The organism is Bacillus sp. FSL K6-1560 (assembly GCF_038592935.1).
GTDB lineage: Bacteria > Bacillota > Bacilli > Bacillales > Bacillaceae > Bacillus > Bacillus subtilis.
Genome location: NZ_CP151946.1, coordinates 1,253,140 through 1,482,712, shown reverse-complemented (window position 1 = coordinate 1,482,712; position 229,573 = coordinate 1,253,140). Strand labels below are relative to the sequence as shown.

251 protein-coding genes, 1 tRNA gene, 1 other RNA gene, 4 pseudogenes, 1 riboswitch and 4 other annotated features (2 of these 262 running past the window's edge) are annotated in these 229,573 nt (G+C 44.0%); of the genes and pseudogenes, 45 read left to right on the top strand and 212 right to left on the bottom strand.

Annotated features, from left to right (window positions below; genetic code table 11):
- A protein-coding gene (gene levR / locus NYE22_RS07925; protein WP_072175810.1) for a transcriptional regulator LevR crosses the window boundary here: on the bottom strand, positions 1-915 show its 5' end (the start). 1,893 nt of this gene lie to the left of the window's left edge; the window shows 915 of its 2,808 coding nt (coding positions 1-915); its start codon is at positions 913-915; the stop codon falls past the left edge of the window.
- A gap of 555 nt (positions 916-1,470) precedes the next feature.
- On the opposite strand from levR, the gene NYE22_RS07920 reads away from it, so the two are divergent.
- Positions 1,471-1,611: a hypothetical protein gene (locus NYE22_RS07920; RefSeq protein ID WP_124048064.1), complete on the top strand. Its 141-nt coding sequence runs from the start codon at positions 1,471-1,473 to the stop codon at positions 1,609-1,611.
- 38 nt (positions 1,612-1,649) lie between these two features.
- On the top strand, positions 1,650-3,038 hold the full coding sequence (locus NYE22_RS07915; protein WP_153256945.1) for an amino acid permease: 1,389 nt from the start codon (positions 1,650-1,652) through the stop codon (positions 3,036-3,038).
- Positions 3,039-3,131: 93 nt separating this feature from the next.
- Here NYE22_RS07915 and NYE22_RS07910 read toward each other — a convergent pair whose 3' ends face one another.
- A complete protein-coding gene (locus NYE22_RS07910) occupies positions 3,132-3,764 on the bottom strand; it encodes a LysE family transporter (RefSeq protein WP_003229828.1) in 633 nt (210 codons plus the stop codon).
- Between the two features lie 154 nt (positions 3,765-3,918).
- Between NYE22_RS07910 and NYE22_RS07905 the strand changes: the two genes are divergently transcribed.
- The 5 genes from NYE22_RS07905 (at position 3,919) to NYE22_RS07885 (ending at position 8,736) form a co-directional block, all read left to right on the top strand.
- Entirely contained in the window at positions 3,919-4,746 is an 828-nt protein-coding gene (locus tag NYE22_RS07905) for a TrmB family transcriptional regulator (protein ID WP_004398526.1), read from the top strand.
- A gap of 193 nt (positions 4,747-4,939) precedes the next feature.
- The gene (gene sigV, locus NYE22_RS07900) at positions 4,940-5,440 is read left to right on the top strand and encodes an RNA polymerase sigma factor SigV (RefSeq protein WP_014480395.1); all 501 of its coding nucleotides are present in this window, start codon (positions 4,940-4,942) and stop codon (positions 5,438-5,440) included.
- Positions 5,440-6,297 (top strand): anti-sigma-V factor RsiV, encoded by an 858-nt coding sequence (gene rsiV, locus NYE22_RS07895; protein ID WP_014480396.1) that lies wholly within the window; start codon positions 5,440-5,442, stop codon positions 6,295-6,297. The genes sigV and rsiV overlap by 1 nt, the downstream gene beginning before the upstream one ends.
- A gap of 110 nt (positions 6,298-6,407) precedes the next feature.
- Positions 6,408-8,312, top strand: coding sequence for a peptidoglycan O-acetyltransferase OatA (oatA, locus tag NYE22_RS07890; protein ID WP_342412435.1), 1,905 nt, complete (start codon positions 6,408-6,410; stop codon positions 8,310-8,312).
- A gap of 133 nt (positions 8,313-8,445) precedes the next feature.
- Positions 8,446-8,736 (top strand): YrhK family protein, encoded by a 291-nt coding sequence (locus tag NYE22_RS07885; protein ID WP_087614863.1) that lies wholly within the window; start codon positions 8,446-8,448, stop codon positions 8,734-8,736.
- A gap of 243 nt (positions 8,737-8,979) precedes the next feature.
- On the opposite strand, the gene cypB is transcribed toward NYE22_RS07885, so the two are convergent.
- The 7 genes from cypB to NYE22_RS07850 all read right to left on the bottom strand — a co-directional run bounded on the left by cypB (position 8,980) and on the right by NYE22_RS07850 (position 15,983).
- The gene (gene cypB, locus NYE22_RS07880; protein ID WP_342412434.1) at positions 8,980-12,144 is read right to left on the bottom strand and encodes a bifunctional cytochrome P450/NADPH--P450 reductase CypB; all 3,165 of its coding nucleotides are present in this window, start codon (positions 12,142-12,144) and stop codon (positions 8,980-8,982) included.
- A gap of 15 nt (positions 12,145-12,159) precedes the next feature.
- Entirely contained in the window at positions 12,160-12,744 is a 585-nt protein-coding gene (gene fatR / locus NYE22_RS07875) for a transcriptional regulator FatR (protein ID WP_046160638.1), read from the bottom strand.
- 222 nt (positions 12,745-12,966) lie between these two features.
- Entirely contained in the window at positions 12,967-13,509 is a 543-nt protein-coding gene (locus NYE22_RS07870) for a methyltransferase domain-containing protein (protein WP_046160639.1), read from the bottom strand.
- A gap of 188 nt (positions 13,510-13,697) precedes the next feature.
- On the bottom strand, positions 13,698-13,856 hold the full coding sequence (locus tag NYE22_RS07865) for a hypothetical protein (RefSeq protein ID WP_003229817.1): 159 nt from the start codon (positions 13,854-13,856) through the stop codon (positions 13,698-13,700).
- Between the two features lie 156 nt (positions 13,857-14,012).
- A complete protein-coding gene (locus NYE22_RS07860) occupies positions 14,013-14,162 on the bottom strand; it encodes a YrzI family small protein (protein WP_004399102.1) in 150 nt (49 codons plus the stop codon).
- 389 nt (positions 14,163-14,551) lie between these two features.
- A complete protein-coding gene (locus tag NYE22_RS07855; RefSeq protein ID WP_046160640.1) occupies positions 14,552-15,352 on the bottom strand; it encodes a formate/nitrite transporter family protein in 801 nt (266 codons plus the stop codon).
- A 262-nt stretch (positions 15,353-15,614) separates the two neighbouring features.
- Complete coding sequence (locus NYE22_RS07850; RefSeq protein ID WP_003229814.1) at positions 15,615-15,983, bottom strand: DUF2294 domain-containing protein; 369 nt, start codon at positions 15,981-15,983, stop codon at positions 15,615-15,617.
- 315 nt (positions 15,984-16,298) lie between these two features.
- Here NYE22_RS07850 and fdhF point away from each other — a divergent pair, with 315 nt between their 5' ends.
- A complete protein-coding gene (gene fdhF / locus NYE22_RS07845; protein ID WP_010886582.1) occupies positions 16,299-19,241 on the top strand; it encodes a formate dehydrogenase subunit alpha in 2,943 nt (980 codons plus the stop codon).
- Positions 19,242-19,259: 18 nt separating this feature from the next.
- Complete coding sequence (locus NYE22_RS07840) at positions 19,260-19,742, top strand: DUF1641 domain-containing protein (protein ID WP_003229812.1); 483 nt, start codon at positions 19,260-19,262, stop codon at positions 19,740-19,742.
- A 36-nt stretch (positions 19,743-19,778) separates the two neighbouring features.
- Here the strand turns inward: NYE22_RS07840 and NYE22_RS07835 are convergent, their stop codons facing one another.
- The 5 genes from NYE22_RS07835 to NYE22_RS07815 form a co-directional block, all read right to left on the bottom strand.
- Positions 19,779-20,009 (bottom strand): YrhC family protein, encoded by a 231-nt coding sequence (locus NYE22_RS07835; protein WP_003237358.1) that lies wholly within the window; start codon positions 20,007-20,009, stop codon positions 19,779-19,781.
- A gap of 82 nt (positions 20,010-20,091) precedes the next feature.
- The gene (locus NYE22_RS07830; protein WP_161986223.1) at positions 20,092-21,231 is read right to left on the bottom strand and encodes a bifunctional cystathionine gamma-lyase/homocysteine desulfhydrase; all 1,140 of its coding nucleotides are present in this window, start codon (positions 21,229-21,231) and stop codon (positions 20,092-20,094) included.
- Position 21,232: 1 nt separating this feature from the next.
- Positions 21,233-22,156: an O-acetylserine dependent cystathionine beta-synthase gene (locus NYE22_RS07825; protein WP_161986224.1), complete on the bottom strand. Its 924-nt coding sequence runs from the start codon at positions 22,154-22,156 to the stop codon at positions 21,233-21,235.
- A gap of 64 nt (positions 22,157-22,220) precedes the next feature.
- Positions 22,221-22,916: a 5'-methylthioadenosine/S-adenosylhomocysteine nucleosidase gene (gene mtnN, locus NYE22_RS07820; RefSeq protein ID WP_014477493.1), complete on the bottom strand. Its 696-nt coding sequence runs from the start codon at positions 22,914-22,916 to the stop codon at positions 22,221-22,223.
- A 20-nt stretch (positions 22,917-22,936) separates the two neighbouring features.
- Positions 22,937-23,578 (bottom strand): class I SAM-dependent methyltransferase, encoded by a 642-nt coding sequence (locus NYE22_RS07815; RefSeq protein ID WP_015714425.1) that lies wholly within the window; start codon positions 23,576-23,578, stop codon positions 22,937-22,939.
- A gap of 192 nt (positions 23,579-23,770) precedes the next feature.
- On the opposite strand from NYE22_RS07815, the gene NYE22_RS07810 reads away from it, so the two are divergent.
- Positions 23,771-23,974, top strand: a complete 204-nt coding sequence (locus NYE22_RS07810) for a YrzA family protein (RefSeq protein ID WP_014477495.1) — start codon at positions 23,771-23,773, stop codon at positions 23,972-23,974.
- Positions 23,975-24,010: 36 nt separating this feature from the next.
- Here the strand turns inward: NYE22_RS07810 and NYE22_RS07805 are convergent, their stop codons facing one another.
- The 13 genes from NYE22_RS07805 to NYE22_RS07745 all read right to left on the bottom strand — a co-directional run bounded on the left by NYE22_RS07805 (position 24,011) and on the right by NYE22_RS07745 (position 37,293).
- Positions 24,011-24,712, bottom strand: a complete 702-nt coding sequence (locus NYE22_RS07805; RefSeq protein ID WP_003246156.1) for a YrrS family protein — start codon at positions 24,710-24,712, stop codon at positions 24,011-24,013.
- Between the two features lie 64 nt (positions 24,713-24,776).
- On the bottom strand, positions 24,777-26,531 hold the full coding sequence (locus NYE22_RS07800) for a penicillin-binding protein 2 (RefSeq protein WP_161986226.1): 1,755 nt from the start codon (positions 26,529-26,531) through the stop codon (positions 24,777-24,779).
- 53 nt (positions 26,532-26,584) lie between these two features.
- Positions 26,585-27,058, bottom strand: coding sequence for a transcription elongation factor GreA (gene greA / locus NYE22_RS07795; protein ID WP_004399078.1), 474 nt, complete (start codon positions 27,056-27,058; stop codon positions 26,585-26,587).
- A gap of 250 nt (positions 27,059-27,308) precedes the next feature.
- Positions 27,309-27,944 (bottom strand): uridine kinase, encoded by a 636-nt coding sequence (gene udk, locus NYE22_RS07790; protein ID WP_003225916.1) that lies wholly within the window; start codon positions 27,942-27,944, stop codon positions 27,309-27,311.
- A gap of 6 nt (positions 27,945-27,950) precedes the next feature.
- A complete protein-coding gene (locus NYE22_RS07785; RefSeq protein WP_003229802.1) occupies positions 27,951-29,219 on the bottom strand; it encodes a U32 family peptidase in 1,269 nt (422 codons plus the stop codon).
- An 18-nt stretch (positions 29,220-29,237) separates the two neighbouring features.
- Positions 29,238-30,167 carry a peptidase U32 family protein gene (locus NYE22_RS07780; RefSeq protein ID WP_046160679.1) on the bottom strand — a complete coding sequence of 310 codons (930 nt, stop codon included), beginning with the start codon at positions 30,165-30,167 and terminating at the stop codon, positions 29,238-29,240.
- Positions 30,168-30,172: 5 nt separating this feature from the next.
- Positions 30,173-30,826, bottom strand: coding sequence for an O-methyltransferase (locus NYE22_RS07775; RefSeq protein ID WP_014480416.1), 654 nt, complete (start codon positions 30,824-30,826; stop codon positions 30,173-30,175).
- A 151-nt stretch (positions 30,827-30,977) separates the two neighbouring features.
- On the bottom strand, positions 30,978-32,060 hold the full coding sequence (gene mltG, locus NYE22_RS07770; protein ID WP_021480211.1) for an endolytic transglycosylase MltG: 1,083 nt from the start codon (positions 32,058-32,060) through the stop codon (positions 30,978-30,980).
- A gap of 130 nt (positions 32,061-32,190) precedes the next feature.
- Entirely contained in the window at positions 32,191-32,472 is a 282-nt protein-coding gene (locus tag NYE22_RS07765) for a DUF1292 domain-containing protein (RefSeq protein ID WP_003246199.1), read from the bottom strand.
- A 17-nt stretch (positions 32,473-32,489) separates the two neighbouring features.
- Entirely contained in the window at positions 32,490-32,906 is a 417-nt protein-coding gene (ruvX, locus tag NYE22_RS07760) for a Holliday junction resolvase RuvX (RefSeq protein ID WP_003229795.1), read from the bottom strand.
- 7 nt (positions 32,907-32,913) lie between these two features.
- Positions 32,914-33,180 (bottom strand): IreB family regulatory phosphoprotein, encoded by a 267-nt coding sequence (locus NYE22_RS07755; protein ID WP_003225903.1) that lies wholly within the window; start codon positions 33,178-33,180, stop codon positions 32,914-32,916.
- Between the two features lie 84 nt (positions 33,181-33,264).
- Complete coding sequence (gene alaS, locus NYE22_RS07750; protein ID WP_046160680.1) at positions 33,265-35,901, bottom strand: alanine--tRNA ligase; 2,637 nt, start codon at positions 35,899-35,901, stop codon at positions 33,265-33,267.
- A 330-nt stretch (positions 35,902-36,231) separates the two neighbouring features.
- Positions 36,232-37,293, bottom strand: coding sequence for an AI-2E family transporter (locus NYE22_RS07745; RefSeq protein WP_009967889.1), 1,062 nt, complete (start codon positions 37,291-37,293; stop codon positions 36,232-36,234).
- Between the two features lie 154 nt (positions 37,294-37,447).
- Between NYE22_RS07745 and NYE22_RS07740 the strand changes: the two genes are divergently transcribed.
- From NYE22_RS07740 to NYE22_RS07725, 4 genes are read left to right on the top strand one after another with little or no spacing between them, the layout of a single operon-like run.
- The gene (locus NYE22_RS07740) at positions 37,448-38,176 is read left to right on the top strand and encodes an amino acid ABC transporter ATP-binding protein (protein ID WP_110109448.1); all 729 of its coding nucleotides are present in this window, start codon (positions 37,448-37,450) and stop codon (positions 38,174-38,176) included.
- Between the two features lie 21 nt (positions 38,177-38,197).
- Complete coding sequence (gene glnH, locus NYE22_RS07735; RefSeq protein ID WP_003245954.1) at positions 38,198-39,019, top strand: glutamine ABC transporter substrate-binding protein GlnH; 822 nt, start codon at positions 38,198-38,200, stop codon at positions 39,017-39,019.
- Positions 39,020-39,079: 60 nt separating this feature from the next.
- Entirely contained in the window at positions 39,080-39,730 is a 651-nt protein-coding gene (locus NYE22_RS07730; protein WP_342412433.1) for an amino acid ABC transporter permease, read from the top strand.
- Between the two features lie 16 nt (positions 39,731-39,746).
- A complete protein-coding gene (locus NYE22_RS07725) occupies positions 39,747-40,403 on the top strand; it encodes an amino acid ABC transporter permease (protein WP_342412432.1) in 657 nt (218 codons plus the stop codon).
- 34 nt (positions 40,404-40,437) lie between these two features.
- On the opposite strand, the gene NYE22_RS07720 is transcribed toward NYE22_RS07725, so the two are convergent.
- The 8 genes from NYE22_RS07720 to cymR form a co-directional block, all read right to left on the bottom strand.
- Complete coding sequence (locus NYE22_RS07720) at positions 40,438-40,569, bottom strand: YrzQ family protein (RefSeq protein ID WP_003229780.1); 132 nt, start codon at positions 40,567-40,569, stop codon at positions 40,438-40,440.
- A gap of 21 nt (positions 40,570-40,590) precedes the next feature.
- Positions 40,591-40,782: a hypothetical protein gene (locus NYE22_RS07715; RefSeq protein ID WP_003225893.1), complete on the bottom strand. Its 192-nt coding sequence runs from the start codon at positions 40,780-40,782 to the stop codon at positions 40,591-40,593.
- 11 nt (positions 40,783-40,793) lie between these two features.
- Positions 40,794-41,318 carry a PRC-barrel domain-containing protein gene (locus tag NYE22_RS07710; RefSeq protein WP_122894833.1) on the bottom strand — a complete coding sequence of 175 codons (525 nt, stop codon included), beginning with the start codon at positions 41,316-41,318 and terminating at the stop codon, positions 40,794-40,796.
- A gap of 56 nt (positions 41,319-41,374) precedes the next feature.
- Complete coding sequence (locus NYE22_RS07705; RefSeq protein ID WP_014477509.1) at positions 41,375-43,771, bottom strand: ATP-dependent RecD-like DNA helicase; 2,397 nt, start codon at positions 43,769-43,771, stop codon at positions 41,375-41,377.
- Positions 43,772-43,795: 24 nt separating this feature from the next.
- A complete protein-coding gene (locus NYE22_RS07700) occupies positions 43,796-44,416 on the bottom strand; it encodes a tetratricopeptide repeat protein (protein WP_166444025.1) in 621 nt (206 codons plus the stop codon).
- An 85-nt stretch (positions 44,417-44,501) separates the two neighbouring features.
- Positions 44,502-45,617: a tRNA 2-thiouridine(34) synthase MnmA gene (mnmA, locus tag NYE22_RS07695; RefSeq protein ID WP_004398509.1), complete on the bottom strand. Its 1,116-nt coding sequence runs from the start codon at positions 45,615-45,617 to the stop codon at positions 44,502-44,504.
- Positions 45,618-45,647: 30 nt separating this feature from the next.
- On the bottom strand, positions 45,648-46,787 hold the full coding sequence (locus NYE22_RS07690) for a cysteine desulfurase family protein (RefSeq protein WP_169037781.1): 1,140 nt from the start codon (positions 46,785-46,787) through the stop codon (positions 45,648-45,650).
- A gap of 18 nt (positions 46,788-46,805) precedes the next feature.
- Complete coding sequence (cymR, locus tag NYE22_RS07685) at positions 46,806-47,222, bottom strand: cysteine metabolism transcriptional regulator CymR (RefSeq protein ID WP_003225879.1); 417 nt, start codon at positions 47,220-47,222, stop codon at positions 46,806-46,808.
- Between the two features lie 202 nt (positions 47,223-47,424).
- On the opposite strand from cymR, the gene NYE22_RS07680 reads away from it, so the two are divergent.
- The gene (locus NYE22_RS07680; RefSeq protein WP_015714437.1) at positions 47,425-48,690 is read left to right on the top strand and encodes a replication-associated recombination protein A; all 1,266 of its coding nucleotides are present in this window, start codon (positions 47,425-47,427) and stop codon (positions 48,688-48,690) included.
- A 39-nt stretch (positions 48,691-48,729) separates the two neighbouring features.
- Here the strand turns inward: NYE22_RS07680 and NYE22_RS07675 are convergent, their stop codons facing one another.
- The 5 genes from NYE22_RS07675 to NYE22_RS07655 form a co-directional block, all read right to left on the bottom strand.
- Complete coding sequence (locus tag NYE22_RS07675) at positions 48,730-49,494, bottom strand: tRNA threonylcarbamoyladenosine dehydratase (protein ID WP_163116854.1); 765 nt, start codon at positions 49,492-49,494, stop codon at positions 48,730-48,732.
- An 88-nt stretch (positions 49,495-49,582) separates the two neighbouring features.
- Positions 49,583-49,775, bottom strand: a non-coding RNA gene (gene ssrS / locus NYE22_RS07670) — 6S RNA.
- A 60-nt stretch (positions 49,776-49,835) separates the two neighbouring features.
- Entirely contained in the window at positions 49,836-51,614 is a 1,779-nt protein-coding gene (gene aspS / locus NYE22_RS07665; RefSeq protein WP_161986230.1) for an aspartate--tRNA ligase, read from the bottom strand.
- 13 nt (positions 51,615-51,627) lie between these two features.
- Positions 51,628-52,902 (bottom strand): histidine--tRNA ligase, encoded by a 1,275-nt coding sequence (gene hisS, locus NYE22_RS07660; protein WP_014480430.1) that lies wholly within the window; start codon positions 52,900-52,902, stop codon positions 51,628-51,630.
- A gap of 89 nt (positions 52,903-52,991) precedes the next feature.
- Positions 52,992-53,224, bottom strand: a binding site (T-box leader).
- A 59-nt stretch (positions 53,225-53,283) separates the two neighbouring features.
- Positions 53,284-53,454 (bottom strand): YrzK family protein, encoded by a 171-nt coding sequence (locus NYE22_RS07655; RefSeq protein WP_004399157.1) that lies wholly within the window; start codon positions 53,452-53,454, stop codon positions 53,284-53,286.
- Positions 53,455-53,586: 132 nt separating this feature from the next.
- On the opposite strand from NYE22_RS07655, the gene NYE22_RS07650 reads away from it, so the two are divergent.
- A complete protein-coding gene (locus tag NYE22_RS07650) occupies positions 53,587-55,143 on the top strand; it encodes an SH3 domain-containing protein (RefSeq protein WP_161986231.1) in 1,557 nt (518 codons plus the stop codon).
- Positions 55,144-55,169: 26 nt separating this feature from the next.
- On the opposite strand, the gene dtd is transcribed toward NYE22_RS07650, so the two are convergent.
- The 8 genes from dtd to comN form a co-directional block, all read right to left on the bottom strand.
- Positions 55,170-55,610 carry a D-aminoacyl-tRNA deacylase gene (gene dtd, locus NYE22_RS07645; protein WP_004398689.1) on the bottom strand — a complete coding sequence of 147 codons (441 nt, stop codon included), beginning with the start codon at positions 55,608-55,610 and terminating at the stop codon, positions 55,170-55,172.
- Between the two features lie 12 nt (positions 55,611-55,622).
- Positions 55,623-57,827, bottom strand: a complete 2,205-nt coding sequence (gene relA / locus NYE22_RS07640) for a GTP diphosphokinase (RefSeq protein WP_003229747.1) — start codon at positions 57,825-57,827, stop codon at positions 55,623-55,625.
- A gap of 167 nt (positions 57,828-57,994) precedes the next feature.
- Positions 57,995-58,507 carry an adenine phosphoribosyltransferase gene (locus NYE22_RS07635; protein WP_003229745.1) on the bottom strand — a complete coding sequence of 171 codons (513 nt, stop codon included), beginning with the start codon at positions 58,505-58,507 and terminating at the stop codon, positions 57,995-57,997.
- Positions 58,508-58,512: 5 nt separating this feature from the next.
- Positions 58,513-60,873: a single-stranded-DNA-specific exonuclease RecJ gene (gene recJ, locus NYE22_RS07630; RefSeq protein ID WP_003246110.1), complete on the bottom strand. Its 2,361-nt coding sequence runs from the start codon at positions 60,871-60,873 to the stop codon at positions 58,513-58,515.
- Positions 60,874-60,939: 66 nt separating this feature from the next.
- Positions 60,940-61,263 (bottom strand): lipopolysaccharide assembly LapA domain-containing protein, encoded by a 324-nt coding sequence (locus NYE22_RS07625; protein ID WP_003229740.1) that lies wholly within the window; start codon positions 61,261-61,263, stop codon positions 60,940-60,942.
- A gap of 75 nt (positions 61,264-61,338) precedes the next feature.
- Positions 61,339-61,836, bottom strand: coding sequence for a cation:proton antiporter regulatory subunit (locus NYE22_RS07620; protein ID WP_003229739.1), 498 nt, complete (start codon positions 61,834-61,836; stop codon positions 61,339-61,341).
- 157 nt (positions 61,837-61,993) lie between these two features.
- Positions 61,994-64,207: a protein translocase subunit SecDF gene (secDF, locus tag NYE22_RS07615; protein ID WP_015251564.1), complete on the bottom strand. Its 2,214-nt coding sequence runs from the start codon at positions 64,205-64,207 to the stop codon at positions 61,994-61,996.
- A 38-nt stretch (positions 64,208-64,245) separates the two neighbouring features.
- Positions 64,246-64,542 (bottom strand): post-transcriptional regulator ComN, encoded by a 297-nt coding sequence (gene comN, locus NYE22_RS07610; RefSeq protein ID WP_004398498.1) that lies wholly within the window; start codon positions 64,540-64,542, stop codon positions 64,246-64,248.
- A gap of 115 nt (positions 64,543-64,657) precedes the next feature.
- Between comN and spoVB the strand changes: the two genes are divergently transcribed.
- Positions 64,658-66,214, top strand: a complete 1,557-nt coding sequence (gene spoVB, locus NYE22_RS07605; protein ID WP_014480435.1) for a stage V sporulation protein B — start codon at positions 64,658-64,660, stop codon at positions 66,212-66,214.
- A 3-nt stretch (positions 66,215-66,217) separates the two neighbouring features.
- Here spoVB and NYE22_RS07600 read toward each other — a convergent pair whose 3' ends face one another.
- Positions 66,218-66,874: a DUF421 domain-containing protein gene (locus NYE22_RS07600; RefSeq protein WP_144531199.1), complete on the bottom strand. Its 657-nt coding sequence runs from the start codon at positions 66,872-66,874 to the stop codon at positions 66,218-66,220.
- A 197-nt stretch (positions 66,875-67,071) separates the two neighbouring features.
- Between NYE22_RS07600 and NYE22_RS07595 the strand changes: the two genes are divergently transcribed.
- Positions 67,072-67,461, top strand: coding sequence for a TIGR04086 family membrane protein (locus tag NYE22_RS07595; RefSeq protein WP_014477528.1), 390 nt, complete (start codon positions 67,072-67,074; stop codon positions 67,459-67,461).
- A 56-nt stretch (positions 67,462-67,517) separates the two neighbouring features.
- Here NYE22_RS07595 and yajC read toward each other — a convergent pair whose 3' ends face one another.
- From yajC to iolG, 9 genes are all read right to left on the bottom strand, one after another.
- Positions 67,518-67,784 (bottom strand): preprotein translocase subunit YajC, encoded by a 267-nt coding sequence (gene yajC, locus NYE22_RS07590; RefSeq protein WP_004398708.1) that lies wholly within the window; start codon positions 67,782-67,784, stop codon positions 67,518-67,520.
- A 36-nt stretch (positions 67,785-67,820) separates the two neighbouring features.
- Positions 67,821-68,966: a tRNA guanosine(34) transglycosylase Tgt gene (gene tgt, locus NYE22_RS07585; protein ID WP_003229725.1), complete on the bottom strand. Its 1,146-nt coding sequence runs from the start codon at positions 68,964-68,966 to the stop codon at positions 67,821-67,823.
- A 26-nt stretch (positions 68,967-68,992) separates the two neighbouring features.
- Positions 68,993-70,021: a tRNA preQ1(34) S-adenosylmethionine ribosyltransferase-isomerase QueA gene (gene queA / locus NYE22_RS07580; protein WP_003229723.1), complete on the bottom strand. Its 1,029-nt coding sequence runs from the start codon at positions 70,019-70,021 to the stop codon at positions 68,993-68,995.
- A gap of 29 nt (positions 70,022-70,050) precedes the next feature.
- Positions 70,051-70,251: a DUF2905 domain-containing protein gene (locus NYE22_RS07575; RefSeq protein WP_326227519.1), complete on the bottom strand. Its 201-nt coding sequence runs from the start codon at positions 70,249-70,251 to the stop codon at positions 70,051-70,053.
- A complete protein-coding gene (gene ruvB, locus NYE22_RS07570; RefSeq protein ID WP_003229718.1) occupies positions 70,244-71,248 on the bottom strand; it encodes a Holliday junction branch migration DNA helicase RuvB in 1,005 nt (334 codons plus the stop codon). The genes NYE22_RS07575 and ruvB overlap by 8 nt, the downstream gene beginning before the upstream one ends.
- A gap of 10 nt (positions 71,249-71,258) precedes the next feature.
- Positions 71,259-71,864: a Holliday junction branch migration protein RuvA gene (gene ruvA / locus NYE22_RS07565; protein WP_003229717.1), complete on the bottom strand. Its 606-nt coding sequence runs from the start codon at positions 71,862-71,864 to the stop codon at positions 71,259-71,261.
- 138 nt (positions 71,865-72,002) lie between these two features.
- The gene (bofC, locus tag NYE22_RS07560; RefSeq protein WP_003229715.1) at positions 72,003-72,515 is read right to left on the bottom strand and encodes a sporulation cell-cell signaling protein BofC; all 513 of its coding nucleotides are present in this window, start codon (positions 72,513-72,515) and stop codon (positions 72,003-72,005) included.
- Between the two features lie 47 nt (positions 72,516-72,562).
- Positions 72,563-73,870 carry an MFS transporter gene (locus NYE22_RS07555; RefSeq protein WP_064670977.1) on the bottom strand — a complete coding sequence of 436 codons (1,308 nt, stop codon included), beginning with the start codon at positions 73,868-73,870 and terminating at the stop codon, positions 72,563-72,565.
- Positions 73,871-73,940: 70 nt separating this feature from the next.
- The gene (gene iolG / locus NYE22_RS07550) at positions 73,941-74,966 is read right to left on the bottom strand and encodes an inositol 2-dehydrogenase (RefSeq protein ID WP_342412431.1); all 1,026 of its coding nucleotides are present in this window, start codon (positions 74,964-74,966) and stop codon (positions 73,941-73,943) included.
- Between the two features lie 237 nt (positions 74,967-75,203).
- On the opposite strand from iolG, the gene NYE22_RS07545 reads away from it, so the two are divergent.
- Entirely contained in the window at positions 75,204-75,851 is a 648-nt protein-coding gene (locus tag NYE22_RS07545) for a phosphotransferase (RefSeq protein WP_003246159.1), read from the top strand.
- 45 nt (positions 75,852-75,896) lie between these two features.
- Here the strand turns inward: NYE22_RS07545 and NYE22_RS07540 are convergent, their stop codons facing one another.
- On the bottom strand, positions 75,897-76,019 hold the full coding sequence (locus NYE22_RS07540; RefSeq protein ID WP_342412430.1) for a hypothetical protein: 123 nt from the start codon (positions 76,017-76,019) through the stop codon (positions 75,897-75,899).
- Positions 76,020-76,103: 84 nt separating this feature from the next.
- Between NYE22_RS07540 and NYE22_RS07535 the strand changes: the two are divergent.
- From NYE22_RS07535 to NYE22_RS07520, 4 genes and pseudogenes are all read left to right on the top strand, one after another.
- Positions 76,104-76,178 (top strand): annotated as a pseudogene (locus NYE22_RS07535) (hypothetical protein); the annotation flags it as partial.
- Positions 76,179-76,181: 3 nt separating this feature from the next.
- On the top strand, positions 76,182-76,550 hold the full coding sequence (locus tag NYE22_RS07530) for a DUF5412 family protein (protein ID WP_277710422.1): 369 nt from the start codon (positions 76,182-76,184) through the stop codon (positions 76,548-76,550).
- A 6-nt stretch (positions 76,551-76,556) separates the two neighbouring features.
- Positions 76,557-76,697 carry a hypothetical protein gene (locus NYE22_RS07525; RefSeq protein WP_134991400.1) on the top strand — a complete coding sequence of 47 codons (141 nt, stop codon included), beginning with the start codon at positions 76,557-76,559 and terminating at the stop codon, positions 76,695-76,697.
- 163 nt (positions 76,698-76,860) lie between these two features.
- Entirely contained in the window at positions 76,861-78,315 is a 1,455-nt protein-coding gene (locus NYE22_RS07520) for an alanine/glycine:cation symporter family protein (RefSeq protein ID WP_342412429.1), read from the top strand.
- 40 nt (positions 78,316-78,355) lie between these two features.
- Here NYE22_RS07520 and NYE22_RS07515 read toward each other — a convergent pair whose 3' ends face one another.
- The 6 genes from NYE22_RS07515 to nadB all read right to left on the bottom strand — a co-directional run bounded on the left by NYE22_RS07515 (position 78,356) and on the right by nadB (position 84,716).
- A complete protein-coding gene (locus tag NYE22_RS07515) occupies positions 78,356-79,078 on the bottom strand; it encodes a YebC/PmpR family DNA-binding transcriptional regulator (RefSeq protein WP_015714449.1) in 723 nt (240 codons plus the stop codon).
- Between the two features lie 102 nt (positions 79,079-79,180).
- Positions 79,181-79,777, bottom strand: a complete 597-nt coding sequence (gene sgpA / locus NYE22_RS07510; protein ID WP_032726308.1) for a spore germination protein SgpA — start codon at positions 79,775-79,777, stop codon at positions 79,181-79,183.
- A gap of 147 nt (positions 79,778-79,924) precedes the next feature.
- The gene (safA, locus tag NYE22_RS07505; RefSeq protein ID WP_021480233.1) at positions 79,925-81,088 is read right to left on the bottom strand and encodes a spore coat assembly protein SafA; all 1,164 of its coding nucleotides are present in this window, start codon (positions 81,086-81,088) and stop codon (positions 79,925-79,927) included.
- Between the two features lie 116 nt (positions 81,089-81,204).
- Positions 81,205-82,311 (bottom strand): quinolinate synthase NadA, encoded by a 1,107-nt coding sequence (gene nadA / locus NYE22_RS07500; protein WP_161986234.1) that lies wholly within the window; start codon positions 82,309-82,311, stop codon positions 81,205-81,207.
- On the bottom strand, positions 82,298-83,167 hold the full coding sequence (gene nadC, locus NYE22_RS07495) for a carboxylating nicotinate-nucleotide diphosphorylase (protein WP_144500663.1): 870 nt from the start codon (positions 83,165-83,167) through the stop codon (positions 82,298-82,300). The genes nadA and nadC overlap by 14 nt, the downstream gene beginning before the upstream one ends.
- Complete coding sequence (gene nadB / locus NYE22_RS07490) at positions 83,121-84,716, bottom strand: L-aspartate oxidase (RefSeq protein ID WP_041850178.1); 1,596 nt, start codon at positions 84,714-84,716, stop codon at positions 83,121-83,123. Before nadB ends, nadC begins: the two co-directional genes overlap by 47 nt.
- 102 nt (positions 84,717-84,818) lie before the next feature.
- Here nadB and nifS point away from each other — a divergent pair, with 102 nt between their 5' ends.
- Complete coding sequence (gene nifS / locus NYE22_RS07485) at positions 84,819-86,006, top strand: cysteine desulfurase NifS (RefSeq protein ID WP_041850179.1); 1,188 nt, start codon at positions 84,819-84,821, stop codon at positions 86,004-86,006.
- The gene (locus tag NYE22_RS07480; protein ID WP_004398582.1) at positions 85,966-86,508 is read left to right on the top strand and encodes a transcription repressor NadR; all 543 of its coding nucleotides are present in this window, start codon (positions 85,966-85,968) and stop codon (positions 86,506-86,508) included. Before nifS ends, NYE22_RS07480 begins: the two co-directional genes overlap by 41 nt.
- Before the next feature lie 23 nt (positions 86,509-86,531).
- Here the strand turns inward: NYE22_RS07480 and pheA are convergent, their stop codons facing one another.
- The 4 genes from pheA to spo0B are packed head-to-tail and all read right to left on the bottom strand — an operon-like array spanning position 86,532 to position 89,808.
- Positions 86,532-87,389, bottom strand: a complete 858-nt coding sequence (gene pheA / locus NYE22_RS07475; RefSeq protein ID WP_342412428.1) for a prephenate dehydratase — start codon at positions 87,387-87,389, stop codon at positions 86,532-86,534.
- Positions 87,390-87,405: 16 nt separating this feature from the next.
- Complete coding sequence (gene thrR, locus NYE22_RS07470) at positions 87,406-87,849, bottom strand: transcriptional regulator ThrR (protein WP_003222630.1); 444 nt, start codon at positions 87,847-87,849, stop codon at positions 87,406-87,408.
- 60 nt (positions 87,850-87,909) lie between these two features.
- Positions 87,910-89,196, bottom strand: coding sequence for a GTPase ObgE (gene obgE / locus NYE22_RS07465; protein WP_003229675.1), 1,287 nt, complete (start codon positions 89,194-89,196; stop codon positions 87,910-87,912).
- 33 nt (positions 89,197-89,229) lie between these two features.
- On the bottom strand, positions 89,230-89,808 hold the full coding sequence (spo0B, locus tag NYE22_RS07460) for a sporulation initiation phosphotransferase Sop0B (RefSeq protein WP_004399131.1): 579 nt from the start codon (positions 89,806-89,808) through the stop codon (positions 89,230-89,232).
- A 77-nt stretch (positions 89,809-89,885) separates the two neighbouring features.
- Here spo0B and NYE22_RS07455 point away from each other — a divergent pair, with 77 nt between their 5' ends.
- Positions 89,886-90,008: a hypothetical protein gene (locus NYE22_RS07455; RefSeq protein WP_003229671.1), complete on the top strand. Its 123-nt coding sequence runs from the start codon at positions 89,886-89,888 to the stop codon at positions 90,006-90,008.
- A gap of 120 nt (positions 90,009-90,128) precedes the next feature.
- Here NYE22_RS07455 and rpmA read toward each other — a convergent pair whose 3' ends face one another.
- The 16 genes from rpmA to valS form a co-directional block, all read right to left on the bottom strand.
- Positions 90,129-90,413, bottom strand: a complete 285-nt coding sequence (gene rpmA, locus NYE22_RS07450; protein ID WP_003222623.1) for a 50S ribosomal protein L27 — start codon at positions 90,411-90,413, stop codon at positions 90,129-90,131.
- 12 nt (positions 90,414-90,425) lie between these two features.
- Positions 90,426-90,764 (bottom strand): ribosomal-processing cysteine protease Prp, encoded by a 339-nt coding sequence (locus NYE22_RS07445; RefSeq protein ID WP_003229669.1) that lies wholly within the window; start codon positions 90,762-90,764, stop codon positions 90,426-90,428.
- 2 nt (positions 90,765-90,766) lie between these two features.
- Positions 90,767-91,075, bottom strand: a complete 309-nt coding sequence (rplU, locus tag NYE22_RS07440; protein ID WP_003229668.1) for a 50S ribosomal protein L21 — start codon at positions 91,073-91,075, stop codon at positions 90,767-90,769.
- 13 nt (positions 91,076-91,088) lie between these two features.
- Positions 91,089-91,164, bottom strand: a sequence feature (ribosomal protein L21 leader region).
- Between the two features lie 57 nt (positions 91,165-91,221).
- On the bottom strand, positions 91,222-92,088 hold the full coding sequence (gene spoIVFB, locus NYE22_RS07435) for a stage IV sporulation intramembrane metalloprotease SpoIVFB (RefSeq protein WP_342412427.1): 867 nt from the start codon (positions 92,086-92,088) through the stop codon (positions 91,222-91,224).
- Entirely contained in the window at positions 92,081-92,875 is a 795-nt protein-coding gene (spoIVFA, locus tag NYE22_RS07430) for a stage IV sporulation protein SpoIVFA (protein ID WP_342412426.1), read from the bottom strand. Before spoIVFA ends, spoIVFB begins: the two co-directional genes overlap by 8 nt.
- A 148-nt stretch (positions 92,876-93,023) precedes the next feature.
- A complete protein-coding gene (gene minD, locus NYE22_RS07425; RefSeq protein ID WP_014664846.1) occupies positions 93,024-93,830 on the bottom strand; it encodes a septum site-determining protein MinD in 807 nt (268 codons plus the stop codon).
- Position 93,831: 1 nt separating this feature from the next.
- A complete protein-coding gene (gene minC, locus NYE22_RS07420) occupies positions 93,832-94,512 on the bottom strand; it encodes a septum site-determining protein MinC (protein WP_004398901.1) in 681 nt (226 codons plus the stop codon).
- Positions 94,513-94,564: 52 nt separating this feature from the next.
- Entirely contained in the window at positions 94,565-95,083 is a 519-nt protein-coding gene (gene mreD, locus NYE22_RS07415) for a rod shape-determining protein MreD (protein WP_004398811.1), read from the bottom strand.
- Positions 95,080-95,952, bottom strand: a complete 873-nt coding sequence (gene mreC, locus NYE22_RS07410; RefSeq protein WP_342412425.1) for a rod shape-determining protein MreC — start codon at positions 95,950-95,952, stop codon at positions 95,080-95,082. The genes mreD and mreC overlap by 4 nt, the downstream gene beginning before the upstream one ends.
- Positions 95,953-95,982: 30 nt before the next feature.
- Positions 95,983-96,996, bottom strand: coding sequence for a cell shape-determining protein MreB (mreB, locus tag NYE22_RS07405; RefSeq protein ID WP_003229650.1), 1,014 nt, complete (start codon positions 96,994-96,996; stop codon positions 95,983-95,985).
- Between the two features lie 91 nt (positions 96,997-97,087).
- Positions 97,088-97,783, bottom strand: coding sequence for a DNA repair protein RadC (gene radC, locus NYE22_RS07400; RefSeq protein WP_021480240.1), 696 nt, complete (start codon positions 97,781-97,783; stop codon positions 97,088-97,090).
- 36 nt (positions 97,784-97,819) lie between these two features.
- The gene (locus NYE22_RS07395; protein WP_004398496.1) at positions 97,820-98,389 is read right to left on the bottom strand and encodes a Maf family nucleotide pyrophosphatase; all 570 of its coding nucleotides are present in this window, start codon (positions 98,387-98,389) and stop codon (positions 97,820-97,822) included.
- 152 nt (positions 98,390-98,541) lie between these two features.
- Positions 98,542-99,540, bottom strand: a complete 999-nt coding sequence (spoIIB, locus tag NYE22_RS07390) for a stage II sporulation protein SpoIIB (protein WP_161619599.1) — start codon at positions 99,538-99,540, stop codon at positions 98,542-98,544.
- Between the two features lie 133 nt (positions 99,541-99,673).
- Positions 99,674-100,420, bottom strand: a complete 747-nt coding sequence (locus NYE22_RS07385; protein ID WP_021480242.1) for an A24 family peptidase — start codon at positions 100,418-100,420, stop codon at positions 99,674-99,676.
- 140 nt (positions 100,421-100,560) lie between these two features.
- Positions 100,561-101,853, bottom strand: a complete 1,293-nt coding sequence (locus NYE22_RS07380) for a folylpolyglutamate synthase/dihydrofolate synthase family protein (protein WP_021480243.1) — start codon at positions 101,851-101,853, stop codon at positions 100,561-100,563.
- 59 nt (positions 101,854-101,912) lie between these two features.
- Complete coding sequence (valS, locus tag NYE22_RS07375) at positions 101,913-104,555, bottom strand: valine--tRNA ligase (protein ID WP_342412769.1); 2,643 nt, start codon at positions 104,553-104,555, stop codon at positions 101,913-101,915.
- A 59-nt stretch (positions 104,556-104,614) separates the two neighbouring features.
- Positions 104,615-104,837 (bottom strand) — a binding site (T-box leader).
- A 165-nt stretch (positions 104,838-105,002) separates the two neighbouring features.
- Between valS and NYE22_RS07370 the strand changes: the two genes are divergently transcribed.
- Positions 105,003-105,194: a hypothetical protein gene (locus NYE22_RS07370; protein WP_003222590.1), complete on the top strand. Its 192-nt coding sequence runs from the start codon at positions 105,003-105,005 to the stop codon at positions 105,192-105,194.
- Between the two features lie 18 nt (positions 105,195-105,212).
- Here the strand turns inward: NYE22_RS07370 and cotN are convergent, their stop codons facing one another.
- From cotN to hemA, 8 genes are all read right to left on the bottom strand, one after another.
- On the bottom strand, positions 105,213-106,238 hold the full coding sequence (cotN, locus tag NYE22_RS07365) for a spore coat protein CotN (protein ID WP_085187374.1): 1,026 nt from the start codon (positions 106,236-106,238) through the stop codon (positions 105,213-105,215).
- A gap of 32 nt (positions 106,239-106,270) precedes the next feature.
- On the bottom strand, positions 106,271-107,998 hold the full coding sequence (gene spoVID, locus NYE22_RS07360) for a spore coat morphogenetic protein SpoVID (protein ID WP_103803772.1): 1,728 nt from the start codon (positions 107,996-107,998) through the stop codon (positions 106,271-106,273).
- 130 nt (positions 107,999-108,128) lie between these two features.
- On the bottom strand, positions 108,129-109,421 hold the full coding sequence (gene hemL, locus NYE22_RS07355) for a glutamate-1-semialdehyde 2,1-aminomutase (RefSeq protein WP_342412424.1): 1,293 nt from the start codon (positions 109,419-109,421) through the stop codon (positions 108,129-108,131).
- Positions 109,422-109,449: 28 nt separating this feature from the next.
- Positions 109,450-110,424, bottom strand: coding sequence for a porphobilinogen synthase (gene hemB, locus NYE22_RS07350; RefSeq protein ID WP_015483525.1), 975 nt, complete (start codon positions 110,422-110,424; stop codon positions 109,450-109,452).
- Positions 110,421-111,209: a uroporphyrinogen-III synthase gene (gene hemD / locus NYE22_RS07345; protein ID WP_021480246.1), complete on the bottom strand. Its 789-nt coding sequence runs from the start codon at positions 111,207-111,209 to the stop codon at positions 110,421-110,423. Before hemD ends, hemB begins: the two co-directional genes overlap by 4 nt.
- Positions 111,199-112,143, bottom strand: coding sequence for a hydroxymethylbilane synthase (gene hemC / locus NYE22_RS07340; RefSeq protein ID WP_021480247.1), 945 nt, complete (start codon positions 112,141-112,143; stop codon positions 111,199-111,201). Before hemC ends, hemD begins: the two co-directional genes overlap by 11 nt.
- 32 nt (positions 112,144-112,175) lie before the next feature.
- On the bottom strand, positions 112,176-113,006 hold the full coding sequence (locus NYE22_RS07335) for a cytochrome c biogenesis protein (RefSeq protein ID WP_003222575.1): 831 nt from the start codon (positions 113,004-113,006) through the stop codon (positions 112,176-112,178).
- 7 nt (positions 113,007-113,013) lie between these two features.
- Positions 113,014-114,381: a glutamyl-tRNA reductase gene (gene hemA / locus NYE22_RS07330; RefSeq protein WP_103803771.1), complete on the bottom strand. Its 1,368-nt coding sequence runs from the start codon at positions 114,379-114,381 to the stop codon at positions 113,014-113,016.
- A gap of 229 nt (positions 114,382-114,610) precedes the next feature.
- Between hemA and NYE22_RS07325 the strand changes: the two genes are divergently transcribed.
- On the top strand, positions 114,611-115,108 hold the full coding sequence (locus tag NYE22_RS07325; RefSeq protein WP_103803770.1) for a hypothetical protein: 498 nt from the start codon (positions 114,611-114,613) through the stop codon (positions 115,106-115,108).
- 21 nt (positions 115,109-115,129) lie between these two features.
- On the opposite strand, the gene yihA is transcribed toward NYE22_RS07325, so the two are convergent.
- From yihA to ilvB, 13 genes are all read right to left on the bottom strand, one after another.
- Positions 115,130-115,717, bottom strand: coding sequence for a ribosome biogenesis GTP-binding protein YihA/YsxC (gene yihA, locus NYE22_RS07320; protein ID WP_003229621.1), 588 nt, complete (start codon positions 115,715-115,717; stop codon positions 115,130-115,132).
- Positions 115,714-118,038, bottom strand: coding sequence for an endopeptidase La (gene lon, locus NYE22_RS07315; RefSeq protein ID WP_003229618.1), 2,325 nt, complete (start codon positions 118,036-118,038; stop codon positions 115,714-115,716). Before lon ends, yihA begins: the two co-directional genes overlap by 4 nt.
- Positions 118,039-118,218: 180 nt before the next feature.
- Positions 118,219-119,877, bottom strand: a complete 1,659-nt coding sequence (lonB, locus tag NYE22_RS07310) for an ATP-dependent protease LonB (RefSeq protein ID WP_014477564.1) — start codon at positions 119,875-119,877, stop codon at positions 118,219-118,221.
- A 153-nt stretch (positions 119,878-120,030) separates the two neighbouring features.
- A complete protein-coding gene (gene clpX, locus NYE22_RS07305) occupies positions 120,031-121,293 on the bottom strand; it encodes an ATP-dependent protease ATP-binding subunit ClpX (protein WP_003229613.1) in 1,263 nt (420 codons plus the stop codon).
- Positions 121,294-121,564: 271 nt separating this feature from the next.
- A complete protein-coding gene (gene tig / locus NYE22_RS07300) occupies positions 121,565-122,839 on the bottom strand; it encodes a trigger factor (RefSeq protein WP_014480469.1) in 1,275 nt (424 codons plus the stop codon).
- A gap of 227 nt (positions 122,840-123,066) precedes the next feature.
- The gene (gene ddcA, locus NYE22_RS07295; protein WP_029726367.1) at positions 123,067-124,071 is read right to left on the bottom strand and encodes a DNA damage checkpoint antagonist DdcA; all 1,005 of its coding nucleotides are present in this window, start codon (positions 124,069-124,071) and stop codon (positions 123,067-123,069) included.
- 118 nt (positions 124,072-124,189) lie between these two features.
- Entirely contained in the window at positions 124,190-124,789 is a 600-nt protein-coding gene (gene leuD / locus NYE22_RS07290) for a 3-isopropylmalate dehydratase small subunit (RefSeq protein ID WP_041850185.1), read from the bottom strand.
- Between the two features lie 12 nt (positions 124,790-124,801).
- A complete protein-coding gene (leuC, locus tag NYE22_RS07285; RefSeq protein ID WP_003229604.1) occupies positions 124,802-126,220 on the bottom strand; it encodes a 3-isopropylmalate dehydratase large subunit in 1,419 nt (472 codons plus the stop codon).
- A 49-nt stretch (positions 126,221-126,269) separates the two neighbouring features.
- Positions 126,270-127,367: a 3-isopropylmalate dehydrogenase gene (gene leuB / locus NYE22_RS07280; protein WP_125121190.1), complete on the bottom strand. Its 1,098-nt coding sequence runs from the start codon at positions 127,365-127,367 to the stop codon at positions 126,270-126,272.
- A gap of 20 nt (positions 127,368-127,387) precedes the next feature.
- On the bottom strand, positions 127,388-128,944 hold the full coding sequence (locus NYE22_RS07275; protein WP_032726332.1) for a 2-isopropylmalate synthase: 1,557 nt from the start codon (positions 128,942-128,944) through the stop codon (positions 127,388-127,390).
- On the bottom strand, positions 128,931-129,959 hold the full coding sequence (gene ilvC / locus NYE22_RS07270; protein WP_021480255.1) for a ketol-acid reductoisomerase: 1,029 nt from the start codon (positions 129,957-129,959) through the stop codon (positions 128,931-128,933). The genes NYE22_RS07275 and ilvC overlap by 14 nt, the downstream gene beginning before the upstream one ends.
- 23 nt (positions 129,960-129,982) lie before the next feature.
- Positions 129,983-130,501, bottom strand: coding sequence for an acetolactate synthase small subunit (ilvN, locus tag NYE22_RS07265; RefSeq protein ID WP_004399096.1), 519 nt, complete (start codon positions 130,499-130,501; stop codon positions 129,983-129,985).
- The gene (gene ilvB, locus NYE22_RS07260) at positions 130,498-132,222 is read right to left on the bottom strand and encodes an acetolactate synthase large subunit (RefSeq protein WP_015251528.1); all 1,725 of its coding nucleotides are present in this window, start codon (positions 132,220-132,222) and stop codon (positions 130,498-130,500) included. Before ilvB ends, ilvN begins: the two co-directional genes overlap by 4 nt.
- A gap of 121 nt (positions 132,223-132,343) precedes the next feature.
- Positions 132,344-132,588: a binding site (T-box leader), on the bottom strand.
- A gap of 446 nt (positions 132,589-133,034) precedes the next feature.
- Here ilvB and cotQ point away from each other — a divergent pair.
- From cotQ to NYE22_RS07245, 3 genes are all read left to right on the top strand, one after another.
- A complete protein-coding gene (gene cotQ / locus NYE22_RS07255; RefSeq protein WP_038827685.1) occupies positions 133,035-133,370 on the top strand; it encodes an inner spore coat protein CotQ in 336 nt (111 codons plus the stop codon).
- Positions 133,371-133,534: 164 nt separating this feature from the next.
- Positions 133,535-133,990, top strand: a complete 456-nt coding sequence (locus NYE22_RS07250) for a GNAT family N-acetyltransferase (protein ID WP_038827686.1) — start codon at positions 133,535-133,537, stop codon at positions 133,988-133,990.
- Positions 133,991-134,173: 183 nt separating this feature from the next.
- Complete coding sequence (locus NYE22_RS07245; protein WP_302896757.1) at positions 134,174-134,995, top strand: YsnF/AvaK domain-containing protein; 822 nt, start codon at positions 134,174-134,176, stop codon at positions 134,993-134,995.
- A gap of 63 nt (positions 134,996-135,058) precedes the next feature.
- Here the strand turns inward: NYE22_RS07245 and NYE22_RS07240 are convergent.
- The 9 genes and pseudogenes from NYE22_RS07240 to NYE22_RS07200 form a co-directional block, all read right to left on the bottom strand.
- Positions 135,059-135,132: transfer RNA gene (locus NYE22_RS07240), tRNA-Arg, on the bottom strand.
- Between the two features lie 128 nt (positions 135,133-135,260).
- Positions 135,261-135,770, bottom strand: coding sequence for a metallophosphoesterase (locus NYE22_RS07235; protein ID WP_041850188.1), 510 nt, complete (start codon positions 135,768-135,770; stop codon positions 135,261-135,263).
- Positions 135,771-135,785: 15 nt separating this feature from the next.
- A complete protein-coding gene (locus tag NYE22_RS07230; protein WP_015251523.1) occupies positions 135,786-136,382 on the bottom strand; it encodes an XTP/dITP diphosphatase in 597 nt (198 codons plus the stop codon).
- A gap of 12 nt (positions 136,383-136,394) precedes the next feature.
- Positions 136,395-137,132, bottom strand: coding sequence for a ribonuclease PH (gene rph / locus NYE22_RS07225; RefSeq protein ID WP_003246039.1), 738 nt, complete (start codon positions 137,130-137,132; stop codon positions 136,395-136,397).
- Positions 137,133-137,242: 110 nt separating this feature from the next.
- Complete coding sequence (gene gerM, locus NYE22_RS07220) at positions 137,243-138,343, bottom strand: spore germination protein GerM (protein ID WP_021480263.1); 1,101 nt, start codon at positions 138,341-138,343, stop codon at positions 137,243-137,245.
- A gap of 114 nt (positions 138,344-138,457) precedes the next feature.
- Positions 138,458-139,276, bottom strand: coding sequence for a glutamate racemase (gene racE, locus NYE22_RS07215; protein WP_015251521.1), 819 nt, complete (start codon positions 139,274-139,276; stop codon positions 138,458-138,460).
- 7 nt (positions 139,277-139,283) lie between these two features.
- Complete coding sequence (locus tag NYE22_RS07210; RefSeq protein WP_003229573.1) at positions 139,284-139,724, bottom strand: MarR family transcriptional regulator; 441 nt, start codon at positions 139,722-139,724, stop codon at positions 139,284-139,286.
- Between the two features lie 243 nt (positions 139,725-139,967).
- Positions 139,968-140,054 (bottom strand): annotated as a pseudogene (gene gerE / locus NYE22_RS07205) (spore germination transcription factor GerE); the annotation flags it as partial.
- A 31-nt stretch (positions 140,055-140,085) separates the two neighbouring features.
- Positions 140,086-141,609: a recombinase family protein gene (locus tag NYE22_RS07200; RefSeq protein ID WP_041339462.1), complete on the bottom strand. Its 1,524-nt coding sequence runs from the start codon at positions 141,607-141,609 to the stop codon at positions 140,086-140,088.
- Positions 141,610-141,741: 132 nt separating this feature from the next.
- On the opposite strand from NYE22_RS07200, the gene NYE22_RS07195 reads away from it, so the two are divergent.
- Together NYE22_RS07195 and NYE22_RS07190 are read left to right on the top strand one after the other, a co-directional pair.
- Positions 141,742-142,074 carry a YolD-like family protein gene (locus NYE22_RS07195; protein ID WP_339187448.1) on the top strand — a complete coding sequence of 111 codons (333 nt, stop codon included), beginning with the start codon at positions 141,742-141,744 and terminating at the stop codon, positions 142,072-142,074.
- Between the two features lie 93 nt (positions 142,075-142,167).
- Positions 142,168-142,650 carry a type II toxin-antitoxin system PemK/MazF family toxin gene (locus tag NYE22_RS07190; RefSeq protein ID WP_250540607.1) on the top strand — a complete coding sequence of 161 codons (483 nt, stop codon included), beginning with the start codon at positions 142,168-142,170 and terminating at the stop codon, positions 142,648-142,650.
- 293 nt (positions 142,651-142,943) lie between these two features.
- Here NYE22_RS07190 and NYE22_RS07185 read toward each other — a convergent pair whose 3' ends face one another.
- From NYE22_RS07185 to NYE22_RS06915, 55 genes are all read right to left on the bottom strand, one after another.
- Positions 142,944-143,765: an N-acetylmuramoyl-L-alanine amidase gene (locus NYE22_RS07185; protein WP_339187451.1), complete on the bottom strand. Its 822-nt coding sequence runs from the start codon at positions 143,763-143,765 to the stop codon at positions 142,944-142,946.
- 45 nt (positions 143,766-143,810) lie between these two features.
- Complete coding sequence (locus NYE22_RS07180; protein ID WP_134983620.1) at positions 143,811-144,230, bottom strand: holin family protein; 420 nt, start codon at positions 144,228-144,230, stop codon at positions 143,811-143,813.
- Between the two features lie 39 nt (positions 144,231-144,269).
- Positions 144,270-144,464, bottom strand: a complete 195-nt coding sequence (locus tag NYE22_RS07175; protein WP_017696616.1) for an XkdX family protein — start codon at positions 144,462-144,464, stop codon at positions 144,270-144,272.
- On the bottom strand, positions 144,454-144,915 hold the full coding sequence (locus NYE22_RS07170; protein ID WP_063335557.1) for a hypothetical protein: 462 nt from the start codon (positions 144,913-144,915) through the stop codon (positions 144,454-144,456). The genes NYE22_RS07175 and NYE22_RS07170 overlap by 11 nt, the downstream gene beginning before the upstream one ends.
- Positions 144,916-144,932: 17 nt before the next feature.
- Complete coding sequence (locus tag NYE22_RS07165) at positions 144,933-146,543, bottom strand: pyocin knob domain-containing protein (protein ID WP_242139150.1); 1,611 nt, start codon at positions 146,541-146,543, stop codon at positions 144,933-144,935.
- A gap of 12 nt (positions 146,544-146,555) precedes the next feature.
- Positions 146,556-147,185: a DUF2612 domain-containing protein gene (locus NYE22_RS07160; RefSeq protein WP_167559365.1), complete on the bottom strand. Its 630-nt coding sequence runs from the start codon at positions 147,183-147,185 to the stop codon at positions 146,556-146,558.
- Positions 147,182-148,366 (bottom strand): baseplate J/gp47 family protein, encoded by a 1,185-nt coding sequence (locus NYE22_RS07155; protein WP_250621116.1) that lies wholly within the window; start codon positions 148,364-148,366, stop codon positions 147,182-147,184. The genes NYE22_RS07160 and NYE22_RS07155 overlap by 4 nt, the downstream gene beginning before the upstream one ends.
- Positions 148,350-148,706 (bottom strand): hypothetical protein, encoded by a 357-nt coding sequence (locus NYE22_RS07150; protein WP_015715403.1) that lies wholly within the window; start codon positions 148,704-148,706, stop codon positions 148,350-148,352. Before NYE22_RS07150 ends, NYE22_RS07155 begins: the two co-directional genes overlap by 17 nt.
- On the bottom strand, positions 148,703-149,050 hold the full coding sequence (locus NYE22_RS07145) for a Gp138 family membrane-puncturing spike protein (RefSeq protein ID WP_041339442.1): 348 nt from the start codon (positions 149,048-149,050) through the stop codon (positions 148,703-148,705). The genes NYE22_RS07150 and NYE22_RS07145 overlap by 4 nt, the downstream gene beginning before the upstream one ends.
- Positions 149,050-150,015 carry a hypothetical protein gene (locus tag NYE22_RS07140; protein WP_342412423.1) on the bottom strand — a complete coding sequence of 322 codons (966 nt, stop codon included), beginning with the start codon at positions 150,013-150,015 and terminating at the stop codon, positions 149,050-149,052. The genes NYE22_RS07145 and NYE22_RS07140 overlap by 1 nt, the downstream gene beginning before the upstream one ends.
- On the bottom strand, positions 150,002-150,358 hold the full coding sequence (locus NYE22_RS07135) for a hypothetical protein (protein WP_342412422.1): 357 nt from the start codon (positions 150,356-150,358) through the stop codon (positions 150,002-150,004). Before NYE22_RS07135 ends, NYE22_RS07140 begins: the two co-directional genes overlap by 14 nt.
- Before the next feature lie 13 nt (positions 150,359-150,371).
- A complete protein-coding gene (locus NYE22_RS07130) occupies positions 150,372-150,926 on the bottom strand; it encodes a LysM domain-containing protein (RefSeq protein ID WP_342412421.1) in 555 nt (184 codons plus the stop codon).
- On the bottom strand, positions 150,927-155,651 hold the full coding sequence (locus NYE22_RS07125) for a transglycosylase SLT domain-containing protein (protein WP_342412420.1): 4,725 nt from the start codon (positions 155,649-155,651) through the stop codon (positions 150,927-150,929). It lies immediately after the preceding gene.
- 158 nt (positions 155,652-155,809) lie between these two features.
- Positions 155,810-156,106 carry a hypothetical protein gene (locus NYE22_RS07120; RefSeq protein ID WP_017696627.1) on the bottom strand — a complete coding sequence of 99 codons (297 nt, stop codon included), beginning with the start codon at positions 156,104-156,106 and terminating at the stop codon, positions 155,810-155,812.
- Between the two features lie 97 nt (positions 156,107-156,203).
- Positions 156,204-156,599 (bottom strand): DUF3277 domain-containing protein, encoded by a 396-nt coding sequence (locus NYE22_RS07115; protein WP_342412419.1) that lies wholly within the window; start codon positions 156,597-156,599, stop codon positions 156,204-156,206.
- A gap of 14 nt (positions 156,600-156,613) precedes the next feature.
- Positions 156,614-157,648: a DUF3383 family protein gene (locus NYE22_RS07110; RefSeq protein ID WP_342412418.1), complete on the bottom strand. Its 1,035-nt coding sequence runs from the start codon at positions 157,646-157,648 to the stop codon at positions 156,614-156,616.
- A 5-nt stretch (positions 157,649-157,653) separates the two neighbouring features.
- Positions 157,654-158,124: a hypothetical protein gene (locus NYE22_RS07105; protein ID WP_032722284.1), complete on the bottom strand. Its 471-nt coding sequence runs from the start codon at positions 158,122-158,124 to the stop codon at positions 157,654-157,656.
- Complete coding sequence (locus NYE22_RS07100) at positions 158,081-158,470, bottom strand: hypothetical protein (RefSeq protein WP_032722285.1); 390 nt, start codon at positions 158,468-158,470, stop codon at positions 158,081-158,083. The genes NYE22_RS07105 and NYE22_RS07100 overlap by 44 nt, the downstream gene beginning before the upstream one ends.
- On the bottom strand, positions 158,470-158,973 hold the full coding sequence (locus NYE22_RS07095; protein WP_085186912.1) for a hypothetical protein: 504 nt from the start codon (positions 158,971-158,973) through the stop codon (positions 158,470-158,472). The genes NYE22_RS07100 and NYE22_RS07095 overlap by 1 nt, the downstream gene beginning before the upstream one ends.
- Before the next feature lie 4 nt (positions 158,974-158,977).
- Complete coding sequence (locus NYE22_RS07090; protein WP_043856986.1) at positions 158,978-159,313, bottom strand: phage head-tail connector protein; 336 nt, start codon at positions 159,311-159,313, stop codon at positions 158,978-158,980.
- Between the two features lie 14 nt (positions 159,314-159,327).
- Positions 159,328-160,206, bottom strand: coding sequence for a phage head morphogenesis protein (locus tag NYE22_RS07085; RefSeq protein ID WP_257437942.1), 879 nt, complete (start codon positions 160,204-160,206; stop codon positions 159,328-159,330).
- 11 nt (positions 160,207-160,217) lie between these two features.
- On the bottom strand, positions 160,218-160,346 hold the full coding sequence (locus NYE22_RS07080; RefSeq protein ID WP_257437960.1) for a hypothetical protein: 129 nt from the start codon (positions 160,344-160,346) through the stop codon (positions 160,218-160,220).
- 29 nt (positions 160,347-160,375) lie between these two features.
- Positions 160,376-161,317, bottom strand: coding sequence for a phage major capsid protein (locus NYE22_RS07075; RefSeq protein ID WP_017696635.1), 942 nt, complete (start codon positions 161,315-161,317; stop codon positions 160,376-160,378).
- An 11-nt stretch (positions 161,318-161,328) separates the two neighbouring features.
- Positions 161,329-161,907: a DUF4355 domain-containing protein gene (locus tag NYE22_RS07070; RefSeq protein ID WP_257437943.1), complete on the bottom strand. Its 579-nt coding sequence runs from the start codon at positions 161,905-161,907 to the stop codon at positions 161,329-161,331.
- A 75-nt stretch (positions 161,908-161,982) separates the two neighbouring features.
- On the bottom strand, positions 161,983-163,374 hold the full coding sequence (locus NYE22_RS07065; RefSeq protein ID WP_342412417.1) for a phage portal protein: 1,392 nt from the start codon (positions 163,372-163,374) through the stop codon (positions 161,983-161,985).
- Positions 163,375-163,378: 4 nt separating this feature from the next.
- A complete protein-coding gene (locus NYE22_RS07060; protein ID WP_342412416.1) occupies positions 163,379-164,587 on the bottom strand; it encodes a PBSX family phage terminase large subunit in 1,209 nt (402 codons plus the stop codon).
- Positions 164,577-165,404, bottom strand: a complete 828-nt coding sequence (locus NYE22_RS07055; RefSeq protein WP_342412415.1) for a terminase small subunit — start codon at positions 165,402-165,404, stop codon at positions 164,577-164,579. Before NYE22_RS07055 ends, NYE22_RS07060 begins: the two co-directional genes overlap by 11 nt.
- A 46-nt stretch (positions 165,405-165,450) precedes the next feature.
- Positions 165,451-165,738: a hypothetical protein gene (locus NYE22_RS07050; protein WP_342412414.1), complete on the bottom strand. Its 288-nt coding sequence runs from the start codon at positions 165,736-165,738 to the stop codon at positions 165,451-165,453.
- Positions 165,739-165,873: 135 nt separating this feature from the next.
- Positions 165,874-166,071, bottom strand: coding sequence for a hypothetical protein (locus tag NYE22_RS07045; protein WP_342412413.1), 198 nt, complete (start codon positions 166,069-166,071; stop codon positions 165,874-165,876).
- Between the two features lie 137 nt (positions 166,072-166,208).
- Complete coding sequence (locus tag NYE22_RS07040; RefSeq protein ID WP_044445062.1) at positions 166,209-166,421, bottom strand: transcriptional regulator; 213 nt, start codon at positions 166,419-166,421, stop codon at positions 166,209-166,211.
- A 239-nt stretch (positions 166,422-166,660) separates the two neighbouring features.
- On the bottom strand, positions 166,661-166,804 hold the full coding sequence (locus NYE22_RS07035) for a hypothetical protein (RefSeq protein ID WP_015715377.1): 144 nt from the start codon (positions 166,802-166,804) through the stop codon (positions 166,661-166,663).
- A gap of 126 nt (positions 166,805-166,930) precedes the next feature.
- The gene (locus NYE22_RS07030) at positions 166,931-167,446 is read right to left on the bottom strand and encodes a sigma-70 family RNA polymerase sigma factor (protein WP_342412412.1); all 516 of its coding nucleotides are present in this window, start codon (positions 167,444-167,446) and stop codon (positions 166,931-166,933) included.
- A 13-nt stretch (positions 167,447-167,459) separates the two neighbouring features.
- Positions 167,460-167,588: a hypothetical protein gene (locus tag NYE22_RS07025; protein ID WP_015715375.1), complete on the bottom strand. Its 129-nt coding sequence runs from the start codon at positions 167,586-167,588 to the stop codon at positions 167,460-167,462.
- 113 nt (positions 167,589-167,701) lie between these two features.
- Positions 167,702-168,010 carry a hypothetical protein gene (locus NYE22_RS07020; RefSeq protein ID WP_342412768.1) on the bottom strand — a complete coding sequence of 103 codons (309 nt, stop codon included), beginning with the start codon at positions 168,008-168,010 and terminating at the stop codon, positions 167,702-167,704.
- On the bottom strand, positions 168,010-168,372 hold the full coding sequence (locus tag NYE22_RS07015; RefSeq protein ID WP_268484560.1) for a hypothetical protein: 363 nt from the start codon (positions 168,370-168,372) through the stop codon (positions 168,010-168,012). The genes NYE22_RS07020 and NYE22_RS07015 overlap by 1 nt, the downstream gene beginning before the upstream one ends.
- Positions 168,369-168,755 (bottom strand): YopX family protein, encoded by a 387-nt coding sequence (locus tag NYE22_RS07010; RefSeq protein WP_342412411.1) that lies wholly within the window; start codon positions 168,753-168,755, stop codon positions 168,369-168,371. The genes NYE22_RS07015 and NYE22_RS07010 overlap by 4 nt, the downstream gene beginning before the upstream one ends.
- Positions 168,752-169,084 (bottom strand): hypothetical protein, encoded by a 333-nt coding sequence (locus tag NYE22_RS07005; RefSeq protein WP_014480883.1) that lies wholly within the window; start codon positions 169,082-169,084, stop codon positions 168,752-168,754. Before NYE22_RS07005 ends, NYE22_RS07010 begins: the two co-directional genes overlap by 4 nt.
- Positions 169,084-169,740, bottom strand: coding sequence for a dUTP diphosphatase (locus tag NYE22_RS07000; protein ID WP_041345374.1), 657 nt, complete (start codon positions 169,738-169,740; stop codon positions 169,084-169,086). Before NYE22_RS07000 ends, NYE22_RS07005 begins: the two co-directional genes overlap by 1 nt.
- Positions 169,737-169,955 carry a hypothetical protein gene (locus tag NYE22_RS06995; RefSeq protein WP_041345372.1) on the bottom strand — a complete coding sequence of 73 codons (219 nt, stop codon included), beginning with the start codon at positions 169,953-169,955 and terminating at the stop codon, positions 169,737-169,739. The genes NYE22_RS07000 and NYE22_RS06995 overlap by 4 nt, the downstream gene beginning before the upstream one ends.
- Before the next feature lie 125 nt (positions 169,956-170,080).
- Positions 170,081-170,329, bottom strand: a complete 249-nt coding sequence (locus tag NYE22_RS06990) for a hypothetical protein (RefSeq protein WP_064911548.1) — start codon at positions 170,327-170,329, stop codon at positions 170,081-170,083.
- Positions 170,326-170,655 (bottom strand): hypothetical protein, encoded by a 330-nt coding sequence (locus tag NYE22_RS06985; protein ID WP_342412410.1) that lies wholly within the window; start codon positions 170,653-170,655, stop codon positions 170,326-170,328. The genes NYE22_RS06990 and NYE22_RS06985 overlap by 4 nt, the downstream gene beginning before the upstream one ends.
- Before the next feature lie 34 nt (positions 170,656-170,689).
- Entirely contained in the window at positions 170,690-170,893 is a 204-nt protein-coding gene (locus NYE22_RS06980) for an XtrA/YqaO family protein (protein WP_130573137.1), read from the bottom strand.
- A 374-nt stretch (positions 170,894-171,267) separates the two neighbouring features.
- Positions 171,268-171,726, bottom strand: a complete 459-nt coding sequence (locus tag NYE22_RS06975) for a DUF1064 domain-containing protein (RefSeq protein WP_257437957.1) — start codon at positions 171,724-171,726, stop codon at positions 171,268-171,270.
- On the bottom strand, positions 171,713-172,012 hold the full coding sequence (locus NYE22_RS06970; RefSeq protein ID WP_064670938.1) for a hypothetical protein: 300 nt from the start codon (positions 172,010-172,012) through the stop codon (positions 171,713-171,715). Before NYE22_RS06970 ends, NYE22_RS06975 begins: the two co-directional genes overlap by 14 nt.
- 93 nt (positions 172,013-172,105) lie before the next feature.
- A complete protein-coding gene (locus tag NYE22_RS06965; protein WP_064670937.1) occupies positions 172,106-172,249 on the bottom strand; it encodes a hypothetical protein in 144 nt (47 codons plus the stop codon).
- Positions 172,246-173,184 carry an ATP-binding protein gene (locus NYE22_RS06960; protein ID WP_342412409.1) on the bottom strand — a complete coding sequence of 313 codons (939 nt, stop codon included), beginning with the start codon at positions 173,182-173,184 and terminating at the stop codon, positions 172,246-172,248. Before NYE22_RS06960 ends, NYE22_RS06965 begins: the two co-directional genes overlap by 4 nt.
- Complete coding sequence (locus tag NYE22_RS06955; RefSeq protein WP_326216741.1) at positions 173,069-173,767, bottom strand: DnaD domain protein; 699 nt, start codon at positions 173,765-173,767, stop codon at positions 173,069-173,071. The genes NYE22_RS06960 and NYE22_RS06955 overlap by 116 nt, the downstream gene beginning before the upstream one ends.
- Positions 173,768-173,931: 164 nt before the next feature.
- Complete coding sequence (locus tag NYE22_RS06950) at positions 173,932-174,774, bottom strand: recombinase RecT (RefSeq protein WP_268515929.1); 843 nt, start codon at positions 174,772-174,774, stop codon at positions 173,932-173,934.
- Positions 174,775-174,776: 2 nt separating this feature from the next.
- On the bottom strand, positions 174,777-175,727 hold the full coding sequence (locus NYE22_RS06945) for a YqaJ viral recombinase family protein (RefSeq protein ID WP_342412408.1): 951 nt from the start codon (positions 175,725-175,727) through the stop codon (positions 174,777-174,779).
- Entirely contained in the window at positions 175,727-175,915 is a 189-nt protein-coding gene (locus tag NYE22_RS06940) for a hypothetical protein (protein WP_103803568.1), read from the bottom strand. Before NYE22_RS06940 ends, NYE22_RS06945 begins: the two co-directional genes overlap by 1 nt.
- Positions 175,916-176,017: 102 nt before the next feature.
- The gene (locus NYE22_RS06935) at positions 176,018-176,215 is read right to left on the bottom strand and encodes a hypothetical protein (RefSeq protein ID WP_305091017.1); all 198 of its coding nucleotides are present in this window, start codon (positions 176,213-176,215) and stop codon (positions 176,018-176,020) included.
- Positions 176,216-176,389: 174 nt separating this feature from the next.
- Positions 176,390-176,641, bottom strand: coding sequence for a YqaH family protein (locus tag NYE22_RS06930; RefSeq protein ID WP_342412407.1), 252 nt, complete (start codon positions 176,639-176,641; stop codon positions 176,390-176,392).
- On the bottom strand, positions 176,638-177,207 hold the full coding sequence (locus NYE22_RS06925) for a helix-turn-helix transcriptional regulator (protein ID WP_342412406.1): 570 nt from the start codon (positions 177,205-177,207) through the stop codon (positions 176,638-176,640). Before NYE22_RS06925 ends, NYE22_RS06930 begins: the two co-directional genes overlap by 4 nt.
- 56 nt (positions 177,208-177,263) lie before the next feature.
- Entirely contained in the window at positions 177,264-177,992 is a 729-nt protein-coding gene (locus tag NYE22_RS06920) for a phage regulatory protein/antirepressor Ant (protein ID WP_342412405.1), read from the bottom strand.
- Positions 177,993-178,038: 46 nt separating this feature from the next.
- Positions 178,039-178,179: a hypothetical protein gene (locus NYE22_RS06915; RefSeq protein WP_017696669.1), complete on the bottom strand. Its 141-nt coding sequence runs from the start codon at positions 178,177-178,179 to the stop codon at positions 178,039-178,041.
- Between the two features lie 124 nt (positions 178,180-178,303).
- On the opposite strand from NYE22_RS06915, the gene NYE22_RS06910 reads away from it, so the two are divergent.
- Entirely contained in the window at positions 178,304-178,555 is a 252-nt protein-coding gene (locus NYE22_RS06910) for a hypothetical protein (protein WP_041345248.1), read from the top strand.
- Between the two features lie 129 nt (positions 178,556-178,684).
- Here the strand turns inward: NYE22_RS06910 and NYE22_RS06905 are convergent, their stop codons facing one another.
- Together NYE22_RS06905 and NYE22_RS06900 are read right to left on the bottom strand one after the other, a co-directional pair.
- The gene (locus tag NYE22_RS06905; RefSeq protein WP_162868980.1) at positions 178,685-178,861 is read right to left on the bottom strand and encodes a hypothetical protein; all 177 of its coding nucleotides are present in this window, start codon (positions 178,859-178,861) and stop codon (positions 178,685-178,687) included.
- A gap of 10 nt (positions 178,862-178,871) precedes the next feature.
- Complete coding sequence (locus NYE22_RS06900; protein WP_116316241.1) at positions 178,872-179,123, bottom strand: helix-turn-helix transcriptional regulator; 252 nt, start codon at positions 179,121-179,123, stop codon at positions 178,872-178,874.
- 151 nt (positions 179,124-179,274) lie between these two features.
- Here NYE22_RS06900 and NYE22_RS06895 point away from each other — a divergent pair, with 151 nt between their 5' ends.
- From NYE22_RS06895 to NYE22_RS06885, 3 genes are all read left to right on the top strand, one after another.
- Positions 179,275-179,673: a helix-turn-helix domain-containing protein gene (locus tag NYE22_RS06895; RefSeq protein ID WP_342412404.1), complete on the top strand. Its 399-nt coding sequence runs from the start codon at positions 179,275-179,277 to the stop codon at positions 179,671-179,673.
- A 283-nt stretch (positions 179,674-179,956) separates the two neighbouring features.
- Complete coding sequence (locus tag NYE22_RS06890) at positions 179,957-180,676, top strand: hypothetical protein (protein ID WP_257435898.1); 720 nt, start codon at positions 179,957-179,959, stop codon at positions 180,674-180,676.
- Between the two features lie 140 nt (positions 180,677-180,816).
- Positions 180,817-181,293, top strand: a complete 477-nt coding sequence (locus NYE22_RS06885; RefSeq protein WP_032722320.1) for an ImmA/IrrE family metallo-endopeptidase — start codon at positions 180,817-180,819, stop codon at positions 181,291-181,293.
- A gap of 11 nt (positions 181,294-181,304) precedes the next feature.
- On the opposite strand, the gene NYE22_RS06880 is transcribed toward NYE22_RS06885, so the two are convergent.
- The 5 genes from NYE22_RS06880 to sdhC all read right to left on the bottom strand — a co-directional run bounded on the left by NYE22_RS06880 (position 181,305) and on the right by sdhC (position 185,273).
- On the bottom strand, positions 181,305-181,487 hold the full coding sequence (locus tag NYE22_RS06880) for a LuxR C-terminal-related transcriptional regulator (RefSeq protein WP_257435894.1): 183 nt from the start codon (positions 181,485-181,487) through the stop codon (positions 181,305-181,307).
- Between the two features lie 115 nt (positions 181,488-181,602).
- Positions 181,603-182,046 (bottom strand): thioesterase family protein, encoded by a 444-nt coding sequence (locus tag NYE22_RS06875; RefSeq protein ID WP_015251520.1) that lies wholly within the window; start codon positions 182,044-182,046, stop codon positions 181,603-181,605.
- Between the two features lie 60 nt (positions 182,047-182,106).
- Positions 182,107-182,868, bottom strand: coding sequence for a succinate dehydrogenase iron-sulfur subunit (gene sdhB, locus NYE22_RS06870; protein ID WP_014477584.1), 762 nt, complete (start codon positions 182,866-182,868; stop codon positions 182,107-182,109).
- Positions 182,869-182,870: 2 nt separating this feature from the next.
- A complete protein-coding gene (gene sdhA, locus NYE22_RS06865) occupies positions 182,871-184,631 on the bottom strand; it encodes a succinate dehydrogenase flavoprotein subunit (protein WP_003229567.1) in 1,761 nt (586 codons plus the stop codon).
- A gap of 33 nt (positions 184,632-184,664) precedes the next feature.
- Entirely contained in the window at positions 184,665-185,273 is a 609-nt protein-coding gene (gene sdhC, locus NYE22_RS06860; RefSeq protein ID WP_003222512.1) for a succinate dehydrogenase cytochrome B558, read from the bottom strand.
- A 292-nt stretch (positions 185,274-185,565) separates the two neighbouring features.
- Here sdhC and NYE22_RS06855 point away from each other — a divergent pair, with 292 nt between their 5' ends.
- Positions 185,566-186,012: a YslB family protein gene (locus NYE22_RS06855; protein ID WP_003222508.1), complete on the top strand. Its 447-nt coding sequence runs from the start codon at positions 185,566-185,568 to the stop codon at positions 186,010-186,012.
- A gap of 43 nt (positions 186,013-186,055) precedes the next feature.
- On the opposite strand, the gene NYE22_RS06850 is transcribed toward NYE22_RS06855, so the two are convergent.
- The 14 genes from NYE22_RS06850 to zapA all read right to left on the bottom strand — a co-directional run bounded on the left by NYE22_RS06850 (position 186,056) and on the right by zapA (position 202,434).
- Complete coding sequence (locus NYE22_RS06850) at positions 186,056-187,282, bottom strand: aspartate kinase (protein WP_024572581.1); 1,227 nt, start codon at positions 187,280-187,282, stop codon at positions 186,056-186,058.
- Between the two features lie 125 nt (positions 187,283-187,407).
- A riboswitch (Lysine riboswitch) is annotated at positions 187,408-187,587 on the bottom strand.
- A 64-nt stretch (positions 187,588-187,651) separates the two neighbouring features.
- Positions 187,652-189,424, bottom strand: coding sequence for an excinuclease ABC subunit UvrC (uvrC, locus tag NYE22_RS06845; RefSeq protein WP_014480497.1), 1,773 nt, complete (start codon positions 189,422-189,424; stop codon positions 187,652-187,654).
- 135 nt (positions 189,425-189,559) lie between these two features.
- Positions 189,560-189,874 (bottom strand): thioredoxin, encoded by a 315-nt coding sequence (trxA, locus tag NYE22_RS06840; RefSeq protein WP_003222500.1) that lies wholly within the window; start codon positions 189,872-189,874, stop codon positions 189,560-189,562.
- A 322-nt stretch (positions 189,875-190,196) separates the two neighbouring features.
- Positions 190,197-191,684, bottom strand: coding sequence for an alpha-L-arabinofuranosidase AbfB (gene abfB / locus NYE22_RS06835; RefSeq protein ID WP_072173638.1), 1,488 nt, complete (start codon positions 191,682-191,684; stop codon positions 190,197-190,199).
- Between the two features lie 217 nt (positions 191,685-191,901).
- The gene (etfA, locus tag NYE22_RS06830) at positions 191,902-192,879 is read right to left on the bottom strand and encodes an electron transfer flavoprotein subunit alpha (RefSeq protein WP_072173597.1); all 978 of its coding nucleotides are present in this window, start codon (positions 192,877-192,879) and stop codon (positions 191,902-191,904) included.
- Positions 192,880-192,914: 35 nt separating this feature from the next.
- Positions 192,915-193,688, bottom strand: a complete 774-nt coding sequence (gene etfB, locus NYE22_RS06825; protein ID WP_021480268.1) for an electron transfer flavoprotein subunit beta — start codon at positions 193,686-193,688, stop codon at positions 192,915-192,917.
- A gap of 14 nt (positions 193,689-193,702) precedes the next feature.
- A complete protein-coding gene (locus NYE22_RS06820) occupies positions 193,703-194,479 on the bottom strand; it encodes an enoyl-CoA hydratase (protein ID WP_038828015.1) in 777 nt (258 codons plus the stop codon).
- A gap of 14 nt (positions 194,480-194,493) precedes the next feature.
- Positions 194,494-195,078 carry a fatty acid metabolism transcriptional regulator FadR gene (gene fadR / locus NYE22_RS06815; RefSeq protein ID WP_014477593.1) on the bottom strand — a complete coding sequence of 195 codons (585 nt, stop codon included), beginning with the start codon at positions 195,076-195,078 and terminating at the stop codon, positions 194,494-194,496.
- Between the two features lie 104 nt (positions 195,079-195,182).
- On the bottom strand, positions 195,183-196,865 hold the full coding sequence (gene lcfA / locus NYE22_RS06810) for a long-chain-fatty-acid--CoA ligase LcfA (protein ID WP_342412403.1): 1,683 nt from the start codon (positions 196,863-196,865) through the stop codon (positions 195,183-195,185).
- Between the two features lie 188 nt (positions 196,866-197,053).
- Positions 197,054-197,458 (bottom strand): DUF350 domain-containing protein, encoded by a 405-nt coding sequence (locus tag NYE22_RS06805; protein ID WP_003237674.1) that lies wholly within the window; start codon positions 197,456-197,458, stop codon positions 197,054-197,056.
- 14 nt (positions 197,459-197,472) lie between these two features.
- Positions 197,473-199,830: an endonuclease MutS2 gene (locus tag NYE22_RS06800; RefSeq protein WP_302896754.1), complete on the bottom strand. Its 2,358-nt coding sequence runs from the start codon at positions 199,828-199,830 to the stop codon at positions 197,473-197,475.
- Positions 199,831-199,850: 20 nt separating this feature from the next.
- On the bottom strand, positions 199,851-201,563 hold the full coding sequence (gene polX / locus NYE22_RS06795; protein ID WP_015384310.1) for a DNA polymerase/3'-5' exonuclease PolX: 1,713 nt from the start codon (positions 201,561-201,563) through the stop codon (positions 199,851-199,853).
- Positions 201,564-201,636: 73 nt separating this feature from the next.
- Positions 201,637-202,170: a CvpA family protein gene (locus NYE22_RS06790; RefSeq protein WP_003229537.1), complete on the bottom strand. Its 534-nt coding sequence runs from the start codon at positions 202,168-202,170 to the stop codon at positions 201,637-201,639.
- 6 nt (positions 202,171-202,176) lie between these two features.
- Complete coding sequence (zapA, locus tag NYE22_RS06785) at positions 202,177-202,434, bottom strand: cell division protein ZapA (protein ID WP_003229534.1); 258 nt, start codon at positions 202,432-202,434, stop codon at positions 202,177-202,179.
- Between the two features lie 133 nt (positions 202,435-202,567).
- Here zapA and rnhC point away from each other — a divergent pair, with 133 nt between their 5' ends.
- Entirely contained in the window at positions 202,568-203,506 is a 939-nt protein-coding gene (gene rnhC, locus NYE22_RS06780) for a ribonuclease HIII (RefSeq protein ID WP_342412402.1), read from the top strand.
- Between the two features lie 35 nt (positions 203,507-203,541).
- On the opposite strand, the gene pheT is transcribed toward rnhC, so the two are convergent.
- Both pheT and pheS read right to left on the bottom strand, forming a co-directional pair.
- Entirely contained in the window at positions 203,542-205,956 is a 2,415-nt protein-coding gene (pheT, locus tag NYE22_RS06775) for a phenylalanine--tRNA ligase subunit beta (protein WP_041851069.1), read from the bottom strand.
- Positions 205,957-205,971: 15 nt separating this feature from the next.
- Positions 205,972-207,006, bottom strand: a complete 1,035-nt coding sequence (gene pheS, locus NYE22_RS06770; protein WP_004398818.1) for a phenylalanine--tRNA ligase subunit alpha — start codon at positions 207,004-207,006, stop codon at positions 205,972-205,974.
- An 81-nt stretch (positions 207,007-207,087) separates the two neighbouring features.
- Here pheS and NYE22_RS06765 point away from each other — a divergent pair.
- Positions 207,088-207,293, top strand: a pseudogene (locus tag NYE22_RS06765) (hypothetical protein).
- 66 nt (positions 207,294-207,359) lie between these two features.
- On the opposite strand, the gene NYE22_RS06760 reads toward NYE22_RS06765, so the two are convergent.
- Positions 207,360-208,106 carry an RNA methyltransferase gene (locus NYE22_RS06760; RefSeq protein ID WP_032726352.1) on the bottom strand — a complete coding sequence of 249 codons (747 nt, stop codon included), beginning with the start codon at positions 208,104-208,106 and terminating at the stop codon, positions 207,360-207,362.
- Between the two features lie 118 nt (positions 208,107-208,224).
- Between NYE22_RS06760 and sspI the strand changes: the two genes are divergently transcribed.
- The 4 genes from sspI to NYE22_RS06740 all read left to right on the top strand — a co-directional run bounded on the left by sspI (position 208,225) and on the right by NYE22_RS06740 (position 212,461).
- Entirely contained in the window at positions 208,225-208,440 is a 216-nt protein-coding gene (gene sspI / locus NYE22_RS06755) for a small acid-soluble spore protein SspI (protein ID WP_021480275.1), read from the top strand.
- Between the two features lie 68 nt (positions 208,441-208,508).
- Positions 208,509-209,615: a CdaR family transcriptional regulator gene (locus NYE22_RS06750; protein WP_342412401.1), complete on the top strand. Its 1,107-nt coding sequence runs from the start codon at positions 208,509-208,511 to the stop codon at positions 209,613-209,615.
- A 102-nt stretch (positions 209,616-209,717) separates the two neighbouring features.
- A complete protein-coding gene (glcD, locus tag NYE22_RS06745; RefSeq protein ID WP_342412400.1) occupies positions 209,718-211,130 on the top strand; it encodes a glycolate oxidase subunit GlcD in 1,413 nt (470 codons plus the stop codon).
- Positions 211,127-212,461, top strand: a complete 1,335-nt coding sequence (locus tag NYE22_RS06740; protein ID WP_342412399.1) for a (Fe-S)-binding protein — start codon at positions 211,127-211,129, stop codon at positions 212,459-212,461. The genes glcD and NYE22_RS06740 overlap by 4 nt, the downstream gene beginning before the upstream one ends.
- A 38-nt stretch (positions 212,462-212,499) precedes the next feature.
- Here the strand turns inward: NYE22_RS06740 and NYE22_RS06735 are convergent, their stop codons facing one another.
- The 14 genes and pseudogenes from NYE22_RS06735 to NYE22_RS06670 form a co-directional block, all read right to left on the bottom strand.
- Complete coding sequence (locus NYE22_RS06735) at positions 212,500-212,868, bottom strand: VOC family protein (RefSeq protein WP_015384319.1); 369 nt, start codon at positions 212,866-212,868, stop codon at positions 212,500-212,502.
- A pseudogene (locus NYE22_RS06730) lies at positions 212,783-212,970 on the bottom strand (hypothetical protein). The gene NYE22_RS06735 and the pseudogene NYE22_RS06730 overlap by 86 nt, the downstream one beginning before the upstream one ends.
- The gene (gene cstA, locus NYE22_RS06725; RefSeq protein WP_014477607.1) at positions 212,913-214,709 is read right to left on the bottom strand and encodes a carbon starvation protein CstA; all 1,797 of its coding nucleotides are present in this window, start codon (positions 214,707-214,709) and stop codon (positions 212,913-212,915) included. The pseudogene NYE22_RS06730 and the gene cstA overlap by 58 nt, the downstream one beginning before the upstream one ends.
- Positions 214,710-214,860: 151 nt before the next feature.
- Positions 214,861-216,363: an alpha-L-arabinofuranosidase AbfA gene (gene abfA, locus NYE22_RS06720; protein WP_003222445.1), complete on the bottom strand. Its 1,503-nt coding sequence runs from the start codon at positions 216,361-216,363 to the stop codon at positions 214,861-214,863.
- A gap of 18 nt (positions 216,364-216,381) precedes the next feature.
- Positions 216,382-217,227, bottom strand: coding sequence for an arabinose ABC transporter permease AraQ (gene araQ / locus NYE22_RS06715; protein ID WP_003229508.1), 846 nt, complete (start codon positions 217,225-217,227; stop codon positions 216,382-216,384).
- The gene (locus NYE22_RS06710) at positions 217,228-218,169 is read right to left on the bottom strand and encodes a sugar ABC transporter permease (protein WP_003229507.1); all 942 of its coding nucleotides are present in this window, start codon (positions 218,167-218,169) and stop codon (positions 217,228-217,230) included.
- Positions 218,170-218,204: 35 nt separating this feature from the next.
- Positions 218,205-219,506: an ABC transporter substrate-binding protein gene (locus NYE22_RS06705; RefSeq protein ID WP_015714490.1), complete on the bottom strand. Its 1,302-nt coding sequence runs from the start codon at positions 219,504-219,506 to the stop codon at positions 218,205-218,207.
- A 30-nt stretch (positions 219,507-219,536) separates the two neighbouring features.
- Positions 219,537-220,721: a sn-glycerol-1-phosphate dehydrogenase gene (gene egsA, locus NYE22_RS06700; protein ID WP_124072870.1), complete on the bottom strand. Its 1,185-nt coding sequence runs from the start codon at positions 220,719-220,721 to the stop codon at positions 219,537-219,539.
- Positions 220,718-221,536, bottom strand: a complete 819-nt coding sequence (gene araL / locus NYE22_RS06695) for a sugar-phosphatase AraL (RefSeq protein WP_342412398.1) — start codon at positions 221,534-221,536, stop codon at positions 220,718-220,720. Before araL ends, egsA begins: the two co-directional genes overlap by 4 nt.
- On the bottom strand, positions 221,514-222,203 hold the full coding sequence (gene araD, locus NYE22_RS06690) for an L-ribulose-5-phosphate 4-epimerase (RefSeq protein ID WP_003229501.1): 690 nt from the start codon (positions 222,201-222,203) through the stop codon (positions 221,514-221,516). The genes araL and araD overlap by 23 nt, the downstream gene beginning before the upstream one ends.
- A gap of 16 nt (positions 222,204-222,219) precedes the next feature.
- Entirely contained in the window at positions 222,220-223,902 is a 1,683-nt protein-coding gene (araB, locus tag NYE22_RS06685; RefSeq protein WP_249852229.1) for a ribulokinase, read from the bottom strand.
- A 13-nt stretch (positions 223,903-223,915) separates the two neighbouring features.
- Entirely contained in the window at positions 223,916-225,406 is a 1,491-nt protein-coding gene (araA, locus tag NYE22_RS06680; RefSeq protein ID WP_342412397.1) for an L-arabinose isomerase, read from the bottom strand.
- A 177-nt stretch (positions 225,407-225,583) separates the two neighbouring features.
- A complete protein-coding gene (gene abnA, locus NYE22_RS06675) occupies positions 225,584-226,555 on the bottom strand; it encodes an arabinan endo-1,5-alpha-L-arabinosidase AbnA (RefSeq protein ID WP_302896749.1) in 972 nt (323 codons plus the stop codon).
- Positions 226,556-226,753: 198 nt separating this feature from the next.
- Entirely contained in the window at positions 226,754-227,839 is a 1,086-nt protein-coding gene (locus NYE22_RS06670) for a M42 family metallopeptidase (RefSeq protein ID WP_003229495.1), read from the bottom strand.
- A 183-nt stretch (positions 227,840-228,022) separates the two neighbouring features.
- On the opposite strand from NYE22_RS06670, the gene ysdB reads away from it, so the two are divergent.
- Entirely contained in the window at positions 228,023-228,415 is a 393-nt protein-coding gene (ysdB, locus tag NYE22_RS06665) for a sigma W pathway protein YsdB (protein WP_302896748.1), read from the top strand.
- A gap of 15 nt (positions 228,416-228,430) precedes the next feature.
- Here the strand turns inward: ysdB and NYE22_RS06660 are convergent, their stop codons facing one another.
- The 4 genes in view from NYE22_RS06660 to infC are tightly spaced (at most 56 nt apart) and all read right to left on the bottom strand, a layout consistent with a single transcriptional unit that may run on beyond the window.
- Entirely contained in the window at positions 228,431-228,700 is a 270-nt protein-coding gene (locus tag NYE22_RS06660) for a DUF1294 domain-containing protein (RefSeq protein ID WP_003229490.1), read from the bottom strand.
- A gap of 56 nt (positions 228,701-228,756) precedes the next feature.
- Positions 228,757-229,116, bottom strand: a complete 360-nt coding sequence (gene rplT / locus NYE22_RS06655; RefSeq protein WP_003222420.1) for a 50S ribosomal protein L20 — start codon at positions 229,114-229,116, stop codon at positions 228,757-228,759.
- Positions 229,117-229,147: 31 nt separating this feature from the next.
- On the bottom strand, positions 229,148-229,348 hold the full coding sequence (gene rpmI, locus NYE22_RS06650; RefSeq protein WP_003222418.1) for a 50S ribosomal protein L35: 201 nt from the start codon (positions 229,346-229,348) through the stop codon (positions 229,148-229,150).
- A gap of 12 nt (positions 229,349-229,360) precedes the next feature.
- Positions 229,361-229,573, bottom strand: the 3' portion of a protein-coding gene (gene infC, locus NYE22_RS06645; RefSeq protein ID WP_010886591.1) for a translation initiation factor IF-3. It continues 309 nt past the right edge of the window; 213 of the gene's 522 nt are visible here — the last part of the coding sequence; its start codon lies beyond the right edge, outside the window — the gene reads right to left on this strand; the stop codon is at positions 229,361-229,363.

Genomic DNA, 229,573 nt, shown 5'->3' with positions numbered 1-229,573 from the left:
TAAAAACGTCGTCAGATCCACTCTTTCTTTAAGCGATCGTTCTTCAAGCGAAGGAATATGAATGGTCATTGGGATTCTTCGCAAAAACGTTTTCAATAGTGCAGAACTCGGATTTTCTGTAGTCGCACAAATAAACAATACGTTCGATGTTCGTTTATGTTCAGATTCTCCAAGCCTGTTATAAGAACCGCTGTCAATAAAATAAAACAGCATTTCTTGTCCCTCGGGAGGGAGACGGTGGATTTCATCCATAAAAAGAATGCCCCCATTGGCCTGTTCGACTAAACCCGCCTTATCCTCGGCAGCACCTGTAAATGAACCTTTTTTGTGTCCGAATAATTGAGAAAGCAATAATTGAGGATTGTTGTAGTAGTCTGCACAGTTAAATGTAATAAATGGTGCGCCGGCCTTCAATATGTCAGAGTAAATGGCAAACTGGTAAATTCGGTTCGCAAAAAGGGATTTACCGGAACCAGTCGGCCCTAGGAGGAGCATATGCAGACCGTTCGGCGGATAAAAGACAGCTGCTTTTGCCTGGGAGATCGCTTTCTTCAAACTCCCTTTTGCCCCTATCATAAGCTCTAGGGGATTCGTGGAAATGTGTTGATGATTTTGCTTTGAATTTCCGGAAAACGCCTGAAGGTCTTTCACTTCCATCATCTCTGTATCCCATTTCTTGTTGAATAATTTTTCTGCTATCTCGACTGGGATGTATCTTACAGGAAACGTTTTAATTTTGATGACCTTTTTGGACCGGACGAGATTGTTCAATTCAAAGCTGACATTGGACCGCTCCATTTTCAGCTGCTCGGCAATCTCCTTTGCTGAATTCCCTTGTATTTTTAAAAGATGATCTAAGGTTGAATCATGAAAATTATGCTTGAGCTGATGGTATATTTTATCTATTCTTCTCACGTCTATCATCCTTCGTCCTTATTAGATAAGCCATTAACAAGAATATTTCGAAACTTTATAGTCCGCGTTGAGATTATCTGCTGATACACGTTTAAAAAGGTCTCTATAGCAGATTGACAAAACTGGCTTTTATGCGTATATGTTTACATTTTGAATCATTTGCATCTCATATTAGTATGATAGATGCTCAGTTCTGGAGGGCCAGTCCCCTTCAAAAGTAATAATCAGTAAACAGTTTATCATTCTCGGGGAATGTAATGATGTCAAAATCATCAATGACAAAAAATGAATCTTATAGATCATGACAAATTACCCAAATATAACCCCTTAAGTTCGTTCACAACTAAAAAGACGGACACTCTATGTGACCGCCACAGTATTACAATTTGCAAAACTTCGTCATTTTTGCAATCCACTTTGAAGGTTAAGAAATCTGTAAGCTTAAAAACTTTATCTCCGATTCTGTCGATTTGATCCCCCTGCAGGTCTCAATCATAGTGGGTATGCAATTATACAAATTGTTACCGATTCAAACTAGGCTGTCAGATTGTCCAAATGACTTTCCTGTTTTACTCTGCTATTCAGGTAGAATCACAAGTGAAAAATAGAGCCAGAAGACATGTAACAGCACTTAAAATAGTTTTAAAATTTAAAAATAAAAGTATCTATTCTTTTAAATGTTATAATATCCGATAAAACTTTACTCATCTTTTTATTACTGGAGGAAAATAAAATTGATAGGCAATTCTAGCAAAGACAATTTTGGCCAGCAACAGAAATTGTCTAGAGGCCTTAAAAACAGGCATATACAATTAATGGCGATTGGAGGTGCAATCGGTACAGGTTTATTTTTAGGTTCAGGTAAATCCATCCATTTTGCAGGACCATCCATTTTATTTGCTTACTTGATCACCGGCGTATTTTGCTTTTTCATTATGCGTTCGCTCGGAGAACTGCTCTTATCAAATGCGGGATACCACTCTTTTGTTGATTTTGTAAGGGACTATTTAGGAAACATGGCAGCATTTATCACTGGGTGGACCTACTGGTTCTGTTGGATTTCCCTCGCGATGGCTGATTTAACGGCGGTCGGCATTTATACGCAATATTGGCTTCCCGATGTGCCTCAATGGCTGCCGGGTCTTCTTGCGCTTATTATCCTGCTGATCATGAACCTTGCCACCGTTAAACTTTTCGGAGAATTAGAATTTTGGTTTGCATTGATCAAAGTCATTGCCATACTGGCTCTGATCGTAACTGGCATTTTCCTGATTGCAAAAGGTTTTTCGGCAGCTTCCGGCCCTGCCAGCCTCAACAACCTTTGGAGCCACGGCGGCATGTTCCCAAATGGATGGCATGGGTTTATCCTATCTTTCCAAATGGTCGTCTTCGCTTTCGTGGGTATTGAACTTGTTGGACTGACAGCAGGTGAAACAGAAAATCCCCAAAAAGTGATCCCTAAAGCCATCAATCAAATTCCTGTTCGGATTTTACTTTTTTATGTTGGCGCACTTTTCGTGATTATGTGTATCTATCCTTGGAATGTGTTGAATCCAAACGAAAGCCCATTTGTTCAGGTCTTCTCTGCAGTAGGCATCGTTGTGGCTGCCAGTTTGATCAATTTTGTTGTATTAACATCAGCCGCATCAGCTGCAAATAGCGCTTTATTCAGCACAAGCCGAATGGTCTATTCGCTTGCAAAGGATCATCACGCACCTGGACTATTAAAGAAATTAACTTCTTCTAACGTGCCAAGCAATGCGCTGTTCTTTTCATCCATCGCCATTCTGATTGGCGTTAGTCTGAATTATTTAATGCCCGAGCAAGTCTTCACACTGATTACAAGTGTTTCTACAATATGCTTCATTTTTATTTGGGGCATCACGGTGATTTGCCATTTGAAATATCGAAAAACAAGGCAGCATGAAGCGAAAGCAAACAAATTTAAAATGCCTTTTTACCCATTATCCAACTATTTAACACTTGCATTTCTCGCGTTCATTCTTGTCATATTGGCACTCGCGAATGATACACGTATTGCTTTGTTTGTCACCCCGGTCTGGTTTGTTTTATTGATTATTTTGTATAAGGTGCAAACCCGCAGAGGACATAAGATGAAATAAAAAAAAGACAAGGGATACTCACTCCCTTGTCTTTTTTATGGGTCAAACACAAATTAAACTTTGGTTTCAAATTTCATTCACTTCATTTAAGTGTTAACTCAAACCAGTTTTGATGCCGAAACCTACTAATATTATTCCGGTAATTTTTTGAAACACTTTCTGGAACTTCGAGTTTTTCATCCATTTTTTTGCGTAATCAATAATATAAACAAGAAACAGGAACCACAACACCGCTAATAAGGTTAGGATTGAAGCTAAAATAATGAGCTGCTGGTTTATATTTCCGTTCAAATTGATAAATTGGGGCATGATTGTAACATACACCAAAACAGTTTTAGGATTGAGAATGTTACTGAGTGATCCCTGCATAAAGGAAGTTTTATAATAACGTTTCGGAGAACTTGCCATATTTTTTGCTTGGGATTGCATGTCATCTAACGAAAACATACTTTTAGCAAAAAAACTTTTTACACCTAAATAAATTAAGTATGCCGCTCCCAAATATTTGATCGTTGTGAAAAGAATCACTGACTTTGCGATCACCACTGATAATCCTAAAATGGCAATCACCGTCCAAAAGGAAAGTCCTGTTGCCAATCCGAGAATGTTATAACGGCCGGCTTTCGGGCCATACCTAAGCGTATTTTTCATCACAAGCATCGTATCTGCCCCCGGTATGATAACCATCATGGCAGCGATCGGTATGTATGCGAGTAAGCTGTGCATTGTTCTCTCCCCCTTTAAAAAATCCCCTTAATCATATAGTGACTACAAAAGTAACTACTTATAAAAAGTGTATCAATGTGTTTGGAATAAATCAATATGGTTTGTTAAAATAGCGATTACTAAGGCAGCGATTGCTCTTTATATTGGAGGATATATGAAAGAAAATATGTTAGACATTTTAAAAAACCTCAATTTTACAGAATATGAATCGAAAGCGTATTTGGCATTATTGCAAGAATCACCTTTAACAGGCTATGCCGTTGCCAAAAAATCCGGAGTTCCCCGTTCTAAAATTTATGAAGTCTTGGAAAGCCTTGTCATAAGGGGAGATGTTTTTGTCAGTCATGGAAATACGCCTCAGTATGTTCCTGTCCCCGCAAAAGAACTGATTAAAAACCGCCGGCTCAAAGCGGAAGAGCATTTTGATCAGGCTGAGAAATATTTTGAAAAGTTCGAGCAGACTGCTAATGACCGGGAAAACATCTGGAATATCACCGGCCGCAGTGAAATTCTTGAAAAGGTGAAGGCTTGTATCTTATCTGCCAAAAAAAGAATCCTCTTAGAAATATGGAAAGAGGATTTTAAGGAGATAGAAGCAGAGCTCAAACAGGCGGCAGAACAAGGCGTTATTGTCACCATTATTGCGTACGGAGACATCGTATCTGATTTTGCCAATGTTTATCTTCATGATATGAGCAGTGAAATTACAGAAGAGTATGACGGACGGTGGCTTGTCTATAGCGGAGATGATTCAGAAGTCGTAGCAGGCATTGTCTCACTTGGCAACGACAGCCGTGCTGCATGGACGATGCATGTAGGTTTAGTCATGCCTATTACTGAAGTGATCATTCATGATCTGTACCTCATGGAAATTCTGAAAAAGCATAGAGAGCTTTTAGAAGAGAGCTTCGGGAAAAATCTCATCCAGTTGCGCCGTAAATTTTCTATCCATTCAGATTTCAAAAAACATTATTTGGAATAATATTCGCATCGCTTAACCAAAACAAGGCTTGTACAAAACAAGCCTTGTTTTTTTATGCATAAACCCCCCATGCTGATTTACTTCTCTCTTTTAAAAAAATGTGATTCTGCGCAAACTATTTTTCAGCCTGCCGCGTCTATCCTAGGTAACAGCCTACGATATACGTATATTCAAAAAGGAGCCCTTTATTGCAATGAAGAAAAAACAAACAACAAAAGCGTTGCTTGTCACATGCATAACTGACCATAAGCAAGATTTCTACAGGTTGGCTTTCAGTTATGTAAAAAATCAAGATGACGCATTAGATATTGTTCAGGAATCGATAAAAAAAGCGCTGAGCTCAGTTGAAACGGTCAGGAACCCTGAGACGATAAAAAGCTGGTTTTATAAAATTTTAGTGCGGACAGCCATTGATTTTTTGCGCAAACAAAAAAAGATAAGAGTGATGGACGACGAAACGATAGAATTTTTAAGCAAAGGAAAGGAAGACCATTACAAGGATACTGATCTCTATGAAGCGCTTGACGAATTGCCGTACCGCTATAAAACCATTATTATTTTACGCTTTTTTGAAGACCTCAAATTAGAAGAAATTGCGGAAATTACAGGAGAAAACACGAATACCGTCAAAACGCGCCTATACAGAGCATTGAAGCTGATGCGCATTCAGCTGACGAAGGAGGATCTTTCTTAATGGATAAGAGATTACAGCAATTAAGAGAAGAATATAAAAATGTTCCGATTCCTAAAGAATTGGATATCATTGTTGAAAAAGCCCTTCAGCAAGAACCAAAAAAGAAAAGAATCGTCATGTGGCCGACATCAGCAGCAATCGCTGCAGCTATTTTATTCACTGCGCTTGTTAATATCAACCCTGACGCTGCTCAGGCTATGTCAAGGATCCCTGTCATCGGCAAAATCGTCAAAGCGATCACCTTTATTGAAATCAAAGAGGAAAAAGACCAATCAAGCATTGATGTCAAAACACCTGCTTTGTCCGGGCTTTCTAATAAAGAGCTGGAAAACAGCATTAACCAAAAATACTTGAAAGAAAGCCAGCAGCTATATAAAGAGTTTATACAGTCCACATCCAAAAACAAAAAAGGGCATCTCAGCATCTACAGTGATTACGAGACGGTCACAGACACGCCAGATTTACTCTCTATCCGGCGCAATATTGAAAAAACACAAGCATCTTCCTACACACAAAGCCGTTATATTACAATTGACAAAAAGAATGATATTTTACTTACATTAAAAAGCTTATTCAAAGATGAGCGCTATATTAAAGTCATCAGTCAAAATATTAGAGAGCAAATGAAACAGCAAATGAAGGAAGATCCAAATAAAATATATTGGCTCACTGACGAAGATGCAGAACCGTTCAAAACGATTCTTCCTGATCAAACGTTTTACATTACTGAAGACCATAAACTTGTGATCTCATTTGACGAATATGAAGTCGCCCCCGGCTATATGGGCGTTACCGAGTTTACAATTCCAACCAGCGTCATTTCAAACTTGCTCGTGGGAGAACGTTATATTCGATAAAATAAAAACATCCATCTAAGATTATGGATGTTTTCTCTCTTCTCTATTCGAGGTCGTAACCTCGCTATCAAAAACAACGAGAATATTTGCATACTATTGGAGGAATACCCATGTATCACAAGACACAGCATCATCGATACATCCCTGGACTTGATGGCCTTCGCGCTTTTGCCGTCCTGTCAGTTATCGCTTATCACCTAAATTTCAATTGGGCTAACGGTGGTTTTATCGGAGTTGATATCTTTTTTGTTTTATCCGGATATTTGATTACATCCATTCTATTACCGGCATATGGAAATGATATCAATCTTGATTTTCGGGACTTTTGGGTGCGCCGCATTCGGCGGCTTCTGCCGGCAGCGTACCTTATGATCTTTTCCACTGTTGTGTGGGTCGTATTGTTTGATCGTGAACTATTGCACACTGTACGTGGAGATGCGATCTCTTCTCTCTTTTATATGAGCAATTGGTGGTTTATTTTTCACAAGCTATCATATTTTGATAGTTTCGGTTCCCCATCACCTCTAAAAAACCTTTGGTCGCTGGCGATTGAAGAACAATTTTATATCATATGGCCGATGTTCTTAGTTGTTGGAATGTACATAATGAAAAGCCGCGCCAGATTGGCTGCGGTGATATCATTGCTTGCGCTTTGTTCAGCCGTGATGATGAGCGTACTGTATGAACCTGGCGGAGATCCGAGCCGCGTTTACTATGGCACAGACACTCGTTCGTTTGAACTTCTCATCGGATGTGCCTTGGCTTTGGTATGGCCGATGAAAAGGCTGTCTTCCAACAGGCTGCCAAGCAAACTGAAGCACACTTTGCACGCCACTGAATTTTTGGCATTTTGTATTTTAGTGTTGTGTGTCTATTTCACAGATGAATACGAGCCTTTTCTTTACAGAGGCGGAATGCTATTCATTAGCGTGACTGCCGCAATCCTTATTGCATGTGTTTGCCATCCGAGCAGCTTTTTAGGCAATCTGCTTTCATGGAGGCCGCTTCGGTGGCTTGGAACGAGGTCTTACGGAATTTATCTTTGGCACTACCCTGTTATTGTGTTAAGCACGCCAGTTCAAGAAATCGGAAACCCTGTTTTTTGGCATATCGTGCTAAAGGTCATTGTGACATGTATACTTGCCGAGCTTTCCTATCATTTTATTGAGAAGCCGATACGGACACAGGGATTTAGGTCATTTTTCCGCCGTGTTTTTATACATAGAATCAAGGAATGGAAAACGACATCTGTCATCAGCAAACTGTCAATTGGTTTCATTATTTTCGCTATACTTATTTTTGCAGGAGGGCTGTCTGGGTTAGCCGGCGAGCAAAAGCACCCTACCAAATGGACCTATAGCTCACAAGAAACAAATGCTGACTCCAGCCAGGCTTCTGGGGATAAAAAGAACGCTGCAGCAGATAAAAAACACTATCCTGAACAAAAGACAACAGAATCGGATCAACGTCAAAAGGATAACAAAGATAGTGGGCAAGAGACTCATAAAAAGAAAGACACGCAATCCCAACAGCAGAAAAAACCAGCAGACACTGCGAAAGAAGTTTTAGCTATAGGAGATTCCGTCATGCTTGATATTTCTTCACACCTGCGTCAGTCATTTTCACATGTGACGATTGATGGAAAGGTAGGAAGACAAATGTCTCAAGCTTTGGAACTCGCAAGGGAGTACAAGTCTTTTAATCAGCCGAACAAGGCTGTCATCATTGAGCTTGGAACCAATGGCTACTTTACAAACAGCCAAATCGAACAACTGCTTCAATCTTTCTCAAAAGCCCATATCTATCTTGTCAATACACGGGTTCCCCGCCAATGGGAAAGCAAGGTTAATGAATCTTTACAGCACCAGGCAAGCGCACATCAAAATGTTACGTTAGTTGACTGGCATACAGAAGCCCTTCAGCATCCGGAATATTTTACCCCTGATGGTGTTCACTTGGTTCCTAAAGGGGCAAAAGCTTTGACCGCTCTTATTGTTCAGGCGATGAAATCATAAAAAAGAGATCCTATGCGGATCACTTTTTCACTTTAGTTTCTGATCGTTGATTATGTCTCCTTTCAGCAAGGCTGCCCTTATGTTTACATTCCGTTTACGTAAGGGTAAGCCAAAATAGAATGGAGGGATGATGGTGACAGTAAATGAAGAACATGACTTCCAAAAAGAGCTGAAACGATATGAACTTTTTTTCAAAAAACGATATAAGATTCTTTATACAGTAAACGATTTTATCATTGGTGCTTTGTTTCTCGTCGGGAGCTTTTTCTTTTTTTATGATCGATTAATGTCGGCAGGGATATGGCTGTTTGCGATCGGAAGTTTGCTGCTGTTAATCAGGCCGACCATTCGGCTGATTCATGACTTTCATTACCGTAAGCATGTGGAACAGCAATTCAAGCATCAATCTTCAACAGATGACTGATCTTAAGGAATAAGCAAGAACAAAATGCCAAAAGCCTGAGTTGAAAATCAAAAACAAGACTTTTAGACTATTTATTTTTAAAAATAAGGTAAAAAGAACTAAACTTTTGCCTCTGCATGCCGATATGAATAATAAGGCCGGCACGATACTCCCTATAACATCCTTTTCAGTAGATTTCATTATCGTGCCGGTTTTCTCATATGCAAAGCAATCCCGCCAATCAGATTGGCGGGATTTTATATTTTACATTCCTGTCCAAACGTCTTTCACATAACGTCTTTGATCTTGCAGCTTTTGCAGCCATTCAGCTGATTCTTCCTGACTTGCTCCTTTTTCAGCTTCATACGCCAATCGCAAAGTCTTCTCTACATCAGGAGCCATTTGTGATCCATCACCGCATACGTAAATATGAGCCCCTTTTTCAATGAGTGTCATCAATTTCTGCGTATCTTGCTTGAGCAAGTGCTGGACATATTCTTTTGGTTCGTTTTCGACGCGCGAGTAGCATCGGCGGATTGTGACCAAACCTTCCTGTTCCGCTTGATCCAGCTCTTCTCTGTAAAGGTCGTCATGGTCCGGGCGGCGGCAGCCGAAGTATAAAAGTGCTTCACCAAGGGTGCTTCCTTCCTTCTTCAAAACCGATCTTGCCTGAATAAAGCCCCTGAATGGCGCAATTCCTGTGCCCGGCCCGACCATAATCATAGGCGTTTCAGGCTCATCCGGCATCTGGAATCCGGACTGCGGCGTACGAATGAAGCAGGCTGCTGCATCACCTGTATTCAACTCTGCTAAATAATTAGAGGCGACACCCCGGTATTCACCTCGGCCGCTCCATGCTGAGGCTTTCACAACTCCTACCGTCATGCTCACGATATTTGCATGAACTTTCGGTGAGCTTGAAATGGAATAGTATCTCGGTTTTAGTGATGGCAAAAGTGCTAAAAACCGTTCAAACGGCATTGCGCAAGCAGGATAATCCTCTAAAAAATCAAGCATGGTAAGACGTTTTGCAAGTACCTGCTCTTTGTAAATGCCATCATCTGAAACGAGCTGGTCCAGCTCTTTTTGATGCGGCGGACAAACTGTATAAGAGGCCAGCTCCCGAAGCTGAAGCCTTGATGCCGGTTCCTGCAGCTCTACATAGGACGACAATAAATCCACTACTTTGATCGGCCGATCCATCGGCAGATGAGCCATATGAGCGCTTCCGCTTACTTTTATCACATGATTGGACTGCAAACCGAATCGGCTGAGAACCCGCTGAACAAGCTCCCTGCTGTTCTTCGGCATGATTCCGATATGATCGCCTTCTTTATATGTTTTACCAGCCGGAATTTCCAATTCAATATGGCGGGTTGAACGCGTGCTGTCAGCTGTCTGGAGTTCTCGATTCTCTAACACAACCCCTTCAAACGCGCCATATGCTTTAGCAACCGGCGTTTCCGTCGCTTCACTGAGAAAAGTAATCGATAATGAAGGCCTGTCTTCTTTCTGGGCTATTTCGTTAATATCAAATGCGTCCATCGTTTCCTTCCAGAAGCGGTTTTCCCAAGACTCGCGATGGCTTTCAAAATCATCGGCGGCGTCACCTTCCCCAATCTCTGTTAAACGCGATGCCCCCTTTGCTTTCATCATGTCATCAATCAGGCGGGGAATCCGCTGATACGTGCTGGCCCAGCTCCGGTTCCCGCAGCCGAATACCGCATAGGAAACACCTTTCAATTGGCCTTCCTCAAGCTCTTTCAGCCACTCTACAAAGCCGGCAGCATTATCAGGCGGCGACCCATTATAAGAAGCCGTTACAATGACGACTGCCCCTTCTTCAGGGAGCTTGCCGATATAATCATCAAGCGGAGCCGTTTCAGCTGTAAAGCCCATCTGGCGGCCTTGAGCAGCCAATTCACCGGCTATTCCCTCAGCTGTCCCAAGGTTTGAACCGTAAAGAACGAGTAAAGGTGTGCCGTGTTTAGGTTTGGTTTCTTTTGGCTTTGTTTCTGCTTTGATTTCTGCCTGTTCTTTTCTCTGTACATTGATTGCCGCTGTTTTCCGCGGTTTCACAGTAATTTTAAAATCATCCGGCTTGATCGTTAATGCTTCTTTGATTTTTAGTTCGTAGCCAGTATGGTTAATCAATTCAAAATGCTTTAATACAAGACCGAGAACCATTGTCGCTTCTTGAAGAGCAAACTGCATGCCAATACAAGCGCGCTGTCCGTTTCCAAACGGCTTATACGCATGGTGAGGGATACTTGAAGGATCCTCAAACCGTTCCGGACGGAAATCTTCCGCATCCGGCCCCCAAGCGTTTTGGTCCCGGTGCAGTTTTGGAATTAAAACAGTGACTGGCTGCCCTTTGCTGATCGGATATTCCCCGCCTAGAACAGTATCCTCCTTCGCATATAGAGAAAAAGCCGGAGCTGTTGGATACAGTCTGAGGGTTTCATTTAAAACCATCCGAGTGTATTTGAGCTGCTGGATTTGTTTATATTCAGGCGTGTCATCCGTTAACACGCGATCCGCTTCCTCCTGAGCTTTTTTCAGTTTTTCTGGATGTGTAAGCAGACAATAAATCGCAAAGGAAAGCAAACCGCTTGTTGTCTCATGTCCAGCAATTAAAAATGTGATGATTTGATACCTTATGTTTTCATCATCCAGCGTTTCACCGGTTACTGGATCTTTGGCATAAAGCATGAGAGACAAGAGATCCTTGATGTTATCATCCGGATTCGCCTTTCGCTCCGCTATCATTCTATCAACCAGGGAGTTCATGACTTCTATATCCTTTTGAAACTGCAGCTTCGTTTTCACCATCATCTTATCTTGCAGGCCCAGTCTTTTTGATTGATTCATCGCCTCTTTTAAGGCACGGAGCATACTGGTGATAAAAGGATGCTGTGAATCACGGTAAAAGCTGTTGAATCGATAGTTAAACCCGCACAACCCAATCGTATCAAGCGTCAGACGTGTCATATCGTCTGCTACATCAATTTCTTCATTAGAGTTTAACCGGCTCCATTTTTGAATCAGCTGGGTTGCGATATCCAGCATCATAGAATGGTAGCCTTTCATCGCTTTTTGACTAAAACTCGGCAGCAAAATGCGGTGGGCTTTTTGCCAGTTCGGTTCGTGCGTCCAGCTTGTAAATAAGCCATCTCCCCCGAATTCGCGCACCTTTTGCAAGCCTTTGCCAAGGTTCTTGTCAAAGCGGCTTTCATCACACACTTCAGCCACAAGATTGTGGCCCGATACAAAAACACTGGATACTCCCGGAAAATCAAAACGGAAAATCGGCCCCAATTCATCAGCTATCCGCCATAAGGATTGAGAAAGCTGTTCTTTTTCAAGATGCGGAAGATTTTTTAAAGGTCCGTATGTTTTGGGCTGAGGTATTGCGCTTGCCTGTTTCATTAACATCTCCCTTTCCTATTTTTGTGATGAATGAAGCTTAATGGCGTCCCAGCAGCATTGTTCCAATTCAGTAATTAAATCAGTGTCCATCTCTATATCACCTGTTTGAACGAGCTGATATATCTTGAGAAACGCCCCTAATACAATCGCAATTAACACATTAGAGGGCAGGCTGCGAATCACGCCTTCCGCTTTTCCCTTATTAAAATAGTCATCAAACATTTGAGTCAGATTTTCTATCATTTTTTTGCTTGTATGATTTAAGTAATGAGCATCTTTTTTGGTTTCAAGAAAAAAAAGCGCATAGTCGCTCTCTTTCGTAAACTGAACGAGACAGCAAAATACGTGGTGAAAGCCTTCTCTGACAGGCAATTCTGAAACGTCTTGCTTCAGTTTTTCCGTAAATCGCTGGATGCTTTCTTGAAACAGCACGTTTACGAGTGTTTCTTTGCTGTCAAAATAACGATAGATCGTTCCTGTCCCTACATGAGCACGTTCAGCTATCATAGGAATGGTGGTAGCGTCAAAACCCCTTTCCGTAAAAAGTGAGACTGACGCTTTCATAATCATGTCGTATTTACTGCTGGATGCGGATAACATGTAATCTGACAACCTCCGATTCGTTTGCGGAATGAATATTCATTCCTTTTGTTCACAAAGAATGTCTGCCCTGTCTGAAATCACCTCTTTGTTCTTTCTTCTGTTATAAGTTTAAATGAAAAAAACTTTTTTTAATATAAAGTATATGCAAAAAATAAAAAATTAAGAAAATATACCCAAATCCAGATGTAAGAATCTTGGATATATTTCCCGAGAAATTTTTTATTTAACAGCCACAATACATAGACAGGAATCACGCCTGATAACAGAAAGATCCCTAAAATGCTGATCTTTCAGCAGTTGAATATACGTTTTCTCTTTTTCACCGGTATTTGTGTCAATACTGATATAAAACCGGCCGTCAATTTGAAGCACCCTGTAAATTTCTCTTAATGCAAGCCTAATATCGGTGCAGCTCTGAACTGTATGTAAAGAAAAGACTTTATTAAAGGTACGGTCATCAAAGGGAATGTCCTCTGGATAGCCATGAAAAACCTCCCCGTTCCCCATATTCTTTCGATTCGCACGTGATATCTGTCTTACCTTTCGCTTTGAAGGATCAATGCTTTTTAGGCTTCCCTTTTCTAGTTTCTTGGTTATGCTTTTAAAGACAGTGCCATTTCCGATTCCAATTTCTAAAATTCTGTCATTTTCTTGTATATCTATAGAGTCAATCATCATATGCTCAATTGTTTTGGTTAGCTTATATTTCCGAGAAAATAATTTCCGAAAATTGGATCGTTTATAGAGTCTATTTTCTAGCAATTTAAACACCTGCTTTTGGTTTCCTATGTTTATTTATTATCTTAAAAAAATAAACATCATCTTCATTTCTAAAAGTGAAGGAAGGTACCAACTAGACGGCAATGTATTGAAAAATGTTTCAATAGAACTAAACTTTTTCATTTTTTTCCGCAAAAAAAGCAGAAAACATAATGTTTTCTGCCCTCTTTCTAATGCCAATGATAAGGGAATACATACAGCCTTTGCTGCTGCATTGCCATCAGCCTCTGCTGTCGGAATGGATTTCCATAACCATGTTTGAAGGAATGCGGCATGGACGCATAACCATGGCCAATCGACGGCAGTCTTTTTTGATAATCGTTCATCATGCCATCACCTGCCTCACAATAACGTTGATTTACTATATGCAGGCGCGCATTTTCTTGACAGCTATTTCGCTAAACTTGATCCTTCTCCATTGTATAATGCATCAATAATTCCCTTCTAAGCATATGCCATTCCCCCTTCAGTTTTTTTCGTTGCTTTTAGCGCCAGTTCGTTAAATAAAGATGCTTTAACTGAGACTCTTTCATTTCATCATAAATCTGCTCAATCTGCTGTTCTCGTTCGAATTCTTCCAGGCTTTTAAACCGTTTTTTAATCGTTAACGTTAAAAAGAATAGGTTAATCGTCATATCGCTCACCCCCTTTCAAAGTCCGCATCAAGCGAAATAACCCGCGGCACAACCCTTCTGCCGCGGGCAAATAAAAACCGCAGACAAAAGAAGACACCAATGCCTCTACTGCCTGCGGGGAGTTGCGTATGTCCGACTATTCCGAATTTAATGCGTGCGATAAGCATCGGTTAAGGAAGGACACGAACTCTTCCACAGGCTGAATAAATCATGAACTTTTACATGTGTATCACGTACAGGTTGACGTCGTTGTCTCATTGTCATTTTGGTTCAGCCTCCTTTGCTTTTTTCTTACTTTGTAAGTATATCCACCAAATTCCATTTTGTAAACATCTTTTTCTAAAAATGGACGGAAATTGTGCAAATCATCGAATGGATTTGCCCGTTGGTCATGACACCTGCTTCATTTCTTTTCTGGAGTGGTCTTTCTTATGATATGCAATAAAATAAATGAGACCGACAAATACAGCTCCGCCGATGACATTACCGATAAAAGCCGGAATGATGTTTCCGATGAACTGCCCCCACGTGAATGAACCTGCAAAAATGGCAGCAGGAATCACAAACATGTTGGCGACAACGTGCTGAAATCCGATAGCCACAAAAGCCATGATTGGGAACCAGATGCCAAGGATTTTTCCTGCTGCGTCTTGGGCGCCGAAAGAAAGCCACACTGCAAGACATACAAGCCAGTTACAGCCGATGGCGGAAATGAGAACCTTGCCAAAGCTCATATCAAGCTTTCCTTGGGCAACGGCAATCGTTTTTTCTAAATAAGGACCTGTTTCAGTCAATCCAACCAAATGCCCGAAAAAGTAAGCAACAAACAATGCGCCGATTAAGTTCATAATTGTGACGATTCCCCAGTTAATCGCTAACTCTTTTACTGATATTTTTCTCGAAAATAACGCCATCGCAACTGACATCATATTGCCTGTGATCAGTTCAGCGCCAGCGAGAACGACAAGGATCAGGCCGACTGGAAATACTGCTGCACCAATCAAACTGGACAGGCTCCCCCATTCTTTCGGAAGATCGCCAATTACCCTGATATCAAGCAAATACCCAAGCGCGATAAATGCACCGCCTAAAAACCCCAGCACAAGCAGTGACGGCAGCGGGAGCTTGATTTTTTTCATCCCTGCTTCAATTGCTGCTTCCGCTATTTCATCCGGTTTTCGAAAAGCCATAATTAAACGCCTCCATTACTTCTTCTTTTCTGACAGTTATGCAAGAAAGGCAATAAAAAAGGCAGCACTCAAATAACCTGTGTCAAACCAGGCGTTTGAATGCTGCCTAACTTGTATGCATACCCATACAACAATATCAAGCAGTATATAAGATATTGAAAGAGAATATATACAGTTCGTGCATACATTCCATTGCTTTAGCCTTCTATAACTGTAGCAACATCATAACAAATGTGACAAATTTGTGTCAATGACAAATATACTAGCTTTGCAGAACTTCTTTTTGCTCATCTATTTTTCGGTCAAAAACAAATACAGATACAGCTATGTTTTCCTCAATTTTAATATCAGAAAACAAATGGACTAGCTTAGCTCCCATGAGTTCCTCCATTCCTTCCGGTGTTTGTTTGGAATAAAGGTCTTGAATTAGGCTTGTCCGGGCCGCATGTACCATCTCTCTTCCTTCAGGCGTGCGGGCGATAAACTGCTCGCTTGCACTCAGATTTCCGTATAGTGTTGAAACTGCCATGTTTTCTACAAATACAGTATGAATTCTCTCAGGCCCTTTTCCGAACAATTCTTTACGAAGTTTTCGAATAATATCATTGAATTCATGAATTTTTTTAGACATGCTGATTACCCCTTCCGATATTGCCTTATAAAGGCTTTTCCCGGTTCCCCTCAGGACATTTCACTTGGTTAAAATTTTCCTGCCATATTGTATTATAATAAATATCACATTATAATAAAAGCAGTGTTGATGGATTTGTAATAGGATCTTGTTATGAGTCTATCGTTTTATAAAAATCAAGGATTGGTCTGTTAGTAAGACTTGCTAGTGAACTATTCCGCCATGTGTGTTTACACCTTCTTAGAATTAAGGGCAGGTGTATCTATACATGGCTTTTTTTGACTTCTTGAAAGAAAGATGGAGGGGAATATGAATATGATGGACGTTAAGTCGATCAGTGTCCGTGTAGACGGAACAGAAATTCAAGCACGAGCAGGGGCCACAATTTTAGATATTTTAAATGAAAACGGAATTGAGTACCCGCAGATTTGCCACGTACCAGAGGTTGACCCGATTCAAACTTGTGATACTTGCATAGTAGAGGCAAACGGCAAGCTGGTTCGTTCATGCGCGACGGTTGCAGAAAACGGGATGTCTATTGATCTTTCAGGAAATCGAGTGAAAGAAGCGCAAACCGAAGCGATGGACCGCCTTCTTGAAAATCATTTGCTGTATTGTACAGTTTGCGATAACAACAATGGCAACTGTACGCTGCATAATACAGCGGAAATGATGGGGATCGAGCATCAAAAATACCCATACACGCCAAAAGAAGATCCTTCTTGCGCGGTTGATATGTCTCACCCTTTTTACCGCTATGATCCAAACCAATGTATTGCCTGCGGCCAGTGTGTTGAGGTCTGTCAAAACCTTCAGGTAAATGAAACACTCTCAATCGACTGGGAACGCGAACGCCCTCGCGTCATTTGGGATGAGGGAGTTCCGATCAATGAATCTTCCTGTGTCAGCTGCGGTCAGTGTGTAACAGTATGTCCATGTAATGCACTGATGGAAAAATCAATGCTCGGGCAGGCTGGTTTTATGACAGGCATTAAAGAGGACGTCATGGAACCGATGATTGATCTCGTGAAAAATGTTGAACCGGGGTATGGCAGCATTTTTGCCATTTCTGAAGTCGAAGCGGCAATGCGTGAAACAAGAACGAAAAAAACGAAAACTGTATGTACGTTCTGCGGTGTCGGGTGTTCATTTGAAGTATGGACAAAAGGACGGGATATTTTAAAGATCCAGCCTGTTTCTGATGCTCCGGTTAACGCGATTTCCACATGTGTCAAAGGGAAATTCGGCTGGGATTTTGTCAATTCAAAAGAGCGGATCACAAAGCCTTTAATCCGTAAAAACGGAGCCTTTGTGGAATCTTCTTGGGAAGAAGCCCTCGATCTTGTCGCAAGCAGATTAGGATCAATCAAAGAGCAGTACGGTAAAGGCTCTGTAGGGTTTATTTCTTCTTCTAAAATTACGAATGAAGAAAACTACGTCATTCAAAAACTAGCGCGTCAGGTATTTGAAACAAACAACGTCGATAACTGCTCACGCTACTGCCAGTCTCCTGCTACAGACGGATTGTTCCGCACTGTCGGCATGGGCGGTGACGCCGGCACGATTAAAGATATTGCCAAAGCAGGCCTCGTCATCATTGTCGGTGCCAATCCGGCGGAAGGACACCCAGTGCTCGCAACACGCGTCAAACGGGCACACAAGCTCCACGGTCAAAAACTGATTGTTGCTGACCTGCGTAAAAATGAGATGGCTGAGCGATCCGATCTGTTCATCAGCCCTAAACAAGGCACAGACCAAGTTTGGCTGATGGCTGTTACGAAATATATGATCGACCAAGGCTGGCACGATCAGGCGTTTATTGATGAGAACGTCAATTACTTTGAAGATTATAAAGAAACCCTTAAAACGTATACGCTTGATTATGCAGAACGCATCACAGGCCTTTCAAAAGAAAACATCATTCAAATTGCTGAAATGATTCGTGATGCTGACGGCACTTGTGTCCTTTGGGGAATGGGTGTCACACAAAATACAGGCGGTTCTGATACATCAGCAGCCATTTCAAACCTGCTTCTCGCTACGGGCAACTATCGCCGTCCAGGTGCCGGCGCTTATCCTCTGCGCGGACACAATAACGTGCAAGGCGCATGTGATATGGGAACATTGCCAGGCTGGCTGCCGGGATATCAGCATATTACAGATGACAAGGCCCGCGCTAAATTTGAAGAGGCGTATGGTGTCGAGATTGATGGAAAGCCTGGTTTAGATAATATTCAAATGCTTCATGCCATTGAAGAAGGAAAAATGAAAGCTATGTATCTTGTCGGTGAGGATATGGCACTGGTCGATTCAAACGCGAACCATGTGCATGATATTTTATCAAGCCTTGATTTCTTCGTGGTACAGGACATCTTCCTGTCAAGAACAGCTCAATATGCTGATGTCGTCTTGCCGGCCACTCCTTCACTTGAAAAAGACGGAACATTTACCAACACAGAACGCCGTGTCCAGCGATTGTACCAGGCGCTTCCGACGCTTGGTGACGCAAAACCGGACTGGTGGATTATTCAAGAGGTGGCAAACCGTTTAGGAGCGAATTGGAATTACAGCCATCCGAGTGACATTTTCTCTGAAATGGCGAGTCTTTCTCCTCTGTTTGCCAAAGCAAGCTATGAGGTGCTTGAAGGCTGGAACAGCTTCCTATGGGGCAGCTTCACAGGTGAAAGCACACCGCTTCTGTATGAAGACGGATTTAATTTCCCTGACAAAAAAGCCCGCTTTGCCCTTTCTGATTGGACCGAGCCAGCGGCATTTCCGGAGGAATATGACCTTCATATCAATAACGGCCGGATGCTGGAGCATTTCCACGAAGGAAACATGACAAATAAATCGAAAGGCATCCAAGCGAAAGTGCCGAATGTATTCGTTGAGATCTCACCTGAGCTTGCACAAGAGCGAGGTGTTTGTGACGGTTCGCTTGTACGGCTCGTTTCTCCGTTCGGAGCAGTCAAATTGAACGCGCTGATCACAGACCGGGTACGGAAAAATGAACTCTATCTGCCAATGAACTCGACAGACAAGGAGTCAGCGATTAACTTCTTGACGGGCCCTGCAGCTGATAAACGGACGAACACGCCTGCTTATAAACAGACAAAGGTCCGCATGGAAGTGCTTGGCGGCTGTGAAACAGCGCCGCTTCCAAAAACCAATCCGCGCAACAAAAAACGGCATCCGCAAAACGGAGTCGAAGCGGAAAGAAAATGGAACCGCCCTGGCTATGTCCATCTGACTGATTAAACGATAGGAGGAAAACGAATGGCCACTCCGATTACGACGATCAAAAAAGAAACAAAAACAGCTGAGCAAATTAAGCTTGAAAAAATAGAAGAACTGAAAGAGCTGCTGGCGGAAAATGAGGACGCCGTCTCTAAAACGATGACGTTAATGAATGAACTCAATGATCTTGGAATTTTTGATGCGGCAACAAGCATGCTCAGAGCGAAGGAAGACATTGCCAAGATTGCGCTTGGCCAAGTTTCCCGCGAGCCTGTCACCAACCTCATCAACACGATGATGGCCGCCGGAGGCGCATTGACAAAAGCCGATCCTGAGTTTACAGCAAAGCTTTTAGAAAGCGTAATGGCTGGGACTGAACAGGCACAAAGCTTTTTAAAAGAAGACAAGAAAGTCGGGGTTCTCGACCTGTTAAAAGCAATGAACGACCCTGACATCAACAGAGCCGTCGGCTTCGGCCTTCAGTTTTTAAAAGGCATGGGAAAAGAACTTCGAGAACAATAACAGAAAAACAGCCATCGCTTGATGATGGCTGTTTTTTTATTCGTCGGCTTCTTCCAAACGCTTCTTGTAAATAAGTGAACGGTCAGCGCAAAAGAAGGCACCGGCTAAAAATACGCAATCCGCTAAAAACATCGTCGATTTCTGGCCTAATGTTAAGCCTTGATCAGGGAGAACTGCGCCTATATATAAAAAAGTGCTGACTGCAAGCAATGTAAAAGCAAAATGCTTGTAGTCTTCTTTTAAAGATTTCATTCTATTTTTGTTCAAAAGAATCACCTGCCAGATTCATAGTATACGACTATTATAATATAATCCGGCGGCTTACAGAGAAAGTAATTCTATCCATTTGTTATATATTTTCAAGCGCTTGGCCGATATCTTCCAACAAGTCTTCCGCATCTTCAATTCCTACAGAAATTCTGATCAAGCCGTCCGTAATGCCGAGCTCAAGCCGGCGTTCTCTCGGAATAGAGGCATGTGTCATTCTTGCAGGAACAGAAATTAAGCTTTCAACCGCCCCCAGGCTTTCAGCAATGGTAAACAGTTTCAGATTTCCTAAAAACGCATCAACCCGTTCTTCACTGCCAATATCAAAGGAGATCATGCCGCCGAAGCCCGATCCTTGCGTTTTTGCAAGCTCATGTCCGGGATGATTTGAAGAACCAGGGTAATATAACGTTTGGACAGCAGGGTGATTCTCAAGAAAGCTTGCGATTTTCCGCGCATTTTGATCGATCGCTTCCATTCTGAGTCCCAACGTTTTGATTCCTCTCATTAACAGCCAGGAATCTTGAGGGCCAAGCACGCCGCCTGTGGAGTTTTGCACAAAATGCAGCTCTTCTCCAAGCTCTTTCGAAGCTGTCACAACTAAACCTCCGACGACATCACTGTGTCCGCCAAGATATTTTGTCGCACTGTGAAGTACGATATCAGCGCCTAAAGTAAGCGGCTGCTGCAAATAAGGAGTGTTAAAGGTATTGTCTACGATAAGCAGAACACCCGCTTTTTTTGCGATATCAGCCATGAGCGTCAGGTCGGTGATTTTGAGCAACGGGTTTGTCGGTGTTTCAATATAAATGGCTTTTGTATTAGGGCGAATCGCTTTTTCAACTTCTTCCCTGCTGCTCGTATCAACAAATGTTGATTCAATGCCAAGACGGTTAAGCACCTTTGTCATCACGCGATATGTTCCGCCGTACACATCATCAGTCAACACGACATGATCTCCGCTGTTAAACAGCATCATAACCGCTGTAATGGCAGCCATTCCTGAGCTGAACGCATAGCCTGCTTCCCCGCTTTCCAGTTCTGTCACAAGTGCTTCGAGAGCGGTTCGAGTCGGATTGGCCGTTCTTGAATACTCGTAGCCTGTATGCTGTCCTGCTTTCGGCTGCTTGTACGTGCTGACTTGATAAATGGGCACGGAAACTGCGCCTGTTTTCTCATCACCTGTGATTCCGCCATGTATCATCAATGTTTTTTTCTTCATATCAGATGCCTCCTTCGTATATTTGTTTGCTGATATATCGATCGCTGCTGTCAGGAAATACTGTGACAATGTTAGTTCCAGCGGATGCTTTTTTCGCTTCCTCCAATGCCGCATAAAGTGCTGCACCTGAAGAGCTTCCGATCAGCAGGCCTTCTTTTTCTGCCGCTTCTTTCACAAGTCTAAACGCATTCTCATCTGTTACGGTGTAGATCGCGTCAAAATGGCTCTTATCCATATAATCGGGGATAAACTCCATGCCGATGCCTTCTGTTTTATGAGCGTGAGGCTCTCCTCCGTTTAAAATCGAGCCCTCCGGTTCAACAATCACCGTTTTGACTGCTGGATTTTTTTCTTTTAAGAAGGAAGCTGTTCCTGCGAACGTGCCCCCTGATCCTGCCCCTGCGACAAACGTATGAATATTCCCGTCAAGCGCTTCCCACATTTCAGGTCCAAGCGTCTTATAGTAAGTCGATGGATTTACTTGGTTTTTAAATTGCAAAACGCAATAAGAATTTTCAATTTCAGTCTCCAGCTGAATGGCTTTTTGAATGGCTCCCTGCATTCCGTCTTGACGCGGTGTATGAATGATTGATGCGCCAAGCGCTTGCATAATTTGCTGTTTCTCTCTGCTGAAATGTTCAGGGACACAGAAAATCGCTTTCAGCCCATATTTTCTGGCACTTAACGCAAGGCCGATCCCTGTATTGCCTGCCGTAGCTTCTATAATCACTCCGCCGGGTTTCACCTTGCCTGAATCGAGCGCGTCACGAATCAGCATATCTCCCAGTCTGTCTTTGATGCTTCCCCCTGGATTCATCATTTCAAGCTTGGCATACACCGCGACTCCTTCTGGAACATCAAAGTTCTTCAAGCGGAGAAGCGGTGTATTCCCAATCAGCTCGGTAATGTCCGTAATCACTGTCATATATGTCCTCCTCCTAATTAGAGGTTGTTTTTAGAGAAAAACGGAGGAGAACGTTCTCCCCGTTTTAATGAATTCGTTTGATCACCTTTAACACAAGCTCTGTTGAATGGACAGCCGCCTGCTCTAAAAATTGGTCAAATGAAACATGTGATTCTTTTCCTGCAATATCAGATAACGCTCTGATGACGACAAACGGCGTTTTAAATTGATGGCACACTTGAGCCACTGCCGCAGCCTCCATTTCAACCGCGTACAGATCAGAAAATCTCGCACGCACCTCTTCAACCCGCTTCGGATCGTTCATGAAAGAATCGCCTGTTGCAATTGTTCCTTTTGCAACCTGAATGCCGTCGAGTTCAGATACCGCTTCTTCAGTGATGCTAATCAGCTTTTCATCCGCTGCATAAGCAGCCGGAAGACCCGGCACTTGGCCGTATTCATAGTCAAAAGCCGTTACGTCTACATCGTGGTGACGAACGTCAGTGGAAATAACGACATCCCCTACATTCAATGTATGATGAAATCCGCCGGCTGAGCCTGTGTTAATGACATAATCAGGCTTGTAACGATCAAGCAGAAGCGTCGTGCTGATAGCAGCATTTACTTTTCCAATTCCTGATTTTAAAAGAATCACTTCAGTTCCTTCGTATTCGCCTGTTGTAAATTCACAGTGTGCGATCGTTTCTGTTTTTGCATTTTCAAGTTTGTTTCTTAGGATGGTAACTTCCTCTTCCATTGCTCCGATGACTGCTAGTTTCATCTATTCACATTCCCTTCACTTTACCGTTTGATCGCCTCCATTATCCACACGAAGTCGTTTTGCTGAGTGAATCGGACTGCAAAACCTTCAGCTGTAAACATTTCTTTCAACGCATCCAATGTAGGATAATGCTCTGTCTCTAAATCATTTGCAAGCTGATAAAAGCCTTGAGAACGGGCTTTATCGATAGCCTGTTGATACGCTTGCGCATTTTCAAAGACGGTATCGGCAAACACTATTTTATCATGCAAGTGAAGGTATTTGCCATATTGCTTTATGGCAGCCCGCTTTTCTTCGTCAGTCAAATGATGAAAAGCATATGAACTGACAATTGTATCAGCCTGAAATGGCGGCTCAGGGAATGTCAGGAAGTCTCCATCAACGATTTCCGACCTGCCTGAAAGCTTGTCAGAAGCCAGTTTACGCATTGCTGGAGAAGGTTCGATTCCAAATACAGTTTTGCCTGCATCGAGCAGCTTAGCCGTCAAATTCCCTGTCCCCGGGCCAAATTCTAACACATGCGTTCCAGATTTGCTGACGATGGCATCAAGGATATGATCGTAGCCTCTGAATGCTTCTTTATACTGAATATCTAAACCTTGTACTGTTTGATCATAAGTTGCTGCCCAATCTTCAAAGAGAGGGATAAATTCACGTCCCATATTTGTCACACTCCATATTTAATAATTCCTATAAGCATACTATGAATTAATGATGGAACAGTTCCTATAATACCACATCTTCTGAAAAGCAGGTACTAAAACACTTTGTGTATTTTATGCCATCTCATATTGCGCATTGACCGCAAAAAAGCTTATACTTCATATGACTTGTGAAAGCTGGAGGGTCAAGACATGAATTTTCAATTAGATCTGATTAAAGACAAAGTGGAATTTTTTGAAGCGGCTTCATTGCAGGAGCTTGAAAAGAAAATCAATACACAAATTGAAAACAATAAAGCCATCATGCTCCGGGTGAAATCTGTTTCACACCAAACTGCTGTGGCAGAAGGAAGAATATTGTACAGCGCGGTGGTTCATTTCGCAGCTGAAGCCTAAAACAAAAGCAGCCGGTTGTAACCCGGCTGCTTTTGTTTATTTTAGCTTTTCTACTTTTGTCGGCTTCCAGCCTTTTTCATCGACCCATGTAATCGTGACTTGATACTTATTCCCAGTCGCCTTGTCCAAAATTTTGCCTTTGGCATCCTGAGGGCTGCCGTTATTTCCAAGCCAGAGCACCGTCATGTTATCTGTTGAGACACCAGTTGCGTACGAAATGGCTTTCAGCATCTCAGCCCAGTCTTGCGAGCTTGAATCATAAGTAGCGGCATGCTCGCCTGTTTGCTCAGTTCCGACTGCTTTCCAGTCAGGATTTTCATACGTTTTTTCCACATCGCTCGATGAGCCGCCTTCTGTTACTTTTGCATCTTTAAGCCCATCACCGGCTGAATCTGAGCTTGAATCTGAATCAGAGTCATCTTTTTTAGAAGAAGAATCATCTTTTTTGGAATCAGAGTCAGAAGACTTCTCAGAATCTTTTTCGCTGTCAGATGTATCTTTCTTGCTGTCTTTTATATCCTCATCCGATTTCTTTTCCGTCTTTCCTGAAGCCGGAGATTCCTGTTTTTGCGCCGTTTCAGAATCCTTGCTGACATCTTTGCTAGAAGGACTGTTAATGAAGAGATTCGCTGCTACTACGACAATTAGTATGGATACGATTGCGATTAAAATGTTAAGCACTAAATTGGCTTTTCTGCGTTTATCACGATTTTCATAACGAGATTGATTATTGCTCAATAATTCTGCACTCCTTTATCCCTCTTGGCTCAGCATATATTTTAACATGTGCTGAGAAGTTGTTCTATTTCTGATTGATTTCAATTTCGTGTACTTTTTTAACAATATCATAAAACACCGAATTTGTCAGAGCCTTATCTCCCGGTGTATCCATGTGTAAAACAACCAGAGCGTATTTCGGCTTATCCGCGGGAAAATATCCGGCAAACCATTTTTCATAGAGCGTTTCCTTCTCTTTTGAAAGCTTGCCTGTCTGGGCTGTGCCCGACTTCCCTGCTACAGTATACGGAAGATCTTGAAACCTTCTGCCCGTTCCGGAAGGAGATTCTACCACCCGCCGCAGTATTTTTTGAAGCTGCTGTGACGTATATTTGTCTATCGTCTCCCCTTTGAGCTTCTGATCTTTAAACGTAACGAGCGTTGTGCCGTTCTTATACTCAATTTGTTCGGCAATTTTCACCTGCCGTTTTTCTCCGCCGCGGGCGATTGTCGCCATCATATTGGCTACCTCCAGCGGGGTTACCTTTACATTTTTCTGCCCAATTGCGGTTTGCGCAATGGCTTTTTTGACTGATTTGTCTTTTTCATCCCCCCAAATCACGCCGCTTTTTTCGTTATACAGCTGGCGGAAATCGGTTTCGTGGTACAGTTTTCCCTCCCAGCCTGCCCGATCAGTGAGAGCCAGCTTCTCGGACATATCTTCAATAACCGAGCTGTCTTTTTTCATTAATTGTTCTGCAAGACTCGTAAATGTGTAATTACAGCTTTGGGCAAAACTTTCATCAAAAGACAAGGTTCCTTTGTCGTCCCCCGGTTCCCCGTACAGGTTTAAATTGCAATTAAAGGTTTGACTAGGCTTCACCATATTATTTTCGATTGCAGCTGCGGCAATGACTGTTTTAAAAACTGATCCGGGATAGATTGGCGTCAGCATATAATTTTGAAGTGTGTTTTGCCGGGACACATCCGCATCTGGTTTGCTTACAATTCCCAGAACACTGCTATTTTCGATGTCCAGCAGCACAGCTCCTCCCTTTTTCAGCCCCTGTTCATCCAATACCTCCTCCATCGCTTTTTGAATGCTTTGATCGATCGTTGTTTTGACCTGGAGCGGATAAAATGTATTGGCTTCAGCTGTATATTTGACGTCCATGCCAAACAAAGGGTTTCCTTTTCCGTCCACATGATATAAAAGCTTTGTGTCTTGTTCCGGAAGCAAAAACTCGTCAAATGTCCGTTCTAAACCGGTTGTTCCGATTTCTGTTGTAATCGGAAGGCTCTCCTTGTCAGGATATTTCTTGCGAAGCAGCGCCGGATCTTGGTTCGTGCTCCCTATCGTATGTGAAGCAAGGCTGGGCTTGTCTTCATTCTCCATATATACGCCGTAAATGCCGGGATATTTCAAAGAATTGATTTTTGTGATAGATTGTTTTGAAAGTGTTTTGATTTTCTTTTGCTGCAAAATGACCGGTTTTTTTGCCTTACCTAGTGTCTGGCGCAAATCATCTTCAGACATGCCGAGGATGTCCGCAACTTTTTTGATCGGCCAATCCTGCGTCAGCAGAAAAGGGAACAAAACAACCGCAGGCTCGCTTTGTCCTGTCAGCGCCCGCCCGTTTCGATCTAAAAAAGAGCCTCTTCCATCTGAAATGAGCACTTCCTCCGTCCGCTGTTTCACGCTTTCTTGAATCAAATTAATTTTCTTTTTAGAAAATGATTCTGTGAAAAACAGCTGGATTTCTGCAAGCCTAAGCAGAAGCAGAAAAAATACAATCAAAAATGCGAAGACTGCCAGCTTCATTCGTTTCGATATCTTCATAAAAAAACACCTCACCCACATTGTGGACGAGGTGTTTCGCTGCTAAACAAATATTATGAAATTTTCACAATTTTCACGAGCATTTCTCCGCCCGGTGTTTGTACTGTGACTTCTTCATCTACTTTTTTGCCCAAGAGGCTTTTTGCGATCGGTGAGTCGTTTGAGATTTTCCCTTCAAACGGGTCAGCTTCCGCGCTTCCGACGATCGTATATGATTCTTCATCACCGTCAGGCAGTTCGACGAAAGTGACGGTTTTACCCAAACCGACAACGTTAGAGCCGCCGTCATCTTCAATGATTTTCGCATTGCGAATCATATTTTCAAGAGTCGTCACGCGGCCCTCTACAAATGCCTGCTCTTCTTTCGCTGAATCGTATTCAGAGTTCTCGGAAAGGTCTCCGAAGCTTCTCGCAATTTTGATTCGCTCTACTACTTCTTTTCGTTTAACCGTTTTCAAATATTCTAATTCTTGTTCAAGTTTTTGTTTTCCTTCTGCAGTCATAGGAAATACTTTCTCTTGTGCCATGTCCCTTCACTCCTTCTGGTTGTCCCTCAACATCTTCGATTATGTATGAGAGCATAAACTAAAAAATACAAGAATGAGAACACAGGGCAGTCCTCGTTCTTCTCTCCCATATAGGTACTGTTTATCTTAAACTGAATCGTGTCGTTCTGCAAATATTTCGCGTTTATAAACAGGGAAAGAAGGGAATTCGCACATTCCCTTCCTGCCTATACATAATATGGTCAGAGTTATTTATGTCTATGCTATGGTATTACAAAATCGCGTTTTGTTCAAGAATGGTTTGAATTTTTGTGACCATCAGATCAATTGCGACGTGATTCTGACCGCCTTCCGGGATAATAATATCAGCGTATCGTTTCGTCGGCTCGACGAATTGGTTATGCATCGGACGGACCACTGACACATATTGTTCAATGACAGAATCAATAGAGCGTCCGCGCTCATTAATATCTCTCATAATCCGTCTGATGATACGCAAGTCAGCGTCCGTATCAACATAAAGCTTGATATCCATCAGATCACGAAGCCTTTTGTCTTCAAGAACAAGAATGCCTTCAAGGATAATAACATCCTTTGGCTCTACGTGAACCGTTTCTTCTGAACGTGTGTGAAGCTTATAGTCATAAATCGGCTTTTCAATCGGGCGGTAATTCAATAGATCCTGAATATGCTCGATTAAATAGTCATTATCAAACGCAAGCGGATGATCATAGTTTGTGTTCAGCCTTTCTTCAAACGGAAGATGGCTTTGGTCTTTATAATAAAGGTCCTGCTGGATCATTAAAATTGAGTGTCCTTTAAACTGTTCATAAATGGACCGTGTGACACTCGTTTTTCCTGAACCGGAACCTCCTGCGATTCCAATGACTACTGGATTCTTACCCATGGGCTGTTACTTCCCCTTTCTCATCATGTTGCTCGGATAAATCTTTTTGTCTAGTTTGAATTTGACAATTTGCAGGGGATGGCGGGCAGCATCTAGCTCATTTCCGTCTTCGTCCCAAATGGTTTCAATCGTATGTGTAAAGTTTTCGATTTCTGGTCCGAAAAATTCCACTTCGTCGCCTTTTTTGAAGAAATTGCGCTGCTGAAGCGTGACCATTTGTGTATCTTCATCATAATTCAGCACTAAGCCGACAAAATCATATGTTGTTTTCTTGGCGTGTTCGCCGAACATTTGCTCTTCATAGCCTGGCGTTCCTTCAAAGAAAGCTGTCGCAGTGTCCCGGTTGGCGCACTTATCAAGCTCTTCAAGCCATTCTTTTTGAATCACAAAGTTCTCTGGATCAGCGCAATAAGCATCGATTACTTTGCGGTATACGCTGACAACAGTTGCTACATAGTGAATGGATTTCATGCGGCCTTCAATCTTTAAGCTGTCGATCCCCATTTCAATCATTTTTGGAATGGATTCAATCAGCTTCAAATCTTTCGGGCTCATCGCAAATGGTGCATCTTCTTCACCATACAAAGCAACGGCGTTGGCACCGTCTGTTTGATAGAGATCATAATCCCAGCGGCATGACTGGCAGCAGCCTCCGCGATTGGAGTCCCGCGCTGTCATGTGATTGCTCAGCACGCAGCGGCCGGAATATGCGATACACATTGCGCCGTGAATGAAGGATTCGATTTCGATATCTACCTTTTCTTTCATTTCTCTGATTTCAAGAGCGCTAGTTTCACGTGCCAGCACGACGCGGTCGAGACCTTCTTCCTTCCAGAACTGGACAGCCTTCCAGTTTGAAAGAGACTGCTGTGTGCTCAAGTGAACCTCAACATTCGGCGCCACTCTGCGGCATGTTTCAATAATAAGCGGATCTGCCACAATAATACCGGCAACGTTGGCGTCTCCAAGCGCTTTTAAATAGTCTTCAAGCCCGTCCATGTTTTCATTATGAGCGAAAATATTCGTTGTTACGTAGATCTTCGCGCCATATTTCTTTGCGAATTCAACGCCTTCTGCAATTTCTTCGATCGTAAAGTTATCGGCATTCGAGCGAAGCCCGTATTCCTGTCCCCCGATAAAGACCGCGTCCGCTCCGTAATGAACAGCGATTTTCAGCTTTTCAAGATTACCCGCAGGTGCGAGAAGCTCCGGCTTTTTCGTAATCACACGCTTTCCATTAACGATTGTGGATATTTTATCATTTACGGCAGTCATAGCTTAACCTCCTTTTGATTAATAAACCGTTTCCTTGAAGAAGAATCCGGTATCAATTTTTCTGTTTACTGGCTGGATGCTTTCAATGTGTTCGATCCAGTCTTCTTTTTTCGCTTCGTATTCGTCACGGTTTTCCACGCACAAATCAATTGCTTCTCTGTACATTTTGGTGACTTCTATTAGGTATTCAGGCGTTTTCAAAACACCATCGATTTTGAAAGAATCAATTCCGGCATCTATCAATTCCTCGAGCTCATCAATGATGCACACATCGTTCGGGCTCATGATGTGAGTGCCGTTTTCATCTTCGAAAATCGGATATTTATTATCGCGTTCTTTATCGTGTAAAAACATGCCTGATTCTTTTTTCTTTCTTTCAATGTCCATGACTTTGCCCTGATATTCAAAATAGTTTCCAATCAAAGAACGCTTCGATTGGAACATGCACGTCATTCCATGCACCTGGATTTCAATTTCGACTTCAGCATTTTCTTTAATCTCAACAATGCTGTCCATGTTTAATTCTCTGGCAAGCACAGAACGCGCCGCACCCTTGCGTCCCCAGTAGTTGCATGTATAATAGTTGGTGCCTGTCGTTTCTGTGCTCCAATGAAGCTTCAGATCAGGCGCAGATTCACGGGCAGCCATCAGCACGGCAGGATCGCCGAATACCGCTGCATCGACACCGGCTTCTGCTAAGAAAGCCAGATATTCGCCAAGCTCACCCACTTTATCGTTATGGAAAATTGCATTTACAGCAACGTATATTTTTGCCCCTTCTTTGTGAGCAATCTCTACGGCTTTTGTTACATCTTCACGAGAAAATTCTCCGGCTAATCTCAAGCCGTATCTCTGTTCCCCAACTAAAAACGCAGTTGCCCCAGCCTGTATGAGCGGCAAAATGTCCGCTGTACTCGTCGGCGTCACTAAGAGCTCTGGTTTTTTCATGACGTTCACCTCTTCTTTTTACTAATCGCAAGTCCGTCCCCGACAGGAATAATCGCAGTTTGATAATCCGGATGATTCATCAGCCAATGATTATATTCATCAATTTTTGCTACAAGCCTGCGCCTTCTCTTCGGTTCTATTTTGCTGTAATCCTCTGCCACCAGACCCTTAAACAGCACGTTGTCTGTTATAATCACCCCGTCTGGTGAAAGCATCGGTTCATATAAATGAAAAAAGTTTTGATACTGACCTTTTGCAGCGTCAATAAAAATGACATCGTAAGGCGCGGTTACATGAACGGCGTCGGCTAATTCAAGCGCATCTCCGTAAAAAACATGAATCCGGTCATCAAGCTGAAATTCCTTGATATTGTTTACCGCTTCTTCATGCCGTTTCTCATTGCGTTCAATTGTATATATTTCAGCAGACGGCAGCTCCAGCGCCATCCGAATGGCTGAATAACCAATGGCCGTTCCGATTTCTAGTATTTTTTTCGGCTGTTTCACAGACAAAATTTGAAGCAGCACCTCCATGCCCGCTTTTTCCATAATCGGGACATGATGTTCTTCTGCATATGCTTCAAGCTTCTTCACGTTATCCGGCCGAGGCTTTAATAATGCTTCTATATAGTCATTTATTTGTTCATACCGGTCAGTCACTACAAACAGCCTCCCGTTCTAAAAAGGAGTGCCCCAGTCTTATGCGCAGGACACTCTCTGAATACATCATGATACATCGGTAAACAACCCGATATATTTTAACATAAAACCTTGCGGAAAGCGAACAAAAGGAGAGCTTTTTGCTCTCCTTTTATTTCTCATTTTTTGAGGAAATGTATTTTTCTTTTGCTTTATTATGCTCTTTTAGCGTTTTTGTAAATACGACCTCACCATTTGATTTGGCCAAGAAATACAGATAGTCCGTTTTATCCGGATGCAGCGCCGCTTCCCATGACGACATACCGGCATTGGCAATCGGCCCTGGCGTCAGCCCTGTGTTTTTATACGTATTGTATGGTGAATCGATTTCCAGATCCTTATAAAGAACCCGATCTTTATGCTTGCCTGCCGCGTACAGGACGGTCGGATCTGTTTGGAGCGGCATTTTCTTTTTCAGGCGGTTATAAAAGACGCTCGCAATTTTATGGCGGTCGGCTTTTTCAGTCGCTTCTTCTTCTATCAAAGAAGCCATTGTCAGCAGCTTATGCACAGAAACTTTGTTTTTCTTCATTTCTGATTTATATGTTTCCACATAAGAATTTGTCTGCTTAATCATTGCCTTGATAATGTCTTCAAGTGATGTGTCCGGGTCGTTAAAAGGGTATGTAGCCGGGAATAGGTACCCTTCAAGCGGGTGCTTAATGTTTTTATTGAAAACATCATTTGTCACAGTGTCCGGGAATTCTTTCTTCAGCTGATTGATAAATGTTTCATCGTCCAGCTTCGCTATGACTTGTTTTTTAGAGTATTTTGTTTCATCAGCAATAGCAGCCGCGATTTGGGTCAGCTGTGCTCCCTCAGTCACTGTGATTTGAAAAGCGTAACCTGTAGCCCCGCTTGTCAGCTTCTGAATAATGGCATCTAAATCCATACTTTTATTCAGATGGTAGAATCCGGCCTGAAACCCGGAAGCACCTTTATATTTCACATAGTACTGAAACGCCTTCTCGCTTTTTATGACATCATTTTTCTTTAATATCGATGCGATGGCTGAAACAGACGAACCGCTCGGAATGTTAATATTAACTGTCGTTTTACTGTCTTTTTCAACAGGTTCAAGCAATGATTTCCCATATAAAAATGCCCCGCCAATGATGAGAAACAGCACAACAATGGAAGACAGTATGATTCTTTTTTTATTAAAAAACGATTTTTTTTGCTGATTGATATACATTAGGTCTCCTCCCATCAGCTCTTATACTACATGATTCATTGTATTTCGGCAATTTATTACAAAAAGAGGCCTGCATAAAGCAGAAAAAAGCCGGAGCAGTATAGCTCCGGCTTTGGTTTGGCGCGATGTTTTACTCTTCGTCTTCGTCCGCTAAGAATGTGTTTAATGTTTCTTCGATCATATCCCATTCTTCGTCAGTTTCAATCGGGAATAGCTCACCGTTTTCACCGTCTTCGTTTGGCGTGAAGCTGGAAGCAAGAATTTCTACTTCTTCGTCATCTTTTGATTCGATTGGATAGTACAAGACATAAGACTTGCCAAACTCTTCGTTTTCAAATGTAAACAGCACTTCACAAAGCTGTTCATTTCCTTGATCGTCAACAATTGTAATATTTTTTTCGCCGTGTTCCATTTTCTTCACCTCTGGCTTTAATTTAAGCTGTCAAGATATCCTTGTAAAATCATAACAGCCGCCATTTTATCAATGACTTTTTTTCGTTTTTGCCTGCTGACGTCAGCTGCAATCAGCATTTTTTCAGCCGCCATTGTGGTAAGACGCTCGTCCCACAGCACAACAGGAACATTGTACGTTGTTTCAAGCACTTTCGCAAATGTTTGGCTGGCTTCGCCTCTCGGGCCGACTGTTCCGTTCATGTTCTTAGGAAAGCCGAGCACGATTTTATCTATAGTATAGTCCTTTATCAGTTCAGATAAACGGGATAAACCATAATCGCCTTCTGCTTCATTTATCTTTATGGTCTCAATGCCTTGAGCAGTCCAGCCCATTTCATCGCTCAGAGCTACACCGAGTGTTTTGGTTCCTAAATCGAGTCCTAATATTCTCATTCTTTATTTACGCCTCTTTATGCTGTTCTAAATAAGACTTTACCAATTCCTCGATTAATTCGTCTCTTTCAAGTTTGCGAATTAAATTGCGAGCGTCACGATGCCTAGGAATATAAGCGGGATCACCTGACAGCAAGTATCCGACAATCTGGTTGATTGGATTGTAGCCCTTTTCCTGAAGCGCGTCATACACTGTAATCAGCACCTCATTTACGTTAGTCTCAGCAGAATCATCGGAGAAATTAAATTTCATCGTTTTATCAAACGAGCTCACCGTTTTGCACCTCTTTCCCAAATTCGCAGGCAAAGTTCAGCCTGGGGTCCTAATCTTACCATCATTCTACACTACATGGGCGAATTATAAAACGGATTTCACCCAATCTTCTACAGAAGCCAAAGCTTCTTCTAATTTTTCCGGCTGTTTACCTCCTGCCTGCGCCATATCCGGACGGCCTCCGCCGCCTCCGCCGCAAACTTCCGCAGCTTGTTTAACCAGCTTGCCGGCGTGAAGGCCTTTCTCAATGAGGTCCTTTGTGACTCCGGCGGAGATATTAACTTTATCGTTTTGTACCGCACCAAGCACGATCACCGCAGAGCCAAGCTTTGCTTTGAGTTCATCGACCATAGTGCGGAGATGATTCATGTCTTTTGCATTTACTTTTGCCGCAAGCACGTTTACGCCGTCAACTTCTTTTACTTTCGACAGGATTGCTCCTGCTTCCACGTTGCCTAGTTTTGCAAGAAGAGATTCATTTTCTCTTTGTGCATCCTTCAGTTCAGCCTGCAGAGCCGCGACCCGTTTCGGCACTTCTTTGATATTTGTTTTCAGCTCGTCAGCGGTCTGCTTCAATACAGAAATCTGGCTGTTCATTTCGACGTAAGCGCCTTGTCCCGTTACAGCTTCAATCCGTCTTGTGCCTGCTCCGATTCCGGATTCAGAAACGATTTTAAACAAGCCGATTTCTGCTGTATTTCTGACATGGCAGCCGCCGCACAGCTCTAAGCTGTAATCTCCAACTTGAACGACACGGACAATATCGCCATATTTCTCGCCAAACAGTGCCATCGCACCCATTTCTTTTGCTTCAGCGATCGGTTTCAAATCAATGCTGACCGGGATGCTCGCCCAGATCTTTTCGTTTACGATTCTTTCAATTTGTTCGAGCTCTTCTTTTGTCACTTGGCCAAAGTGCGAGAAGTCAAAACGAAGACGGTTTTCCGTTACAAGAGAGCCCGCCTGATTGACATGAGTTCCAAGAACATCTTTTAGAGCCTGATGCAATAAATGCGTTGCCGTGTGGTTTTTAATGACGCCGCTTCTCATATGGTCTTCAACTTCAGCCGTAACATGCAGGCCTTTTTGAACAGTACCGCTCTCTACAACACCTTCATGCACATGCTGGCCGTTCGGCGCTTTTTGAACATCTTTAATTCTTACAACGGCCTGCTCGTTTCGGAGATAGCCTTTATCGCCGATTTGGCCGCCGCTTTCTGCATAGAACGGTGTTTCATCAAGGATGATTTGAACGCTTTCTCCTTCATGAGCCTCTTCGATTAATTGGCCGTCCTGAAGAAGCACAATGATATTGGCATCAGCTTTGGTTTGAGAGTAGCCGACAAATGTGCTTTCATCTGTCACGTCGCGCAGTGCGCCGCCCTGCACCTGCATGCTGCCGACATCCTGGCGGGCGTTTCTTGCCCGTTCACGCTGCTGGTTCATTTCCTCCTCAAAGCCCTCATGGTCAACCGTCATGTTCTCGTCTTCTGCGTATTCTTCAGTCAATTCAACCGGGAATCCATACGTATCATACAGTTTAAACACATCAGCACCTGAGATAACGCTGCTGCCCTTGTCTTTTTCTTTTTTGATCATTTCTGACAGGATCGCAAGCCCTTCATTAAGGGTCTCATGGAAGCGTTCTTCCTCGGTTTTAATGACTTTTGCGATGAAATCCGCTTTCTCTTTCACTTCAGGATAGAAATCAGCCATGATTTCTGCGACAACCGGCACTAAATCAAACATGAACGGACGATGGATGTTGATCGTTTTGGCATAACGCACGGCACGGCGTAATAAGCGTCTTAATACATAGCCGCGGCCTTCATTTGACGGCAGCGCACCGTCACTGACAGCAAAGGCAACCGTTCTGATATGGTCAGCAATCACTTTAAACGCAGTGTCTTTCACATTGTCTTTGCCATATGTTTCACCAGAAATCGATTCTGTTGCTTTAATGATCGGAACAAACAAATCGGTGTCAAAGTTTGTCGGAACATTCTGGATGACAGATACCATTCTTTCAAGACCCATGCCTGTATCAATGTTTTTCTTTGGAAGCGGTGTGTACGTGCCGTCAGGGTTATGGTTGAACTCTGAGAACACAAGGTTCCATACTTCCAGGTAACGGTCGTTTTCCCCGCCTGGGTAAAGCTCCGGATCTTCTGGATCATTACCGTATGCTTCACCGCGGTCGTAAAAGATTTCCGTATTCGGTCCGCTCGGCCCTTCACCGATATCCCAGAAGTTCCCTTCCAGACGGATAATTCTTTCTTCAGGAATACCGATTTTTTTCGCCCAAAACTCATATGCCTCTTCATCTTCAGGATGAACCGTAACAGAGAGAAGCTCTTTGTCGAAGCCAATCCACTTGTCGCTCGTTAAAAACTCCCAAGCCCATGTAATGGCTTCTTCTTTGAAATAATCGCCGATGGAAAAGTTTCCGAGCATTTCAAAGAAAGTGTGATGGCGCGCAGTTTTACCTACATTTTCTATATCGTTTGTTCTGATCGCTTTTTGAGCGTTTACGATTCTTGGATTTTCCGGCACGACACGGCCGTCAAAATATTTTTTCAGCGTCGCAACACCGCTGTTGATCCAAAGCAGTGAAGGATCCTCATGAGGCACTAATGACGCGCTTGGCTCTACCGCATGTCCTTTTTCTTTAAAGAAATCCAAAAACATTTGACGCACTTCCGCAGAAGTTAAGTGTTTCATTGTATTTCCTCCTCTATAAAAATCGAAATTCTCTTCAGTGACAGCAAAAAAGCCCTCCCCCTATGCAAACCAACGTTTACACAGGGACGAGAGCTGCCTCGCGGTACCACCCTGATTACGGGCATTCATGCGCCCGTCACCTTTAACCCTGTAACGCAGGATAAGCGGCAGTGATTAACTGCACTCAGGATTAGCTTCCTCCGATCTTCTGATAAAGCTCCTTTCAGCTTATGGAGCTTCTCTCTTTAACAGGGCTTCGGCGTACTCAGATCCGTCACTCGAGATTCGTATGTATTCTACGAGAAATTATAGACAAGCGGCACGCCGATGTCAATGCTCCGTCCTCATCCGCAAAAAATGGATCATCATTACTTTTAAAACAGCCGTCGCAGGAACAGCCAGAATCATCCCGACAATTCCCGCAAGCTCCCCTCCGGCAAGAAGCGCAAGCATGATAACGACCGGATGCATTTTAAGGCTTCTGCCGACAATGAACGGACTGAGGATATTTCCTTCCATAAACTGCAGAATAAACACCGTAATCACCACAACAAGAACCGCCTTCACTGAGATCGTCATCGCAATTAACAACGCAGGAACAGCTCCGATGAAAGGGCCAAAATACGGGATGACATTCGTTACTCCAGAGATAAGGCCAAGTATCAGCGGATACGGAAGCCCAAATACCCAGAACGAAATGCCTGCAATCACGCCAAGAATCAAGCAGACCAAAAGCTGGCCGCGGATATAATCGCCAAGCGAATCATCCACATCCCGCAAAAAGGCGCTGCCCCGCTTTCTCCACGACTTCGGAGTCAAGTACCATACTGTCTTTTTCATTAATTCAATGTCCTTCACCATATAAAACACGAGAAAAGGGATTGTTGCAGCAATTAAGAAGTAATCAAGCACATTGCGGATCCCGCTGATCGCACCCTCGATCGTTCCCGCAAAAAACGCCTCCGTCTGGCGGATCATTTTATCTATACGGTGATGCATACCATCAGGCCAGTCATCCGTATGGTTATGCACATGAAGAAGAAGCCCGTTATACGTTTCGGCAAACATGGGTATATTTTCTGACAAATCCGTCAGCTGCACGATTAAAACAGGCACCCCTTTATACAACGCCCAGCCAATCCCGCCAAAAAAAAGAACATAAATGACCAAGATGCTCAAAGTCCTAGGCAATCCTTTGCCATGCAGCCATTCCGTGACCGGAAGCAATAAATAAGATATAAAAATAGAAATGATCAAGGGAATAAAGATCGTTTTTATGACGAGCCAAAAGGGTGACCATAACATATCAAGCATAAAAAAGACATAGACTGTTAACAGAACCAGCAAACAAATAGCCACCCACAACAAAAGCTGCACCGGTTTTTGGAGCATCTGCTTTCACCTCACCTATATCTTTTGAGGTTTACACGGAATTATTCTTTATGTTTGTTTAGTCAGTCAGAAGTCATGGACATTTTTTCACATTTAATTTTCAGAAAAGTTTGATCATTTACTTTTGGTCAAATTTTCTGATAGGAGGATTGCGATGATCACATTTCAAAATGTAAACAAGCATTACGGAGATTTTCACGTGTTAAAACAAATTAATCTTCAAATCGAAAAAGGTGAAGTCGTTGTTATCATCGGCCCATCCGGTTCCGGTAAAAGCACATTGCTCAGATGCATCAACAGACTTGAGACGATCAATGAGGGAGTGCTCACAGTAAACGGCACCGCCATTAACGACAGAAAAACTGATATCAATAAAGTGCGGCAAAATATCGGGATGGTGTTTCAGCACTTTCATTTATATCCGCATAAAACAGTGCTGCAGAACATCATGCTGGCTCCGGTAAAAGTGCTTAGACAATCACCTGAACAAGCAAAGGAAACGGCGCGGTACTATCTTGAAAAAGTCGGCATCCCAGACAAGGCTGACGCCTATCCTTCCCAGCTTTCCGGCGGGCAGCAGCAGCGTGTTGCCATCGCAAGAGGACTGGCGATGAAGCCGGAGGTCATGCTGTTTGACGAGCCGACATCAGCACTTGATCCTGAAATGATCGGTGAGGTGCTAGATGTCATGAAAACACTCGCCAAAGAAGGCATGACAATGGTTGTCGTGACACACGAAATGGGGTTTGCCAAAGAAGTTGCCGATCGGATTGTCTTCATTGACGAAGGAAAAATTTTAGAAGAAGCAGTGCCGGCTGAATTTTACGCGAACCCGAAGGAAGAACGGGCCCGCTTATTCTTAAGCCGTATTTTAAATCATTAAAACAGAAATGGGGGAGCTTGTATGAAAAAGATTTTTTCTTTAGCATTGATTTCTTTATTCGCTGTCATCTTGCTTGCCGCTTGCGGCAGCAAGGGATCAAACGGAGAAGCCTCAAAGGAGAGCAAAAAAGATACGCTAGCCGCCATTAAAGACAATGACAAAATTGTCTTCGGCGTAAAAACGGACACTCGACTGTTCGGTCTTAAAAATCCAAGCTCAGGTGAGATTGAGGGTTTTGATATTGATATTGCTAAACAAATCGCTAAAGACATTTTAGGTGATGAGAAAAAAGCTCAATTTAAAGAGGTCACCTCAAAAACAAGGATTCCTATGCTGCAAAACGGGGATATCGACGCCATTGTCGCCACAATGACGATCACTGAAGAACGAAAAAAGGAAGTTGACTTTTCTGATGTCTATTTCGAGGCCGGGCAATCGCTTCTCGTGAAAAAAGGCAGCAAAATCAAGAGTGTCGAGAATCTTGGCAAAGGCTCAAAAGTTCTTGCAGTAAAAGGCTCCACCTCCTCTCAAAACATTCGTGAAAAGGCGCCTGAAGCATCTGTTTTAGAATTTGAAAACTACGCAGAAGCCTTTACAGCCCTTAAATCGGGGCAAGGCGATGCCCTCACCACAGATAATGCGATTTTATATGGAATGGCTGATGAAAATAAAAATTATCAATTAACAGGAAAGCCTTTTACAGATGAGCCTTACGGGATCGCCGTGAAAAAAGGGCAATCTGCTCTCGCGAAAGAAATCAACGCTTCACTTAAAAAGATGAAGTCGGATGGCAGATACGATGAAATTTATAAAAAATGGATCAAAGAAGACCCAGCTGAATAACAACCATCCCGGGATGAGCAGGCGATGCTCATCCCAATTTGATAAGGAGTGAATAGGCAGATGAATGTGTCAATTCTTTTCGATAACTTCGGCATGTATATGGACGGTTTTTACCATACCTTGCTCGCAAGTGTTATCGCGCTGGCCGGCAGTTTTGTCCTCGGCGTCGCTGTAGCGGTTATGAGAATAACAGTCTTTAAGCCGCTGCAATGGCTCGGGACCGCATATGTAGAATTCATCCGCAACATCCCTCTTCTTTTAATTACCTTTGTTTTCTATTTCGGACTTCCAAACGCAGGCCTGAGGCTTGACGGTTTTCAAGCGGGAACGGTTGCTCTCACCATTTATACCTCTGCGTTTATCGCTGAAGCCATCAGAGCAGGCATCCAGTCTGTTTCAAAAGGGCAGATGGAAGCGGCACGCTCGTCAGGCTTTACCTACAGCCAAGCCATGCTCCATATCATTTTGCCGCAGGCAATCAAAATCGTCATTCCGCCTTTAGGCAATCAATTTTTAAACTTAGTCAAAAACTCTTCGATTCTTGGGGTTGTGGCCGGATTGGATCTTATGTACCAAGCCGATTTAGTTTCGTCGAGCACACTCGTTGTATTTGATGTTTATATTTTTGTGGCGCTTTTTTACTTAGTGCTGACGATTCCGCTTAGCATCTGTGTTAACTATCTGGAAAAACGGCTGGAAAAAAGCTATTGATAAGGAGTGAGTTACATTGGATTTCATCGGTGCTTATTCACAGGAGCATTTAGCGTTTTTATGGGATGGGTTTCTCGTCACCTTGTACGTTGCTTTCATCTCCATCATTCTGAGCTTTTTCTTCGGTTTAATCGCAGGCACCCTGCGTTATGCGAAAGTTCCCGTTCTTTCTCAATTGATTGCGGTTCTCGTTGAAACGATCAGAAACCTCCCCTTGCTGTTAATTATTTTCTTTACGTTTTTTGCCCTTCCGGAAATTGGGATTAAGCTTGAAATTACAGCTGCTGCAATTACAGCACTAACGATTTTTGAATCCGCTATGCTATCTGAAATTATCCGAAGCGGACTGAAATCAATTGACAAAGGACAAATTGAAGCGGCGCGCTCCTCCGGGCTGAGCTATACACAGACCCTGTTCTTTATCGTCATGCCGCAAGCGCTTCGCCGCATGGTTCCGCCCATCGTAAGCCAGTTTATTTCTTTATTAAAAGATACATCGCTCGCTGTTGTGATCGCCCTGCCTGAACTGATTCACAACGCGCAAATTATTAACGGCCAAAGCACAGACGGCAGTTATTTTTTCCCGATCTTTTTACTTGCGGCCCTTATGTATTTCGCAGTCAACTACAGCCTTTCACTCGCAGCAAGACGCCTCGAGGTCCGGCAAACATAGAAAAGGATACTCTTTGGAGAGTATCCTTTTTGCATTAAAACATTTTCGTAATTCTTCTTCTCATCCGCTTCATGCTTCGATTATTCAGCATGTCAGATTGAGTCGCCATTCGGTACACGAGAGCTCCGGCTCCCATTGCCAAAAGAGAAGTCATCGTCCGATTCATCCTGCGCATCTCCTTTCATGATTAAAAATTGATGCTGCGTTCATCCTCAGAAAACAAATCATCCAAGCTGCTTAACGTTCCGTCTTCTTCCACCTGATGAGTTGCAATCTTCCCTTTCGCCACTGTCAGTTCAATAAAACAGCCCCAGCAATAATATTGGTTCACGCCGATTTTGCCGATATCCTTACTTTTGCAATTCGGGCATATAAGCATACCTCACACCTCTATCCGTTCAGAACGATCTCGTCTTTCCGCACCTCGACAAGCGAATCCGCTCTTTGGATCTGGCGCTTGCTTCCCGCCAGGTCAGAAAAGAAACCGTCCGAGAGTTCATATGCTACGATTATGCCCCTGTCCAAACAAAAGTATACATCTTCCAGCATCCCCAATATATCGCCCTCTTGCGATTTCACAAGCTTCATCTTCATCTGCTCGTATGTGAAGCATGTTTTCGGAAGAGGCAGAAGCTGTTCTGAACTGACCGAAGCCAATATACGGTCATCAAGAATGGAAGAGATATCACACGCCCGTAATAGCGCATGATGATGATGCAAAAAGCGTTTTTGTGCAAGAATAAACCCAAGACAATCTCCTTTCAGAGAAAAACAAATATCGGAAATTGTCCCAAGATAACTAGAAGTTCGTTCTGAGTATACTGGGAATCCTTCTACTTCATGGCATGTTCTCAAAGTGTGATCAACCACCTTTTGTTGAACAGGCTTAGGTTTTGCTTTGCGCCTTAGACTCATACGATGAAATCAATTCCACTGCAAATGAAAAAAACTCCCGCTTGCACGGGAGCATTTTATTGCTGTTCTTCTTTCATAAAATCGAATGGTGTAATGCCTTCCATGCCAATGTTGGCGTCGTGTACGCTGAACGGGAGCTCTTTTTGCAAAGCCTCAAGCTCGGCATCCATTTCCTCAACCTGTACGGATAGCCTGTTTTTCAAGGAGGTCTGTCTGACAGTTGCATCATTATTTTTCACGCCCCACTCCAGCGCCTCCTCTTCCCCACATAAAATGAGAAATTTCTTCGCTCTTGTAATCGCGGTATAAAGAAGGTTTCTTCTGAGCATTCTATAATAGCCTTTCACAACAGGCAAAACCACAATCGGAAATTCACTTCCCTGCGATTTATGAATAGAACAGCAATACGCATGGGTAAATTGATTAAAATCTTTTTTCGTAAATGTCATTTCATTGCCGTCAAAAGAAACGACGGCCATATCTTCTTTTTCTGTATTTTCCTTTGCATAAAATATCGACGTGATTTCTCCAATATCTCCGTTGAATACATTGTTTTCCGGCTGATTGACAAGCTGCAAAATTTTATCTCCGGTTCTGTAGACAACATCCCCGAACTTCAATTCTCTTCGTTTTTCTTTAGGAGGATTTAAAATGTCCTGCAGCATCACATTCAATTCATTAATGCCGGCTTTTCCTCTGTACATCGGAGCGAGGACCTGAATGTCCTTTGCTGTATAGCCTTTTTTCAATGCATTGGCGACAACCTTCTCAACAACTTCTTTAATTTGCGAGCCTCCGCAGCGAATAAAGGAACGGTCCTTTGTCGGGGCAGTCAAATTATTCGGCAGCAATCCATTTTTCATCTGGTGGGCAAGCTCGACGATTGATGACCCCTCCGCCTGGCGATAGATGTCTGTCAGTCTCACAGTCGGAATCACCTGGGATGCCAGCAGGTCTCTGAGCACTTGTCCCGGACCGACGGAAGGCAGCTGGTCTTCGTCTCCGACAATGATGATTTGTATATGATCAGGGATCGCCTTGAACAAATGGTTCGCCAGCCATATATCAAGCATACTGGCTTCATCGATAATTAACAGCTTCCCTTCGATCGGCTGATCCTCTGTATGAGTAAAGCCTTCAGCGCCGTTCCAGCCAAGCAGCCTGTGTATCGTGACTGCAGGAAGTCCCGTGGATTCACTCATCCGTTTTGCTGCTCTCCCTGTCGGAGCGGCTAAAACAATCGGAAAAGCTTCATCCTTTTTATAAGCTGACGGGTCTAGTGACACACCGTGAAGCTCTCCGTAGAGCTCGACAATCCCTCTGATTACCGTCGTTTTTCCTGTTCCCGGGCCGCCTGTTAAAAGAAGCATCGGCGAGGAAAGGGCTTTTTGAATCGCTTCCTTCTGGCTGGGGGCATACTGAACGTTCATCCGTTCTTCCAGTTCTCCCAACGCGAGCAAAAACTCTGATTCGGGAAACTGGTTCTCATATTCGGTTTGGCTAGCGATATGTTTCACACGCTTTGCAACGTTTTGTTCTGCGTAAAACAGCGATGGAAAATAACAGCGGCCATCTTCAATGACAATGTCTTTATTTTCTCCAAGGGCAATAATCGCGTTAGCGGCATCCATTTCTGTGATGCGCTGTCCTTCCCTTGCTGACTGATTTAACAGAGATTGGGTGTCAATGATCAGCTGTTCCGTTTCTATGTACGTGTGCCCCTCTGACAGACAAGTCGTTTCAAGCGTGTACAAAATAGCAGCTTTTACCCGCTCAGGATGGTTACCTGAAAGACCCATTCTGCTGCCCAGCTCATCCGCTTTCCCAAACCCGATGCCTTCTACATCCTTCACAAGCTGATAAGGGTTTTCCTGAATCTTTTCAAGCGTCTCGGATTCATAGGCTTGATAGATTTTCATAGAAAGCTGCGGGCCAAAGCCAAACTGATTCAAGGAAATCATGATTTGCTCCAGTCCCTGATGCCGCTGCAATGCGCCAGCCAGCGTGTCGGCTTTCTTTTTTGAGAGTCTGGGAACATCATAAAGCACTGAAGCGTCAGCCAATATTTTATTAATGGCGCTGTCGCCCAGCTTTTTCACAATTTCTTCAGCTGTTTTTTTGCCGATCCCCTCGAATAAATCACTCGATAAATATTGAATGATGCCTTCCTTAGTCGTCGGAATCTCCTTTTTGAAATGCTCCGCCTGAAATTGGAGCCCGAATTTTGGATGGGTTACGATCTTTCCGTAAAACGTGTAGGTCTCTTCTTCTTGAAGCGCAGGGAAGTAGCCCGTCACGGATACGGCTTTATCTTCAATGGCTTCGGAGGTCTCTGTGACTTTCACTTTCAGAACCGTATATAAATTGGTGTCATTATGATAGATGACTGTGTTGACTGTCCCTTTTAAATAGGGCTCTTCCTCCAGTTTAAGCTGATCCGGATGCTGCTGCACGAGCTGTCCCTCCTCCTGTGCCTGTTATGATGGATCAATCAGTTTTTTAGCATGAAGCGCAAGCATATGATCTGGCTGGATATCAATTGCCTTGTCCAGCATTTCAATCGCTTTTTCTCGGTTTTCTTTATAAGCATAAGCGACACCGGCATTATAAAATGCATCTGCATGCCCTGGGTCTTGCTCTGTCACAGCTGCGAATTGGCTGAGCGCTTCGTCCAGCATGCCCTCGTTGGCTAAGCACATCCCGAATTGAAAACGCGCTTCCGTATCGTTTTCATTCAGTTCGACCGCTCTTTGTAAATATGGCAGTGCAAGCTTAGGCTGTTCGAGCTTGACAAGTACCGTTCCGAGCATGTAAAACAGGTCACCGTTTTCCATCCCCGCACGTAACGCTTTTTCAAACATGTCTTTGGCTTCTTTGTACATTTCTTTTACAACATAGACATTTCCTGCTCCATAATAAGCAGTGGCTGCGCTACTGTCTAATTCAAGCGCTTTATCATAAAACGCAAGCGCACGTTCCAGCTCGTTTACGGATGAAAGCAGGTTGGCAAAATTGATATACGGAATCGCGTCTTCTTTATTTTCTTCAATCGCTTTTGTAAATGCCTCTGCCGCTTTCTCGTAATCGCCTTCCTGCATCGCCTCTATACCGAGTTGATTATAATCCACCGATCATCTTCCTTTCATTAAAAAACCCCAACTCAGTGTTGAGGTTTTTCATCTTTTATACGTACCACAATTTTGTTCCGTCTTTGTACACATCATCAATTGTCCCGCCGCCAAGGCATTCTTCGCCGTCATAGAAGACAACGGCTTGTCCCGGCGTTACAGCGCGGACTTGTTCATCAAAGATGACTTCCGCTTCACCCTCGCCAGTCATGCGCACCGTTACTTTATGATCTTCTTGGCGGTAACGGAATTTAGCCGTGCAGGAAATCTCTTCGCCCTTCATGATATCCGAACGTACCCAGCTGATATTTGTTGCTGTGATTTTATCGGAATATAAAAGAGGGTTATGGAACCCTTGATCTACGTAGAGGATGTTCTTTTCAAGATCTTTCCCTACCGCAAACCACGGCTCGCCGCTTCCGCCGATGCCAAGGCCGTGACGCTGTCCGATCGTGTAGTACATCAACCCGTCGTGGCGGCCTTTTACTTCGCCGTCCATCGTCATCATATCGCCCGGCTGTGCAGGGAGATATTGGCTGAGAAACGTTTTGAAGTTGCGTTCGCCGATAAAGCAGATGCCTGTACTGTCTTTTTTCGTCGCTGTTGCAAGTTCTGCTTCTTTGGCAATTTCACGCACACGGCTTTTTTGAAGTTCACCGATCGGGAACATGACTTTGCTCAGCGTATCTTCTGTCAGCTGATTCAAGAAGTACGTTTGATCCTTGTTTTCATCAATGCCGCGCAGCATTCTGACTTTTCCGCCGCTTCTGTCTACTCTTGCATAGTGGCCAGTCGCTAAATAGTCGGCGCCAAGTGACAATGCATGCTCCAAAAAGGCCTTGAATTTAATTTCTTTGTTGCACAGTACATCCGGGTTTGGTGTTCTGCCTGCTTTATATTCATCAAGGAAGTATTGAAATACCTTCTCATAATATTGCTTTTCAAAGTTTACGGCATAATACGGAATTCCGATTTGGTTGCAGACGCGGATCACATCTTCATAATCCTCTGTCGCCGTGCAAAAACCGTTTTCGTCCGTATCATCCCAGTTTTTCATAAAGATTCCGATTACATCATAGCCCTGTTCTTTTAACAGCAGGGCCGCCACAGATGAGTCTACTCCGCCGGACATGCCGACGACGACTCTTGTATCCTCCGGCCGTTTTTCCATTTCATTCACTCCAATTACTACGCCGCCTTATTATGTCAGCCGTTTGACAACGTCGGCCACATGTTTGGCAGCAGTTTTCACTTGCTCAGCCGTATTGCCGAGGCCGAAGCTGATTCGAATAGAGGACGTCAGCCGGTCACTCTCTTCGCCGAACATAGCAGTCAGAACATGTGACGGCAGGACTGAACCGGCCGTACACGCTGAACCGCTGGAGACAGCGACACCCGCCATATCAAGATTGACCAGCAGCGCTTCCACTGACACACCGGGGAAATAAAGATTCAGAACATGCGGCAGACTATGCTCTTTGTCCCCGTTGATCTCGAATGCCACACCTGCATCTCTAAGCGTGTCGGCAAAGATTGCTTTAAACGATTGATACTTCTCGTTTTTTTCGTCCCGTTCTTCACTTGACAGCTTGATCGCTTCTTTCAGCCCGACAATGCCTGGAACATTTTCGGTTCCGGCACGGCGTTTTCTTTCTTGCTCTCCTCCGAATAAAAGCGGTGAAAGCTTCACATCTTTACTAGCATATAAAAAGCCTGTCCCTTTTGGCCCGTTGAGCTTGTGCCCGGAAACAGACAGAAGGTCAATATGGCTGTTTTTCACATCAATTGGCAGCAACCCGAATGCCTGAACAGCATCGGTATGAAAATAAGCTTTGTGTTCCTTTAACAGCACACCGATTTCTTCGATCGGCTGCACTGTTCCAACTTCATTATTTCCATACATCACTGTCACAAGGATTGTATCATCACGCAGTGCTTCTTTCACCTGTTTTGCACTGACTCTCCCATTTTGGTCAACGTCCAGATACGTTATGTCAAATCCGTCTTCCTCAAGTTTTTCACATGTGTGAAGCACGGCGTGATGCTCAATTTTTGTTGTGATGATATGTCTGCCAAGATCTTTTCTTGCAAGTGCGGTTCCCATGATCGCCAAGTTATCAGCTTCCGTTCCCCCGCTTGTAAAAATGATCTCCTGCTCTGCCGCTCCGATTTCTGCTGCGATCTGCGCTCTTGCTTCATCCACCCATTTTCGAGATTCTCTGCCAAATGAATGAATACTGGAGGGATTACCGAAACTGCCGGAGAAGTGCGGTATCATTTTTTCCAGCACGCGCTCATCCATCGGAGACGTTGCGGCATGATCTAAATAAATCCGTTCCATTATGTTTACACCTCTGATCTAAATATAGAACATATAAGCTTCTTGCTCTCCGTCTGTATAGCTGGCAAGATCCTCTAATGTTGTACTGTCTAAAACCTCTTTTACAGCATCCCGGATGCGAATCCAGAGCTCACGCTTGGCAGGCTCCTCATCTTCCAGCACTTCAACAGGGCTGATCGGCCCCTCAAGCACACGGATAATATCTCCCGCGGTAATGGCATCCGGCTCACTGCCTAATACATATCCGCCATATGCGCCTCTGATGCTTTTCACTAAACCGGCATTTCTGAGCGGCGATACCAGCTGCTCCAAATAATGCTCGGACAAATTATTCGTCTGTGCGATGCTTTTTAATGAAGTCGGGCCTTCACCGTGCTTTTTTGCAAGCTCGATCATAATGGTGAGCCCGTATCTTCCCTTAGTTGATATTTTCAACATGAACACCTCTGTTATTTCATGATTTTCCACATTTATAATGGTAATTTCTATATGTTTCGTCCGTTTATTATCTTATAGACCAACTGTTATTATAACATACCTTCAGCGAATTTTCATTGAGGCAGAAGGAAAGGGGCCTTTACCCTTTTCTAATGTACGGTTTTCCGTTACCCTGTAATTAAGTAAGGAGAGATGATAGATGAAGCCATTGGCATATCGGATGCGTCCGACAAAAATAGAGGATATTATCGGCCAGCAGCATCTGGTGGCTGAAGATAAAATTATTGGCAGAATGGTCCAGGCAAAACATTTGTCATCCATGATTTTGTACGGGCCGCCCGGAATTGGAAAAACATCAATCGCAACAGCAATCGCCGGTTCAACAAGTATTGCTTTTCGAAAGCTGAATGCTGTCATTAACAATAAAAAAGATATGGAAATCGTAGCTCAGGAAGCCAAGATGTCCGGCCAAGTGATTTTGATTCTGGATGAAGTCCACAGACTGGATAAAGGAAAACAGGATTTTCTATTACCCTATTTAGAAAACGGGATGATTATTTTGATCGGAGCAACGACGGCTAACCCGTATCATGCCATTAATCCGGCGATCAGAAGCCGGACCCAGATTTTTGAGCTTGAACCGTTAACACCTGATTTGATTAAACAGGCACTGGAACGTGCGCTCCATGATGAGCATCGGGGCCTTGGCACCTATTCTGTATCCATTGATGATCAGGCGATGGAGCATTTTGCCCACGGATGCGGAGGAGATGTCCGCTCCGCTTTAAATGCGCTTGAGCTTGCCGTGTTGTCAACGAAGGAGTCAGCAGACGGTGAAATTCACATTACATTAGAAACCGCGGAAGAATGCTTGCAGAAAAAAAGCTTTTCTCACGATAAAGATGGTGACGCGCATTATGATGTACTGTCCGCTTTTCAAAAATCGATCCGCGGCTCTGATGCCAACGCTGCTCTTCACTATTTGGCTAGATTAATTGAAGCCGGTGATCTGGAGAGCATCGCAAGACGATTGCTTGTTATCGCCTATGAAGATATCGGTTTAGCAAGCCCGCAAGCCGGCCCTAGAGTGCTGAACGCTATTCAGACCGCTGAGCGAGTCGGGTTTCCTGAAGCGCGAATCCCGCTGGCCAACGCAGTTATTGAGCTTTGCCTCTCACCGAAATCAAACTCTGCCATTCTGGCAATCGATGAGGCCCTGGCAGATATCAGAGCCGGAAAAATTGGTGATGTCCCGAAGCATTTAAAAGACGCGCATTATAAAGGAGCTCAGGAATTAGGAAGAGGAATCGACTATAAATACCCGCACAATTACGACAACGGTTGGGTCGAACAACAATACCTCCCTGATCCTCTGAAAAATAAGCAATACTATAAGCCGAAACAGACTGGAAAATTCGAATCCGCCTTAAAGCAGGTGTACGATAAATTAATGAAAAGAAAATAAAACAAAAACAGCCTTGATCATCAAGGCTGTTTTTATGCATTATTTATCCTTCACACGTTTGATTTCAATGTCTTTCAAAAGATCCATGACAACATGTCCGCCCATAATCAAACCTGCAACTGACGGCACAAAAGCATTAGAGGAAGGCGGCATTTTTGCTTTACGGATTTTCGCTTCGTCATTTCCCACTTCTTTTCTGACATCTTCCCGAATGACAATCGGGCTTTCATCAGAGAAAATCACTTGAACGCCTTTTTTGATCCCCTCTTTGCGTAATTTCGTACGGACGACCTTCGCAATTGGATCAGTGTGCGTTTTTGAGATATCAGCGATTTGGAAGCGTGTCGGATCCGTTTTATTTGCAGCACCCATGCTGGAGATGAGCGGAATATCCCGTTTTAGACATTCTTTCATTAAATGTATTTTATAACAAATGGTGTCTGACGCATCAATGACATAGTCAAGATCATAGTCAAAAAATTGCTCATACGTTTCTTCCGTATAGAACATTTTTAACGCGATCACTTCGCACTCCGGGTTAATGTCTGCGATCCGCTCCTTCATTAAATCAACTTTCGGCTGTCCCACAGTTGAAAGCAGCGCGTGAAGCTGACGGTTTACATTTGTAATGTCCACATCATCTTTGTCGACAAGCAGAATGCGGCCGACGCCTGACCGCGCGAGCGCTTCTGCCGCGAACGATCCGACTCCGCCGACCCCAAGCACAGCCACCGTGCTGTTTTTCAGCGTTTCAAGGCCTTCTTTTCCGATAGCTAATTCATTGCGTGAAAACTGGTGTAACAAGAACCTCACTCCACATTCGTATTCTGGTTTCATCTATAAAATGAAAATGGCTGATCCATGAGCAGCCGTTTTTTCTGCGCACAAAAAATAAAGTCCCAATAGTGCCGTTGCAGCTTTCCTTTGTTTTGAACCCGCTCTCAGCAGGTGGGTGCCCTCTTTTAAATCTTGTAAGTCCTCTTTACCGAATGAAAAGAGGCATGTACGCCATTTAAAAATGCGGGCTCCCAAATCAAAAAAATGTTCGGTCAAAACTAGGTGTACAACTAACACATCAGGACTTTATTTAACTTGTCAAAATCATATCACAGACGATTTTGATTTTCAAGAATCGAACTGCACATTCAGTTCTTAACTTTTTTCTTGATAGAAAGATGAAGCTCGTCAAGCTGAGCGTCGCTTACTTCGCCTGGCGCTTCTGTCATCAGGCAGCTTGCACTTGCCGTTTTCGGGAATGCAATCGTATCTCTCAGGTTCGTACGTCCTGCGAGAAGCATAACGAGACGGTCTAAGCCAAGTGCGATTCCGCCGTGCGGAGGAGCGCCGTATTCAAATGCTTCCAGCAGGAATCCGAACTGTTCAGCCGCTTCTTCTGGTGAGAAGCCGAGAAGCGCAAACATTTTTTCCTGAATATCCTTTTCAAAAATACGGATTGAACCGCCGCCAAGCTCATAGCCGTTTAAAACGAGGTCATAAGCTTGTGCTTTCATGTCTTCAGGCGCTGTTTCAATCAGCTCAAGGTCTTCCCGGACAGGCATTGTGAACGGATGGTGCGCTGCGTAGAAACGGCCTTCCTCAGGATCATGCTCTAATAGCGGCCAGTCAATGACCCATAAGAAATTGAACAGGTTTTCGTCAATCAGCCCACGCTCTTTCCCAAGCTTTAAACGCAGCGCGCCGAGTGATGCGGCCACAACTTCAAATTGATCCGCTCCGAACAGCAACAAATCACCTTCAGCAGCATCAAGTGCTTCAATCAGCTTAGACTGCTTTTCTTCATCAAAGAATTTAGCGATCGGTCCTTTCACTCCGTCTGGTTCAACTTTCACCCAGGCAAGTCCTTTCGCCCCATAGTTTGCAGCAAAAGCGCCAAGAGCATCGATGTCTTTTCTGGAGTAATCGCCGGCACCGCCTTTTACGTTGATGGCTTTGACCACACCGCCGTTTGCTACAGCTGATGAGAATACTTTAAATTCCGTATCCTTCACAATGTCAGACACATCTGTCAAAAGCATGTCAAAACGCGTATCCGGTTTATCAGAACCGTACTTGTTCATTGCTTCGTCATACGTCATTCGAGGAAGAGGAAGCTTAATTTCCACGCCTTTTGTTTCACGCATAATCTTTGCCATCATATCCTCAGCCAATGACATAATGTCTTCCTGGCTCATAAAGGACATTTCAATATCAATTTGCGTGAACTCAGGCTGGCGGTCCGCACGCAAGTCTTCATCACGGAAACAGCGGGCAATCTGATAATACCGTTCAATGCCTGATACCATCAGAAGCTGTTTAAATAGCTGCGGAGACTGCGGCAGCGCGTAGAACTCACCTTCGTGCACACGGCTCGGCACCAAGTAGTCACGTGCGCCTTCAGGCGTGCTTTTTGTTAAAATCGGCGTTTCAATATCAAGAAACCCGTTTTCATCTAAAAAGCTGCGGACAGCTTTCGTCACATTATGACGCATCTGCATCGTTTGAAACATAGCCGGTCTGCGCAAATCTAAGTAACGGTGTTTTAAACGAACGTCCTCTGACACTTCTTCTGCTTGATCAGAAATCGCAAATGGAGGCGTCTTTGCAGCACTTAGTACTGTCACTCCGTCAGCGTGAATTTCGATCGCACCTGTCTTCAAATTCGGATTGACTGTTCCTTCTTCCCGCGCCACTACTTTTCCTTGAACATCAAGCACGTATTCATTTCTGATGCCTTCCGCAACAGCAAGCGCTTCTTTTGACACATCGGGGTTGAAAACGACTTGAACAATTCCCGTACGGTCACGCAAGTCAATAAAAATCAATCCGCCGAGGTCTCGTCTTTTTTGGACCCAGCCTTTCAGCGTTACAGATTCGCCAATTGCTTTTTCAGTTATATCACCGCAATAATATGTTCTTCCAAACAATGCGTTTCACTCCTTATCCCTTTTGGTTTGCCTTCATCACATGTATAAATTCATCAAGTGCCACTTCAATCTGTTCGCCCGTCTGTGCATCCTTTACATTGATTTTGTTTTGGGCAAGCTCATCTTCACCCAAAATCGCAATAAATCTGGCATTTAAGCGATCAGCTGTTTTAAACTGGCCTTTCATTTTCTTATTTTCATAATCGATTTCACTGGAAATGCCTGCTTCTCTCAGTTTGTACACCAATGAAACAGAATAATCCTTTGCTTTTTCGCCGAGTGTGACGATATAGCAGTCGATTCCCTTATCAACAGGCAGCTCTCTTTTTTCAGCATCAATTGCGGCAAGCAAGCGTTCGATGCTCATCGCAAATCCGATGCCCGGTGCTTCAGGTCCGCCGATCTGTTCGACAAGCCCGTCGTAGCGTCCGCCGCCGGCAAGTGTCGTAATCGCGCCAAAGCCTTCCGCATTGCTCATAATTTCAAATGCGGTGTGGTTGTAATAATCCAGCCCTCTCACAAGGTTCGGATCGATTTCATACGAAATGCCAAGATCATTTAAGTATTGTTTCACTTTGTCAAAATAAGCGGCTGATTCTTCATTTAAATATGTCAAAATCGAAGGCGCTGATTTCATCAGCTCATGATCTCGGTCTTTTTTGCAGTCCAAGATTCTAAGCGGGTTCGTGTGCAGTCGTGACTGGCAGTCTGAACAAAATTCTTCGATGCGAGGCTCGAAGTGTTTCACGAGCGCTTCTCTGTAGCTTTTGCGGCTATCTTGATCGCCGAGACTGTTTATGACTAGCTTAACGTTTTCTAAACCTGCTTTTTCATAAATACTCATCGCAAGCGCCATTACTTCAGCGTCGATTGCAGGGTCTTTCGAACCAATCGCTTCAATTCCAAACTGATAAAACTGGCGGTAACGGCCCGTCTGAGGACGTTCATAACGGAACATCGGCCCGACATAATAAAGCTTTGTCGGCTGTACAGGATTTGCGAACAGCTTGTTTTCATTAAAGGCGCGAACCGCAGCAGCTGTTCCCTCCGGACGAAGCGTCAGGCTTCTGCCTTTGCGATCCTCGAAGGTATACATTTCTTTTTGTACGATATCCGTTGATTCTCCGACGCCTCTGGCAAACAGTTCTGTATGCTCAAAAATCGGTGTGCGGATTTCTTTATATTGATAAGTGCGGCAAGTGTCTCTCATAATTTGTTCAACATACTGCCAGCGATCTGATTCTCCAGGCAGAATATCCTGTGTTCCTCTCGGAATGTTATATCCCATAGGTAGACCTCCTTATGTATTCCTTATAAAATATCCAATGATCGTTAATGATGAAAATGAAAAAAACTCCCGCCCCTACTATACATGATAGTAGGGACGAGAGTTATACCCGTGGTGCCACCCTAGTTGGAATACGTTCATATTCCCGCTCGATCCTTTAACGCAGGTTCACGTTCACTGCCTAATGGCGTTATTCACGCGTTCAGCAGGAAACCTCCGGAGTGTTGTTTCGAGAAAGACGCAATGGGATCCGCTTTCAGCCTAGGGCGGGTTCCTCTCTAATCATGCAATCTGACCTACTCTTCTCCATTATTGGTTCAAATCTTTCATCATTTGCTATGTACTCAATTTCTATTATAATAATGGGATTGGGGTTCTCTGTCAAGCTTTATTCCGGTTGTTTTTCCTCAGCGCTGCTTCTTTGGACATAAGACCAAATTCAGATGCTGTTTCCGTAAGATAACCAGTCGTATCGGGATCTGCGTGATCGCTGTAATGCAGATTCGCTTCACCGTCGTGAAATGCACGTCCCATTTTTGGATGATATTTCATGATTTGCACACCTTTTTGATTGTATTTACGCTTAGTATAAACAAATCATTTTATTTTTATTTAAAAATCAGAAAGGACTTTACGATATTAAACAAGAATGCTTTTTTAATGATCATCAGAAAGGAGGACACAATGAACAAGAAATACTTTGTCCTTATTGTATGTATTATTTTCACCGCAGCGCTATTCCCGACCTTTTCATCCGTTACAGCTGCTCAAGGAGAAGCGGTCATCGCAACAGATGAAATGAACGTCAGAAGCGGCCCTGGGCTTAGCTACGGCATTACAGCGGAAGTAAAAAAGGGAGAACGCTATCCAATTTTAAAGGAAGATGGAGACTGGGTGCAGATACAGCTTGGTTCCGGAGAAAAGGGCTGGGTAGTCTCCTGGCTTATTACAAAGGAAGACCAGGCCAGCACAAGCTCCTCAGGAAGCAGTGACACTGTGACATCAACAGACCCCGATCTGCGGATGAGAAGCGGCCCGGGCACTTCCTACGAAGTCATCGGCAAATTCCCGCAAGGCAGCCAAGCATCTATCATTGATAAAGATTCGGGCTGGATCAAGATATCCTATCACAGTGCCACCGGGTGGGTATCATCTGAATATGTCACATCAGGAGGCAGCAGTTCAGCGTCTGATGAGAGTGACCAAACCGAGGATTCCGGTGCGTCAACGACGGGCACAGTCGGTGTTTCTTCGCTAAATGTAAGAGCCTCCGCCTCACATGACGCGGCAATTATAACAAAACTTGATCGCGGAACGAAACTGACGGTTCTCAACGAGAAAAATGGCTGGGCTCACATTGAGGTGAACGGGCTAAAAGGCTGGGTTGCAAGCCATTACCTTTTGACTAGTTCTGTTCCAGCTGATGATTCAGCAAATGCCGGCAGTTCATCCTCCGCTAAAAAAGCCTATATCATGTACGGAGGAACGAATCTAAGAAGTGATGCGTCAACATCAGCTTCGATCGTTGAGCGCGCTGCCAAAGGAGATTCATACACCATTACCGGTTCAAAGGGAAGCTGGTATGAAATAAAGCTTGATAACGGGCAAACTGCTTATGTAGCCAATTGGGTGGTCCAAACGTCTAAAAGCGCAGAAGAAGCAGGTGAACCGCCAGTCTCTGATTCCCCGTCTGGAAACGGCTCTCTAAACAATAAAACGATTATTGTTGACCCGGGACATGGAGGAAAAGACAGCGGAACGATCGGGTATTCGGGGAAATTCGAGAAAAACCTGACGATCAAAACGGCAAAACTGCTCGCCAGCAAACTTAGATCGGCTGGAGCGGATGTATATGTGACACGCCAGGATGATACCTTTGTCAGCCTGCAGTCACGGGTCTCTACCTCTCACTACCGTAACGCTGACGCCTTTATCAGCATTCATTATGACAGCTATGCGGATACCTCTACAAGAGGCAGTACAGCATATTACTACAGTCCTGCCAAAGATCAGGAACTCGCATCAGATGTCCACTCAGAAGTGGTGAAGCGTTCTTCCATTCCAGACCGCGGCGTATTATTCGGAGATTATTATGTGCTCCGGGAAAACAGACAGCCCGCTATGCTGTACGAGCTGGGATATGTAAGCCATCCGCAGGAAGAAGCCATTGTACATAGCAATTCATACCAAGAAAAAGTAACGGATGGGATCGAAAGCGGATTAGAGAAATACTTCCAATAAAAAAAGCTGCCTTTTGGCAGCTTTTTTTATTTTGAATCCATAATGAGCGTGACCGGTCCGGAGTTTGTAAGCTGAACATCCATCATTGCTCCAAACGTTCCGGTCTCCACTTTGATTCCTTTTTCACGAAGCAGGTCATTCCATTTTTCATAAAGACCTAAAGCTTTATCAGGTTTGGCCGCGTTCATGTAGTTCGGCCGGCGCCCTTTTTTCGTATCTCCATAAAGCGTAAACTGTGAGACGGATAAAATCTCTCCTCCTATATCTACAAGAGACAGATTCATTTTCCCTTCACTGTCATCGAAAATACGGAGATTGACAACTTTATCGGCTAAATAAGCTGCATCATCTTCTGTATCATCGTGAGTGATGCCGACCAGCACCATAAGGCCTTGTCCAATTTGGCCGACGACCTCTTCGTCCACTGTAACGCTTGCTTCTGTTACTCGCTGAACAACTAATCTCATTTTCTAACCCCTTTAGTTCATGACGCGGCGCACAGAGTAGATATCTCTAATCTGTTTAATACGCTCGACGACTTTGTGCAAGTGATTGATATTCTGTATGAAAATCGCCATATGGATGGTTGCCACTTTATTGCGATCCGATTTGCCAGAGACAGATGAAATATTTGTTTTCGTTTCATTCACTGCCTGGAGCACCTCGTTCAGCAATCCGCGGCGGTCATACCCAAGAATCTCTATCTCAACATTGTATTCCTTGCGCTTTTGAACTTGTGACTCATGCTCCCACTCTACCGGGATCAGCCGCTCTTGGGCTTCATTCGTTTTGACATTCGGACAGTCTTCGCGATGGACCGAAACCCCTCTGCCTTTTGTGATAAAGCCGACAATATCATCACCTGGCACAGGATTGCAGCATTTTGATAAACGGACAAGGAGGTTGTCAATGCCCTTGACACGAACGCCAGCTTCCCGTTTTCTTCCTTGCGGGTATGGCTTAGGTTCCCCAGTGACTTCCTGAACGATCTTTTCCTGTTCTTCCTGATCGCGCTGCTTTCTCTCTTTTTCTGTTAGGCGGTTCGCCACCTGCAGAGCTGTGATGCCGTTGTAACCGACCGCCGCGTACATATCCTCTTCATTTGAGAAATTAAATTTGTCAGCAACCTTTTGAATATTCTCCGGCGTTAAAACATCCTTCAATTCAAAATCCAAGTTTTTAATTTCTTTTTCGACCAGCTCACGGCCTTTTTCGACATTTTCTTCACGCCGCTGTTTCTTAAAGAATTGACGGATTTTATGCTTCGCTTGGGATGTTTGGGCAAGCTTCACCCAATCCTGGCTCGGGCCGTAGGAATGCTTAGAGGTGAGAATTTCAACGATATCACCTGTCCGAAGCTTATGGTCAAGCGTAACCATTTTTCCGTTTACTTTGGCACCGATTGTTTTATTGCCGATTTCAGAGTGAATCCGGTAAGAAAAGTCAATCGGAACAGAACCGGACGGAAGCTCGATTACATCTCCTTTTGGCGTAAAGACATACACCATGTCAGAGAACAAATCAATTTTGAGCGATTCCATAAATTCTTCTGCATCTGTCGATTCATTTTGAAATTCTAAAATTTCACGGAACCAAGAAAGCTTTTTCTCAAAGGTTGCACCTTCATTGGCTGCTTTCCCTTCTTTATAAGCCCAGTGAGCCGCAACCCCGTATTCCGCTATTTCATGCATTTCAAAGGTGCGGATCTGCACTTCAAGCGGATCGCCTTTAGGCCCAATAACCGTTGTATGAAGCGATTGATACATATTCGGCTTCGGCATTGCGATATAATCTTTGAATCTGCCGGGCATCGGTTTCCAGCATGTGTGAATGATGCCAAGCACCGCGTAGCAGTCCTTTATGCTATTCACAAGAATACGGACAGCCAGCAAATCGTAAATTTCATTGAATTGCTTATTTTGCAGCACCATTTTTCGATAAATGCTGTAAATATGTTTCGGACGTCCCGAGAAGTCAGCCTTGATATTTACTTCTTCGACACGTTTCTTCACTTCATTGACAACCTCATCGACATAAAGCTCACGTTCTGCACGTTTCTTCTTCATGAGGTTGACAATTCTGTAATATTGCTGAGGGTTCAAATAACGGAGCGCCGTATCTTCCAATTCCCACTTAATTTTTGAAATCCCGAGACGATGCGCCAAAGGAGCAAAAATTTCCAGCGTTTCATTGGAGATTCTCCGCTGTTTTTCCTGAGGCAGATGTTTCAGTGTCCGCATATTGTGAAGACGATCCGCCAGCTTGATCAATATGACCCTGATATCTTGAGCCATAGCGACAAACATTTTGCGATGATTTTCCGCCTGCTGTTCCTCTTGAGATTTATATTTAATTTTGCCGAGTTTCGTTACGCCGTCTACAAGCATTGCCACTTCTTCGGAAAATGCTTCTTTCAGGTCATCGAGCGTCACATCTGTATCTTCCACGACATCGTGCAAAAATCCGCCCGCGATTGTGGAAGGGTCCATTTCAAGATCAACGAGAATCCCCGCAACCTGAATCGGATGAATAATATATGGCTCGCCCGATTTGCGGTATTGCTCGCGATGAGCATCTTCAGCGTACAGATATGCTTTTTCGACAAATGCGATATGCTCATCAGATAGATAGCTGCGCGCTTTATCTATAACTTGCTCGGCAGTCAATACTTGTTCGTTCGCCATGGAATCACCTTTTTTAAAATGTAAACTGTATTGTAGTTTATTATCAAGAAAAAAACGAAAGATGTAAAGAGCAGAAGTTCAAATAGCCAAATATTATATAAAATAAATGCAAAACAATAGGAAAAAAGCACCCTGACATGGAGTGCTTTTTCGTTATGCGGTTATCCTTAGTATTTCATCAATGTTAAGATGTCGTAATCTTCGAGCTTATTTCTGCCGTCAAGGTAAGAAAGCTCGATTAAGAAAGCGATACCAGCAACAACGCCGCCAAGTTCTTCAACAAGTTTGATTGTCGCTTCAATTGTGCCGCCTGTCGCAAGCAGGTCATCTGTAATAAGCACACGCTGACCAGGCTTAATCGCATCTTTGTGGATCGTTAATACGTCTTTTCCGTATTCCAAGCCATAATCCACTTTGATTACTTCACGAGGCAACTTGCCTTCTTTGCGGACCGGCGCAAAACCTACGCCAAGCGCGTAAGCAACGGGACAGCCGATAATAAAGCCGCGCGCTTCAGGGCCAACGACCAAATCAATTTGCTTTTCTTTCGCATATTCAACAATTTGATCTGTGGCATAGCGGTATACATCGCCTTTATCCATCAGTGTCGTAATATCTTTAAATTGCACGCCCTCTTTCGGGTAATCCGGTACAATTGTTACGTATTGTTTTAAATCCATCTGTTTTATGTCCTCCTCGTACTTTCATAAGCCTCTGAATCTTGTTTCATCAGCTTATTCAGCCATTCCTTCAGCTCTTCAGCAGAAGAATAATTCAGCTTTTGATCCAGTTCCATCAGCTGCTGTTTCGCCTGATATGTTTGTGAGTCTGTTAAGTCGCGTTTCTTTGCTCCGCTCACAACAGACAGCACACCATTCTCTATTTTAACAAAACCGAGATCAAAAAACACCTTTGTCATGAAATTGATTGTTTCAACGGACCAGCCTTTATGTTTTGCAAGCTCTGAACCGTGTTTTTTCACGTCAAAAGCGCCTCTTTTCAGCAAGAACGCATAATACCATTTAAAGTGGTCTCTTGCGGGAAAAGTTGATAAAAAGTGGTCCTCATGATTGAGAAAAATAAAATATATCCGCTCGGGCGCCTTTCCTTCCAGCAAACGTGCGAGCATGTCCAGCGAAGGCGGCGGATCCAGTAATACAATATATGCACCATCGAGGTCAAACGCCTTTGCTTGATCTTTAGAACTGATGACGTGCACTTCTCGGCGAAGGTCTTCAGTTTGAAGTAATGTTGTTGAGTCTTCTTTGAAAGAGACAATGGCCCGTTTAGCAGATGGAAGGGCGGAAACTGTGTCTTCCCACGTCCGTTTTCCCCTTAAATCAAACAGCTGCCATTCAGAAACAGCGGCATCCTTTATCATAAGCTGCGGCTTTTTTCGATTGTTCCATTCGTTGATTGACATCTCACCGACAATGGAAATTCTTGAACCCGGTACGATGCCTTCTTGAAGCTCGCCTTTATTAAAACCGACGCAATCAAGCTGGGACGACTCGTTTCTGATCGTCATTTTGACATGAGTTTTATTTGCCCCTATCTTGCGGACATCTTCCAGTACTGCATTTTCTACGAGAACGTGCGGTTTCGGGTTCAGCATGCCAAAAGGAGACAGCATGTTCATTTCTGCGATGCTTTCAACTGTAATGTCTTCGACGCCGCAGACAAGGTCGACTTCCTGTACGGGAATAAAATCCTCTTCCGTAAGCGTATTGTCCGCTATTTCATTCAGCCTGCTTCGCAAATCCGGCACATCTTCGGCTTTCAGCGTCATCCCCGCAGCCATTGGATGGCCGCCGAAATGAGGAAGAATATCTCTGCATTCAGAAAGGCTCTCAAATAAATTAAATCCTCTGATGCTTCGGGCCGAACCTTTAGCGATTCCCTTTTCTTCATCAATACCAAGAACAATGGCCGGTCGGTAGAAACGGTCCACAAGCTTTGAAGCCACAATCCCGACGACTCCCGGGTTCCATCCGGCTTTGGCCACGACAATTGCAGTTTGATCGAGCCCTTGCTGTTCAACCATTTCAATCGCTTCATCCGTCATTTTGCTGACCATTTTTTGGCGCTCTTTGTTCAGCTGGTCAATTTCTGCGGCAAGCTCTTCCGCTTCAAACGAATCCTCTGACATAAGCAAATGAACAGCGGGATCCGCCTGTTCGATTCTTCCGACGGCATTCAGCCTTGGTGCGAGCTGAAATCCGACTGTTTCTTCGTTCGCTTCTCCGATGTCTCCGCCTGACAGCTTAATCAGCTCTTTTAAGCCGAGCCGATTTGTCCGTCGAAGCCTTTCAAGTCCTAGTGTTGCTATTAATCTGTTTTCGTCATGCAGCGGGACTAGATCGGCAATGGTGCCGATAGCCGCCAGGTCAAGCAGTTCATCAGGAAGTTCACCCAATAAAGCGTGGGCAAGCTTAAACGCGACTCCAACCCCGGCAAGCTCTTTAAACGGGTAAGTGCAGCCAGGCTGCTTCGGGTGGACGATCGCACGGACATCCGGAAGCTCCGGTCCCGGTTCATGATGATCGGTAATGATGACATCCAGTCCGAGTTCCTTTGCCACCTTCGCTTCATGCACAGCGGCAATTCCTGTATCAACCGTAATGATCAAAGAGAAGCCCCGTTCTTTAATCGAACGAAACGCCTGTTCATTAGGTCCATATCCTTCTTTAAAACGGTCAGGTATATAAAAATCAACTTGAGCCGACAGTTTTTGCAGCGTGTGAAGCATCACTGACGTACTTGTAACCCCATCGGCGTCATAATCGCCATATATCATAATCTTTTCTTGTTGTGAAATCGCCTGTTTTATTCGATCTGCCGCTTCTTTCATGCCTTTCATTTCAAAAGGATCATAAAAATCGGCATCCTTTGTATGTAAAAACAGCCTAGCGCTTTCTGCCGTATCAAAGCCTCTTTTTACAAGCAGGGACGCAACAAGAGGTGTTATATGCAATTGTTCTGTGAGTGATTTGACCTTATCCTGATCTGGTCGCTGGATTTCCCATCGCATTTTTGACGCTAACATAAATTCACCCCTCAACCACCCTATTATACTAGAGCAGGCTGAGGGGTTTCAAATAATATTCGAAAACTAGTCTTTTTTCTCAATCATGGCTGATGCATCCTGTGTGTCAGTCTGATCAGCAAGATGAGTATCCTCTTGTTTATGTATTGCTGTTCTATTTTCTTTCCGCAAGGTTTTTATTTCCCGCTTCAATTTCATTACCTGAAAAATGCCGACAGAAAATACGATCAGTGCTCCCATTAAAACTGAGCCCAAAATAACAAGAATGAGCGGCCATTCTGATCTTCCAAACAGGTAATCAACTTCTACGGATCGAACATTAATGACTGCGAAAATAGCGACAATTAAGGTGAAAATAAGTGCGAAAATAATGGTCCATTGTTTATTCATTCTCTTTTCCCCCAAACTTCTTATTGAGGTAACTTTCCCTATCAAGACTGGTTTTAAACATGGCTTAACACTAGGTTAAGCTCCCTTTGCTGTTAATTTTTCCCGGATCAGCCTCTTCAGTCCGGTTCCCTCACCGGAAATCACAAGTGTATCGCCTTCGTCAATGACTGTTTCAGAGCTCGGATTCAGTTGTTTATCCTGATTCTTTTTAACAATTGCAATGACCGTCACATGATATTCCTGACCCACATTCAAATCACCAATCGTCTGATGAATGGCAGGCGCTCCCGCCTCTGCTTTACACCACTCTATAATCAAATCATCAAGGGCTGACTCGACCTGTTCTAATGCTTTCGGTTTATATGCCATTCCGCCAAGAATTGCAGACATTTGCCTTGCTTCAGCGTCATCAAACTGCACGGAGGCAACACATTCCTCATGGTCGTTTTCGTCAAAATAGTAAAGCTCTCTCCGTCCGTCATGATGAATGATAATTGAAATTTTATCACGGTTTCTAGTAATCATTTCAACTTTTTGTCCTATGCCCGGCAGCTCTGATTCGCGAACCCTCATATATAAACCCTCCTACATATCTGAAAACCAGCCATAAACACTTTTAACACCATATATATGTTTAAATGTAAGCGTATGTCATTATAGCAAATGTCTATTTTAAGTTCAATGAAACTTCAAAAAACAGGCTGCCCTGCAGAGGACAGCCTGATATTTTTTATTGCGCCGAATCTTTTTTCAGTTCTCTTCCTTTCCATGCAAGCCAAATTTGTGCGGCAATGTATAGAGAAGAATAAACGCCTGTTAACAGCCCGACCAATAAAGCAATTGAGAAGTTAGTAATAGAAGATGCTCCAAAGATCAGCAATGTCACAACAACAATCACAACGGTTAATACAGTGTTAATTGAACGTGTAAAGGTTTGCTGCAGGCTCAGGTTTACAATATGGTTCAGATCGGCAAAGGTTTTCGGCTTACGCTTTTTCATATGCTCGCGGACCCTGTCAAATGTAACGATTGTATCGTTAATGGAATACCCGATTATCGTCAAGATGGCCGCGATGAATGTAACATCTACCTCAAGCCTTGTAATACTGAAGAACGTGACGATAAAGAATGCGTCATATAGCAATGAGGCGATGGCAGCAATCGCCATTTTGTATTCGAATCGGATTGAAACGTAAATAATGATGCCAATAGAAGCTATAGCAACTGCGTACAGCGCATTTCTTGCCAGCTCCTTACCGACTGTCGGTGAAACTGTGCTGACATTTGGCTCTGATCCGTATTTGTCTTTAAAATACGTTTTTACTTTTGCTATGGTTTCTTTATCTGGCACCCCGACAAAACGGGCAACACCGATATTGCTCTTTTCGCCTGACAGAACTACAGTATCAGGGTCCATACCCAGAGATTCAAAATCCTTCTCAACTTGCTCTGTCGTCAGCTTATGGTCGCTTTGTACTTCAATCCGTGCACCGCTTGCAAAGTCAATGCCAAGATTCAGCCTGAACACAAGCAGGATAATAATCCCGGCAACCGTGACCGCACTGGAGAAAATAAAGAAGTATTTGCGTTTGCTCGTGAAATCCCATTTTTGGAATGGCGTATGCGGCTCTGTATTTTCATCCGTATCCTGAATATCCATGATATGTTTCTTATTGACACCAAACCAGCCTTTTTTCCGATCAAGCCATCTGCTTTCCACAAGGAGAGCGAGGAGAAATCTCGATAAGAAAACGGCAGTGATAAAGCTTGTCAAAATCGATAGGATCAGCATTGTCGCAAACCCTTTAACAGAGCTTGTCCCAAAGATAAAGAGCACAACCGCTGCAATAATGGTTGTAATATTCGCGTCAAAAATCGTCGCAAATGACCGTCTGTTTCCTGAACGGAAGGCAGAGCGGACTGACTTTCCTAGCTTGAGCTCTTCTTTAATCCGCTCATAGGTAATAATGTTGGCGTCAACAGCCATCCCGACACCTAAAATGAGAGCGGCAATTCCCGGAAGCGTGAGTACGGCATTCATCCAGTCAAAGATCTGGAGTGTAATGTAGATATAAACAGACAGCGTAATCACCGCGATTAATCCCGGCAGACGGTAATAGAAAAGCATAAATAAGAAAATAATTGCGATACCGACAATACCGGCAAACACCGTATCATGGAGAGCCTGCTGGCCGAATTGTGCGCCTACTGATGTCGAATACTTTTCAGTCAGTTTCACAGGAAGTGCGCCTGCGTTTAAAATGCTGGCTAAATCTTTTGCTTCTTGAGCTGTGAAATGACCTTCAATTTTTACATCAGTTGTATTTAGCTCCTGACTTACATTTGGAGCGGATACAAATTTAGGATGCTCTTTTTGAACTTCTTTCTTAAAGGAATCACCTTTATCATAATCCAGCCAAATGACAAGCTGGTTGTTTGGCGCCATTTTCATGACCTTCTTGGTCACTTCACCAAATTTATCAGCGTCTTTCAGCTTAATCGTGACAATTGGCTCATTTGTTGTGCTATCATAAGTTTGTTTAGCGCCGTTTTCGACTAAATCAGCACCGTTTAACAGTTCCTTATCATTTGCATCTCTGAAAGAAAGCTGCGCTTCAGTCGCCAAAATTTCACGCGCTCTGTTTTGGTTTGTCACACCTGCGAGCTGAACGCGAATCCGGTTATTCCCTTCAATTTGGATGTTCGGTTCGCTGACACCGAGAACATTGGCCCGGCGGTTCAGTGCCTCTACTGTGCTGACCAGAACGTCTTTTGTGATTTTGTCACCTTTTTTTACAGGCTGTACATCATACAGCACCTCAAATCCGCCTTGCAAATCCAATCCTAACGTAATATTGTTAGCGGCAGGCTTCGTAAAGTAGCCCAAGCCCGTGCCGATCAATAGAACGAAAAGGAAAAACGCAATCAAGCGTCCTTTTTTCATTATGTATATCCTCCCTTAAACCTGTGCAAATCAACCTGCTATCTCAGCAGTTCTTCCAATGCTTCCTGGCCCTCTTCACTGCCCAGCCAATTAGACGTTTTAAATGACTCAACGGTTGCATAGTTCATAAATTCGCCAATTTTCACTGATAAAATATCACTCGCCAGTTCATAAATGCTCAGTTCCGTTTTCTTTTTCCACTTCTTATCTGTTAAGTATGACCACAAACTTTCGAGTTCAACATCATCATACCCGAGAATCTTAAACTCTTCCAGTTTGCTGTAAAGAAACGGCCTGACGTGGTCTTTATATAGATCGGCTGGATGCTTCTCCACGAATTCCACGCTCCTTTTTTATTGTTTTTCAAGAAGACTTGTCATGCTTGGACGACATATACGCATATCTTTATTGTATATGATTCCAGGTAGTTTGAGAAGGCAGGGGGTAAAAATGGCGAAACAGACGTTTTTAAAGGGCACTCTTATCCTTATCGCAGCAGGAATGGTTACAAGAATGCTCGGGTTTGTCAACCGGGTGGTTATCGCCCGTTTTATCGGTGAAGAAGGAGTCGGGCTTTACATGATGGCAGCGCCTACCTTCTTCTTGGCCACTACATTAACTCAATTCGGTCTGCCGGTCGCGATCAGCAAGCTAGTCGCTGAAGCCAGTGCGCGCGGAGATCATCAAAAAACGAAAAATATTTTAGTCATGTCTCTGACCATTACGGGAGTGCTCAGCCTCATCTTTACACCGCTGTTTCTGTTTTTCGCCCCGGTTATGGCTGAAACGATGCTGACAGATAAGCGAACACTGTATCCGCTCTTGGCCATTACGCCTGTTGTGCCGATTATTGCTATATCGAGTGTGCTGAGGGGATACTTTCAAGGAAAACAGAATATGAACCCGCTTGCTATGTCACAAGTCCTTGAACAGGTCGTCCGCATTTCACTCGTGGCTGTCTGCACAACGATTTTTCTCCCTTACGGAATTGAATATGCTGCAGCGGGGGCAATGCTATCCTCAGTGGCAGGGGAGCTGGCATCACTTCTTTATTTATTCGTTTGCTTTAAGTATAAAAAGACAATTAAAATCAGAAAGCATTTTTTCCAGTCAATTAAAAACGGAAAACAAACCTTTACCCAATTAATGAGCGTGTCCCTTCCAACAACTGGGAGCCGCTTTATCGGAAACCTCTCTTGGTTTTTCGAGCCAATCGTCGTCGCTCAAAGCCTTGCCATCGCCGGTGTGGCAACAGTTGCCGCAACAAAGCAATACGGGGAACTGACCGGCTTTGCCATGACGCTGCTGACTCTGCCCAGCTTTATTACATATTCTTTGTCGACCGCACTTGTTCCTGCGATCAGTGAAGGAATGGAGCAGAAAAAATTGCAGGTGGTGGAATACCGCTTGGAACAGGCGATGCGTCTCTGTCTGCTCAGCGGAGGCATTTCAGTTGTTATTTTATTTGTATTTGCGGATGAGCTGATGAGAGTGATGTACGGTTCCTCAGGCGCAGCTGTATTTATAAAAGTGATGGCCCCGTTTTTTCTGCTTTATTATTTCCAAGGCCCGCTTCAAGCTGTGCTGCAGGCGCTTAATTTGGCAGGAGCTGCGATGATGAACAGCTTAATCGGAGCGCTTGTCAAAACAGGCCTTATTTTTGTCCTTGCCACAAGGCCTTCTCTTGGCATTATGGGCGCGGCATTAGCCATTGTGACAGGCATGGTGCTCGTCACGCTATTGCACGCAGCAACCGTAAGCAAAGTGCTGCCGATCAGCATCAAAATCAAGGAGTACGCGCTCAGCTTCGCTGTTATTGTAATTTGCGGATTCATCAGCTCCGCCATCAAACATTATATAAGCTTTGGAGCATCTGAGGCTGTCAATCTAGCCGGATGGATTGCGGTGAGCGCCGCCATTTATATGATCCTCCTGCTCGTTTTCCGTTTAATTAAAAAAGATGAGCTTCGCCGCATTCCCATTATCGGACGTCTGATCATCCGATAATAGTCACGTGCGGTACCCATCTTTTTCGTCAATAAATAATTCTCCGTCTGTAAACGAGCAAAATGAAATATCTGAAGGGTTTGTGTATCCGTGTTTTTGCAAACTTTCAAGCAGCCATTTTCTATCTTTACTGATTCTGGACAGGTTTTCAGTTTGAATGAAGCCGTCTATAATGAGCGGCATTTCGAGCTGCCGATGCTCTCCGCTATTTTCTTTCTTTACAATAGTCAGTTTGCCCGACGGCTCTAATATGGCAAATGATACGTCAGCTACTCTGTCGACGCTATTTTCTCTGAGTTGAACCATTAAATCATCAAAATTATATCGCTGTGATTTCATGGCTTCTTCGTCAATTTTTCCATATTTGATAATTATGGTCGGCTTACCGTCAAGAAGCTGGCGGATTTTTCGGTTTTTTAAAGAAAAGTATGCCAAAGTCACTTGAATGATCATTAATACAAGCATTGGCAAAATGGTATGAAATAGATGATCGTCTACGTTTTCTATGGCTAAAACGGCAATTTCAGCCATCATGATAAAGACAACGAGATCTAAAATACTAAGCTCTCCGATCTCCCGTTTGCCCATGAAACGAAAAATGACCAATATCACAAAATACAATACGACTGTGCGAAACGCAATAGTGAGAAGCTCTTCCATCATGCACCTCCAACTCATTATAGGTTGCAACAAAATGATCAATTTATGTAAGAAAAACCGATTGCATTTCACAAAGCTTTTACGTCTAATTCAAGGGATAAGGGAATACATTTTTACAAAGACGAGCCATCAGCATGTCTGACGGTTTTGAACAAAAAGAACAGAAGCCTTTTAATACAGGCAGAGAGGAGACAATCATGGAGGAAACGAAACAAGTTGGAAAAGGCATTCTTTACGGCTTAATCGCCATATTTTCAGCCATGCTCCTGACAAGTTTGGCGGTTTCACTTTTATTGACCGCAACCTCGCTGGAAGAATCATCATTTAACTGGCTGATCACAGCTATCTCATTTCTCTCTTTATTTATCGGCGGGTTCATTTCAGGCGGGAAAGGCAAGGAAAGAGGCTGGATGATTGGAGCATTGACTGCCATAAGTTTTTCTCTGATTATCTTATTGTTTCAGTATTTAGGATTCGGAAAGACATTTACAGCAGAACAGCTGATCTTCCATCTGGGATTTTTAGGGGTGTGCATGCTGGGCGGGATTTTCGGCGTGAACATGAGGGGAAACAGGTCTTCCACATAAAAAAGAGCGGGCTCACTTGCCCGCTCTTTTTTGTTTGCTATGTATAGCTCCTGCTGTTATTCAGCAGCAGAAACTTCTCTGATCGCGCGGCGGTCGAACGTAAGACGTGTGTTATCACCAGTCTTAATTACGACTTTGCTTTCGTCGATAGAGTCAACAGTACCGTGCAATCCCCCGATTGTCACTACTGAATCGCCTTTTTTCAGTTCCTCTTGCATTTGGCGTACAGCCTTTTGCTGCTTTTGCTGAGGACGAATCAGCAAGAAGTAAAGGACCGCAAACATTAAAATAATAGGAACCAATGTACCTAAAGTGCCAGTCATCATTTTCACCCCTTTCTGTAAGCCTGTTATGTTTATTTAGAAGCTTTTCGCATTTGGCTTGTTATAGCCGTAACGCTCAAAGAACTCTTCTCTGAAATCACCGAGACGATCCTCGCGAATAGCCTGTCTTACCTGCTCCATTAAGTGTAACAGAAAATGAAGGTTATGGTAAGTTGTTAATCGAAGGCCGAATGTTTCATTGCAGCGAATCAAGTGCCTAATGTACGCGCGAGTGTAGTTTTTACATGTATAGCAATCACACTCTTCATCAATCGGACGGAAGTCTCTTTCAAATTTCGCATTTTTCATATTGAGTCGTCCTTCAGCAGTAAACACTGTGCCGTTTCTTGCAATCCGTGTAGGCAGCACACAGTCAAACATATCGACCCCGCGGATCGCTCCGTCGATCAGTGCGTCCGGAGAACCTACTCCCATCAGATATCTCGGTTTATCCTTCGGCAAGAGCGGTGTTGTGAATTCGAGTACACGGTTCATGACATCCTTCGGTTCACCTACAGACAATCCGCCTATAGCATATCCCGGAAAATCAAGCGAAATCAAGTCCTTCGCACTTTGTGTCCGCAGATCTTCATATTCTCCGCCTTGTACAATACCAAACAGCCCTTGTTCATCCTGACGATTGTGGGCATTCAGGCAGCGTTCCGCCCAGCGGCTTGTCCGTTCAACTGACCTCTTCATGTAGTCGTACTCCGCCGGGTATGGCGGGCATTCGTCAAACGCCATCATAATATCAGAGCCGAGTGCGTTTTGGATCTCCATCGCTTTTTCCGGAGATAAAAACAGCTTGTCTCCATTTAGATGATTGCGGAAATGGACACCCTCTTCCTCTATATTACGAAACTTGCTTAAAGAAAAGACCTGAAAACCGCCTGAATCTGTTAAAATTGCGCGGTCCCAGTTCATAAATTTATGGAGCCCGCCCGCTTCTTTGACAATGTCTTGGCCCGGACGAAGCCATAGATGATAAGTGTTGCTCAAAATGATGCCTGCATCCATTGCTTTCAGCTCTTCAGGCGACATTGTTTTGACTGTCGCCAGTGTGCCGACCGGCATAAAAACCGGCGTTTCGAAGGAGCCGTGAGGCGTATGCACTTTGCCCAGCCGCGCTCCTGTTTGTTTGCATTCTTTTATAAATTCATAGCGTATTGGTTGTTCAGCCACTTTTGATGAGGCCTCCTGTTCTCAAATTATATAATCAGCATCGCGTCTCCGAAGCTGAAGAAACGGTATTCCTCTTCCACTGCATGGTTATAGGCACGCAGAATGTTTTCTCTTCCAGCAAGCGCGCTGACCAGCATAATCAATGACGATTTCGGCAAATGGAAGTTTGTAATCATTCCGTCAATGGCTTTAAATTCATAGCCCGGATAAATAAAAATAGATGTCCAGCCGCTTGATGCTTTAAATTGCCCGTCATGTTCCCCGGCAATCGTCTCAAGCGTGCGTGTCGAGGTCGTGCCGACAGAAATGATCCGACCGCCATTTTCTCTTACTTTGTTTAAGGCTGCAGCCGTTTCTTCTGACATTTGATAAAACTCTGCATGCATATTATGCTCTTCCACTTCATCGGCACTCACAGGGCGAAACGTTCCAAGGCCTACGTGCAGTGTGATGAACTCAATTTGCACGCCTTTGTCTTTCAGCTGCTGTAAGATTTCTTCCGTGAAGTGAAGGCCAGCTGTAGGCGCAGCAGCAGAGCCGATTTCTTTTGAATACACTGTCTGGTAGCGCTCTTTGTCATCAAGCTGTTCTTTGATATATGGAGGGAGCGGCATCTCTCCAAGGGATTCAAGCACCTCGTAGAAAATACCGTCATATTGAAATTCCATCTTTCTGCCGCCGTGCTCAAGCTCTTCCGTGCAGATTGCCTTCAATCTTCCGTCTCCAAATGTGACAACAGTTCCTTTTTTCACCCGTTTCGCCGGTTTGGCAAGTGTTTCCCATTTATCACCGGTTTCCTGTTTCAACAAAAGAAGTTCCACTTTCGCGCCGGTATCCTCTTTTGTGCCGAATAACCGCGCAGGCAGTACCCGGGTATTGTTCAGGACTAGACAATCGCCTTCGTTAAAGAAGCTGATAATGTGTTTAAACGAGCTGTCAGTAAGCTCTCCTGTATGTTTATCGAGCACCATCAGCCTTGAAGCATCACGCTGCTCCAACGGTACTTGTGCAATTAAACGTTCTGGTAGTTCAAAATCAAATAAATCGACTTTCATGATGATTTCACCTTTATTCTAGTCTTTTGTTATTTCATTCTGCCAAAAAGATTAAGCAAAATTGATAATACCACACTTATAATAATACAAGTGACAACCGGGAAGAAAAACGTGACATTTCCTTTTTTCACAAAAATATCTCCCGGCATCTTGCCGACAAAATGCAAAACTGCTCCGATAATAAGCAAAACAGCACCAATAATCATAATGATCTTAGGAAATTCAGTCATATCGGGGAGCCTCCATTTGGAAATGATGATAAACGGCCGGTGTCACGATCCTTCCACGCGGCGTTCTTTGTATAAATCCAATTTGCAGCAGATATGGTTCATATACGTCTTCAATCGTATGCGATTCCTCGCCGATGGTAGCTGAAATCGTATCAAGGCCTACTGGGCCGCCGTTGAATTTTTCGATCATGCCCATCAGCAGCTTATGATCAATATGATCCAAACCGAGGCGGTCAACCTGAAGCCGCTCCAGCGCATTCTGAGAAATGTCTTCCGTAATCCTGCTGTCACCCAGCACTTGGGCGAAATCGCGCACCCTTCTCAGCAGGCGGTTCGCCACGCGGGGCGTCCCTCTCGATCTTCTTGCAATTTCAAGAGCCGACGGTTTATCAATCTCAACCTCGAATACATCAGCGGTTCTTGTGACAATATCCGCCAGTTCTTCTTGTGTATAGTACTCAAGGCGAGACATTACGCCGAATCTGTCTCTTAAAGGAGCCGTCAAAAGCCCCACCCTCGTCGTGGCTCCCACCAGCGTAAAAGGCGGAAGGTCGAGGCGAACCGAGCGGGCAGATGGGCCTTTGCCAATCACAATGTCCAGGCAAAAGTCTTCCATTGCAGGATAAAGCACCTCTTCGATCGATCTGTGCAGCCTATGTATTTCATCAATAAATAATACATCTCCCGGTTCCAGCGCCGTTAATATAGCAGCCAAATCACCAGGCCTTTCAATCGCAGGCCCTGATGTCGTCCGCAATTCCACTCCCATTTCATTAGCAACAATCGAAGCAAGCGTTGTTTTTCCGAGTCCGGGCGGCCCGTACAGAAGAACATGATCCAGCGTCTCCTGTCTCATTTTCGCCGCATCTATAAACACGCGCAAATTTTCTTTTACCTTATGCTGCCCGATATACTGTGCCAGATTTTGCGGCCTCAGGCTTTGCTCTATCACTGATTCATGGTTGTCTGCTTCACTTGAGACGAGCCGTTCATCCATGAACATCACCTTACTTTAATAGTTTTTGTAATGCTTTTTTCACATATTGGTCTGTTGTCAGCCCAATTTCTTCTTTAAGGTGAGGAAGCACCTTTTTGATTTCTTTTTCAGCATATCCGAGAACCCTGAGGGCTTCAAGTGCTTCTTCAAGAGCCGTTTCCGCTGTTTGCTTTTCAAGCCGTTCTTCATGATTAAACAGATTTTCAATCATTTCAGGCACAACATCTGCCAGCTTTCCTTTTAAATCTAGAATAATCTGGCGTGCGGTTTTCTTTCCTACTCCAGGAAACTTGACCAAAAAAGCTTCATCCTCATTTTCAATTGCTTGGATGACCGCTCCGGGATCACCCGAGCCCAAGATGGCAAGTGCTCCTTTCGGGCCAATTCCAGTCACGTTTAACAGCTTTGTAAAGAGCGCCTTCTCCTCTCTTGTTGAAAAACCGTAAAGCGAAAAAGCATCCTCTCTGATATGATGGTATGTAAAAATCGTTTCTTGGCTTCTCTCCTTATATATAAACGGATTCGGCGTGAAAATCTGATAGCCGATGCCGCCGTTCTCTATGACAATATATTGGGGAGATACATAATCAATCGTCCCTTTAACAAATTCAATCACGCAAATTCACCTCTTTGACTGTTCTTCATTGTACCATAAAAACAGCCAAAGTCTTATAGAAAAGTTAACATATGTTCGCTTCTCTCTCATTCTTTCACGAAAAAAAAGACATGAATACATGTCTTCAATCAGCGGACGTTACCCGCTGTATGTCTTCATATGTTCGATGACATCCTCAAACTCCGCTTTTGTCCGAAATGGAATGCCTTTCAGCAGATTTTTTTGCATATGGCTTTCCAGCCTTTCTAAATCAATTTGAAAAAAAGACTGAATTGGTTCGGAAGCTGGCTCAGGCCGCCCATGAAAAGTGGAAATCACTCCATTATCCGATACACCGATATACCCGTTGACCTTGCTGAGCGGAGAAATATCGTCCATTTGCTTCCGGAAGAGCACATATCCCTTTTTTTGTTCCACAAGCGTCCACCCGGCATAAGCTGCCCAAAAATCATCCATAGAAAACACTTTTTCATGCTTATGCTCAATGCTGACATCGCCGTCCAAATACACCTTTTCAAGCTGCACATGCACCTGCAGCGGCTCATAGTGCTCCACTTCCGCGCCAAGTGCGCGGGAAGGAGCTCCTATTAAAAATACTGCCGCTGAGCAAAGAATGCCCAGCAAAAGATACGCCGTGCTGAATCGTTTCACCCTCTACACCTCTTTGCACACGTTTATGATTAGTTTGACCAAAGAGGCTACTGCTTAACCGTTTTATCAAAATTTGTCTGCACATTTTCCCTGACAAACCGTTCCTCCGTATACACATCTGTGCTTTGCTCAGAAATTGTCAAGAATCGCGTCAGAAAGGCACTGAAAAAATACAATGCCGCAAAGATCCAAATCACGCCGCCTGCACCGAGCGGCCCAATGAAAAGACTCACGATGCCCGGCGCGATAAACGCACATAAACCAGATCCCAAATTCAACACTGACATGGCAGCACCTTTATTATCAGGTGCAAGCGTCGGCAAAAGCGCGCTTAATGGAACGTACCCTGCTAAAGCCGCGCCGTAGCAGCAGGCGATAATCATGAGCACCCAATACTGATGCCCGATCAGCTGAGGCGTGTAATACAGCGCCAGCGTAAAAATACCGCATCCGACACCGCCAAACCACATGACCGTATTGCGCCAGCCAAGTCTATCTCCGACTGCACCGAAAATGATATTAAACACAATATTCACAAAAAACAGCGTCCCCCATATTTGCAGCCATTCCGAAACCGAATACCCGTATCCTGCTAAATAAGTAGGAAGAAAGATGGCAAATCCAAATTGTCCTATCGCATTAATCGTCTTGACCACTCCGCCGATGCCTACCTTTGGGTTTTCAAACATAATCGTAAATGCCTTCGACAGTTCTTTCCATTTCGGCTGATCTTGTTTTTGTATCGGAGTAAATTTATCTTTGTTAAAAAATAAGGCAAGAATTCCGCCTGCCGCCACAAACAGTAAAGCGCTCCAAAGCGTATTGATTTCTCCAAAGGCCGGAACTGCATAGCTGGAATAGAACGGGCCGAGCACGTTAAGGCCGCACGTAAACATAAACCAAAACCAGCCGACGGCTTTGCCGAGAATATTTTGAGAGGTGCTGTATGACACCCATACGAGAAAAGAGTATGCAAACAGCGGATATCCCAAGCCTCTAAGAGCATAGCTGCCCAAGAGAGCCGGATAATACATATGAGGAATCGCCCAGCCGATAAAAGCGGCCGAACCGAGGATAAATGCAAGCAATCCGACAGTCATCGTTTTTCTCGGCCCCCAAGTTTGGACAAACGTTCCTGAAAGCCAAGCTGAGATGGTGACAGCAATGCCGTACATGGTAAATAACGATGCGGATTGCTGCATACTGAGACCATGATCAACGAGAAAAGGAGACAGCCAGCCTTGTTCGAGGCCGTCTCCAACCATAAAGATGACAACGCCAATATAACCCCAAACCATGTGAGAAGGAATTCCGATTTTGTTCAAAACATTTCCTTTAGCATGTACTGTATTCATTTTCTCCACCGCCTACTTAAAGTATCAATGGAGTATATACCCAAGCTTGCTGAATTGTAATCCTGTTAGATTAAAAAGCGATTTTTTCAGTGTGCTCAATGCTGACAGGCATGCCAAAAGCAAGCGATTGCTGTGCTGCTCTGGCGATCCTTCCGGCCTGTAAACCGTCATTGCCGGTGCAGGGAGTCTCCTGGTTTGTGCCGATCGCTTCTGCAAAACGGAGAATCTCCTCCTCATATGAATCCTTATAGCGTTCAAGGAAAAAGAAATGCGGTTTATCCTTCATCACAAAATCAGCTGTTGACACCTCAACCGTTGTCGGCCTGCTATTGTCAGCCGCTGCAGAGCCTTTCGTCCCGAAAACCTCAACCCGCTGGTCATATCCGTACACAGCTTGGCGGCTGTTATCAATCACAGCCATGGCACCGTTTTCAAAAGTCAATGTAATAACAGCTGTATCAATATCACCCAGCTCCGCAAAAGAAGGATTCACCAAAGCCGCCCCTTTGGCATACACTTCCGTCACTTCGCTTCCCATAATATATCTGGCCATATCAAAATCATGGATCGACATATCCATAAACAATCCGCCTGACGTACGGACATAATCTATATTCGGGGGTTCTGGGTCCCGGGACGTGATTTTTAATAAATGAGGTGTACCAATTTCACCATTTTCAACAATCGTTTTGATTTTCTTAAAATGAGGATCAAAGCGGCGGTTAAATCCGACTTGAAGTGTTACACCGTGTTTCCGGACAGCCGCAAGCGCTTCACTCGTTTCGTCCAGAGAGAAACTAACGGGCTTCTCACAAAATATATGCTTTTTCGCCTCGGCTGCTTCTTTGATCATCTGTGAATGGACGGCTGTAGGAGAGCAAATAAAAATAGCATCAATATCAGGATCATGTAATAAATCACGATAATCAGAGGTTATGTATTCAATCTGATGACTGTCGGCCCAGCTTTTTATACGGCTTGCCTGAATGTCAGAGACTGCTTTTATTTTCATGTGAGGAATCCGGCTTATATTTTGAACATGAAGTTTGCCGATGCGGCCTGCACCGATAATCCCTGTCACAATCTGTTTTGTCATGGCTTCTTCCCCCTTGATCATTCACGAAAGCGCTTTATTTAAAATTAATACTATCCCATTTGTAAGCGCTTTTCAAGAATGGAAATTAAACGTTCTATGTCTCTTTTATCACAATTCATGCTTATAAGTAGCCTTCTTCTTCAAGACCAGATACACTAGAATTAGGCTCTTTTTCCTGAACAGTTTATGATTTTCCTATAAACAGCTGCATAAAATAGAGCAAAGAAGGTGAATGAAATGCTGACAAAAGCAGAGGCACTGGCCCATACCGTCATATACCGCAAGAACAGCAGATTTGATAAAGTCAAAGAGAAATCCGAGGAATTAACACTAATCGGCAAGGGAAGAAGCGCCTATGTGTTTGCCTTAACAGAAGGCGGTCGAAAAATGGCGCTGAAAGTATTTTTTCCGGAATATCAAGCGACAGCAGTCAAAGAAGCAGCGATCTATGAAAAATTAGCCGGGTCCGCATTCTATCCTGACATTTACGAAACTGGCGATTCATTTATTCTCATGGAATATATTAAAGGTGAAACCTTTTATAACTGTCTGAAGAAAGGCATTGCAATCAGTGATGACATGATTCAGCAGGTTGAAGAAGCGCTTTCTGACGCCCGGGCAGCCGGACTGAACCCGTCAGATATTCATTTGCGGAATCTGATATTGACAGAAACCGGGGCGGTGCGGGTGATTGATGTTGCGAGATTTGAGCAAACAAAAACATGCACGCAGTGGGACGACTTAAAATCCGCATATCATGCACTCTACAAAAAACCGATATTCCCCAAAAAGATTCCGGGTTTTTGGCTGGAGATCATCGCATTTTTATATAAGAAAGATTGGTTTCAAAAGCATTTCGCACAGCGGAAAAGAAAATATTCTTAAATCAAAAAGGCAGCCGCACAAGCGGCTGCCTTTATCATGTATTTTTTACTTTCTGACGGCAGAAATCAGTCTCATTTGTTCAGGCGACAGCTTAATTCGATAGCCTCTCACAGTTAAGTAGACCGCTTCTGGGTCCTTCTCGCCGGAATGACAATACGTTTTTTCCATTTCTGTCTCCCCTCACCCTTTATTGGCTTTATTTCATCTTATCATTGCTTTATTAAGGTAATTTTAAAGAAATGTAAAGATCATATGAATCCGATATATAGTAAAATGAGAGAAAAAAAGGGAGAGAGTCACATTAAGACACGCAGCAACATCCCGCTTATTATGTTTGCCCTGCTGGTCTTCTTCGGCGGCGCCATCTATTGGATGTTATTTTCACTAAAAAACGTTCCGAAAGGCAATCTCGTCCAATCTGTTGAATCGCCGGACGGCAGCTATACGTTAAACACTTATGTATCCGAAAACACCTTGAGCTTAGATGCAGCCAGAGGTGAACTTGTAAATGAAAAAACACTTGTCAAGAGAACAATCTACTGGAATTACCCGGACAGCCGCCCAGCAGTGACGTGGGTCAATCACAATACAGTGAAAATCGGCAATCAGACTTTACATATTGATACTGATGAAACGTATGATTGGCGAAAAGATGATCATTGGATCCGTGAAGAACCGCCGCAGGCGTCAGGGAGGTGATGAAACATGAATAAGATGAACAGAACAAATGATGAAAAGCATTTCAATCATTTTGTGATTGCTTTATCCTTTATATACGGTTTGACTGAACTAGGCTATTTGTTGCTGAAGGATTTTATAACAATTGCCATAAGTTTGCCTCTGTAGAAAAACGCAGCGTAGTCGATACGCCGCGTTTTTTCTTTTTCCCTTCCTCTTCTTATTGATAATTACAGGTCATATAATGTGACAAATCGATTGTAGAAATAGTTCGATTAGACCAAAATCCTTTTTATACATGTATTCGAATTTGAAGTGAGGGGGAAGCTTGATGGCAGATTTTGTTGCTAGTTTGAATGCGGTCTTATGGAGTACGCCCGTCATTTATATTTTATTGGGAATTGGATTCGCCTTTTCAATTATGACCCGTTTTTTACAAGTCCGACATTTAAAAGAAATGATTGTTCAGATGTTCAAAGGCAAGAGCTCTGAAGCCGGCGTTTCATCTTTCCAAGCGTTATCGATTGCGCTGTCCGGCCGTGTGGGCACAGGAAACATCGCGGGAGTGGCGACAGCAATTGCATTCGGCGGACCCGGTGCAGTGTTCTGGATGTGGGCGATTGCCTTTATCGGGGCGGCGAGTGCCTTTGTAGAATCAACGCTTGCTCAAATTTACAAAGTGAAACAAGACGGTCAATATCGGGGCGGCCCTGCTTATTATATAGAAAAAGGCTTAGGCATTAAGTGGTTTGCCGTCTTATTTGCCGCTGCTGCCCTTATTGCAATGGCCTTTCTAATGCCGGGCGTACAGTCCAACTCCATTGCGGCTGGGATCCAAAATGCATTCGGCATCTCTCCTTTCGTCACAGGGTGTGGTCTGGTTTTATTATTAGGGTTCATTATTTTTGGCGGCGTCAAACGAATTGCCAATGCGGCGCAAATGATTGTTCCATTTATGGCCATTGGATATATCCTGCTGTCTTTGATTATTATTGTCATGAATGTGTCTGAATTGCCTGCTGTGATCTCATTAATATTCAAAAGCGCCTTTGCATTGGATTCCGCTTTTGGCGGCTTGATCGGCATGGCGATTTCCTGGGGCGTTAAACGTGGCATTTACTCAAACGAAGCCGGCCAGGGAACAGGCCCGCATCCGGCAGCTGCTGCAGAGGTTTCTCATCCGGTCAAGCAGGGACTGGTTCAGGCATTTTCTGTTTATATTGACACCTTGTTTGTATGTTCCGCTACAGCTTTCATGATCTTGTTTACCGGCATGTACAATACCCAGGCTGCAGATGGTTCCTTTATCGTTCACCAGCTTAAAGGCGTAGAAGCAGGACCTGGTTTCACACAAGCGGCAATTGACAGTGTTCTTCCCGGATTCGGTGCAGGCTTTGTTGCCATCGCTTTATTCTTCTTCGCTTTTACAACAATTATGGCGTATTACTACATCGCAGAAACAAATATCGCCTATTTAGCACGAGGCAGAGAAAGCAAATGGGCGATGCTTGGCTTAAAACTGATTATTTTAGCCGCCACGTTCTATGGTACTGTGAAAACAGCTTCACTTGCTTGGGCATTAGGGGATGCAGGGCTTGGCATTATGGTATGGCTGAACGTCATTGCCATTGTGCTGCTTGCCAAACCGGTGCTTCTTGCTTTAAAGGATTATGAGCGCCAAAAGAAGCAGGGCTTAGACCCGGTCTTTGATCCAAAAGCGCTGGGTATCAAAAACGCTGATTTCTGGGAGAAAGAATACACTCATGATAGTGAACGTGTCTCCTGAACATACTAAAACCGGCCCGATATGACATCGGGCCGGTTTTTTATGAGCGATAGTTTGTATACACTTCTTGAACATCATCGTCATCTTCAAGGATGTCTATTAATGTTTCCAGCTTCTCAACAGCCTGATCATCGGCTTCTGCATAGGTATTGGGAAGCATGGTCACCTCCGCCGAAGAAATTGGATATTTCGATTCGAGGGCTGTTTTCACCTCTTCAAAATGCTCAGGCTCTGTGAAAACCTCATATAGGTCTTCTTCAATTCGCAGCTCTTCTCCTCCTGCTTCAAGCACATCAAGCATGAGCTCATCTTCTTCTATTTGCCGTTCAGTACGGTCTATCGTAATGAACCCCTTTCGTTCAAATAAAAAGGCTACACATCCGCTTTCTCCCAGACTTCCGCCATTTTTATTAAAGGCTGTCCGCACATTTGACGCCGTTCGGTTTTTATTATCTGTTACGCATTCAACCATGACGGCAATCCCTGAAGGGCCGTAGCCTTCATAGGTGATTTCTTCATAGCTGCTTCCGTCTTGGCCTCCCGCAGCTTTTTTAATGGCCCGATCTATATTTTCATTCGGCATATTGGCGCCTTTTGCTTTTTCGATGACAAGACGCAATGCTGAATTTGCTTCTGGATCCGCTCCGCCTTCTTTCGCTGCCACATAGATTTCTTTTGCAAGCTTCATAAATATTTTGCCGCGCTTTGCATCCTGTGCATTTTTTCTTTTTTGAATGTTTTTCCACTTGGAATGGCCTGCCATGTTTTCACCTTCTTTTACTTTTTCTATGTACACTTTAATGGGAATTGTTCGCTGATGCAAAGAAAAAGGCTGCCGAATATCACTTCCGGCAGCCCTTCCTTCCTAGCGGTTGTTCATTTTATGAAGTTTTCTGAACAGCCCTTTATCTGTTGATACCTGGACATCACGGCCATTTGCATAGTTGCGCGCTGCTTTTACGACATTATCTCTGTCAGACTTTGTGAACTCTCTATGGCTTCTGACTGCGATAACTACTCGATCATCCGATACCATAACTTGTGTGTCATTGACGTTTTTCACTTGTTTCACACGGTTGGCAATTTTTGCAGCCAGTCTTCTGTTTTCTTGGTTGTCATACCCGTTGTTCGCTGCATTCCGATTCATGTTTCGGTTATTCGTGTTGTTATATGTTCCGTCAGTTGCCAAAGGAACACGATCGTCAGCAGTAACACGGTCACGGTTATTTACATTCGTGGTGTTTCGGTTACCGTCGTTCTGATCCTCCATTAATTCAGAAACAGGACCATCGTGGTCGACTCCGTCTCCCTGTCTATCGGCGTCATTTTCATTTGTATAATATCCGATTGGACGGGTATTGCCGTTATTGCGCGTATCATTCATAGCATTATCGTTTGCTCCGCATGCTGTTAAGCCGGCTGTCATTAGAATCAGGCTAGCGATCGTCATTTTTTTACCCAATGGAAAAACCCCCCGTGGACGAATTGAGCATGTTTGCTCGCTTTTATCATGTGCGTATGGGGGGCATGTTAAGCGTGTCAGTTCTCTCCATTTGGCAGTGATCTGCTTAAAAATAAAAAAAGGAACGATTTACATCGTTCCGAACGATCACTCATTTTCTTCTTCCGGCCGGCCAAACATTTGGTTTACAGAAGGCTGATTCGTCATTGGCATAGAAACTCCTGCCGAATATGGGTTTGGATTTGGGTTAGCTGTGCCATATGGCATATTGGGGCTTCCGTAAGCTCCCATTCCCGAATGGCCAGGCGCAGAGAAATATGGCTGATGATCACCGTCACAGCCGCAGTCGTCATGATCTTTGTACGGCATGTAACCATGAGCCGCAGCAGGCTGGTATGCTCCCATTACTTGGGGAGTGCCGTAATAAGGGCCATACGGCATATGTCCATACGGAGATCCATAAGCCGGAGATGCGTATTGCGGCGCACCGTATGAACCGTAATGTCCGTGATGGCTGTTTTCATGATGCTGGTTTTCATAACCCGGGTCATACTGAGGCGATACAAAGCCTGGCTGGTATCCATGCATCGGATGCATTGGATAAGCTTGTGCCGGATAGTACGGATAGCATAATCCTGATCCTGGAAGAATTGGCGAAACAGGCACCGGACACGGTACGAAATGAGCCGGATAATGATAATAAGGCTGAACAGCCGGCATCGGCATATTCGGAACTGTGTGATGAACGTTTTCCTCTTCTACACCGCCTACCTCTGGCGCCTTTGGCATATTAGGCATATTCGGATAATTTGCATTTTCCATATTACTCATAGCCTCCTGTTGTGGAAATTGGTCTTGCATATGATACATATGATCCATATTTCCGTCATGATGTTTTTTCGGCTCCTCCGGTTTAGGAGGCGACCAAGGCTGGAAAAGCTGTTTCATATCATAATAATCGTTCACATCAGCTTCAGGGTACACATTTTCCTGCAAATTAGGCATCGGCGGGACATACGGCATGGACTTCTTTTCTTTCGGCTTTGTGTCTTCTACATCGACAACGGATTTAGGCTTCTCTTTCGCATATGGATGTTCTTGCTTCACACTCCCGGCCGCAGGACTTTTGCCCGCTTTTGGCTCTTTTCTGACCGGGACTCCTTCTGACGGCACTTTTATTTTCATTCCAGGCATGATTAAGTCTGGATTGCTAAGCTGTGTATTGAGTTTTTTCACTTCCTCAACATCGACTCCGTACTTTTCAGCTATTTTCCAGAGCGAATCACCTTTTTGAACGATATGGATTTTCAACGTTTTCCCCTCCTATGCAAAACGTGAACAGTTCAGCTGTGATTACAATATGTTTCTTCACAACATATGCCTGAACAAAAGAAGTTATGAGTAAAGGAAGGGAAAATATTTCTGATCTACGTGATCGAAAGCATTCGATTCAGGGCAAGGAGTGCATCTTCCTGAATGGCTTTTGGCACCTTGATGACGCCTGAAGGTTCTCCTTTTTCAATTTGTTCCAGCGACCACAACAAATGCGGCAAATCAATTCGGTTCATTGTCAGGCAAGGGCACATGTCAGGGTTAAGTGATTCGATTTGTTTATCTGGATGCTCGTGAATGATCCGCTGAACAAGATTCATTTCTGTCCCGATTGCCCACTTGCTTCCCACCGGAGCCTGGTTGATTGTGTCGATAATATATTTCGTTGATCCGTTATCATCGCTTAGTGTCACGACTTCGTGTGAACATTCCGGGTGCACAATGATCTGAATGTCGGGGTCTCGCTCTCTCATATCATGGATATTTTTAGTGGTGAATTTCTCGTGAACAGAGCAATGCCCTTTCCACAAAATCACTTTCACATTCGTATGCCCGGATTCAGCTACTAATTCATCTTTCATCGGATCCCACACAGCCATATCTTCAAGCGCAATGCCCAGATCATAAGCCGTATTTCTCCCTAAATGCTGATCAGGCAAAAATAAAATTCTTTTTTTCTGTGTAAACGCCCATTCAAGCACTTTTTTCGCATTCGAAGAAGTCACAGTTGCTCCGCCATGCTTTCCGACGAATGCCTTGATCTCCGCAGTGGAGTTCACATAAGTTAAAGGTATGATCGTATCTCCAAATATATGCTGAAGCTTCTTCCATGCCCTATTGGTCTGCTGCATGTCAGCCATGTCAGCCATAGAACATCCAGCTCTCATATCTGGAAGGACGACCGTTTGCCGCTCACTTGTCAGCATATCGGCGGTTTCTGCCATAAAGTGAACGCCGCAAAATACGATATAATCCGCTTCTTTGTTTTTTTCCGCTACTTGGGCCAATTGCAGGGAGTCGCCTGTTTGGTCAGCAAATTGTATCACTTCATCCTTTTGATAATGATGGCCTGGTATAAAGAGCCTGCTGCCGAACTTTTTTTTAATGGCGGCAACGCGCGTTTCCATATCCTTTCTCGATAGTTCTTTATAACTTTCGGGCATCATATCATTCGATTGTTTGATCACATCAAGAATTGACATAACGGCATTCCTCCACAGATTCATTTGATAACGTAACATCCATGCTGATATCTAAACTTTTGACGGAATGAGTCAGAAATCCTAATGAAATATAATTCACACCCGTCCCTTTAAAAGCAGGCAAAGATTCTAACGTAATCCCGCCGGAGGCTTCAGTTTTTATATGATCCGGTGTGAGCTTTGCAAAATGACGGACCGTATCAGGCGGACAGTTGTCAAACATAATAACATCCGCGCCAGCTGCAATTGCTTCCCGCAGCTGTTCCTCCGTTTCAATTTCCACCTCGATATTTACCATGTGCCCTGCGGCCTGACGGGCTTTTTTGCATGCCTCTAAAATAGAGCCGCATGCTGCGATATGATTATCTTTAATCATGATGCCGTCATACAAACCGAATCGATGATTATACCCGCCGCCGGCTCTGACAGCATATTTCTCCAGCATTCTGAGCCCCGGTGTTGTTTTTCTCGTGTCACAAATTTTAATCTGTTCATCATCCAGACACCGAACAGCCTCTCTTGTCATTGTCGCAATTCCTGACAGCCTCTGAATAAGATTTAATACGACCCGCTCTCCTGATAGGAGCGCAGCTGCGGGACCGTGTAACTCGGCAATCACTTCACCTTTATGCAACATGTCCCCATCTTTTTTGTGCAAAATGATTTGAGCATTTTCGTCCAATAACGAAAAGCCTTCTTTTATGATCGCTGCTCCTGCAAAAATACCCTCTGACTTTGCAACAATCTCCGCTTCACAGCTCTGTTCTCCAAAAATAGACTGCGATGTAAGATCCCCTGTCCCAATATCCTCAAGAAAAAAGTGATTCAGTAATTTTTTCAGCTGTAAATGATTCATTGTTCCAAATCCCCTCGTTTTTTCTGATCTTCGTTCCTTTTTTTGTATGAACAATTTGTCTTCCTTGCCAGCTCACCTCAGCATGAGGAAAATCGGTGCGGAAGTGAGCCCCTCTGCTTTCCTCCCGCAAAAGCGCAGAAAACGTCATCAGCTTTGCAGTTTGCCATAGATGAGAAAGTTCCATCTGCCGAATTGTGATATCCTTCACATTTACTTCCTGAAAAGGCAGCGTATGAAGCCAGATGCTAAGCTCAATCAAACTGCTTTGTTCCCGCAGAATAGACATGTGGCTTGTCATTTTGCTTTGCAGTTCATGCACCTCTATATCCGGCACCTCGTAGACGACACTGGTTTCTAACCTTGATTGATATTGCCTGTTATAAACCGGTTTTTGGATAATATGCTCTGCTGCCCTTTTTCCAAATACCAGCGCTTCCAATAAAGAATTGCTTGCAAGCCGGTTTGCTCCATGTAAACCGGAGCATGCTGTCTCGCCAATCGCATAAAGTCCCGGCACTGTCGTTTCTCCCCAGCGATTAACTGAAACACCTCCCATTAAGAAATGCATTCCCGGAGCAACAGGAATTTTTCCGCTTTGAATATCAACCTCTGCTTTTTCACAAATAGCGGTGATGGTAGGGAAACGTGTTTCAAAATCAGAAATCGCACTGAAGTCTATATAAACGCGATTTCCTTTTGCCATTTCTTCGTGAATAACCCGTGAGACAATATCTCTTGGAGCCAGGTCACCTAAAGGATGCCGTTCAGCCATAATCCTGCGGCCGTTTTCGTCTACTAAACATCCGCCTTCCCCTCTGACAGCTTCTGAAACAAGCCCGTAGGAAACACCATTTTTCACAAGCAGTGTCGGGTGAAACTGAGTAAACTCCAAATCCGTTAATTCCGCCCCGGCCCGGTAAGCCAGAGAAAGACCGTCACCTGTGACAGTAGGATCATTTGTATGGTGAAGAAACAGGTTTCCACAGCCGCCGGCAGCCAGCACAACTTCGTCTGCGTGCCTTACCTTGAGCCGCCCTTTGCTGTCTTTTGTCATGACGCCGATACATCGTCCGTCCTCTATAAGCAAATCTGCTGCCATTTCATTCTCGATTAACTTGATTTTGCTGTTGATCCGTTTGAGCAAATAATCGATAAGCAGCCTGCCTGTTGCGTCTCCGCCTGCATGAAATATACGGTTGTATGAGTGGGCCCCTTCTTTTCCAAGACAAACACCGCCTCGTTCATTGCGGTCGAATGGAAATCCACGCTCCAATAGGCTTTGAACCATCATTTTTCCATCATGTAAAATGTCTGCTGCAATAGCTAGATTATTATGGCCGCACCCTGCGTATAACGTATCCTCCAGATGGGCTTCAATCGAGTCATCTTTTGCATAGGCCGCAGCAATCCCGCCTTGTGCATAGACAGAATTGCTGTTTTTGACGCTTTTTTTTGTGATAACAGTCACTTCGTATGAGGGCGGGAAAGCTGCAGCTAAGGAAAGTGCCGCCGCCCCTGAACCGATGACTGCAATCGTCTTTTTAGACATATGCCATCCTCCTGTTGTTTACACCTGTCTTGACACCTATATTTACACAAGGATAAAATAAACTCAAGAGTTTTTTATGGAGAACGGATGGAGGAAGACCGGATGATTTATTTAGATTATGCAGCGACAACGCCTATTTGTGAGGAAGCCCTTACCGTATATCAGAAGCTTAGTATGGATATGTACGGAAATGCCAGCAGCCTGCATGATGCAGGAGGAAAAGCAAAGCACATACTGGAGTACTGCCGTGAAAAAATCGCCAACATCATTGGCGGAGAAGCAAGCGGCATCTATTTTACAAGCGGCGGCACTGAATCCAATTTTCTGGCCATTCAATCATTGCTAAACGGCCTGCCAAAAAAGAAAAGACATTTTATTACAACTGCCATGGAGCATCAGTCCATTCACAATTGCGCTGCTTTTTTGGAACAGCAGGGATATGATGTAACAGTCATTGAACCGAATGAATACGGGCTTATTACCGAGGAAATATTACTAGCCCATATCCGGCCGGAAACAGGCCTTGTATCTATTCAGCATGCAAATTCTGAAACCGGGATCATTCAGCCCATTCAACGCCTGTCTTCATACCTGCACAATAAGGGGATTCTTCTTCATTGCGACGCTGTTCAAACGTTTGGAAAGATCCCGATCAATACAAAAAATCTGGGAGTAGATGCACTCTCAATGTCTAGCCATAAAATCCACGGTCCAAAAGGAGTAGGGGCGGTCTATATCCATCCGGATGTCCCTTGGAAACCAGTTTATCCTCTGACTACTCATGAATACGGATTCAGAGCCGGCACCGTAAATGTTCCCGGGATCGGTGCCTTCACTGCCGCTGCAGAATTGATCGTAAGCGAAATGGAAAAACAGATATCCCGCAATGAGGCATTAAGAACTTACTTTCTAGACCAAATCCGTATTCGGTCTCTCCCTGTAACCCTTGCGGCAGAGACTTCGCAAGCAGAATGTCTTCCGCATATTATAGGGTGTTTTTTTCACTCATTTGAAGGACAATATGTTATGTTAGAATGTAATCGGAGTAATATTTGCATTTCAACCGGCAGCGCTTGTTCTGCAGGTTACCACGGTCCGTCTGAAACAATGAAAGCATTAAGAAAAACCGAACAAGAAGCTCTGCAATTTATCCGCATCTCTTTTGGCAGGCATACAACAGCTGAACAGCTGGAACAGTTATTACATACGTTTACAGTGCTTTGGGAACAAAAGAAAGGAGAATTTGATATTGACCGAAGAATTAAAGCTAATGGGCGCCAACAGGCGTGACCAGCTTCTTCTGTGGCTGAAGGAATCTAAATCACCGCTGACAGGAGGAGAACTCGCAAAAAAAGCGAACGTCTCAAGACAGGTTATTGTACAGGATATATCGCTCTTGAAAGCGAAAAATGTACCGATTATCGCCACAAGCCAAGGGTATGTATACATGGATGCAGCCGCTCAGCAGCACCAGCAGGCAGAAAGAATCATAGCATGTCTGCACGGTCCTGAACGGACAGAAGAGGAACTGCAGCTCATCGTCGACGAAGGCGTTACAGTAAAAGACGTAAAAATCGAGCATCCCGTATACGGAGATTTAACTGCAGCCATCCAAGTAGGCACCCGGAAAGAAGTTAGCCATTTCATCAAAAAAATCAATTCTACGAATGCTGCCTACTTATCACAGCTGACCGACGGCGTGCACCTGCATACACTGACAGCACCTGATGAACATCGCATCGATCAAGCCTGCCAAGCCCTCGAAGAAGCCGGCATTTTAATTAAAGACTAAAAAAAGCCCTCTAGAGGGCTTTTTTATAATTGGTAAGACTGGTATGCACCCAGAAGCCTCACTTTGCAGCCGAGCGCTTCAAGCTCCTGCATGGCTCCTGGGATCAATACATCATCAAACGCTTTCTCAATATCAATAATAAAGAAATAATGACCTAATCCGGTTTTAGTCGGACGTGACTCAATTTTTGACAAGTTTAAATTTCTCCAAGAAAATGCAGACAGCACTCTATGCAGCGCCCCGGACTGATCATCCTGCGGCAGCATGACCATTAAGGTCGTTTTGGGCCTAGAACTCAATTTTGAATTCACTTCAAAAGATATGTTTTCATCAGGAGACAGGATAACAAATCTTGTATGATTGTCCCTATAGTCCTGTATATCCCGTTTCACGATTTTTAATTCGTATGTAGAAGCTGCCATATCATTGGCAATGACCCCGATATTCAGCTCGGGATGGTCACTGACAAACTTTGCTGCCGCCCCGGTAGAATTGGCGTATTCATATGGAACGGAAGGAAAATGTCGATGAAGAAATTTATGGCATTGCGCAATCGCGTGTGAATGCGAGTAAATTTTGTCGAGCTCTTTCCATGCATTCTCTCTAGAGGGATGGACGAGCAAGTGCTGATGAATCGGCAACGTCATTTCACCCACGATTGGCAAAGGCTTTTCATGTATTAAATAGTCTATTGTTAGATTAACAGATCCTTCTAATGCATTTTCCAAAGGAACAAAAGCAAAATCAACTTCGCCTGCAACGGCTGCATCTATACACTCCGGAATGGTGCGGTAAGCAACATGTTCGGCGCCGTTTTGAAAACAAGAACTGACTGCTAGATGTGTAAATGTAGCTGCTGGACCTAAATAACCGACTTTCATGACGATTTTCTCTCCCTTATGCACCTGAACCTAATATTTCAACCTTTTCTACAAAATCAAACTTCCTGAGCTTATTCATTAATGTATGAATGTCTTCTTCCATTGCCGACGTACTGATAGACAGTGTCACATTTGCTCTGCCTTGAAGCGGAATGGTCTGATGAATGGAAAGAACGTTGCTTCCAGAATCAGCTACCGCCTGAAGAAGCTGAGATAACGCACCTGACCTATCCTCTAAATGAAAGAAAAGTGTGATAATTTGTTCTTTTACCATGGTGTAGAATGGAAAAACAGCATCCCTGTATTTATAAAACGCACTTCTGCTTAAATCGACCTTTTGAACGGCATCTGCTACTGAATCTGCTTTTTTTCGATCAAGCAGCTTTTTGACTTCTAATGTTTTTCTCATTGCATCGGGCAATACATCTTCACGGACAAGATAAAATGTCTCCTCTTTCATTTGCATCCCCCCTTTAAAATAGAGAGCCTGACACCAGGCTCTCTTTTCAGCCAACATTCATTAATCAATAAATTCAAATTCAAATTCCAGAAGCCTGATTATATCTCCATCCTTGGCTCCGCGTTCTCTGAGTGCTTCATCAACACCCATTCCGCGCATCTGTCTTGCAAACCGTTTAACCGATTCATCACGTGAGAAATCAGTCATCTTGAATAACCGCTCAAGGCTGTCTCCTGAAAGCACAAATACACCGTCTGGATCGCGTGTAATGTTAAATGGCACTTCTTCATTTTCCATCGTGTACATGACACGGTTTTGTGTAAGCTCTTCCTCGTCATACAGCGGGAATTCCGGTGTGTTCTCAAGCTGATTGGCAACCTCAAACAGAAGCTCACGCAGACCTTCTCTTGTCACCGCACTGATCGGGAATACCGGATAATCATCCGTCAGCTTTTCTTTAAAGGCTTCGAGATTTTCCGCAGCCTCCGGCATGTCCATTTTATTTGCAACGATAATTTGCGGACGCTCGGTGAGACGCAGATTGTACTCGCTCAGCTCCTGGTTAATCGTAAGATAATCCTCATACGGATCGCGGCCTTCTAAGCCTGACATGTCAATGACGTGAACAATAACCCTCGTCCGTTCAATATGGCGCAAAAACTGGTGGCCCAGTCCGACGCCTTGGTGTGCGCCTTCAATCAGCCCCGGCAAATCGGCCATGACAAAGCTGCGTCCGTCATCCGTTTCAACCATGCCGAGATTCGGGACAAGCGTTGTAAAGTGATAGTCCGCAATTTTCGGTTTTGCAGATGAGACAACAGACAGCAAAGTAGATTTTCCCACACTCGGGAACCCGACAAGTCCGACATCTGCAAGCACTTTTAATTCAAGAACAATGTAGCGTTCTTTTCCCGGCTCGCCGTTTTCTGAAAGCTGAGGCGCGGGATTAGCCGGTGTAGCAAAGCGGCTATTCCCTCTTCCGCCTCTTCCGCCTCTTGCAATGACAGCCCGCTGTCCGTGCTCTGTTAAATCAGCGATGACCTGTTTTGTATCATCGTCTGTCACAACGGTGCCTGGCGGAACTTTAATGACCATATCATCAGCATTTCGCCCGTGCTGGTTTTTGGACATGCCATGCTCGCCGCGAATCGCTTTAAAGTGTTTTTTGTATCTAAAATCCATCAGGGTGCGGAGACCTTCATCTACTTCAAAAACGACGTCTCCTCCCTTTCCTCCGTCACCGCCGGCAGGGCCGCCTTTCGGCACATATTTTTCACGGCGAAACGCAACCATACCGTTGCCGCCGTCGCCGCCTTTTACATATACTTTGACCTGATCTACAAACATAATGTCCTCCGTTCTAAACCGTTAAAAACTCCGCTAGTCCAACCCAATTTCAATCAGACATTCGTGACTCGTGATTTCAAAACGCATGATATCAACGTCCTCATATCCATTCTGCCGAATATCATCAAAAGCAGATGGATCGGCAAAGGCGCCGTGAAAATCAAGGTACAGAATCAGCTGTCTGTCAGGATGATCCGTTTGAAGCGAAACCGTTAAATGATTTTCACTCTCTCTGCTGACTGCTTGATCAAACAGATGAAACAGCTTTCTCATCAGTTTCGCCAGCTTTTGATCATAAGCCGACAAATCCTTAATTTCTCCGAGTACTTCATATTCAAGCGTCATATAATGGGTTTTCCAATTAAACGTAAGAAAATCAAACGCCAAATGCGGTGTTTTCAGGTTTGAGAGCTTTGATTCGTGCTTTGCGTCTATAACCATTTCTTCAATCATTTCAAAGACACGGTCATACTTCTGTAAGCTTAAGTTTCCTTTAATCAGCTGCAGCTTATTCATCCAATCATGCCGGGAATGGCCAAGCAGATGAATCAGTTCGTTTGTTAATGCCGTGTCGCTTATATTTTCTTCTTGATTTTTTGAAACATCCTTCATTTTCGCACTCCCAATCATTTAATTTCTTATTTAGGAGTCTGTATAAGTGTGTATTATGAATTATAACAGAGAAGGCTTTGTTAGAAAAACAATTGTTTTTCCCAGAAATATCATGTTCCTTTTTTCTGGCTTTGGTTGATTTGCAGCCAGGCAGAACATTTTATGTATTACTGCTTGGGGAACATATCCAGTGGGTTTGAGATGTTTATTCTCATTCTTGGCGGGGTCTGCTCGCACATACTCTGCATTTCATTCTAGGTGTTTACTCCGCATATTGCAAAAAAAACTCCAGTCATCATCGACCGGAGTTTTTTGAATCATTATTGAGCTACAGGATATACGCTCACTTTTTTGCGGTCACGGCCGAAACGTTCGAATTTAACAGTTCCGTCGATTTTCGCAAATAGAGTGTCATCTCCGCCGCGGCCCACGTTTTCACCTGGGTAAATTTTTGTTCCGCGTTGACGGTAAAGGATAGAACCGCCTGTTACGAATTGACCGTCAGCACGTTTAGCACCTAAACGTTTAGCCTCAGAGTCACGTCCGTTCTTTGTAGAACCTACTCCTTTTTTAGAAGCGAAAAACTGAAGATCTAATCTAAGCATGTAGCTCACCTCCTATATTATGTTTGTGGTCACACGCAAGTTGTCTTTGTAATCCCGTTCGATTGTCTCCAGCGAAACAATCATGCCTTCAATCAGCAGCTGAGCTTTTTGGCGTGCCTCTGGATCAAGAGATTCAGGGAATTCAAAATAAAAATAACCCCCGTCCTCCCCTATATCAAGAAGCGGCTCGAAGCCCGCGAGCACAATGACCGCGTTAACGGCTCCAAACACAACGGCTGTCACTCCGGCACAAACAAGATCTTGTCCATGTTCAGCAAAATTCGCATGGCCCGTCATTTCAAAAGACAATATGCCTTTATCATGAGACCTTCTGATTGTTGCCTGAATCATGCTTACGCGTTGATTTTTTCGATCGTCACTTTAGTGTAAGGCTGACGATGACCTTGTTTTTTATGAACGTTTTTCTTTGGTTTGTATCTGAAAACAGTGATTTTTTTCGCGCGGCCTTGTTTTTCAACTTTAGCCGTTACTGTTGCGCCTTCAACTGTAGGGTTGCCGACTTTCACGTTGTCTCCGCCAACAAACAAAACGTCTTCAAAAGTAACTGTTTCACCTGCTTCAGCAGCAAGTTTTTCGATGTAAACAGTTTGGCCTTCTTCAACTTTGATTTGTTTACCGCCTGTTTTAATGATTGCGTACATTCTCTGCACCTCCTATTAGACTAAGACTCGCCAGATACCAGGGGGCTGTAAAAGCTCTTAACACCTGTACTGAGCGGTTGTAGCAATGGTGCTACATCCATAACATTAAAAAATATACCAAAATACAAGGCGTTTGTCAATCAGTTTTAGTAGGGCAGAAGCAGTTCCTCCATGGAAGAATTCGTCCGCTTATCGGCAAAGTAAGCGTGCAGCACTTCATTCTCGTCAAGCTGGCTGAGCTTTTGGCCTGATTTTTCTATAATAATCGGATGCTTACAGCCACGTTTGAACTCGGCCATCACATGATAGACTTTATCCTCCGCCTTTACTGTCAGCGGCAGAAGTTTCTCAAGCTCCCTGTTTTTTCCGTAATACCTTTCGAGGAGAAATCTCACATGGGTATAGTGCCTTTGCCGATATTCCTCAAACAAGGAAACCGCCAGAAAGACAAACAAAACCCATGCGCTGATTTGCAGAGGAATCACGAATAAAACCCAGCACCCGAGCAACAGGCAGAAGCAGAGCGACGTTTTTAGATTAAGCCGGTGAGCCTTTTGAAAAGGCAGCTGTTTGGAAAACAACAAAAATAACAGTTTTCCTCCATCCAGCGGCCAGATCGGCAGTAAATTGACAAATAAGATAGAAAGATTATAAAAGGTGAAGAGTTCAAAGGTATGCTGATGAATCACTGAGACTTCTGCAAGCATCCAGACGGCAAACTGAAGCCAGATGTGCTGAAGAGGGCCGGCAATAATGACCGCAAACTCTTCCTTTAACGGCCGATTCCCGTGCTCTTCCACTTCGACCGTTCCGCCAAACGGCAGCAAAAAAACACGCTTGATTCTCCAAGAAAAAAACACAGCCAGAGCAGCATGCCCCAGCTCATGAATCAATACAATCAGGAGCAGACATAATAATGCTTTCATATGGCCTGTGAGCAAGCCCAGCGCCGCGATAATCCAAAGAAAAGGATGCACATGGATCTTTAAGATAAGGTCGAGCCATTTATTCAAATGTAATCACCTGAATCGGATCAATAAATTTATCGCCGTCTTTCATGGCAAAATAATAGACCCCTTTATTATGATCATCAAGCTTAATCGAACCGAGCTTTTTGCCTTTATCCACAAAATCATATAAAGCAACATCCACATCTTTGAGCTCGCCATAGATACTATAGGTGTTGTCAGCATGCTGCACCTTAACCGTCAGTCCCGTCTGGCTGTCTTTGCTGACTTCAACCACATAGCCTTCTTTTACACTATCAATCTTATCGCTGCTTGTTTCGACTTTAATTCCTTCCCCATTGTCCTGAAAATCCTGCTGTACTTTCCCGGATGCAGGCGCGATCAGATCTTTGCCTACTTCAACCTGCTGTTCCTTATTTTTGTGTTCAGGAGCCAGGAAAGCAAGCGGATTTCCGAATTTGGTTTCGAACCAATGGCTTGCTGAAGCAAATTGAAATTCAGTTTCAAAGGTTTTGGCTACGGCGGGTTTAATCTGACTGACGGGTCCAATGTTTGTTTTATAGGCTATAGCTGAAACGAGAACAAGGCAGGCCGACAGAAGACATTTCAGGATAATTGAATCTGTTTTCACCAATGGGTGTTTTCCGTTGAATGTTGGCATGTTATCTTCGTAGACCGGAAGTGTTCCATGCTTTTCCTGATCCGTTACCATCACCCAGGACGGGGGTTTCTGCTTTTCAGAAACTGTCTGAGTAGAGAAACGTTTTGAGCCGGAAAGCTGCTTTCTTCTTTTCTCTAATCGTTTTCTGATTTCATCTGCTCTGTGACTCATTGCCATCATCCTTTGCATTCGTTGGGTTTGTACATCATATGTCTTGTCCATGGCAAATATTCGGTTTAGTCAAGAACAAAGCAGGCAAAAACAAAAAAACCTGACACAGCATATGCTTTGTCAGATTCTTCTCTTTGATTCTATCACATTAAGATCTTACTCCAAAAAATGACTTAATCTTAGCCATCATTCCTTTGTTTTGCTCTTCAAGCACCTGTAAAGGAACAGATTCACCTAAGATGCGGCGGGCAATATTGCGATATGCAATTGAAGCGCGGTTTTTCGGGTCCATCGCAATCGGTTCACCATGGTTGGAAGCTTTGATGACTTCATCATCATCAGCCACGATTCCGAGCAAATCGATCGACAGATGCTGTACGATTTCGTCGATATCCATCGTGTCACCGTTTTTCATCAGGTGATTTCTGATTCTGTTTACAACAAGCCGCGGCGATTCAACATTTTCTTCTTGCTCCAGCAGCCCTATAATACGGTCAGCATCACGAACAGCTGAGATTTCAGGCGTAGTGACCACAATCGCTTTATCAGCTCCGGAAACGGCATTTTTGTACCCTTGCTCGATTCCGGCAGGACAGTCTATGATGACATAGTCAAATTCCTGTTTGAGCTCTTGGACCATGTTTTTAATTTGTTCAGGAGCAACAGCTGTCTTATCGCTCGTTTGAGCAGCGGGCATTAAATAGAGCAGATCATCGAAACGTTTGTCTTTTACGAGCGCCTGATGCATTTTGCATCTGCCCTCTACAACGTCTACCAGATCGTAAATAATTCTATTTTCAAGACCCATTACAACATCAAGGTTGCGCAGTCCTATATCAGTATCTACTAAGCATACACGCTTCCCTAAAATGGCTAAGGCGGTACCGAGGTTCGCAGATGTTGTTGTCTTACCTACTCCGCCTTTTCCCGAAGTTATTACGATAGCCTCACCCAATTCACATTCCTCCCTCAAGCCTTGTTAGATCAGGTCTTAAATGAGCCAAATGTTGAAGGCGTTCAATGACCATATTTCCGTCTGTATCTAAATAAGCACATTCCATTTCGTTCCCTTTTTGAATGTGGTCTGGGGAGCGATTTAACACATGATTGATTCTTAATTGTGTCGGAAGCATTTCAGAGGCGGCGATGACCGCTTGATTATTTCCATTAAATCCGGCATGCGCGATTCCTTTCAGTGAGCCCAGAACAAAAATGTTCCCTCCGGCCCTGACTGTTCCGCCGGGATTCACGTCACCGATCAGGAGCAAGTCGCCTTTTACCTGCAGCACTTGGCCTGAACGGACAATTTTTGAAACAGAAATAATTTCGGCTTCCTCTCTTATCTGCTGTGCTTCTTTTTTAGTAATGACTTCACTGTCAATAGAATGAACAAACAAATCTTTCTTTGACGCAATCAATTCGGTTAGCTGTTCCTCTTGCTCCTTATATAAAAAGCGATTTCCCAGCTTAACATGAACGCTGATTTTCTGGCCTTTTCCATCGGTATATTGTTCAATTGACAGCATATTCTGAAGACCATCGAGAAGCTCATCAAAAGAACACGCATCATCCAGATGCAATGTTAGTCCATTCTTTGTTCCTTTTATTGTTACATATTGCTGCTTTTTGGTCTTCACAATATTCACCTCAACAACATACTCATTTCGTCAAAAAAAGATAAAATCCTTTTTACTCATCTCTCAATTCTTTCTTTAGACTCATAAAAAACAATCTAAATGGCAGAACAAGAATAAGAGCTGCTGCAATATTTAATAAAATTGTCGGTATAAACCGGTCAAGCACAAATCCGTTAAACGTCATAATGTCTTTATGAATCAGAGACTGAATGCCGAATACGTAAAATTCGAGCAGACAGACAGCCAGAACTGCTATCAATATCACTACAAATGCGTTTGTATGTAACACTTTAAACGCTTTTGAAGCCAAATAGCATAGCCCTGCAAAACCAAACATGTAAACGCCTAATAGACTTGTATAGTTCATGTCATATAGAAAACCAAAAATAAATCCGTAAATCATCGCGTGTTTTTGGTTGATAAAAGCCGACATGAATATCAATACAAGCATCAAAAAACGCGGGGCGAGCACTTGGTCATCTGTAACGAAAGGAAAATGCACCAAATCTGTAAAAATGCTTTCCGCAGAAAAAACAAGCATCATAACGAAAGGGAGAAGGAAACGTTTCACGATCCTTCCTCCTCTGTATCGACAGTCGGCACATCACGGTTAACAACGATCACATTATTTAAATCTGTAAGGTCAGCCGCAGGTTTTACATAAGCAACCTTCGTTAATCCATAGGAATCTGACTCGATATCAGTCACTTCACCGATTGTCAGCCCTTCTGGGAAAACACCGCCTGTCCCTGATGTTTCAATAAGATCGCCTTTTTTCACGTCTTGTTTATCCTTACGCTCAATAATTGTCATCTTAAGACGTTTTTTCTCTTTGTCATATCCTTCGATCAAGCCGTAGCCTTTGCTGCCTTTTTTTCCGGAAATTTTTGTCGCGACTCTGTTATTGCGGTCAGTATCGCTTAAAAGCTGAACAGTAGACGTAAAATTGTTAAGTCCGGAGCTTTTGATCTTGCCGATTAATGCGCCTTTTTCGTTTGTAACGGCCATATCTTTCGCTACGTTTTGCTGAGTCCCCTTGTTAATGGTGACCTGTTTGGCCCAGTTATCAGGGCTTCTGGCGATGACCGTTGCTAAAATCGGCTTGTAATCTTTAATCGATTTGACATGGCCAAGCTCGTCACGCAAGGATTTGTTTTCTTCTTCAAGCTCTTGAAGCTTGGCTTCATATTGTGTCTGTCCGTCAAGTTTTTCTCTTAGACTCTCGTTTTCTTTGTATGTGTTTTTTAAATCATTGATGTTCTCAAATATTCCTGCAAAAAATTCGGCAGGCGTATGAAAAATATTTTGAAATACTCCCGTCGTATCGCCGATCACTTTCTCAGGCCAGGTGGTATTGCGGCCGCCCTTCAGCGAAAATCCAATCATAGCCACCAATATGATAATACACAGAAGTAATAGCATTAACCGCTTATTCGGCATCGTGTTACACCTCTTCTATTGAACTCCCGATTATCTAGTTTTCCCTTTGAAAAGATGGATGTGCTCCAGTGCTTTCCCTGTTCCGATCGCTACACAATCAAGCGGGTCTTCGGCGATAAGGACCGGCATTTTTGTTTCTTCGCTGATGACTTTGTCCAAATTGCGCAAAAGCGCTCCGCCGCCGGTTAACACTATACCTCTGTCCATGATATCTGCTGCAAGCTCAGGCGGTGTTTTTTCGAGTGTGCTCTTCACTGCTTCGACAATTGTAGATACAGTGTCGCGTAGAGCGTTAGAAATCTCTTTTCCTGTAATTTCAATTGTTTTCGGCAGACCTGTGAGCAAATCGCGGCCGCGGATTTCCATGTTGTCGGATTCTTCAGGAGCTTCTGCAGATCCGATTTCCATTTTAATCGCTTCAGCCGTACGGTCACCGATCATCAGATTGTACGTTTTTCTGATGTAGTTGATAATCGCGTCATCCATCTCATCACCGGCTACACGGATTGACTGAGACGTTACGATGCCTCCGAGGGAAATTATCGCAACTTCTGTCGTACCGCCCCCGATATCAACAACCATGCTTCCAGTCGGTTCCCAAACTGGCAGATTGGCCCCGATTGCTGCGGCAAAAGGCTCTTCAATCGGATACGCGTCACGCGCTCCTGCCTGTCTTGTCGCATCGATAACAGCGCGTTCTTCAACAGCTGTAATGCCTGATGGGACACATACCATTACATATGGTTTTCTGGCAAACATGCCTTTATTTTTTATGGCCTGATTGATGTAATATTTCATCATCGTCGCCGTTGTTTCATAATCAGCGATAACGCCGTCTTTCATCGGGCGAAGAGCCACCACGTTGCCCGGTGTCCGTCCAATCATATTTTTCGCATCATTTCCGACAGCGACAATCGATTTCGTATCCGTCTGCAAAGCGACAACTGACGGCTCTCTCACAACAATTCCTTTTCCTTTTACAAAAACAAGCGTATTCGCAGTTCCAAGATCTATACCAAGGTCTCTAGCACCAATTCCAAACATATGTATGTATCTTCCTTTCTTAAAGCAAAAATACCCTAAAGGGAAAAACTCATAAACTCTATTATAGCTTAATTCGACGAAAAAAAAAGTGTTACAAATATCCTTTTTCCTTTAAACTCACAAATTTTTTATCCCCGATCACCAAATGGTCAAGCAGCTCGATGCCAATCAGGTTTCCGCATTCAAACAGCCTTCTTGTCACTTCAATATCTTCCCTGCTCGGCGTCGGATCTCCAGAAGGATGATTATGAACACAGATAAAGGAAGCGGCAGATCGTTTAAACGCTTCTTTAAACACCTCTCGCGGGTGGACAATAGATGAATTCAGGCTTCCGATAAATACGGTGCGTTTATGGATGACTTGATTTTTTGTATTTAAGTATAAACAGACAAAATGCTCCTGGGTTAAAAAGCGCATATCCTCCATGACGAGATTAGCGCCGTCTTCCGGGGAGCGAATAACGAAATGTTCTTCGTTGGCTAATTTATGAATCCGGCTTCCAAGCTCAACTGCAGCCAGTATTTGAATCGCTTTTACCATACCGATTCCCGGGATGCTTGACAGCTCTTCAACCGATGCTTCCTTGAGCAGACGCAGCCCGTCAAATGAGCGCAGCAGCCGGTTTGACAGGTCCAAAACAGATTCGTGTTTAGTCCCTGTCCGCAATAATATAGCCAAAAGTTCATGATTCGCTAAGTTCTCGGCTCCGACTTTCAGGAGCCGTTCTCTTGGCTTTTCTTTCATTGGGAAATCTTTGAGTTTTAATGGCAGATCTTGTATGACCAAGCACTCCTTTTCTTTCCCTTCCCGTTTATAGAACCGTCATGCCCTTATATCAAAATGGCGAAGAGCTCTCATTGTTTTTGATATAGGAAGACCCATGACTGAATAATAATCTCCGTCTATTTTCTTTACAAAAAGCGCGCCTCTTCCTTGGATGCCGTATGCACCTGCTTTATCCATCGGCTCTTTTGTTTCAATATACGTCCAAATCTCTTCTTCACTGAGGGACCAAAACGCAACTTCTGTCTTATCATAAAAAGTCTCGCTGTGATTTTCAGCTTGAATGCTGACCGCGGTTATTACTGAGTGACTTCGGCCTGAAAGCCTCCGCAGCATAGAAGCAGCTTCTTCTTGATCCTGCGGTTTGCCAAGGCATTCGCCGTCAAGGCATACCATTGTATCAGCACCGATAACGATTGCATGCGGGTGGAGATCAGCTACAGCCTTAGCTTTTTGTTTTGCCAACCATTGGACGTTTTCTTCTGGTGAAAAGTTTCGATTTAATTTTTCTTCTACTTCACTGACAATAATGGAGTAGGGCAGCTGGAGAAGATCGAGGAGTTCTTTCCTGCGCGGAGATTGTGATGCAAGTATTAGCGGTTTTGTCATGTTCGTCATCCTTTCAGGGTTTGCTTAAGAAAAAAAGATACTCGTTTATCCTACCAAATCACGAGGCTTGTCACAATTTCAGAAAAATAACTTTTTCATGACAAAATAAAAAAAGCCTGTCACTAAAGGACGAAGGCTCAGGGCACTATCTCTTATTTTACGACGGCTAACAGCTCCTGCTGAGCCTTCCACCCGGCTTCAGCACTTGGATCCTCTAATTCCTTTAAAGCCTGCAAAATCGCTTTTTTCTCTCCTGTTTCTGACGCTTTTGTTTCACCAAGCGACTTTTCTATTTTCTCTACACTCGCTTTTGTAATGTCTTCGCCGAGAATCGCCTTTGCTGCAAGCTCCGCTGTTTCCTTAAAAGAATCTGTCATATCTGACTCTATTGATAAGGAAAGCTCCTTGCCTCCCCAGGCTTCAAATTCACTGTCGATTAAAACCTGTCCTAACTGCTGTGAGACATCCTTATCAGTGGCTAAGCCGGCGATGACATACGTATACCCATCATCCTTTGACAGTGACACGGCGGAATATCCTTTTTCGGTCAATTGTTCTGTTAACGTTTCGGCGCCCTTTTCATTTGAAAATTTTCCGGCTTGCACAGCGTATGTTTTGTATGTACCTTCAGTTTGTGCCGCTTGTTTTTCTGCGCCTGAAGTTTGTTTTTCAGTTGAAGTATCCCCTGCTTTTGCCGTTTGGCTGCCTAAAGAATCCTCTAAAGAGGCCGGTGCTGACGCTTCTTTATTCCCCGATATGTTTAACGCGAATAACCCTAATCCAGTGCCAATGACAGCCGCGAAGGCAATCGTCGCGGCCACTCTTTTTACCGGTTTGGCAGCCCCGGTCTTTCCTTTTGCGTAAAGCTTTGTTTTTTTCTTTTGAAAAGGAGGAACAACTTTGGGGTCCTCTTTAAACACCTTGTCCTCCTCGGAATCCCAATTAAATTCATCTTCATCAGGATGTTCCTGGGATGCCGCAACCTCTTGTTCTGCCTGTCTTTTTTCCTCCCAATTTGAGAATGTCATGCTTTTATCTGCCTCTGTATCTGGTGTCTCTTGTTCGTAAACCGTCTCTTCTTTTCCATTAATCGTCACCTTGAGGGCTTTTTCTGCGGCTTTACTGTTTTTTTTATTCTTTCTTTTTTTCAATTCCGCTTCCTCCCTTCATTTGCTTGACCGTTCTTGTCGGCTTTTCATGCTACACACTTTAGCACAGGCAAAGAAAAAAAGAACAAGACTTTTGTCGCCTTGTCCAAAAAACGTTCGTCAAATTTTTCAGCAGTCAGCCCAATGCCATTTTGATATAAAAAGAAATGATAGAGTCACCGTATAAATAGGCTAAAATGCTCCCTGCGGCTATAGCGGGGGCGAAGGGAAGCGGCTGCCTTTTAGCGAGTCTACCAGTCAGAACAGCTGCCGCTCCATATAATGCACCTATCAAAACAGAAAAGAAAAAGGCAGCTGCCAGCATTTTCACACCAAGCACAAAGCCAATCACCGCAAATAATTTAATATCTCCTCCCCCTACTCCCCCATGGGTGATTGCGGCAATTACAGCCAGAAACAGAAATCCGGCTGCCGCACCTAACAGGCCTGCATACCAGGAATCAAGCGGAGAAATCAATCTCGCGGCCGCCAAAAAGGGAAGAAAGAAAATCAATATTCGATTTGGAATCAGCATAAAATGAATATCTGTCACTGCAACAATAATGAGAAGAGAGATAAACACCACAGCGGGAAACAGTTCCAGCGATGTGCCAAAGCGTATTCCTGCGGCGGCAAATAAACACGCTGTCACAAGCTCTGCTGTGGGATACATAAAAGAAATCTTATGCCCGCAGCTTTTACATTTACCTTTTTGAAATAGGAATGACAGGATGGGAATTAATTCTGCAGGAGTTAATGTCCGCCGGCAAAACGGGCATGATGAACGGGGCGCAATAATAGATAGATGTAAGGGGATACGGCACCCGGCCGTATAGTAAAAAGAACCAAGGATCAGCCCGAAGATAATAAGAATGGATAGCATAGACAACACACCTTTACTCATTGAGTACTGGTATGGATTGTAGCAAAATGGACATCCTGAGCTCCAATTGGGAATATTCAATTTTACACATAAAAAAAACGGCAGAATCTTTTTTTTGATTCTGCCGGAGCCGGATGCTTTTATTTCAACCTTTTTCGAATGTCAGAAATAAAGTAAAGAGATCCGGTAATCAGCACAATTTCATTTGAGGCCTTTTTACTTTCTATGAATTTGATTACATCGTCTGGATCTTCACTCCAGCTTTTATTGCTGATTTCACTTGCATCATAGAGATCTTTTGCAAGGGAAGCACGCGGGAAATCAAAAGAAGCAAAATGAATCGCATGAGCAATGGTTTCCAGTCTTTTAATCATGTTCTGATACGGTTTGTCCTTTAACGCGCTAAACACCACAGAAATGCGTGAATTGGCGAAACGCTGCTTCATCGTTTCCGCCAGCTTTTCGACACCTTCTTCGTTATGCGCACCGTCTAAATATACCGGAGGATGTTCCTGAACAAGCTCTAACCGTCCCGGCCATGCAGCCTTCACAAGCCCGCTCCTTAACGCTTCGTCACTGATATGGGCGATATTCTCCTTATTGAGCCACTCCGCAGCCAAAATGGACAAAGCAGCATTTTGTCTTTGATGGGTGCCAATCAGAGATGTCCGAATATCTTCATAGCATTTCTCTTCCGTTTTGAATGAAAACTGTTCTCCTGCAGGCAGAGCCTCTTCATTGAAAATAACACATGCATCATGCAATGACTGGAACGGCGCAGCATGCCGTTGAGCTTCATGGCGGATGACCTGTAAAGCTTCCGGCTGGGTAACTGCTGTAACGATTGGAATACCTTCTTTAATAATGCCGGCCTTTTCTCCTGCAATTTCTTCAATGGTGTTTCCCAAAATGTTCATATGATCGTGTCCGATGCTTGTAATCACAGTTAAGAGCGGTTCAACCACATTAGTAGAATCGAATCTACCGCCCAGACCTGTTTCAAAAATAACAAAATCGACCTTATGAAACTCTGCAAAATATAAAAATGCACAAGCTGTCATAATTTCAAATTCTGTCGGCTGTCCGTATTCCGTTTGATCAAGGGCTTCAACGTGCGGTTTCATTTGATTGACGAGTGCTGTCCATTCCTCATCTGAAATCGGTATCCCGTTTACGCTGATCCGTTCATTAAACGTAATAATATAAGGCGATGTAAATGTTCCAACCGTATATCCGGCTTCCTGCAGCATAGAACGGATAAAAGCGACAGTTGATCCTTTACCGTTTGTTCCTGCGACGTGGAACGCTCGGATTTTTTTTTCAGGATGTCCTAACCGCGCCATCAGCTGTTTCATTCGGCCAAGTCCGGGCTTCACCCCGAATTTCAGCCTCCCGTGAATCCAGCTGCGCGCATCTTGATATGCAGTAAACAATGATAATCCCCTCTTTTATAAGACAAGGCGGTTTCTCTAGAAACCGCCTCGGCTTTTCATTAACCCTTCAGCTCAGCCATTCGTTTTTGAACAGCGTCACGCTTCGCCACATAATCTTTTTCTTTTTCACGTTCTTCATCAATTACGTGTGCAGGCGCTTTTTTCATAAATCCTTCATTTCCAAGTTTCTTTTGGACACGCTCAACTTCTTTTGTCAGTTTATCAAATTCTTTTTGCAGACGGGCAATTTCTTCATCAATATTGATTAAGCCTTCAAGCGGAAGAATAACCTCTGCTCCTGAGACAACGGCCGTCATCGCCTTATCAACAGCCTCAATATCGGTGCCGATTTTAAGCACGCTCGGATTCGTAAAGCGTTCAACATATGAACGGTTCGCTTCGAGGCGGGACGCTATTTCGTCTGTGCTTGTTTTAATGTACAGTTCAACCTGCTTGCTCATTGGCGTATTGACTTCACTGCGGATATTGCGCACAGAACGGATCAGCTCAACAAGAAGCTTCATGTCAGCTGCCGCTTCAGTATCGGTATGCTCCGGCACTACTGCAGGCCATTGACTTACTGTAATCGATTCCCCTTGGTGAGGAAGGTGCTGCCAAATTTCCTCCGTTAAGAATGGCATAAACGGATGGAGCAGACGCATCGTTTGATCAAGTACGTAAGCAAGGATGGAACGGGTAGTTTTCTTAGCCGCTTCGTCTTCTCCATAAAGCGGAAGCTTCGCCATTTCAATATACCAATCACAGAAATCATCCCAAATAAAGTTATATAAATGGCGTCCTACTTCACCAAATTCATATCGATCAGCAAGCTGGGTCACGTGCTCGATCGTTTCATTTAATCGCGTTAAAATCCACTTGTCAGCGACTGACTTTTCGCCTGACAGATCAAGTTCATCGTACGTCATGCCATCCATATTCATTAATGCAAAACGGGAGGCGTTCCAAATTTTATTGGCAAAATTCCAGGTCGATTCCACTTTTTCATAGCTGAAGCGCAGATCCTGGCCAGGAGAGCTTCCAGTCGCAAGGAAATAACGCAGAGAATCGGCTCCGTACTTGTCAATCACATCCATCGGGTCGACACCGTTGCCAAGAGATTTACTCATTTTCCGGCCTTGCTCGTCACGGATTAAGCCGTGGATTAAAACATCTTTGAACGGGCGCTCGCCTGTAAATTCAATGCCTTGGAAAATCATGCGTGATACCCAGAAGAAAATGATATCGTACCCTGTCACGAGAACATCTGTCGGATAGTAGCGTTTAAAGTCTTCAGCCGTTACATCAGGCCAGCCCATTGTGGAGAAAGGCCATAGCGCAGAACTGAACCATGTATCCAGTACGTCTGTATCCTGTTCCCAATTTTCGCTGTCTTCCGGCGCTTCAATCCCGACATATAGCTCGCCTGTTTCTTTATGATACCAGGCAGGAATACGATGGCCCCACCACAATTGACGGGAGATACACCAGTCGCGGATGTTTTCCATCCAGTGTAAATACGTTTTTTCGAAACGGTCAGGCACAAAGTTGACCTTTTCTTCTTTCTTTTGCAGCTCAATCGCTGCATCAGCAAGCGGCTGCATGCGCACAAACCATTGTGTAGAAAGATAAGGCTCCACAACAGCCCCGCTTCGTTCACTATGGCCGACAGAGTGCATATGATCCTCGATCTTGAAGAGAACTCCCGCCTCCTGTAAATCTTTCACGAGTTTTTTGCGGCATTCAAAACGATCCATACCTTGATATTGCAGAGCATTTTCATTCATCGTGCCATCTTCATTCATGACAAGGATGCGTTCTAAATTGTGGCGGTTGCCAAGCTCGAAGTCGTTCGGATCATGAGCAGGCGTAATTTTCACGGCACCTGAACCAAATTCCATATCAACATAGTCATCACCGACAATCGGAATTTCACGATTTACAATCGGCAGGATCACCGTTTTTCCGATAAGGTGTTTATAGCGCTCGTCTTCAGGGTGAACGGCAACAGCTGTATCACCGAGCATTGTTTCAGGACGTGTCGTCGCAATTTCAATTGAGCCTGAACCGTCAGCAAGCGGATAGCTCATATGATAGAACGCGCCTTGAACATCCTTGTAAATCACCTCAATGTCGGATAGGGCTGTTTTTGTCGCTGGGTCCCAGTTAATAATATATTCGCCTCTGTAGATCAGGCCTTTTTCATAAAGCTTAACGAATACTTCTCTTACCGCTTTGCTCAAGCCTTCATCCAGCGTAAAACGTTCACGGGAATAATCTAGGCCAAGACCTAATTTCGCCCACTGGCTGCGAATAAAGTCAGCATATTCTTCCTTCCACTTCCACGTTTCTTCGAGGAATTTTTCACGGCCTAAATCGTAGCGGGATTTGCCTTCTTCACGAAGTTTCGCCTCCACTTTAGCCTGTGTCGCGATGCCGGCATGGTCCATGCCTGGAAGCCACAGCACATCATAGCCCTGCATGCGTTTCATTCTTGTTACAATGTCTTGCAGCGTTGTGTCCCATGCGTGGCCAAGGTGAAGTCTTCCTGTTACGTTTGGCGGCGGGATGACAACAGAGTATGGCTCTTTTGTCTGGTCACTGCCCGCTTCAAAAAATTTGCCTTTTAGCCAAAAATCATATCGGTCTTTTTCAACCGCTGCCGGATCATATTTCGTCGGCATTGTTTGTTCATTCGTTTCCATCATAACCCTCCAGCATGTTTAAAAATGGCTGAGAACGAAAAAAGAGCTCTTCATCCCTGTAAAAGGACGAAAAGCTCTTTCGCGGTACCACCTTTTTTCATGAACTCTATCAGTTCATGCACTTATAACGGATAACGGGTGTTTCCCGAATTTCTCTACTCTTCTTTCAAGAAATTATGCTCCCGGGCGACCTTCCAATCAGACAACATAAGAAGCCTTTCAGCAAACGGCTTCTCTCTCTGCATGCGCCTTTTTTGTACTCTTCCCGTTCTAAGCAGGTGTATTTATCAGCTCATTGTATACATTATTTATGTTCTTTATTATAGTAAAAGTGTTTTTGATTCGTCAATCATCTTTTCCAAAAACACCGCTTTCTATACAGATGGGCAGGCACCTATTGCCCAAGTTTACATATGATGCTTGTAAATGCGTAGAGGAGGATGCACCGTGAAGAAACGTTTCAGCTCTTATTCGCTGCCGCCATGGGTAAGGCAAATTCGGCTTGTATCCGCACAAGTGATTATTCCCATTACGATTTTTCAAGGAATCAGAACCATTTTCTTTCCGACAACCTTTGATGTTTTGCTGCTCGCAATCCTAATCTTTTTAGCTTGCGCCCTTCATTTAGAATGGATATAAACAAACAAGTCCGCGCCATTAAGACGTGGACTCGTTTTCAGCCTGAAATTTTTTCTCTTGTTCAATCTGATGGATTTTCATCACAAACGGCTCTATATTTTTCATTTGCCAATAAGCCTTTAATAATTGTGTACATTCCTCTTTTTCATGCTGTCTTTTCCCAGTTTGATAACCGTTCAGCACCTTGTACATGGCTGCCGGATATGCCATATAGCTGAGAAAAAGGCTGACTTCCGCTTCACGCAAAGGGAATGATTTCGTATATCCATAAAACCATTCGACGCATTCCGGACAAGCTTTCGGAAAGCCTCTGAACATTTTTGTATAAAAGCCGAGCAGGTCGTTTTGCGGCGGACCGACAGATGCTCTTTCGAAGTTTGTAAAATATCCGGTCCCGGCATCATTATACAGAAAATGGTGTATAGACAGGCTGCCGTGGTTCATTACAACCCTTGAAACGTCCTTTTCCTTTGCAGACTCATACCAGTCCTCCAACCGTTCCAGCGCAAAATTCACCGCGGAAATGGTTTCTGAAAAATAGGTTATGGCCTGGAGTTCAAAAGGAGAAAGGTACCACTCCTTCTCCGCTCTATCCACAAACTGCTCATAGAAAATTTTATCTTGTTCCCACTTTTTTTTCGTTTGCCCGTAATAACGTTCAATCTCATCACGTCTAACCTTTAGTTCCTGCGCGGTTCTCTCGTGAAGACGGGCTGTTTCTCTAAATAAATAAGCATGTTTCTGATCCCGTTCTTCCTCTTGGTCAAATTGGAGCCAAGGCATTAAATAGTAGGTATCTCCGTATTGTATGCCTGCTGAGAAAAACTCACCGCTATTTGTTCTGTAAACGGGAACGAATGAACGAAAGCCTTTTTCCTCAATCGCCACCATATGATCTGTAAAATGCTTGCCGCGACCTTCTTTCAATTTTTTCAGGGCAAATATGCCGTAGTCTGTATACACTTTCCAAACAAGAGGACTGACAGGCTCAATAAATCGAGCAGTCAGTCCGTATTTCTGAAGAACCGATTGGGTATCTTCCATTTCATTCACCACATTTTCCGATCACTTACGGTTTACGCATGGCTATTTTTATATTGAGGAATATAGAGAATCTGTCCTGCTTTTAATTCATCATCCAAGGCTAAAGAATTCATCCTGATCAGCTGCTGGGATGTAATTTCATACCGTTCGCATAAACGCTCGATCGTATCTTCCTGCTGCACAATACAAATTTTCATTCTCGAAAACTCATCCGCTTCTTTTGTAAAGAGTTTTGTTAAATAAAGAGAATTATCACTTTCCTTTGTTTGAGGTTCCTTCGTTTCAGCAGCAGGAGCAACCCTAGGAACAGCATCCGTTTCCTTCCTTTCAGTCTCAGAAGATTCAGGCAGCTGGAAGGATTGAAAAGGTGTTTCTTCCTTAGGCTCTTCAGCTGATGGTGTTTTTCTCACTTCAATTTCGAAGCTCTCTTCCTCTTGTTCTTCCTCCTCCAGCAGCTTAGGCGCTGAATAAAAAGAATCCTCCTCTTCTTGTTCAGGCAGGAAGGTACGGTATGCCGGTTCAGGCAATTCTTCTTGAGCTGCCTCCTCCGAGCTTGTTTTTTGATTGAAATGGAAATGTAAATCGGCTTTGTCATTCTCCACATATACAGCTGAAATTGTTTCTCTGCTATCTTCTATGGAGAGAGCGGCCTCTGATACACTCTCCAAAGCTTCATCCGCTTCCGCCTCTTCTTGGCAAAGCGCAGGATCAGCCTGATCTGATTGAGCTGCTTCTTCATTTTGAGCCTCTTGGCGCAGCGCATATTCATGATTAGAAGACACTGTTGTTTCCTCTTTTTCCTCTGCAATCACAGTCTCTGAATGAAGTTCAGCTTCCAAAGCAGGCGATTCTTCTGCTCCGGCGTGTTCACGAAGCTCAGTCTCCGCTGGAGAGTCTGCTTCTTCACGAACATCCGCTATTGCAGCTGCCGGCTCAGCCGTTTCTTTTTTTGCTTTAACGATCTCTTGAATCTCTATTTCTGAATGATCAGGTTCTGGCTCAGATTCTTCTGTTTCCGATTCAGCACGAACCTCCGTTTCCGGCACAGCAAGCTCTTCTGACTCTTCTTCCTCTTTTACATCTTCTCTGGCCTCTGGTTCTGAAGCAACCGATTCAGGCGGCTCAGATTCTGCTTTTTCTGTCTCCAGTTCTTCACGGAGCCCCGCTTTTGAGATAAAAAGTTCTGGCGGTTCGGCTGGCGGTTCATGCTGAAGAACTGCTTCCTCTGCCGATGATGCACCCGGTTCTTCTACTACACTATGTGCTGGCGGCTCTGAAAGCTCTTCCTCCCTGAATGCCGCAGGAGCTTCATATAAAGGTATCTCCGGCTCTTTGTCTTGCGTATCGTCCAAAAGCCCTTCGATCGCTAAATCAGCTTGAATTGTTAAAATGCGCGAATCCGTCAATTGATAGTCAAATGCGTCAATAAAGACAAAGACATCCTGTAAATGGCTCACTTTATTTTTCGGAATGGTAATATCCACAGGAAAACAGTGAGTCAGTTCCGCACTTCCATCCTCTCTCTTTCTGACTTGTTCAACAAACCGCTTATCTGTATAAATCTCTTCGGTATGTTTGTTTTGATCTATGTTGTACTCACCTGTAAGTTCAAGCGATCCTATGATTGATACATAATCATTTACTTCCTGAACCCTAATATCAGGATCTAATGAAATAGAAAGCAGTTCAGAAACTTCCTGTCCTTTTTGGAAACAGATCGATTCTTCTACAGAAAATTGCAATCGATGATTTTGCGGCAAGTTCATATCCTCCTTTCATCTAATCCTTAAAATTAGATGTCACTAAAGGTGTATGTAGGAACTGGAGAAAATATGAGTGGGAGAGCACGAAAAAACCGGCACAAGGAGTCCTTGATACCGGTTTTCACTCTTATCTGCGGCTGATCTCGGCAAATACTTTCTCAGCTGCCTGGATTGTGTTTTCAATATCTTCATCAGTATGGGCCGTTGAGAGGAAAAGACCTTCGAATTGTGATGGCGGAAGGAATACCCCTTCATTTGCCATCCCTTTATAATAGCTTGCGAACAGCTTCAAATCAGATGATTTCGCTGTTTCATAATTGATGACTGGTTCGTTTGTAAAGAAGAAACCGATCATCGAACCTGCACGGTTAAAGGTATGCGGAATGCCATGAGCCTTGGCAGCTTTTGAAATTCCTTCTTCCAGTCTGTCGCCTTTTTTGATGAAATTCTTGTAGGAATCAGGTGTCAGCTGTTTCAATGTCTCTAAGCCAGCCGTCATCGCAAGCGGATTGCCTGACAATGTACCAGCTTGATAGATCGGGCCGCTTGGAGCGATCTGCTCCATGATTTCTGCCTTTCCGCCATAAGCGCCGACAGGAAGTCCGCCCCCGATTACTTTTCCTAAACAAGTCAGATCAGGCGTTACGCCGAAGTAGCCTTGAGCGCAGTTATAATCGACCCGGAAGCCAGTCATCACTTCATCAAAAATCAGCAGGGAGCCGTACTGCTCAGTGATATCACGCAGACCCTGCAGGAAACCTTCTTGCGGCGGAACAACACCCATATTTCCGGCAACTGGCTCTACAATGACTCCCGCAATGTCTTCACCGAATTGCTGGAAAGCAAGCTTTACACTTTCTAAATCATTGTACGGAACGGTGATGGTGTTTTTCGCAATGCCTTCGGGCACCCCCGGGCTGTCAGGCAGACCGAGAGTGGCAACACCTGAACCAGCTTTAATCAAGAGAGAATCGCCGTGTCCGTGGTAGCAGCCCTCAAATTTTAAAATCTTGTTGCGGCCCGTATAGCCCCTTGCCAAACGGAGGGCACTCATTGTAGCCTCTGTTCCGGAGCTTACCATTCGTACAATTTCTACAGATGGCACACGATCAATGACGAGCTTAGCCAGTTCATTTTCTACTTCAGTCGGAGCACCGAAGCTTGTCCCATATTCAGCCACTTTTTTGAGGCTTTCTACGACGCGGTCATTTGTATGCCCTAAAATTAAAGGCCCCCATGACAAGACGTAGTCAATATATTCATTCCCGTCAATATCAAAGATTTTCGAGCCTTTTCCGCGCTCCATAAAAATCGGGTCCATGTCTACCGATTTAAATGCGCGAACGGGACTGTTCACACCGCCCGGCATGAGTTTTTGTGCTTCTTTAAAAGCCGTTTTTGATTTTTCATAGCTTCTCATCTGCCTCAACTCCTATCAACTGAATAAATTACTCCGCAAGCCATTTCGCTGCGTCTTTCGCATGATACGTAATAATCAGGTCGGCACCCGCGCGCTTCATGCTTGTCAAAATTTCCAACACAATTTCTTTTTCTTTGATCCAGCCGTTCTGCGCTGCAGCCTTCACCATTGAATACTCTCCGCTTACATTATAAGCGACGAGCGGCAAAGTAAACTCATTTTTTACGTCACGCATGATATCCATATAAGAAAGCGAAGGTTTGACAATCAAAAAGTCCGCGCCTTCCTCGACATCTGATTGTGCTTCGCGGAGTGCCTCCATACGGTTGGCAGGGTCCATCTGATATGTTTTGCGGTCTCCGAATTGCGGTGTGCTGTTTGCTGCATCACGGAACGGACCGTAAAACTCGCTAGAATATTTCACAGCGTAAGACATGATTGGAATATTGACGAATCCTTCTTTATCAAGTGCTTCTCTGATCACTGTAACAAATCCGTCCATCATGTTTGATGGCGCAATGATATCCGCACCTGCTTTCGCTTGGCTGACAGCTGTCTGCGCCAAAAGCTCCAGCGATTCATCATTGAGAATGACTCCGTCTTTGACAAGTCCGCAATGGCCGTGGTCTGTGTATTCGCACAGGCACGTGTCAGCGACAACAACCATTTCAGGGAAGTGTTCTTTAATTTCTGTGATGGCTTTTTGGACAATTCCGTGATCATGGTACGCTTGTGTTCCGCAATCATCTTTTTCTTCCGGGATGCCGAATACGATAACAGATTGAATGCCCAGTTTGACCAGCTCCGCTACTTCATCCTTCAATAAATCTAATGATACATGGTAAACATCAGGCATTGACGGAACAGCTTTTTTGCCTTCCAGCCCTTCAACGACAAAAATCGGATAAATAAAATCTGATGGATGCAAACGTGTTTCCTTTACCATTTCTCTCATTGCTTTTGATGTCCGCAGGCGGCGGTGTCTATTAAATGATTGACTCATATTCTCTCTTCCTCTCTTGACATGCTGCACATTAATTCAAGCATGCCATCTATTGTAAATGTATCAGGCGTATGCGATGTGATGCCGTACGTCAGAAGGGCATCATTTGTTAAAGGCCCAATGCTGATACAGGCCGTCCCATTCGCCTTCCACTTTTTTAATTCTTCTCCCAAGACATGCATAAACGTATGTACGGTTGATGAACTCGTAAATGTTACATAGTCAAAGGAATATTGACCCGCAGCGTCTTTCAGTTCCTCAATGCCTTCTTCATCCGGAATCGTTTCGTAGAGAACCCATTCCTTTACTTCAAAACCGAGCGGGACAAGCTCTTGTTTTATCACATCACGTGACAAATTCCCTTTCATCACGGTAATGGGCTCCCCCGGTTCAGCATGCTGCTTAAGAGCGTCAGCCAATTGTTCAGCAATATACTCCTGTGGCATCACATCAACCGATACGTTATGCGTTTTTAAACGGCGGGCGGTTTTTTCACCGACGGCTGCAATTTTTTTATGCGCAGGGAGAATAAGCTGATTTTCCTTCAGATAAGAAAAAAAGAAGTCTGCCCCATTCACACTTGTAAAAACAAGCCAGCCTGGCGCGGCAAGATCCTCACTTACCTGTTCCGCAACATCATTCGGCAAAGCGCGGCGAAACGTAATCAAAGAGGTTAAAACCGCTTTACCGCCAAGCGCCTCCACTTTTTGCTGAAATGATGTTGCCTGTGCCTTATTCCGGGTGACAAGCACTGTTTTTCCTTCCAACGGAAAATCATTTTCCATCCTCATCAAGCTCCCGTTTTACACGATCAATTAAATCTTTTGCTCCTTTGTCAGCCATAAGAGCGGCACAGCGCTTTCCTACTTCCTCCGGATCGTTTCCGGTGACGGTTTCTTTAAAAATGATTTTGCCGTCAGGTGAAGCGACAAGACCTGTCATTTCAATTTCATCCTGTCCATTTAACACGGAGTAGCCCGCGATCGGAACCTGGCAGCCGCCCTCCATCGCGTTTAAAAAAGCACGTTCCGCTAAGACAGTTCGTTTTGTATATTCATCTGTAAACTGAGAAAACAACGCCAACAGCGCTTCATCCGATTCTCGGCACTCAATCGCCAGTGCTCCCTGCCCCACAGCAGGCAAACAGCGCTCTGGCTCAAGGAATTCGGTTACGACATCTTGCTTCCACCCCATTCTAGAAAGGCCGGCAGCCGCTAAAATAATCGCGTCATAATCCTCTGTTTCCAGCTTTTGAAGTCTTGTATCTATATTACCTCTAATCCATTTAATTGTAAGGTCAGGGCGCTCAATCAAAAGCTGCGCGCTTCTTCTTAAACTGCTTGTGCCAATGACAGCACCTTCCTTCATTTCTGAAAGCTTTACGCGATTCTTTGAAATAAGGGCATCACGCGGGTCCTCCCGTTCAGGAATGCAGCCGATCACAAGGCCTTCAGGCAAAACAGCAGGCATGTCCTTCATGCTGTGCACTGCCATATCAATCTCTTCGTTTAAAAGCGCCTGTTCAATTTCTTTGACAAACAGCCCTTTTCCACCCACTTTTGAGAGTGTAACATCGACAATCCGGTCGCCCTTTGTCACGATCTCTTTAATTTCAAAAGCAAACGAAGGATTGATTTCCTTCAGTTTTTGAATAACCCATTTTGTTTGAGTCATAGCGAGTTTGCTTCGTCTGGAACCTACTTTAATCGTTCTCATCATTTCTTTCCTCCCGAATCTGCTTGGGACATCGTTTAACTGAACCAATGGAATTGCGACAGGCTTCCAAGCAGGAAATAATTGATCATCAGCACCAGAAAACAAGCCGTATTCCACAGTGCAGCGACCTTTCCTTGCAGCTCTTTAATCAGCCTGATATAAAGATAATAGCTGTACAGCAGCAGGACGACAAACGAACCAAGCACTTTGGCGTCAAACCAATACAGCGTTTCTAGTGAGACATATGCCCATATGACGCCGAGAATCAAACTCAGCAGCAGCATCGGAACCCCAATGACATTTAAAACATACGCCATATAATCAAGCTTAGATAAATCTTCTATTCTCAACAGCCATTTTCCCCACTTTTTCTTTTTCAGCAGATGATATTGAAACATATATAGCACAGAAAAAACGAAAGAAAGGGAAAAAGCGCCGTATGAAAGAATCGCCATTGTAATATGAATCACCAAAAGCTCGGATACAAGCTGCCCGGAAAAAGCAGCTGACTGCTGCTCTGTCGGTGAAAATGTGTGAATGGCGATCATAGAAAATCCTATAACATTTGTAAAAAACACGATAAAGTCAACACGTAAAAGCTTTGTCAGTACCAGTGACAGCGTGACAAGCACCCAGGCATAAAAATAAAGCGCCTCCGTCACATTTAATACCGGAAACCGCCCCGTCACCCACATAAAATAGGCCAAATACACGGTTTGCAGAGTCCAGACAATAGAAAGCAACCAGAAGGCCATTTTTCCAGCCTTCCGGTTGTGTTGAAGAAAATCTATAAAATAAAAGAGTACACTTAACGCGTAAATGACGATTGTCCCCTCATTAAGTCTTGCCATTGCAGTATCAATCATTCTGCTTTCACTCACTTACAAGTGGGCTAAAGCCCGCTTTTGATTCAGCCTTCTTAAAAGAGTGGACCTTCTGGCTGCTTTCAACGGTTTTCATCATTTGACGGCCCGCAGCTTCTTCAATATCAAAAATCTGCATAAACAACGCAAGCTTTTCTTCAGAATCAGCATCTGCAGCAAGCTCTTTCACCTTTAAAATCGGATCACGAAGCATTTGGTTAATAATACTTTTGGTGTGTTTGTTCAACAGTTTTTTCTCTCTTGTGCTTAAGTGAGGCAGCTTACGCTCAATGCTGTCCATCGTTTCTGACTGGATGGCAAGCGCCTTTTCGCGCAATGCAGAAATAACCGGCACAACACCAAGTGTATTCATCCATTGTTTAAATTCCACAATGGTTTCTTCAATTAACAGTTCAACTTTTTCAGCTGTTTCTCTCCGCTCTTTCATGTTCGCTTCTACAATGCCTTCCAGATCGTCGATATCATAAAGAAAAACACCTTCAAGATCATTCAGCGCCGGATCAAGATCTCTAGGCACGGCAATGTCGACCATAAACAGCGGGCGTCCCTTGCGAAGCTTATTCGCGTTTTCCATCATCTCTTTGGACACGACAAATTCACTTGCACCGGTTGAACTGATTAAAATATCAGCCTCCGCAAGCGCGCTTTCAAGCTGATTCAAGCTTCTCGCTTCACCTGAGAAACGGTTTGCAAGCTCCTTCGCTTTCAAGTATGTTCGGTTAATGACAGTGACCTTGCTGATTCCCTGTCCGTGCAGGTTTTCCGCAGCAAGCTCGCCCATTTTTCCCGCACCGAGAATCAATATGTGCTTGCTTGAAAGATTTCCGAAGATTTTTTTAGCAAGTTCAACTGCAGCATAGCTTACTGACACCGCATTTGAGCCAATGTCTGTTTCGGCGTGAGTTCGTTTGCCCACTGTAACCGCCTGCTTAAACAGCTCATTAAAAATAGTCCCGATCGTTTTTTCTTGCTGAGCTGTTTTAAAGCTGTCGCGTACCTGTCCGAGAATCTGCGTTTCGCCAATCACCATAGAGTCAAGTCCGCAGGCTACACGGAATAAATGCTCAACAGCGGCATCGCTCTCATAAAACGTTAAGAACGGTGACAGCTCTTCTTTGCTTAATTGAAACCAATCAGCTAAAAACTTTTTTATATAATAACGGCCGGTATGGAGCTGATCGACTACCGCATAAATTTCAGTGCGGTTGCAGGTTGAGACAATGATGTTTTCAAGAATGCTTTTCTCTTCTTTCAGCTGCACCATTGCTTCTGCCAGCTCATTCGGCTGAAAACTTACTTTTTCACGTATCTCAATAGGGGCGGATTTATAATCTACTCCCACAACAAGTATATGCATCGCTCTAATTACACCCCCAACACCCAATCTTAATTTATAATCATTCTAACATAGAACTCATTATTTATAATAATTATAACATAGTTTCTTTCACAAAATGTGAACAGATTTTAAAATTCTTATGCTATATTAGAAAAAGCTTCAGGGAAAAGAAGCATTCCTATTGACAATACCAAAAACAGCAGAAATTTACTACACATCAGCTCTAAAAAACAAGAAGGTGATATGCATGAAACAAAAATCAATTTTATTCCCTTGTCTGCTGCTTGCCGCTTCTGTATATGCATGGCTAGAAAGCGGCCAAGCCGAACTGTTTTCAGGGCAGGATCAATGGCCTGTTCTCCTCATTTTGTTAGGCGCAGCCTTTGTATATCAAGGAAAAAAAGAAGCCGTTACACCCCATTTTTTTATTGGTTTGCTTCTCTTCGGAATCGGTTTACACTTTTTTGCCAAGCCGAAATGGGTATGGTGGCCGGATGATTTTGAAATGCTCCTCTTTATGATCGGCTTCTCACTTCTCGTTTCAGCCGTTCAAAAAAAAGAATATGTATATGAAGCTGTGTCGATGATTTGTTTTTCCCTGTTTTTGTACTTTTTCAAACAAATTATGGCATGGCTTGAGTCTGCGCATATTCCAACAGCGCTTCTGAAGGAGTATTGGCCGTTTGTCTTTATTGGAATCAGTTTATTGTTATTATTGATAAAACGAAAAAAATCTATACGATAAATAAAACCGGTAGAGGATCCTCTACCGGTTTATCATTTTTTTGATCGCTCCCCAAGCTTCGTCTTTTCCCTTTTTCGTTTCTGAGGAAAAGAGAATCAGCTCGTCTTCCGGATCAATATTTAATGTTTGTCGGACAACCTTCGCGTGTTTGTCCCATTTGCCTTTCGGGATCTTATCCGCCTTTGTAGCGATAACAATAACAGGAATGCCGTAATACTTTAAAAATTCATACATCTGTACATCATCATTAGATGGCGCATGCCGCAAATCAACGATCTGCACCACAGCTTTTAATTCCTCGCGTGTCGTGATATAGGTTTCAATCATTCTGCCCCATGCTTCACGCTCAGACTTTGACACTTTGGCAAAACCGTAGCCCGGCACATCCACAAAATGCAGCTCATCATTGATAATGTAGAAATTAAGTGTTTGTGTTTTTCCCGGCTTTGATGACGTTCTCGCAAGATTTTTGCGATTGATTAATGAATTGATAAAAGACGATTTTCCTACGTTCGATCTTCCGGCCAATGCGATTTCCGGAAGCCCCCCTTCAGGGTACTGTTCCGGTTTTACTGCACTGATCACGATTTCTGACTTTGTGACTTTCATTTCTTCTCTCCTACTAAGGCATGTTCCAAAACCTCGTCTAAGTGGGACGCCAATATAAATGTCAGCCCCTCCCTGACGCTTTCCGGAATATCCTCTATATCTTTTTCATTATCTTTAGGCGCAATAATGGTCGTTAATCCCGCTCTATGTGCGCCAAGCGCTTTTTCCTTTAAGCCGCCGATCGGCAGCACGCGCCCGCGAAGCGTGATTTCCCCAGTCATGCCGACTTCACGCGAAACCGCCCGTCCCGTTAAAGCAGAAACAAGCGCTGTTGCCATCGTAATACCGGCTGACGGACCATCTTTTGGCACCGCACCCTCTGGTACATGTATATGAATATCATACTTCTCATGAAAGTCAGGTTCAATGCCAAGTTCTTCTGTTTTGGATCGCACATAGCTGAATGCAGCCTGAGCAGACTCTCTCATAACATCTCCGAGCTTTCCTGTCAGGATTAATTTCCCTTTCCCCGGAGAAAGCGATACTTCAATCGACAGCGTATCTCCGCCAACGGTTGTATAAGCAAGCCCTGTCACTACACCAACCTGATCCTCTGTTTCAGCTTGTCCATATCTGAAAATACGTTTTCCGATAAAGTCTTGAAGGTTCTTCTCAGTAACCGTAATCCGTTTTCGCTCTTCAGCAACAATGGCTTTTGCAGCTTTACGGCAAATCGCGGCAAGCTGGCGTTCAAGGCTTCTCACACCAGCTTCTCTCGTATAGTAGCGGATAATATCAAGAATCGCCTGATCACGCAGCTGCAGGTTGCTTTTCTTCAGCCCGTGTTCTTTGATTTGCTTTGGAAGCAAGTGATCCTTTACGATTTCAAGTTTTTCTATTTCTGTGTAGCCTGCGATATTAATAATTTCCATTCTGTCTCTGAGCGGACCCGGAATTGTGGCCAAATTGTTCGCCGTTGCGATAAACAGCACTTTGGATAAATCAAAGGTTTCTTCAATATAGTGATCACTGAAGCTGCTGTTTTGCTCTGGATCAAGCACTTCAAGCATAGCGGATGATGGGTCTCCTCTAAAATCAGATGACATTTTGTCAATTTCGTCTAATAAGAAGACCGGATTCAGCTTGCCCGCTTTTTTCATCCCTTGAATAATCCGTCCAGGCATTGCTCCGACATAGGTCCGTCTGTGTCCGCGTATCTCTGATTCGTCCCGAACTCCTCCGAGTGAGATTCTGACGAATTTGCGTCCCAAGCTTTTTGCAATTGATTTGGCTAAAGACGTTTTTCCGACACCTGGAGGTCCTGCCAAACAGAGAATCGGGCCTTTCAGGGATTTGGTCAGCTTCTGGACAGCCAAATATTCTAAAATACGTTCTTTTACTTTTTCAAGCCCGTGGTGCTCTTCGTCCAAGAGACGTCCTGCTTCTTTCAAATCAAGCTTATCATCTGTTTCATCCGTCCACGGAAGAGCAACCAGCCAGTCGATATAGTTGCGGATCACAGAGCTTTCCGCAGAACTTGACGGAATTTTTTCATATCTGTTCAATTCTTTAAGCGCTGTTTCCTTCACATGATCAGGCATGCCTGCTTCTTCGATTTTTTCCGTCAGCGTCTGAACTTCGCCAGTTTTGCCTTCTTTATCGCCAAGCTCTTTTTGAATCGCCTTCATTTGTTCTCGCAAGTAGTATTCCTTCTGCGTACGCTCCATCGAACGTTTGACGCGCTGGCCGATTTTTTTCTCAATCTCCAGCACTTCTTTTTCATTATTAATAAAATCAATGACCTTGTTCAGCCTGTCTTTGACATCAGCCGTTTCTAAAATATCCTGCTTATCCTTTAGTTTAAGGGGCAGATGAGAAGCAACGATGTCTGCCATTCTGCCCGGCTCTTCGATATCAGTAACCGCGGCGTACGTTTCGGCCGAGATTTTTTTAGAAATTTTTATGTACTGATCAAAGTGGTCTAGCAAAGTCCGCATCAATGCTTCGTCTTCTGTATCTTTTGAATCATCTTCATGAATAAGTTGAATGTCGACCGACGTGTAATCCTCGTGTTCATTGTATTTGACGATATGGGCGCGCTTGAGGCCCTCCACCAACACACGAATCGTACCGTTCGGAAGCTTCAGCATTTGCTTAATTTTTGTATAGGTGCCGACAGTGAAAATCTCGTCTTCACCAGGTTCGTCTATCGAAATATCCTGCTGAGTGGCTAAAAATATCATATGATCATGCATCATTGCCTGTTCAAGAGCTTGAACCGACTTGTCACGTCCTACATCTAAATGCAAAACCATCGTCGGGTACACTAATAAACCTCTTAAAGGGAGGAGCGGGATGCTGCGTTTTAATTCTTCTGCCATGTGACTGACACCTCCGTGACTTTAGTATGAACCATTATAATACAACTTTTTCATCCTTGTACAATAAACGGCATGGTTCCATTTTCTATAAAACAGTCTCCTCGTAGTATACCCTTTCTTTCTGATATGAAAAAGGAAAAGATGTCCTTCATGAAAAAAACCCTATTATCAAAATAGGGTTTAAACAGATTCTTTATTGATTTCAATATGAAACGGTTTTTGTTCCGTTGGCGGATTCACTAAAATTTCATCAAGCACTTCTTGGAACGTCTTCACTGCAATAATCTCGATCCCGTCAATCTGCTTTAAGATGGCCTGCTGATTTTCATATGGGATAATCACCTTTTTCGCACCGGACTGCTTGGCCGCTTTTATTTTCGGAATGACGCCTCCAATGGGTTTCACAAGACCGTTCAGGCTGATTTCGCCCGTCATCGCAACGGTATTGTCAATAGGAATTTTGTGTATCGCCGAGAAAATCCCCGCCGCCATCGCAATGCCTGCTGACGGCCCATCAATCGGAATCCCTCCTGGGAAATTGATGTGAATATCATAATCAGAAGGCTTCATTCCCATTGTCCGGAGCACGGTTAATACATTTTCAACCGAACCCTTCGCCATGCTTTTTCGTCTGATTGATTTTGATTGGCTGCCGATGCTTTCTTCTTCAGCTATTCCTGTGATGTTAATTGATCCTTTATCTTGAGCCGCGGTTACACTCACTTCGATTTCCAGAAGCGATCCGCTGTTAGGCCCATAGACTGCAAGCCCATTTACAATGCCAACCTGTGGTTCAACACCGATTTTTTGCTCGTGCTTTGGAGTAAGCTGACTGGAGTGAATGACCCATTCGATATCCTCAATCGTAATGTCCTTCCGATTCTCCGTTACAGCCATCCCCGCTGCGATTTGAATCATATTGACGGCTTCCCGCCCGTTCCTCGTGTAGCTGGTCAAAAGATCTAGGCCTTCTTCGGAGATATTTTTTTCAATTTTATCCGCTGCTGTTTTAGCAACCGTTTTCAGTTCGTCCTTTTCAAGCTCGCGGAAAAAAACCTCCAAACAGCGGGACCTGATAGCTGGCGGAATCTCGTTTGGCATTCTCGTGGTCGCGCCAATCAAGCGAAAATCAGCCGGCAGCCCATTTTGAAAAATATCATGAATATGATTCGGAATTTGTGTATTTTCCTCACTGTAATACGCACTGTCTAAAAAGACTTTTCTGTCCTCAAGCACCTTCAGCATTTTATTCATTTGAATAGGATGCAGCTCCCCTATTTCATCAATAAACAGCACACCGCCATGGGCATGGGTGACAGCCCCCTGCTTCGGCTGCGGAATCCCAGCCTGTCCCATCGCTCCGGCCCCTTGGTATATCGGGTCATGGACAGAGCCGATGAGCGGATCGGCAATTCCTCTTTCATCAAAACGGGCTGTTGTCGCATCGAGTTCCACAAAAACAGCCTGCTCTTTAAACGGTGATTGTTTATGTTTTTTTGCTTCTTCCAACACAAGCCGCGCAGCAGCCGTTTTCCCAACTCCCGGTGGCCCATAGACAATCACATGCTGAGGATTTGGCCCGCATAAAGCCGCCTTTAATGCTTTTATGCCGTCTTCCTGTCCGACGATATCTTGAAAGCTTTTGGGGCGGACCTTCTCAGATAATGGCTCGGACAAGCTGATAGCGCGCATTTTCCGAAGCTGCTCCATTTCCTTCTTTGATTCTTTATCTATCGTGACCTTTTGTGTCCTTTGATTTTTAAGCAAATTCCAAAAATACAAACCAATGATGATCCCAAAAAACAGCTGAATAAATAACGCGATCCCTGTCCAACTCATGGTGGTCCCTCCTGAAAAACAATTTATGTATCCAATTCATTCCTCTGATTGCTAGTATCTCCCATAGGAGGCGGGAATAAACGTTTTTCCGGAAGAGTTTGCATGCAAAAAAAACCTCCTGAGTGTTACCACTCAGGAGGTTTGTGCTTATCTTTATGCAGATGTTTTATCTTGGCTTACCTCAGTGCCGTCTTTTAATAAGAGGCGAGGAGGCTCTCCGTGTGTCACAGTTGCCCCGGTAATTACACATTTTTCAATGTCATCACGAGAAGGCAGCTCAAACATAACATCAAGCATGATGCCTTCAATGATAGAACGGAGTCCGCGTGCTCCAGTCTTGCGTTCAATTGCTTTTTTAGCAATTTCAGAAAGCGCTTCTTCTTCAAACTCAAGCTCAACGTTGTCAAGCTCAAGCATTTTCTTGAATTGCTTAACAAGAGCGTTTTTCGGTTTTGTTAAGATCGCAACCAATGCTTCTTCGTCAAGCTTTTCAAGGCTTGCAATAACCGGAAGACGTCCGATAAATTCAGGAATTAACCCGAAACGGAGCAAATCTTCAGGAAGCACTTTTGAAAGAAGATCTTCTTTCTCAAGATCAGCAGCTTTATTGTCGGCACCGAATCCAATCACTTTTTGGCCTAAACGGCGTTTGATGATTTGTTCGATACCATCGAAAGCTCCGCCGCAAATGAACAAAATATTTGTTGTGTCAATTTGAATGAATTCTTGATGAGGATGCTTACGTCCACCTTGAGGCGGCACGCTTGCCACTGTACCCTCAAGAATTTTAAGCAATGCCTGCTGTACACCCTCACCTGACACATCACGTGTGATAGACGGGTTTTCAGATTTTCTAGCCACTTTATCGATTTCATCAATATAGATAATGCCTTTTTCGGCTTTTTCCACATCATAATCAGCAGCTTGGATGAGCTTCAAGAGAATATTCTCTACATCTTCACCCACGTATCCAGCTTCAGTCAAAGATGTAGCGTCTGCAATCGCAAACGGCACATTTAAAATGCGAGCCAATGTTTGCGCCAGAAGGGTTTTACCGCTTCCCGTAGGGCCGATTAATGAAATATTACTTTTTGAAAGCTCAACATCATCAACTTTGCTGTTAGAGTTAATGCGCTTATAGTGGTTATACACAGCAACAGCAAGTGATTTCTTCGCTTGATCTTGGCCGATGACATATTCATTCAAAATTTCGCGAATTTCCTGAGGCTTTGGTACGTCTTTAAATTCTACTTCTTCTTCTGTTCCGAGTTCTTCCTCTACAATTTCAGTGCAGAGTTCGATACATTCGTCACATATATATACACCAGGTCCAGCTACAAGCTTACGAACCTGATCTTGTGTTTTTCCACAGAACGAGCATTTTAATTGTCCTTTTTCCTCGTTAAATTTAAACATTCTTTCACCCCTTAATCTTGTCTCACTTTTTCTTTTACCGGCAGAGCAAAAGAAAATGATTCTTGAAACGAACGAGTATGTATTGCATTTTACCATACTTTCCAAAAAGACGGTAACAATGTGTTTCTGACTTGCACATTCTATATGTATGACAAAAAACAGCCCTGCATTAACTATATTGCCCCAAGAAAAAGAGATAACTCATAATTGTACAAAACAAGGCACGAATGATTCGCGCCCTGTTTTATTAGTACTATTATTATGCACCATATTAACGGTTTTCTACAAGAAAATCAATTGCTTTGCGAACTTTTAAATCTTCTTTCATCGCGTCAGTAGAACCGATGGCTTGTTTAATATTTTCAACAGGCATGTTGTATGCTTCAGCCATTTTAGTAAGCTCAGCATCAACTTCCTCATCTGATACTTCAAGGTTTTCCGCTTTCGCAATCGCCTCAAGAGTCAGGTTAGATTTTACGCGTTTTTCAGCATCTTCTTTCATTTGCTCTTTAAGCGCAGCTTCATCTTGACCTGAGAATTGAGTGTAAAGCTCAAGGTTCATGCCTTGCATTTGCAGACGCTGTTCGAATTCTTTCAGCATGCGGTCAAGCTCAGTGTCGACCATTGCTTGCGGAACATCGATTTCAGCATTTTCAGAAGCTTTCAGAACAAGCTCTTCACGCAATTTAGCGTCAGCTTCGTTTTCTTTTGCTTCTTCTAAACGTTTCTTAGTTTTTTCAGTTAATTCAGCGAGTGTTTCCACTTCTTCATCGATATCTTTTGCGAATTCATCGTCAAGCTCAGGAAGCTCTTTCGCTTTGATTTCGTGAATTTTCACTTTGAACACAGCTGGTTTGCCTGCAAGATCTTCAGCGTGGTACTCCTCAGGGAATGTCACTTCAACATCCTTCTCAGCACCTGCTTCAAGGCCAACTAATTGATCTTCGAAGCCAGGGATGAATGAACCAGAACCTACTTCTAGAGAGTAGTTTTCAGCTTTTCCGCCTTCGAATGCTTCGCCGTCAACGAATCCTTCGAAATCAAGAACAACTGTGTTTCCTTCTTCAACAGCGCCTTCTTCTTTTACAACAAGCTCAGCTTGACGCTCTTGAAGCGCTTTTAGTTCGTTTTGAACATCTTCGTCAGTTACAGTTGTGTCGTCTTTTTCAATGCCTAAGCCTTTGTAGTCGCCAAGCTTCACTTCAGGTTTTACTGTTACTTTCGCAGTGAAGATTAAGCTTTCGCCTTTTTCGATTTTTTCAACATCGATTTCAGGACGGTCTACAGGCTCGATTCCAGCTTCTTCAACCGCTTTAGGGTATTCTACAGGAAGAAGAATATCCAAAGCATCTTGGTAAAGAGCTTCTACGCCAAAGCGCTGTTCGAATAATCCGCGAGGAATTTTACCTTTACGGAATCCAGGAATTGAAACTTGTTTTACTACTTTTTTAAATGCATCATCAAGTGCTGTTTTAAACGTTTCAGCATCAACTTCAACCGTTAAAACGCCTTCGTTGCCTTCTTGTTTTTCCCATTTTACAGACATGTGTTTCCCTCCAAAAATCTATTCAGGTTGTCTCGGTCTTCCATTCTAAAGCAATCATACGGCTTCGTCCAACAAAAACAAAGCTGCCAAAGATCAGAATCATTATGTATAGATATTAATAATGAACTGCAAAGCCTGTCCAACCGTATTTCTTATAACCCGTTATACACAAATACAACCACTATATTATAACATAACACATAGCGCTTTCAACTATATGGCGCGATTTACAAATAAGAAATTTCTTCAATATCTTTTAACATTGTGCAAGCTTCATCGAGTTCTCTGTCGGTAAATTCATACATCATATGAAGTTCTTCGCTTTCAATTTCAATCCCGTGCATCTCGTAACCGACTTTATGAAGGGCAGCCGCCCAAAGGTCAGCCGACAGCAATTTCGGCTGGAACGGATATAAAACGTACAAATGTCTTCTCCACAATTCCTCTACTGCTGCATATAAGGTTGGATTTTCATTTCCAAGTGTCTCATCCAGCACCCTGAGAACACGGTGCAGAATCGGCGCGGCATCAGGCGGAACAATCTCAGACGGTTCAATTGTCAACGACTCGCCAAATTTACTAATGTGTACAGGCTTACTGTACTCATGCTCAGCCAACAGCATGACAATCATCGTTTTGATAATCGGATGGGCTGAGGGGTCTTGGAGGATTGTTTTGAGCAATCCTGTATACTTTGCTACGTTACGGTCTTTTAAGGAATGAATGAGATTCATTTGCTCCTCAGGGCTTGCCAGCACTTTCTCGGTGTCAATTGTATCCTCATATTCTTCGGCCCAAGCCTCGTCCTCACGATCCGGATCGGTCATTTTCCGGCTGAAATCCAGCAGCTTATAAAATTGCTCGGCGCTTTCTGCCGGCAGCTGATTTTCTTCCAAAACGGCTTCAATGGTGCTTTTGACTTCCTCGTATTTTTTGAGCTGAATTAAGATGGTCATGTACACCTGCAAAACCGTAAAATAATGGCCATAACCTTCTTTGAGCATCTTCTCGCACACGCTTTTTGCCTCTTCCAACTCGCCCAGCTCTAAAAAGCAGATGGCCATCCCTAAGTGAAGATCGGCTTCAGTATCATCATATTTCATCGCTTCTGAAAACAGTTCGAGCGCTTCTTGATACTTTTTTTCCTTTAGTGATGACATCCCTTTTTCCACAAGGCGGTCTTTCAGATGAGGAAAAGGAATAATTTTTGCGTTCTTCTTGTCATGCGTCATACCTATATTCCTTTCAGGCATTTATTTTGTTCAAGTGTATCAACACCTGTGAACAAAAACAAGAAATGAAAGGTTTCACCAGGCAAAAAAAGCCGCCGGACAAATACCGGCCGCTTTTTCAGTCTTGAAGCCAAGAGCTTCTTTGTGATTCAAATTGCTTGATTTCATCTTCCAGCAGCAGCGTTAATGAAATTTCATCATATCCGTTGATCAGCATCTCTTTCCAATGCGAGTCAACTTCAAATGAAATTTGATTGCCTTCACTGTCATGAATCAGCTGATTTTCAAGGTCAACAGTCATTTGCAATGACTTGTTTTCATACTGGCCGACAAGCTGTTTCCAATTGTCATATGGCATGCGGATCGGAAGCATGCCGTTTTTAAAGCAGTTCTGATGAAAAATATCAGCAAATGACGGCGCAATGATAATTTTAAACCCATAATCATCAAGTGCCCACGGAGCGTGTTCACGCGATGACCCGCAGCCGAAGTTTTCTCCTGCTATTAAAATGGAAGCTCCTTGATAAACAGGCTGGTTTAATTCAAATTCAGGGTTCGGTTCACCATTCGCATCATATCTCCAGTCAAAGAATGCAAAACGCCCGTAGCCTGTTCTTTCAATCCTCTTCAAAAATTGCTTAGGAATAATCTGGTCTGTATCCACATTGATCCGATTTAATACGGCCGCTTTCCCCGTATGTGATTTCAAAGGTTCCATCTCGCGCACTCCTTACACAACTGTTTTTTCCTGATAAAACTTTCTGACATCAACGAAGTGTCCGTGAATGGCAGCCATCGCAGCCATTGCCGGGCTGACGAGATGTGTTCTTGCACCTTTTCCTTGTCTGCCCTCGAAGTTGCGGTTAGAGGTTGATGCACAGCGCTCTCCCTCAGGAACAACATCATTATTCATACTCAAACACATGCTGCAGCCTGACTCTCTCCATTCAAATCCAGCTTCCAAGAAAATCTGGTCAAGCCCTTCTTTTTCAGCCTGAAGCTTCACGCTTTGGGATCCGGGCACCACGATGGCCCTTACGCTGTCAGCTACCTTCTTCCCTTTGATCATGTCAGCAGCCTGTCGAAGGTCAGTCATGCGGGAATTTGTGCAGGAACCGATAAATACGTGCTCCACTTTAATGTCTTCAATTTTTTGGTGAGGAGTCAATCCCATATATTCATAAGCACGAATCGCTTCTTTTTTATCGTCTTCTGCAGAAAAGCTTTCCGGCGCAGGAACTTCAGAATCGACAGGAAGAACCATTCCCGGGTTAATGCCCCATGTCACCATAGGGGAAATTTTGTTGCCGTCAAGGACGATAGATTTATCATAAACAGCGCCCGGGTCTGTGCGCAGCGCCTTCCATTCCTCTACGGCCTTGTCAAATTCTTCGCCTTTTGGCGTGTACTTGCGATTTTTGCAATATTCAAACGTCACCTCGTCAGGTGCAATCAAACCTGCTCTTGCTCCTGCTTCAATTGACATGTTACAAACAGTCATTCGTTCATCCATCGTCATATTTCTGAATACTTCCCCAGTGTATTCAATGACGTAGCCTGTGCCGAATTTCACACCGTATTTGCCGATGACAGCAAGAATGACATCCTTTGCCGTTACCCCTTTTTGAAGCGTTCCATCTACGCGCACTTCAAGTGTTTTTGGACGCTGCTGCCAAAGTGTCTGTGTGGAAAGGACATGTTCAACCTCACTCGTCCCGATTCCAAATGCAAGAGCGCCGAAAGCGCCATGTGTTGATGTATGACTGTCACCGCACACAATCGTTTTCCCTGGGAGCGTTAAGCCCAGTTCAGGGCCGACGACATGGACAATCCCTTGATCCACACTGTGAAGATCGGCAAGGCGCACGCCAAATTCCTCACAGTTTCTTTCAAGCGCCGTTACCTGGCGTTTCGCAACTTCATCCTTTATCTCAAAACGATTGACAGTCGGGATGTTGTGGTCCATTGTCGCAAATGTATTTTGGGGTCTTCTGACCTTTCTTCCCTTTTGTCTCAAGCCTTCAAATGCCTGAGGAGACGTCACCTCATGAATGAGGTGCAAATCAATATAGAGAAGATCCGGCTTTCCCTCACCATGTTTTACAATATGCTGATCCCAAATCTTTTCGATGATTGTTCGAGGCATCATCTTTTATTTCCTCCCTCTACCTAGAGCTAAGACCGCTTAACGTAAGCTGTCACACATTAGAAATTGTATTTTCACTCATGATTGCTGCCTTAACTTCCTCTGTAATGGCCTGAGTGCTGCAGAACTCTTCACCCCGTGCCAAATCTTTTGTTCTTTTCCCAGAAGCCAAGACTTTGTTTACCGCATCTTCTACAGCTTTCGCTTCCTCTTCAAGCCCGAAAGATGTCCTCAAAAGCATTGCCGCTGACAATATGGCTGCGAACGGATTTGCCATCCCTTTACCAGCAATATCAGGCGCGGAGCCATGAACAGGTTCAAACAGATGAAGACCAGAGCTTGATAGGCTGGCTGACGGGAGCATTCCGAGCGAGCCTGTAAGCATGGACGCTTCATCGCTTAAAATATCACCGAACATATTTTCAGTCACAACGACATCAAATTGATTCGGTGCATAGATTAGCTGCATGGCCGCGTTATCCACAAGCATGTGCTCAAGCTTCACATCAGGAAATTCTTTCGCAACGTCCTCAGCCACTTCACGCCACAGCCGGCTTGATTCAAGAACATTCGCTTTATCTACAGAGGTCACTTTGCCTTTTCTGGCTGCCGCCATTTTGAAGCCCTCTCTGATCACTCGTTCAATTTCCGTTCGCTTATAAAACAGTGTATCTACTGCTTCCTGCTCACCTTCAGTGTTTACATAGCGTTTGCTCGGCTGGCCGAAATACAAGCCGCCTGTGAGTTCACGAACGATAACGAAATCAACATTATCTATATATTCTTTTTTCAAAGGCGAAGCGTCAGAAAGGCTTTCAAATACCTTCACAGGCCGTAAATTCGCAAACAAATCAAGCTGTTTTCTGATGCTGAGCAGCCCTTTTTCCGGTCTCAGTTCCGAAGGATTTTGATCCCATTTCGGTCCGCCGACAGCGCCAAGCAATATCGCGTCTGCATTTTTACAAGCAGCAACGGTTTCCTCCGGGAGGGGGTTATGATGTTCATCAATAGCCGCCCCTCCAATCAGGCCATATTCAAATTCAAATTCATGGTTAAAGCGTTCGGCAACACTTTTCAGTACGTCTGTCGCTGATTCTAATACTTCAGGGCCGATCCCGTCTCCGGGCAATAGAGCAATACGTTTCTTCAAGTTAACCGTTCTCCTTTCTTTTATGATCCGACAGCTGTGTGGTTTTTCAATCCGCTCATATTCGACTGGAAAACCAATTGACGGTTGACTGCGTTCAAATAGGCTTTCGCTGATGCTTCTAATACGTCTTGCGCTATGCCCCGACCTGCTGATTCTTTTCCGTTCACCAAAACTCTTACATACACCTGGGCAAATGCATCTTCGCCTTTTCTGTTAGACTGAATGCGGTAGTCTAAGAGCTCCACGTCCTTATCGATGCAGCGCTCAAGCGTATTGTAGATTGCTTCCACACTTCCAGCTCCAGTTGCAGCTTCCTGAATAAGCTCTGCGTTTTCTTGATTTTTCAACGAAAGAGTAGCCGTAGGGACCTGACTTGTTCCGTAATGTACTTGCAGAGAAAGAAATTCATACCCAATCTTGCGATCTGTTACTTTTTCTTCTAAAATAAGAGAAACAAGATCCTCATCAGTGATTTCTTTTTTCTTCTCAGTCAACTCTTTGAACATCGTAAAGAATTTATTAATCTCTTCACTGTCAAATTGGAATCCTAAAGCAGTCAGCCGGTCTTTAAATGCGTGGCGTCCGGAATGTTTACCTAGAACAAGCGCATCTGCGGTTACACCGACAAGCTCCGGTGAAATAATTTCATAAGTCGATTTTTCCTTTAAAAAGCCGTCCTGATGGATGCCTGATTCATGAGCAAATGCATTATCTCCAACAACCGCTTTGTTGCGCGGGACAGCCATGCCTGTCAGTTTGCTTACTAAATCACTTGTTCTCTTAATCTCGTTCAGTGTAATGCCTGTTTCGACTTGGTAGAAATCTTTTCTGGTATGGAGGGCTACGGCAATTTCCTCTAATGCCGCGTTTCCGGCTCTTTCACCGATTCCGTTCACAGCGCATTCGATTTGATCAGCGCCATTTTCAATCGCAGCTAGAGAGTTTGCGACTGCCATTCCTAAATCATCATGACAGTGGGCTGAAAGCTTTGCTTTGTGAATGTTCGGAACGTTTTCCTTCATATATCTAAAGATATTTCCGTATTCCGCCGGAGCCAGGTAGCCGACAGTGTCCGGAAGATTGATAACACTGGCGCCTGCGTCAATCACTTTTTCGACGATTTCTGCTAGAAACGGCAGTTCAGTGCGGCAGGCATCTTCAGCTGACCATTGCACAATCGGAAAACGTTCTTTTGCGTATTTCACCATTTCAACCGCTCTTTCAATGACTTGCTCACGTGTCATTTTCAGCTTGTGCTTCAAATGAATGTCCGATGTGGCGATAAAAACATGAATTCTCGGGTGAGAACCTTCTTTTAACGCTTCCCAAGCAGCATCAATATCACCTTTTACACAACGGGCCAGACCAGTTACTGAACAATTTTTAATGGTTCTTGCGATTTCCTGAACAGCTAAAAAGTCACCTCGGGACGAAGCGGGAAATCCCGCTTCAATGATATCTGCCCCGAGTCTTTCGAGCTGCTTAGCTATGGCAAGTTTCTCCTGTGTATTCAAGTTCACTCCAGGGGACTGTTCACCATCACGAAGCGTCGTATCGAAAAAATTAATTTTGCGCAACGGAGACCACCGCTTCCTTCTTCTTGCCTTGTTTCACAAACGGCATCATTTCACGAAGCTTTCTTCCCACTACTTCGATTTGATGTTCGTTCTCGCTTGCATTGATAGCGTTGAAACGAGGACGGTTTACTTGGTTTTCGACGATCCACTCTTTTGCGAATGTACCGTTTTGGATATCTTTTAATACTTCTTTCATAGATTCTTTTACTTTAGCGTCCACAACGCGAGGACCTGATACGAAATCTCCCCACTGTGCTGTGTCAGAGATTGAATATCTCATTCCTGCAAGTCCTTCTTCGTACATAAGGTCTACGATTAATTTCAGCTCATGAAGACACTCGAAGTATGCAAGTTCTGGCTGATAACCTGCTTCAGTTAATGTTTCAAATCCGGCTTTGACAAGCGCACTTAATCCGCCGCAAAGAACTGCTTGCTCACCGAACAAATCTGTTTCTGTTTCTTCTTTAAATGTCGTTTCTAATACGCCAGCTCTTGCGCCGCCGATTCCTTTAGCATAAGCGAGGGCTTTGTCCCTTGCTTCTCCAGTCACATCTTGATAGATTGCGAACAATGCAGGTACGCCAGCTCCTTGCTCATATGTTCTTCTTACCAAGTGTCCCGGGCCTTTAGGGGCCACTAAGAATACATCTACATCCGCCGGAGGAACAATTTGATGGAAATGCACGTTAAATCCATGAGCGAATACTAATGATTTTCCTGCTGTCAATTCATCTTTGATTTCAGCTTCGTAGACTTTTTGCTGCTGCTCATCCGGAAGCAGAACCATGATGATTTCGGCTTGGGCTGCCGCTTCTTTTACTGAAAATACTTTATGTCCGTCTTCTTGGGCTTGAGTGAAAGATTTTCCTGGTCTAACACCGACGATCACGTCTACTCCGCTTTCTTTAAGGTTCAGGGCATGTGCGTGGCCTTGCGAACCGTACCCGATAACCGCTACTGTTTTTCCAGCCAATACGTTCTCTTTGATATCACCGTTATAATATACTTTTACCATTTCAATCTCTCCCTTGTTATGTTTTATACAATAGATATTGTTTTATTGGATGACGCCTTTTGCTGGGTTCCCCTCGCAAAAGCCGTTGTACCTGTTCTCGCGATTTCTTTAATGCCATAAGGTTTTAATAACTCAATAAGCGCTTCAATTTTGTTAGATTCACCCGTCACCTGAACAACGATGCTGTCTCTGCTGACATCAACGACAGAGGCTCTAAACGGTTCTATGATTCCATTAATCTCTGTTCTCGTTGAAGGTGCGGAGACAACCTTGATTAAAGCCAGCTCCCTCTGGACAATCGATTGATTTGTGATGTCTGTGACTTTCAGCACATCAATCTGTTTGTTGAGCTGTTTCGTTAACTGTTCAACATCATTTTCTCCTTCAACATGAACGACGAAGGTGATTCTGGAAACGCCGGCTGTTTCTGTGTGTCCAACTGTAATGCTTTCAATGTTGTAATGTCTTTTTGTGAATAGACCGGTGATCCGGTTTAGCACCCCGGAGCGGTTCACCACAGTCAATGTGATAATTCTTTTCAAGGTTTCACCCCCACCATTTCATGCAGCCCTTTCCCCGGAGCCACCATCGGGAATACTTTTTCTTCGCTGGCAACCCGCACGTCAATGACAACAGGTTCTCTTGATGTTAATGCCTCTTCCAGCTTTTCCTTCGCTTCCGCTTCTGATGAAATTCTGATGCCTTTAATGCCGTATGCTTCGGACAATTTGACGAAGTCAGGCTGAGAAGCGAATTTAGATTCTGAATAACGTTCTTCATAGAAAATTTCCTGCCACTGTCTGACCATTCCGAGACAAGCGTTATTTAAAATCACTACCTTGACCGGAAGATTTAATTCGCGAATAACATCGAGTTCTTGAAGCGTCATTTGGAATCCGCCGTCTCCGACAACCGCGACAACAGTAGCATCTTTTTCGGCCAGCTGTGCGCCGATCGCCGCCGGAAGACCGAATCCCATCGTTCCAAGTCCGCCTGACGTGACCCATTTATCTGCTTTTTGGAACGGATAAAATTGCGCTGACCACATTTGATGCTGGCCTACATCTGTTGCGACAATGGCCTCTCCTTTTGTAAATTGATGAATATATTCAATCAATTTCTGAGGTTTAAAACCTTCTTCTTCATTATCTACATACCAGAGCGGATACTCTTCTTTCCATTCTGCGAGCTGTTTTTTCCATTCGCTTGAATCGCTTTGTTTGCCGTCTTGTTTGATCAGCTCCTGCAGGACAATTTTGCTGTCTCCGACTACAGGAATCTGTGTTTTCATGATTTTTCCGATTTCAGCTGGATCAATATCGATGTGGGCTATCTTTGCGTTTCTGGCAAAGTGTTTCAGGTTTCCTGTGACACGGTCATCAAAACGGGCGCCGATACTGATTAATAGATCACATTCATGAAGAGCCATATTGGCTGTATAAGTACCGTGCATTCCCGCCATCCCTAGGAAAAGCGGATGGTCAGCCGGGAAGCCTCCGAGCCCCAAAAGGGTGTGTGCCACAGGGATTTGCTGCTGTTCAGCATAATTTTTTAATTCTTCTGACGCTTTTCCGTGCAGTACGCCCGCACCCGCCAGGATCACCGGTTTTTTCGCACTGCTCACGGCTTCCACAAGCTTGCGGATCTGCAAATAATTCGGCTCTGTTGTCGGCTGGTATCCCGGGAGATTCATCTCATGATCGTAGCTGAATTCTCCTTCAATTGTTGCTACATCTTTCGGAATATCAATCAATACAGGTCCGGGTCTTCCAGTTGTTGCAATATGGAACGCTTCTTTAATGATGCGCGGCAGATCTTCCGGCTGGCGAACCTGGTAGCTGTGTTTTGTTACTGGCATCGTAATCCCTAAAATGTCTGCTTCCTGAAATGCATCGCTCCCGATTACAGAGGTTGCTACCTGCCCTGTAAAGACAACTAACGGCAATGAATCAATCATGGCATCAGCAAGGCCTGTAACAAGGTTTGTCGCTCCCGGCCCTGACGTGGCAATGACGACACCCGGTTTTCCGGAGACCCTTGCGTATCCCTCCGCTGCATGAATTGCTCCTTGTTCGTGACGGGGAAGGATATGTACCAACCCTGAATTGTATAGCTTATCGTAAATCGGAAGCACAGCCCCACCCGGATAACCGAAGATCATTTCTACTTTCTCTTTTTTTAATGATTCAATCAGCATTAATGCTCCGCTCATCGTCTGTGTACATTTGGCAGATGCTGAATCCACCTGTACATTAGTCCCCATTTTAGTTCCTCCTTTTGGATTTTCATCCTTTAAAGATCATCTTTTCATTAGCTAGACAGCTGATTATTCAATAAAAAAAGCCCTTCCGCCCACAATCAGCCGCGCAGTAACTGCGATAGCTAAAAGGGGCGAAAAGGCTTTTCTTTCCGCGGTACCACCCTTGTTTACGGCCTTAGTCGGCCGTCTCATGGATATTTCTATCCGCTTTAGTAACGAGTGAATCAAGTTCACCCGGCCAAGTCCTACTGTCATTTCAGACTGGCACTCTGAGGCGAGTTCACCTTGTAAAGCTTCGCCGGTTCTCAGCTAACCCGGTTCTCTGTGGAAAGCTTTTTCAAGGCTACTTATCCTCATCTGCGCTTTTCATATTCAGCCTTCGGAACGGCTTTCCAGCTGTTCAAGAAGGTCGTTTGTTTTTCATTTTTTTAGAATCATACTGCGATGATTTTCGCTTGTGAAGCTTGCGTTTATCTTTTGTTGAACTCATATTACGCCGCTTTGGACGCAGTGTCAACAGCATTTTTTAAAATTATTAGACAATTTTGATTAATCAATCTATATTGTATACGCTTTCATTATTGGTACAAAAGGAATTGCAAATGTTAAAAGTTTTTATAATTTTTTTATTAATCTATCAAGAATACACCAGAATTATTTAATTTTATATAAACATGTAAGATTTTATAACACGCTATGGTTCGTATATGGATTGAGTCTGACAGATCATCTTGCAATCCATTTCAAGTTCGGATAGGCACCCCTATTATTCCCCGGCATACATTAATGGTATCTTGCAAAGAAAAGGTGATACGATGAATAAATCATTAGCAGACATGCAAGGATTCCCTGCAGGCTTTCCAAGCTTCCCGAGCTTTCCGCAGCAGTATTATCCTGCTGTCCCTCCCTTTTACCAGCAAAGCCATCAGCCATTTGGAGGCTACGGATACGGACAGCCGTTCAGCCAGGCATATAGCCCGTTAACCACTCCCTCTGCTATGTACTCCTCTTATCCATACACTTCAGATTTTTTCGGGCAGCAATTTTCAGGCACTGGCTTCAGCGGCCATAGCGGCGGGTTCAGTATTCCGGCAACACATGTCGGCGGTTTTAGCGGAACAGCCGGTGTGCATGGAGGCTTTAGATATTAAAGAAAACTGCAAGGGCCGAACAACGTTTTCGGCCTCTTTGTTGCTTTCAAGCATCTTTTGAAGCTCATACATTCCAAAAAGGCTTCAATACTGTCAGATTATCTGTCTTTATAGTTGGAAACAGGATCGAATATGATTAAGATGAATGTTTGAGGAGGAATAAAATGTATATAAAACTAGATGATTTAACTGGACATCAGGTGGTTTCACTGGTGAATGAGCATTTACATAGCATGACGCTTATGTCCCCGCCGGAAAGCATCCATGCCTTAGGTTTAGAGAAACTAAGAGGCCCTGGAATAACATTTTGGAGTGCATGGGAGGGTGATGAACTAGCCGGTTGCGGAGCGCTAAAAGAACTGGACAGCTGGCACGGAGAAGTCAAATCAATGCGAACATCTGCATCACATTTAAGAAAAGGCGTTGCCAAACAAGTTCTCCAGCATATCATTGAAGAAGCCGAGAAGCGAGGCTATGAGCGACTTAGCTTAGAAACGGGTTCAATGGCTTCATTTGAGCCGGCAAGAAAATTGTATGAAAGCTTCGGTTTCCAGTATTGTGAACCGTTTGCAGACTACGATGAAGATCCAAACAGTGTGTTTATGACGAAGGAATTGTGAGACGATTTTATAAGGATAGATAAGTGCAGGGGAAGGTCTGTCTTATCTATCTTTTTTTATTTTCACACATTTTTCACCTTTATGATACACGCCAATGTTTTCAATTTTGTTTAATTCAAAGAACAGCGGGAATTACAAACGACATGAACGATATCATGCAAATTCATAAAGGAGGAGATTGATATGAAAAGCATAGTTGGTGTATACGAAACTCCGCAGGAAACCATCGCAGCGATTGAAGGCTTACTCACAAAAGGCTATGATTCTGATGACATTTCTGTTGTGACAAGCCGGCGAGATACAGATTATTTGGAGTCACGTACAGGAACAGAAGTCAATCAAGCCATCGATGCACATCAGGGCGAATCTGAATCTTTTTTCGATAAACTGAAAGATTATTTCACAATGGATGATACTGCTACACACAGCAAAGCATTATCCGACTTGGATATTAAAACTGATGAAATAGACAAGTATCAAGAAGATTTGGATGACGGAAAACTTCTGGTAGCCGTCGATACAGATGCAGATGTAATTGCTCCTATTGATAACGGCAATGCCCTTTCAGGCGGCTTTTCAAGCACAAATGAATTGGATTATACAACGAAAGAAGAAAAAACGATGCCGCTCCGGGAAGAACAGCTGAAAGTCGATAAGGAAGACGTTCAAACCGGCGAAGTAGAAATAGGAAAAGAAGTGAAAACAGAAAAAAGAGATATGGACATTCCTGTGAGACATGATGAAATTTATGTCGAACGCCGTCCAGTGGATGAAAATAAAACGGACGCTGCTCCCGTCAACGATTCGGAAGAGATTAGAGTTCCAATCGTTGAGGAAAAGCTTGAAGTGACTAAAAAACCGGTTGTCACTGATGAAGTGGTTGTCGGCAAACGCACTGTTGAAGAAAATGAACATATTTCTGAAACTGTGAAAAAAGAAGAACCTCGTCTGAATAAAGAAGGAAAAGTTGACGGCTTGGATGATGATCCGTTAAATAACACATGAAAATCATAACACGACAACAAAAAACCTCAAATCCAATTAGGATTTGAGGTTTTTCTTTTGGTACGTCCCAGGAGAGATTCGAACTCCCGACCGACGGCTTAGAAGGCCGTTGCTCTATCCAGCTGAGCTACTGGGACACGTTTTGTTTTTTGTTTTCGCTTTAACTATCAGCGACAAGATTTATTATATATGGGATGCAACAATAAGTCAACGGTTTTTTAGAATTTTTTTCATGAGGAAGAAAATTTTCTTCCTCATGACATTTTCATAGTGTGACTCGGTTTTGCAGATCCTTAATTTCATTGCCTGCTTGGTCGTAAAAACGGACTGTCGCAGCATCATTTTCTAATGTCAGTATAGCATAGCTTTCTGTCCTGCGCACCCTCGGAAGCCGGATGCTGCCTGGGTTAATCATCAGTTTTCCGCGCAGCACTTCGCTTCCCGCGATGTGCGAATGCCCGAAGCAGATAATATCCGCTCCGAGCTCCTCTGCACGATAGTATACGTTTAACAAGGTCTGTTTTATACCGTGAAGGTGGCCGTGTGTGACCAGTATTTTTCTTGAACCGGCAGTCAGTAGAAGCTCGTCCTTAAAATCGCCGGCAAAATCGCAATTGCCTTTTACAACCGCATAAGGCTCCAATGCAGGATGCCTCGTTTCAAGCTCAGAGTCCCCGCAATGAATCATGAGATCAACTTCTGCCTCATGCCGTTTCGCAATGGTTTGGAGTTCTTCTTCAAGCCCATGGCTGTCACTGATAATCAGCACGTTCATGTACAAGCTTCCTCCTTATGCCTCCAAAAGCTTAGACAGCTTTTTAAGCGCGTCAGCCCTATGGCTGATTTTATTTTTTTCATCACTTGTCAGTTCAGCCATTGTCTTATCTTTATCTTTCACGATAAAAATTGGGTCATAGCCAAAGCCATATTCTCCTCTCGGTTCTTCAGCAATATACCCTTCAACATGGCCTTCGACTGTTTTTGTTTCCTCTCCGGGAATACTCACGGCCAGTGCGCAGCGGAAACGGGCGGTGCGCTGTTCTTTTTCGATACCTTTCAGCTCGCTGAGCACTTTTTCGATATTTGCCTGGTCGTCTTTCTGTTCCCCTGCATAGCGGGCTGAATAAACCCCGGGCCTGCCGCCAAGATTATCGATGGATAGACCGGAGTCGTCCGCAATCACCATTTTGTTTACTGCTTTGGCAACAGCTTCCGCTTTCAGAATGGCATTTTCTTCAAATGTATGGCCTGTTTCTTCAATTTCTTCTGTGAATCCAATTTCAGCTAAAGATTTGACATCATAGCCTCTTGGCTCAAGAATTTCTTTGAATTCCTTCACTTTTCCCGGATTATGTGTCGCAATAATTGCTTCTTTCATGATGATCAAGCCTTTCTGTCTTTATTTCAGTTCTGGCAGAGAATCACCCAGCACTTCTTTTTGCTTGTCAATCAGCTCTTGAATTCCTTTTTCCGCAAGACCCAGAAGACCGTTCAGATCCTCTCTAGAAAAAGTTGCCTCTTCCCCGGTTCCCTGCAGTTCCACAAAACGGCCGCTGCCTGTCATGATGACATTCATGTCAACTTCAGCAGAGGAATCTTCTTCATAATTTAAATCTAACAAAATTCCCTGTTCCTTATCAATTCCAACAGAGATTGCAGCAAGAAAATCAGTGATCGGATTTGTCTTGATTGTTCCTGCTTTGATCAGCTTGCCAATCGCAATCGCCATAGCAAGAAATGCGCCTGTAATGGAAGCTGTTCTAGTTCCTCCATCAGCTTGAATAACATCACAGTCAATCCAAATCGTCCGTTCACCGAGCTTTTCCAGATCTACAACAGCTCGAAGCGCGCGGCCGATCAGGCGTTGGATCTCCATTGTTCTGCCGGAAATTTTCCCCTTAGAAGATTCTCTGATTGTTCTTTGGTTTGTTGCCCGCGGCAGCATGCTGTACTCTGCTGTAATCCAGCCTTTCCCTCCGCCCCGCAAAAACGGCGGTACGCGGTCCTCAACAGACGCGTTGCAGATTACCTTTGTATTCCCTGCTGTTATTAGAACAGAACCTTCCGGATGGCTGATAAAATCCAAATCGAATGTGATTGGACGCAGCTCATCGTGTTGTCTTCCGTCATGTCTCATGTTTTACCTCCGATTGTATGTACATAAACCATTTTTGTCCCGGAATTGAATAAAGAAAGAGGCAGCCGGAACGCTAACCTCTTTCTTTCTAGTATATCAAAAATCCCAATTTAAAAACTACCCGTATTCACTTGAGATGGTCTGGAGACCGGTTCTGTGAGCTTTTCGCCTTTTTCATTTACCAGCTCTGATTTTCCGTTCACTTTAACAGACACGCCTTTTATATCCGGCTGCTCCGTTAACGTGAGCACAATGCTGTTCAGCACTTCTGAAGAAATCATTTTCGTCTTCTCATCGGCGCTGCCGAATATAGATTGATTGAAATCCAACGTCACGCGCCCGTCTTTGATTTTCGGTTTGCTGACCAGCTTTACATCTTCACTGAAGTCTGTTAACAGCCCGCTCACCTTGCTTGGGCCTTTAGCCAATTCATTAATGGCTGCTGTGATGTCGTCTTTTTCCGAATTGTCGATTCGTTTCGTCACCGGCACGTAGTATTCACTGTCTTCATTTTCCGCCAAATAGTAGACTGTCAGCGGATGGGTAGCAGTGAGATCATTTACACCGGCTGTCTCCAAATTAATGCCGTCTTTGCGGCTTAAATCATCTGAGATCGGTGTCCCTCCTACAGGCATCTCCTTCAGTTCATGCCCGTTTATTCTCAGCTTCACTTTATCTATCGAACTAAATTGCGTCAGCGTCCACGTCACAGACTGAACGATTTTCTGTTCGTCTTCTTTCTTATAATTTTTGAACTCATTAGAGAAATCAGCTATCGCGGTTCCATCTTTTTTGATGTCAACGTTAACAGTTGTGTCAGCCGGCAATACCGCTCTGAAGCCATTCGGAAGAATTTCTGACACAGGCCCGCCCTGTACGAGGTATTCAAGCGCCTGCTTAGCCGTGCTCTCACTTTTAGGAAGAGGCAGCGTTTGCGCAACAACATACCCGTTTTTATCAATGAGATAAAGCTCCCTCATGACAGTAGATGAGGCCTGATCCGCTTTTGCGGTATCGCTTTTTTCACTTTCTGTTTTTTTGGCTGCTGTTGTATTTGAATTGGCACCCGCTTCATCGTTCACGAATGTAACGTCTTGAGGCGGATCAATTTCCTCGGCTGCCTTATCAGATTGAAACAAACCGCATCCGGATAAAAGCAAGGCAGAGGTGAGACAAGTGGCACCAATGACTGCAGGTCCTTTTTTCAGCATACTTTTCCCTCCTAAGGATGTTTGTACTATTATGTATACGAGCCTCTTTAGGAAATAGACCGAAGAATTCCGGCAAAACAGAAAAAAACCCGCAACATAACGTTGCGGGGAAAACTATCTTCTAATCGGTTCTTGCAGTGAGATGCATTCCACATGGCCCACCTCATGGCCAAACCAATCGTCTGCGATTTTCGCAAACTGATCACGCGCTCCTGTTGTCAAGAACTGATGATCCGGGGCATTCGCAGACTGGTTCAGCAGCCCTTTATACGAGAGAATCGTGCTGACTTCCCGGGCTGTTTCATCGCCGGACGAAATAATGTTAACGTGTTCTCCCATATATCTTTGAATGGCTTCTTTCAAAATGGGATAGTGGGTGCAACCTAAAATCAGCGAATCAATCGATGTATCTTTTAACGGATACAGCGAGGTTTTGACAATCTCGTCTGCTGTTTTGTCGAGAAACTTCCCGCTTTCCACAAAAGGCACAAGCAGCGGGCAGGCAAGGTTTTCAACCTTCAGATCAGGGTTTAATGCCAAAAGCGCCTCTTCGTATGCATTGCTCTTAATCGTATTCTCTGTGCCGATGACACCGATATGCTGATTATCCGTCACTTTTATCGCTGCTCTCGCACCAGGCTGGATCACTCCGACCACCGGTATACCGACGCTTCGCTGGATGTCATCCAATGCGATCGCTGTTGCTGTATTACAGGCGATCACCAGCATTTTGATGTGGTGGTTTTCGAGTAAATAATTCGTCAGCTCCCACGTATATTGAAGCACCTCTTCTTCAGGGCGCGGCCCATAAGGACACCGTTTCGTATCCCCGACGTAGATAATATTTTCTTTAGGTAGCTGTCTCATGATTTCCTTCGCAACGGTTAAACCGCCAACCCCGGAATCAATGACTCCTATTGGTTGTTCCAACAAAATCGCCTCATTTTCTCTTCATTTCATGCTGCAGTTTCATCAAAGATTTTTCGAAGATGGCTATTTCTTCATCTGTAAACGATTCGAACATATCACGCAGATATTCCTGTCTTTTTGTAATGACCTCTTGGATAATCCGTTCTCCTTCAGGCAGCAGATGTATCCGGACAACACGTCTGTCCGCCGGGTCCTTGACCCGCTCAACAAGCTCATTTTTTTGCATGCGGTCGATTAAGTCCGTTGTCGTGCTGCATGCCAGATACATTTTGCCCGATAATTCACCGATTGTCATATCTCCTAATTCATAAAGCCATTGCAAGCCGACAAATTGCGGCGGCGTAATCGCATATTGGTTAAGGATTTCTCGTCCTTTTTGCTTAATGATCGCGGCAATGTGGCGGAGTGACTTTTCAATATCCGCAACATGCTCCAAAGGTTTTGATGTCATTTGTCCATCCCTCACTCAAGGATCTCTTACGCACAAAAGCGTTCCGTGTCTATTTTCCTTCTTTTTTGAAGAAAATGCAAGACTCGCAGGAGAGAAATAGAGGACTTTAGTCAAACAACATCAAGAAATAAAATTTAATTTATGACTTGCCTACGTTTTGCACAGCATTCCAAATATGGTTTCGAATGTTCCAAACAAACAGCAATAACCGGCTCCTTCCAAAAGAAGGAATACCGGCAAGGATTAAAGCTCTAGCTCACCCATTCTAAGAAGCTCAACAACGGCTTGCGAACGCCCTTTCACACCCAATTTCTGCATGGCATTTGATATGCATATCTATCGCAAACTAAAACAATAATAATCACTTGAATTTATAATGGAAATCGACTGTTCCATCCTCGTATATTACAAGTTTATCAATAAGCGCTGAAAATGCTTCGAATAAATCCTGATCAGTTCTTTCCAGCTGTGCGAATGCATTCTTAATATTTGATATGTCGATTGTTTCTTCTTCCTCACGCTCAAGCATGAACAGCTTATCGTTCAGTTTTTCAATTTGTTCTTCAAGCTCTTTTCGCTTCGCCTGGAATTCCGTCTTAGTGATCAACTGATCTTCCAAGTACAATTCGATTAGACGTTTTTTCTTGTTTTCTGCATTTTCAATTTCTATTTTCGTTCGCTTGATCCGGTTTTTCTTCTGCTCTTCAAAATCAGACTTTACATCTAGTTTTAACTTCTTGCCCTTTTGTTTCAGTGTTTTTATAACAAAAGCCCGCAAGTCCTTATATTGCATCGGAGCATGGTTTACACAAAGAGCAGTTCCACCTCGTCTGTAGGCGCTACACTTCAAATAATTAAACTCTTTCTTCTCACGTTTCTGATTGTATTTGTACGACGGCAGCACAACCATATTGCAACCGCACACACCACATTTCATCATTCCCCGTAGCTCATTCCGAGGGTTAAAACGCTTTTTACGCATCTTGTGTTCTTTGTTATTAGCTTTCTCATACTCTTCTTCTGATATGATCTTAGGACACCAGTCTTTGTAAACAGTCCATTTTTCTTTTGGGTTGCGGATAAATTTTTTCCGTCCCCCTATTTTGACTTGAGTATGTCTATTGGCAATAAACACGCCACAATAAATAGGATTCTTTAAAATCGTTTGTACTGTAGACAGCTGCCAAAACTCAGTCTTTTGAGGCTTTACAATGTTTCCAAGTGCCAATTCTTCGTTAAGCTTGAGAACGATCCTTTTATGTCCATATCCATGATTATTATGAAGATCAAAAATAAAACGTACGACTTTTGCTTCTTCTTCATTGATAGCTAGGAATTTACCTTCTTTCTTAAATCCAAAAGGTACACGGCCGGAATGTTCACCACGGCGGGCTTTTGCTGCTAGTGCCCCACTGGCTGCCACTGAAATTGTTTGAGGGTATTGGGCTGCAAACATTGAAAACATTTCAAATTTCATTGAGTTTTTGCCTTCATATAGGCTATCATAGCCCTCTTCAAGCGTCACAACTCTTACACCGTGAGCCAATAAAACCTCTCGAATTTCAAGGGCATCTTTAAGATCACGTGCAAGCCGGCTGATTGATTTAAAAACAACCATCTTCAGCTTTCTTTTTTGCGCCTTATCTAAAATGAGTTGCATTGCTTTTCGATCAAGCAGCACTGTCCCGCTTATCCCATCATCTAATTGGATTGCTTCATCTTTCCATTCGTAATTATTTTTCTCAATCCAATGATGACAAATATCAATTTGGTTGGCTATTGATGTCACCTGTTCATCTTTTTCTGAGGAAACCCGTGCGTAAACTGCATAAGGGTAATCTTCATATTTGATGATCTCCTGTGTTTCTGTCTCTTTGAAGAACACTAAACCACCCCATTATTTTGCATTTGGTACATTTTAGTGTGATTATAGCATAATGATTACGAACCTCCTATACTTTTCCGGTTGATTTTAGAACATTTGTTCTTGTATAATTTGTTCAAGGAGTTGATCAGAATGAACGAGGGTATTTATGATAAAAGATGGGAACAAAAATTTATTTTGCCTGAGCAAAGGACAGCGCTATTAAATAGGAAGAAACAAGTCCAAAAAATTGAAAAACCCATCCTAGATGAATACCAATTGGAAGATATGGCCCGTGTTATTTGCGAGGCGATGGAATTCAACTCGGTTCTGGTCATTGGTGTATACAGAGACGGTTTTATCGAAGAAGTAACAGGACATGTTCATTACATAGATGAAGTGAAACAGAGGTTACATATGAAGGATTTAAAAGGTGATACAAATTTTATTAATTTAAGTTCCATGATAAATGTTGAAATGAGATAACCTACTGACTTTTTAATAAATTCCCGCTTTAATTCTCTTTTTATTTTAAAAATCATTTATAATTAAATGATACTAAAAAAAGGGATGGTCAAATTGTCAGAAAATCAGTTAGTGATTACTAAACATCAGAAGCTTGAAGAGTGGAACATCAGAAAAAAAGAGTTAGCAAAAAACTGGATTGAAAACAAACAAAGTTTAAGAGGCAGGGGCATTGTCCAAGGTGGAATTTATTTGTGTGAGCTTGGGGAAAATTTAGGCTCTGAACAAAACTCAAATATCGGAGAAGACAGGCCGGTGATAGTTTTATCAAATAATACTATCAATTCAACTGGTGAAAATATTATTGTTGCGCCTTTATCTAAAACTTTAAAATTTAGAAAAGGAACCAACATTCCCAAATATAGAAGTCATTATTTCTTATTCACAAAAAAATATTCATTTTTGACTTATGATTCTGCTATTAAAGCTGAAGAAATGAAAGCTGTAAGTAAGGTCAGATTAAACAAGAAGTTAGGCGAAATTTCTAAAGAGGACTTTAAAAGAATAATTACACGAGTAAACTGGACGATTTCATAACTGATTGTTGACAAAACACCAAAACTGCAGTATATTATAGACAAATACTTCGTCCATCATAGTCATGGACAATTCGCACGCTCATGAATGCGTGATTCTGTCTGAAAAAACCGGATTGTTTATCTAACATTCGGTTTTTTCCTTTATAATAGTGTATTTTAGTGTTTTTTTTCGATAAATTGCATATGATAAATTATACTTCGCTCGTCTCGTCACGAGCAAATCACCCTGGGTATCATACTCAGGGGTTATTTATATAAAAGCCCTCAATTCATGAGGGCTTTTTTTTATCCTTATTTGAGCAAAGCTTCAAGCTTCGCTTTCGTTTTCGGTCCATAAATGCCATCAGGATTTAAACCATTCATCAGCTGGAACCGTCTGACAGCATCGGCTGTTTTCGGTCCATAATAGCTATCAATCCCGAAGTTTTTGGCTTTCTTATCCGGATAGAAATGCAATGCCGCCAGCGCTGTTTGAATCTGTTCAACAGCAGCGCTGTGCATCAATGGGCTTTTCACTTTAAAAATGCCGGAAGGCAGATTAAAAGATGATTTCTTTTTGCTTGAACTTGATTTTTTCACTGCCTTGGATGAAGTTGTTTTATTGCTGGATGACTTGCCACCAAGTGCTTTTAATTCAGTATCAATAGCCGCTTTAACCTCATTCCAGCGTCCCTCGTCTAAAATACGGTGAGGGCAATACTTTCCGCTCCAATCTTGGTGCTTTCGCACTCGATCAATACCCCATCCGCGTTCTTTAAGCAGCTGAGCAACAAACTTGATAGCCAACTTTTCAGCAGCCCTGTATTTAGGCCCTCCTGACTTGCTGTAGCAAATTTCTACGCCAATAGACTTACGGTTCCCGGTGCCGTTTTTGCCGTCTCCTGTGTGCCATGCATTGCGATCTGTTGGGATGCCCTGCCTTACCTCTTTGTCATCAACAGCAAAGTGGAAACTCGTTGAACTTGTGTTTCCGATCATATAGCTGACCTCATTAGCAGCAGATGCATCATTGTAAGTGTTATGAATGGTGATGTATTCCGCGGCCATCGGATTAGGGCATTTTAAAGCGTATTTTGCTTCTGATACAAGGTTCTTTTTCACTGCAATTGTCATGAAAATCTCTCCTATTCTGTTTTTGAAATAAAAAGAGCCACTGGTTTACCCAGCAGCTTGTTCATCTTTTGTTGTTTGTTTATTTTCTTCTTCAATTACATGAAGTCGGTCCGTAATTGCAGCCGGAATCTTTACGCCGATCTGTGCCAGGTTCTCCGTAATAGAAAGCCCTTCATTGGCGATATAAAAAAGAACGGTTCCAAATGTGAGAACACCGTTCAGGTTGAGAATTGTATCAATAATGTTTGCCACAATAACCACCAAAAAGCTGAGCATTTTCCGGACGTAACCGAACCAAGCGCTTCGGCTCCGCAGCTTCTTAAATTTCCATGCCTTGATTACGCCTGTTATGACGTCAATAATGCTGAGAACCAGTAATAAATCGAGATATTTCACACCTCCAAACAGATATATCCTCGCTAAATCCAATGTTTCAAAATTAATAAACACAGTCGTTTCCTCCATTTCTTGTTATCACCTCCTTAGAGGCAAAATAAAAAAGCCTTATTGACTGGCTTCTGTCGTTTCCTCGTATGGTTGACCTGTCACTTCTTGGTATTGGTCATGTGTAATGTATTGTGCCTGAACACCTTCTTTCAAGTCATCAACGGAACAATCGTTAAATGCCATAGCCTGCTTTACCATGGCTGTTGTGGCCCATTTGTAGAACAACGCAAATACCCAGAAATTAAGATTCACTTGTCATTCCTCCCTTTAAATAGAGAACATCTAATTTTAAAGATGCAACTTGCTCACCTAAAGATTGATTCAAAGTTTCTGCTTCTTTTCTTGCTAGCACTTCCGCAGTCAATTGTACGCCTAAAGCATTTTGAGCCAGCTCAGCCTGTTTTCTTGCCAGTTTTTCGTCTGCCAACTGCTGTCCAAGTGTTGCAAGCTGTTCTTCTATAGGATTGGTTTCAGGAATACTGCCTTGTTTTAGCTTCTCTTTGTATTCTTCATCAGCAGTTTCAACCCATGTTTGTTTTTCCTCATCGAATAAAGGCCGCCACATACCCTCTCCATTTATTTCGGGAGGAATATCAGTAGCATTCGCCGGGATAATATACCTCCCTGTCTCCCTATCAAGTTGTAACTCTACCGGCCTTCCTAAATAGATTTTATCCTCGCCATATGGGTATATTAATTTCATGCTTATCCCTCCTTTCTTTAGGTTAGAGGTACAACTAAATCTATATAATATCCATTGACCTTTGACTCAGTAGTTGCCATTATACCTGTTAGTTTCATATCACCAGATGCATATATAATAATCTTGCTATAACCCGTCGTGCCGCTGGTTGCAACCATTTTGACAATTCCTTTGCTCGGGGCGCTTGAAGACGGGATGCTCGCAAAAACAACCTCCCTATCAGTAAGAACATGACCATTAAGATGCAACGTGTTTCCAACTTTACGGTATTGTAAAGGTCTATCACCTGAAGTTGCTCCGTTTTTGTATGGAACATTTACCCACGGCGTCTCTATAAAATCTAAGTCTGTAACAACCTCTCGCCACCCAGTGAATTCTCCCTCTTTATGCTTTGTTCCAATCCATGTCCGGTTATCATAGGATCTTGTTGCTACAATTTTTTTTAACCCTTGAGGTGGGGCAAGATCGGCAGGAACATCTGTAATATCATAATAGTACCAGGCAGCATCATCATCCCCTGGATGATTCACAACACCTGCCCCAAAATAAAAGCCAGTCGGATAATCAAAAAGGTTCTGTCCTTTAGTTATTTTTATTCGCTGACCGGTTTGGGTTGTCAATTGATAGAGTTGTCCACTATTCCACTTGTTCTTATCTTCTTTCGTTACATGAATGTCTGTTTTATTTTCATGAGTATTGACCTTTGCTTGGGCTCCTGCGGAATATTCAATCTCCATCCAAGGTGTCCAGTTTTCTGATCCACTCACCTTATTTCTTATGAATTTCCGCCGATTATCAGGTATAGAGGTTGTTGCACTGGTATATGCTGTGAATTCCTGATATGGATAAGTGCCGTAGTTGTAAACCAATAAATAACCATTGCTATTCACAGGGGCATTCAGTGCCGTTGAAGCTGAAGTCATATAATAAAACCCTGTTTCAATAACAGTATTGAAATCCACGCCTGACAAGTTTTTCATCAAACCATTGTCTTGTGTTAATTTTGATAACTGAGCCGCATTCCACTTGGTTCGCTCTGCATCAGAAATATGACGAATCTGGTTATAGTTATGTGCGTCAAACTCCGTTTTGGTTGCCTGTTTGTCATTGGTAACATTACCGAGCCCGACTTGATCTTTTGTCACCCCATGAGGGTTGCTTTTATCATTAATGTGTTGATCAGTATACGTTTTTGCATTTTTTTCGGCTGTATCAGCTTTGTTTTGCGCCCCTGTAGTCGTTTCCTTCGCATTCCAATTTGAACGCTCTGTGGCCGTGATATGGCGTGTGGAATCTGTATTGTGTGCGTTGAATTCTGTTTTAGTTGCTTGCTGCACGTTGTCTACGTTTCCTAAACCTACTTGGGCCTTTGTGACTTGGTTGGGGTTATCCCTACGCGCAGCAAATTCATCTGTATAAGCTTTTGCTGTTTTTAAAGCAGTGGAAACGTCATCCTGCGTTGCTGCTATTTCTTGCAATTCCTTTAGTGCATGATAGGCCGTGTACTGATACCAGTTGAACCAATCAGCTGGGGGATGATCCATTGGTTTGTATCCTTCATCAATGGAGGACTGCGGGGGCCGCTGCCCGGCGTTCCCCCATTCAGGCAATTCCTTTGTAAAAGGCATAAAAATCACTCCTTAAATCGGTAAAGGGTAATCATCTTCAGGCTGAAAAATTCCGCCGAGTGTTCCCCCGTCTTTCCCGTCTGTTGAAAATCCATATTGACTCGTTTCTATAGTGTTAGCAGAAGACGAAAAGCGAAAGGTGCCGTTTAAATCCACATAAGCCACCCGCACGCCTGCAGCAACTGTTTTTTGAACGATATTAGAAAACTGTGTTGCACTCATTCCAACTTTGCTCAAAGCCTCAATGGGTGCCTTTTTTACGATAATGGCAGCAGGTTCATCTTCATTGTTTTCCTTGCTACTGACAATGTGTATTTCACTTGGCTTGCAGTTCAGCGTTTTTGCAAGTGCTTCAATGATCCGGTTTGTGGTGCCATCTGAAACATTTCTGGCAACCTTGCCGCGAATAAGCACACGATAAATTTCATCAGTCGCACGGCCCCGATCCTGTGACACGTTGTCACCAAGTAGATCCAGAGCCTTTCCTTTTGCCGCATCAATATCCCGCCAGTTCTCAGCTGTGGTTAGCGCGCTTTTAAGTGCTGTCAGCTGTTCATCGACAATTAAAAAAAGCTTTCCGATATTGCTCTTTTCATCTTTCAAAAAGGCATCGGTCAGCTTTCCTATTAAGTCTTTAATCATATGAGATTCACCACGATTTCATCAAAATGTACCTGGGCAACCTCTTTAGGTTCAATTTCAATGTTTGACTGTGAAAGGTTTGTCGCATCTTTCCCCATCCTGATTGTTACATCAGAGACACCATCTACTTGATATACCGCGTTGAACAACTGCGACAATATAACATCATCGCCCATTTGTGAGCCGGTATAGTAAGAGCCGTTTGCATCAATTCCCCCGATCTTATAAACGAGGTTGTTTTTGATCTGACTTACTCCATCAATAGGGAAAGAAGCATTTGTTTTTAAATCCAGCTGCAGATATATTTTGACTTCTCTTGCAAAATCAAATTTGACGGCATGGTCAAGTCCGCTGGCGTCAGTTATGGTGACAACTTGCTCCCCGACCGTTTCAATTCCTGCAGCAACACTGTCAAACAGTGCTTGCGCAACATCATCTTTTGTACCGCCCAGAACATAAGCATGAATGCTTTTTGGTGGGTTGCCGTCCGCATCGGTCTGCATGGTATTGTTGGCAACAATATTCGCCGATCTGACGCCTGACACGTTTAGCAGGGCTGAAATAATACCTCCGTTTGTAGATGCTGAACTGCCCTCAACTGATTTCTTTATTCGTGCCCGGAATTCCGAATCTGTCTCCTCGTCGGCACCGCCTGCCGATGGTTCCGGATTTGTAACTGAATACACGCCCTCTGAGGGCTCTGCCTGCACGGTAATGGTATTTGCCGCAACATTGTTTATAACGCCCTTAGAAAGCGAGACAGCCGTCCCTGAGCCTGTCCCATTAGCCTCAATTACAACATCTTCAATCAATTCAAAATAGATGCCTGATTCCGTAGTAAACTGAGTTTGTTCTTCAATTACGATGCCGGGTTCTCCAGTAAAGGACAGAGTCACAACTGACTCCGCAGCTGGCTCCCGCGTGATACCTGAGTTGCTGCCAAGACGATCGAGCTGCACGCCCTCAGACTTACTGACAAAGCCGCTGTTATAAACCCTTTCTGCAATATCCCACAAGCCGGCCAGAAACCAAGCAAAGATACGAATAATAATTCCTAATGGCGTTTTACTGGATGTGTTTACATCCTCCCCGAATTGTTCCCGAGCCCGGTCCTCCATACTATCAACAAGCTCGGAATAGGTTTGCCGTTGAAAGCCCGTTTCATCAAGCAAGATCAACACCCCCTATCTCAATTGTTTCTTCATCCTCTTTTGTCATTTTCACATGCACTGCAAGACTGCGAGACTCTTTATCCATTAAAAAGTTCACCGATTCCACACTGGCAATACGCTCTTCTTGAGAAATGGCATTTATAATGTCATATTGCGCTTCTTCTTGATCAAACTGCTTTCTTAAAATGTTGCTGCGATCAAGGCCGACATGTTCATCAAGCTCAAACTCTCCTAAACTTGTTCTAAGGATCATTTCTACTGATTGAGCCAGCTCAGCATCACCCTCAACCATTTGTAACTCACCATTTTCAAAACAAAGATCCCCGTCTTTAAGCTTGAGAGTTTTCATCCTTCCCACACTCCTATGACAACTGGATCATTTATACTGTGTGTGCGCCTCGAATCCGGATCAAAGGTTTTATTGCCGTCCAGGTTATCCAGCGAACGTTCAGCAAACGAAACAAACACGCAGGACCCTACTTTAATATCAGCTTCGACGTGTTTCAAAACAGGCGCATGCTCGATTAAAGGGTATTCATGTAGATACTCACCATCATTGGTTTGAAACAGCAATTTCAGATCGGCAGTGTGTTTCTCAGCATTGTAATTTACAACCCGTGCTGGCGCCGTTGTATGGATTGATTGTTTTATCCGCTGTTCGAATCCGTCAAAGAACTTTGTCGCTTTACTCATTAAATCACCCTACATTCTGTGAAAAAGTCTTTACCGTCAAAGGAATGAGAGCCATCTTTCACACGATATTTTCCTTTCGCTGTCTTGCTGTTTATTTCTATGATTGAAGCAACTGCGATACGATGCTGCAATAGGCACTTCACCTTATACCCTTTGAGATCATCTTCCTCAAATTGTTCAGGCGTTTCCACAAGTCCTGTTGCCTCTTCGAGCTTGAAACGTTCGTCATCCCCTTGACTGAGTGGCCGAATAACAGGACGGCCGCGCCGATAATACATGACTGCCCCAGCATCATGAATGACCTCTTCAAGATTGTTTTCAATCAATCCGGTGACACGATAGCCTTTTTTATAAACTTTATTTTTAGGCAGAATGATATTTTTCACTTTTATACCGAGCACACGCAGAAGCTTATCGACAATTTGCCTTGAGGTTGTGCCAGCCTTGAACGTGATTTTCATGTATCTCTTACGGTATCTGACCTCTGTCCGAGTGCCATAATTTCGGACCGTTTTATATGTCCGGCCGTTCTTATCTTTTTTTACAGTCACCACTGGTTTTGCGAGCTTGTACCGCTTTTTCACATAGTATTTTTCAGCAGGATCAGCGTTTTCAGTGGTTACTTTCATATGGGTGTAATCATCGCCATCTTTTGAATAGATGGCCGTTACCTTATTCAAACCGTCCCAATTATTCAGCACCTTGGTAACTTTACCGATAGTTAAAACACCGTAATCGTCTTTATAACCAGCTTGAACAGTGATAGTTCTGCCTTTTTTAATTTTGCTGATTGAATCTTTGCTCAGGTTGTATATTTCAACCTTTGTTTCATTCGGTTTGAAGTCATCATCAAACGGGACCTCAAAATGAATCTCTAAGTCTTTATAATCGAAAGTGGTTTGTGAACTGCCGTTATCTATCGTGACCTTAACGACGCGCCCAAACAGCATTTTATTCGTCGCCATCGTCTTCGCCCTCCGCATCGTCCGAGACATCATCAATATAAAGAAACACGGTTTGCATAAAATTCTCGTATGTAACCCGTGTTTCTGTATTCGATTCATCCATAGGGATTAAGGAGGGTGCCGGCAGCTTCTCGTTTACAATGTCTTCCCACAAAGGGACGTTCAAAATCAATTTTTCACCCAGCACGATTGGTTCCATGTCCTGACCGTATAAATCAAGTGAGAAACTATCGTCTGTCTGGTTGAAATTGATACGCAAAATGAACGTGTCATCTGCTAAATCAAATTCAAACTGCTGTGGTATGTCCTCTTTGTCAAAAGGAATGTAATCTCTCGATGCCATGCCTTTCCCTCCTTCATCTGATCCTCATTTTGACTCCTATCGGAATTCTTCGATCCGGCCAGGGATTCAGCCGACGCAAAGCATTTACTGTGGTGCCGTATTTACGAGCGCAGCCCCAATAAGTGTCACCCTTCTTGACCTTGTGGTATAGCTTGTTAGATTTTTTTGTTTTCTTCTTGCTGGCTTTCTTCTTTTTCCCGGCTGTTTTCACTTTCTTTTTGACCCACGGGCTTTTTGCAATACGGATTTCTTGCAACTCAATTGAAATAGCAAAACCGTTTGTGTAATCGCCTGTGTCGCGATCTATCTTTGTGATGATCACATTTTTAGCAACCTTACGCCCGGTATAAGTCAAAAGAGTTCCAGCATAAGCCTGCTTTTTCAGATATTCATAATCACTATTTGCTGTTTTGCCTAATAAATAGCCAGAGACTGTTGTCGTCTCTGGCTTTCTTTGTACATGGTCCGTGATCGGGACCCCTTTTTCAACGGGATATGAAGTAACCTCCACATCCGCGCCGTCAGATTCCTTTTCGTTTACAAGATTAATCTTTCCGAGCTTCGCCAATTAATAAGCCCCCTCTGGTGGATAAAGCGACTTCAGCATGTCGAAAACTTCGTCAAATGTTTCAGTTACAGCCTTTTTCACCTTTGTTTCTGCCCCTTCACTGCCGCCCTCAACTTTTACGTTGATCGACGGGTTAAACGTGATATTGACAGATGAACTGTTTGAGCTTGTAGCAGCCTTTTCTGGTGTGTAACCAGTATCCGCGCCAAGCTCCCGACCGAGTGCAGCATACATTCCGAGTGATTGGTTTCTGTATCGTGGCTCAGTTGTGATGACATACTCCCTAAAGCCGTTTTCACCAAGCGCAGCGACTTGTGGGCTGTTAATGACCCCACCTGTCGCATAACCTCTATAAGGCCCACCATGAGCCATAGAAACGAGCCCAGGGTGTTTTAAAATACCGCCGTATCTGCTGTTCAAATAGTTGATAGCAGCAAGGATCTGGTCAACTGGATTTTTAATATTTCCGTGCCCCGGTTCCTTGTGAGCGTTGAATGTGCTTGGAATGAACTGCATAAGCCCTTGAGACGGGTGCCCGGCTTTCCAGTTTGAATCCCATCTGTTCACAACATTAGGATTTCCGCCTGATTCTTTCATGGCAATGGTTTCAAGTGCGCCAGCATATTCAGAGCCAAGGCCCTTGATTGATAGCGCTTGAGCTACCCACTTTTTGACGGCTTTTGAGCCGCCACCTGAAAAGCTTTCAGCGTAACTGGACATTTTGCCTTTAACAAAACCAACGGCTTTATCTTTAACAAAATTAAAAGCCCCTTTCGCCATATCACCGAACGATCCGGACATAGAAGGAGCTTTGACACCCATTTTTTCTAACACTTTTGTTAAAAGCTTAGATGGGTGCCCGATGTAATCAAAAACATCAAGAGCAACATCTTTCACTTTACCGGCAACGGATTTTACACCATTCCATGCTTTTGTGAAGATATTTCCTTCTGTACCTTTTGCGTAAGCCGGAACTCCCGCTAAAGCAGCTCTTGTCTGTTTCGCAGATAACACCTCAGTGCCTTTCGGAAGGTTCATCAGTGTATCTGTAGCAGGGCTGAGCCCTACGTGTCCTGAAGGTGTCCGATACATTTCAGGTCCGGCATTTGCCCCTTTACCATCTCCCAGTATCGCCGGGCCTCCCGGGTGCCCTCCGGTTCCATGCGCATACTTAGGTACAGGCCATTCAGGTATGTGCTTATCTTTCAAACCGATTTTATCAAGGACCCAGTTCACCCCGCCGATTACACCATTTACGCCTTTTCCGAGTGCTCCGGCAAGTTTGTTCGCTAAGCTAGTCACACCAGACACAGCCTTATGAGCCATGTTCTTAATTCCATCACCGATTTTACCCGGCAGAGCTTTAGCAGCCTCGACAATATCCCAAAACTTATCAGTGACCTTCTTCCAAATACTGTGTGCTAAATCACCGACTTTTTTACTGATATAAGTCCATCCTTTGATAATTCCATCAGCAGCATTAGAAACAAGGTTTTTCACCATACCAACGCCACTAGAGAAAATCTGCTTCACTCCGTCCCACATCATGCGGAAATTCCCAGTGAATAAGCCTTTGAAAACCTTCACTATTCCCATAATAATGCCAATTGCACCCTGAATGATCGCAATGATATTTTTAAGTGCAACTTGAATTATTGAGAGCACAACCGGGAACACAGCAGTCACGATATTTAGGATGAAACGGATCGCCGGAATGACCACAGTTGTGATGATATTCGCCAGAAATTGCAATAGAGAAACAACAACCGGAAGGACCGCTTGTATGATTTGCATGATCTGCGGGAATACCTGCTGTACCACTTGTATAAGGAGTGGGAGAACAGCTCGCGCAATTTCCAAGATAATATTAGCCACACTTCTAATAATGTTTGCGATTACGGGTAGCACTGCCAATATAACTTGTTTAATAATAGGAAAAACCTGTTGTATAGCAAGAAGTAATATCGGCAAAACTTGAACGACTAGTTGCTGTATAGTTGATCCGACTAGCTGTATTAACTGAACAATAATGGGCAATGCTTGCTGAACAGTACTTAATATCATAGGAAAAACTAGTTGAATGGTTTGGACTAAAATAGGCAATATATTCTGGATAATAGACAAGATAACGCCTGATAATACAACCAGTAGAGTAGTGACAATTGGAAGAACTCCGTTTATGACACTCAGAATTAACGGGAATACCTGCTGTATAACTTGAAGAAAAATAGGCAAAACAGAAACTGCTAACTTTGATAAAGCTATTAGGACCTGACCCAAAGTACTAAGAAACACAGGCAGTATATTGGTAACGCTTTGAATTATTGCAGATCCAAACTGCATAGAAAATTGTAGCCACATCGAAATAAAATTACTGATATTGGTTGTAATAACAGGTAATACATTCCCTAGATTTTGCGAAAACGCTGCACAAAAAAGCACAATATTCCCTACAAGTTGATTTATCGTACTACCAAAACGGGATGAAATTTGTTGAAAAATAGGTATTATGTTACTAATAAGTTGGTTAAACGCTTGGCTAAATAAATTTAAAACTGGCTGGAAAGCAGTAAAGAAATCATTTAAAACTTGAATCGTATTTTCCCAAGCAGTTTTTAAGAAGTCCATTACACCTTTATTTGTTTCGCCCAATCTATATAGATAACCGATAAAACTCAAAATTGCACCTACAGCCACACCGATTGGCCCTGACACTCCGAGGAATGCAAGTCCGATCGCCGCGACAAACGGAGCAACAAGAGAAACCATCCCTTGAAAGCTGGATAGACCGACTTTCAACTGCTCCATGAATCCTTTTACGATGCTGTTTAGACCGTCTGACAGTCCTTTACCGAAGAAGTCCGAGACTGTCTTTCCGGCATTATGAATGAAGCCTGACACGGTTTTCACAGCCGTTTTATAGGCCGACTCAATTCCAGCCACTAACTGTGGATGCGATTCACCGAGACGATCCCATAATTTCAAGGATTCAGCCTGCATTTTATGAATGGCTGTGATCGCCACGTTTTGTGCGTCCTTGAATCCTTTCATGAATGCAGGCTTCAGACCCTCCGCTTCTTTGATCATCGTATGGAACGCACCGACAACCGCCGATTTCCCCATGTTAGCAAAGCGTTTCATCGCGTCTGTAGCTGGCTTGAATCTATCCTGAAGCTTATCGAAATTCTTGTACAGCAAATAAATGCCGGTTACAAGGAGAACGATGGCCCCAGCTACGACATACACTGTGCCCGACATAGCAGCCAGCCCGGTTACAACTGGACCAATGAACATCCACAAACTGCTGAGAGCTCCAAGGAACCCATTAACTAACCCTACCCCTATCGCTAGTGGCGATAAAAGTAGGGTTAAAACAGGGATGAGAAGCATAAATCCTTGGATCATTTTCGAGAGTACAGGGTGCCCCTCATTAAACTGAATGATCAGCTTCGCAACGGCCGTAATGCCCTTGTATATCGCCATCGCAAACGCCGCAAACACTTCAATTGCTGGCTGAATGGCTTTCAGTAGTGTACTGCACATCTCTTCCCATGCCTTTGAATAGCCGGGAACTGTTTGTGTTGCTGCTTTATGAAGCCCTTGGAACATGAAAAAGTTTGTAAAAGCCGCGCCCAGTGCCACCATTTGAAAACGCATATAACCTTGAGTGATCATCATTGTCATATCGTTAAGCTCTTTCATGTTGGCAGTAGGTCCGAGCATTTTCAGAGCCAAATGCGCAGCAGTACCCTGCTTTGCCATGTTCTCAAGCGTATTCGATACGGCAAGCCCCGCTTTATTGACTTGATATAACGGGTTTCCCATTCGGTCATAATTGGCCGCGATCTTCTCAGATTGAGTAGACCGGGCCATTAGTGTTCCGACGGTCTGCAGCATGCTCATGCGCATCATTTTGTTGTTTTTCATCATGTTGTCTGTGACTTGCTTGTGAGCACGTCCCAGCCTGTACACTTCATCCATAAATTGCTGATTGGTGCCAGACCAGCTGTCCATCTGGTTCCCTAACTGAAAGAAACCATACTGAGCCCGGATCATTTCATTCCGGAAACCCGACATATTATGGTGTTCGTTATACCATGCTTGCCGCATTTCATTCAGCATACGGATTGTGTCTTCTTCCAGCCCTTGAGTTGAACCGCGTAAAAAGTTCATTTCACGGTTATACTGCCGAATTCCCCGGTAGTCCGGGGCCGGAACAGCTACTGCCGCCACGTTATTCTGAACGCTTTGCGTGTTCTGCTGCGTAACGTTTGCTGCGGGTGTACCGATACGGCTCATATCGACGTTATTCAAATTCTGCCTGAGTTGATCAATGGATTCATTGGCGTTTGTTATCGACGTCTGATCAACATTGATATTGACCTCAGACGGAATGCTTTGAATAAGTCTGCTTGTCTCTTGTACCTGGGTATTCAGCTGGCTCAAACGGGATGTAACTAAGTCGATTTGAGGCCCTAACCGTTCAATTGTTTGGCTGGCAGTTTGCAAAGATGAGTTGTCCAAGATCATACTCATATGGATGTCCCTAAAATTCCGCTGTTGCCTTTGAACCTGAGCCATCCGTGTACGCATCTGTGAAAAACTGCCGCCAGCATCGCCGACATGATCAACGAGTCTATCTATTTGCTGATTTGCTCTTTCTAGAGGGGAGGTATCAACGTTCAATTCAACGTCAATATGCGTACTTCTCAATGCGTCTGACAACGTTCATACCCCCTCATTTCTTCTTGTTCCTCTTGTTTTCTTGCTCAATATGGATGTCGAGGGCTGCGTTTGCTTCGAGCAGCGTGTCGAGATCCATCGCCGCGACCTCTGAGAAGGAAAACTTCTCAGACATCACGAGCCGATACATAGGCCAGTTGTCACTCGCCTTCTTTTTGTAGAACTGTTTCGGCTTCGGTTTCGGCGCTAAGAAAGGTTTGAACCTCTTTCATCAGCTCAAGGAAACCAGGTTTTTTATCAAAATAGTCATAGCTTACTTTCGGTTCAACAACTACTTCTTTCATGTACAGTTCATACAGTTTGGCAGACGAAAACATCCCTGTATTGATATTGATAGCTTCATCGTTAAATTCAATTGAACGACGTGTTCCCGGGTGTTGAAGAGTGTACTCAGTTCCTTGGATAGTTACTTTCTTTTGTTTACCGAATTTTGACATAGGTTTTCCCTCCGCTTGTTTAGTTTGCATATATCGAAAAGCAGCCCTATTGGACTGCTTCTTTGCGTTTGATTTCTTCTTTTTTGCCATAGCTTAATTACTGTTCCAATACTGTATAGTCAAAGACTTGAATCTCGAACTCACGATCTCCAATCTCGTCACTGAATTCAGCGTCAGCAGGCTTTTTGACCATCGCTTCTGTTCCACCGATTTTTTCCTGTCCGCCAGTAACCCAGATAGGGAATGTTTGGGCTGTATTTGCCAGTTTGTTTAGGTACGGCACGAATGGTGACCCCATGGAAAGAGTCAGTTTGATGGTTCCGAGTGGGTTGTTTTTCGTCGCAACACTGACATCACCCTTGGCGCTGACTTTCGTCGAGAACTTTTCTTCATCTTTCGAACACGAAACCATTGTGCCCTCGGAATAACCGGTTACGATTTTCCCGTCAATGTTCGTGTTGACTTCATTTGCATCATAAACGTATGCTGCCATTGTTTAGATCCTCCTTAAATTGAGATTTCACCAGTGATTTCAGCAGAATGAACCGCGCCAGCCAGCTCAAAAGTAAATGACAGGCCATCGTATACACGATTTTTTCTGTTTTCATCTGTGATTTGATCACGGGTTTTAGTGCTGATTGAATACACCGGCTGTCCGTCTGCATCTTCGGCAACAATGCCATTTGCAAAGGCTGTTTGCAGAACGTTTGTGACCTGTACACTCAGCAATGAAAAACCAGCATTCGAGAACGGGATTTTGCCGTTGTTTGAGAATGCTGATTGAATAGAGGTTTCAATATTCAATTTCACCCAGTCTTTGCCGTGCAGCACGTCGATATATTCCCCGGATGCAGTAATGCCCTCGGATGTCTCGTTGTGGCCCGCTTTGGTTACATAAGCAATAGCCCCTTCTGTATGCAGTTTCTTCAGCTCGTCTGACTTAATATCTTGAGGCGTGATACCTACGATATTTTTAAACTTCCAAGTTACTGAACCCACTGTATGAGAAGCAACCGAACCAACAAGGCCAGCGTCTGGATGCTCGTCATTTAACGGGTGATAGAAAACGATTGTACGGTCCTTACCTTTGTAAGAAGCAACTTCTTCACGGTCAGTTACCTGTAAGACTACAAATTTATATGATTTCTCTTCCATCGCTTTTGCCGCTTCCATTCGTTCGTCTGCTGTAGCATCAGCAAGGATCAAGAAGTGCCAGTCCTTGTCGAAATACTCGTCAAACGCATTCCGAATGGAGAATGTTGCTTGTGTAGTCGCTCCTTCTTCTGGCGTTTCTGTGCTGCCGCCGCCATAGGTACCAATGGCAACCTTTGACGGTGCATTGTCGCCCTGGGCAAAGATAGCCGCAGCCTTTTTATATGCTGCTGTTGTTTCCGGATAGTCTGCCTTAATAGCTTCTAATGAGCCATATTCTTTATATGTGTTGTGGCCGTCTACCTTCGTAAGAATCAGAGGTGTTCCCAATCCTTTAAGGCTGGACGGTTTCACTAAGTCAATTTTGACTGTAACGTCACTAAGTGGCATATGAATTACCCTCCTGTATTTTCAATTCGTACAGAGTCGAAAACCTCTGCATTTGCTTCTCCATGAGTGACACGCGTTCTAAAGCGCGTATCAAAGCCATGACGGCGTTCTGTGTCAATCGTGATAAATGTATCTCGATTACCGAAACCATCGTTCCTGACCCATGCCAGCCCATTATCATGAAGCTTTTGACGTGCTTCAGCTGTTTTGAAGTATGCTGCTGTTTGTTGAGCAAGAGAAATGGCCTCAATATGGCTGTTTGAAACCCATGTAAAAGAGAAAACAAGCTCGATGTCTTCCGTTAACACTCCCTGTTCTTCAATGCCTCTATGTTGGGGCAAATACGGGGATGTCACGGTATACGTACAAAAAGGATAGACAGGTTGTTTCCCTGTACCATTTGCAACGATAACGACATGGCCTGTTTTCTCTCTAATCAGTCCCAGAACTGTTTGTATTATGTTGTTGTAGTCCATCTGAATTGATCACCGCCTTTAAGATATAGCTGTTGAAATCGGCATATGTCCCATAAGGCGTCATTGCTTCAATATCAAAGGTGGCACCACCAAAAAGCACCTGAGCTTTCAGAGGAATTTCATTCTTGATAAATAGCTGCCTGTCCATAGATGTAAGCCGGCCGCCAGATTGATAGATCAATTGAGACTGTAAAGGAACTATTGCCCCTCTTTCGTCTGATTTTGTCGGCTTCGGTGGCACCCATTCGCCAAGATCATCGTATGAACCCTCTTCAGATGGAATAAGCAATGTAAAATCAACGCTGTACCGCTTAATCAGATCAGAAAAAATGAAATGATTACCCATCAGCTTTCAACCTCATAATCCATAGAGCCAATCATTTCCCCGGTATCGACCAATGGATTTGAAGAGCCTTTCTCTTCGGTTGTAAATGGATGGTTTGCCGGGTTCCGCAAGTCTCGGGCATACACTTGAAGCCGCCCTTTCGCAAGCAGGCCGACTGTTTCCATAATGTCATTCATTGAGTCGCCATTTTCTAACGCTCTATTGACCAGATCTTCTACCTTTTGAACGATCTCTTCCTCGTTCTCGTCCCATCCAGCACGGATAAATGAACGCTCTGGAATGTTGATATATTGAGTTTCTTTCTTGAGGTACAGCCCTTTTGCAGCAAGGTAGTTCCTCATTCGATCAGTTACAGCAATACGGCAGCCGAATTCATGAACAGCCGCGATCATTTGCCGCTCACTGTCCAGGATTCCAACTTTCACCTTACCGACAGAACCGAGGTTTCTTATGACTTCTGGAATACGGTTTCTATCTCGTACCCGAATGTTTCTACGTGCCATTTGATCACCTCAGTGGTTTAAAACGAATTTTTTTGTATGGCCGAAAAAAATCAAGTGCTGGTTTATACCTTACGTCATCCGCCGTGTATGTCTTGCTCATTCCGCCAATTGATTCAGACTGAACACCTTTCGGGCTGTCCCGATCAATTTCAATCATGAGCGCAATTCCTTTCTTCACAGGGCCTGGTAGTGATTCAACCCCATCTGGACCGACAAAAGAGTTATTGCACTCCTCCTTAACGAAAGAAATCGCGTCTGCAAGGTCTATTTGTAGCTTTGCATCCTGGGATGTGTCATCAGCTGGAATCCCTAACCTGACTTTTAATTCTGCCAAGTCCATTTCTCTCATTCCTTTCAAAGAACCGGTTCATATGTCGCAAAGCATCGGCAATTAATATCATTTGATGGATCACCGCTTTGTCCCGGCGCTTCTGCTGTTACATGAACACCATTTTTATTGATGCCAAGATCAAACAACTGATTGACCATGCGTTCCTGTCCTTCTAAATGAACATGATCCGCATGTTTTGTCTCACGGACTCTTTCATCGCCAACGTTGTGCCAGGTCTTTTTCATGTTGATGCCCCGTGACTGAGCTTTTTTAGCAGCGTCAAGCGTTGCTTTTTCCCTTGTGCGATGCATTTCTGTATTGGCTATGCGCTTCGATCGGTTGTAACTCAGGCCGACATCTGTCTGCAGCTCCTTCGCTATCTGAGCAAAGCGTTTCCGCTCAATAAAACCGCGTTCGATTGTCTTGTTAATCTGCTGTATTGTCTTTTTGCGATCAGTTTCAATGGCTTTGTCCATTTGTTTACTTTTAATGGCCTGCCGAACATCTTTAGGAGCCCATTCAGCAGGCAAATTCGGCTGATTTAGTGTTGCTTTTGGCTGCACAAGTTTTATCCCTAACGAAGCCAGAACGCCAAGGATCAGCCAACTGTAAGATGATTTGTAGGTTTCTTCGAGGAATTCTATAATCATAGCTTTGACTTTCGCTGAAAGATCACTAATCAACGATGTGATTTCCCGCTTTATACGGTTTAGATCACCGTGTCGATTAGCGTCAGCAAGTGTCGGTTCTTCGATTTGATCAAGCTTGACGAATAACGCAGTCAGCTTTGACAGCACATCTTTTGAAGCACGCTGAAAAAGCCGCTTGAGTTTCCGTAAGAATTCCTTGGTTTTACGGTTCAACGGCTTCAAAAGCTCTTTTTCAGTTTGTTCTTTATCCACCGCTTACCCTCCTACTCCTCGGCTGTTTCTTTGGCGTCAGACTCTTGTGTGTCCTCGGCTTCTTTTTTATTTGTGCCCTTGTCCAGCTTATATCCAAGTCCCTTATAAATTACCTCGAAAGCACGTTCTGTCACTTCCAAAGAGTCTCTCCCCTTCTTGATCCTAACCATTAGGCAGTGGCACCTCCATCAACAGCAGGGACTAAGGCTGCAAAGGCATCCTCTGCAAGAGTAGTGAATCCGACTTCCATAGTTGCTCGAAGTGCGAACATGTCACGCTCGAATAAGTTTAGAGGTTCGCCGGCTTCATCTACAGTTGTTGTCAACGTTGCATCCTGAGAAATGGTATATTCAATGTCCTGAAGAATACCATAACGCGCATAGTCCCAAGCCCCTGTAATAAGGTCAGCTTTTGTTTTATCCCATGATTTGCTGTCAACAAACCCAATAGGCAACCCAAGAGCTTGAGGTGTTGCATCTGCTGTCACTTGGTTAAATAGTGGCAGCCCGTTATTATCTTTTGCAGCGCGTAACTTTTGACGGAAACGTCTAATAGTTGTAAATGCATCAGGATCTTTGTCTGCATCTTCTACAAGCGCCATTACTGCAGCGAGATCGTCATAAACAGTTGCCCCTGAACCCGCGCCAGTACCAGATGTGATCTTTTGGCCGGACTTGTTGACTCTTTCCATGATTGATACACCTGTCTCAAAAGGCGATCCCACCCCAAACAGTGCGGCTTGGTCAAACTTGATTGCAAAAGCTTCTCTAATAGCTGATTGCATTTGAGTAAAGAAGTCAGCAACTGTGTAGCGTAAGAATTCTTTTGAAACTGGAATGATAACCGCAAGTTTCTTCGATGTCATTTTTGCTGTGAGCCATTTGGCGCTGCTTGTTTGAATGCGTTCACCTTCACCAACCCAGTAAGCGCCAGGTCCTTCTGCTAAGTACGTGAATGTCTTTACCGGTTTTGTCATCGGTTCATATTTAGCAAGCTGTGTGATTGCAGATGTCTGCATAAATTCTTTCAACACAATTTCTGCTTGTTCTTCTGGGATTTTCCCAGTTACTGCATCTTGTAGTAATACTGTTTTGGGATTAAATGTTGGCATAATAGCCCTCCTTATTTTCTGATATTTGCTTGGTTAGCGAGTGCCCCAATATCAACCGCCCCGCCAGCTGGTGTTGGATCACCTTTTTCGAAGTTAGTGCCGCTCTCTTTAAACTTGATATCTACGGCATTCTGAACTGCTGCATTGAATGTCTCTTCAAACTTACTGAGATTGGCAAGCGTTGTTTCCTCGTCTTCGCCAATAAAATAGTCAATAACTCCTTTAGGCAACTGCTTTTCATCAGCTACATTCAAGGCCTTATTGACTAGCGCTTCACGATTACGTGCTGCTCTTTCTCGTTCAATCTCGCTTCTTAATTTCTCCAATTCAATCTGTTCTGGTGTCTTGCTAGGGTTACGTTTTTGCAACTCCTCTTCAATCAGACTTTCAAGATTGTTTGATTTCCATGTATCAAGACCTTTTGTGAAGTAAGAGTCCAGCCGAGGCTGAATAAGTTTTTTTCCCTCTTCTGTCTCAAGGAACCCTTTCACCTTATCTGCTGATACGGCCGAAAGTTCTCCTACAAATGCTTTTACTTCTTCATTGTCTTTATTCTCAGCAAGAAACTGTTTGATTTCTTCAATATTCACTTATGATCAACCTCCATGCCATGCAGTACGAGCCTGCACGTCAAAGTATTCCGGCTTTTAAAGACTTCCGGCAGGTCAGTTATCGTCTTCATCATTGTCCTTTTCATCATCAAGATCATAGGCATCTTGTTCGGCTTTCATTCTCTCAATCTCATATTGAACATCATCAACGAAAGAAAGCATGGAAAGCCGTGTTTCTTCGCTTACCTGGCCTTTTAGTTCTGCAGCAATCTCGGCTTCTTCAAGGATATTTGACGGCAGATTGCGCTTGAATGAGAACCATACCTTTAAATAATCACCTACTGACACAAGACCTTTTTTCGCCCATGCTGAGCAAAGCAATTTGTACTGATACCGAAGGGCAGCAGTCGTTTTCCTCTCCATCGTGATGCACTTATTTTCAAGGGCCATCAGCTTGTATTTCATTGCAACGCCTGTCACATTCCCGCCGAATGATTCATCAGAGAAATTGACCGACTTTGCAAAACGAAGAATGTTTTCTTCAAGCCTGTTCAGATGGTTTTCGATCATGGTGTCATTAATGTCTTTTGTCAGGAATTTGGCATCATCATCTTTCCCAAACATTTCAAGCACACCGGTCTTTTTCAGTTCTTGGATGTCTTCATCATCCATACCAGCGCCCTTTAAAATCAAATAAGCTAGCCGTAGCTGTTCAATCTCGTTTGATGCATCTGAAAGTGTGCGATCGTATGCATCTATAAGTTTAATTACCTTTTCCACGTCGCCCATCTGTTCATCATTGTTAGGCAACCCGAATAAAGGACAATAATCAAACAAGTGGAGCTTCTTCTCTAATAAAGTCCAGCCACCTTTTTGTTTTTCAAAAAAATAGGCCATCTTGTCATCGTAAAAAGTGGCTTTTTCACGCTCTATGCTTTGATTATTAACCCAATCAAATACCTTATAATATCTAAGTGCGAAAGAAGGCTCTGTGATGTCATTCTCAGCAATAATGACAACTTCCCATGGATTTACATTCGCAACTCTTACCAAGCCGTCAGGAGCGATATACACAAGTCTAGCACCATATCCACAAATAGCTGCTTTCTTACCCCATTCGCTATCAGCATCGGCAATGTTATTTATGGTGTTAAAGTTATTGATTTGCTCTGCCAAGGCCGTATTTTTGTTTTCCCCGTCTTTCTCCGTCTCGTATGAGATTGGATGGCCGAACATATACCCAACCTTTGTATCCACTATCTCAGCATCAAAAGCATTATTCAGGCGATTGTTTACCAGATGGTCAATACGCCGAACCTTTCCTGTTTCAAAATCCTCGAATTGAGCTGCCTCACGCTGTAAGATCGGCACACCGGCAACACTAGCCATATATCGTTCATACTGAGCTATGGCTTTATCTTTGATCGGCTTATGCTCTTCAATAATCTGATCAATAATTGGACCGTCTATCTCATTATTCCGAAGATAATTTAAAAACTTGTTCATGTTCTCACCCCTTTCCTTTGCGTCTCATAGGTTTGTTGTGTGTATAAATGGCGTAGCGGATAGAGTCGAGCACATCGTCCCACTCTTTAACTGGCTCGCCTGTATTTGGATTCCAAACATACATAAAGATCTCTTTTTTAAAGCGACTAACTTTATCTTCAACAATAAAAAGCAGATCCCGTTTGAACAGCCGCGCCACTTCTTCGATACCTGAAACAACTGCCTTATCAGCATCTAATGCACGCAGCTTCTCTCTACGAAAACGCACGATATGTTCAGGCCGAGCTGTATCACAATAGAAATTAATGTTGCCATACCGCTCTTTGATGTCCTTTGCTACCTTCACCCAGTAGTCAATCTCTTCGTGCTGCTTGGAATGTTCTTCGAGCAAATAAAAACACCCTTGGTCATCTTGTCCGATTACGACAATAGAACCCGGGTGCTCATATCCCCAGTCAACACCAGCAAAGTATTTTGTAAACCTACCCTTTTTCTCTTTTAACTGGTCTGAACTGATATAATGTTTGTCTTTGTTGAAATCCTTGTATATTACACCCTCTGGAGCAACCCAATAGCCGTAAATGTCCCGGTCCGTAAACATGCCGCTTGGTGTTGAAGCAACAATACTTTCCACATACTCAGGATCAAGAAAGTTGTTATCAAACAATGAGAAGTGAAAAGACCGGATATTCAGCCGACCGTTTTTCAGCCGCTGCCCGTCTTTGTCGATATAGTCCGTTTTGACGGTGTGCATCGGGTTTTCAGGGTTTGTGTCCATCATGACCATTGCACCCTTATAGGAGCAACGAGAAATGACTTCCTTCACGAATGAATCATGCAGGGCAGTCGCTTCGTTTAGGAATGCGCCAGCTGATGTGAAACCCCGTGCCTTTTTCCATGAGTCTGCATTTGCACCATCAAAGCAATAAACACGGTTGCCGAATATCTCAACGGCATTCGATTTATCAAGGCGCAATTCTTTCCCCAGGATCAGCTCTAAATCATTTAGGATATTCCGCTTAATAGAAGCCTGAGTTGCCCCGCCAATAATAAAAGAAAGCCCCATGTTTTGATATTTGCTGATGTGCCCGAGGAACGTCAAAAGGAGCACGAATGTTTTCCCTGCCCTTTTCGCCCCGCTGCATATTAAGATTTTCGGCTGCTCGTCAATAAAGCTGTTCCATACTTCTTGTTGCTTGGAGTTAAGTTCCATGAGGTTTCACCATCTTCCGCAACATGGCAGCAACTTCATTTTCTTGAGAGTTTCCGTTATCACCGTCAATGTCTTTCTTGGTTTTTTCGATGTCCATTCTGATTTTCTCTTCTTGCAATCGTTTTTTATCGTTTTCAGAGAGTAAATCATAATATTTAGTGAGCATTTCAAGAGCTTTCATCTTATCAGCAAGCTTTATGGATACCCCGTCTTTTCCTTTCTTAACTTCAGTGACAAGAGTTCCATCAACTTCCTCCGACTCTTTGAAATCAACATAATTAACTTCAATCATCACTGGGTTACCATCATCATCTTCTATTGGGCCAAATGCACCTGTAGCCTGTATTTCCTTTTTGCCGAAAACTGCATAATCGGTAATATCAGCAAAGGCGATATCAATGTACTTCTGAAGAATATCTTTTGCATCCAAAAAGATGCCTTGCTGTTGTTCAGCCTTCAATCTCTCAACCTCTGTAGCAATCTTAGGATTTCTTAGATGTCGGTGCCCTTCAACCATTGCAGTAGAATAAGCGCACCCATAAGCCTTCTGATAAGCCTTCGTGGCATTGAAATACTTGATATAGTAAAGACAGAATAACTCTTGCTTATCGGTTAAATTACTTGATTCTATAACGGGTTCTAGGGTTGCAACCTTTTTGTTTTTGGTTGCATCCTTTTTCGCTAGATCCCTCGACCAACCTTCTCGGCTCTTCCTGCTCTTTAAAGTGCCAATTTTAATATCATACTTTTCGGCAAGTGCCTTTAATGTAATATTGGATGTTTCAAATTCATTTCTGATATCCTTCCAATTTGCCATTTTACATTCACCGCCGCCCCCTTTTGAATTGTGTTTGTTTTGGAGATTATTTTCTCGGGATGAACTCGTCATTGTGTGCAAGCTGATGAATAGTGTCTTTACCTATTTCCGCAAGTCCAACAGCCTGCACATATGTTTCCGTGTCATGTATTGTCATTGTGGTGCCATCCTTCATGTTGAAAGTAGCAACATAGCCATCTATCTCGTGAAAGTTCTGCTCCATCCAATTAATCAGTCCGTTAGTAGGACCAGGAAAGACTCTCCTCACATTGCTCATTATGCTCCCACCTTCATTATTCCTTTTTGACAATGGATGTGCATAAATTGTCTCCATGCTATTCCTCCTTCATATTCCCTCTAAACCACCACCGTGCTCAAGCCGTTAGCCGCCAATTGTCTATCCTGAGACTTACCGGAAGCAGTTTACAGAGAACATAAAAAAGAGCCATATAGTTCTATGGCTCTTCCTTTATTCAACAATTTCAATATGTGTAATTTGCGTTGGGTTAATAAGAATAGATTCACCAAGATCAATCAGACGATTTTTCAAAACTCTTTCGCCATCCAATTCATCATGAAAATAGTTTATAAGATTTTCCACATCTTTCATATCTTCATAAGAAATTTCAAAAGATTTTTTATTACTCATTAGTATAAACACTTTCATAATTTTCACCTCCCACCTAATTATCGGCTAAGGAGTGTGACAAGGGAACCATTTGCGAAATTTGTCGAACGAAAGCGCCCTTCATAAATAGGTGGCAGTCGTAAGACAAAAAAAGCACCCTTCAGCTGCGGGTGCCATCAACGTTTCTTTTTATAGCCTTCAATGTCTTTTCTCAAGAATAGACGATCCCTATTTGTTGTTTTAATCGGAATCAATGTTTTGTAATCAACCAGCTGCTTGAGGTTCTGTCGGCTGCATCCGATAATCTCAATGGCTTCAGATGTCGTTATGACTTCTTTATCCATGAATTCTCTCAGCTCGTCAATACTTTCAAAAACAAACTTAGTCATTCCGCGTGTTCCTCCATCTAAGGATAATATTAATAATAGTGATTACCAACCAGCTAAGAGCCAAAACCATTGTAATGATATCCAAAGTGCCAAGATGATCATAATCAAAGTTTGCAAACACTGTCACGAACAGAACAAAGAATATTACTGTTGACCCGTCTACTAATTTTTTCATATAGTTGAGCATGGAACTCAAAGTGTTATAATATGGTGAGGGGGAAGTGATTCCCCCTATTGGGTTATTTGCGACGTTTCTTCTTGGCGGGAGAACGTCGTTTTTTGTTATCCTTCATTTCCTTGATGTTCTTGACCATCGTTGTAATTCCGGTAAGGATTGCAACCAGCCAAGCCAAGTCCCGAAGGATAATTTCAACCATTTCCATGCTCTTTCAACACCTCCTTTCGATACTTTAATTATACCAATTATATTTACCACCGTCAATATAAATACAGATAAAATTTAGGTTTTTTACCAAAAAATATTGTTTTTAGACAAAAAAACAACCTATTCATGCTAAACAGAATAGGCTGTGTTCTGCTCTATTTTTCATTTTCAAACGGGAACGTTCAATATTCTTTTGAACCGTTCCTTTTTTTATGTCCAGCAGTTGGGCGATCTCTTCGAAAGACATGTTTTGCACAGTGTGCATGATGAAAATGTCCTTTTCTCTTTCAGTAAGGACAGAAAGGGCATCAGCAATTCTTTCTTTGTCCCAGTCGCTTACCTCTCCTTCTGGCTCCTGATTGATCGCAAATTCTTCTGGCATCGCATCAATGATACGAGGATCAGCAAGAATCGTTCTTTGATAAACGTCCCTTCTGTCAGCTCCCCTGCGTGCTCCTGGTTGTCTTCCGTTCTGCAGCCATTCAAGAGTGAATTCAATATCGCTGATCATACTGCCAATGATTTTCTTGTCATTCTTTTGTTCTGCTGTCATTTCATTTTCTGGTGTTTCCGAGAATGCCCGGTACATCTTTCTCGCTTCTTTTAACGCTCTTTTGTATTCAATGATTAAATCCTGCATGTTTATCCTCCTCTTATTTACGCTTAAAAGCGCCGCCTTTGCCTCTTCTGAGTGTTTGCCTGTCTTGCCCCATCATTTGCCGCCAAAACCGCTCAGAACGCTCCTGCGCGTTTTTATTGGGCTTTTTCTTTTCCTGTTTCATGTCATCCCTCCGCTCAAATAAAAAACGGACACCAAACAAACAGCGCTTATGCTGTAAGTTCAGTGTCCGCAGGCTTTCCATCTTGGACCTATATAATTTTGTATAGTATCTCCTTACCAATCATTCCGTCGATCTTCAATGACTTTGTATTGTTCTTCTGTTAATGCGATGTGTACTGGCGTATAATACTTTTTAATGTCCGAAGCATCTGGTCCGAATTTCAATTTCCCTAAAAATCTATAAAAATCCTCAACATCGCTATCATCAGGTATACTTTTATCCTTCCTCACGATTACAAGAGCATCAGTAATGTCCTCTATACTTACATCCAATCTTTCATCTGACCAATCCCCACAATCTGGTCCATCACATAAAAATCTTTTCTCTTTGTCTTTCGCTTCGAATACAATAGCTGGAATCATCACTCCGCACCCTCCTGATTCAAAATGATCTCTTTCAGATCATTCAATTCAACGACAAAATCATTGAATGCATCATGCAACGGATTTTCCTCATGCGATATTGCATCTGCTCTTCTCTCATATACACTTATCAGCCTTTCAACTTCTTCTAATGGTGTTTTCAGCTTTTGAAAATTCTCTTTCACTACCGCTTCAATTAATGAATAGCGAGGAATGTTGTTTAAAGGGGAATATTCCATATTGCCGGTGTCTCCCCATATTCCGTGAAAATGAATGATTTCAGAAATAATCACATCTTTATTTCCTATTCCTAACAATGTACAGAATGCATTGTACTGCTCAGTTGTCAATTTAAGCATCACTCTGCACCCTCCAATAACTCAGGATTTTGATAGATGTTGCCGCCGATGTTGCATTCATCCCAATTTATACAATCATCAATATGGTAATCGCAATCACTGGGATATTTAAGACCAAAGTTACCACCTGCACGAGCAACGATCATCGGTTCACCTTCCGTCATGTCGATGTCTTTATCATAAATATCTTTGCCGTTCTTATCCTTCAACCCTGTGCCCCACATGAGAGCCGATCCTTCTTCATGACTTCCTGTAATGCAATTCTGGAAACCGTATCTATCATTACGCCACAAAACCCACTGAGTACCGATAATTCCCAAACTCATCCCCTCATCATCCCAATAATACATCTGCTCGCCGTCCCAAACTCTGTATGCTGTGTTCATTCTAGTGAACCGTCCCAAATAAGCATTTCACCCGCCGGAACATTGAACGTTTCCATAATCAGATGATGATTGGTTTCGCCATATTTCTCCATAATTCTTTTGTATTCACTAAGGGCATAATCACGGCTTACCTCATTGATTTCTTCATCTTGAAAATTATCGTAATCGTCCGTGTCGGCGACGTTCTCAATGTAAATTTTCTCGGCTTCGGCCTTGTCTTCCGCTTTGAGAAGTGCGTAATATGGTTCAGTGATTTCATAGAAATTCATTGTTCTTCCTCCTTCAATTGTTTGTAAAGCTGAAATGATCGGGTTGTCAGTGTGGTTCATCAATACCCCTCCTGCTGCCGCTGATGATTGACGGCGTTTTTGTCCATGTATGCAGCTTCGATTTGTTCCCATTTAAAGCCGAGCTTGTTGCCTAATTCAAAGAACGTTGTAAACAAGCTGATATATGTCCGCTTTTCCACATTGCTGAAATGGAATCCATAAGCAATGGATAACAAGCAAGAGAATGTTTTTGCTGTGTCAAACTCTTTGTCAGATATTAAATGCTGTACGACTACATCATCTATGGTGTCAGTGTCATTCCAGCCAAGCCGGTTCCCGATGCTCAAGATAAAATGCAGGCAGTCCACGTATTCCTCAAGCAGTGGGTTTTTCGTTCCTAATTTCCCTGTTCCTTTGCAGTCATCACAAGGTGAATAACCAATGCCCTCCTTTCCTTCCATGAGCATTTCTAAATTTGCTTCTTCATTTTCATCACCGGTTCCGTTACAACTTGTGCATAAGATCGTTACCTCTGTACATGGCTGCTGATTATTACTCCAATGCTTAAAGCCGCGCCATTCATTCGCACACTCGGCCAGCTCTACTTGTAAAGCGAGAATGAGGTTTGGCAGCAAGTCCTGCCCCTCAAGCCCCTTTTCTTTGATGATCCGTTCATCAAGCGCCTTTTGCATTTCGAACATTTTTTGTAGATTCATTGCGCATCCTCCTGAATATCTTTTTTGATCACTTTTATAGCGAATGAAGCCATATCTTTCACGTCTACTTTCTGCAAACAATTTCTGCTTTCTGTATCACACGCTGGTATTTCTATGGTTATGTTTGATTGTTCATAAGTTTTATAAGAGTCAGTTTCTCTATTGCATACTGCACATGGCTTTTTTTCTGATGATAAGACGCTATCTATTTTCACGCTATTTCCTCCTCAACGCCCATGCTGCAGCCGCATTTCGGGAAGCGTGCATCTGGGCGGATTTTTATATCTAATTCGTTGTGACCACATTCAGGGCAGCTGTATTCGATCATGATGTCATCCCCCTATTCCCAGCCGACTGCAATTGCAAAGAATAAAACCAAAACCATCGCCCCAATGAGCCAGCCATTTGTCTTATCACGCTTTGCAATGATAGTTTCATCACCGATCATTTTCAGATCGTCTGACTTTGCCACAAGCACTGGTATGTAATCTGGATGCACTTTTAGAAGTTCCGCCGCCTGCTCAACTGTCATCGCTTCGTCTTTCGTGGCTTTGACTGCCCGCTGAAGCTCAACTTGTAAAGGAATCATTTCGCATCACCCTCCATTCCTCTGCCTTCAAGAAGCTCCTTCGCATATCGGGAATAGCTTTGAATTACTAATTCAGGCGCCGTTCTCACTGTTTTCATATTTGCGAACAGATGAAAGGCTTTTCTAAACCTGTCATTCTCTTTTGTAAGCCGCTGAATCTCTTCCTGAGCCTGCCGGAATTGATGAACCGTTACATCCTGCTGACGCTTGTTTTCCTCGATGATTTCCTGACGCTTTTCAGCCAGTTCAGCTTGCTCTATAAGCCAAGCAATTTCATTCTGCGAAATGTATGTCAGTTTTTTCAGACGTTCAATTCTCTCTTTCATGCCGTTCCTCCCCCGCAGGGGAAAGCCCCTGCTATTAGAATTTGTGGCCGATCCTATAATCTAAACGAGACAGACCGCCCTTAATTGTTTGAATGATTGTTTCACCGTGTTCTGGGGCTTCAAGGACATGTGCAGTGCCCTCGTTCCCATCTAAAATAAGAATCTGTATTTTGCCCGGCTTAATTGCCTGTTCAATTGTTATATCTTTGCTTAAATTAATTTCTTGTGGTTTGTTCACCTAGCGCGCCCCCTGTGCATGTGCTATGATAGAAGTACCAGTTCATATCAGAGTATCGGGGCCTAGCGCTTCGGTGCTTTTTTGTGTTTAATAGTGATCCGGTTTCCATCCGGCCATCGTGAATGCTGGCGATGGTTTCAGATCCTCCCGGTAAACGATCGGGTGTTTTTTCACGTATTCGGCCAGCTGTTACGGTGTCATCTTCCACTCTTCAACCGGTCCTGGCTTGTAAGGATTGATGCTTTGCTGTTCCATGGTATCTACCTCCTGAATTGATTTTGGGAATTTCCGTGCCGCCGAGCTTCTTGCAATCAGAACCCATTCGGCTGGCGCATGCCTTAAACTGAGAGCAACGTGTCATACAGGCCATGAGCTTATCTTCTTCCTGCACCCACAACGGCCGATCGTCTGCGATTACCACGTTTAACAGTGGACTTTCCCGCCTTTCTTTTGAGTTTTTTCAGCTCGTCCAGCTCGATGAAGCCAAGTGACTTATCCAGAGCCAGCACCTTGAGTGGCGTATCGTAAAGCCGCTCATACAGCTTGCGCTTGATGGCAAATTCCTTTGTTTCAACGCCCTTGATGTCAATGATCTCGATGCTGCCGTCCAAGTTATAAACCTCAAAGTCTGCAATATATTCAATCTTCCGAAAAGTTTTGCCGTTCTTTTTGAATGCCTCTTGCAACAGGAACCGTGGCTGCAGCTTAAAATCTTTGATCTGCTTGCTCACCTTGAGCCATTTCAGCTGCTCATAGTATTTGGCTTCGGCCCGGCTGTCGAACGTGATGCCGTCTACCTGTGTTTTTCTTGCGCCGTACTTATTTGCTGGCATGTGATGCCTCCTGAAACTTATTCTTTTGTTCTGCAATCTCCATTTCTGACATGCCGCAGTCAATACAACATTCATAGTCAGGTATTTGCAAATGACCTTCTCCCGGCATAGTGCAGTAACTCATTTCCATGTGTTTATGTTCACAGGATTCCTGACGTTTTTTCTGTTCAGCCTCTTTGACAACCGAGCAGTATTCTCTTTCGTGCAACCTAGCACCGTGCTTTGTCATCAGCCGCTTTCCGCAATGTTCACACTGGTAAAGCGTCTGATTTTCTAACACTTTCATTCTCCTTACCTCCCGTCACTCTCTTCCCATTGCTGAATCTGCTTTTCTTTTGCTGGCGCCGTTAGTATGATTGCCGGCAGCAGCATCACCGCTTTAAGCACTCGGCATCAGCTCCATTTGTCTGATCTTTTCCTCAAGCACCTGGATAGCTGGTGTGAGGTCCTTGCCGCCCTTTTGTTCAGCAGGCCCGAACAAATACATTCCTTTGGATCCTATAACGTTCGTTTTCTCGTTCAATCCCAATCACCCAATCTATGATTTAATTCCATCCGGTTGCCCTGAATGATCACCGTGTAATACTTGCACATCTGGTAAATCCGAGAGCCCAGCGCCTCGTCAACGTCCAGCAGATCGTCCGTTGTAAGCTCAGAAGAGATCAGCAGAGGTTTATGGTTCAGGTAGCGATAATTCACAACTGACTGGATCTGTTCGACTTGCCATTCAGTTGCCCTTGGCTTCCCGTCAACTGGCTTGAATAAGTCATCAATGAACAGCACATCTGCTTTTCTCATGGCGTTCAGCTTTGTTTCCAGCTGGTCAAAGTCGTTTTTGAGATCACCCATGCCCTCAACGTAAGGAAAGTACAGGCAGTGAGTCGATTTCTTCTTAATGAGATTGTTCATGATGGCCGTTAACAGATGGGTTTTGCCGCTGCCCGGCTGGCCCAGCAGAGCAATGCTATTGGCACGCTCTCCCTTGATCTTTTCAAAGTCTTTGAAGTATTCGACCGCACATTCATAGGCATCTTTAATCATTTGGGGTTTGCCATCTAATTTGAAGTTGCCAAACAACAGCTTTTCGAACTTTTCTGTAATGCCGCTGGCTGCCATGAGCCGCGCTATTTTCTTTCGTTTCACACACTCACATTGCTTGGAATACGTTGTTTTCCATTCCCTGGCCTTATCCGGCGTGCAAACCTTGCCAGAAAGAAAGTCATCTTCCGGTACCATGCTCTCAGGCACTAATAGATCAAGCTGTTTGTCTAAATTCCATTTTGTATCCTTGTGAACCCGGTAAATCACAACGCCGCGATCCTTACACTCGGAGCATTCATATTCAACCTTTTCTTCTGATGCGGCCTGTTCTGTTTCCCAGGAACGCGATTTTGCTTGAAGACCCTTCATCATTGCTTGGAACGCTGTGTCTATGCTGACTGCTTTGTTTATAGCCATTCTGTTGTTTCTCCTTTCTCTTTTGGCTGAACGGGTTGGACAGGATCGCCTCAATGTAATTCAGACCAACGTTGCTGCCTTTACTTCTGAAAGCCAGTTTCATTGCTTCCATGACCTTTTCTTCGCCGTAATCATCCACCATGTAGCCGATTCTTTGCGCTTCGATGGTACCGATTGAACGGGCAACCTTATTTTCAAATAGCTCAAAAGCGTTTTTCATTTTTGGATCAACCTCCTGCGTTTCTTTTGGTGTTGGTGCCGGTTCAGGAACAGGCTTTTCTGATGGTTCCTGCTCTGATACAGGCGTTTCAAATGAGATCAGCCTGTATTGCCCTGCTTTCCTCCCCTGCGGCTTATATTCAATTCTCTTAAGATCAATCAACATCTTTCGGTGTTTGATCAACGTATTTTCGGAAATCTCGATCTTTGCTTGCAAAGTGGTGTTTGAAGTGGTGAACCACTCCCGCCACCCTGCTTTATTGTTGATGTGCAAAAGATGAAACCATAATGCTTGAGTTGTAGCAGACAACGGATTCGTTTCTAGCCAATTCATGAAGCCGTTCATTTCTTTCAGGTAGTTCATGGCTCACCTACTTCCTTTCACACAGTGCTGTCATTCCGCTGATGCGGACTAAACGTAAGCCAGGTTCATTTGTTCTGAGATAGCCTTCAACATAAGCACGGAACAACTGCGCGCGATTGGGTGCCCCTTCTGCCAGCCACTTATAACAGAAGGGGATACTAACCTTAATCAAATGGGAGGTCATCGTCACTGATATCTACAGGCTTACCGTCAAAAGGGTCAGCATCCTGCGCGCTTGGTTTTTCCTCGGATGGTTCCGCATCAATGATTTCTGGCTCAGTCATTTCGTCAGTAATGTCAATTCGCTCGCGTTCCTCGTTATCCTCAATGACTGCCTTTTGCATTTCAACGGAGAGAATCCCCCACTTGCTGAGCATGGATTTTAGAACGGTTTTGAGTGCCATCGCATCCCAGTCCTTGCCCCAACCGAAGTCCGACTTGCTAAATTTCTTTTTGTGTTTCTCGACTTGCGCCTTTGTCCAATAGACAGTTTTTCGGAATCCATTTAAAAGTTCAAAATAAGCAGCGTAACCAATAACCGACTCCGATTCCCGCTTTTCAAAATCAATTTCAATTTCCTCGGTCAACGGATTCCACTTTTGCAATTCTCCTTCATGAACCGGTATGCAATTGATAGATTTATATTGGCCCGTCCGCAAAGCAAGCTGAATGTACCCTTTGTAACCAAGCTGAAATTGCGCGCGGCCTTTATACGGAACGATCCAGGCATACCCCAAGTTCTTATCCACTGGCAGATCAAGCGTTGCTGCCACCATTGCCGAAGAAATTACACTCATAGGCTCTGCCTTTTGAAGCGTATTTTCACTGTTGTACAGGCTCAGAATTGACGCTGTGAATTGAGACGCTCTTTTTCCCAGAACTTCTTCGAATCGATTCATGACTGCCGGAGAAGAAAGTAGGCCCTTCATCGTTGTTCCTTGCTGTTGTCCTGGGGCACTGTTTTGTTTCTTCTGAATGCTGTTTTTAAGCGTTTGATTTGTAGCCATATTCAGCTAACCTCCTTAATTCCAAAGCGCCTGAATTGCACTTCTTTTGTGACTTTCTCATATACATCTGGAAACTGTTCTTTAAGTTTCTTGCTGTCGATCCGGTTCGTTGAAACTGACTTCCAGCTAGTTTGATAGTTTCCGATGAAGCCGTATTCTGCTTCTTTCATTTCGTGTTTGATCTGGTTTTCTAATTCCTTTGCCTGCAATGTAAGTTCGTTTATCTGTTTTTTCAGATGCAAATACTGCTGAATGCGTGTTTTATTATCAGATGTGAGATCAACGACTTTGCCGCCTTCTGCCTCGGCATAACGTTGCTTGAGATATTCTTCTGCAGCACTCGAACCGTCAAGAACCGGAGCCTTTCCGCCCAAGACCTTTTCATTCCAAAATTCAATCTCAGCCTGAAAGATCATTGCAATGAGCTCGTCATCGCGCTCAATCTCTTTCCAAACGAATTTATTGCCGCCGATCAGTACAGCAAAATATGCTTTTTTATATTCTGGCCCTAGCACTCCTAGATAGTGCTGGACCTGAACAATATAGCTGTCAGGAATCTCGTCATCTTCCCACTCTTTCAGGTTGTATGCCGATGTGGTTTTGCACTCCAAAATGGCTTTTTCGCCAACAATCATTCGATCAACGTTTGCCAATATAAAATCATGCTTGGGATGTCTGAGCATTGCTTTTCTTCGCCTTACTTTTTTTCCGCTGCGTATCTCAAACTCTTTTGCAACAATGTCTTCAAGAAGTGAACCGAAGTAGGCAGCCTCACTGCCAGATTCGCTCACAGGCACCTGACCTGTTTTGTCTAACCATAATTCAAACGGTGTTTGCCATTTGTTTATGCCTAAAATTACGGAAGCATCTGAACCACCTATGCCCTTCCGTCGCTCAAGAAGCCATTCGTCCCGACTCATTTCCGCCGTCGAAGCGAAAACCTCTGCTTGCATCAGATCAGCCCCACCTTTCTTTTGTAAGCTTCCGCGCCAAGCCGCTGCCATTCCCGGTAGTGATCCATTGAAGGGAAACTAAACTGCGCTTTACCGTTTTTGGCGAATACAATTGAACCGCCGACCTGTCTTAAACGTTGCTGATCCTCCGCACGCTCGCTGAATGCCACTTTTACTGCTTTAGCCATGTATAAAACCTCCGTTGATTTTCTTGAGGCTATCTGATAAAATATTGTTACTTGAGTTTTCAGATAGCCTTTAATTAAGTCCACTTGCCAGAGTGGGCTTTTTTATTGCTCATTTTTAAATTTGAAGCCAAGCTGCTGTTTTAGGTAACGATCAAGATTCTCTCTCAAAATCAAAGTGCCGCAATCAATTACATAATCATCAATTGGCGTAACTTCATCCCCGAAAAAATCCTTTTGTGTTTCTGGCTCAGTCAGCCTGTCGTGCCAGTTGTTCAGAATCATTGGGTTTTCGATGTTCAATCTTCTCAGCTCCTTCTTTTGCTTTAGCAAGTTCAGCAAGACTGTCGATTGCATTTTCTAAAGAGTAAAATTCCTTATGCAGAATGCTCACAGCTCCTTTGATATCTTCCTCTGAATATGCCGCCTTTTGGGCATGTCGCAAGAAGCTTGCCGCGAGCTCAAATTTTCTGAGATTCATCCCAAACACCTACTTATCACTGCCAGATTGATGCCCCGCTGTTGCATTTTCATAGCTGTCAACCGCCCTTTATTCGCCAGTCTGCTGATATCCTCTGTAAGAACTTTGATACTTCCGGCGAGACTGATTGCCTCTTCATAGTCACCATCACGCAATGCCTCTGAAAGCATGATAGAAAGCTCTTCCGCTGATTCAATTTTTCTTTTTGCAGCATTTATATCTGACTTCAAAAATTGATTAGTTTTCATACCAAAACCGCCTTTCTTTCTTCTTGTTTTGCCATTGCAACCCGATCCATTAATGCTTTGCGCGTCCACCTATCGGCCAGCTCTTGCATGCTTAAACCGTGACTCCGCACTAATGAATAAATCAGAGTTTTATTTGCTGGGATCAGATCAAATATTTGTTTGATGTCCCCCATCGGTATATCATCTGACCTTCCAGGCCGATCATTTGCCAGCCAGCGCGCTAGATGCTTTGTAGCTTGCAATGCTTCTTCGAGCTGATGAATCATATTGATAACCGCACTACTTGCACTCTCATTTAACGCTGGATTAATAGGCGCCGCCGCTGTCGGATGAAGCTTAAACAAGAAATGCACTAGATCAATGTGTTCATAGGCTCCGCAAGCTTCAAACCACTTGATACACAGATCAGGCGTAAGAGGAAAAATACCGTTTTCCACATTGGAGACATACGATTGATCTCTATTCCCAATCACCTTGCCAATTTGATACTGCGACAATCCTGCCCTTTTGCGTTCTCGCCTGAGAATGCTTGGTAAATTGTCCATATTGTATGGATTGTTCGACATATGTTTGCCCCCTGATATATTTAGTTTTAACTGGTAAAATTTAAGTAATGAAGGAACTAGCTGGCTTGCTGTTTTTTCAGCTTATTGATGATGAAGGCTTGTCCCTTCGGAGTGATGCGCATTGTCAGCCAGGATTTCGGCGTCCCGTTTACTTGGCGCACCCCCTGTGCAATCTCAAAGAAACCTCGCTCGATGTATTCCTGGTATGGCTCATTCTTGTTGGCCATGATCATCTTCCATTCGCGCAGCTTCTGAAACAGTCGCTTTTCACCAATCATGATGCCGTTTTTCGAAGCAAGCTTTGCCAGTTCTCTCACAAGCAATGATTTTTCAGCCGCCATGCAACTCTGTGCAAAGTTGACCAATGGTTCCTGAATCTTCAATGCTTGTTCAAGTTGCTGCCGTTCTTCCTGCTCGCTGATCCATCGCTTTGCCCGGCTGACTGGATCTTCGATCATGTAGGACGGTTGAGTCATTTTTTGAAGCTCGGCTTCCATCCGGTTAAATTCAGCAATGTATTTTTCTTTGAACACTGCTGCTTTTGCACCCGTATAACCAAAAATCAAAAATGCGAGTCCATCACGTTTGATCAGATATTTTTTCAATGATCGTCCTGTTGGATCTTCATATTCACTCAACGAAAAATTTCGTTCAGTAAAATCTTTAGAGCAATTCAGTGTTTCAATGCTTTTTATTACATCGGCGTGTCGTTTTCCGAATACCTCAGCCACTGTTAGGCTATCTGTTACGGCTTGGTTGCCTTCAATAAAAACAATTTGATTCATGCTGTTACCTCCTTGCTTGTCCACCAAAAAAAGGTGAAGCAGATAATTAAGCGTGAAGCCTTAATTCTTTTTTAGAAGTGAAGTACGGCTCAAGAGCTTTACGGAAACACTCTTCTCTGTCCATCGTTCCGTAATATTCTTTGCCCATCTTGATGTTTGTTGTTTTTTTCTTAGTTTGTTTCGCCATGTGATCACCTCACGTCAGTGTATTCGTGTTGGACGGTTGGACTAACCAAGAATTTTGCTTACTTTGTAATCTATCAACCTTTCACTTGTGGTAAAATCTTCTACGTGAAAGGTGGGGAGAATATATGGATTTTAAGAAAATCAGTGACAATGCTTATCTTGAATGGTTTACAGAACACGCTGGTAATCTCAGCATGTACGGTAAGGAAGACTTACCGGAATTCATGAAAGATGAAAAAGATGTTCACTTATTTCTTCAAAAATTCGCTCAAGATATCAGCTTACTAACTGTCAAAAGCTATCATTCTGAGCTTGCTAAGAAACTGAAGGAATACGACATCGACCTTGAATCCTTAGAAATTCCAAACAAGAAATAAGACAAAATTCAACTTGGCCGGGACTGGATTTTTCAATGAAGTTGGCGGCTTCATTGATGGTCCAGTTCGTGGCTGAAGCAATTACTTTTGCTTTGTTCATTTGAATCTAACTCCTTTTATTGGTTCATATTAAGAAATTCTAAATTCACGTTTTAAGTTAATTTCTAATAGTTCTGAGTCGTCAAACTGCACTTTGGCGACTTTAGAACTGAACAACATATCTACATGTTGTTTGATCCGATTCCATTCAGACTGAGACATACCATTCAACAAATCGTTTAATTGATCTATCTTCTTTTGATTCATGTTTTCACTCCTATGCTGTGTGGGATTTTTGCTTCGTTTTGTGGCAATTCTCTTCAAAAAAAAGATCTGGGAACAACTTTTCAGCCTTTTCGTTGAAGTGATTCGACATTTTAACCATTAGCTTAACACCTGGGTTTCTGTCTCCAGTCTCCATTGCCGATAAGTATTGACGAGAAATTCCTAGTTTTTTAGAAACTAAAGACTGAGAGCCTTCTCTTTTTCTTAAAGCTGTTAGTAGCTGGCGACTATTTATTTTACTCATTTGATTCACACCTCCGTTCGCCACATATCGTAACAACTTGTTGATTTCATTCTAATGCAACAATTTGTGGCTGTCAATAACTTTCGGCTCATTTTGTTGCAATTATTTTTTTGCTACATTGTGTGGCGTATAATGATAGTGGTTGTTCATAGTGAAAGTAGGTGATTTTATGCTTGGTAAAAGAATAACTTCTTTGAGAAAACAAGCTGGATTAACACAAGAAGGTTTAGCTAAAAAGCTAAATATTACACGATCTGCTTTATCGCAATATGAATTAGGTACCCGAGAACCTAATTATGATCTTCTTATAAAGATTGCTGATTATTTCGATGTATCAATCGACTTCTTACTTAGAGGCGAAAACAAAGAGACTCAAGATAAAATCTTCAACGAAGAAGCAAGAAAGATTCTTGAAGATCCTGATACTCTGGTTGCCGCTGCTGATGGAAAGATAACAGCTTCAATTTTAGAAGCAGCCCAAAGAATTATTGCTGAGCAATTAAAATCAGGGAGACAACCCGGAGATATTAAAAACGGGAACAAAAAATAATTACATAACGATCTCTTTATCTTTATTTATTATTATTGTTTAGTTTAGTTTAATTAATGCTGAACACTTCACCTCAAAATTTGAGGTAAACTATTCAGTTGAAACCATTTCAACCTCAATTTTTGAGGTGATCCGTGAGGTTATTTCTGCATTCAACCGCAAATTTTGAGGTAAAACATTCAGGGTTTTCCACTCAGATTTTAGAGAGAAAAAGTAAAAAAATCCTTTATTTAGACGATACAAAGAAAGAGATTGCACTTCATTATAAAAGGGGAAATTACAATTGAAAAAATGGTTATTAGGTATTGGAGCTTTGACTTTGAGTTTTACCTTGGCCGCATGTAATTCGGAGGACTCTTCAGCAAAAGACGATAAAGCCAAAGAGGAAAAAACACCAACAAAAACTGAAGAAAAAACGGAAGATAAGACTACGGCAAAAACAGACTCTGCAACTGATTCTTCAGCAGAAGAAAAATACAAGTTCTCCAATGAATCTGGTGACTTTACAATGTTAGCCGGCTATACAAATGATCAAAGCGACAAAGAAGAAGGTTTCATAAGCTTAGATTTTCAAGGCTTTAAACTCAAATTTATGCCTGTTCTCGTAGACCTTAAATTGTCTGATTCCATGAAACAAGAAGAAGAATTTAGTGGAAAAGATACAATCAGAGCGATTATGATCTCAACAGAGGCTGAGAACACTGCTGATCACGATGTAGACTATAACGGAGATATTACGGTTATTACAGATACAAAAGAACAGCTTACCGCTGATAGTGGACTGCTGTCTAACAATCCTATTGTTATGACCTACCAGGGTAAAGTTAAAGAGCAAGGTTATTTCTTGATTCCGTTAAAAGATCAGAAATCTACCCCTAAAGAGCTTGAGCTTAGATTCACGCCACCATATAAAGTGGAAAACGGCGCTGTAAACACCGAAACAGGTTTAATGGGTAAAGAACAAACAGTAAAAGTAAAATATACTTCTAGAGATTCATTATAAAAGAATGCCCTCATAGTGGGGCTTTTCTTTTCGCTCAAAAGAGAACATATGTTTGTTTATATTCAGTAAAATAGGTGATAAGATACAATAAAACCCATGACAAAAGTCACATCTTTGGTTATTTAAGGGAGGTTTCATCTTTGAGATATACTAACAGCCATTTAGAAGATTGGATTGAACAGCTTTACAGGGAGATCAATATAACAAAGCCACATGAGATTAATTTTGATAGAATTGCTCAGGCCTTGGACATCTTAATTGTTTACAATCCGGAAACGAGTTTTGCTCTGCGATTCAACGGCATGTATACAATTTCTTTAGATTCACGAAAGACACGACAGGAACAGTGGCTGGATTTTGCTCATGAGGTTTGCCATGATTTTAGACACATGAACGATGATAAGATCATGCCTGCTTCGTGGAAACGATATTTAGAGTACCAGGCCAATTATTTTGCGTATCACTTTTGTATACCTACTTTCATGCTCCGAGCAATGGACATCCCCCGTAATCTATACGACGCAGTTCAAGTCATTGCCGATGCCTTCAAGGTTCCAGAGTCATTTGCGATGACCCGCATCAATATGTACTTCAATAAAAAACGACTCATCATATAAAAAAAGAGCCTCTAAAGGGCTCTTAGTTTGCGATCGGTATGCATACCATTTGAAATATGGTTTCGAACGGTTTTCTCACTGATAAATAGCTCGCTTGCAATCTCCTTTGTTGTCTTATCTTGAACGAGCAATTCGAACACTTCTCTTTCTCTTTTCGTTAGCAGCGGCTTCGATTGAAATTCTTTCTCCTTCAAGTATTGTAACCCTCCTTGCTAAGGTGAGAGCGAATCAGAAACGAATGGGTTTTGATATAGTCGAGATATCATATGTAAGAAGGGCGCAGGAGGTGACGTTTACAAGATAATTAGTTTATCGTGTATGAAGAAGCGTTTCTTTCTCCTCATCTGTCCAGCTGACAGCTTTGCCGCTTTCCTTTGAGACTTGAACCATCACGACTGCCCCGGTGAAGCAGGGTTCGCCTTCGAGGTTCTCTCCGAGATAGTGCAAGGTAAGAGATGAACTGCCGACTGCGCTTGTTTTCACATAGATGCGCAATTCTTCATAAGGCATGACTTGGCGCAAATAATCGCATTGCTGGCTTGCCACGACTGTCATGGTCTGTTTGTTTTCACTCATCATATTCAGCTTTTTAAAATAAGAAATCCGCGCCTCCTCAAAATATATAAAAGGGGTTACATTATTCATATGCCCAAACATGTCTGTCTCGGAAAATCTTACGGATACCTCATTAAAAAAAGAAAAGGATGTTTTCCATTCTTGAAACGGCATATCAATATAAGCGGGAAGCTTCATCTTTTTTCATCTCCTTATTGTTTAAAAAAACCTCTCCCATGCGGAAGAGGTTTTTTCTTCTTATACTCTGTCGCTTCCGAAGAAATTGCGGAACGCTTGTAAGTTTGTATCTCTATTCAAGGCTGCAATCGAAGTGGTAAGCGGAATCCCCTTCGGACAGGATTGAACACAGTTTTGCGAGTTACCGCAATCTTGAAGGCCGCCTTCATCCATTAATGCTTCTAATCGTTCAGATTTATTCATAGCGCCTGTCGGATGCGCGTTAAACAGGCGGACTTGCGACATCGGTGCAGGCCCCATGAACTTCGATTTGCTGTTCACATTCGGGCAAGCTTCGAGGCAGACGCCGCATGTCATGCATTTTGATAATTCATATGCCCATTGACGGCGTTTTTCTGGCATTCTCGGCCCTGGTCCTAAATCGTACGTACCGTCAATCGGTATCCATGCTTTAACTTTTTTCAATGAATCAAACATTCTGCTGCGATCAACCTGCAAATCACGAACGACTGGGAATGTTTTCATTGGTTTTAAACGGATCGGCTGTTCAAGCTGGTCGATAAGCGCCGTGCAAGATTGGCGGGGTTTTCCGTTTATGACCATTGAACATGCGCCGCATACTTCCTCAAGACAGTTCATATCCCATGTGACAGGGGTTGTCTTCTCACCTTTGACATTAACCGGATTCCGGCGGATTTCCATCAGAGCGGAAATGACGTTCAGATTCGGGCGGTATGGAATCTCAAATTCTTCATCGTAAGGCGTGCTGTCGGCTGTATCTTGACGTGTGATAATAAATCGTATGGTTTTTTGTTCACTCATGATTATTTCGCCACCTTCTTCTTCGAGTAATCCCGTTTCCGAGGCGTTATCAGTGATACATCGACATCCTGATACTCAAATTCCGGCGCTTCATACGGGCTTACATGTTTAGCCATTGTTGTTTTGAGCCATTCATCATCATTACGTTCAGGATAATCCGGTTTATAATGGGCGCCCCGGCTTTCATTACGGTTGTATGCGCCAAGGGTAATCACCCTAGCAAGCTGAAGCATGTTTGAGAACTGGCGTGTGAACATCGCTCCCTGGTTGCTCCATTTTGTCGTATCATTGATGTTGATCTTTTTGAAGCGCTCCATTAACTCCTGAATTTTGTCATCCGTTTTCAAAAGCTTGTCATTATGGCGGACAACCGTTACGTTCGCCGTCATCCACTCACCGAGCTCTTTGTGAAGAACATAGGCATTTTCGGTTCCGTCCATACTCATAATATCAGCCCATTTTTCTTCTTCTTTCTTAACGTGAGCGTCGAATAATGATGAAGACATGTCTTCCGCTGAAGATTCTAAGCCGTTTACATATTTCACCGCATTCGGTCCGGCCACCATGCCTCCGTAAATCGCAGACAGCAAGGAGTTCGCTCCCAAGCGGTTGCCGCCGTGCATAGAATAATCACATTCCCCAGCCGCAAACAGTCCAGGGATGTTTGTCATTTGATCGTAATCCACCCATAAACCGCCCATAGAATAATGGACCGCAGGGAAGATTTTCATTGGAAGCTTACGCGGGTCGTCTCCCATGAATTTCTCATAAATCTCAATGATGCCGCCAAGCTTAATATCAAGCTCTTTCGGATCTTTATGAGACAGATCGAGATATACCATGTTTTCACCGTTAATGCCGAGCTTCTGGTTCACACACACATCAAATATTTCGCGTGTCGCAATATCACGCGGCACCAGGTTTCCGTATGCCGGATATTTTTCCTCCAGGAAATACCATGGTTTGCCGTCTTTATATGTCCACACGCGCCCGCCTTCACCACGCGCTGATTCACTCATCAGTCTTAGTTTGTCATCGCCCGGTATGGCTGTCGGGTGGATTTGAATGAATTCTCCGTTTGCATAATACGCTCCCTGCTGATAAACGATTGATGCAGCAGATCCTGTATTAATCATGGAGTTCGTTGATTTTCCAAAGATGATTCCCGGTCCGCCCGTCGCCATAATGACAGCGTCTGAACGGAAGGATTCAATTTGCATGTTTGTCAGGTTTTGTGCAACAATTCCACGGCAGGTTCTGTCATCATCTAAAACAGCGCCAAGGAATTCCCAGCCTTCGTATTTTGTGACCAGACCCGCAACTTCGTATCTGCGCACTTGCTCGTCCAGTGCGTAAAGCAGCTGCTGTCCCGTCGTCGCACCAGCATAAGCAGTTCTGTGGTGCTGTGTACCCCCGAATCGGCGGAAATCAAGCAGGCCTTCAGGCGTCCGGTTAAACATGACGCCCATCCGGTCTAATAAGTGGATGATCGAAGGCGCCGCTTCACACATCGCCTTGACCGGCGGCTGGTTGGCAAGAAAGTCTCCCCCGTATACCGTGTCATCAAAATGTTCCCACGGAGAGTCACCTTCCCCTTTTGTATTGACCGCTCCATTTATGCCGCCTTGCGCACAAACTGAATGAGAACGTTTGACAGGAACGATGGAAAACAATTTAACCGCCATTCCTGATTCCGCTGCTTTAATTGTCGCCATGAGGCCGGCAAGACCCCCGCCGACTACGATAATGCTTGATTGACTCATGATAGCCCCTCTCCCTCTAGTAATCTAGTACTCTTAAACAAATGCGAAAATCGCTTTTAAGCCTACGTATGACAGTGCAACAAAAATAATCAGCGTAACGTATGTCGAAATTCTTTGAGAACGAGGCGTTACCGTGATGCCCCATGTAACAGCGAAAGACCATAAACCGTTCGAGAAGTGGAAAATTGTTGATAAAACACCGACAATGTAAAAACCAAGCATAGCCGGAGAGCTCAAAATATTCGCCATCATGTCGAAATTGACCTCAGCACCCATTTGTGCGGCAATGCGGGTTTCCCACACGTGCCAGCTGACGAAAATGAGGGTGATGATACCGGTTACACGCTGCAGGACGAATAGCCAGTTTCTCATGTAGCTGTATTGGCCTGCGTTATTTTTCGCAGTAAACGCTATGTACACACCATAAACTGCATGATAAATTAATGGTAAGAAGATAATAAAAATTTCCAAGGCATACCTGAAAGGCAGACTATCCATAAAATGAGCAGCGCTATTGAATGCTTCAGCGCCCCTTGCGGCAAACTGGTTGACGACTAAATGCTGAATGAGAAAGATGCCGACCGGTATGACGCCAAGCAAGGAATGCAATCTTCGAAAATAAAACTCTCTGTTCCCAGACATTACTTTACCCCCTGTTTGATAAGTGCGAAATGTGCTAAATCTCTTCCCCCACTTCTTTCAATTGTAAGCACTTTATTAAGATTTATTGACAATTTCATTTTACTCCTCCCTCAAAAGGGCGTCAAGAAAACGCGTACATAAATTATAATTTTCCGAATTGATTAGTTGATTGAAAAATTTTATTTTATCAATATATATTTCTTGCTTAATTTTTCATAAGAATTACAGGATCATTCTGTAATCCTCCCCCCTGTTTGAGCTATAATATACGCAGGAGAGAGGGGAGACAGATATGAAGTCTAAATTTGAAGCATCTATTGACAACCTAAAAGAAATTGAAATGAACGCCTATGCCTACGAACTAATACGAGAGATCGTTCTCCCAGATATGCTTGGCCAAGATTACTCTTCCATGATGTATTGGGCAGGAAAACATCTCGCCCGTAAGTTTCCTCTTGAATCATGGGAGGAATTTCCGGCCTTCTTTGAAGAAGCGGGCTGGGGAACCCTCACCAACGTAAGCGCTAAAAAACAGGAGCTTGAATTTGAACTTGAAGGGCCGATCATTTCCAACCGGCTTAAACATCAGAAAGAACCTTGCTTTCAGCTGGAGGCTGGTTTTATCGCTGAACAAATTCAATTGATGAATGATCAGATTGCCGAATCATATGAACAAGTGAAAAAGAGAGCCGATAAAGTGGTTCTGACTGTGAAATGGGATATGAAAGACCCAGTGTAATCAAAAAGGCGGTGACTGCATAGTCCCGCCTTTTTGATTGTCATTACACAGCTGAAGGGTGTTTTGAAAGCTCAAATGCATCGTGAAGCGACTCGACTGCTTTCACCATGTCATTTTCGCTTACGACTGTTGACACTTTGATTTCAGATGTGCTGACCATTTTGATTAAAATATTTTTTTGCGCCAGTACAGCAAACATTTCAGCCGCTACACCAGGATTTGAGACCATGCCGGATCCAACAATGGATACTTTAGCCAATTTGCTTTCTGTCTCGATTTTCTCAAATTCTAGCGCGTCTTTATACTCTTCAAGCACTGCAACGGTTTGGTCTGCATCTTCTGTTTTGACAGAGAAGGAAATTCCAGTCTTGTCCTCGGCCTGCGTTTGGATAATGATATCCACATTTATGTTTCTTTTGGCAAGTGTCGTAAAAATAGTAGACAAAGTTGTCAGGCCGCTAGTCAGCCCGTAAATGGTTACTCTTGTGATTTGATCTTCAAATGCAATGCCTCTGACAATTAAATTCTGTTCCATGGATGATTCCTCCTCAATTAATGTTCCCGCTTCGGTTTCTGTACTTGAACGCACTTCTAACGGCACTTGGTAATTTTTCGCGAACTCAACTGCTCTCGGATGAAGAACACCGGCGCCTAAATTGGCAAGCTCAAGCATTTCATCGTATGAGATGCCCGCAAGTTTTCTCGCTGATTTCACATAGCGCGGATCGGTTGTAAACACGCCTGGCACGTCTGTGTATATGTCACATTTATCAGCTTTTAAAGCGGCAGCCAAAGCAACTGCTGTTGTATCTGAACCGCCCCGGCCCAATGTCGTAATTTCACAATCCTCTGTCATGCCTTGGAATCCTGCGACAATGACAATTTTTCCCTTTTCGAGCTGGTCTGCTAAAACCGATGTGTCGATATCTGTAATTCTGGCGTTTCCGTGAATGGCCTCTGTACGGATTCCCGCCTGCCAGCCAGTATAAGACACAGCGTCATAGCCTTTTTCCTGCAATGCCATTGAAAGGAGTGAAATCGTGACCTGCTCGCCTGTCGCCAGCAGCATATCCATTTCGCGTTTGCTGGGCTGGTCAGAAATAGCTTTTGCAAGGCTGACCAATTCGTCAGTGGATTTTCCCATTGCTGAAACGACGACAACGACTTGATGGCCTTTCTGTTTTTCTGCAATTGCGCGGTTTGCCGCATTTTGAATTTTTTCGACTGAGCCGACGGAAGTGCCTCCGAATTTTTGTACAATAAGACCCATGTATTACCACCCTTTACATTTTGGTTCGTGCGGGTGAGGAGAAAGAGCGCTTTGTCCACAATAAAAAAAGCAATGAGAGGAATACTCTCATTGCTTATCAATTAATCATCATAAATGATTATGAACAACGAGATAGCCCTCCAAGAAAATGATTTCTTGACAGCCTTACATTTATTCAATGCACGGCCAGCAAATAATACCGATGGGGTTTTATTTGCTTCGGCGACGCTCCCCTTTCAGCCTTTTTCACAGAATCCATCTTTCTCCAAAGGCATACTCTTGAAGTTCGCACCTCTATCTTCACCATATAACACGATCTAACTATGAAATTAGTTCACATTTTATCAGATCTTATTTAAAAGGACAACATTATTTTTGCAATTTGTCGTAAAGGAGCTGAGCCGCCGCTGCGGGAACACCGGCTTTTTTGATGTCCTCAAGGCTTGCTTCCTTCATTTTTTTAACGGAACCGAAATGCTTTAACAGCATTTTCTTTCTTTTCTCTCCGATACCCGGGATGTCGTCCAAAACGGATTGAAACGCGCTTTTTCCGCGGATTTGCCTGTGAAAACTGATTGCAAAACGGTGCACCTCGTCCTGAATGCGCTGCAGGAGGTAAAATTCCTGGCTGTTTCGTTCCAGATACACTACCTCCAGCGGATCACCGATCAGTAAATTTGAGGTTCTGTGTTTTTCATCTTTCGCTAAACCGGCGATCGGGATATCCAAGCCGAGTTCATTTTCAATGACATCCCTTGCTGCGTTGATCTGCCCTTTTCCTCCGTCAATGATGATCAGATCGGGCAGCGGCAGATTCTCACGAAGCACTCTCGTATAGCGTCTTCTGACAACCTCTCTCATAGAACCGTAATCATCCGGCCCTGTAACGGTTTTGATTTTATATTTGCGGTATTCCTTTTTGTATGGTTTGCCGTCGATAAACACAATCATCGCGGAAACCGGGTTTGTCCCCTGTATGTTTGAGTTATCAAACGCTTCAATTCTGTGCGGCGTATAAATATTTAATGCCTCACCTAGTTTCTGCACAGCCCCGATTGAACGCTCCTCGTCGCGTTCGATTAAAGAGAATTTTTCTTTCAATGCGATTTTCGCATTTTTATGGGCAAGCATGAGCAGTTCTTTTTTCGGGCCTTTCTTCGGCTGGTGAACGTTTGTTTCCAGCAGCTGCTCGATCATGGATTGATCTACGCTGTCCGGAACTAAAATCTCTTTCGGAAGGAAGTGGTTGTTTTTTGAATAAAACTGCCCGATGAACGTGAGGAACTCTTCATCTGCTTCCTGATAAAGCGGGAACATGCTGACATCGCGTTCAATGAGCTTCCCTTGGCGGATGAAAAAGACCTGCACGCACATCCAGCCCTTATCGTACGCGTACGCGAATACATCACGGTCGACTAGATCGTTCATCGTCATTTTTTGTTTTTCCATCGTTGATTCAATATGGGCAATTTGGTCACGAAGCTCTTTTGCTCGTTCAAACTCAAGATTCTCAGCAGCTTCATGCATTTTCTCTTCAAGCTCTTTTTTGACCTCATTATAGCCGCCCCTTAAGAAACGTGTAATGCTTTCAACCAGCTCTCTGTTCGTCTCTTCGGAAATATCCTTTACGCACGGAGCGAGGCATTGGCCCAGATGATAGTAAAGGCACACTCTGTCCGGGAGCTTGGAGCATTTTCTGAGAGGATACAGACGGTCGAGCAGTTTTTTTGTTTCCCTTGCTGCCTGTACATTCGGATAAGGCCCGAAATAGCGCCCTTTGTCTTTTTTGACATTGCGGGTGACAATCAGCCTTGGGTGGCGTTCATGGGTGAGTTTTATGAAAGGATAGGTTTTGTCGTCTTTGAGCATGACGTTGTATTTCGGATCATGCTTTTTGATCAGATTCATTTCTAAAATAAGCGCTTCAAGATTGGAGGACGTCACGATATATTCAAAATCCTCGATTTCCGTCACAAGCCTTTGGGTTTTCGCGTCGTGAGAACCGGTGAAGTAGGAGCGCACTCTGTTTTTCAGCACTTTTGCTTTCCCTACGTAGATCACAGTCTGCTGCCGGTCCTTCATGAGATAACAACCCGGTTGATCGGGAAGGAGGGCGAGTTTTTCTTTCAGTTGTTTGTTCATATGTTACCCTTCCTTATGTTTAATCCTTTATATCCAGTTTAACACGAACGTTTGTTTTTCTCTATGGTTCACAATTGGCGAATAAAAAAAGCGATCCCTCAATCGGAATCGCTCTGGCATGTAAGCAGCGGAAAATTAAAGATGTTTGTTTACAAGCTCTTGAAGCGCTTCTTTTGGTTTGAAGCCGACTGAAGTTTCAACTACTTCGCCGTCTTTTAACACAAGAAGAGTCGGGATGCTCATAACACCGTATTTTCCGGCAGTTTCTTGGTTTTCGTCTACATCAATTTTTACGATTTTCAGTTTGTCTCCCATTTCTTGATCCAATTCTTCAAGAACAGGTGCAATCATTTTACAAGGTCCGCACCAAGGAGCCCAGAAGTCTGCCAGTACGACGCCTTCGCTTGTTTCAGCTGAGAAAGATTGATCAGTTGCTTTTACGATAGCCATTATTGAATTCCTCCAATGTGAAATGATGATTTTTAGTATAGCATCTCCCATTCGTTCACGCTATTTTAATGCTTACAAATTATTTTTTCCTGATCACAGCCGGTTTACTCATTTTTATATGGTTGAATGGGATATGCTCTTTTTTTAAAACACAAATCTGATAATGGCCCCGATCACTACAATTGCCCCAATAATCATTAAAATGGTACGAAGCATAAGATCACATCTCCTCTTCACTGTCATGTACTTTACCATGCCCTGCCGGAGCTGTTTTAAAACCTGAAAAAGAGCGCCGGCATGAAGCTCCGGCGCTCTTGCGCGATTAAGAATCAGCACGCAGCGTAAGTAAGACGACTGACATTGGCGGGAGTTTTACTTTCAGTTTGTTTTTGCTGAGCGTGTATTGTCTGAAGGATTCCGGTTTGACATGATGAGGATCGTCAAACGTGTTATGCGCATTCATTTTTTCTGCCGTAAGAATGACTCCGGAATGGTACGCTGCCTTGTGTAGGCCTCTCAGCTCGATTTCCGCCTCCGCTTTGTTTTGGTGATCGATGTTGCAAATAGTGATATTGATATCACCTTCAGCTTGTTTCGACGCTGAAATGCTGATTTGCGGAAGCGTTTCACCCTTCCATTCATAGTCGGCAGACATTGTCTCTGTTGCTAAAAGAGAAGCGTCCTGGTGCACCTTAAACATATTGAATACATGGTACGTCGGTGTCAAAAGCATCCGCTCGCCCTCAGTCAAAATCATCGCTTGTAGAACGTTTACTGTTTGGGCGATGTTGGCCATTTGCACCCGGCGGCAATGCTGATGGAAAATGTGGAAATGAGAAGCCGCCACCAGTGCATCACGAATGGTGTTTTGCTGATATAAGAAACCGGGATTCGTGCCTGGCTCGGGATCAAACCACGTGCCCCATTCATCAATAATCAGCCCGACCCGCTGCTCCGGATCGTACCGGTCCATAATCGTGCCGTGTTTTTGAATCAATTCACCGATGTATTTGGCTTTTTTCATCGTAATAAACCATTCATCTTCCGTGAATTCTGTGGCTGATCCTTTGCCCTTCCAGAAATCCCCCGGAATCGTGTAATAATGAAGACTCAACCCGTCCATCAGGCCAGCGGCTTTTTTCATAAGCACGTCCGTCCAATTAAAATCATCCACATTTGCGCCGCCTGCAATTTTATAAATTTCATTCCCGCTGTAATTGCGGACATAAGTCTGAAAACGCCGGTACAGATCTGCGTAGTATTCGGGATGCATGTTGCCGCCACAGCCCCAGTTTTCATTACCCACGCCGAAATATTTCAGATTCCAAGGCTCTTCTCTTCCATTTTGTTTTCTCCAGTCTGACATCGGCGTGCCTTCTTCAAATGTCATATACTCAATCCACTCCGCCATTTCCTGAACGGTTCCGCTTCCGACATTGCCGCAAATATATGGCTCGCATTCAAGCAGCTCGCAAAGCATCATAAATTCATGCGTTCCGAATTCATTTGATTCAATTGTACCGCCCCAGTGAGTGTTCAGCATTGTCTTACGGTCACCGACACCGTTTGCCCAATGGTATTCGTCCGCAAAACACCCGCCCGGCCACCTGAGGACAGGAATGTGCAGCTGTTTGAGCGCCTCCAGCACGTCCTTTCGTATCCCGTTGATATTGGGGATGTCTGAGTCCGTTCCAACCCAGATCCCCTCATAAATCCCTCTTCCTAAATGCTCAGCAAAATGACCGTATATATTTTTGTTAATGGTTCCTTTTACGATATCTGTTTGAATCACTGCTTGATGTTCAGACATGCCTCTGATCATTCCTTTCATACGGATATGAAAAGCACCACAGTCAAATATGTGATCTGTCTTTTGCCTGAGGAGTCAGCATGAATGTAAGCGCTTTTAAAGTAACCATATTATATATGTTCGTACATGTCAACGACATTTTCTATTGTTTTTATATTTGTACGTATGTATTTATAAATATGAAAAAATCCCGAACTTTTAAAGTCCGGGATTTCCTTTATGAGTGTATATTCAATTGTTTGAATTCCTCAGTTAATAACGGGACAACTTCAAATAAATCACCGACGATGCCGTAATCCGCTATTTTAAAGATATCGGCTTCGGGGTCTTTATTGATGGCGACGATCACCTTGCTGTTTGACATGCCGGCCAAATGCTGGATGGCGCCGGAAATGCCGCATGCAATGTACAAATCCGGAGTGACGACTTTCCCGGTCTGCCCGATTTGGAGCGCGTAATCGCAATAATCAGCGTCACATGCCCCGCGAGAAGCCCCGACTGCGGCCCCTAGCACCTCTGCAAGCTCCTGCAGCGGCTGAAATCCTTCCTTGCTTTTGACTCCTCGGCCGCCCGCAACGATAATTTTCGCTTCGGAGAGATCAACACCGTCCGCCGTTTTTTTCACGACCTCTTGAATCACAGTGCGGAGGTCAGTAAGAGAGACATTCATGCTTTCGATGCTTCCCGATCTGCTGATGTCTTTTTCTGAAGCTTGAATGTTATTGGGGCGAATTGTTGCAAAGATCATCGGATCGGTTGAAATGACGCGTTCAAAAGCTTTCCCCGAGTAAATCGGGCGTGTGAACACAACATTCCCTCCGGTAACGCTTACATCTATAGCATCAGAAATTAAGCCTGTTTGCAGACGGGCAGCAAGCTTCGGTGAAAGATCCTTGCCCATTGCCGTATGCCCGAATATGACTGAATCAGGATTTTCTTGCTCGATAACACCTCTCATGACCTGGCTGTACCCGTCTGCCGTGTATGTTTTCAGCTTCGGGTCCTCAGCGGTAAGAACTTTATCTGCTCCGTAATGAATAAGCTCTTGTGCAATGCTTTGTACATTTTCACCGATGAGAACACCGATGACTTCCCCGTCTCCTGAAATGGTTCTTCCTGCAGCTATTGCTTCAAAGGTGACATTCCGCAATTCCCCATCGCGTATTTCTCCAAGCACGATCACTTTTTTTCCCATTCTAACATCCCCCTGTTTCTTTGAATGTCCAAGCTTTAAATGACTTTAGCTTCGCTGCGGAGCAATGAGACAAGCTCTTTTGCCTGTTCGGCAGGCTCACCTTGGAGAAGCTTCCCGGCTTCTTTTTTCGGCGGCAGAAAACGCTCAATGGTTTTCAGCTTTGGTTCAGCATCCTCTTCGTCCAGGTCAAGATCATCAAGTTCAAGCTCTTCAAGCGGCTTTTTCTTAGCCTTCATAATTCCCGGAAGCGATGGATAGCGCGGCTCGTTTAAGCCCTGCTGAGCTGTGACAAGCAATGGGAGCGTCGTTTTGATTTTTTCAACATCCCCTTCGACGTCCCTTTCTGCTTCTGCATCAGTGCCGTTGATTTCGAGTTTGGTGATCGTAGTGATACACGGAATGTCCAGTAGCTCGGCAAGCCGAGGCGCCACTTGTCCTGATCCTCCGTCAATGGCAACATTTCCGCCGAGAATCAAATCAAACTCCTGATTCTTCAAATAGTGGTATAAAACTTGAGAAATGGAATATTGGTCGGGTTCTTCAAGATCATCTTCTATGTTGATTAAAACAGCTTGGTCACAACCCATGGCAAGCGCCGTACGCAATTCTTTCTCCGCTTCTTCACCGCCGACCGTGACAGCGGTGATCGTGCCGCCATGCTTTTCCTTCAACTGGATGGCTTCTTCTATCGCGTACTCATCATATGGATTAATGATCCATTCCGCTCCGTCATCCTGAATCTTTCCTGTTTCAATGACGATTTTTTCTTCTGTGTCAAACGTCCGTTTCATCAGTACAAATAGATTCATGATCATATCCCCTTTTATTCGCCTTTGAACTGAGGCTTTCTTTTTTCGAGAAATGCCTGGATGCCTTCCTTGGCGTCCTCTGACTCAAATGCTTCCCCAAATCGCTTTGCTTCAAGCTTTAAGCTGCCTTCATAGGAATACACCTTGTTGGAATAAAGAAGCTCAAGCAAAGATGCCAGCGTTTGCGGGCTTTTCTCTGCAAACTTAGCGGCAAGTGCTTTTGCTTTTTCAATCACTTCTGCCTCATCTTTCGCTCCAATTGAGACAAGTCCGAGATCAAGCGCTTCTTTTCCGGATATCGGTTCTCCTGATCCGATGAGCTCTAATGCTTTGGCTGTACCGACATATCTCGGAAGGCGCTGTGTCCCCGCAAAACCCGGAATGATACCGAGATTAAGCTCCGGGAGCCCCAGCTTAGCATCTTCTGTTGCGATTCTGATATGACAGGCCATCGCAAGCTCCAGCCCGCCTCCGAGAGCAGCGCCGTGAATCGCTGCGATAATCGGTTTTGGAAAGCTTTCGATTCTCTCCATTAACTGCTGGCCGCGCTCAGCGAGCAATGAGGAATCCTCATTGCCTTTAAGCGATGTAAATTCTTTAATATCAGCGCCGGCTGAGAAAAATCTTCCCTCGCCGTGAATGATAATGCTTCGAACGCCTGCATCTGTCTCACATTGATCAAGACAGGAAGACAGCTCTTCTAATATCCGGCTGGAAAGCGCATTTGCCGGCGGATTGTGAATCGTCAAAACTGCCACAAATTGATCAACTGCCAGTGATATTGCATTCATAGGACAGAACTCCTTTACTTATTATGAATTCCGGACACCAATAATTCTAAAACGCTGTCTGAAAGCGCAGCAAGATCGTACTTTTGGTCATTCATCACCCATGTTGTCACGGTTTCGTCAATCGTTCCAAAAATCATCTGCCGGGCGAGGCGGACGTCGAGGCCTTCTTTTAATTCGCCTGATTGTATGCCTTCCGTCAAAATGCCATCCAAAATATTTAAGTAGCCTTTTAATATTTCGTTGATTTTTTGGCGCAGCTCCAAGTTGGATTGGCGGAGCTCAAGCTGCGTGACAATTGCGAGATTATGGTCACCCGCTAAAAGGGAAAAATGCTTTGAAATCACAAGCGCCAATTTCTCTTTCGCTGTTGCTTTTTCTTTAATGTCCTCTTCCATCCGCTCAATAAATTGACCCATTTTTTCTTTGAAAAGAGAAATTAAAATATCTTCTTTGTTTTTAAAATAGAGATAGATGGTGCCGTCCGCTACTCCGGCTTGTTTGGCAATTTTGGATACCTGTGACTGGTGGTAGCCGTTTTCTGCAATGACTTCTACTGCTGCATCAATAATCTGCATATACTTTGGCCGTTTTTGCTTCAATGTTCATCGTTCCTTCCTATAGAAATGAATGACTATTCATTCATAATTTTATGATAAGAAGGATTTTCAGGTTTGTCAAGTTTATTCATAGGCGTTCTCTTTTTTTATTTGATATGATGATTTTCGGTTTCCTCATCAAGTAAACGCCTTCTTAAAATTTTTCCCACCGCCGTTTTCGGCAGCTCTTTTCTGAACTCATAGGCTTTGGGCACCTTATAGGGAGCTAGTCGAGATCTCGCAAAGGCATCCAGTTCTTCTGCATCGGCTTTTGCGCCTTTCTTTAATACGACAAATGCTTTTACTGTTTCTCCCCTGTAGGAATCGGGAACGCCTGCGACAACAATTTCCTGGATGGCTTCATGTTCATAAAGCGCTTCTTCTACCTCACGCGGGTAAATATTGTAACCGCCGGCAATGATGATATCCTTCTTCCTGTCAGCAATATAGAAAAAGCCTTCTTCATCCATATAGCCCATGTCCCCGGTGAACAGCCAGCCATCTCTCAGCACTGCGGCGGTTTCCTCTGGTTTATTCCAGTATCCTTTCATGACTTGCGGACCTTTTACAATGATTTCTCCATGCTCATACGGAGCGGCAAGCTCATCCGTCTCTTCAGAATAGATCGCAGCGTCCGTACTCGGCCAAGGACAGCCGATACTGCCCGGCTTGTTTTTTCCCCAGATAAAATTGGCGTGCGTCACTGGGGATGCCTCAGACAAACCATAGCCTTCCACAAGCTTTCCGCCAGTCACCTTTTCAAATTTCTGCTTTACCTCCACGGGGAGCGCGGCTGATCCGCTAAGACAGCTTTTAATGGATGACAGATCATAATGCTGCAATTCGGGGTGATGCAAAAGGCCAATGTAAATTGTCGGTGCGCCAGGAAAGAGCGTCGGTTTGTGTTTGTCGATGATTTTAAGTGTTTCGAGCGGATCAAACTTAGGAAGAAGAATCATTTCGAAGCCTAGTTTAATCGAATAGTTCATGACTGCCGTCAGTCCGTAGACATGAAAAAACGGGACGATGCCCAGCACTTTTTCAGCGCCTTCTTTCACGTCATACATCCAAGCGGCGCACATTTCAGTATTTGCCAAAATATTTTGGTGCGTGAGCATGACCCCTTTTGGAGCTCCGGTTGTTCCTCCGGTATACTGGAGGACAGCGATATCATGCTCAGGATCGATCTTCGGGATTGTCAGGAGTTCAGTTTTTTCCTGCTTCATACTGGAAGCGAACGTGTGAATGTTAGCTGTTTTGTCAAAGTCGATATGCACTTTTTGTTTTTGCGTCAGCGGGTAAAGAATATTCTTCGGAAAAGGCAAATAGTCTTTTACGCTGGTTATCAAAATCTGGTCAACTATTGATAACGTTTTCATTTTTATTGCCTTCGGGAAAAGCAAATCTAAGGTGATGATTACACTTACCTGAGCATCTCTAAGCTGGTATTCAAGCTCATGCTCGGTATAAAGCGGATTCGTCTGCACCACGATGCCACCGGCAAACAAGACGCCATAATAAGAAATCACTGTTTGCGGGCAATTGGGCAGCATAACAGCCACTCTGTCTCCTTTTTGCAGGCCATTGACCTGCAAAAAAGCTGCAAGTTTAAGAGCATCCGTCAGAATGTCATGAAAGGTGAGTTTTTTTCCATAAAACGATATTGCGGTTTTATCAGGGAATCGTGCGGCGGAGTCTGTCAGGATGGATTGCAGGGTTTCATTCGGCAACGGAAGCTCATGCGGGATATCGTTGGGATACTCGGCAAGCCACGGCTTTTGAGACTGCATAAAACCTCCCCTTTCGATTTTAGAGATCCACCTTATCATTATAGCAGATGGACGGCAAAAAAAAGAAAAAGAAAGGTAAATCTTTCTTTTTCTCATAATATGAACAGATATATAAGACCAATTAACAAAAAGATTCCCGCCGCGGCGAGCAGTATTTTCGCAAGCTTTTCCATTTATTCTCCGTCCCCTTATATTCCGGCTGCCACTACAAATGAAAGCCCGACAGAAATGACAAATGAAATAAAGCCGACAGCCCGGTTATCATTTTCGATTTCCTGATCAATTTTAAACCGCGGAGTCAAAAACTCAAAAATAAAGTAGCTGATCAGAAGCATAACAAACCCGTAAACGCCCCAGCCGATCATTTGCAGCAGCGAATTATGCTGGGAGATGGAATGCTGAAATACGTTTGCGATTCCCAAAATTTTTCCGCCGGTCGCCATTGCCACCGCAAGATTTCCTTTTTGAATCTCTTCCCAGTTTTTATAAGCCGTCACCAGCTCAAACACAGTCAAAAAGAGGACGAGGCAGAGAACCGCGACACTGTAATATGCCGCGATTTCCACAAGCTCGTTTTCCCAAAAATCACTCATGGCCATACTCCCTTTTATTTTAGTTCAACAACCGTAACGCCTGATCCTCCCTCACCTGCTTCACCGAAACGGGAACTTTTGACGCTGCGGTGGTTTTTCAGAAGATCCTGTACGCCTTTTCTTAAAGCGCCGGTTCCTTTTCCGTGGATGATTGACACTCTTGGATATCCGGCTAACACCGCATCATCCAAGTATTTTTCAACCCGGCTGAGGGCATTTTCATAGCGTTCGCCGCGGAGATCAAGTTCAAGAGATACGTGATAGTCCTTTCCCTTGACCGCTGTAATGATTTTTTCTTTTTTTGGCTCCGGAGCTGATTTGATAAACTCCAGATCTTTTTCTTTTACTTTCATCTTTAAAATACCGATTTGAACATTCCATTCATTGCCGCCTGTTTTTTCGAGCAATGTTCCTTTTTGCCCGAAAGTGAGGACTTTCACCTCGTCGCCAGGCTTAAAGTTGCGTTTTTGCGCTTTCGGCTTTTCCGGTTTCTTGGACTTTTCAAAAGCCGGCATAGCGCCTTCTAACCGTTTCTTCGCGTTAATCAGCTCGTGATCCTTGAAGGATTTGTGTTCTTCTTTTATGGAGCGCAATTCATGAATAATGTCCTCGGCTTCTTTCATTGCCGCTTTTACTTTTTCAGCAGCCTGCTGTTCTGCCTCTTCAAGCATTTTGTCTTTTTTGCTGTTAAGCTCGATGATTTGCTGCTGCAGCTCTTTATGCAGTTTTTCCGCTTCTTTTCTGATTGATTCTGTCTCAGAAAGCTCTTCTTCCGCACGTTTTTTGCTTTGTTCCAGCGACGCAATCATCGTATCGACTTCGTTATGCTCGGCCGTCATTTCTGACTTCGCCTGCCCGATGACATGGTCCGGGAGCCCGAGGCGTTTTGAAATTTCGAAAGCATTGCTTCGACCCGGCACACCAATTAAAAGTTTATAGGTCGGTGACAGCGTTTCGATGTCAAATTCAACGCTGGCATTCATGACGCCTTCTCTGTTATAGCCGTACGCCTTCAATTCCGGATAATGCGTCGTAGCTAACACTCGTGCATTGGTGCGATGCACGTCATCCAAGATGCTCATGGCGAGGGCCGCCCCCTCCTGCGGATCTGTCCCTGCACCAAGTTCATCGAAAAGCACAAGGCTGTTTTCATTGACCTGTTCTAAAATGCCGACAATGTTCACCATATGGGATGAGAACGTACTTAAACTTTGCTCAATCGACTGTTCATCACCGATATCAGCGAATACGTGCTCAAATACTGCCGCTTCTGACCCTTCATCTGCCGGGATATGAAGACCTGATTGCGCCATTAAGGTTAGCAGGCCTAACGTTTTAAGGGTGACTGTTTTCCCCCCGGTGTTTGGCCCTGTGATGACAATGGTTGAAAAATCGCGGCCAAGCTCGATGTCATTGGCAACAACCTGGTCAGGCGGAAGCAATGGATGGCGGGCTTTTTTCAAACGGATAAAGCCGGTGTCGTTCATAATCGGTTTTGTCGCTTTAACCGCTTTTGCATATCTAGCTTTTGCAAAAATAAAGTCAAGCGTCTGCAGCACTTGCAAATCTAGAAATAGCTCCTCTGTATACTCTGCCGTTTTCTCTGTCAGCACACGCAAAATCCGTTCAATTTCTTGCTTTTCTTTCACTTTCGCCTGCTGAAGGGAATTGTTCATATCTACAATCGCCTGCGGTTCAATGAATAATGTCGCACCAGAGGATGAGGTGTCGTGCACAATTCCTCCATAGCTGGATCTGTACTCCTGTTTGACCGGGATCACAAAGCGGTCATTCCGAATCGTAACAATCGTATCAGACAGCATTTTCGAAGCGGAAGAGGAACGCAGCATCGACTCTAACCGGTCTCTGACTCTTGATTCGAGTGTTCTGAGCTGTGTGCGGATTCCTCTTAATGTTTCCGATGCATGATCAAGCACTTCTCCGTGATCATCAATGCAGGAATTAATGTCCCGCTCTAAATCGGACAGCGTGATAAGCTGTTCAGCATGCTGATGGATCAGCGGAATGTCGACACCGTCTTCAGCCATTTGGGTGATAAAACGTTTCATTTGTTTAACTGCATAAAGCAGGCCTGAGATTTCAGTGAATTCAGAAGGACTGAGAACGCTGCCGATTTCCGCCCGTCTTAACGCTCCTCTGATATCTACAAGGCCGCCAAATGGCGCTTGGCCTCTCAGCCGGATAATGTCAGAAGCTTCGTCTACTTCATCCAGCTGTTTTTTGATTTCGTCTATAGAAGCAGAAGGCTTAAGCTCGAGAAGCATTTCTTTTCCGAGCGATGAAGCGGCATGCCCAATAACCTGTTCTTTCACTTTATGAAATTCAAGAGCTGATAATACTTTTTGCTGCACGATTGTGTGAGCCTCCTTACTTAATCGTTGCGCTTCAGAAATGCCTCTACGTCTTTAAGCGACCGGGCATTCAGAACGTTTTTCGTTTCCGTCCATCCTTTGCGCGCGGCAGTAACGCCAGTTTTCATATCGTCTAACATCTCAATATTATGGGCATCAGTATTAATCACCAATGTAACCCCTTGTTCGTTTGCTTTCATTAAATGCTCTGTGCGCAGATCAAGGCGCGCAGGGTTGGCGTTGAGTTCAAGCGCCGTATTTGTTTTCCTCGCAAGCTCAATCAGCTGATCAATATCGATTTCGTAACCGGCCCGTCTGCCGATAAGGCGCCCGGTCGGGTGTGCGATAATGTCAACATGCTTGTTTGTCAGTGCCGTCTCAAGCCGTTTCATAATCACGTGTTCCGGCTGATTAAAACTGGAATGAATCGATGCAATAACGATATCCATTTCCGCAAGCACATCGTCATCATAATCGAGCGTACCGTCAGGCAGGATATCCATCTCAACGCCTTTCAAAATACGGAAGTTTTCAAACTCTGCATTCAGTGCGTCAATTTCTTTTGCCTGCTGCTTAAGTCTTTCTGCAGTAAGGCCGTTGGCGACCTTTAAATATTGTGAGTGATCGGTGATCGCCATGTATTGATAGCCTTTTTTGATGCAGGCTTCAGCCATCTCTCTGATTGAAAATGCACCATCGCTCCACGTTGAGTGCATGTGGAGATCACCTTTGATTTGCCCGGGTTCTATCAGTTCAATGCTGTCGCTGTAGGTTTCCACTTCCTGTCCGCTTTCACGAATTTCCGGCGGAATCAGCGGCAGGCCGAAGTGCGCATAAAATTCACGTTCACTCGGAAATGTTTTGATCTCTCCGGTTTCAACTGTCTCAACGCCGTATTCACTGATCCGCTCGCCGCGTTCTTTGGCGATTTGGCGCATTTTAATATTGTGATCCTTTGATCCCGTAAAATGATGGAGTGTTGTCGGAAACTGCTCTTCCGTCACAAGACGGAAATCGACGCTTGTTTCATATTCAAAGGAAAGGATGACGGACACCTTCGTATCTCCGCTTGCGATCACGCTTTTGATGTTTGGCAGCTCAAGAAGCTGCTCTCTTACTTCAGCCGGATGATCTGTAGCAATGATATAATCCAGATCCTTCACCGTTTCCCGCGCTCTGCGGAGACTTCCGGCACGAGAAAATTTGATGATATGCGTAAATTGAGAAAGATGCTCCTCAATTTCCCGCGCGATCCGGAGGGCGTAGCCGATCGGGAACCGTTCAGGCTGTTTTCCGGCTTCCCCGAGCGCCTGTAATATTTTTTCTTCCGATTTTTTGCCGAAGCCCGCAAGACCTTGTACCTTTTGCTGTTCACAGGCTTCCTTCAGAGATTCTGCATCATGTACGCCGAGCTCTTTATATAGCTTTGCGATTTTTTTGCCGCCGAGCCCCGGCAGCTTCAATAAAGGCACGAGTCCTTCCGGCACTTCTTTCTGAAGCGATTCGAGCGTGCTTGACTTTCCTTCATCTATATACTCTTTAATGACGCTGTACGTTCCTTTTCCAATGCCGGACAGCGACATCATATCGTCCATTTCTGATAAGCTTCGGTCGTCCTGTTCCAGGGCTGCCGCCGCTTTTCGGAAGGCGGATACTTTAAACGGGTTGTCCCCTTTTAGTTCCATATAGACTGCAATGGTTTCAAGCAGCCGGATAATATCTTTTTTATGCATATCATAACCCCCAGACGTTCACATATGTTTCCATCATACTTGAAAAAAACTTCTCCGGACAAGAGAAGTTTTTTTATGCCCCGTACTGTGTCCACAGCTCTTGTAGGAGCCCTGACAAGTATGGTGTATGGTTAATGATCACATTTGCGAGGGACGATTGCCCCATCATTTGCTGCAGTGCATCTACCGGCAGAACGGATGCGACATACAGCAGCACAAATGTAAATAAATAGACTTCTAGAAAACCGAGAACGGCGCCCAGCATCTGGTTGATTTGTTTAATCACCGGAATGCCGGCTACAATACTCAGGAACGAGCCGATGATTCTCAGTAAGATTTTAGCAATGATAAATAAAACGATAAACGCAATCGCATTATAGTACGCTGCTTCCAAATTCCCCGTAAAAAAAGAAAGAGCCGGCTGTCCCGCTGAAAAATCGGGTGCGGGAATCCAATGTAAATGCGGTGCCACGTTTTTATAGAATAAAGCCGCAAAGGCAATTGATAAAATAAAGCTCGTCAAGCGGATAAACTGCAGGATAAAACCGCGTTTTAACCCCAGTAAAGTCCCCATCAGGAGCAAGATTAAGATGATGATATCTAGCATAGTTGTTCAATCCTTTTCTTTAAGCTGACGCTCCAGTTTTTCACATTTCTCTTGTAATTTGACATAATCGTGCACCACATTTACCGCTGTCAGCACTGCAAGTTTATTTATATCAAGGTATGGATTTTTTTCATTGATTTCTCTCATTTTATCATCAACAATTCCGGCGACATACCTCATATGGGCTCTGCTTTCTTCACCGACAATCGTGAAGTGCTGGCCGTAAATGTCAACGGTTGTTTTTGTTTTTTTGCCGTCAGACAACGTTTCTCCTCCATTCCGCGAGAATCCTAGTTCTTATCATAACACGTTTATTAAATGAATGGAAAGACGAGCCTCCCGCTGTTATGATACACTGGTATATACAGCGAAAAGTGTAAAAAAAGGAGATTATTACGTGTCCCATTCAGTGATAAAAGTATCGTTGTCTGCTATTGACCAAATGAAAATGACATACAGCGGTTCGCTTACAGCCTCTGTTCCGCAGGGAGCCGTTTTTCAGGCGAAACCGCCCGGCTGTACCATTACAGCATATAAATCAGGCAAGGTCTTGTTTCAAGGCAAAAACGCAGCGGCAGAATCCGCGCGCTGGGGAACAGCAGAGCCGGAAAAGAAGAAAATGGCCAAAAAGCCGGCTGATCCCCGCTATGCCCCTCCGGCAGATATCGCCGGAATGTCTGTTATCGGTTCTGACGAAGTCGGAACCGGAGATTACTTTGGCCCAATGACGGTTGTATGCGCGTACGTCGACAAAACCATGCTTCCTTTAATGAAGGAACTCGGTGTTAAGGATTCTAAAGATTTAAAAGATCCGCAAATCATCGAGATTGCCCGAAACCTGATCAAAACCATTCCATATAGCCTGCTGGTTTTAAAAAATGAAAAGTATAACAGCATGCAGGAAAAAGGCATGAGCCAAGGGAAAATGAAAGCTTTGCTGCACAATCAGGCGATCACACATTTATTAAGAAAATTGGATGGAGTAAAGCCTGAAGCCATTTTGATTGACCAATTCGCTGAGCCAGGCGTCTACTTCAATCATTTAAAGGGCAGAGACATTGTGAAGGAGCGGACCTATTTTAGCACAAAAGCTGAAGGTATTCACCTGGCTGTCGCCGCTGCTTCAATCATTGCAAGGTATTCGTTTTTAATGGAAATGAATAAACTATCACGCGAGGCAGGAATGACGCTTCCAAAAGGGGCCGGTCCTCACGTCGATGAAGCGGCCGCCAAGCTGATCCTCAAAAAAGGGGCATCTGCACTCAGGACCTTTACAAAACTCCATTTCGCCAATACGCAAAAAGCGCAGCGCCTTGCTGATAAAAAACGCTCATAGAAAAAAGCTTGCAGATTTCTCTGCAAGCTTTTTTATCAGCCTCTTAAAACAGCTTGATATGTGTCTTCTAACGCTTTCAGCACTTTGCTGTGCGCCTTTGTCACTTCTTCTTCAGTCAGTGTTTGTTCAGGGTTGACATACTGGAGTGAGAAAGCGACTGACTTCTTGCCTTCCTCCATATGTTCGCCTTCGTATACGTCAAAGACGGTTACCTCTTTCAGAAGCTTTCCGCCAGCCTCTTTAATGACGCTCTCGAGCTGTCCGCTTGTGACGGTTTTATCTGTTACAAGGGCGATATCACGTGTCACAGACGGATATTTCGGAATCGCCGTGTAAACAAGAGGTGCTGTTTCTGCCGCGAGCAACGCATGAAGATCGAGCTCAAATACGTATGTTTCCTTTATATCCAGTTCTTTTTCCAATGAAGGATGGACTTGGCCGATGAAGCCGATCAGAGAACCATTCAATAAAATGTTCGCTGTTCTGCCCGGATGCAGCTGTTTGCGTTCAGACTGTACAAATTCAATGCTGTCTAGGACGTTGAGTTTGTCTAACAGCCCTTCTACAATTCCTTTGACAACAAAGAAATCAACTGGTTTCTTTTCACCCTGCCATAGCTGCTTGCGCCATAATCCGGTAACAGCTCCTGCTACGCGTTCTGTTTCAACAGGTTTTGTGTCCTCTTCCTTCGTCAGGAAAACGGAGCCGACTTCGTACAGTGCAACTGAGTCAGTCTGCCTCGCGAGGTTGTAAGAAACAGAATCAAGCAGATTCGGAACAAGACTGTGTCTGAGAATGCTTCTTTCTTCACTCATTGGAAGCGCAAGCACAGTATTCAGTGATTTTTCAATCGCAAACGCTGCCGCTTTCTTCTCGTTTGTCAGTGAGTAAGTGATGGCTTGTGATAAGCCTGCGCCTTCAAGGAAGCGTCTGACTTTACGGCGTTTTGCCTGGTATGGCGTTAATCCGCCTGTAGTTCCCGCTGTCTCAGGAAGCGTAGACGGAATGTTATCGTAGCCGTACAGTCTTGCCGCTTCTTCGATTAAATCCTCTTCTATTGTAATGTCGCCGCGGCGTGATGGGACGGTCACAACGAGAAGTTCACCCGCTTCACCGACCGTAAAACCGAGACGTTTATAAATGCTGATCAGTTCTTCTTTACTGATCGTCAGGCCTAGAACGCTGCTCACTTTGTCAGCAGATACGTGAATGTTATTTGCTTCGATTGTCAGGTGATCTTCCTCAACTGTTCCTGCAAGCACCTCACCGCCGGCATACAGATGGATCAGCTGCGCAGCCCGTTCTGCTGCAAGACGTACGCGCGCCGGATCAATTCCTTTTTCAAATCTTACGCTTGATTCACTTCTCAAACCAAGGTCTTTGGAAGCCTTGCGAACCGTCTGCCCGTTGAAATACGCAGCCTCAAGCAAAATCGTTTTCGTATCTTCCTGAACCTCTGACTCTGCTCCTCCCATGACACCCGCAACGGCATGCGCTTTCGTTCCGTTTGTAATGACAAGGTGATCGGCGGACAGCTTACGTTCTTGATCATCAAGAGTTACGATCATTTCATTCTCAGCTGCTTTTCTTACTACGACTTCCTTAGAGCCAAATCTGTCATAATCAAACGCATGAAGCGGCTGTCCGTATTCCAACAGGACAAAATTTGTGATGTCAACGACGTTGTTGTGCGGACGAATGCCTGCATTCATCAGCTTTGTCTGCATCCAAAGCGGTGACGGAGCAATCGTGACATTTTTAATGATTTTTGCAGTGTATAGCGGGTTCGCTTCTTGATCTTCAATTTTGACTGAAATGTAATCAGACGCTTGTTCTGAAGCAGCCGGGTAATCCGTTTGCGGAAGCTTTACCTCAGTGTCTAAAATCGCGGCAACCTCGTAAGCAACACCAAGCATGTTCATGGCATCGGCGCGGTTTGGCGTTAAACCCAGCTCAAGAATCGCATCGTCAAGCTGTAAAGCCGCTAAGGCATCGCTTCCTGTTTCAGCGTCATTCGGGAATACGAAAATGCCTTCTGCATACTCCTTCGCCACAAGTTTGCTTTCAATACCAAGCTCCTGTAAGGAACAGATCATGCCGTTTGATTCTTCACCGCGAAGCTTAGCTTTTTTGATTTTGAAATTGCCCGGCAGCACCGCTCCGACTGTTGCAACCGCGACTTTTTGTCCTTTATCCACATTCGGCGCACCGCAAATGATTTGTACAGGGGCTTCAGCTCCAATATCCACAAGGCACTTATTCAGTTTATCAGCATTCGGATGCTGCTCGCGCTCCAGCACATGGCCGATGACAACGCCTTTGATGCCTTCTCCTTTGTATTCAATTCCTTCAACCTCAATACCGGCTCTTGTAATTTTTTCAGCAAGAACAGCCGGGTCCATGCCTTTTAAATCAACATAATCCTCTAACCATTTATAAGAAACAAACATCCTTGCATCCTCCTCTTACGCCTGTTTAAACTGCGAAATAAATCTGACATCGTTTGTATAGAAGTGGCGAATATCATCAATGCCGTATTTCAGCATCGCGATGCGCTCAACACCCATTCCGAATGCGAAGCCCTGATATTCCTTCGGATCAAAGCCAGCCATTTTAAGCACGTTCGGGTGAACCATGCCGGCGCCGAGGATTTCAATCCAGCCTGTTCCTTTACATACTGAGCAGCCGTTCCCACCGCATTTAAAGCATGTCACATCCACTTCTACTGAAGGCTCAGTAAACGGGAAGAAGCTTGGGCGGAGTCTGATCTCGCGGTCTTGCCCGAACATTTTTTTCGCAACGAGTTCAAGCGTTCCTTTTAAATCACTCATGCTGATGTTTTTGTCAACGACAAGCCCTTCAATTTGCATAAATTGGTGAGAGTGCGTCGCATCATCGTTATCACGGCGATATACTTTACCCGGGCAAATGATTTTAACGGGACCTTTGCCTTCATGCTTTTCCATCGTACGTGTTTGGACAGGAGAAGTTTGCGTTCTCATCAAAGTTTCCTCTGTGATGTAAAAGCTGTCCTGCATATCGCGCGCAGGGTGTTCTTTCGGAAGATTGAGCGATTCGAAGTTGTAGTAATCCGTTTCAACCTCTGGCCCTTCCTCGACTGTGTAGCCCATCCCGATAAATAAATCTTCAATTTCTTCAATGACAACAGTGAGCGGATGGCGGCCGCCGACTGCAACAGGGTTCCCCGGCAGCGTGACGTCAATTGTCTGCCCTGCAAGCTTCTGTTTCATTTCCTCTTCTTCAAGCTTCTCGTTTTTGTCAGCAATCGCATTGGCAATACGCTCCCTTACTTCGTTCGCGAGCGCCCCCATTTTTGGACGTTCCTCAGCAGAAAGCTTGCCCATTCCGCGCAGCACTTCTGTAATCGGCCCTTTTTTTCCGAGATATTGCACCCGAATATCATTGACAACCTTCAATGAGCTTGCCGCTTCTACTTGTTCTAAAGCTTCTTGTTCCAGCTGTTTTAGCTTTTCTTCCATTTTGCATCCTCCTTTTATGTAAACAAACCGTCATATGTCTTTGGAAAATAAAAAAAACCCGTCCCTTGTACAAGGGACGAGTTGTGGCCGCGGTACCACCCTTATTTCAGACAGACTGATGCTGTCGTCAGCTTCATTGACATAACGGAATCAGATTCCGGTTCACCTTTACGCGCATGTGCACGGTCCCGGCGACAACTCAAGAGGTGAAGCCAATTTCCGGCTGCGTTAAAAATGCTCTCAGTCAGCGGCATTTTCTCCCTGGAAAGCAGTTGATCAGAAATTGAGGTCCTCTGTCACGGTTTTTGAAATATTATGTTCTATTATAGAGAAATCCAACGCTTGGCGCAACACTATCCTCGCAAGTAATACACGAGGATGGCAGCCGCAACCGCAACGTTTAGTGATTCAGCCTGTCCGTAAAGCGGCACGTACAGGTTCAAATCCGTTTTTTCCAGCAATGCAGCATCCACCCCTGCACCTTCATTTCCTACAATGAGCGCAAAGGATTCAGACTGAGGGATCTCCTGGTAAGGCGCTCCGTTTTGCAACGCCGTGCCGTATACTTTTACGCCCTCTGCCTTCAATTCGTCCACATATGAAGGCAGGTTTCTTCTCACAACAGGAATATGGAAGTGAGATCCTTGAGCAGATCGCAGTGTTTTTCCGTTAAAGGCGTCCGCCGTGCCGTCACCGAGTACAACCGCATCCAAACCGGCCGCATCAGCCGTTCGAATCATTGTGCCAAGGTTTCCCGGATCTTGAACAGCGTCAATCAGCAGCACCTTGCGTGCTGTTGCCAGCTTTTCTTCAGGCATATGGCACACAGCGGCAATCTGCTGCGGCGTTTCGGTTTCAGTCACAGCTGAAAACGCATCTTCACTCAGCATATAGCACTGGATACCAGTCTCAAGATCTGAAGGAATCTTCGTTTCATCCTTTACAAGGATTTCTTTCACAATGCCCGGGCTTTTCAACGCCTCTTCAACGAGGTGTTCTCCCTCTATCAGAAATGTATTTGTTTTTGTTCGTTCTTTTTTTGTGTGAAGCTTTTTCCAATCCTTCACTTTTTGATTTTTTGCCGATTCTATTTGTTTCACTGTCTATGTGGCGCTCCTTTTTTTAACATGATGTTATTATATCGCAAGAACAGCACATAATAAACCAGGTGCAGGGTTAGAATATACGTATTACATTTTAGAAAAAGGAGCGTTTTACATGGATCTTAATTTACGTCATGCCGTCATCTCCAATGTCACCGGCAATAATCAGGAGCAGCTTGAGCATACAATCGTAGATGCGATTCAAAGCGGTGAAGAAAAAATGCTTCCAGGGCTCGGCGTTTTATTCGAAGTCATTTGGCAGCACGCATCCGAAAGTGAGAAAAACGAAATGCTGAAAACGCTTGAAGGCGGATTAAAACCCGCCGAATAAGACATGAAACCGGGTGACAGCGCCCGGTTTTTTTCTTATATAATAAAAATATGATGAGGGGGAACGCCATGTTTTTACAGCCGTTATTAGCGAAAAAAATTATTGCTGAAGTTAAAAAAATGTACGAACGTGAAGTCATTATTGTAAACACGGACGGTCTTATTATGGCAGGCACAAACGATGAGCGTGTCGGACAATTTCATGAGGGAGCGCTTATCTGTGCAAAAGAAAGACGCAGCGTGATTATTACAAAAGAAGATGAAACAAGGTTAAAAGGAGTGAAAGCAGGCATAAACCTCCCTGTATTTATTGACCATGATGTGATTGCCGTCTTCGGGCTGACAGGTGAGCCTGCAGAGATTCAGCCATTCGGAGAACTGCTTCGAAAAATGACAGAGCTGTTCATTAAGGAATCGCGGCACTTAGAGCAATCCCAGTGGCGTGAGAGAATGCTGGAGTCCTTTATGATCGATTGGCTGCAACTAAAGGAGTGGTCTCCCAGTTTTCTTGAGAAAGCTCAACTTCTTGGTGTTGACCTTTCCTCCCGGCGCCAAATGATTCTTATTCAGGGGTATGAGTGGTCACGTCATGATATTGAAAAAATGGCACGCATATGGAAATCATCGTACCCTGCGGATTTGTTCATCAGGTGGGGAAATGAACGGATTTTGATTAATCATGAAGTGCCGCAGCATGAACAAAGGGATCGGCTTTTACGGAAAATCCTTCACATTTGTTCGTTTGCCAATACCGCAAGCAGCCAATATACAGCAGCTGGCGCCGGAAGGGCTGTCGCAAGCTCCAGCCTGACAGAGTCATACGAGCAAGCGGAAAAAGCGCTGGCTGTCAGCCTTAAGCGAAAAACGCCCATATTTGAAGAGGATCTGAAGCTTGATATGTGTCTGACGGAGATCAGCCCGGGAACCCGAAACGAATTTCCGCAAAGAGTATTAGGAGAGGCGCTAGAGCATCAGGAACTTATAAATACGATACGGACTTTCTTTCATCACGATTTGTCTTTGAAACAAACCGCTGAAGACATGCATATACACATCAATACATTGCGTTATCGTCTGTCTAAGGCTGAACAGCTGACGGGTTTACGTTTTGACCGTACCGAGGACGTCGTCACGATGTACGTCGCACTCTATTTTTTAGATCAAGATACAAAATAGAGAGAGTTTCAGTTTCATTTTTTGTATGTTTCTCCATGGAAGGCTTTGCTTTTTTTCTTTTACAATAGATTGAAAGCGTTTTTTGACAGGGGGATGGGTGAAATGATCACCAAGGATGTAAAGGAACAGCTGATTCGGGTCTCCGGACCAGAAAACTTTGATGACTCGAATGCCGGCCGTCTCGTCTATTCATATGATGCGACGCCTCAGTATCAGTCTATGCCTGATGCCGTGATTGCTCCGAGGAATACTGATGAAGTAGCACGCATTTTAACAATTTGCAGCGAACATCGAGTGCCGATCGTTCCAAGAGGATCAGGGACAAACCTGTGCGGCGGCACGTGCCCGACTGAAGGCGGACTTGTGCTTCTCTTTAAGCACATGAACCGGATTCTTGAAATTGATGAAGAAAATTTAACTGCCACAGTTCAGCCGGGCGTTATTACGCTGGATATGATCAAGGCAGTTGAAAGCAAAGGTTTGTTTTATCCGCCCGATCCGAGTTCTATGAAAATCTCAACTATCGGCGGCAACATCAATGAAAACTCCGGCGGGCTCCGCGGATTAAAATACGGCGTCACCCGCGACTATGTTATTGGACTGGAGGTTGTGCTCGCAAATGGTGACATCATCCGCACCGGCGGAAAACTCGCAAAGGATGTGGCCGGATACGATCTCACACGTCTTTTTGTCGGCTCAGAAGGAACACTCGGCATTGTGACAGAGGCAATCGTCAAGCTCGTTCCAAAGCCTGAAACAAAAAAGACGCTGCTTGCCCTATATGAAAATATCGATGCCGCTGCTCAAACGGTATCAGACATCATTGCCGCAAAAATCATACCCGCCACGCTTGAATTTCTCGACCAGCCTACACTTTTGGTGATTGAGGATTATGCCAAAATCGGACTTCCGACAAGCGCAAAAGCAGTTTTGTTAATTGAACAAGACGGGCCATTTGAAACTGTTGAACGGGATATGGAAAAGATTGAGGCGATCTGCAAAAAAGGCGACGCCGTTTCCGTTCAGACCGCACAAACAGAGGAGGAAGCGTTTGCCCTGACTGAAGCCCGGCGTTCTGCACTTTCTGCCCTAGCCCGCCTCAAACCGACGACGATTTTAGAGGATGCGACCGTTCCTCGCTCAGAAATCGCCAATATGGTTAAAGCGATTAATGATATTGCTGCTAAATATGATATTTCCATCTGCACCTTTGGCCATGCGGGAGACGGGAACCTTCACCCGACATGCACGACAGACATAAGAAATAAGAATGAAATGGAACGTGTCGAACAGGCCTTTGCCGAGATTTTTGAGAAAGCGATTGAACTTGGCGGGACGATAACCGGAGAACACGGAGTCGGGGAAATGAAAGCGCCTTACTTGGAAATGAATCTGAAAAAAGAAGGCATTGATGCGATGAAAGCGTTGAAAGCGGCATTTGACCCCCGGAACATATTAAATCCCGGCAAAATGTTTGCGAAAGATGCGAGAAAACGTGTGGTGACGGAAAGATGACAACAGAAAAAGAAATGAAACAGATCCAAAATGAATTTAAAGAGCGTATGGATGAAGGCGAGTTATTAAATTGTATGCGCTGCGGCTTCTGTCTTCCTTCCTGTCCGACCTATATCGAATCGGGATTTCAGGAAACACACTCTCCGCGTGGGCGCATCGCCTTAATGAAAGCCGTAGCCGACGGTATGATTGAACCGGATGAAGATGTCGAACGGTCGCTGTCACTTTGCCTCGGCTGCCGCGCCTGTGAGCCTGTATGCCCGTCTGGCGTGAAATACGGGCAGCTGCTTGAGGAAGCCAGAGATATTATCCACCAAAATAAAAAACACTCGCTTGGTGAACGTGTCATGCGAAAGACGGCTTTTCACAAGCTGTTTCCGCATCAAAACCGCATGCGCTCAGCTGTAAGCCTTATCGGTTTGTATCAGCGTTCAGGACTGCAAACCGCTGTGCGAAAATCAGGCATGCTTCGGGTCCTGCCTGAGCATTTGCGGACGATGGAAGCTGTTCTTCCTGATGTTCCAAAAAGCAAAGACATGAAACATCGGCCGCGTTTCCTGCCGTCCATTGGTCCCATGAAAAAACGGGTCGCCTTTTTTTCGGGCTGCTTAATGGATACAATGTTTTTACCGACCAACAACGCCACATTGAAGCTTTTACAGCTGGCAGGCTGCGACATTGTCATTCCGCCTGAACAGACTTGCTGCGGAGCGCTTCATGGACACAGCGGTGAAAAAAACACAGGGAAAGAGCTCGCGAAACAAAATATCGCTGCTTTTGAAGCGTTAGACGTGGATGCTGTCATTACAAACGCAGGAGGATGCGGAGCCTTTCTCACTGAATATGATCATTTGCTGAAGGATGACCCTGAGTGGTCGGAACGGGCTGCTGCGTTTGTTCAGAAGCTGAAAGATTTTTCGTCCGTTTTGGTTGAGCTCGATTTCCATCAAACGGATCTAGCACTCGAGACACCTCAGGTCGTTACCTACCAAGATTCATGCCACCTAAGAAATGTAATGCATACGTCGCTTGAGCCCCGCCAGCTTCTTAAAAGCATCAAAGGGGCGGAATTCAAAGAAATGGAGAAAGCAGACAGCTGCTGCGGGTCAGCGGGAATTTACAACATCGTCGAAGCTGAAATGTCTATGAAAATACTGGACAGCAAAATGGCTGCCGTCAAAGCAACCGAAGCGATCCTCATTGTAACAGCAAATCCCGGCTGCCTGCTGCAGATGAAGCTCGGGATTGAACGCGAAGGACTAAGCGGTAAAGTCAGAGCCGTTCACCTGGCTGATTTGCTATTGGAAGCAGCCGGGCACAAAACATCATGAGAAAGCCCAAAACAGACATTGTTTTGGGCTTTTGTGCGTTATTCCATCGGACTGCAAATTTCGATATAATGTCCATCCGGATCAGCGATATAGGCGACCGTCTGCCCCCATGGTTTCACTTTTGGCTCCCCGATAATCGATACGCCTTGTTCTCTCATCCTTTTGATGACCGCTTCTACATTTTCAGTAACAAACCCGATTTCAAATGTGTTTGAAGCAGATGTATCCGGAATGTCCAGCGCCGTGATGTCTCTGGCGCTTTCCCGCGTATTAAGCGCCAATATCGTAGACCCTGTATCAAATTCGATATACGTTCCGTGTTCAGCACGAATCGGCAGTCCTAAAATATCCCGGTAAAAATGAATAGCCCGCTTGCTGTCCGATACGTATAGAATAAGATATTTCATTAATAGATTCATTGAAAACCCCCTCAACATTTTCAATAGTCCTTCTAGCCCGGTATAGACGCTTCCATCCTTAAGCTCGGATCTTTCCACATCTGCGCCCATTTTTTCACAGCCGCCACGATAATAATGAAGCCTAACACCAGCATGATGATAGATAATACGCCATTCAATACACTATATCCTGCTGCTTCAGGATTGAGATACACATTGCGCACCATCCAATAGCCCGCATAATTGACAGTGACATATAAATAGGCAAGCGGGATAAGGCAAGTCAGAATGTATCGGCGTTTATCAGCGATTTTCAGCACGATGGTCGCTCCGATAATCAGCCCCACTGAAGCCATCAGCTGATTAGAAACGCCGAACAGCGCCCAAATGGAACCGATATCTCCTGAATACAGCAAGTACCCCCACATCAAACAGGCAAGCGCGCTGGCAAATACAGAGCCCGGAATCCAGTCTGTTTTCTTCAGCGGCTTATACACCTCCCCGAAGAAATCCTGGATCAAATAACGGGCGACGCGTGTGCCGGCGTCAATCGCTGTTAAAATAAAGACCGCTTCAAACATAATGACAAATTGGAAAAAGTATGAGGCCAAATGGCTGAAAAACGGCATTCCGGTAAAAATATAAGTCATTCCCACCGCAAGTGTGACGGCTCCCCCTGTTCTTCCTTCTAAGTCCAAACCGATTTCCCTGCTCAATTCAGGCAAATGTACGACATTCATGCCAAGCGTACGGAAAACCTCAGGCGTGCTGTTAATCGCAAAGTAATCAGCAGGCTGTAAAGCGGTCGCTGCAATCAGCGCCATGATGCCGACAAGACACTCAACAAGCATTGCGCCAAACGCAACCGGCTTCATATCACTCCATTTATTCAGCATTTTCGGTGTCGTTCCTGAGCCGACAAAGGCATGGAACCCAGAGATCGCCCCGCAGGCGATGGTTATTGAGATGAACGGCCAGACAGGTCCTGCCAGCACCGGCCCGCCGCCTTTTACGAATTCTGTAAACGCAGGGAACGGAATGGACGGATTGACGACAAACACACCAACAATCAAAGCGATAAAAACACCGATTTTCATAAAGCTGCTTAAATAATCACGCGGAGCAAGAAGCAGCCAAACGGGAAGCGCAGCCGCAAAAAACGCATAAACAGGAAGCGCTATTGCAAGCGTTTTCGTATCTAGTGTTAAAAAGTCACCGAGCGCTGTAGTCTGTACCCATGGACCGATAAAGACTCCTGCCATTAAAAAGAGAAAGCCGACCGTTGAAGCGAGCTTTAAATTTCCCGTTTTCTTATAAAATAAGCCCACACCCATCGCAATCGGTATCGTAATCCCTACCGCAAATGTTCCCCATGGATTACGTTCAAGCGCATGCAAGACAACCATCGACAGGCCCGCCATTGTGATCGTGATGATAAACAGCATGGACAGTCCTGTACAAAATCCTGCAACAGGGCCAAGCTCATCCTTCGCCACTTCCGACAGCGATTTTCCGTTTTTGCGCATCGATGCAAACAACACCACAATATCATGGACGGCTCCCCCAATTACCGCCCCGATTAACAGCCACAATAATCCCGGCAAATAGCCAAACTGCGCCGCCAGAATTGGTCCAACCAGCGGCCCGGCCGCTGCGATCGCGGCAAAGTGGTGGCCGAACGAAACCCATTTATTTGTAGGCACATAGTCTTTCCCATCCTCAAGCGCATGAGCAGGTGTTGGCTTGTCATCATTCACTTTGAGAACCTTCACCATCATAAATGTTCCGTATAAACGATAGGCAATAGCCAAAATACACATTGATGCTATCACAATTGTAACCGCATTCATTTTCTCCCATCCCCTTTGCTGTTTTTCATAAATATATCATAATTTCATGGTGAAAAGCGGTCATTTTTTCCTATACAAAAAGCCGGCTTGAACGGGCCGGCTCGTGGCAGTTGAAAGACAAGCCGGAGAGAAATCTCCGGCTTAGCTTCTCTTATGACTGTTTTTTCAGGCGGATCACATTCCAGGAAAGCGGCGTGAAATGAGCAGTTAAGCCGTTTTCGCTGACAGACGATGTTCCGTTGGAATGCGGAACGACATTTTTTCTGTTATGCTGGTTTGTCGCTTTGATATCCTGATGCTCAAGTACGATGTGCTCTGCGATTTGGTAGGATTCAAAGCCTCTGAGCGAAATCTCCGTCTCCATCTGATCCTCAGCCTTGTTTACCGCAAAAATAGTGAGGGTTTCTTCCTCTTCAGAGTACACAACAGCAGCATCAACATATGGCACATCAGTGAAATCAGAACAGTCGTACTTCGGAGAAGAAATAAGCGGTTTCAGTGACTCGCCCCTTCCATAAACAGAAGCATGCATGTATGGATAGAAAATCGGCTGTCTCCATGCTTCTCCGCCTTTTTCCGTCATGATCGGCGCGATGACATTGACAAGCTGTGCAAGACACGCAATTTTCACACGGTCTGCGTGCTGCAGCATCGTAATGAGCAGAGAGCCGACTAATAAGGCATCTTCAAAATTGTAAATATCCTCTAAAATCGGACGCGCAGTGATCCACGGTTCGACTTTTTTATCAGCCTCATTTGAGTGATACCATACGTTCCATTCATCCAGAGATAGATTGATTGTTTTCTTGCTGCGTGTTTTTGCTTTTACATAGTCACAGGTCGCAGCGACTGATTTGATAAAATGATCCAAATCCATGGAACGGGCCAAGTAGTTTGGCAGATTGTTATCCCGGTTTCCGTAGTAAGTGTGAAGAGAAATATAGTCGACATGCTCATACGTATGCTCAAGCACCTTCGCTTCCCAATCGATAAAGGTCGGCATGCCGCTGTTTGAGCTGCCGCAGGCAACGAGTTCAATTGATGGGTCAACCCACTTCATGACCTTTGCTGTCTCTGCAGCAAGCCGTCCGTATTCATCAGCTGTTTTGTGGCCGATCTGCCACGGTCCATCCATTTCGTTTCCTAAGCACCATGTTTTGATGCCATACGGCTGTTCATAGCCATGCGATCTTCTTAAATCACTCCAGTAAGAGCCTTTCGGATGGTTGCAATATTCAACGAGATTACGAGCGGCATCTATGCCCCTTGTGCCAAGGTTGACGGCCATATTGACCTCAGTGTTCACCTTTTTTGCCCAAGATAAAAATTCATTTGTTCCCACTTCATTGGTTTCTGTCGTTTGCCATGCCAAGTCAAGCCGTCTTGGGCGGTTTTCGACTGGTCCGACACCGTCCTCCCAGTTGTATCCGGATAAAAAGTTTCCGCCCGGATAGCGGATGATGGGAACCTGTAATTCTTTGATCAGCGACTGGACATCTTTTCTAAATCCATCTTCATCCGCTTCAGGGTGATCAGGCTCGTATATGCCTTCATATACCGCACGACCCATATGTTCGATAAACGAGCCATAAATCCGTTTATCTACTTCACCGATTTTATATTCTTTGTCTACAATCATTCGCGCTTTTTTCATCACACGTTTCCTCCTTCATTAACCTTTGACTCCCCCTACCGTCAGGCCGGAGATAAAGTACTTTTGGAAAAACAAGAAAATGATAATCACCGGCAAAATCGCAAATACTGAGCCGGATATAAGCATGTCGTAATTATTTCCATAAGGGCTCAGCAAGCTGGACAGCCCTATTGGAAGCGTAAACATTTCTTTCGACCGAAGCACAATCAGCGGCCACAAGAAGTTGTTCCAGCTGTTTAAGGACTGAAGGATAATCATCGCACCGAAAGCCGGTTTCATCAGCGGTGCCATAATCCTGAAAAAGATGCCGAATTCCGTACAGCCGTCCATCCTTGCGGAGTCCAGCAGATCTCTTGGAAGGCCAAGAGCATATTGCCTGAAAAAGAAAACGGCAACAGGTGAAACGATAAACGGCAATATGACACCCGTATATGAATCGATCAAGTGCAGTCCGACCGTAAGCTTAAACAGAGGAAGCATCATCACTTCCAGCGGAACCATCATAATAATCAGCACAAGAACAAAGATGATATTTCTTCCCTTAAAATCATAAACCGCAAGCCCGTACCCGATCATCGAAGAAAAAAACAGAGTGAGCACGGTCGTAAAAAGTCCGAGTACAAGACTGTTAAAAAACCATTTGAAATAAATGCTGCCGCCATTAAACAGAAATGTGTAGTTATCAAAACTCATCACTTTTGGATCAATATCAAGATTCAGCCCCACACGCAAAAGCTCAGATGACGGCTTTAATGATCCTAAAAGCAAACAGAAAATAGGAAAAAGATACAATAGGCTCAGCATCATAAAAAACAGGGTCAGCGCAATTCTGTAAACGCTAAACTGAGGACTGTGCCGCAACATTTATCCCTCCCCCTTAAACGAGCCTGACAGCTTTAATGAAATCAGGCTGACAACAAGGATCACAATCAAAAGCACAATGCCGATGGCCGCTCCGTATCCCATTTCATTGTAGGCAAGTCCCTGCTGATACAAATATCCGACAAGCGTCAGACCAATATTACCCGGGGAATTATTCTGCCAAAGGACGTAGCTTTCCTCAAACATCCTGAAGCCGCCGATGATGCTGATGGTCAGCACATATACGGTTACAGGCTTGAGAAACGGCAGCGTGATGTGCAGAAATTTTTTCATTGTATTCGCGCCGTCTATATCAGCGGCTTCGTACAGCTCTTTCGGCACATTTTGCAAACCGGCTAAAAAGTAAAGGATGTTGATTCCCATCCATCTCCATGAAGCAAGCAGCACCATCAAAAACATGCCGGTATGTTCATTGTTCATCCAGTTCTGAGGTGAAAAGCCGAGTTTGAGTAGGATGGAATTGGCCAGAGACGTTTCCATTTCTCCGAAGATCAGCCGAAAAATGATCCCCGCGACAATGGTTGAGGTCAATGCCGGGATAAATAATGCTGATTTAAATATATTTCTAAATTTGACCAGCTTTGAATTCAGGAATATGGCCAGAAGCAATGGAACAGGAATCAGCACGATCAGCGTCCAAAAGGTGTATTCCAGCGTATTCCAAAGGGCGGTATAGAACGTCGGGTTGTTTAGCGCTGTATAATTAGACAATCCGACAAAGGACACCTCTCCCGGCAAAATTCTTTGGAAGCTCATGATGAAGACACTAATGATGGGGTATAGAAAAAATACGAGAAAGGATAAAACGAATGGCGCTGTAAACAGATAGGGCGCCGCTTTTTTTGAATAAAACAGATCTCGCCAGCCTGATTGTTTCGCAGCTGAAGGAACGGGATGAACCGTTCCCGTTTTCACAGGTTTCATGAGAACCTCCCCGCTTTCACTTTTTGAATGGGATTCTATTTCTGTTTCAGTTCACCTGCCGCTCTGTCCAAGGCTTGTTTAGGCGTTTTTTGCTGAGATTTAAGCGCGTCGAACAATACGCTTCTGTTGACAAGGTCTGAAGCCTTGGCAAAATCCTCATGTAAATAAATCGGATTGATTTCATCCTTGATATCGAGCAGCACAGAAAAAATGCCTGTTCCGTTTTGGAAGTAATCCGTGTATTTGTTTTTCTCTTTCAATTCCTTGGAGCTCCAAACATCCCAGCGAAGCGGGTCAAAGCCGAGTACGCTCCAGAGTTTTTTATTTCCTTCTTCAGAGCCCTTCGCAAAGGCCAAAAACTCTTTTGCTAACTCAACATGCTTGGATTGCTTCGGTACAACAGTTGCCGTACCGCCCAAACCTGCCGAGCGGTCGCCCCCCTCTTTCCATGCCGGGAGCGGTCTGATGGCAATCTTCCCTTTCAGATCAGGCATATAATCGATAAATCTTCCCATATACCAAATCGGCATGAGAACTGAAGCAGCTCCTCCTTGGTTCATAAAGCCGTAGTATTCTTCACTGTGATGCCCGCCGCCCGGCGCAGGAATCATCGTTTTATCATTGATCATGTCTTTTAAATATTGAAGTGTTTTTACGTTGGTGTCATTATTGAGGATCAGCTTGCCGTTTTTATCAAAATAGCCTGAGTTTTGCTGTGAAATCATAGATAAGAACGTTGCGGAATCATTTGTTTCCACCGTTCCCATCGGCTTCCCGGTCACTTTGCGCACTTTCTGTCCGGCTTTATGGTAATCATCCCATGTTTTAATATCGTCAGGATTGACGCCGGCTTTTTTCATCACATCCATGTTATAAAACATGACCGTTGTCCCTACATGTGTATCGAGTCCGTAAAGCTTTCCGTTTTTGCTGTACAATGTCAGCCGCGCCTCAACGAATTTATCGCGATCCTTTTCAATCAGCGGAGTCAAGTCGGCAAGCGGTATGTCAGAGCCCTTCAAAAAGTTTGAAAAACGGGCCAATTCGACATCTGCAATATCAGGAACGCCTTCTCCCGCTATTAGGGAGATAGATAAGTTATCGTGCATTTGTCCATATGGATAAACGACCGTATTCAGCTTAATTTTGCGGTCAGGATATTTTTTGTTCCATTCCTTCACCATTTCCACATAGAACTGCTCATGAAGCCCGTTAAATGTCCAAAAGGTCAGCTCGGTTTCACCCGACTTCCCGGATGATCTTTCTGCTGAACACCCAGCAATGACTAATGTCAGCAGCATCATGAGCACAAGAAAACAGACAGTCATTTTTTTCATCTGCGTTACCCCTTCCATTCGAGGTGCGGGCTATTCATATAGACCATGGTTGATCAGCGTTTTGTTTTCATTAATGATTCTTAATCCGGTGCAGCGGTCTCTTAAGGTGTGCGCATGTCTGAAGGCATTCTTGACGGAATCCTGCCCGACACCGATTTCGTCAAAATACGCAGGGCCTCCGGCTGATCTCAGCCAATCAGCCAGCACTTCTCCTTCCGGGAGAGTTTGATAAGCCGATTGGATGGCTTGCCGCTGGCTCGGTGAAAATTCGTTCAGCCCGTCATCCTGAGCGAGCTTTCTGTATGTGTCAGTTAATAAAACAGCTGCACAGCCCACCTTTGCCCCATGAAGAATCTGTGGCCGTTTTTTCTCCATTAATTCCATCTCAATCCAATGTGAAATATGATGCTCTCCGCCTGATGCCGGGCGGGAATGATCTAATGCCAGCATGACAAGCCCCGATACAAGTAAAGACTCCATCAAAACCCGTATGCCTGTTTCCGTTTTCATCGCAATGTCTTCTGTGTGTTCAATGCAGGCAGCAAGCGCCTCCTGAACGATCTTAGCTCCTGCAGGCGAATAAGGCTCACCGGCAAGATGCCGGGATATTTCCCAATCTGCTAAAGAGGTGATTTTACCGAGCATGTCACCAAAGCCAGCCGCCACCATTGACTGCGGTGCCGCTTTTAATAGATCCAGATTAGCGAACAGCGCAGATGGGGCCTTCGTTTGAATGGTTGTTTTCGTGCCGTATAAAATAATCGGCGCACCGGCTGATGTAAAACCGTCTACAGATGGAGCAGTCGGATAAGAAATAAACGGCAAATCTCTTTGAAACGCCGCAAAGCGGACGATATCATGAATCGTGCCCGAACCGACTGCGATCATGACATCCGTTGGTTGTTTCGTATGGATCAGCACATGAATGAGCGATCGTTCATCAGCTGTCACATCTCCGGCTTCATTTTCTGGAATGATCAGGCACTCGGCCTGAAATCCTTCTTGATTCAGCTGATTTTCCAGATCAATTCCTGCAATGCGGTGTGTATTCGCGTCGCAGACAAGGACAATATGTTTATTGTTTTTTTGTTTTACATAATTCAAAAGCGAATCAGCTGCTTGTTTACCGAGAACAATTTCTTCAACTTTTATAGGCAACGTCTTTTCTCCGGCGTGTTCAAAAGCACGCTGAACGTCAGCTGCGATACGATTCATATCAGAATCCCCTCCTCAGCCAATTTGGTTACATCCTTAATAGAATCCAGCACATAATCCGGCGTGTACAAACGCTGTTCACCCTGTTTCGCAGAACCAGTTAGCACTAAGGCGCTTATCATGCCATAAAGCTTCCCCATCGCAATGTCAGATTCAATGCTGTCTCCTATAATCATGCAATCATGTGCGGACAGCCCCATTGCTGTACAGGCAGCCTCCGCCATCAGCCATGACGGTTTTCCGACAACAAGTTCAGTCTTCGCTTGTGCGGAAGCCTCTATCGCCCCAATCATTCCAGCCACATCAATGGCATTTCCGTCTTCGTTCGGAAAAGAGCGGTCTTTGTTTGTAGCGATAATACGAGCGCCGCCGGCAGCCGCTTGAAAGGCTTGATTTAAATCTTCGTACGTGAGCGTTTCATGAAGGGAGATCACGAGCCAATCCGCTTCCTTCGGTTCGTTCGCGTTCTGCACACCGGCCACCCTCAGCTCGTCAACCAAGCCTTGCTCCCCAAGCACCCATACCTTTGAAAAACGATAATGTTTTTTCAGAAAAGCCGCTGTCACGCTTGATGACAGAACAATGTCGTTTACGTCCGTTTCAATCCCCGCGCCAAGAAGTTTTTTTCTGCACATGGCACGGGAGATATTCCCCCGGTTGCTTAAAAAGACGATTTTCTTTCCCATTCTCCTAAGCGTTTTGATCGCTTCTCTTGCTCCTTCGATCAACTCATTTCCTCTGAATACAGTACCGTCCAAGTCAATCAGAATGCCAGCCGGTGACACAGGCGTATCATGACTGGCCATAATACGCATTTGCTCCGTGTTTTCGATAAAAATGCTTTTCATGCAGGACTGTATTGATTGGGGTTACATCCTTGTTCAGCATAATGGAGTGATAGGCCATTTCGGCAACCGTTTCTAATACAACTGCGTTATGAATGGCATTTAAGGCGTCAGTGCCCCAGCAGAACGGTCCGTGATTATTCACGAGCACACCCGGCACCTGTTCGTAGTTATGATGCTGAAAGGTTTCCGCTATGACTTTTCCTGTATTCAGTTCGTAGTCATGAATGATTTCTTCATCGTACATTTCTCGAGTACATGGAATCGCACTGTCAAAATAATCAGCATGGGTCGTGCCTAACGGAGGGATGTCTCTGCCCGATTGCGCCCAGCTTGTCGCCCATTGAGAATGGGTATGGACAATTCCCCCGATATTCGGAAAGGCTTTATATAAATAAACATGGGTAGGTGTATCTGAAGAAGGCTTAAGCGAGCCTTCGACGACCTCTCCATCAAGGTTCAAAACAACCAAGTCATCGGCTGTCAGGTCGCTGTATTCGACTCCGCTAGGTTTGATGACAATTCTTTCTTTTTCACGGTCAATGCCGCTGACATTTCCCCACGTAAAGGTTACCAGCTGATGCTCTTGAAGCTTCAGGTTGGCAGCCAGCACTTCTTTTTTTAATGTTTCAAGCATGCTCCATCACCCTTTATCAATTCTTTTTGGCGGCAGATGAAAATTGAAGATTTTTGATCGTTTTCAGACGTTTCATGACATGGTTTTCTTTTCCGAAATAATGAACCAGCTCTTTATATTCAGCGTACAATTTTTCATAAACCGCGGCGTTTTCGGCATTTGGCGTATAAGTTATATCTTTCAGTTTTCCCATGTTCGCCGCTGCCTCTTTGATGTCATCGTAGCCGCCTTTTTCTTTGCCTGCTGCAAGCGCGCCGAAAATGGCAGATCCTAAGGCTGGGGCTTGCGGTGAACCAGAGATTTTAATGTCCATGTTTGTCACATCCGCATAAATCTGCATGACAAACGGGTTTTTCTCAGCTATTCCGCCCGCTGCGTATAGTTCCTCAATCGGAACACCGCTTTCTTTGAATGTTTCGATAATCATCCGGGTTCCGTAAGCTGTCGCTTCAACTAACGCTCTATAAATCTCTTCAGGCTTCGTCAGCAGTGTCATTCCAAGCAGCATCCCTGTTAAATCTGCATCAACAAGAGTTGAACGGTTTCCATTCCACCAATCTAAAGCAAGCAGGCCGCTTTCACCTGGCGCTTGATGGTTTGCTTTCTCACTCAGCAGCTCATGAACGCCAATGTTTTTTTCCTTTGCTTCCTCTTGATAAGCTGGCGGGACACATGTTTTCACAAACCAGTCAAAATGATCGCCGACACAGGACTGCCCGGCTTCATATCCCGCATAGCCCGGGAGAATTCCGTTGTCCACAACGCCGCACATACCTGGAACGATATGCACCTCTTCACCAAGAAGAACATGGCACGTTGAAGTTCCCATAATCATCAGCATTTTCCCTGGCTCTGTAATGCCGACCGCCGGTACGGAAACATGAGCGTCCACATTGGCAACCGCAACAGCCGTTCCCGGGAGAAGCCCTGTCAGCTTTGCCATTTTTTCAGTCAGACTGCCGGCTTTTTCTCCTACCGAATGAATAGAACCTGCCAATTTGTCCTTTGTAATCGTTTTCATTGAAGGGTTTAATTTCTCAAAGAAATCATCTGACGGATACCCCGCTTTTTCACTCCACATCGCTTTATACCCTGCGGTACAATTGCTTCGCTTGAGCGAGCCGCACAGCTGGTACACGATCCAGTCCGCAGCCTCGATGATCCGGTCAGCCGCTTCATAAATGTGAGGCGCTTCCTCGGCAATTTGCATGACCTTTGGAATCATCCATTCTGATGAAATTTTTCCTCCGTACCGCTGTAAAAAAGCCTCTCCTTCTTCTTCCGCGATTTGATTGAGCCGATCAGCATGTTTTTGGGCCGCATGATGCTTCCAGAGCTTCACATAGCTGTGCGGCTCCTCTTCATATTCAGGCAGCATGCATAACGGCTGCCCGCTGCTATCAATAGGAAGGATCGTACATGCCGTGAAATCAATTCCAATCCCGATAATGTCTTTCGGTTCAACGCCCGTCTGTTCGAGTAAAGACGGAATGGTTGTTTCCAAGACTTCGAGGTAATCAGCAGGGTGCTGCAGCGCCCAGTCGCGCGGCAGCTTTTGACCCGTTTTTGGAAGGACGGTATCAATGACAGCATGCCTGTATTCTTTTACAGCAGCTGCAAGTTCCTCCCCTGTTTGGACATGAACGAGCACCGCTCTTCCTGATAAAGTTCCAAAATCAACCCCTATTGTGTAAGCCATGTGACATCCCCCTCTACTTTTGAAGCCGGTAAAGCGCCTCGTTCCATTTTAACTCGTGTTTCAGTTTATGAATTGTCGTATCACGGGAGATGAGAACACTTTCGATCCCCGCCATTTCCGCCCAATCAAGCATTTGCTCCGCTGTCAGTTCATAAGACAGGCAGGTATGATGTGCACCGCCGGCTAAAATCCATGCCTCCGCTGCTGTTTTCAATGACGGCTCCGGCTTCCAGAGAACACGGGCAACCGGTAAATTCGGCATGTCTTTTTCAATTTCCTGGCCGTTGACTTCATTCAGCACAAGGCGGAAACGCCCGCCAATATCAACAATGCTAGCTTGAATGGCAGAACCGCTGATGCCGTTAAATACAAAACGCGCAGGGTCCTTTTTGCCGCCAATCGAAAGCGGATGAACCTCGATTTTCGGCTGATCCAAAGCGACAGTCGGACACACTTCAAGCATGTGAGAGCCCAGAATCATTTCATTTCCCGGTTCAAAATGGTACGTGTAATCTTCCATGAAGGAAGTTCTTTTTCCTTTAGCCATGATTTTCATCATCCGTACAAGGGCCGCTGTCTTCCAATCTCCTTCACCGGCAAACCCGTAGCCTTTCTCCATCAGTCGCTGAACGGCAAGTCCCGGCAGCTGTTTCATTCCGTGCAGCACTTCAAACGATGTCGTAAACGCTGTGTATCCGCCTTGCTCAAGAAAAGCGGTTAAGCCAAGTTCAATTTTCGCCTGTTCTTTAATGGACGCTACCTTTGCTTCGTCACGTTTTGTTTCCTCACTGATCACATATAGTCTGTCATACTCGGCATAAAGCGTGTCAACCTCGTCGTCCGTAATGCGATCCATCACTTCAACGAGATCCCCGATGCCATATCCGTCAACCTGCCAGCCAAATTGAATATGCGCTCCCACCTTGTCTCCGTCCGTTACCGCGACATGACGCATGTTATCTCCAAATCTGGCAACCTTAATATGTCTGCTTTCATTTAATGCAGCCGCCGTATCCATCCACTGGGACATTTCTTTTTTCACTTCTTCATCATCCCAATAGCCGGCAATGACTTTTCGGCTAAGCCCCATTCTCGAGTTGATGTAACCGTACTCTCGATCGCCATGCGCGGATTGGTTGCTGTTCATAAAATCCATGTCAATCGTATCCCACGGGATATCGCGATTATATTGGGTATGCAAATGCATAAGCGGTTTTTGATAAGAGGAAAGGCCTTCTATCCACATTTTTGCAGGGGAAAATGTGTGCATCCATGTAATGATGCCAGCACATGTCTCACTGTACTCCGCTTCTCTTAACAGCTCTCTAATGGTTTCCGGTGAAGTGACGACGGGCTTATGAGTGATTTTATATCTGGAAGAAACCCCGCTGAGCCCCTCACAAATGCTTTTAGCATGCTGATCTACGAGTTCCAGCGTCTCTTCCCCGTATAGGTGCTGGCTTCCTGTCACAAACCAGAATTCATAATCCTTTGTCTGAAGCATGTAAACTGCCCCTTTCTCATAAAATAAAACGCTTTCAAATACAAAAGATACGTACTAATGATAGAAAATAAACCTATAAATAAATATTTGTACGAACAATTTCATTATAGTAATTGACTATTATACTGTCAATCTTTTCTTTTAAAAAAAGCCGGGGGCAGAGCCCGGCTTTTTGATTCAATAGGACGGCCAGCCCGAGCTCCAATTCAAATCATTGATGAGAAGCTTCGGAATGCCGTTGTCATTGGCATCATAGGCATGGCGAACAAGAATGTTTCCGTTCACAATATCCTGGCCTCCAGGTCCTTTCCATTGGTCATTGCCCGAATCCAAAATGGTGCCTCCGCCTTCAAGCATGCTTTTTCCGCTTTTGTCAAGATAAGGGCCTGTAATGTTTTTGGATCTTCCGTAAGCAATTTTGTACGTACTGTTTACCCCATCACAGCATTTATCAAATGAAACCATTAAATAGTAATAGCCATTTTGATACGTAAGAGTAGGAGCTTCTAAGGCACCTCCATTATTCGGTCTAGCTGCAATCGAATAGAGCGAGCCTGTAGGCTTCATCGTACTCTTATCGAGCTTAGTCAGCTTAATGCCGCTCCAAAACGAACCGAATGCAAGCCACGGGTTGCCATCCTTGTCGAAAGTCAGCTCCGGATCAATGGCGTTATAATTATTTGAGCTTGTCGAACGAATCACCAAGCCCTCGTCCTTCCAGCTCCCCGAACTGATGCTTGTTGAAGATGCCAGGCCAATGGCAGATGTATTGCTTCCAAAAGAAGAAACGGAATAATACAGCCAGTACTTGCCGTTATAGTATTGGATGTCCGGCGCCCACTGGTTTTGGCCATAATTCGGCACATAATTGGACCACCACGATAGCGGTGTAGTGAAAACGGATTTTTGTACGGTCCAATTTTTAGCGTCTGAAGACTTCAAAACCCGCAGTCCCCGTTCTTCAGTAAGCCCTGTTCCGAGCGCATACCATGAGCTCCCCTCTTTAATCATAGTCGGGTCATGAAGCAGCTCATTGGATGCACCCCAAAACGCTGCCTCTGCGGGAGCAGCAGAAGTGAATATCAAACCTGCAGCCAGAGCGGCACTCGAAAAATGTAAGAAGCGTTTCCATGCTTTTTTCTTTTTCAATTTTGTTTAACCTCCTTTATATTAGAAAGCGCTTACAAATTAGATTGTTTATCCTCCCTTCCTGTCAAATCGAGCTGCGTATCGTATATCGTCATGTTCAGGAAATTTTCGGTATCCCCTTTATTGTAGTCACTATGCTGTAATTTGTACAGACAAAAAAATAGAATCCGCCTCAATAGGCGGATTCTTCCGTATCTTTTATTGGTACGTAATTTCGTCAACCGTTTTTCGGTCTAACTTCTTAATGACTTCTGTAATTAACTTTACCGCGTTTTCATAATCATCACGATGCAGCATGGCCGCGTGCGTATGAATGTAGCGGGTTGCAATGGTAATGGACAGCGCAGGAACGCCATTCGCCGTCAAATGGATGGCACCAGAATCAGTTCCGCCGCCGGCAATGGCATCAAATTGGTACGGAATGCCGGCTTCCTCCGCAGTGGCTACAACTGCATCGCGCAAACCTTTGTGAGAGACCATGGATGCATCGTAAACGATAATCTGCGGGCCTTTGCCCATTTTGCTCTGCGCTTCCTTCTCGGAAATGCCAGGCGTGTCTCCTGCTATCCCTACATCAACACCAAACGCAATATCAGGCTGAATGGTGTGTGCAGCCGTTTTCGCTCCCCTCAGCCCGACTTCCTCCTGCACGGTTCCGACGCCATACACTATATTTGGATGGTCTGTGTTTTGTAAGTTTCTTAACACATCAATTGCAATTGCACAGCCGATGCGGTTGTCCCAGGCCTTTGCGAGTAGGAATTTTTCATTGTTCATGACCGTAAATTCAAAATGCGGAACGATCATATCTCCCGGAAGTACCCCCCACTCCAAGGCTTCTTCCCGGCTTGAAGCTCCAATATCAATAAACATGTCTTTTATTTCCACTGATTTTTTTCTTGCTTCAGGAGACAAAATATGAGGCGGCTTAGATCCGATAACCCCAGTGATTTCTCCTTTTTTTGTGACAATGGTGACCCGCTGGGCAAGCATAACCTGAGCCCACCAGCCGCCAACGGTTTGAAAACGGATAAAGCCCTTATCTGTGATTTGTGTCACCATAAAGCCGACTTCATCCAAATGTCCGGCGATCATAATTTTCGGACCGTTTTCTGCACCAGTTTTTTTGGCAATTAAACTGCCCAGGCGATCTGTTGTCACCTCATCAGCAAATGGTTCTATGTATGATTTCATCACTTGCCTTACTTCTCTTTCATTGCCCGGTATGCCTTTTGCATCTGTTAAATCTTTCAGCATGGTCAATGTTTCATCTAATTTTGCCATGTTCCAAACCCTCCTTCATCAGTCCTGCATTCTTATTATACAAAACATAGCGCTAACCATACGACTATTTCACTTGAAAATCGGGTATATGTTTTTACAGCTTTCTTTTAGAAAAAGTGAAACCTTTTTCTATGCTTTTCGTATTACATCAGATCATCACCATAAGGGAGGTGCCTTCACACAATGTTTGTCATGGTTCTAAGGATTATTTTGCTTGCACTTTTTGCTTATTGTATTTATACCGTGGTCAAATATGTCGCGAATCCTAAGAGAAGGCTTAAGCTGGCCCAATCAAAAGAACATTTTTATATTATTGATGAACAAAACAATACCCGGAAGAATTTTCAGCTGACGTATAAAGGCGTGCTTTTTGAGGGAGAAAAGCATATTCCTTCCAAGGATCATCCGCTGTTTATTCACACGATCTTTGTCTGGACAGAATCTCCTGAGAAGCTGAAGCATTTCTCTGCAAAAGATTTTGAGAGCATTGAAGAAAAAGTGCTGGAACGATATCCAAATTGTAAGATTGACTGGGACCAGCCCATTAAACTCGCAAAAAAAGCAGAAGAGCGTTAAACGCTTTTCTGCTTTTTATAAATCAAACGGGCTGTAGTAAATAGCGATGAGAATCGCTTCAATTACCAGAAGAAGCGGTACTCCGTACTTAAAAGAAGCGTGTTTCGTTTTATGTCTGAAGGTTTGCATGCCAAGCCAGACACCGAGCGCTCCAAACACGATGGCTATCAGCCACAGCCGGTCTTCAGAAATTCTCCACTTGTGCTGCTGCGCTTTGCGTTTGTCAATGCCCATCACCCAAAAACCGCACAGATTAATCAACACCAAATAAGCAGCAATAATCATGTTGCCTCATCCTTTATATAGAAAAAGCCGCTCTGCTGGAGAGCGGCTCTATATGATTACTTGTTTAATTGAGCTTTAGCAGCATCAGCAAGCTGATTGAATGCAGTAAGATCGTTTACAGCAAGATCAGCAAGCATTTTACGGTTTACTTCGATACCAGAAAGCTTAAGACCGTGCATTAAACGGCTGTAAGAAAGGCCGTTCATGCGAGCAGCTGCGTTGATACGAGTGATCCAAAGTTTACGGAAATCACGTTTTTTCTGACGACGGTCACGGAAAGCATAGTTTCCAGATTTCATGACCTGCTGGTTAGCTACTTTGTATAATGTATGTTTTGAACCGAAATAACCTTTTGCTAATTTAAGAACCTTTTTACGACGCTTACGTGTAACAGTTCCGCCTTTTACTCTTGGCATTGAATTTCCCTCCTAATTGTTCCTTATCCGATTACTTGATGTTAGCAAGCATTTGTTTGATACGTTTGAAGTCTCCTGCGCTTACAACAGCACTCTTGCGAAGCTTACGCTTTTGCTTTTGAGATTTGTTGGCGAATAAGTGACTTGTGTACGCGTGAGAACGTTTTAACTTCCCAGAACCTGTCTTTTTAAAACGTTTAGCAGATCCGCGGTGAGTTTTCATTTTTGGCATGGGATTTCCTCCTTATTGCTTTTCGTTTTTCGGTGCGAGCATTAAGAACATGCTGCGGCCGTCCATTTTTGGTTTTGTTTCGACTGTCGCAACCTCAGCACATGCTTCGGAGAAACGGTCTAATACACGCTGACCGATTTCTTTATGAGTGATTGCGCGTCCTTTAAAGCGGATAGAAGCTTTCACTTTATCGCCTTTTTCAAGGAATTTAATCGCATTGCGCAA

What these genes read in the sequence shown, in the direction of transcription:
- NYE22_RS07920 (WP_124048064.1), top strand. Translation starts at nt 1,471, where the DNA reads ATGACTTTCCTGTTTTACTCTGCTATTCAGGTAGAATCACAAGTGAAA.
- NYE22_RS07910 (WP_003229828.1), bottom strand. Translation starts at nt 3,764, where the DNA reads ATGCACAGCTTACTCGCATACATACCGATCGCTGCCATGATGGTTATC.
- NYE22_RS07905 (WP_004398526.1), top strand. Translation starts at nt 3,919, where the DNA reads ATGAAAGAAAATATGTTAGACATTTTAAAAAACCTCAATTTTACAGAA.
- sigV (WP_014480395.1), top strand. Translation starts at nt 4,940, where the DNA reads ATGAAGAAAAAACAAACAACAAAAGCGTTGCTTGTCACATGCATAACT.
- rsiV (WP_014480396.1), top strand. Translation starts at nt 5,440, where the DNA reads ATGGATAAGAGATTACAGCAATTAAGAGAAGAATATAAAAATGTTCCG.
- oatA (WP_342412435.1), top strand. Translation starts at nt 6,408, where the DNA reads ATGTATCACAAGACACAGCATCATCGATACATCCCTGGACTTGATGGC.
- cypB (WP_342412434.1), bottom strand. Translation starts at nt 12,144, where the DNA reads ATGAAACAGGCAAGCGCAATACCTCAGCCCAAAACATACGGACCTTTA.
- fatR (WP_046160638.1), bottom strand. Translation starts at nt 12,744, where the DNA reads ATGTTATCCGCATCCAGCAGTAAATACGACATGATTATGAAAGCGTCA.
- NYE22_RS07865 (WP_003229817.1), bottom strand. Translation starts at nt 13,856, where the DNA reads ATGATGAACGATTATCAAAAAAGACTGCCGTCGATTGGCCATGGTTAT.
- NYE22_RS07860 (WP_004399102.1), bottom strand. Translation starts at nt 14,162, where the DNA reads ATGACGATTAACCTATTCTTTTTAACGTTAACGATTAAAAAACGGTTT.
- NYE22_RS07855 (WP_046160640.1), bottom strand. Translation starts at nt 15,352, where the DNA reads ATGGCTTTTCGAAAACCGGATGAAATAGCGGAAGCAGCAATTGAAGCA.
- NYE22_RS07850 (WP_003229814.1), bottom strand. Translation starts at nt 15,983, where the DNA reads ATGTCTAAAAAAATTCATGAATTCAATGATATTATTCGAAAACTTCGT.
- fdhF (WP_010886582.1), top strand. Translation starts at nt 16,299, where the DNA reads ATGATGGACGTTAAGTCGATCAGTGTCCGTGTAGACGGAACAGAAATT.
- NYE22_RS07840 (WP_003229812.1), top strand. Translation starts at nt 19,260, where the DNA reads ATGGCCACTCCGATTACGACGATCAAAAAAGAAACAAAAACAGCTGAG.
- NYE22_RS07830 (WP_161986223.1), bottom strand. Translation starts at nt 21,231, where the DNA reads ATGAAGAAAAAAACATTGATGATACATGGCGGAATCACAGGTGATGAG.
- NYE22_RS07825 (WP_161986224.1), bottom strand. Translation starts at nt 22,156, where the DNA reads ATGACAGTGATTACGGACATTACCGAGCTGATTGGGAATACACCGCTT.
- mtnN (WP_014477493.1), bottom strand. Translation starts at nt 22,916, where the DNA reads ATGAAACTAGCAGTCATCGGAGCAATGGAAGAGGAAGTTACCATCCTA.
- NYE22_RS07815 (WP_015714425.1), bottom strand. Translation starts at nt 23,578, where the DNA reads ATGGGACGTGAATTTATCCCTCTCTTTGAAGATTGGGCAGCAACTTAT.
- NYE22_RS07810 (WP_014477495.1), top strand. Translation starts at nt 23,771, where the DNA reads ATGAATTTTCAATTAGATCTGATTAAAGACAAAGTGGAATTTTTTGAA.
- NYE22_RS07800 (WP_161986226.1), bottom strand. Translation starts at nt 26,531, where the DNA reads ATGAAGATATCGAAACGAATGAAGCTGGCAGTCTTCGCATTTTTGATT.
- greA (WP_004399078.1), bottom strand. Translation starts at nt 27,058, where the DNA reads ATGGCACAAGAGAAAGTATTTCCTATGACTGCAGAAGGAAAACAAAAA.
- udk (WP_003225916.1), bottom strand. Translation starts at nt 27,944, where the DNA reads ATGGGTAAGAATCCAGTAGTCATTGGAATCGCAGGAGGTTCCGGTTCA.
- NYE22_RS07785 (WP_003229802.1), bottom strand. Translation starts at nt 29,219, where the DNA reads ATGACTGCCGTAAATGATAAAATATCCACAATCGTTAATGGAAAGCGT.
- NYE22_RS07780 (WP_046160679.1), bottom strand. Translation starts at nt 30,167, where the DNA reads ATGAAAAAACCAGAGCTCTTAGTGACGCCGACGAGTACAGCGGACATT.
- mltG (WP_021480211.1), bottom strand. Translation starts at nt 32,060, where the DNA reads ATGTATATCAATCAGCAAAAAAAATCGTTTTTTAATAAAAAAAGAATC.
- NYE22_RS07765 (WP_003246199.1), bottom strand. Translation starts at nt 32,472, where the DNA reads ATGGAACACGGCGAAAAAAATATTACAATTGTTGACGATCAAGGAAAT.
- ruvX (WP_003229795.1), bottom strand. Translation starts at nt 32,906, where the DNA reads ATGAGAATATTAGGACTCGATTTAGGAACCAAAACACTCGGTGTAGCT.
- alaS (WP_046160680.1), bottom strand. Translation starts at nt 35,901, where the DNA reads ATGAAACACTTAACTTCTGCGGAAGTGCGTCAAATGTTTTTGGATTTC.
- NYE22_RS07745 (WP_009967889.1), bottom strand. Translation starts at nt 37,293, where the DNA reads ATGCTCCAAAAACCGGTGCAGCTTTTGTTGTGGGTGGCTATTTGTTTG.
- NYE22_RS07740 (WP_110109448.1), top strand. Translation starts at nt 37,448, where the DNA reads ATGATCACATTTCAAAATGTAAACAAGCATTACGGAGATTTTCACGTG.
- glnH (WP_003245954.1), top strand. Translation starts at nt 38,198, where the DNA reads ATGAAAAAGATTTTTTCTTTAGCATTGATTTCTTTATTCGCTGTCATC.
- NYE22_RS07730 (WP_342412433.1), top strand. Translation starts at nt 39,080, where the DNA reads ATGAATGTGTCAATTCTTTTCGATAACTTCGGCATGTATATGGACGGT.
- NYE22_RS07720 (WP_003229780.1), bottom strand. Translation starts at nt 40,569, where the DNA reads ATGAATCGGACGATGACTTCTCTTTTGGCAATGGGAGCCGGAGCTCTC.
- NYE22_RS07715 (WP_003225893.1), bottom strand. Translation starts at nt 40,782, where the DNA reads ATGCTTATATGCCCGAATTGCAAAAGTAAGGATATCGGCAAAATCGGC.
- NYE22_RS07710 (WP_122894833.1), bottom strand. Translation starts at nt 41,318, where the DNA reads ATGAGTCTAAGGCGCAAAGCAAAACCTAAGCCTGTTCAACAAAAGGTG.
- NYE22_RS07700 (WP_166444025.1), bottom strand. Translation starts at nt 44,416, where the DNA reads ATGCAGGAAGGCGATTACGAGAAAGCGGCAGAGGCATTTACAAAAGCG.
- mnmA (WP_004398509.1), bottom strand. Translation starts at nt 45,617, where the DNA reads ATGGAAAAACGGCCGGAGGATACAAGAGTCGTCGTCGGCATGTCCGGC.
- NYE22_RS07690 (WP_169037781.1), bottom strand. Translation starts at nt 46,787, where the DNA reads ATGGAACGGATTTATTTAGATCATGCCGCAACGTCTCCGATGGATGAG.
- NYE22_RS07680 (WP_015714437.1), top strand. Translation starts at nt 47,425, where the DNA reads ATGAAGCCATTGGCATATCGGATGCGTCCGACAAAAATAGAGGATATT.
- hisS (WP_014480430.1), bottom strand. Translation starts at nt 52,902, where the DNA reads ATGGGATATAACATTCCGAGAGGAACACAGGATATTCTGCCTGGAGAA.
- NYE22_RS07655 (WP_004399157.1), bottom strand. Translation starts at nt 53,454, where the DNA reads ATGAAATATCATCCAAAAATGGGACGTGCATTTCACGACGGTGAAGCG.
- NYE22_RS07650 (WP_161986231.1), top strand. Translation starts at nt 53,587, where the DNA reads ATGAACAAGAAATACTTTGTCCTTATTGTATGTATTATTTTCACCGCA.
- dtd (WP_004398689.1), bottom strand. Translation starts at nt 55,610, where the DNA reads ATGAGATTAGTTGTTCAGCGAGTAACAGAAGCAAGCGTTACAGTGGAC.
- relA (WP_003229747.1), bottom strand. Translation starts at nt 57,827, where the DNA reads ATGGCGAACGAACAAGTATTGACTGCCGAGCAAGTTATAGATAAAGCG.
- NYE22_RS07635 (WP_003229745.1), bottom strand. Translation starts at nt 58,507, where the DNA reads ATGGATTTAAAACAATACGTAACAATTGTACCGGATTACCCGAAAGAG.
- recJ (WP_003246110.1), bottom strand. Translation starts at nt 60,873, where the DNA reads ATGTTAGCGTCAAAAATGCGATGGGAAATCCAGCGACCAGATCAGGAT.
- NYE22_RS07625 (WP_003229740.1), bottom strand. Translation starts at nt 61,263, where the DNA reads ATGAATAAACAATGGACCATTATTTTCGCACTTATTTTCACCTTAATT.
- NYE22_RS07620 (WP_003229739.1), bottom strand. Translation starts at nt 61,836, where the DNA reads ATGAGGGTTCGCGAATCAGAGCTGCCGGGCATAGGACAAAAAGTTGAA.
- secDF (WP_015251564.1), bottom strand. Translation starts at nt 64,207, where the DNA reads ATGAAAAAAGGACGCTTGATTGCGTTTTTCCTTTTCGTTCTATTGATC.
- spoVB (WP_014480435.1), top strand. Translation starts at nt 64,658, where the DNA reads ATGGCGAAACAGACGTTTTTAAAGGGCACTCTTATCCTTATCGCAGCA.
- NYE22_RS07600 (WP_144531199.1), bottom strand. Translation starts at nt 66,874, where the DNA reads ATGGAAGAGCTTCTCACTATTGCGTTTCGCACAGTCGTATTGTATTTT.
- NYE22_RS07595 (WP_014477528.1), top strand. Translation starts at nt 67,072, where the DNA reads ATGGAGGAAACGAAACAAGTTGGAAAAGGCATTCTTTACGGCTTAATC.
- yajC (WP_004398708.1), bottom strand. Translation starts at nt 67,784, where the DNA reads ATGACTGGCACTTTAGGTACATTGGTTCCTATTATTTTAATGTTTGCG.
- queA (WP_003229723.1), bottom strand. Translation starts at nt 70,021, where the DNA reads ATGAAAGTCGATTTATTTGATTTTGAACTACCAGAACGTTTAATTGCA.
- NYE22_RS07575 (WP_326227519.1), bottom strand. Translation starts at nt 70,251, where the DNA reads ATGACTGAATTTCCTAAGATCATTATGATTATTGGTGCTGTTTTGCTT.
- ruvB (WP_003229718.1), bottom strand. Translation starts at nt 71,248, where the DNA reads ATGGATGAACGGCTCGTCTCAAGTGAAGCAGACAACCATGAATCAGTG.
- NYE22_RS07555 (WP_064670977.1), bottom strand. Translation starts at nt 73,870, where the DNA reads ATGAATACAGTACATGCTAAAGGAAATGTTTTGAACAAAATCGGAATT.
- iolG (WP_342412431.1), bottom strand. Translation starts at nt 74,966, where the DNA reads ATGACAAAACAGATTGTGACAGGGATTATCGGTGCAGGCCGCATCGGC.
- NYE22_RS07545 (WP_003246159.1), top strand. Translation starts at nt 75,204, where the DNA reads ATGCTGACAAAAGCAGAGGCACTGGCCCATACCGTCATATACCGCAAG.
- NYE22_RS07540 (WP_342412430.1), bottom strand. Translation starts at nt 76,019, where the DNA reads ATGGAAAAAACGTATTGTCATTCCGGCGAGAAGGACCCAGAAGCGGTC.
- NYE22_RS07530 (WP_277710422.1), top strand. Translation starts at nt 76,182, where the DNA reads ATGTTTGCCCTGCTGGTCTTCTTCGGCGGCGCCATCTATTGGATGTTA.
- NYE22_RS07525 (WP_134991400.1), top strand. Translation starts at nt 76,557, where the DNA reads ATGAATAAGATGAACAGAACAAATGATGAAAAGCATTTCAATCATTTT.
- NYE22_RS07520 (WP_342412429.1), top strand. Translation starts at nt 76,861, where the DNA reads ATGGCAGATTTTGTTGCTAGTTTGAATGCGGTCTTATGGAGTACGCCC.
- NYE22_RS07515 (WP_015714449.1), bottom strand. Translation starts at nt 79,078, where the DNA reads ATGGCAGGCCATTCCAAGTGGAAAAACATTCAAAAAAGAAAAAATGCA.
- nadA (WP_161986234.1), bottom strand. Translation starts at nt 82,311, where the DNA reads ATGTCAATTCTTGATGTGATCAAACAATCGAATGATATGATGCCCGAA.
- nadC (WP_144500663.1), bottom strand. Translation starts at nt 83,167, where the DNA reads ATGAATCATTTACAGCTGAAAAAATTACTGAATCACTTTTTTCTTGAG.
- nadB (WP_041850178.1), bottom strand. Translation starts at nt 84,716, where the DNA reads ATGTCTAAAAAGACGATTGCAGTCATCGGTTCAGGGGCGGCGGCACTT.
- nifS (WP_041850179.1), top strand. Translation starts at nt 84,819, where the DNA reads ATGATTTATTTAGATTATGCAGCGACAACGCCTATTTGTGAGGAAGCC.
- pheA (WP_342412428.1), bottom strand. Translation starts at nt 87,389, where the DNA reads ATGAAAGTCGGTTATTTAGGTCCAGCAGCTACATTTACACATCTAGCA.
- thrR (WP_003222630.1), bottom strand. Translation starts at nt 87,849, where the DNA reads ATGAAAGAGGAGACATTTTATCTTGTCCGTGAAGATGTATTGCCCGAT.
- obgE (WP_003229675.1), bottom strand. Translation starts at nt 89,196, where the DNA reads ATGTTTGTAGATCAGGTCAAAGTATATGTAAAAGGCGGCGACGGCGGC.
- spo0B (WP_004399131.1), bottom strand. Translation starts at nt 89,808, where the DNA reads ATGAAGGATGTTTCAAAAAATCAAGAAGAAAATATAAGCGACACGGCA.
- rpmA (WP_003222623.1), bottom strand. Translation starts at nt 90,413, where the DNA reads ATGCTTAGATTAGATCTTCAGTTTTTCGCTTCTAAAAAAGGAGTAGGT.
- NYE22_RS07445 (WP_003229669.1), bottom strand. Translation starts at nt 90,764, where the DNA reads ATGATTCAGGCAACAATCAGAAGGTCTCATGATAAAGGCATATTGTCT.
- rplU (WP_003229668.1), bottom strand. Translation starts at nt 91,075, where the DNA reads ATGTACGCAATCATTAAAACAGGCGGTAAACAAATCAAAGTTGAAGAA.
- spoIVFA (WP_342412426.1), bottom strand. Translation starts at nt 92,875, where the DNA reads ATGAGTCACAGAGCAGATGAAATCAGAAAACGATTAGAGAAAAGAAGA.
- mreC (WP_342412425.1), bottom strand. Translation starts at nt 95,952, where the DNA reads ATGCCGAATAAGCGGTTAATGCTATTACTTCTGTGTATTATCATATTG.
- mreB (WP_003229650.1), bottom strand. Translation starts at nt 96,996, where the DNA reads ATGTTTGGAATTGGTGCTAGAGACCTTGGTATAGATCTTGGAACTGCG.
- NYE22_RS07395 (WP_004398496.1), bottom strand. Translation starts at nt 98,389, where the DNA reads ATGACAAAACCGCTAATACTTGCATCACAATCTCCGCGCAGGAAAGAA.
- NYE22_RS07385 (WP_021480242.1), bottom strand. Translation starts at nt 100,420, where the DNA reads ATGCTATCCATTCTTATTATCTTCGGGCTGATCCTTGGTTCTTTTTAC.
- valS (WP_342412769.1), bottom strand. Translation starts at nt 104,555, where the DNA reads ATGGAAACGAATGAACAAACAATGCCGACGAAATATGATCCGGCAGCG.
- cotN (WP_085187374.1), bottom strand. Translation starts at nt 106,238, where the DNA reads ATGGAAGATACCCAATCGGTTCTTCAGAAATACGGACTGACTGCTCGA.
- hemL (WP_342412424.1), bottom strand. Translation starts at nt 109,421, where the DNA reads ATGAGAAGCTATGAAAAATCAAAAACGGCTTTTAAAGAAGCACAAAAA.
- hemB (WP_015483525.1), bottom strand. Translation starts at nt 110,424, where the DNA reads ATGAGTCAATCATTTAATAGACACCGCCGCCTGCGGACATCAAAAGCA.
- hemD (WP_021480246.1), bottom strand. Translation starts at nt 111,209, where the DNA reads ATGGAAAATGATTTTCCGTTGGAAGGAAAAACAGTGCTTGTCACCCGG.
- hemC (WP_021480247.1), bottom strand. Translation starts at nt 112,143, where the DNA reads ATGATGAGAACGATTAAAGTAGGTTCCAGACGAAGCAAACTCGCTATG.
- NYE22_RS07335 (WP_003222575.1), bottom strand. Translation starts at nt 113,006, where the DNA reads ATGATTGATACTGCAATGGCAAGACTTAATGAGGGGACAATCGTCATT.
- hemA (WP_103803771.1), bottom strand. Translation starts at nt 114,381, where the DNA reads ATGCATATACTTGTTGTGGGAGTAGATTATAAATCCGCCCCTATTGAG.
- NYE22_RS07325 (WP_103803770.1), top strand. Translation starts at nt 114,611, where the DNA reads ATGAAACAAAAATCAATTTTATTCCCTTGTCTGCTGCTTGCCGCTTCT.
- yihA (WP_003229621.1), bottom strand. Translation starts at nt 115,717, where the DNA reads ATGAAAGTCACAAAGTCAGAAATCGTGATCAGTGCAGTAAAACCGGAA.
- lon (WP_003229618.1), bottom strand. Translation starts at nt 118,038, where the DNA reads ATGGCAGAAGAATTAAAACGCAGCATCCCGCTCCTCCCTTTAAGAGGT.
- lonB (WP_014477564.1), bottom strand. Translation starts at nt 119,877, where the DNA reads ATGAGTTGGACAGGGATCGCGTTATTTATTCAGCTGTTTTTTGGGATC.
- clpX (WP_003229613.1), bottom strand. Translation starts at nt 121,293, where the DNA reads ATGTTTAAATTTAACGAGGAAAAAGGACAATTAAAATGCTCGTTCTGT.
- tig (WP_014480469.1), bottom strand. Translation starts at nt 122,839, where the DNA reads ATGTCTGTAAAATGGGAAAAACAAGAAGGCAACGAAGGCGTTTTAACG.
- ddcA (WP_029726367.1), bottom strand. Translation starts at nt 124,071, where the DNA reads ATGACGCATGACAAGAAGAACGCAAAAATTATTCCTTTTCCTCATCTG.
- leuD (WP_041850185.1), bottom strand. Translation starts at nt 124,789, where the DNA reads ATGGAACCTTTGAAATCACATACGGGGAAAGCGGCCGTATTAAATCGG.
- leuC (WP_003229604.1), bottom strand. Translation starts at nt 126,220, where the DNA reads ATGATGCCTCGAACAATCATCGAAAAGATTTGGGATCAGCATATTGTA.
- ilvC (WP_021480255.1), bottom strand. Translation starts at nt 129,959, where the DNA reads ATGGTAAAAGTATATTATAACGGTGATATCAAAGAGAACGTATTGGCT.
- ilvB (WP_015251528.1), bottom strand. Translation starts at nt 132,222, where the DNA reads ATGGGGACTAATGTACAGGTGGATTCAGCATCTGCCAAATGTACACAG.
- cotQ (WP_038827685.1), top strand. Translation starts at nt 133,035, where the DNA reads ATGAATAAATCATTAGCAGACATGCAAGGATTCCCTGCAGGCTTTCCA.
- NYE22_RS07250 (WP_038827686.1), top strand. Translation starts at nt 133,535, where the DNA reads ATGTATATAAAACTAGATGATTTAACTGGACATCAGGTGGTTTCACTG.
- NYE22_RS07245 (WP_302896757.1), top strand. Translation starts at nt 134,174, where the DNA reads ATGAAAAGCATAGTTGGTGTATACGAAACTCCGCAGGAAACCATCGCA.
- NYE22_RS07235 (WP_041850188.1), bottom strand. Translation starts at nt 135,770, where the DNA reads ATGAACGTGCTGATTATCAGTGACAGCCATGGGCTTGAAGAAGAACTC.
- rph (WP_003246039.1), bottom strand. Translation starts at nt 137,132, where the DNA reads ATGAGACATGACGGAAGACAACACGATGAGCTGCGTCCAATCACATTC.
- gerM (WP_021480263.1), bottom strand. Translation starts at nt 138,343, where the DNA reads ATGCTGAAAAAAGGACCTGCAGTCATTGGTGCCACTTGTCTCACCTCT.
- NYE22_RS07210 (WP_003229573.1), bottom strand. Translation starts at nt 139,724, where the DNA reads ATGACATCAAAACCTTTGGAGCATGTTGCGGATATTGAAAAGTCACTC.
- NYE22_RS07195 (WP_339187448.1), top strand. Translation starts at nt 141,742, where the DNA reads ATGAACGAGGGTATTTATGATAAAAGATGGGAACAAAAATTTATTTTG.
- NYE22_RS07185 (WP_339187451.1), bottom strand. Translation starts at nt 143,765, where the DNA reads ATGACAATTGCAGTGAAAAAGAACCTTGTATCAGAAGCAAAATACGCT.
- NYE22_RS07180 (WP_134983620.1), bottom strand. Translation starts at nt 144,230, where the DNA reads ATGGAGGAAACGACTGTGTTTATTAATTTTGAAACATTGGATTTAGCG.
- NYE22_RS07170 (WP_063335557.1), bottom strand. Translation starts at nt 144,915, where the DNA reads ATGAAATTAATATACCCATATGGCGAGGATAAAATCTATTTAGGAAGG.
- NYE22_RS07165 (WP_242139150.1), bottom strand. Translation starts at nt 146,543, where the DNA reads ATGCCTTTTACAAAGGAATTGCCTGAATGGGGGAACGCCGGGCAGCGG.
- NYE22_RS07160 (WP_167559365.1), bottom strand. Translation starts at nt 147,185, where the DNA reads ATGATTAAAGACTTAATAGGAAAGCTGACCGATGCCTTTTTGAAAGAT.
- NYE22_RS07150 (WP_015715403.1), bottom strand. Translation starts at nt 148,706, where the DNA reads ATGAAAACTCTCAAGCTTAAAGACGGGGATCTTTGTTTTGAAAATGGT.
- NYE22_RS07145 (WP_041339442.1), bottom strand. Translation starts at nt 149,050, where the DNA reads ATGAGTAAAGCGACAAAGTTCTTTGACGGATTCGAACAGCGGATAAAA.
- NYE22_RS07140 (WP_342412423.1), bottom strand. Translation starts at nt 150,015, where the DNA reads ATGGCGACGAATAAAATGCTGTTTGGGCGCGTCGTTAAGGTCACGATA.
- NYE22_RS07135 (WP_342412422.1), bottom strand. Translation starts at nt 150,358, where the DNA reads ATGGCATCGAGAGATTACATTCCTTTTGACAAAGAGGACATACCACAG.
- NYE22_RS07120 (WP_017696627.1), bottom strand. Translation starts at nt 156,106, where the DNA reads ATGTCAAAATTCGGTAAACAAAAGAAAGTAACTATCCAAGGAACTGAG.
- NYE22_RS07115 (WP_342412419.1), bottom strand. Translation starts at nt 156,599, where the DNA reads ATGGCAGCATACGTTTATGATGCAAATGAAGTCAACACGAACATTGAC.
- NYE22_RS07110 (WP_342412418.1), bottom strand. Translation starts at nt 157,648, where the DNA reads ATGCCACTTAGTGACGTTACAGTCAAAATTGACTTAGTGAAACCGTCC.
- NYE22_RS07105 (WP_032722284.1), bottom strand. Translation starts at nt 158,124, where the DNA reads ATGGACTACAACAACATAATACAAACAGTTCTGGGACTGATTAGAGAG.
- NYE22_RS07100 (WP_032722285.1), bottom strand. Translation starts at nt 158,470, where the DNA reads ATGGGTAATCATTTCATTTTTTCTGATCTGATTAAGCGGTACAGCGTT.
- NYE22_RS07095 (WP_085186912.1), bottom strand. Translation starts at nt 158,973, where the DNA reads ATGGCACGTAGAAACATTCGGGTACGAGATAGAAACCGTATTCCAGAA.
- NYE22_RS07090 (WP_043856986.1), bottom strand. Translation starts at nt 159,313, where the DNA reads ATGGACTTGGCAGAATTAAAAGTCAGGTTAGGGATTCCAGCTGATGAC.
- NYE22_RS07075 (WP_017696635.1), bottom strand. Translation starts at nt 161,317, where the DNA reads ATGCCAACATTTAATCCCAAAACAGTATTACTACAAGATGCAGTAACT.
- NYE22_RS07065 (WP_342412417.1), bottom strand. Translation starts at nt 163,374, where the DNA reads ATGAACAAGTTTTTAAATTATCTTCGGAATAATGAGATAGACGGTCCA.
- NYE22_RS07060 (WP_342412416.1), bottom strand. Translation starts at nt 164,587, where the DNA reads ATGGAACTTAACTCCAAGCAACAAGAAGTATGGAACAGCTTTATTGAC.
- NYE22_RS07055 (WP_342412415.1), bottom strand. Translation starts at nt 165,404, where the DNA reads ATGGCAAATTGGAAGGATATCAGAAATGAATTTGAAACATCCAATATT.
- NYE22_RS07050 (WP_342412414.1), bottom strand. Translation starts at nt 165,738, where the DNA reads ATGGAGACAATTTATGCACATCCATTGTCAAAAAGGAATAATGAAGGT.
- NYE22_RS07045 (WP_342412413.1), bottom strand. Translation starts at nt 166,071, where the DNA reads ATGAAAGTGTTTATACTAATGAGTAATAAAAAATCTTTTGAAATTTCT.
- NYE22_RS07040 (WP_044445062.1), bottom strand. Translation starts at nt 166,421, where the DNA reads ATGACTAAGTTTGTTTTTGAAAGTATTGACGAGCTGAGAGAATTCATG.
- NYE22_RS07035 (WP_015715377.1), bottom strand. Translation starts at nt 166,804, where the DNA reads ATGGAAATGGTTGAAATTATCCTTCGGGACTTGGCTTGGCTGGTTGCA.
- NYE22_RS07030 (WP_342412412.1), bottom strand. Translation starts at nt 167,446, where the DNA reads ATGCAGGATTTAATCATTGAATACAAAAGAGCGTTAAAAGAAGCGAGA.
- NYE22_RS07025 (WP_015715375.1), bottom strand. Translation starts at nt 167,588, where the DNA reads ATGAAACAGGAAAAGAAAAAGCCCAATAAAAACGCGCAGGAGCGTTCT.
- NYE22_RS07020 (WP_342412768.1), bottom strand. Translation starts at nt 168,010, where the DNA reads ATGATTCCAGCTATTGTATTCGAAGCGAAAGACAAAGAGAAAAGATTT.
- NYE22_RS07010 (WP_342412411.1), bottom strand. Translation starts at nt 168,755, where the DNA reads ATGAACACAGCATACAGAGTTTGGGACGGCGAGCAGATGTATTATTGG.
- NYE22_RS07005 (WP_014480883.1), bottom strand. Translation starts at nt 169,084, where the DNA reads ATGAACCACACTGACAACCCGATCATTTCAGCTTTACAAACAATTGAA.
- NYE22_RS07000 (WP_041345374.1), bottom strand. Translation starts at nt 169,740, where the DNA reads ATGAATCTACAAAAAATGTTCGAAATGCAAAAGGCGCTTGATGAACGG.
- NYE22_RS06990 (WP_064911548.1), bottom strand. Translation starts at nt 170,329, where the DNA reads ATGATTCCTTTACAAGTTGAGCTTCAGCGGGCAGTCAAAGCCACGAAA.
- NYE22_RS06985 (WP_342412410.1), bottom strand. Translation starts at nt 170,655, where the DNA reads ATGAAAGAGAGAATTGAACGTCTGAAAAAACTGACATACATTTCGCAG.
- NYE22_RS06975 (WP_257437957.1), bottom strand. Translation starts at nt 171,726, where the DNA reads ATGCCAGCAAATAAGTACGGCGCAAGAAAAACACAGGTAGACGGCATC.
- NYE22_RS06970 (WP_064670938.1), bottom strand. Translation starts at nt 172,012, where the DNA reads ATGAAAGTGTTAGAAAATCAGACGCTTTACCAGTGTGAACATTGCGGA.
- NYE22_RS06960 (WP_342412409.1), bottom strand. Translation starts at nt 173,184, where the DNA reads ATGGCTATAAACAAAGCAGTCAGCATAGACACAGCGTTCCAAGCAATG.
- NYE22_RS06955 (WP_326216741.1), bottom strand. Translation starts at nt 173,767, where the DNA reads ATGAACTACCTGAAAGAAATGAACGGCTTCATGAATTGGCTAGAAACG.
- NYE22_RS06950 (WP_268515929.1), bottom strand. Translation starts at nt 174,774, where the DNA reads ATGGCTACAAATCAAACGCTTAAAAACAGCATTCAGAAGAAACAAAAC.
- NYE22_RS06945 (WP_342412408.1), bottom strand. Translation starts at nt 175,727, where the DNA reads ATGCAAGCAGAGGTTTTCGCTTCGACGGCGGAAATGAGTCGGGACGAA.
- NYE22_RS06940 (WP_103803568.1), bottom strand. Translation starts at nt 175,915, where the DNA reads ATGGCTAAAGCAGTAAAAGTGGCATTCAGCGAGCGTGCGGAGGATCAG.
- NYE22_RS06930 (WP_342412407.1), bottom strand. Translation starts at nt 176,641, where the DNA reads ATGAAAACTAATCAATTTTTGAAGTCAGATATAAATGCTGCAAAAAGA.
- NYE22_RS06925 (WP_342412406.1), bottom strand. Translation starts at nt 177,207, where the DNA reads ATGTCGAACAATCCATACAATATGGACAATTTACCAAGCATTCTCAGG.
- NYE22_RS06920 (WP_342412405.1), bottom strand. Translation starts at nt 177,992, where the DNA reads ATGAATCAAATTGTTTTTATTGAAGGCAACCAAGCCGTAACAGATAGC.
- NYE22_RS06915 (WP_017696669.1), bottom strand. Translation starts at nt 178,179, where the DNA reads ATGGCGAAACAAACTAAGAAAAAAACAACAAACATCAAGATGGGCAAA.
- NYE22_RS06910 (WP_041345248.1), top strand. Translation starts at nt 178,304, where the DNA reads ATGGATTTTAAGAAAATCAGTGACAATGCTTATCTTGAATGGTTTACA.
- NYE22_RS06905 (WP_162868980.1), bottom strand. Translation starts at nt 178,861, where the DNA reads ATGAATCAAAAGAAGATAGATCAATTAAACGATTTGTTGAATGGTATG.
- NYE22_RS06900 (WP_116316241.1), bottom strand. Translation starts at nt 179,123, where the DNA reads ATGAGTAAAATAAATAGTCGCCAGCTACTAACAGCTTTAAGAAAAAGA.
- NYE22_RS06875 (WP_015251520.1), bottom strand. Translation starts at nt 182,046, where the DNA reads ATGAAGCTTCCCGCTTATATTGATATGCCGTTTCAAGAATGGAAAACA.
- sdhB (WP_014477584.1), bottom strand. Translation starts at nt 182,868, where the DNA reads ATGAGTGAACAAAAAACCATACGATTTATTATCACACGTCAAGATACA.
- sdhA (WP_003229567.1), bottom strand. Translation starts at nt 184,631, where the DNA reads ATGAGTCAATCAAGCATTATCGTAGTCGGCGGGGGTCTTGCCGGCCTC.
- sdhC (WP_003222512.1), bottom strand. Translation starts at nt 185,273, where the DNA reads ATGTCTGGGAACAGAGAGTTTTATTTTCGAAGATTGCATTCCTTGCTT.
- NYE22_RS06855 (WP_003222508.1), top strand. Translation starts at nt 185,566, where the DNA reads ATGAAGTCTAAATTTGAAGCATCTATTGACAACCTAAAAGAAATTGAA.
- NYE22_RS06850 (WP_024572581.1), bottom strand. Translation starts at nt 187,282, where the DNA reads ATGGGTCTTATTGTACAAAAATTCGGAGGCACTTCCGTCGGCTCAGTC.
- uvrC (WP_014480497.1), bottom strand. Translation starts at nt 189,424, where the DNA reads ATGAACAAACAACTGAAAGAAAAACTCGCCCTCCTTCCCGATCAACCG.
- trxA (WP_003222500.1), bottom strand. Translation starts at nt 189,874, where the DNA reads ATGGCTATCGTAAAAGCAACTGATCAATCTTTCTCAGCTGAAACAAGC.
- abfB (WP_072173638.1), bottom strand. Translation starts at nt 191,684, where the DNA reads ATGTCTGAACATCAAGCAGTGATTCAAACAGATATCGTAAAAGGAACC.
- etfA (WP_072173597.1), bottom strand. Translation starts at nt 192,879, where the DNA reads ATGGGAAAAAAAGTGATCGTGCTTGGAGAAATACGCGATGGGGAATTG.
- etfB (WP_021480268.1), bottom strand. Translation starts at nt 193,688, where the DNA reads ATGAATCTATTTGTACTGATGAAACGGACGTTTGACACAGAAGAAAAA.
- NYE22_RS06820 (WP_038828015.1), bottom strand. Translation starts at nt 194,479, where the DNA reads ATGAATGCAATATCACTGGCAGTTGATCAATTTGTGGCAGTTTTGACG.
- lcfA (WP_342412403.1), bottom strand. Translation starts at nt 196,865, where the DNA reads ATGCAGTCTCAAAAGCCGTGGCTTGCCGAGTATCCCAACGATATCCCG.
- NYE22_RS06805 (WP_003237674.1), bottom strand. Translation starts at nt 197,458, where the DNA reads ATGAGTGATTTTTGGGAAAACGAGCTTGTGGAAATCGCGGCATATTAC.
- polX (WP_015384310.1), bottom strand. Translation starts at nt 201,563, where the DNA reads ATGCATAAAAAAGATATTATCCGGCTGCTTGAAACCATTGCAGTCTAT.
- NYE22_RS06790 (WP_003229537.1), bottom strand. Translation starts at nt 202,170, where the DNA reads ATGCTAGATATCATCATCTTAATCTTGCTCCTGATGGGGACTTTACTG.
- pheT (WP_041851069.1), bottom strand. Translation starts at nt 205,956, where the DNA reads ATGTTTGTTTCTTATAAATGGTTAGAGGATTATGTTGATTTAAAAGGC.
- pheS (WP_004398818.1), bottom strand. Translation starts at nt 207,006, where the DNA reads ATGGAAGAAAAGCTAAAACAGCTGGAACAAGAAGCTTTAGAACAAGTA.
- sspI (WP_021480275.1), top strand. Translation starts at nt 208,225, where the DNA reads ATGGATCTTAATTTACGTCATGCCGTCATCTCCAATGTCACCGGCAAT.
- NYE22_RS06750 (WP_342412401.1), top strand. Translation starts at nt 208,509, where the DNA reads ATGTTTTTACAGCCGTTATTAGCGAAAAAAATTATTGCTGAAGTTAAA.
- glcD (WP_342412400.1), top strand. Translation starts at nt 209,718, where the DNA reads ATGATCACCAAGGATGTAAAGGAACAGCTGATTCGGGTCTCCGGACCA.
- NYE22_RS06740 (WP_342412399.1), top strand. Translation starts at nt 211,127, where the DNA reads ATGACAACAGAAAAAGAAATGAAACAGATCCAAAATGAATTTAAAGAG.
- NYE22_RS06735 (WP_015384319.1), bottom strand. Translation starts at nt 212,868, where the DNA reads ATGAAATATCTTATTCTATACGTATCGGACAGCAAGCGGGCTATTCAT.
- cstA (WP_014477607.1), bottom strand. Translation starts at nt 214,709, where the DNA reads ATGAATGCGGTTACAATTGTGATAGCATCAATGTGTATTTTGGCTATT.
- abfA (WP_003222445.1), bottom strand. Translation starts at nt 216,363, where the DNA reads ATGAAAAAAGCGCGAATGATTGTAGACAAAGAATATAAAATCGGTGAA.
- araQ (WP_003229508.1), bottom strand. Translation starts at nt 217,227, where the DNA reads ATGTTGCGGCACAGTCCTCAGTTTAGCGTTTACAGAATTGCGCTGACC.
- NYE22_RS06710 (WP_003229507.1), bottom strand. Translation starts at nt 218,169, where the DNA reads ATGAAACCTGTGAAAACGGGAACGGTTCATCCCGTTCCTTCAGCTGCG.
- NYE22_RS06705 (WP_015714490.1), bottom strand. Translation starts at nt 219,506, where the DNA reads ATGAAAAAAATGACTGTCTGTTTTCTTGTGCTCATGATGCTGCTGACA.
- egsA (WP_124072870.1), bottom strand. Translation starts at nt 220,721, where the DNA reads ATGAATCGTATCGCAGCTGACGTTCAGCGTGCTTTTGAACACGCCGGA.
- araL (WP_342412398.1), bottom strand. Translation starts at nt 221,536, where the DNA reads ATGCGTATTATGGCCAGTCATGATACGCCTGTGTCACCGGCTGGCATT.
- araD (WP_003229501.1), bottom strand. Translation starts at nt 222,203, where the DNA reads ATGCTTGAAACATTAAAAAAAGAAGTGCTGGCTGCCAACCTGAAGCTT.
- araB (WP_249852229.1), bottom strand. Translation starts at nt 223,902, where the DNA reads ATGGCTTACACAATAGGGGTTGATTTTGGAACTTTATCAGGAAGAGCG.
- araA (WP_342412397.1), bottom strand. Translation starts at nt 225,406, where the DNA reads ATGCTTCAGACAAAGGATTATGAATTCTGGTTTGTGACAGGAAGCCAG.
- NYE22_RS06670 (WP_003229495.1), bottom strand. Translation starts at nt 227,839, where the DNA reads ATGGCAAAATTAGATGAAACATTGACCATGCTGAAAGATTTAACAGAT.
- ysdB (WP_302896748.1), top strand. Translation starts at nt 228,023, where the DNA reads ATGTTTGTCATGGTTCTAAGGATTATTTTGCTTGCACTTTTTGCTTAT.
- NYE22_RS06660 (WP_003229490.1), bottom strand. Translation starts at nt 228,700, where the DNA reads ATGATTATTGCTGCTTATTTGGTGTTGATTAATCTGTGCGGTTTTTGG.
- rplT (WP_003222420.1), bottom strand. Translation starts at nt 229,116, where the DNA reads ATGCCAAGAGTAAAAGGCGGAACTGTTACACGTAAGCGTCGTAAAAAG.
- rpmI (WP_003222418.1), bottom strand. Translation starts at nt 229,348, where the DNA reads ATGCCAAAAATGAAAACTCACCGCGGATCTGCTAAACGTTTTAAAAAG.